192 protein-coding genes, 4 pseudogenes and 5 riboswitches (2 of these 201 running past the window's edge) are annotated in these 230686 nt (G+C 58.0%); of the genes and pseudogenes, 67 read left to right on the top strand and 129 right to left on the bottom strand.

Annotation, left to right across the window (positions count from 1 at the left end):
* The 15 genes and pseudogenes from CIC07_RS03010 to CIC07_RS02940 all read right to left on the bottom strand — a co-directional run.
* Window positions 1-2465: the 5' portion of a helicase C-terminal domain-containing protein gene (locus tag CIC07_RS03010; protein ID WP_076360147.1), read on the bottom strand. 82 nt of this gene lie to the left of the window's left edge; only the first 2465 of its 2547 coding nucleotides appear in the window; its start codon is at window positions 2463-2465; its stop codon lies off the left edge, out of view.
* Window positions 2466-2498: 33 nt separating this feature from the next.
* On the bottom strand, window positions 2499-4475 hold the full coding sequence (locus CIC07_RS03005) for a DUF3732 domain-containing protein (protein WP_076360145.1): 1977 nt from the start codon (window positions 4473-4475) through the stop codon (window positions 2499-2501).
* Window positions 4476-4478: 3 nt separating this feature from the next.
* Complete coding sequence (locus tag CIC07_RS03000; RefSeq protein ID WP_076360143.1) at window positions 4479-4976, bottom strand: three component ABC system middle component; 498 nt, start codon at window positions 4974-4976, stop codon at window positions 4479-4481.
* A complete protein-coding gene (locus CIC07_RS02995; protein WP_076360141.1) occupies window positions 4960-6204 on the bottom strand; it encodes an ABC-three component system protein in 1245 nt (414 codons plus the stop codon). Before CIC07_RS02995 ends, CIC07_RS03000 begins: the two co-directional genes overlap by 17 nt.
* A gap of 331 nt (window positions 6205-6535) precedes the next feature.
* Complete coding sequence (locus tag CIC07_RS02990) at window positions 6536-7957, bottom strand: hypothetical protein (protein ID WP_083688734.1); 1422 nt, start codon at window positions 7955-7957, stop codon at window positions 6536-6538.
* Between the two features lie 261 nt (window positions 7958-8218).
* Entirely contained in the window at window positions 8219-9019 is an 801-nt protein-coding gene (locus CIC07_RS02985; RefSeq protein ID WP_076360137.1) for an arsenite methyltransferase, read from the bottom strand.
* A 381-nt stretch (window positions 9020-9400) separates the two neighbouring features.
* Window positions 9401-9822, bottom strand: a pseudogene (locus tag CIC07_RS02980) (NAD(P)H-dependent oxidoreductase).
* A gap of 54 nt (window positions 9823-9876) precedes the next feature.
* Window positions 9877-10932 (bottom strand): flavin-containing monooxygenase, encoded by a 1056-nt coding sequence (locus tag CIC07_RS02975; protein ID WP_076360135.1) that lies wholly within the window; start codon window positions 10930-10932, stop codon window positions 9877-9879.
* A 50-nt stretch (window positions 10933-10982) separates the two neighbouring features.
* The gene (locus CIC07_RS02970; RefSeq protein ID WP_076360133.1) at window positions 10983-11432 is read right to left on the bottom strand and encodes a MarR family winged helix-turn-helix transcriptional regulator; all 450 of its coding nucleotides are present in this window, start codon (window positions 11430-11432) and stop codon (window positions 10983-10985) included.
* 103 nt (window positions 11433-11535) lie between these two features.
* Entirely contained in the window at window positions 11536-11979 is a 444-nt protein-coding gene (locus CIC07_RS02965; protein WP_076360131.1) for a protein-tyrosine phosphatase family protein, read from the bottom strand.
* Window positions 11980-11981: 2 nt separating this feature from the next.
* Window positions 11982-12452 (bottom strand): ArsI/CadI family heavy metal resistance metalloenzyme, encoded by a 471-nt coding sequence (locus tag CIC07_RS02960; RefSeq protein WP_076360181.1) that lies wholly within the window; start codon window positions 12450-12452, stop codon window positions 11982-11984.
* Between the two features lie 10 nt (window positions 12453-12462).
* Window positions 12463-12888, bottom strand: a complete 426-nt coding sequence (gene arsC, locus CIC07_RS02955) for an arsenate reductase (thioredoxin) (RefSeq protein WP_076360129.1) — start codon at window positions 12886-12888, stop codon at window positions 12463-12465.
* 30 nt (window positions 12889-12918) lie between these two features.
* A complete protein-coding gene (locus tag CIC07_RS02950) occupies window positions 12919-14331 on the bottom strand; it encodes an arsenic transporter (RefSeq protein WP_076360127.1) in 1413 nt (470 codons plus the stop codon).
* A gap of 15 nt (window positions 14332-14346) precedes the next feature.
* Entirely contained in the window at window positions 14347-14670 is a 324-nt protein-coding gene (locus CIC07_RS02945) for an ArsR/SmtB family transcription factor (protein ID WP_076360125.1), read from the bottom strand.
* A gap of 14 nt (window positions 14671-14684) precedes the next feature.
* Complete coding sequence (locus CIC07_RS02940) at window positions 14685-15116, bottom strand: arsenate reductase ArsC (RefSeq protein WP_076360123.1); 432 nt, start codon at window positions 15114-15116, stop codon at window positions 14685-14687.
* A gap of 275 nt (window positions 15117-15391) precedes the next feature.
* Here CIC07_RS02940 and CIC07_RS02935 point away from each other — a divergent pair, with 275 nt between their 5' ends.
* The 3 genes from CIC07_RS02935 to CIC07_RS02925 all read left to right on the top strand — a co-directional run bounded on the left by CIC07_RS02935 (window position 15392) and on the right by CIC07_RS02925 (window position 18429).
* Entirely contained in the window at window positions 15392-15763 is a 372-nt protein-coding gene (locus CIC07_RS02935) for an ArsR/SmtB family transcription factor (protein ID WP_076360179.1), read from the top strand.
* Window positions 15753-17891: a heavy metal translocating P-type ATPase gene (locus CIC07_RS02930; protein ID WP_076360121.1), complete on the top strand. Its 2139-nt coding sequence runs from the start codon at window positions 15753-15755 to the stop codon at window positions 17889-17891. Before CIC07_RS02935 ends, CIC07_RS02930 begins: the two co-directional genes overlap by 11 nt.
* A 64-nt stretch (window positions 17892-17955) precedes the next feature.
* Window positions 17956-18429, top strand: a complete 474-nt coding sequence (locus CIC07_RS02925; RefSeq protein WP_076360119.1) for a putative iron-sulfur cluster-binding metallochaperone — start codon at window positions 17956-17958, stop codon at window positions 18427-18429.
* A gap of 272 nt (window positions 18430-18701) precedes the next feature.
* On the opposite strand, the gene CIC07_RS25300 is transcribed toward CIC07_RS02925, so the two are convergent.
* The 16 genes from CIC07_RS25300 to CIC07_RS02845 form a co-directional block, all read right to left on the bottom strand.
* On the bottom strand, window positions 18702-19202 hold the full coding sequence (locus CIC07_RS25300) for an SHOCT domain-containing protein (RefSeq protein WP_234993119.1): 501 nt from the start codon (window positions 19200-19202) through the stop codon (window positions 18702-18704).
* Window positions 19126-19455: a four-helix bundle copper-binding protein gene (locus tag CIC07_RS02915; RefSeq protein WP_076360115.1), complete on the bottom strand. Its 330-nt coding sequence runs from the start codon at window positions 19453-19455 to the stop codon at window positions 19126-19128. The genes CIC07_RS25300 and CIC07_RS02915 overlap by 77 nt, the downstream gene beginning before the upstream one ends.
* Window positions 19456-19699: 244 nt before the next feature.
* On the bottom strand, window positions 19700-21010 hold the full coding sequence (locus CIC07_RS02910; RefSeq protein WP_121234951.1) for a cell wall-binding repeat-containing protein: 1311 nt from the start codon (window positions 21008-21010) through the stop codon (window positions 19700-19702).
* A 13-nt stretch (window positions 21011-21023) separates the two neighbouring features.
* Window positions 21024-21935 carry a F510_1955 family glycosylhydrolase gene (locus CIC07_RS02905; RefSeq protein ID WP_121234950.1) on the bottom strand — a complete coding sequence of 304 codons (912 nt, stop codon included), beginning with the start codon at window positions 21933-21935 and terminating at the stop codon, window positions 21024-21026.
* 125 nt (window positions 21936-22060) lie between these two features.
* The gene (locus tag CIC07_RS02900) at window positions 22061-23131 is read right to left on the bottom strand and encodes a sensor histidine kinase (protein WP_076360111.1); all 1071 of its coding nucleotides are present in this window, start codon (window positions 23129-23131) and stop codon (window positions 22061-22063) included.
* Window positions 23128-23820, bottom strand: coding sequence for a response regulator transcription factor (locus CIC07_RS02895; RefSeq protein WP_076360109.1), 693 nt, complete (start codon window positions 23818-23820; stop codon window positions 23128-23130). The genes CIC07_RS02900 and CIC07_RS02895 overlap by 4 nt, the downstream gene beginning before the upstream one ends.
* A gap of 119 nt (window positions 23821-23939) precedes the next feature.
* Window positions 23940-24611: a TVP38/TMEM64 family protein gene (locus tag CIC07_RS02890; protein ID WP_076360107.1), complete on the bottom strand. Its 672-nt coding sequence runs from the start codon at window positions 24609-24611 to the stop codon at window positions 23940-23942.
* 40 nt (window positions 24612-24651) lie between these two features.
* On the bottom strand, window positions 24652-25506 hold the full coding sequence (locus tag CIC07_RS02885; protein ID WP_076360105.1) for a class I SAM-dependent methyltransferase: 855 nt from the start codon (window positions 25504-25506) through the stop codon (window positions 24652-24654).
* A gap of 70 nt (window positions 25507-25576) precedes the next feature.
* Entirely contained in the window at window positions 25577-25834 is a 258-nt protein-coding gene (locus CIC07_RS02880) for a glutaredoxin family protein (RefSeq protein ID WP_076360103.1), read from the bottom strand.
* Between the two features lie 14 nt (window positions 25835-25848).
* Window positions 25849-26469 (bottom strand): NAD(P)/FAD-dependent oxidoreductase, encoded by a 621-nt coding sequence (locus CIC07_RS02875; RefSeq protein ID WP_094248324.1) that lies wholly within the window; start codon window positions 26467-26469, stop codon window positions 25849-25851.
* Between the two features lie 24 nt (window positions 26470-26493).
* On the bottom strand, window positions 26494-27411 hold the full coding sequence (locus tag CIC07_RS02870) for a DUF8832 domain-containing protein (RefSeq protein WP_076360099.1): 918 nt from the start codon (window positions 27409-27411) through the stop codon (window positions 26494-26496).
* A gap of 22 nt (window positions 27412-27433) precedes the next feature.
* A complete protein-coding gene (locus CIC07_RS02865) occupies window positions 27434-29887 on the bottom strand; it encodes a heavy metal translocating P-type ATPase (protein WP_076360097.1) in 2454 nt (817 codons plus the stop codon).
* Between the two features lie 32 nt (window positions 29888-29919).
* Window positions 29920-30120 (bottom strand): copper ion binding protein, encoded by a 201-nt coding sequence (locus CIC07_RS02860; protein ID WP_076360095.1) that lies wholly within the window; start codon window positions 30118-30120, stop codon window positions 29920-29922.
* A gap of 13 nt (window positions 30121-30133) precedes the next feature.
* The gene (locus CIC07_RS02855; RefSeq protein WP_076360093.1) at window positions 30134-30442 is read right to left on the bottom strand and encodes a metal-sensing transcriptional repressor; all 309 of its coding nucleotides are present in this window, start codon (window positions 30440-30442) and stop codon (window positions 30134-30136) included.
* Between the two features lie 134 nt (window positions 30443-30576).
* A complete protein-coding gene (locus CIC07_RS02850) occupies window positions 30577-30927 on the bottom strand; it encodes a metal-sensitive transcriptional regulator (protein ID WP_076360091.1) in 351 nt (116 codons plus the stop codon).
* 123 nt (window positions 30928-31050) lie between these two features.
* Window positions 31051-32496 (bottom strand): MFS transporter, encoded by a 1446-nt coding sequence (locus tag CIC07_RS02845; protein WP_076360089.1) that lies wholly within the window; start codon window positions 32494-32496, stop codon window positions 31051-31053.
* 393 nt (window positions 32497-32889) lie between these two features.
* Between CIC07_RS02845 and CIC07_RS02840 the strand changes: the two genes are divergently transcribed.
* Window positions 32890-34575 (top strand): multicopper oxidase family protein, encoded by a 1686-nt coding sequence (locus CIC07_RS02840; RefSeq protein WP_076360085.1) that lies wholly within the window; start codon window positions 32890-32892, stop codon window positions 34573-34575.
* A 16-nt stretch (window positions 34576-34591) separates the two neighbouring features.
* Here the strand turns inward: CIC07_RS02840 and CIC07_RS02835 are convergent, their stop codons facing one another.
* The 5 genes and pseudogenes from CIC07_RS02835 to CIC07_RS02815 all read right to left on the bottom strand — a co-directional run bounded on the left by CIC07_RS02835 (window position 34592) and on the right by CIC07_RS02815 (window position 43375).
* Window positions 34592-35263, bottom strand: coding sequence for a recombinase family protein (locus CIC07_RS02835; RefSeq protein ID WP_076360083.1), 672 nt, complete (start codon window positions 35261-35263; stop codon window positions 34592-34594).
* A 1144-nt stretch (window positions 35264-36407) separates the two neighbouring features.
* Window positions 36408-38396 (bottom strand): NAD-dependent DNA ligase LigA, encoded by a 1989-nt coding sequence (gene ligA, locus CIC07_RS02830; RefSeq protein WP_076360081.1) that lies wholly within the window; start codon window positions 38394-38396, stop codon window positions 36408-36410.
* A gap of 172 nt (window positions 38397-38568) precedes the next feature.
* A pseudogene (locus CIC07_RS02825) lies at window positions 38569-39558 on the bottom strand (NAD-dependent DNA ligase LigA); the annotation flags it as partial.
* 361 nt (window positions 39559-39919) lie between these two features.
* Window positions 39920-42277, bottom strand: coding sequence for a DNA helicase PcrA (pcrA, locus tag CIC07_RS02820; protein ID WP_076360079.1), 2358 nt, complete (start codon window positions 42275-42277; stop codon window positions 39920-39922).
* 393 nt (window positions 42278-42670) lie between these two features.
* Window positions 42671-43375, bottom strand: a complete 705-nt coding sequence (locus CIC07_RS02815) for a geranylgeranylglyceryl/heptaprenylglyceryl phosphate synthase (protein ID WP_076360075.1) — start codon at window positions 43373-43375, stop codon at window positions 42671-42673.
* Between the two features lie 387 nt (window positions 43376-43762).
* Between CIC07_RS02815 and CIC07_RS02810 the strand changes: the two genes are divergently transcribed.
* Window positions 43763-44395: a hypothetical protein gene (locus CIC07_RS02810; protein ID WP_076360073.1), complete on the top strand. Its 633-nt coding sequence runs from the start codon at window positions 43763-43765 to the stop codon at window positions 44393-44395.
* Between the two features lie 82 nt (window positions 44396-44477).
* On the opposite strand, the gene CIC07_RS02805 is transcribed toward CIC07_RS02810, so the two are convergent.
* The 3 genes from CIC07_RS02805 to serS all read right to left on the bottom strand — a co-directional run bounded on the left by CIC07_RS02805 (window position 44478) and on the right by serS (window position 49788).
* Entirely contained in the window at window positions 44478-45452 is a 975-nt protein-coding gene (locus CIC07_RS02805; protein ID WP_076360071.1) for a nucleoside hydrolase, read from the bottom strand.
* A 220-nt stretch (window positions 45453-45672) separates the two neighbouring features.
* Window positions 45673-48207, bottom strand: coding sequence for a U32 family peptidase (locus CIC07_RS02800; RefSeq protein ID WP_076360068.1), 2535 nt, complete (start codon window positions 48205-48207; stop codon window positions 45673-45675).
* 303 nt (window positions 48208-48510) lie between these two features.
* Window positions 48511-49788 (bottom strand): serine--tRNA ligase, encoded by a 1278-nt coding sequence (serS, locus tag CIC07_RS02795; RefSeq protein WP_076360066.1) that lies wholly within the window; start codon window positions 49786-49788, stop codon window positions 48511-48513.
* Window positions 49789-50185: 397 nt separating this feature from the next.
* Between serS and CIC07_RS02790 the strand changes: the two genes are divergently transcribed.
* Both CIC07_RS02790 and CIC07_RS02785 read left to right on the top strand, forming a co-directional pair.
* Window positions 50186-50884, top strand: a complete 699-nt coding sequence (locus CIC07_RS02790; RefSeq protein ID WP_076360064.1) for a hypothetical protein — start codon at window positions 50186-50188, stop codon at window positions 50882-50884.
* Window positions 50885-51067: 183 nt separating this feature from the next.
* Window positions 51068-52036 carry a sugar phosphate isomerase/epimerase family protein gene (locus tag CIC07_RS02785; protein ID WP_076360062.1) on the top strand — a complete coding sequence of 323 codons (969 nt, stop codon included), beginning with the start codon at window positions 51068-51070 and terminating at the stop codon, window positions 52034-52036.
* A 95-nt stretch (window positions 52037-52131) separates the two neighbouring features.
* On the opposite strand, the gene CIC07_RS02780 is transcribed toward CIC07_RS02785, so the two are convergent.
* The gene (locus CIC07_RS02780) at window positions 52132-52347 is read right to left on the bottom strand and encodes a hypothetical protein (protein ID WP_021879740.1); all 216 of its coding nucleotides are present in this window, start codon (window positions 52345-52347) and stop codon (window positions 52132-52134) included.
* Window positions 52348-52721: 374 nt separating this feature from the next.
* Here CIC07_RS02780 and CIC07_RS02775 point away from each other — a divergent pair, with 374 nt between their 5' ends.
* Complete coding sequence (locus CIC07_RS02775) at window positions 52722-54338, top strand: nitrite/sulfite reductase (protein ID WP_076360060.1); 1617 nt, start codon at window positions 52722-52724, stop codon at window positions 54336-54338.
* A 658-nt stretch (window positions 54339-54996) separates the two neighbouring features.
* Here CIC07_RS02775 and uvrA read toward each other — a convergent pair.
* A complete protein-coding gene (gene uvrA, locus CIC07_RS02770) occupies window positions 54997-58014 on the bottom strand; it encodes an excinuclease ABC subunit UvrA (RefSeq protein WP_083688733.1) in 3018 nt (1005 codons plus the stop codon).
* Between the two features lie 354 nt (window positions 58015-58368).
* Window positions 58369-60363 carry an excinuclease ABC subunit UvrB gene (gene uvrB, locus CIC07_RS02765; protein ID WP_076360177.1) on the bottom strand — a complete coding sequence of 665 codons (1995 nt, stop codon included), beginning with the start codon at window positions 60361-60363 and terminating at the stop codon, window positions 58369-58371.
* A 361-nt stretch (window positions 60364-60724) separates the two neighbouring features.
* On the opposite strand from uvrB, the gene CIC07_RS02760 reads away from it, so the two are divergent.
* Both CIC07_RS02760 and CIC07_RS02755 read left to right on the top strand, forming a co-directional pair.
* A complete protein-coding gene (locus tag CIC07_RS02760) occupies window positions 60725-61546 on the top strand; it encodes a flagellar motor protein (protein WP_076360058.1) in 822 nt (273 codons plus the stop codon).
* Entirely contained in the window at window positions 61530-62336 is an 807-nt protein-coding gene (locus CIC07_RS02755) for a flagellar motor protein MotB (RefSeq protein WP_076360056.1), read from the top strand. Before CIC07_RS02760 ends, CIC07_RS02755 begins: the two co-directional genes overlap by 17 nt.
* A gap of 510 nt (window positions 62337-62846) precedes the next feature.
* Here the strand turns inward: CIC07_RS02755 and CIC07_RS02750 are convergent.
* Window positions 62847-63701, bottom strand: a complete 855-nt coding sequence (locus CIC07_RS02750; RefSeq protein WP_240923508.1) for an IS3 family transposase — start codon at window positions 63699-63701, stop codon at window positions 62847-62849.
* 11 nt (window positions 63702-63712) lie between these two features.
* The gene (locus CIC07_RS02745; RefSeq protein WP_076360304.1) at window positions 63713-64009 is read right to left on the bottom strand and encodes a transposase; all 297 of its coding nucleotides are present in this window, start codon (window positions 64007-64009) and stop codon (window positions 63713-63715) included.
* 640 nt (window positions 64010-64649) lie between these two features.
* Between CIC07_RS02745 and CIC07_RS02740 the strand changes: the two genes are divergently transcribed.
* The gene (locus CIC07_RS02740; RefSeq protein WP_076358884.1) at window positions 64650-66140 is read left to right on the top strand and encodes a carboxylesterase/lipase family protein; all 1491 of its coding nucleotides are present in this window, start codon (window positions 64650-64652) and stop codon (window positions 66138-66140) included.
* Between the two features lie 308 nt (window positions 66141-66448).
* Here CIC07_RS02740 and CIC07_RS02735 read toward each other — a convergent pair whose 3' ends face one another.
* On the bottom strand, window positions 66449-67114 hold the full coding sequence (locus CIC07_RS02735) for a Type 1 glutamine amidotransferase-like domain-containing protein (RefSeq protein ID WP_076358885.1): 666 nt from the start codon (window positions 67112-67114) through the stop codon (window positions 66449-66451).
* Between the two features lie 18 nt (window positions 67115-67132).
* On the bottom strand, window positions 67133-68398 hold the full coding sequence (locus tag CIC07_RS02730; RefSeq protein ID WP_076358886.1) for an FAD-binding protein: 1266 nt from the start codon (window positions 68396-68398) through the stop codon (window positions 67133-67135).
* A gap of 778 nt (window positions 68399-69176) precedes the next feature.
* Here CIC07_RS02730 and argS point away from each other — a divergent pair.
* The 5 genes from argS to CIC07_RS02705 all read left to right on the top strand — a co-directional run bounded on the left by argS (window position 69177) and on the right by CIC07_RS02705 (window position 76814).
* Entirely contained in the window at window positions 69177-71018 is a 1842-nt protein-coding gene (gene argS, locus CIC07_RS02725; protein ID WP_076358887.1) for an arginine--tRNA ligase, read from the top strand.
* A gap of 243 nt (window positions 71019-71261) precedes the next feature.
* On the top strand, window positions 71262-71399 hold the full coding sequence (locus CIC07_RS02720; RefSeq protein WP_021881727.1) for a hypothetical protein: 138 nt from the start codon (window positions 71262-71264) through the stop codon (window positions 71397-71399).
* Entirely contained in the window at window positions 71396-71836 is a 441-nt protein-coding gene (locus CIC07_RS02715) for a type II toxin-antitoxin system death-on-curing family toxin (RefSeq protein WP_076358888.1), read from the top strand. The genes CIC07_RS02720 and CIC07_RS02715 overlap by 4 nt, the downstream gene beginning before the upstream one ends.
* Before the next feature lie 24 nt (window positions 71837-71860).
* Window positions 71861-72059, top strand: a riboswitch (cobalamin riboswitch).
* 307 nt (window positions 72060-72366) lie between these two features.
* Window positions 72367-74463 (top strand): S-layer homology domain-containing protein, encoded by a 2097-nt coding sequence (locus tag CIC07_RS02710; protein ID WP_234993065.1) that lies wholly within the window; start codon window positions 72367-72369, stop codon window positions 74461-74463.
* A gap of 212 nt (window positions 74464-74675) precedes the next feature.
* Window positions 74676-76814, top strand: coding sequence for an LTA synthase family protein (locus CIC07_RS02705; RefSeq protein ID WP_240923503.1), 2139 nt, complete (start codon window positions 74676-74678; stop codon window positions 76812-76814).
* A 426-nt stretch (window positions 76815-77240) separates the two neighbouring features.
* Here the strand turns inward: CIC07_RS02705 and CIC07_RS02700 are convergent, their stop codons facing one another.
* The 6 genes from CIC07_RS02700 to CIC07_RS02675 all read right to left on the bottom strand — a co-directional run bounded on the left by CIC07_RS02700 (window position 77241) and on the right by CIC07_RS02675 (window position 82164).
* Window positions 77241-77798 carry a hypothetical protein gene (locus tag CIC07_RS02700; RefSeq protein WP_139334452.1) on the bottom strand — a complete coding sequence of 186 codons (558 nt, stop codon included), beginning with the start codon at window positions 77796-77798 and terminating at the stop codon, window positions 77241-77243.
* Window positions 77799-78184: 386 nt separating this feature from the next.
* A complete protein-coding gene (locus CIC07_RS02695; RefSeq protein ID WP_157742011.1) occupies window positions 78185-78349 on the bottom strand; it encodes a hypothetical protein in 165 nt (54 codons plus the stop codon).
* A gap of 190 nt (window positions 78350-78539) precedes the next feature.
* Window positions 78540-79430 carry an ABC transporter permease subunit gene (locus tag CIC07_RS02690; protein ID WP_076358893.1) on the bottom strand — a complete coding sequence of 297 codons (891 nt, stop codon included), beginning with the start codon at window positions 79428-79430 and terminating at the stop codon, window positions 78540-78542.
* Window positions 79427-80371 (bottom strand): ABC transporter ATP-binding protein, encoded by a 945-nt coding sequence (locus CIC07_RS02685; RefSeq protein ID WP_076358894.1) that lies wholly within the window; start codon window positions 80369-80371, stop codon window positions 79427-79429. The genes CIC07_RS02690 and CIC07_RS02685 overlap by 4 nt, the downstream gene beginning before the upstream one ends.
* Window positions 80368-81513 carry a hypothetical protein gene (locus CIC07_RS02680; protein WP_076358895.1) on the bottom strand — a complete coding sequence of 382 codons (1146 nt, stop codon included), beginning with the start codon at window positions 81511-81513 and terminating at the stop codon, window positions 80368-80370. The genes CIC07_RS02685 and CIC07_RS02680 overlap by 4 nt, the downstream gene beginning before the upstream one ends.
* A gap of 63 nt (window positions 81514-81576) precedes the next feature.
* The gene (locus tag CIC07_RS02675) at window positions 81577-82164 is read right to left on the bottom strand and encodes a sigma-70 family RNA polymerase sigma factor (protein WP_076358896.1); all 588 of its coding nucleotides are present in this window, start codon (window positions 82162-82164) and stop codon (window positions 81577-81579) included.
* A gap of 245 nt (window positions 82165-82409) precedes the next feature.
* On the opposite strand from CIC07_RS02675, the gene CIC07_RS02670 reads away from it, so the two are divergent.
* The 4 genes from CIC07_RS02670 (at window position 82410) to CIC07_RS02655 (ending at window position 88346) form a co-directional block, all read left to right on the top strand.
* Complete coding sequence (locus CIC07_RS02670) at window positions 82410-84275, top strand: LTA synthase family protein (RefSeq protein WP_327205402.1); 1866 nt, start codon at window positions 82410-82412, stop codon at window positions 84273-84275.
* Window positions 84276-84617: 342 nt separating this feature from the next.
* Entirely contained in the window at window positions 84618-85010 is a 393-nt protein-coding gene (locus CIC07_RS02665) for a BlaI/MecI/CopY family transcriptional regulator (RefSeq protein ID WP_076358898.1), read from the top strand.
* A 43-nt stretch (window positions 85011-85053) separates the two neighbouring features.
* A complete protein-coding gene (locus tag CIC07_RS02660; protein WP_076358899.1) occupies window positions 85054-87351 on the top strand; it encodes a M56 family metallopeptidase in 2298 nt (765 codons plus the stop codon).
* Window positions 87352-87470: 119 nt separating this feature from the next.
* Entirely contained in the window at window positions 87471-88346 is an 876-nt protein-coding gene (locus CIC07_RS02655; protein WP_076358900.1) for a hypothetical protein, read from the top strand.
* A 78-nt stretch (window positions 88347-88424) separates the two neighbouring features.
* Here the strand turns inward: CIC07_RS02655 and CIC07_RS02650 are convergent, their stop codons facing one another.
* Window positions 88425-89174 carry a GTP pyrophosphokinase gene (locus CIC07_RS02650; protein ID WP_076358901.1) on the bottom strand — a complete coding sequence of 250 codons (750 nt, stop codon included), beginning with the start codon at window positions 89172-89174 and terminating at the stop codon, window positions 88425-88427.
* Between the two features lie 285 nt (window positions 89175-89459).
* Between CIC07_RS02650 and CIC07_RS02645 the strand changes: the two genes are divergently transcribed.
* From CIC07_RS02645 to CIC07_RS02630, 4 genes are all read left to right on the top strand, one after another.
* Window positions 89460-90308, top strand: a complete 849-nt coding sequence (locus CIC07_RS02645) for a PPK2 family polyphosphate kinase (protein WP_083688587.1) — start codon at window positions 89460-89462, stop codon at window positions 90306-90308.
* 171 nt (window positions 90309-90479) lie between these two features.
* Window positions 90480-91076, top strand: a complete 597-nt coding sequence (locus CIC07_RS02640) for a hypothetical protein (RefSeq protein ID WP_139334453.1) — start codon at window positions 90480-90482, stop codon at window positions 91074-91076.
* A 60-nt stretch (window positions 91077-91136) separates the two neighbouring features.
* Window positions 91137-91292, top strand: a complete 156-nt coding sequence (locus CIC07_RS02635; protein WP_165895290.1) for a DUF6254 family protein — start codon at window positions 91137-91139, stop codon at window positions 91290-91292.
* Window positions 91293-91398: 106 nt separating this feature from the next.
* A complete protein-coding gene (locus tag CIC07_RS02630; protein WP_076358903.1) occupies window positions 91399-91908 on the top strand; it encodes a GNAT family N-acetyltransferase in 510 nt (169 codons plus the stop codon).
* Between the two features lie 138 nt (window positions 91909-92046).
* Here CIC07_RS02630 and CIC07_RS02625 read toward each other — a convergent pair whose 3' ends face one another.
* Window positions 92047-93051, bottom strand: coding sequence for an oxidoreductase (locus tag CIC07_RS02625; protein WP_076359120.1), 1005 nt, complete (start codon window positions 93049-93051; stop codon window positions 92047-92049).
* 128 nt (window positions 93052-93179) lie between these two features.
* Window positions 93180-94745: a histidine kinase N-terminal 7TM domain-containing diguanylate cyclase gene (locus tag CIC07_RS02620; RefSeq protein WP_076358904.1), complete on the bottom strand. Its 1566-nt coding sequence runs from the start codon at window positions 94743-94745 to the stop codon at window positions 93180-93182.
* Between the two features lie 404 nt (window positions 94746-95149).
* Here CIC07_RS02620 and CIC07_RS02615 point away from each other — a divergent pair, with 404 nt between their 5' ends.
* Entirely contained in the window at window positions 95150-99268 is a 4119-nt protein-coding gene (locus tag CIC07_RS02615) for a S8 family serine peptidase (RefSeq protein WP_094248318.1), read from the top strand.
* A gap of 503 nt (window positions 99269-99771) precedes the next feature.
* Here the strand turns inward: CIC07_RS02615 and queF are convergent.
* Window positions 99772-100278, bottom strand: a complete 507-nt coding sequence (gene queF, locus CIC07_RS02610; protein WP_076358906.1) for a preQ(1) synthase — start codon at window positions 100276-100278, stop codon at window positions 99772-99774.
* 181 nt (window positions 100279-100459) lie between these two features.
* On the opposite strand from queF, the gene CIC07_RS02605 reads away from it, so the two are divergent.
* A complete protein-coding gene (locus tag CIC07_RS02605; protein ID WP_076358907.1) occupies window positions 100460-101947 on the top strand; it encodes a hypothetical protein in 1488 nt (495 codons plus the stop codon).
* A gap of 318 nt (window positions 101948-102265) precedes the next feature.
* Here the strand turns inward: CIC07_RS02605 and queE are convergent, their stop codons facing one another.
* The 3 genes and pseudogenes from queE to queC form a co-directional block, all read right to left on the bottom strand.
* Window positions 102266-102937: a 7-carboxy-7-deazaguanine synthase QueE gene (gene queE, locus CIC07_RS02600; protein ID WP_234993066.1), complete on the bottom strand. Its 672-nt coding sequence runs from the start codon at window positions 102935-102937 to the stop codon at window positions 102266-102268.
* Between the two features lie 140 nt (window positions 102938-103077).
* Window positions 103078-103518, bottom strand: coding sequence for a 6-pyruvoyl trahydropterin synthase family protein (locus CIC07_RS02595; protein ID WP_076358908.1), 441 nt, complete (start codon window positions 103516-103518; stop codon window positions 103078-103080).
* 185 nt (window positions 103519-103703) lie between these two features.
* A pseudogene (gene queC / locus CIC07_RS02590) lies at window positions 103704-104369 on the bottom strand (7-cyano-7-deazaguanine synthase QueC); the annotation flags it as partial.
* A gap of 202 nt (window positions 104370-104571) precedes the next feature.
* A riboswitch (PreQ1 riboswitch) is annotated at window positions 104572-104615 on the bottom strand.
* A 227-nt stretch (window positions 104616-104842) separates the two neighbouring features.
* Here queC and CIC07_RS02585 point away from each other — a divergent pair.
* From CIC07_RS02585 to CIC07_RS02570, 4 genes are all read left to right on the top strand, one after another.
* Complete coding sequence (locus tag CIC07_RS02585) at window positions 104843-106666, top strand: sensor histidine kinase (RefSeq protein WP_076358910.1); 1824 nt, start codon at window positions 104843-104845, stop codon at window positions 106664-106666.
* Window positions 106666-108195 carry a response regulator transcription factor gene (locus CIC07_RS02580; RefSeq protein WP_076358911.1) on the top strand — a complete coding sequence of 510 codons (1530 nt, stop codon included), beginning with the start codon at window positions 106666-106668 and terminating at the stop codon, window positions 108193-108195. The genes CIC07_RS02585 and CIC07_RS02580 overlap by 1 nt, the downstream gene beginning before the upstream one ends.
* 124 nt (window positions 108196-108319) lie before the next feature.
* Window positions 108320-109786 carry an ABC transporter substrate-binding protein gene (locus tag CIC07_RS02575; RefSeq protein WP_076358912.1) on the top strand — a complete coding sequence of 489 codons (1467 nt, stop codon included), beginning with the start codon at window positions 108320-108322 and terminating at the stop codon, window positions 109784-109786.
* A gap of 83 nt (window positions 109787-109869) precedes the next feature.
* Complete coding sequence (locus tag CIC07_RS02570; protein ID WP_021880223.1) at window positions 109870-110808, top strand: ABC transporter permease; 939 nt, start codon at window positions 109870-109872, stop codon at window positions 110806-110808.
* 803 nt (window positions 110809-111611) lie between these two features.
* Here CIC07_RS02570 and CIC07_RS02565 read toward each other — a convergent pair.
* Complete coding sequence (locus CIC07_RS02565; RefSeq protein ID WP_206109141.1) at window positions 111612-111851, bottom strand: hypothetical protein; 240 nt, start codon at window positions 111849-111851, stop codon at window positions 111612-111614.
* On the opposite strand from CIC07_RS02565, the gene CIC07_RS02560 reads away from it, so the two are divergent.
* From CIC07_RS02560 to CIC07_RS02550, 3 genes are all read left to right on the top strand, one after another.
* A complete protein-coding gene (locus CIC07_RS02560) occupies window positions 111844-112767 on the top strand; it encodes a carbohydrate ABC transporter permease (RefSeq protein WP_076358914.1) in 924 nt (307 codons plus the stop codon). The two genes, CIC07_RS02565 and CIC07_RS02560, sit on opposite strands and share 8 nt — an antisense overlap.
* Before the next feature lie 76 nt (window positions 112768-112843).
* The gene (locus tag CIC07_RS02555; RefSeq protein WP_094248317.1) at window positions 112844-114169 is read left to right on the top strand and encodes a glycoside hydrolase family 125 protein; all 1326 of its coding nucleotides are present in this window, start codon (window positions 112844-112846) and stop codon (window positions 114167-114169) included.
* A 65-nt stretch (window positions 114170-114234) separates the two neighbouring features.
* Window positions 114235-116988: an alpha-mannosidase gene (locus CIC07_RS02550; RefSeq protein WP_076358916.1), complete on the top strand. Its 2754-nt coding sequence runs from the start codon at window positions 114235-114237 to the stop codon at window positions 116986-116988.
* Between the two features lie 62 nt (window positions 116989-117050).
* Here CIC07_RS02550 and CIC07_RS02545 read toward each other — a convergent pair whose 3' ends face one another.
* The 3 genes from CIC07_RS02545 to CIC07_RS02535 form a co-directional block, all read right to left on the bottom strand.
* Window positions 117051-117362, bottom strand: a complete 312-nt coding sequence (locus CIC07_RS02545; protein WP_076358917.1) for a hypothetical protein — start codon at window positions 117360-117362, stop codon at window positions 117051-117053.
* Between the two features lie 101 nt (window positions 117363-117463).
* The gene (locus CIC07_RS02540) at window positions 117464-118015 is read right to left on the bottom strand and encodes a GNAT family N-acetyltransferase (RefSeq protein ID WP_076358918.1); all 552 of its coding nucleotides are present in this window, start codon (window positions 118013-118015) and stop codon (window positions 117464-117466) included.
* Window positions 118016-118043: 28 nt separating this feature from the next.
* Complete coding sequence (locus tag CIC07_RS02535) at window positions 118044-119318, bottom strand: ArsB/NhaD family transporter (protein WP_076358919.1); 1275 nt, start codon at window positions 119316-119318, stop codon at window positions 118044-118046.
* A gap of 222 nt (window positions 119319-119540) precedes the next feature.
* Here CIC07_RS02535 and CIC07_RS02530 point away from each other — a divergent pair, with 222 nt between their 5' ends.
* Window positions 119541-121085: an alkaline phosphatase family protein gene (locus tag CIC07_RS02530; protein ID WP_076358920.1), complete on the top strand. Its 1545-nt coding sequence runs from the start codon at window positions 119541-119543 to the stop codon at window positions 121083-121085.
* Window positions 121086-121173: 88 nt separating this feature from the next.
* Here CIC07_RS02530 and CIC07_RS02525 read toward each other — a convergent pair whose 3' ends face one another.
* Window positions 121174-122544 carry an MATE family efflux transporter gene (locus CIC07_RS02525; protein ID WP_076358921.1) on the bottom strand — a complete coding sequence of 457 codons (1371 nt, stop codon included), beginning with the start codon at window positions 122542-122544 and terminating at the stop codon, window positions 121174-121176.
* 247 nt (window positions 122545-122791) lie between these two features.
* Here CIC07_RS02525 and CIC07_RS02520 point away from each other — a divergent pair, with 247 nt between their 5' ends.
* On the top strand, window positions 122792-123682 hold the full coding sequence (locus tag CIC07_RS02520; RefSeq protein ID WP_076358922.1) for a helix-turn-helix transcriptional regulator: 891 nt from the start codon (window positions 122792-122794) through the stop codon (window positions 123680-123682).
* A gap of 662 nt (window positions 123683-124344) precedes the next feature.
* Here CIC07_RS02520 and infC read toward each other — a convergent pair.
* From infC to CIC07_RS02490, 6 genes are all read right to left on the bottom strand, one after another.
* A complete protein-coding gene (infC, locus tag CIC07_RS02515) occupies window positions 124345-124866 on the bottom strand; it encodes a translation initiation factor IF-3 (protein ID WP_076358924.1) in 522 nt (173 codons plus the stop codon).
* 485 nt (window positions 124867-125351) lie between these two features.
* Window positions 125352-125891: a GNAT family N-acetyltransferase gene (locus tag CIC07_RS02510; RefSeq protein ID WP_076358926.1), complete on the bottom strand. Its 540-nt coding sequence runs from the start codon at window positions 125889-125891 to the stop codon at window positions 125352-125354.
* 177 nt (window positions 125892-126068) lie between these two features.
* A complete protein-coding gene (locus tag CIC07_RS02505; protein ID WP_076358927.1) occupies window positions 126069-126365 on the bottom strand; it encodes a putative quinol monooxygenase in 297 nt (98 codons plus the stop codon).
* Between the two features lie 229 nt (window positions 126366-126594).
* Window positions 126595-126882 (bottom strand): hypothetical protein, encoded by a 288-nt coding sequence (locus CIC07_RS02500; RefSeq protein WP_094248316.1) that lies wholly within the window; start codon window positions 126880-126882, stop codon window positions 126595-126597.
* Window positions 126883-126992: 110 nt separating this feature from the next.
* Window positions 126993-127631 (bottom strand): nitroreductase family protein, encoded by a 639-nt coding sequence (locus tag CIC07_RS02495; RefSeq protein WP_076358929.1) that lies wholly within the window; start codon window positions 127629-127631, stop codon window positions 126993-126995.
* A gap of 104 nt (window positions 127632-127735) precedes the next feature.
* Entirely contained in the window at window positions 127736-128170 is a 435-nt protein-coding gene (locus CIC07_RS02490; protein ID WP_442953361.1) for a MarR family winged helix-turn-helix transcriptional regulator, read from the bottom strand.
* Between the two features lie 213 nt (window positions 128171-128383).
* Here CIC07_RS02490 and CIC07_RS02485 point away from each other — a divergent pair, with 213 nt between their 5' ends.
* Window positions 128384-130621 (top strand): ATP-dependent helicase, encoded by a 2238-nt coding sequence (locus CIC07_RS02485; protein ID WP_076358930.1) that lies wholly within the window; start codon window positions 128384-128386, stop codon window positions 130619-130621.
* 94 nt (window positions 130622-130715) lie between these two features.
* Here CIC07_RS02485 and CIC07_RS02480 read toward each other — a convergent pair whose 3' ends face one another.
* On the bottom strand, window positions 130716-130868 hold the full coding sequence (locus tag CIC07_RS02480) for a hypothetical protein (RefSeq protein ID WP_165895288.1): 153 nt from the start codon (window positions 130866-130868) through the stop codon (window positions 130716-130718).
* Between the two features lie 230 nt (window positions 130869-131098).
* Between CIC07_RS02480 and CIC07_RS02475 the strand changes: the two genes are divergently transcribed.
* From CIC07_RS02475 to CIC07_RS02465, 3 genes are all read left to right on the top strand, one after another.
* Window positions 131099-131332, top strand: coding sequence for a PspC domain-containing protein (locus tag CIC07_RS02475; protein ID WP_240923502.1), 234 nt, complete (start codon window positions 131099-131101; stop codon window positions 131330-131332).
* Window positions 131333-131397: 65 nt separating this feature from the next.
* Entirely contained in the window at window positions 131398-132099 is a 702-nt protein-coding gene (locus CIC07_RS02470; RefSeq protein WP_076358932.1) for a PspA/IM30 family protein, read from the top strand.
* A gap of 377 nt (window positions 132100-132476) precedes the next feature.
* Window positions 132477-132674 (top strand): hypothetical protein, encoded by a 198-nt coding sequence (locus CIC07_RS02465; protein WP_076358933.1) that lies wholly within the window; start codon window positions 132477-132479, stop codon window positions 132672-132674.
* Between the two features lie 52 nt (window positions 132675-132726).
* Here the strand turns inward: CIC07_RS02465 and CIC07_RS02460 are convergent, their stop codons facing one another.
* The 10 genes from CIC07_RS02460 to CIC07_RS02415 all read right to left on the bottom strand — a co-directional run bounded on the left by CIC07_RS02460 (window position 132727) and on the right by CIC07_RS02415 (window position 145784).
* Window positions 132727-133698, bottom strand: a complete 972-nt coding sequence (locus CIC07_RS02460) for an ABC transporter ATP-binding protein (RefSeq protein WP_076358934.1) — start codon at window positions 133696-133698, stop codon at window positions 132727-132729.
* A 14-nt stretch (window positions 133699-133712) separates the two neighbouring features.
* Window positions 133713-134690: an ABC transporter ATP-binding protein gene (locus CIC07_RS02455; RefSeq protein ID WP_076358935.1), complete on the bottom strand. Its 978-nt coding sequence runs from the start codon at window positions 134688-134690 to the stop codon at window positions 133713-133715.
* Between the two features lie 294 nt (window positions 134691-134984).
* Window positions 134985-135926, bottom strand: a complete 942-nt coding sequence (locus CIC07_RS02450; protein WP_076358936.1) for an ABC transporter permease — start codon at window positions 135924-135926, stop codon at window positions 134985-134987.
* 7 nt (window positions 135927-135933) lie between these two features.
* On the bottom strand, window positions 135934-136857 hold the full coding sequence (locus CIC07_RS02445; protein ID WP_076358937.1) for an ABC transporter permease: 924 nt from the start codon (window positions 136855-136857) through the stop codon (window positions 135934-135936).
* Window positions 136858-136992: 135 nt separating this feature from the next.
* On the bottom strand, window positions 136993-138711 hold the full coding sequence (locus CIC07_RS02440) for a peptide ABC transporter substrate-binding protein (protein ID WP_327205405.1): 1719 nt from the start codon (window positions 138709-138711) through the stop codon (window positions 136993-136995).
* A 602-nt stretch (window positions 138712-139313) separates the two neighbouring features.
* Window positions 139314-140513 (bottom strand): response regulator, encoded by a 1200-nt coding sequence (locus CIC07_RS02435; RefSeq protein WP_076358939.1) that lies wholly within the window; start codon window positions 140511-140513, stop codon window positions 139314-139316.
* A gap of 3 nt (window positions 140514-140516) precedes the next feature.
* The gene (locus tag CIC07_RS02430; RefSeq protein ID WP_327205406.1) at window positions 140517-142337 is read right to left on the bottom strand and encodes a cache domain-containing sensor histidine kinase; all 1821 of its coding nucleotides are present in this window, start codon (window positions 142335-142337) and stop codon (window positions 140517-140519) included.
* 196 nt (window positions 142338-142533) lie between these two features.
* Complete coding sequence (locus tag CIC07_RS02425; RefSeq protein ID WP_021879053.1) at window positions 142534-143361, bottom strand: carbohydrate ABC transporter permease; 828 nt, start codon at window positions 143359-143361, stop codon at window positions 142534-142536.
* A gap of 16 nt (window positions 143362-143377) precedes the next feature.
* Window positions 143378-144271, bottom strand: coding sequence for a carbohydrate ABC transporter permease (locus CIC07_RS02420; RefSeq protein ID WP_076358940.1), 894 nt, complete (start codon window positions 144269-144271; stop codon window positions 143378-143380).
* Between the two features lie 121 nt (window positions 144272-144392).
* Window positions 144393-145784 carry a sugar ABC transporter substrate-binding protein gene (locus tag CIC07_RS02415; protein ID WP_234993050.1) on the bottom strand — a complete coding sequence of 464 codons (1392 nt, stop codon included), beginning with the start codon at window positions 145782-145784 and terminating at the stop codon, window positions 144393-144395.
* 719 nt (window positions 145785-146503) lie between these two features.
* Between CIC07_RS02415 and CIC07_RS02410 the strand changes: the two genes are divergently transcribed.
* The 3 genes from CIC07_RS02410 to CIC07_RS02400 are packed head-to-tail and all read left to right on the top strand — an operon-like array spanning window position 146504 to window position 148265.
* Window positions 146504-146824, top strand: a complete 321-nt coding sequence (locus CIC07_RS02410) for a PadR family transcriptional regulator (RefSeq protein ID WP_076358942.1) — start codon at window positions 146504-146506, stop codon at window positions 146822-146824.
* Entirely contained in the window at window positions 146821-147378 is a 558-nt protein-coding gene (locus tag CIC07_RS02405; RefSeq protein WP_076358943.1) for an HAAS signaling domain-containing protein, read from the top strand. The genes CIC07_RS02410 and CIC07_RS02405 overlap by 4 nt, the downstream gene beginning before the upstream one ends.
* Entirely contained in the window at window positions 147378-148265 is an 888-nt protein-coding gene (locus tag CIC07_RS02400; protein WP_076358944.1) for a DUF4097 family beta strand repeat-containing protein, read from the top strand. The genes CIC07_RS02405 and CIC07_RS02400 overlap by 1 nt, the downstream gene beginning before the upstream one ends.
* Before the next feature lie 134 nt (window positions 148266-148399).
* Here the strand turns inward: CIC07_RS02400 and CIC07_RS25295 are convergent, their stop codons facing one another.
* The 4 genes from CIC07_RS25295 to ku are packed head-to-tail and all read right to left on the bottom strand — an operon-like array spanning window position 148400 to window position 151444.
* Window positions 148400-148630, bottom strand: a complete 231-nt coding sequence (locus CIC07_RS25295; RefSeq protein WP_076358945.1) for a DUF2188 domain-containing protein — start codon at window positions 148628-148630, stop codon at window positions 148400-148402.
* Window positions 148631-148679: 49 nt separating this feature from the next.
* Entirely contained in the window at window positions 148680-149570 is an 891-nt protein-coding gene (gene ligD / locus CIC07_RS02390) for a non-homologous end-joining DNA ligase (protein WP_234993051.1), read from the bottom strand.
* A complete protein-coding gene (locus CIC07_RS02385) occupies window positions 149567-150487 on the bottom strand; it encodes an ATP-dependent DNA ligase (RefSeq protein ID WP_076358947.1) in 921 nt (306 codons plus the stop codon). The genes ligD and CIC07_RS02385 overlap by 4 nt, the downstream gene beginning before the upstream one ends.
* 3 nt (window positions 150488-150490) lie before the next feature.
* Window positions 150491-151444 (bottom strand): non-homologous end joining protein Ku, encoded by a 954-nt coding sequence (gene ku, locus CIC07_RS02380; RefSeq protein WP_076358948.1) that lies wholly within the window; start codon window positions 151442-151444, stop codon window positions 150491-150493.
* Between the two features lie 274 nt (window positions 151445-151718).
* On the opposite strand from ku, the gene CIC07_RS02375 reads away from it, so the two are divergent.
* The 3 genes from CIC07_RS02375 to CIC07_RS25290 all read left to right on the top strand — a co-directional run bounded on the left by CIC07_RS02375 (window position 151719) and on the right by CIC07_RS25290 (window position 154368).
* Complete coding sequence (locus CIC07_RS02375) at window positions 151719-152348, top strand: D-glycero-alpha-D-manno-heptose-1,7-bisphosphate 7-phosphatase (protein ID WP_076358949.1); 630 nt, start codon at window positions 151719-151721, stop codon at window positions 152346-152348.
* Between the two features lie 167 nt (window positions 152349-152515).
* Complete coding sequence (locus tag CIC07_RS02370; protein ID WP_076358950.1) at window positions 152516-153247, top strand: futalosine hydrolase; 732 nt, start codon at window positions 152516-152518, stop codon at window positions 153245-153247.
* Entirely contained in the window at window positions 153244-154368 is a 1125-nt protein-coding gene (locus tag CIC07_RS25290) for a 1,4-dihydroxy-6-naphtoate synthase (RefSeq protein WP_234993052.1), read from the top strand. The genes CIC07_RS02370 and CIC07_RS25290 overlap by 4 nt, the downstream gene beginning before the upstream one ends.
* A 361-nt stretch (window positions 154369-154729) precedes the next feature.
* On the opposite strand, the gene CIC07_RS02355 is transcribed toward CIC07_RS25290, so the two are convergent.
* The 4 genes from CIC07_RS02355 to CIC07_RS02340 form a co-directional block, all read right to left on the bottom strand.
* On the bottom strand, window positions 154730-154888 hold the full coding sequence (locus CIC07_RS02355; protein WP_157742009.1) for a hypothetical protein: 159 nt from the start codon (window positions 154886-154888) through the stop codon (window positions 154730-154732).
* A 442-nt stretch (window positions 154889-155330) separates the two neighbouring features.
* Window positions 155331-156932 carry a M4 family metallopeptidase gene (locus tag CIC07_RS02350; RefSeq protein WP_076358951.1) on the bottom strand — a complete coding sequence of 534 codons (1602 nt, stop codon included), beginning with the start codon at window positions 156930-156932 and terminating at the stop codon, window positions 155331-155333.
* 471 nt (window positions 156933-157403) lie between these two features.
* Window positions 157404-157568, bottom strand: coding sequence for a hypothetical protein (locus CIC07_RS02345; RefSeq protein ID WP_157742007.1), 165 nt, complete (start codon window positions 157566-157568; stop codon window positions 157404-157406).
* Window positions 157569-158156: 588 nt separating this feature from the next.
* The gene (locus CIC07_RS02340; protein ID WP_076358952.1) at window positions 158157-159737 is read right to left on the bottom strand and encodes a hypothetical protein; all 1581 of its coding nucleotides are present in this window, start codon (window positions 159735-159737) and stop codon (window positions 158157-158159) included.
* A gap of 268 nt (window positions 159738-160005) precedes the next feature.
* Here CIC07_RS02340 and CIC07_RS02335 point away from each other — a divergent pair, with 268 nt between their 5' ends.
* The gene (locus tag CIC07_RS02335) at window positions 160006-160218 is read left to right on the top strand and encodes a hypothetical protein (protein ID WP_021882376.1); all 213 of its coding nucleotides are present in this window, start codon (window positions 160006-160008) and stop codon (window positions 160216-160218) included.
* Window positions 160219-160412: 194 nt separating this feature from the next.
* Here the strand turns inward: CIC07_RS02335 and CIC07_RS02330 are convergent, their stop codons facing one another.
* From CIC07_RS02330 to CIC07_RS02295, 8 genes and pseudogenes are all read right to left on the bottom strand, one after another.
* A complete protein-coding gene (locus CIC07_RS02330) occupies window positions 160413-162215 on the bottom strand; it encodes an ABC transporter ATP-binding protein (protein WP_083688595.1) in 1803 nt (600 codons plus the stop codon).
* Between the two features lie 292 nt (window positions 162216-162507).
* Window positions 162508-163335 (bottom strand): carbohydrate ABC transporter permease, encoded by an 828-nt coding sequence (locus CIC07_RS02325; protein ID WP_076358953.1) that lies wholly within the window; start codon window positions 163333-163335, stop codon window positions 162508-162510.
* Window positions 163332-164294, bottom strand: a complete 963-nt coding sequence (locus tag CIC07_RS02320; protein WP_076358954.1) for a carbohydrate ABC transporter permease — start codon at window positions 164292-164294, stop codon at window positions 163332-163334. Before CIC07_RS02320 ends, CIC07_RS02325 begins: the two co-directional genes overlap by 4 nt.
* Before the next feature lie 58 nt (window positions 164295-164352).
* A complete protein-coding gene (locus tag CIC07_RS02315) occupies window positions 164353-165618 on the bottom strand; it encodes an ABC transporter substrate-binding protein (protein WP_076358955.1) in 1266 nt (421 codons plus the stop codon).
* Between the two features lie 195 nt (window positions 165619-165813).
* A pseudogene (locus CIC07_RS02310) lies at window positions 165814-166065 on the bottom strand (DUF3626 domain-containing protein); the annotation flags it as partial.
* A 363-nt stretch (window positions 166066-166428) separates the two neighbouring features.
* Entirely contained in the window at window positions 166429-167352 is a 924-nt protein-coding gene (sdaAA, locus tag CIC07_RS02305) for an L-serine ammonia-lyase, iron-sulfur-dependent, subunit alpha (RefSeq protein ID WP_076358956.1), read from the bottom strand.
* Entirely contained in the window at window positions 167321-168046 is a 726-nt protein-coding gene (gene sdaAB, locus CIC07_RS02300) for an L-serine ammonia-lyase, iron-sulfur-dependent subunit beta (RefSeq protein WP_481855877.1), read from the bottom strand. Before sdaAB ends, sdaAA begins: the two co-directional genes overlap by 32 nt.
* Before the next feature lie 113 nt (window positions 168047-168159).
* Window positions 168160-168273, bottom strand: a riboswitch (glycine riboswitch).
* Window positions 168274-168375, bottom strand: a riboswitch (glycine riboswitch).
* Window positions 168376-169071: 696 nt separating this feature from the next.
* Complete coding sequence (locus CIC07_RS02295; protein ID WP_159442448.1) at window positions 169072-169809, bottom strand: RNA polymerase sigma factor; 738 nt, start codon at window positions 169807-169809, stop codon at window positions 169072-169074.
* Window positions 169810-169990: 181 nt separating this feature from the next.
* On the opposite strand from CIC07_RS02295, the gene clpP reads away from it, so the two are divergent.
* Window positions 169991-170572: an ATP-dependent Clp endopeptidase proteolytic subunit ClpP gene (gene clpP / locus CIC07_RS02290; RefSeq protein WP_076358958.1), complete on the top strand. Its 582-nt coding sequence runs from the start codon at window positions 169991-169993 to the stop codon at window positions 170570-170572.
* Window positions 170573-170709: 137 nt separating this feature from the next.
* Window positions 170710-170952 carry a hypothetical protein gene (locus CIC07_RS02285; protein ID WP_234993053.1) on the top strand — a complete coding sequence of 81 codons (243 nt, stop codon included), beginning with the start codon at window positions 170710-170712 and terminating at the stop codon, window positions 170950-170952.
* Between the two features lie 228 nt (window positions 170953-171180).
* Here CIC07_RS02285 and CIC07_RS02280 read toward each other — a convergent pair whose 3' ends face one another.
* Both CIC07_RS02280 and CIC07_RS02275 read right to left on the bottom strand, forming a co-directional pair.
* Entirely contained in the window at window positions 171181-171654 is a 474-nt protein-coding gene (locus CIC07_RS02280; protein WP_076358960.1) for a hypothetical protein, read from the bottom strand.
* A complete protein-coding gene (locus CIC07_RS02275; RefSeq protein WP_076358961.1) occupies window positions 171651-171899 on the bottom strand; it encodes a hypothetical protein in 249 nt (82 codons plus the stop codon). Before CIC07_RS02275 ends, CIC07_RS02280 begins: the two co-directional genes overlap by 4 nt.
* A 168-nt stretch (window positions 171900-172067) precedes the next feature.
* Window positions 172068-172176, top strand: a riboswitch (guanidine-I (ykkC/yxkD leader).
* A 127-nt stretch (window positions 172177-172303) separates the two neighbouring features.
* On the opposite strand from CIC07_RS02275, the gene CIC07_RS02270 reads away from it, so the two are divergent.
* Window positions 172304-172648 (top strand): DMT family transporter, encoded by a 345-nt coding sequence (locus tag CIC07_RS02270; protein ID WP_076358962.1) that lies wholly within the window; start codon window positions 172304-172306, stop codon window positions 172646-172648.
* 1 nt (window position 172649) lies between these two features.
* Complete coding sequence (locus CIC07_RS02265) at window positions 172650-172964, top strand: DMT family transporter (protein ID WP_076358963.1); 315 nt, start codon at window positions 172650-172652, stop codon at window positions 172962-172964.
* A gap of 159 nt (window positions 172965-173123) precedes the next feature.
* On the opposite strand, the gene CIC07_RS02260 is transcribed toward CIC07_RS02265, so the two are convergent.
* From CIC07_RS02260 to CIC07_RS02250, 3 genes are all read right to left on the bottom strand, one after another.
* A complete protein-coding gene (locus CIC07_RS02260; RefSeq protein ID WP_234993054.1) occupies window positions 173124-173555 on the bottom strand; it encodes a VOC family protein in 432 nt (143 codons plus the stop codon).
* An 83-nt stretch (window positions 173556-173638) separates the two neighbouring features.
* The gene (locus tag CIC07_RS02255; protein ID WP_076358964.1) at window positions 173639-174400 is read right to left on the bottom strand and encodes an RNA polymerase sigma factor; all 762 of its coding nucleotides are present in this window, start codon (window positions 174398-174400) and stop codon (window positions 173639-173641) included.
* 197 nt (window positions 174401-174597) lie between these two features.
* Complete coding sequence (locus CIC07_RS02250) at window positions 174598-175017, bottom strand: hypothetical protein (RefSeq protein ID WP_327205407.1); 420 nt, start codon at window positions 175015-175017, stop codon at window positions 174598-174600.
* Between the two features lie 219 nt (window positions 175018-175236).
* Here CIC07_RS02250 and CIC07_RS02245 point away from each other — a divergent pair, with 219 nt between their 5' ends.
* Window positions 175237-175833 (top strand): TetR/AcrR family transcriptional regulator, encoded by a 597-nt coding sequence (locus tag CIC07_RS02245; protein ID WP_076358966.1) that lies wholly within the window; start codon window positions 175237-175239, stop codon window positions 175831-175833.
* A 48-nt stretch (window positions 175834-175881) separates the two neighbouring features.
* Here CIC07_RS02245 and CIC07_RS02240 read toward each other — a convergent pair whose 3' ends face one another.
* From CIC07_RS02240 to CIC07_RS02210, 7 genes are all read right to left on the bottom strand, one after another.
* Entirely contained in the window at window positions 175882-177027 is a 1146-nt protein-coding gene (locus CIC07_RS02240) for a hypothetical protein (protein ID WP_076358967.1), read from the bottom strand.
* Between the two features lie 275 nt (window positions 177028-177302).
* Window positions 177303-178130 carry a cupin domain-containing protein gene (locus CIC07_RS02235; protein WP_076358968.1) on the bottom strand — a complete coding sequence of 276 codons (828 nt, stop codon included), beginning with the start codon at window positions 178128-178130 and terminating at the stop codon, window positions 177303-177305.
* Between the two features lie 187 nt (window positions 178131-178317).
* Window positions 178318-183690: a hemoblobin-interacting domain-containing protein gene (locus tag CIC07_RS02230; RefSeq protein ID WP_165895286.1), complete on the bottom strand. Its 5373-nt coding sequence runs from the start codon at window positions 183688-183690 to the stop codon at window positions 178318-178320.
* Window positions 183691-183855: 165 nt separating this feature from the next.
* The gene (locus tag CIC07_RS02225; RefSeq protein ID WP_076358970.1) at window positions 183856-184458 is read right to left on the bottom strand and encodes a response regulator transcription factor; all 603 of its coding nucleotides are present in this window, start codon (window positions 184456-184458) and stop codon (window positions 183856-183858) included.
* The gene (locus tag CIC07_RS02220; protein ID WP_076358971.1) at window positions 184455-185588 is read right to left on the bottom strand and encodes a sensor histidine kinase; all 1134 of its coding nucleotides are present in this window, start codon (window positions 185586-185588) and stop codon (window positions 184455-184457) included. The genes CIC07_RS02225 and CIC07_RS02220 overlap by 4 nt, the downstream gene beginning before the upstream one ends.
* 1 nt (window position 185589) lies before the next feature.
* Entirely contained in the window at window positions 185590-186333 is a 744-nt protein-coding gene (locus CIC07_RS02215) for an ABC transporter permease (protein ID WP_076358972.1), read from the bottom strand.
* Between the two features lie 38 nt (window positions 186334-186371).
* Window positions 186372-187268 carry an ABC transporter ATP-binding protein gene (locus tag CIC07_RS02210; protein ID WP_076358973.1) on the bottom strand — a complete coding sequence of 299 codons (897 nt, stop codon included), beginning with the start codon at window positions 187266-187268 and terminating at the stop codon, window positions 186372-186374.
* Window positions 187269-187596: 328 nt separating this feature from the next.
* Between CIC07_RS02210 and CIC07_RS02205 the strand changes: the two genes are divergently transcribed.
* The gene (locus tag CIC07_RS02205; RefSeq protein ID WP_076358974.1) at window positions 187597-188841 is read left to right on the top strand and encodes an MFS transporter; all 1245 of its coding nucleotides are present in this window, start codon (window positions 187597-187599) and stop codon (window positions 188839-188841) included.
* Between the two features lie 168 nt (window positions 188842-189009).
* Here the strand turns inward: CIC07_RS02205 and CIC07_RS02200 are convergent, their stop codons facing one another.
* Window positions 189010-190077 (bottom strand): branched-chain amino acid aminotransferase, encoded by a 1068-nt coding sequence (locus CIC07_RS02200; RefSeq protein WP_076358975.1) that lies wholly within the window; start codon window positions 190075-190077, stop codon window positions 189010-189012.
* Window positions 190078-190274: 197 nt separating this feature from the next.
* On the opposite strand from CIC07_RS02200, the gene CIC07_RS02195 reads away from it, so the two are divergent.
* Complete coding sequence (locus CIC07_RS02195; protein ID WP_076358976.1) at window positions 190275-191189, top strand: LysR family transcriptional regulator; 915 nt, start codon at window positions 190275-190277, stop codon at window positions 191187-191189.
* A 136-nt stretch (window positions 191190-191325) separates the two neighbouring features.
* Here CIC07_RS02195 and CIC07_RS02190 read toward each other — a convergent pair whose 3' ends face one another.
* On the bottom strand, window positions 191326-194397 hold the full coding sequence (locus CIC07_RS02190) for an S-layer homology domain-containing protein (protein WP_076358977.1): 3072 nt from the start codon (window positions 194395-194397) through the stop codon (window positions 191326-191328).
* A gap of 146 nt (window positions 194398-194543) precedes the next feature.
* The gene (locus tag CIC07_RS02185; protein ID WP_083688598.1) at window positions 194544-195473 is read right to left on the bottom strand and encodes an aromatic acid exporter family protein; all 930 of its coding nucleotides are present in this window, start codon (window positions 195471-195473) and stop codon (window positions 194544-194546) included.
* A gap of 212 nt (window positions 195474-195685) precedes the next feature.
* On the opposite strand from CIC07_RS02185, the gene CIC07_RS02180 reads away from it, so the two are divergent.
* A complete protein-coding gene (locus CIC07_RS02180) occupies window positions 195686-197059 on the top strand; it encodes a carbohydrate-binding protein (RefSeq protein WP_076358979.1) in 1374 nt (457 codons plus the stop codon).
* Between the two features lie 189 nt (window positions 197060-197248).
* Here the strand turns inward: CIC07_RS02180 and CIC07_RS02175 are convergent, their stop codons facing one another.
* The 6 genes from CIC07_RS02175 to CIC07_RS25640 all read right to left on the bottom strand — a co-directional run bounded on the left by CIC07_RS02175 (window position 197249) and on the right by CIC07_RS25640 (window position 207424).
* Entirely contained in the window at window positions 197249-197977 is a 729-nt protein-coding gene (locus CIC07_RS02175) for an ABC transporter permease (protein WP_076358980.1), read from the bottom strand.
* Window position 197978: 1 nt separating this feature from the next.
* Complete coding sequence (locus CIC07_RS02170; protein WP_076358981.1) at window positions 197979-198692, bottom strand: ABC transporter permease; 714 nt, start codon at window positions 198690-198692, stop codon at window positions 197979-197981.
* Entirely contained in the window at window positions 198689-199624 is a 936-nt protein-coding gene (locus CIC07_RS02165) for an ABC transporter ATP-binding protein (RefSeq protein ID WP_442953363.1), read from the bottom strand. Before CIC07_RS02165 ends, CIC07_RS02170 begins: the two co-directional genes overlap by 4 nt.
* A 270-nt stretch (window positions 199625-199894) precedes the next feature.
* The gene (locus CIC07_RS02160) at window positions 199895-201280 is read right to left on the bottom strand and encodes a sensor histidine kinase (protein ID WP_083688599.1); all 1386 of its coding nucleotides are present in this window, start codon (window positions 201278-201280) and stop codon (window positions 199895-199897) included.
* Window positions 201277-201957, bottom strand: a complete 681-nt coding sequence (locus CIC07_RS02155; protein ID WP_076358982.1) for a response regulator transcription factor — start codon at window positions 201955-201957, stop codon at window positions 201277-201279. Before CIC07_RS02155 ends, CIC07_RS02160 begins: the two co-directional genes overlap by 4 nt.
* Before the next feature lie 277 nt (window positions 201958-202234).
* Entirely contained in the window at window positions 202235-207424 is a 5190-nt protein-coding gene (locus tag CIC07_RS25640; RefSeq protein WP_076358983.1) for an S-layer homology domain-containing protein, read from the bottom strand.
* Between the two features lie 146 nt (window positions 207425-207570).
* On the opposite strand from CIC07_RS25640, the gene CIC07_RS02145 reads away from it, so the two are divergent.
* The 5 genes from CIC07_RS02145 to CIC07_RS02125 all read left to right on the top strand — a co-directional run bounded on the left by CIC07_RS02145 (window position 207571) and on the right by CIC07_RS02125 (window position 212561).
* Window positions 207571-208695 carry a helix-turn-helix transcriptional regulator gene (locus tag CIC07_RS02145; RefSeq protein ID WP_076358984.1) on the top strand — a complete coding sequence of 375 codons (1125 nt, stop codon included), beginning with the start codon at window positions 207571-207573 and terminating at the stop codon, window positions 208693-208695.
* Between the two features lie 56 nt (window positions 208696-208751).
* Window positions 208752-209708: an RsmD family RNA methyltransferase gene (locus tag CIC07_RS02140; RefSeq protein ID WP_076358985.1), complete on the top strand. Its 957-nt coding sequence runs from the start codon at window positions 208752-208754 to the stop codon at window positions 209706-209708.
* 83 nt (window positions 209709-209791) lie between these two features.
* Complete coding sequence (locus tag CIC07_RS02135; RefSeq protein WP_094248311.1) at window positions 209792-210685, top strand: hypothetical protein; 894 nt, start codon at window positions 209792-209794, stop codon at window positions 210683-210685.
* Between the two features lie 72 nt (window positions 210686-210757).
* Complete coding sequence (locus CIC07_RS02130; RefSeq protein WP_076358987.1) at window positions 210758-211369, top strand: DUF975 family protein; 612 nt, start codon at window positions 210758-210760, stop codon at window positions 211367-211369.
* 316 nt (window positions 211370-211685) lie between these two features.
* Window positions 211686-212561, top strand: a complete 876-nt coding sequence (locus tag CIC07_RS02125) for a hypothetical protein (RefSeq protein ID WP_076358988.1) — start codon at window positions 211686-211688, stop codon at window positions 212559-212561.
* Between the two features lie 101 nt (window positions 212562-212662).
* Here CIC07_RS02125 and CIC07_RS02120 read toward each other — a convergent pair whose 3' ends face one another.
* The 3 genes from CIC07_RS02120 to CIC07_RS02110 all read right to left on the bottom strand — a co-directional run bounded on the left by CIC07_RS02120 (window position 212663) and on the right by CIC07_RS02110 (window position 216286).
* The gene (locus CIC07_RS02120) at window positions 212663-214018 is read right to left on the bottom strand and encodes an MFS transporter (RefSeq protein ID WP_076358989.1); all 1356 of its coding nucleotides are present in this window, start codon (window positions 214016-214018) and stop codon (window positions 212663-212665) included.
* 363 nt (window positions 214019-214381) lie between these two features.
* The gene (locus tag CIC07_RS02115; protein ID WP_076358990.1) at window positions 214382-214882 is read right to left on the bottom strand and encodes a DinB family protein; all 501 of its coding nucleotides are present in this window, start codon (window positions 214880-214882) and stop codon (window positions 214382-214384) included.
* A gap of 318 nt (window positions 214883-215200) precedes the next feature.
* Window positions 215201-216286: a helix-turn-helix transcriptional regulator gene (locus tag CIC07_RS02110; RefSeq protein ID WP_076358991.1), complete on the bottom strand. Its 1086-nt coding sequence runs from the start codon at window positions 216284-216286 to the stop codon at window positions 215201-215203.
* 150 nt (window positions 216287-216436) lie between these two features.
* On the opposite strand from CIC07_RS02110, the gene modA reads away from it, so the two are divergent.
* Window positions 216437-217288 carry a molybdate ABC transporter substrate-binding protein gene (modA, locus tag CIC07_RS02105; protein ID WP_076358992.1) on the top strand — a complete coding sequence of 284 codons (852 nt, stop codon included), beginning with the start codon at window positions 216437-216439 and terminating at the stop codon, window positions 217286-217288.
* A complete protein-coding gene (gene modB, locus CIC07_RS02100; RefSeq protein ID WP_076358993.1) occupies window positions 217288-217965 on the top strand; it encodes a molybdate ABC transporter permease subunit in 678 nt (225 codons plus the stop codon). Before modA ends, modB begins: the two co-directional genes overlap by 1 nt.
* Window positions 217966-218071: 106 nt before the next feature.
* Here the strand turns inward: modB and CIC07_RS02095 are convergent, their stop codons facing one another.
* The 4 genes from CIC07_RS02095 to CIC07_RS02080 all read right to left on the bottom strand — a co-directional run bounded on the left by CIC07_RS02095 (window position 218072) and on the right by CIC07_RS02080 (window position 221299).
* Window positions 218072-219139 carry a tetratricopeptide repeat protein gene (locus CIC07_RS02095; protein WP_094248310.1) on the bottom strand — a complete coding sequence of 356 codons (1068 nt, stop codon included), beginning with the start codon at window positions 219137-219139 and terminating at the stop codon, window positions 218072-218074.
* A gap of 361 nt (window positions 219140-219500) precedes the next feature.
* The gene (locus tag CIC07_RS02090; RefSeq protein WP_076358995.1) at window positions 219501-219776 is read right to left on the bottom strand and encodes a GNAT family N-acetyltransferase; all 276 of its coding nucleotides are present in this window, start codon (window positions 219774-219776) and stop codon (window positions 219501-219503) included.
* A gap of 69 nt (window positions 219777-219845) precedes the next feature.
* A complete protein-coding gene (locus tag CIC07_RS02085; protein WP_159442449.1) occupies window positions 219846-220631 on the bottom strand; it encodes an AraC family transcriptional regulator in 786 nt (261 codons plus the stop codon).
* Window positions 220632-220981: 350 nt separating this feature from the next.
* Window positions 220982-221299 (bottom strand): transcriptional repressor, encoded by a 318-nt coding sequence (locus CIC07_RS02080; protein WP_076358997.1) that lies wholly within the window; start codon window positions 221297-221299, stop codon window positions 220982-220984.
* Between the two features lie 276 nt (window positions 221300-221575).
* Between CIC07_RS02080 and CIC07_RS02075 the strand changes: the two genes are divergently transcribed.
* Both CIC07_RS02075 and CIC07_RS02070 read left to right on the top strand, forming a co-directional pair.
* On the top strand, window positions 221576-223123 hold the full coding sequence (locus CIC07_RS02075; protein WP_083688601.1) for an MDR family MFS transporter: 1548 nt from the start codon (window positions 221576-221578) through the stop codon (window positions 223121-223123).
* A 110-nt stretch (window positions 223124-223233) separates the two neighbouring features.
* On the top strand, window positions 223234-223965 hold the full coding sequence (locus CIC07_RS02070; RefSeq protein WP_076358998.1) for an MBL fold metallo-hydrolase: 732 nt from the start codon (window positions 223234-223236) through the stop codon (window positions 223963-223965).
* A 205-nt stretch (window positions 223966-224170) separates the two neighbouring features.
* On the opposite strand, the gene CIC07_RS02065 is transcribed toward CIC07_RS02070, so the two are convergent.
* Window positions 224171-224578 (bottom strand): phage holin, LLH family, encoded by a 408-nt coding sequence (locus CIC07_RS02065; RefSeq protein WP_157742005.1) that lies wholly within the window; start codon window positions 224576-224578, stop codon window positions 224171-224173.
* A 5-nt stretch (window positions 224579-224583) separates the two neighbouring features.
* The gene (locus tag CIC07_RS02060) at window positions 224584-224880 is read right to left on the bottom strand and encodes a hypothetical protein (RefSeq protein WP_076359001.1); all 297 of its coding nucleotides are present in this window, start codon (window positions 224878-224880) and stop codon (window positions 224584-224586) included.
* Between the two features lie 273 nt (window positions 224881-225153).
* On the opposite strand from CIC07_RS02060, the gene CIC07_RS02055 reads away from it, so the two are divergent.
* Together CIC07_RS02055 and CIC07_RS02050 are read left to right on the top strand one after the other, a co-directional pair.
* Window positions 225154-225576: a helix-turn-helix domain-containing protein gene (locus CIC07_RS02055; protein ID WP_076359002.1), complete on the top strand. Its 423-nt coding sequence runs from the start codon at window positions 225154-225156 to the stop codon at window positions 225574-225576.
* 22 nt (window positions 225577-225598) lie between these two features.
* Window positions 225599-226018, top strand: coding sequence for an ImmA/IrrE family metallo-endopeptidase (locus CIC07_RS02050; protein WP_083688603.1), 420 nt, complete (start codon window positions 225599-225601; stop codon window positions 226016-226018).
* A gap of 246 nt (window positions 226019-226264) precedes the next feature.
* Here CIC07_RS02050 and CIC07_RS02045 read toward each other — a convergent pair whose 3' ends face one another.
* The gene (locus tag CIC07_RS02045) at window positions 226265-226960 is read right to left on the bottom strand and encodes a helix-turn-helix transcriptional regulator (protein ID WP_076359003.1); all 696 of its coding nucleotides are present in this window, start codon (window positions 226958-226960) and stop codon (window positions 226265-226267) included.
* Between the two features lie 137 nt (window positions 226961-227097).
* On the opposite strand from CIC07_RS02045, the gene CIC07_RS02040 reads away from it, so the two are divergent.
* Window positions 227098-228498: an MDR family MFS transporter gene (locus tag CIC07_RS02040; RefSeq protein ID WP_076359004.1), complete on the top strand. Its 1401-nt coding sequence runs from the start codon at window positions 227098-227100 to the stop codon at window positions 228496-228498.
* A gap of 144 nt (window positions 228499-228642) precedes the next feature.
* The gene (locus CIC07_RS02035; protein WP_076359005.1) at window positions 228643-229935 is read left to right on the top strand and encodes an MDR family MFS transporter; all 1293 of its coding nucleotides are present in this window, start codon (window positions 228643-228645) and stop codon (window positions 229933-229935) included.
* 191 nt (window positions 229936-230126) lie between these two features.
* Here the strand turns inward: CIC07_RS02035 and CIC07_RS02030 are convergent, their stop codons facing one another.
* A protein-coding gene (locus CIC07_RS02030) for a S8 family peptidase (protein ID WP_157742003.1) crosses the window boundary here: on the bottom strand, window positions 230127-230686 show its final stretch. 619 nt of this gene lie beyond the right edge of the window; only the last 560 of its 1179 coding nucleotides appear in the window; its start codon lies off the right edge, out of view — the gene reads right to left on this strand; it ends in the stop codon at window positions 230127-230129.

Genomic DNA, 230686 nt, shown 5'->3' with positions numbered 1-230686 from the left:
TTTAATGTAGCAGTGTAGGTAGCACTGTCACTTGCATTATATGCATCAAACAATAAAGAGGATAGTCGATGGGCCAATGCTGAAATTTCTGAAGGTGTCCAAATGTGCATTTGTTCTCCAGGGCTAGCTGTTGGATGAGCAGGTATAATGGGTCCGACAATCATTAACTTATGGTTCCGGCCAGAGTTTGGGAATTCTTCTTTATACCATTCACTGTGATTTAAGGCTTGGCCTACATCTCTTTTCGAGTAAAAAGAAGTATCTTTCTTATCTTCTTTACTCTCAATTAATATGTCAATTTCTGTAGAACTCCAAAATATGTCCGGTCCACGCCCTCCTGTTTCTGAATCAGGTCTGTTTGATGCAAAGCCCAAGTATTTCCCCAACCATGATATAGCTTCTTCATATTGATTAGTCGTATTTTTTTCAGTATAAAGAGGAGAGAGACGATCCTGCATTTCACTAAATGATCCATAATTGAAGTCACCACGCGCACTGAGAACACTTGCGATTCTTTCTCCTTGTGAGTCGCCAAATATTACGGGAGGGGCGTAAGCAGTGACTGAATCAGAATTAATTCTGCCTAAGACTCGATAAGCATTAGAAGCCCTATTAAAGTATCTCTCGGCTGCAGAAGTATTGCCACCTAATAGGTAAGCATAACCTATCCAGTGTGCATGCCAGGCTGCAAGTGCTTTGTCTTGATTAAAGATAGAATCTAAATGTTGTTCTAAGGCTCGTGCAGCTTGTTGATACTCCCGATCCCATAAATGTTCTAAAAATTTCCGTTCAGCAAATGCAACTTGTATACCATGTTCTTCAAAATCACTCGTAGTATCTCCGGAAAGCTTTTCATTAGCAACAGAATGAGGTTGTATCCTTGCTGTGTGCACAGAAGTCCATCCAGGATCACGTGGGACAGCAACTACGGACACTACTAACTTGTGCAAATTTTGAAAGTCAGAGATACTCTTAGTGAGTTGTTCGCCAAGTTCCAATTGAGCACGAGCATATGGGGGAATTACTTGGCGATTGCTTCCTCTTGTGATCCAATCGCCAATGTCATCTCCAAGTAGAAAAACGACACCGTAATCATCATTTCCTCTTGAAATCCTGCCCATTGCTTGAATCAACCTAGAAGCAACTGTTCCTTGCAGAAATTTGTTATCCCCCAGATTGTTCCACAAGAACTTTTCCATATTACCAGTTCCAGATGGGAGGCCATCTATTACGAGAAATCTACATGTGTCTCCAGGGAAATCCATTCCTTCAAATCTAGCAGGGGCGACTAATATACCGTTCTTTGCTTTTTTGAATTCTTCAACTTTTTGTGTAAAATCATCTGATGAAAAAGTCATCTCATGCTCACGCCAACGTTTAGCTCTAGGCTCACTTTTGGGAATAATAAGTATCTTGGAGTATTTCGAAATAGCGATAATATAATTAAACATGCCTTCTTTAAGTTCAGGATTAACATATGGTGTCACAATAAGACGCTCTGATTCTCCTGCGCTTGTTTTAGGCTCGATACATGCATCGGGTAGGAAGCCAAAAGTACGAACAAATTCTGGTTTGTTTTGCATAGTTGCGGATAAGAATACTTTCGTTACTGATGAAGACATAAAAGGTAAAGTATTAACTGGTGGTAGGAATGGCGATATCTCAATTCCATCTGAACTTAGAAATGCTACACATAGATCCAAATTATTTCGTAAGTGTTCCCAAGCGAACATAGAGACCTTTTTAGTAGTAACACCCTCGTTTGTGAGGGACTCAATAACGCGGCTTACGACTTGCCTCCAAACAAAAAGAGGAATAAAAAGAACACTTGGATCATCCTTAAAAGTAACCACCTGATCGAATTCAGGCCCTCTGTGTATAGACTCAAAATACTGTCTGACCTGCCCAACTAACGTTGCATAAGTCGTAGGAAATTCAGATTCAGGAATTTGAAGAGTGAAATTTTCTCTTACGATGTGAGAGGCAACATGGGCATCATCGAAAATTATCCCTTCAATATCTCTTCTAAAACGAGTATTCTTCCCATTGAATAAGGTTTGGTAATTAGTTAAGCATTGAATTTCGCCAGTATTAAATTCAAGCTCATTAACCATATTCCTATTAAAATACGTGGCTACGGAAAGTCCCAGTCTTTCTGCAGCTTGAGCCGTTTGAACAATAAGTTGATTTGAACCGCACAAGTAAAAAACTCTGTCTAAAGAACGATTAGTAATTGATTGCCCCTCTAAGAGCCCAATTACCGTTTTTCCTCCTCCAGTATTAAGAAGTACAACAACATGCTTTTTTCCTTGATCTAATATATGATGTAATTCCTCAAGTGCTAAGTACTGCCCTCGCCAGAGGTCATTAACCTTTCCTTTCGGTAAGTTATCATATATTTTTATTGGATGTTGTTCCCTAGGACCAGTTGTCTTGTTAAAAAATTGGCTAAAGTCAAAAGACAAGTCTCCACCCCGTTCTGTGACAATATTTTGTTATTATTTAATCCATTCTTCAGGAATGAGCTTATTATTGTCGCCGCGCCATTCACAAACTTCGTTGACGTTATGAATGTCGCCCCAAATACTGCTATCAGCATGTTCTAATACGATAACTTGAAATTTTGACTGAGATATCTTTAACGCTTCTGACATTGTTTCAAAGATTTTTTTAACAGCAATTCTATCTTCATCATTTTCAAGCTTAGGATCTAATTCTTGTTCATTTTCTCTGACTGCCATTTTTTTAGGGAAATAAACCTGGCTAGGTTGGTCATAAACAATGAATCCTGGTACTGGTGAATGGCCTTGCTGGTTGAAAAATAAATGAAATGCAAGTGTCACTGAGATGTGATAAGCAAGCCAATTCGAACCACTGCCTATTTCCCAAAGAAAATCGTCACGCCCATCTTGTCCACTGACAACAACAGTTAGGTTCTGATAATCAATTCGAATGGGATCATTTGGGCGTTCTGAATCAAGTAATGGTAAGAGTCTTATTGCATAGGCTCCAATTTTATTAATTGCTGAATTGACCCTTTGAATTACTGCACTTTCATTAACCTGTGCTCTTAAATTTGATAATGTTTCGTTGATGGCTTCTATCTCAAGAATTAATTCACTATCTGTGCCTAATGACTTAAATGTTTCGTTTGCATATTGTACTTGGCCAATAAATCTGGAGATATTCTCAACAGTATATTTTTCATGCGCGGCAGAATTTCTAATTTGGCTTTGTAATTTAATTCTTTTTTGTACTGCCGTAATCTGCTCTGATAATATACTGATTTCCGATTTTACATTATCGAATTCGCGCTCAAATGCTGCTGGGATTTTATTTGTAAATCCCGTTTCATCTTCAAGCTTAATTAAATTGGTGTAGAATTTATCAATTTGTTCCTTTGGATGTTCTTTAGTTTTTCCGAATAATGGACAAGTTTCATTGTCTTCTGTCAGGCTCTTTAACCATTTAGAAATATTTAAGCGTTCAACTTGAATTGTCAAAGATTCACGATACCCGTCCAGACTATTCATCAATTGTCGCATTTCGGTATAACGATTTTTCAAGGATGAGAGCTTTAGAGATAGCTCACTTTCCTCCTTCCTTAAGGCGACAATTTCTTGTGAGGAAGCTTCAATGTTGTTATTAAGAATGCTTGAATCCGATGCTCGTTTCTCTGATACTAATGTAAGGATTTCAATTTGTTCCTCAAACGAAAGGTCTTTTAATCCATTCAATTTAATAAGACCAAACTCTTGTGCTATTGCAAGCCAGCCATTTACTTCGGATTTCCATTTCTCGGATACCTCTTTGAGCTTTACTAGCTCTTTTTCTTTGCGCTTTAGTACTCTAGTAAGATTATTAATTTCTTGTCGCTTCGCAAGAATATCTGGGGTAACTGCACCAAGTATATATGGGAAAATATTTATAAGCTTTGTTCTATGCTCTGTAGTATCCGCTTTATAAAATAATGTGTTTGCATTTGCTACAATATTTTGAGGTTGAAAACAAAATGCCATTAAATCTCTAAAAGATGGTCTACCTAGGTAGTTACTCGAATTCTCAGCATCGATGTCTAAAAAAGTCAAAGATGACAATTCATCTAAAAATTTTTTAACTGAATCTCTATTAGTATTTTTTATAGGGGTATCAGGGACTTCAACTTCAATATCGGATGCGATGTACATATTATCGGTAGACTTCTGGAGCCCAGGCTCTTGTCTAGCTAGAAGCACTTGTTTTTGATTGACTTCAATGACGATACCAAACCAACTACAGGCATTTCTGATTGTATTAACAGGTATATAGCAAGAATCCGAGGCTAAACAATAATCGATTATAGGAATAATTGCAGATTTCCCAGTACGAGATGCACCAGTTATAATATTCACGGAATTAGTTTTAAACTCAATCTCCTTTGGCTTGAATTGAGGTTCTTTTGACCAAAGGATAAGTCTTTTTATTTGGAAATCCATTGTTTAAAACCTCACTTTTAGTATTTGAGATATTTCATGAAGAGTTAGTTGGGAACACCAAAATCCCAATTTTTCTGAAGCTTTTCCGAGTTTAACTATAGATTTGGGTTCTTGTTTTCGTTCAGTTGTTGTAAAAGGAAAAGCCAGCGCTTCCTCATAATCTAAAGCAATGAGGGAAGAGTAGAGAGCTATTTGGATCGACTGAAGTGATAGTTCTTTCATGTTGGATACACTTATATGAATATTTGATACAAGATCATTTTTAAGCACTTTTGTTGAAAGAAATTTGTTAGCAAAGGTTCGGAGGCCTGAAGGCTTATTAGTGGAAAACAACAATTCGGCCATATCTTCACGGCATATTACTGGTAAAACAATAAATAATAGGGGGAATGGGATTAACGTTTTATTATTACTATAGTAACCTCTTACAAAGTTCCATATAATAAATGCACCGAATACAGGGTTCTGAACGTTTTGAATTTCCTTATTTAAGTTGGACACTTAATCCACTCCCTGGCATGAAAATATCTTTATAATTTGGATGCCAGCCAATTTCTACATCATCAGATAAAGCGTGATAACATCCTGCAGTAAAAAAATCTGGCACATAAAGATGATCTATATTAATCGGTTCATTTTTACATTCAAGGTACAATAACTTTCCCAATTCTTCGGGGGAAAGATTTAGATGCTTATATTGAAGTGATAAAATTTTTCGTTGAGTACCCCATTTTTTCACTAGTGTTTCTTGATAGCTTGTCAGATTTCCATCACTGATATCCCCGCGCCTAGCCCAGATTGTTCGGTTAGTAGAGGCTCGGAGATAATCATTTATTGCTTCAATTTTCTCCGTATAATCGCATTCCACAACATCTAATTGTTCGACATATCTTCTTAATGCACTCATCTCATCCTGAACTTCCTGTTCGGTGGGTCTTGGAGCTAATTCTTTTAAGCTCTGCTTTTGGTTATATTCACGTCTGATCGCAATAAGTTCTGTTCTATATTCTTGATACGATAAACACATTGGTTGTTTATTTTCAACTAATTCAGATAACTTCTTATCAACCCATCCCAACATATACGTAAATAAGATATCTCCTAAATCTTCTTCTATCATTGCTTTTTCACAGAACGTTTCGTACAGAAGGGAAGTATGGTTTGTTTTTATGGTTTTCAAACAAAATTTTTGAATGATCTGACTTGCAAGTGATCTATTCTGAGGTTTAAAAAAATTTCTTATATATAATGCATACTCGTCTGAGAGCTCTTTTTCATCCCCTGTATCTTTATAAAACTCTTGTCTTGCAGCTTCCCAAGCTGCTTGTGCTTTCTCTAATGTAGCTGCATCGTTAAAGGAGTCCGCAATTGATCCTTTTCTATCTGCTGTTACAAAAAGGGTGAATTTTGTGTTGTGAACATCAAGTTCTTGATTTGTTACGGATAATAACCAATTATAAAGAGTTTTCCATAAATCCTTCGCGCGATTTGAAATAGGGTTGTTGTTTGAAAGAACACTTTTTAGCTGTATGGCATCTACAGATCCATCTGATTTTACAACAGCCACATCTTCGAGTACCTCTACACTTACTATATCGTTAGACGAACAGCTCTGAAGTTCATATAAAGCGTGTCGTACTTGTAACGAATAGGCGTATACTTTATCGGGAACATGTGTGTTGGCTAATTTAACTTCTTCTTTTAATTTTTCTTTATTTGTTTTGCCCACTGACTTCAACTCCTGGATTGGGGATGAAAAACACGATCAGTAGCAAGGTTAGTAATTATAGTCTAGTCAAATAGTAATGAAGCACCTTGCATTTCCTTATCATTATAATGTTAGCATTATATTCAAGTATCCTCAACCAAATTTCCCCATGAAAGTGACCTTTGGGTGACCTCAGGGTGACCTCAGGGTGACCTCAGGGTGACCTCAGGGTGACCTTTGGGTGACCTTTTGGATTGAACAAAAATAATCGCCTCACACTTCTGAATGAGTACTATTACGTGCAAAAATGATCGGAGTAGGAAAAAATATGTTTTTAAGAGTTCCTGAAAAGCTATTGCCACCACGAATGTTCAGTTTTAAAATCTTTTCCTTTCCCGTGTTCACGCTTCCCAAGAAACTCGTCTTCTCTAGCTATTATCGGATCATACCAATCGGCTTTCCTCTTTGCCCAATCGATCCATTTTAAATCATCCCCTTTGCCGGATGATTCCAAAGCTGCAACAAATGCTCTGATCTTGCACGCCATCTCGTAATCCTGAGCCAAATTTGTTAATGCAACTGTGCGCTCGACCTCAATCATATAACGTTCTCGGCGTTCTTCTCTCAATCTCTCTGCTTCTTCGCGTTTACGACGCTCTTCTTCGCGCGCTTCTCGCTCTTTTCGTATAATTTCGGATGCTTCATACATCTCGATCAGAAGAATTCCTAATTGGTCTTCCACAATGGAAGATTTGGTATCACGAAACCTTTTATTTTGAGTCTGATTTATATTGATGCACAGCTGCCCGTTAAACACATAATCATATTTGCGTAAATTCGGTTTCGAAGCCCAGGAGTACCGTTTTTTGTCCTCCTCATATTTTCGGATCTGATTTTCTTCTGACTTTGTTGTAACATGATCGACTTTGTCCTGCATTTCATATATCTCTAGGGATACCGACTCATTCCGAACAATAAATGTGAGAGAATCCGTCACTGAGCCTCCCAACTGTTCTATAGCATGAATAAGTGCCCCAAGGATTCGATAAACACGCGGAAGCGTCTCTTTCGAAATCACGCCCGCTAAAAATGGAGGACTGGACTTATACGAGCTGTAGTTTTGACGACTTCTTTGAGCCCCAACTTCTTTTTTATCGTTCTTATTCCAGTCACTTACAACGTTCTTATGTGCGGCAACTAAAGGGTGCGTCTTGGCCTTTTCATGCGGAATCTGTACCTGATTCGCTAAATCAAATACCTTGTTCCTTTCATCCTCGTCGAGGAATGCCAACTTAAACAAAAAGTTATTGTGTGCGCCTTCAGAATAAGATCGATTATCGAAATTTTTTTGGTTTTTTCTTGATTTGGATAGTGACAATGCGCCAATATCCAATCTTGCTTCCAAGACATCATCATTCTTAACGTTTTTCGGACCGGCACCAGCATTGTTTACCGCGTTTCCATCCTGCTGCGTGTCCTCAAGTATTGCTTCTGAAATGGTTGCCATACCCTTATCAATATTCTGTACTCTTACCCGCGGCGTTTTCGCATTCGCACGAGGAATAGCAACTTCATTTAAAGTGGAGTTTGGAAGAGGTGGTTTCGATACCGACTTTCCGAAATATAACTTCGTCCAATACCCTGAAGGAGGTACAGGCACATTTGCTTCTTTACAAAGCTTATATAATAGACCGTACGAAGTGCCATACTTCCTAGCAACGCCAGCAAGCGACAGCTCCCACACCTCGTTATAGATCTGCTCGCGAGACAGCATCTGAGATTGTTCCTCGACTATCTTTAAAACCTCCTTAATAATTTCAAATACCTATAGTTTTTGATCAGATTCATTTGCCACAGGAAATGGGTAGTACCAGCGAAGCTGACACCACCCGCAAAGTAGATGTAAATAATTTCAGAACACTACCCAGCCTATATAAACCGCAAGGCGCTGCCAGCTAACCCGGAAGCGCCTTCTTATTTTATGCCGTAACATGTTCGGCTAAATATGAGTTGCAACAGTTCGGCCCTTCATGGCTCAAGGCTTGATAGCACGTATCGCGGCGGACACCAGGTATTGTTCGACATTTGCGCCAGGAATCCAATCCTTGATGAACGTCCGGGATTCGTCTTTTGGCTCGATCTCAATATGGGTAAAACCGCTTTGCGCAAGCATGGCCTTCAGTTCGCCGATGGAGGGAGCTCCTGAAATACACCCTGAATAGATACGGTCGATATCCTGCTTGATTTCATCCGGAAAATCGGCCGTTGCCACGACATCCGATATGGCCAGTCGGCCGCCGTTACGCAGCACACGGAACGCCTCGTCAAAAACCTGCTGCTTCGACGGGGACAGATTAATTACACAGTTCGAAATGATCACGTCTACCGAGTGGTCCTGAACCGGTAGATGCTCGATCTCTCCCAGTCGAAATTCGGTATTGGTAAACCCGCTTTTGTTGGCATTTTCGCGGGCGCGGCTGATCATTTCCGGGGTCATATCCACACCAATGACGCGGCCGGAAGCGCCTACTTGACGGGAGGCAAGAAAGCAATCAAATCCGCCGCCGCTGCCCAGGTCCAACACGACTTCTCCCGGTTGCAAAGCGGCAATCGCTTGCGGATTGCCACAGCCGAGGCCAAGGTTCGCCCCATCCGGAACGGCTGTCAGTTCTTCTGACGAGTAGCCCATTTTAGCGGAAACATCCGCGGCCGAACCACAGCAATCATTGGCTGGCGCTGGCGTACAACAGGACCCCGCCCCTACGTCCTGTAAGGCGATTTCTTTATACCGATTCCGAACGTTTTGACGAATTTGATCATTACTCACTTGATTCATGAAAGATCACTCCTTAGTTTTTTATAAAATCAACAGCAGCTCGTAGTGCAGCAAGCCGTTGGTGTTGCACGAATGATTTGCCGTCTGCTGAAGAATCGGCCCGATTGCTTTTGCATGGCGTCTGACCATTTCCACGCTTCTCTAGCGGATCGTTCGATCTCCATTTGGCGTTGTCTCATGAGCATTTCCGCAGCAAACCAATTAAGGTTCATGTCGGTCCTATCCTCCTATCAAAAAAATATGTTACGTTCACCTTCAAGGAGCCATCCTATAGCGACGAGACTGCGGCGCAGTAATATGCTGCACATAAGCTGAAGCGCTCCGGCTGATCACCTCGTCTTCGGCAGAGACAACGCCATACTGGACAAAATGAGGAAGAAATTACATTCCGGTCAAATTCGCCGTCGCTTGGAGGGGTCTAGTTAGTTCGCTGATCGTGTAGTGGTTGTATCCCCCCACCCGGTACGAATGCTCCGGTCCGCCAATCGATATGGCCAAAATAAGCTCCTTGCCTTGCAGCGCTTTTCCTCCTGGTCCGTATGCCCAGCCATACGTAAACACTTCCTCCATCCATTTTTTCAAAAGAGGCGGCGTGCTGTACCAGTAAAACGGGAACTGAAAGACGATCCTGTCATGGGAATGCAAAAGCGACTGTTCCTTTTGACGTCAATATGCTCATCAGGATATTGCGCGTACAGATCATGGATCGTCACGTCCGGCACGCTTTCCAGCTCCTGCTTCCACCTACGGTTCACACGCGAATGGTTCAACTGAGGGTGAGCAATCAATACAAGTACGTTCATGTCATTCACTTCTTTCATTACGAAAAATCGTATTCTGTAAGGCTACATGAGCATTCAATGTTTAAAATGATGCAAAAGCTTTTTCACAACAAACTGCGCGTCCGGCCCCACCCCCCTTAAGGTCGCAGAAGCAAAGGAACGCTGCCCTTCCAGCCCCACATAATAAAGCCCTGGAACGTCGCTTATGCCTGCTTGATGTAACGGCCTTCCTTCCGCATCCAGCGCGCCAATCGCTTGAAGGTAGGGAAGATGCGGCCGGTAGCCTGTCGCAAAGATCACCGTTTGCACCGGCTCTATTGTCCCGTTCGGCCAAATGACGCCATCCTCATAAAAGGATGTAAACATCGGTTGTTGATCCGGTTTCCCTGCCGCTACTTTCTCTTTGTACCGGCCCGAATCGCTCACCGCACTTGAACTCGGCGCTGTTTTTCCGAATCGCCAAAATGGAAAGGTGTCAAACCCAATCAGCCTCACCCAAAAATGCACATCCTGGCCCCAAACCTTCTGTTTCACGAACTGAACCGGCCGGAGTACCGCTAAAGACGTATGACTTACTTCGGCCAGCTCAACTCCGATCTGTACGGCAGAATTCCCGCGCCCGACCACCACCACGCGTTGATTGATAAATGGCTCCGGATTTCGGTATTCGGAGGAATGAAGGATGTGGCCTTGAAACAACTCCTGCCCCGGCAAAACTGGCGTATAGGGATTGTGAAATGAGCCGGTCGCATTAATAATGGTGCGCGCCCGAAACGTATCCCCTGCCATCGTGCGGACTGTAAACCCTTCTCCATCCCTTTCGACCGATGCTACGCGTTGATTGGTTCGGACCGGCAATTGAAACTTTGCCCGGTAATCCTGTAAATAACGAATAACTTCATCTCGCTTGGGATAACCATTCGGATCGCTGGGGAACTTCATGCCCGGCATCGACGAAAAGCGTGCCGGAGAGAACAGTTTGAGACTATCGTAATAACGCGGCCACGAACCGCCCGCCTCGTCGCTCGCGTCCAAAATCAGAAACCGAAGTCCTTTCTTCTGTAGATGATAGCCGGTAGCAAGACCCGCCTGCCCCCCTCCAATGACAATCGTATCCAATACCTCATTCATACCAACATCCTCCGATTTAATTGCAAATTGCAAGTATTAGAAAAAAGAAATCACCCGATGGGGGTGGAACAGCAAAGGCTGGATTTCGACATCGCTTCATTCAAAAGCTTAATGGAGCGAATGACGGTTTCTTTTTCAAAATCGTTCATGTGAGAGAAAACTTCAGCTAAATAAGCGTTCATTTGCTGGTCAATCGTCGTGGCCACGTATTTCCCTTCTGTCGTGAGCGAAAGCACATACACCCTGCGGTCGTCCGGATCGGGCGTTTTTTTCACCAAATTCATTTTGATTAACGATTGGACTTGTCGGCTAAAGGTCGTAATATCGGTCCCTAACGCCTCGGCTACCTGCTGAATGGACGGTTTATGCTGACGGTCGATTTCGTAAAGAATATGGCTTTGCACTAAGGAAATATCGCAGCCACCGGCTGAACAGCAATGTTTATTGAGAAACCCAAAACGGCGTGTCATGATTTGAAATAGTTCGCGAACATTTTCCACTGTGGTTCACCTCATGACATAGTTATACAATATTTATTTGCAAATTGCAAATGTTTCAATCACAAAAAAGAAAAACCACTCGGCAGAGTGGTCTCCTGGTTGCTTATTTGCCGGGATATAATTTGTGCAACGATTCTCTCTGGGAGGGTTTAATATCAATGATGTTGCGAATGCTCTTCGCCTTGGCCTCGGCTTCGTCAAGCGTATCGCTTAATCCCAAAGCAAGTAAGGTGCCCGCGGCTACCGTACCGGTCCGTCCCTTTCCTCCGCCACAATGAAAAGCAACTTTCTTGTTTTGATAAAAAGCTTCGGTGATGGCCTTGATCGCTTGCTCAAAGGCTTTTTCTTGCGGTCCGGCAGAGTTATCCGCTAACGGAATTTGAATCCATTTCACATTGGCCGCTGGATAGGCGCACTCCTTCGCTTCGCCGCGCAGATCCACGATCACATCGATACCTTCATTTTTCACCATCGATTCCACGTCCGTTGCCGCGCCCATAAAGATTTTATCCCGAATTAAAGCATGGTAGTTTTTTTCAGACGACATAACTATACTCCTTTTTTAAACGATCCAAACTCAATCGGAACCGGGGCCGCTGGCGGCGCGCAGCACAAGGACAAATCCCTGGCTTCTCCGGCTGATTCGAATTCGGAATCTTCTTTGGTATAGAAAATCTCCCAAGCGTTGCCGTCCGGATCATACACCCAAACTTTATCCTGTACCGCATAGCAGCATGTGGTATTCATCTCGTCAATCAGCAGCAGTCCGCTTTGACGAAGCCTCTCCCCCATGGCCAGCACTTCTTCCGTATTATTCACTTGAAATCCCAAGTGATTCAGTACACCCTTTTGTTCAAAGGGACGTACATTGAGCGAAAAATGAAGCGCCGGTTCTTCTAACTCAAATTTGGCGTAATTCTCTTTGATTTTACTTGGCTCTGTCCCGAAAAAAGCGCGATAAAAATCAAGAGCCTTGTTTAAATCGGTACAATTTAAAGCGACATGCATTCGTTTGATCATAGCGGCCACCTCATTTCCCTTCTTTGACGAACTGTTCAATGCGGCTCTTAATCGAATCGCGAACACTGCGGAACTGGTTCATGATTTCGTCTTCCGTTCCGGTTGCTTTTGCCGGATCATCAAAACCCCAATGCCATTTCGTAACGTTCTTGTTGGAGATCACAGGGCAATGCTCGTCGGCATGGCCGCACAGGGTAATGACATAATCGGCGCGATTCAAAATGTCCGGATCGATCACATCGGAGGTGTTTTTGCTAATATCTACGCCAGCTTCTCGCATGACTTGCACCGCACGCGGATTCAGTCCGTGTGCTTCAAGACCTGCGCTTTTGACTTCATATTTGTCGCCGCCTAGCGCGTTTAAAAACCCGTCCGCGATTTGGCTTCTGCAAGAATTTCCGGTGCACAAAAAATAAATGAGCGGTTTTTTCTCCATGGTGAACAATCTCCTTTTGATTTCAATTCGTTAATCGCCTTGATGAACTTTTTTCGCTTGTTTACTTCCCATCAAAGACTTCATGATCATTGCAACCACTACAAGGACGACTACAATCACCGCAATACATAACCATACATTCACCTGAAACGTCTGGAGAAGATAAAGCCATACATAAAGACCGGTGAGCGTAATGAACAACGTGGGAACGGTTAATAGAATGCCGACTTTAAAATAATAGCCCCATCTGATTTTCACGTTTTTTGTGGATAGGACATGCAGCCAAAGCAGCGTGGCCAGGGAGCCGATTGGCGTAATTTTCGGCCCTAAGTCGGAACCGATCACATTCGCATAGATTAGCGCCTCACGAATGAAGCCATCGGTTTGTGTGCCTTGGATGGCCAGCGCATCAATCATGACCGTGGGCATGTTGTTCATAATGGACGACAGGATGGCTGCAATAAAGCCCATACCTACGGTAGCCACAAATAACCCTTTGTCTGCGACCGCTTGAATGACGTTGCCTAGTGCATCCGTAAGTCCGGCATTGCGCAAGCCATAAACGACCACATACATGCCGATAGAGAAGATCACGACAGCCCAGGGAGCGCCTTTTACCAGTTTCCAGGTATGAATCGCAGGGCTTTTTCTCGCCGCGAATAAAAAGGCAATCGCTGCAACCCCGGCAATAATGGATACAGGGATCGAGAAAAATTCGCTAATGAAATAAGCAACAAGCAGCGCGGCTAAAATGACCCAAGATAACTTAAACAGCCGCATATCCTTGATGGCTTCCTTCGGCTTTTTCAGTTGCTTGAGATTGTAGCTGTTCGGGATGCTTTTCCGGAAATACAGATACAGTACAATGAGACTCGCAAGGACGGAAAAGAAATTCGGAACAATCATGCGGCTTGCGTATTCGGCAAAACCGATGTTGAAATAATCCGCAGATACGATGTTCACCAAGTTGCTGACGACAAGCGGCAAGGAAGCCGTATCCGCAATGAACCCACTGGCCATAATAAACGGCAGTATCATCTTTTCATCAAACTTAAGTGCCCGGACCATGGCAAGCACAATCGGTGTAATAATCAAGGCCCCACCATCGTTGGCAAACAGCGCGGCAACCGCCGATCCCAGCAGGATGATAAATACAAACATGAGTAGACCGTTTCCGCGTGCCAGCCGCGCCATATGCAACGCAGCCCACTCAAAAAATCCAATTTCATCCAGCACCAGTGAGATTAAAATAATAGCCACAAACGCCAAAGTGGCATTCCACACGATGCCGGTTACGGTGCCGACGTCCGCGAAGCTGACCACGCCAAATAATAAAGCAAGGATCGCTCCGGCACTTGCCGACCAGCCGATATTTAATCCTTTCGGTTGCCAGATGACGAAAAGCAACGTTACCAAGAAAATGAAAATCGCTACATAAACCATATGCGTCCTCCTGAACTACGTACAGCAATCATTAGTTTCGCAAACGGCAGGCTCAATCAGCGCCGCTTGCGAAGGAACTTCCTTTAGAATATCCAAAATATAAGACTTGTCTTCCAGGCAGAGCGAATAATACACCCATTGCCCCCTGCGCGACTCTTTGACCAAGCCCCCGTCCCGCAGCTTGCGCATATGCTGACTAATATTGGGCTGGCTTGTTTTCAAAATGTCCACAATCTCGCACACGCACAGTTCCTTCACCTGTAGCAAGGCTACGATGGTGAGCCTGTTCCGATCCCCCAATAGCTTCAAGGCATCCGCTACTTCTTCTAGTTTGCTCAACTGCTTCACTCCTTTTAAGCGACGGGAATGTTCATCCCTTTTAGCAACCCGATCACTTTCTCCCGAATCTCGTCACGCGCTCTCTTCACGTCTTCCAGGCTGCCGCCGTCTTCGCCCAGCGGATCAGTGATGTTCCACTCAACGTTCATGATCTTGAACGGCACGATGGGACACCGCTCCACAACTTGTTCGCACAGCTTGACGATAGCATTCGACGATAGAAACATCTTCATATCAATTTTTTTGCAAACATGCTGGGAAAGATCGATGCCTACCTCGCGCATGGCTTCAATGGTGTAAGGATGCAATTCATCGGATGGATTTAATCCGGCGCTCTCCACCACCACATGATCCCCGCCATAAAACTTGGCAAAAGCTTCAGCCATCTGACTTCGGCACCGATTTTGCCCGCAAAGGAAATAAATCCGATTGACATCCCGTTTCATTCTCCCACACTCCCTACCCGCTGTAAATAGCTATATAATTATTTGCTTATTTATATATGATCATATACGCCAATTGTTAACGCAGTATCAACGTTGAAAAAAAAGCCGCTACCGTGAGTGAGCTGCCGATTATTATTTCCGGGCCAAAAAAATTTTCGGTGAATATTTTAGATACGCTTGAGAGATAATCAAATATACATTTGAATAATCGAAAAGTTTGTTGTATGATAACAATCAAATAATCGTTTGATTGTAGGGGTGAGAATATGAACGGTATGAAAGAAAAAGACTCATGTGAAATTTATTGTTATGACGAACCTAAAGTCCGAAAGGTACAACATGCACTTGAAGGACAAAATATTCAAGGCATGATAAAAATGTTTAAGGTTTTAGCTGACGAAACAAGAATGAAAATCGCTTTTGCCCTTTGCGAAGAAGATGAACTATGTGTTTGCGATGTGGCTAACATCATCGGTTCTTCATTGGCAACAGCTTCACATCATCTTCGCAACTTAAAGCAGCTTGGCCTAGCCAAATACCGCAAGGATGGTAAATTAGTTTTTTACTCGCTAGAAGACGACCATGTTCGTCAATTGGTACAGCTAGCTTCTACTCATTCGCGGGAGTTGATCACCAATGGAAAATAAAATTGAAAACACCGAAGATAAAAACGTCTACAGAATTCAAGGCTTTACCTGTACGAATTGCGCAGGCATTTTCGAGAAAAATGTAAAAGGTTTGCCTGGCGTTAAAGATGCACAAGTCAATTTTGGAGCATCCAAGATTACCGTTTATGGAAGTACCACAGTAGAGGATTTAGAAAAGGCTGGAGCTTTTGAAAGCCTGAAAGTTACACCTGAAAAACAACGGACGATTGAAAAGAAAAAGCCATTTTGGCAAGAGCATTGGAACGTATTGGTTTCTGCCGTATTGCTTGCGGCAGGTTATTTTCTAGGTGAGGGAAGTATCTTATCCGCAGTCATTTTTGCAGCTTCTATTCTCATTGGTGGTTACGATCTATTCAAAAAAGGGATTAAGAATCTCTTCCGGCTTCAGCTCGATATGAACACCCTTATGACGGTGGCCATCATCGGTGCCGCGGCGATCGGCAAATGGGGCGAAGGCGCGACGGTTGTTATCCTGTTTGCAATTAGTGAAGTTTTGGAACGTTACTCTATGGAGAAAGCGCGTCAATCCATTCGTTCCCTGATGGATATTGCACCGAAGGAAGCTCTAATTCGACGCGGTTCCGAAGAAATTGCGGTAAGTGTTGAGGATATACAGGTTGGCGACGTCATGATTGTAAAGCCAGGTCAAAAACTTGCAATGGATGGCGTGGTTATTAAAGGGACATCAACCATTAATCAAGCCGCGATAACCGGCGAATCGGTTCCCGTAACGAAAACAATTGATGATGAAGTTTTCGCAGGCACATTAAACGAAGAAGGATTGCTTGAAGTCAAAGTAACGAAGCACGTCGAGGATACAACCATTTCCAAAATTATTAACCTGGTTGAAGAAGCACAAGCCGAACGTGCACCTTCGCAAGCGTTCGTTGACCGATTTGCGAAATACTATACGCCAGCGATTATGATTTTGGCATTAGGTATTGCCGTTGTGCCCCCTCTGTTCGTCGGCGCTGATTGGGGCGATTGGGTATATCGGGGATTAGCGTTACTTGTCGTCGGCTGTCCTTGCGCATTGGTCATTTCGACACCTGTTTCGATTGTTACTGCTATCGGAAACGCGGCGAAAAATGGCGTCCTTATCAAAGGCGGCATTCATCTTGAAGAAGCTGGGCGCCTTGCCGCAATTGCATTCGATAAAACGGGTACGCTGACGAAGGGATTCCCGGAAGTAACAAATGTCGATACTTTCGGAACGAAAGACGAAAAAGAATTGCTTGCTATCGCGGCAGTTATCGAAAAAGGTTCTCAACACCCACTTGCTTCCGCGATTGTTCGTAAAGCAGAATACCTCGGAGCCGACTTATCACTAGCCGTTGAGGATTTCCAATCCATAACCGGGAAAGGCGTTAAAGCAAAGGTAAACGGGGAATTGTATTACGTCGGTAGTCCGAAACTCTTTGCAGAACTTCACTCCGATATGAAAGTTGAAACGAATCAACGTATCGAAGCTCTACAAAAACAAGGGAAAACGGTTATGGTCTTGGGAACGGAACAACAAGTTCTTGCCTTAATAGCCGTAGCCGATGAAGTGCGCGATTCCAGTAAAGACGTTATTAAGCAATTACACGAAATTGGCATCAAGAAAACGATTATGCTTACGGGTGATAATCAAGCAACCGCCGAAGCAATCGGGCGGCGATTAAATGTTACAGACGTTAAAGCCGACCTCATGCCGCAAGATAAATTAGACTACATCAAGCAGCTTCGTAAAGACTATGGCAATGTCGCAATGATTGGCGACGGCGTAAACGACGCGCCCGCGCTTGCAGCTTCAACGGTTGGTATCGCTATGGGCGGGGCTGGTACGGATACTGCCCTCGAAACCGCCGACATTGCGCTGATGGCTGACGATTTAAGCAAACTGCCCTATACCATTCGTTTAAGCCGGAAAACCCTTGCGATAATAAAGCAAAACATCACGTTCTCTCTCGGGATTAAACTTGTCGCCTTGGCTTTAATTGTCCCTGGATGGTTGACGTTATGGTTGGCTATTTTTGCTGACATGGGGGCTACGCTTATTGTTACGTTAAATAGCCTTCGTCTGTTAAAGGTTAAGAGAAATCCGGGTAAAATGACCAAAGCATGAAAGAAGTGAAAAGGATCGTTTTTTTTCGGTCAAGTCAAAAAACCGGCTAAGGAGTGCATTATACATGGATTGTTGCGCATCATCCAACAACAGGGAAACAGCCAAAACCGGCAGATGTCCTTCCTGCGGTGAGAACGGTAAAGGTTTATCTATCATTACACTAAAGTCTTTGCTTATAGCTTCTTCTTTGGAAACCATCGAGCCAGATAACACTTATTTTTTCTGTCCAAACTCTTCATGTAATACCGTTTATTTCAGTGGTACTCATTTGCAAACATTTAAAGAGGACGCCCTGAAAGTACCCGTCTTCCAAAAAAACTCCAGCATGCATGTGCCAGTTTGCTATTGCTTTAATTGGACCAGAGATCGCCTTTTTCAAGCATATAGCGATAATCTGCAGCCTATCGAACATATTAAAGAGCACGTCCAGTCGAATCGCTGTGGCTGCGAAGTAAACAACCCTCAAGGGGCCTGTTGCTTGGGCAACGTTACCGCGTATTTACGAAGTTTGAACGAACGAAAAGTGGAAGAAATATAATTATTCTCATCTATTTTGGGGGTGGTTCAGCTCCGCTGATACTACCCCTACTACTTAAATTTGCTAAATGGAGCAGCCGTTGCTACAAAAGTTACAAAACAACAGCAAAAGCGCCTCTTATCGAGATGCGCTAAAGGGCACCTATTCGCGGCTTTTCTGTTCATTTTGTTTCTCCTCGTTTTGAAATATCTCCATAGCGCAAATGCTCCAGCAAACCCAAACGATAAGGACGATTAGATACAACATTTCATCCACGAAAAGGTAGGTACTCCTTATTTCACGTCATTGTTGACTTTTCTCATTCGTAAATACTCATCATCATTAATTTCGCCTCTGACGTATCGTTCTTTCAGCATCATCAAGGGACGATCTACAACACGGCTCTTCATCATCAGTAATCGAGCAACAACGTAAACGGTTGCTCCAACAATCAGTATAAAAATGATCGCCCCGATGTACATCATAATGCACATCATGACCATCATCGAAGGATCCATCATCATGCCATCCATCATTGTGAACACCTCTCTTTTGTGTACTGTTACAATCGTCCAAATGCATAGAATAGCACCGGGATACAAGTCCCCCCTCTTTGATTCATCAAAAGTAGGCTTCAACTGTCTCCAACAGCCGAAGCCTACCCATCGATAAAAACAGCCCATCTCCCAGAACTCTGGAGATAGGCTGTCATTGCAGCTAGCTCGCCATAGCCCGGCAAGCTTTTGCACAAGAAAAACAGGCGTCGGCACAACGCTGACAGTGCTCTTCTTCATGCTTTTTGCACTCAGTCCCGCATGCTTCGCAAACGTCGGCGCAAATCCGGCAAAGCTCCTTCGCATAGGAAGTGTTATGAGACATCGCTTGCGCAGCAAAAGCACAAAGGTCGGCGCACTCCCGGTCTAGCCGGATACATTCTTTCATCATCGCTAGGTGCTCTTCATTCAAGCAAGCGTCGTAACAGTGATTACATGCAAGCATACACTTTATGCACTCATCAATGCAATGTTGAAATTGCTCGTGTGACATGGGTTTTACCCTCCATTCCAAATGATGTACTTGTTATGTTTTACCCAAACGAGCTGATTTGATACACTACAAACGGGTTTTTCTTAAAGCCAGTCTTACCGCTATATAAACGGCAACACCTATGATGGCGGCCATGAATAACGCACAAAACAGCATCATGACCCATGGCCATCCATAATTGCCCATCATCCCCATCATCGTTGGACACCTGCTTTCGTTTAGGAACTTGCGATCGGCTGCATCATCAATGCTTCATGCCCGGCATATTCGACATATTGCCTCCCTCGGTTGTACCCTCACTTGGTTTAGGCGATGGTTCCGTCTTCGTATTGCCGCCGCCATGGCCGCCGTGACCTTCTCCGGTCTCCGATACGATCTCCAGCATAGAATCGATCTCCCCTTGTGCCGCGGCTGTCAACGAATCCTCACTACCCGTTAACCAAGCATGATTGTATGGCCCTTCCGTTGGTTCCTTTTTATATTTCGGTTGAACCGACATGACATAGGTCATCACCGTATCCGGCAGCTTGTCTTTGTCCGTCCAGAGAAGCGGTGCATGTTTGCCTAAATGCGAGAATGGGGCCGCCGCAAGTGCCAAGGCTGCGGAATCTTTATTGACGAACGAAAAGTTATGTCCCGGTGTTGTGATTCCCCAGCCAAAACCGGTTGCCGAATCTTTATACTTCGCGAAGGCAACGGCATTCGCATATGGATCGTTGCCCGCAATACGAACCACTTTCCCGAACTGACCCAATTGTTCTTGAACTTTGGCCGAAATAATCGATTCTGGCCCGAGCAAATAAATATTGGCTTTTCCGCCCCTTGTCTTCAAAGCATCCACGGTTTCTTGCGGAACCTCATCCTTTTTAACATAAAGCAGCGGCTCCGGCATATGAGCAATCCAATTCACCGCTGGCATCGTATATTCTTCGCTGTCCATAGAACCAATGATGACCGAAGGCGGATTTTCCTTCGCGACAGCGGTATAATAAGCATCTACGGCTTTGGCTACGGCCGCCGGGTTGCCCCCTGCAATCTTGTCCGTCTTGTAGCCAAGCGCTTTTACCTGTTCCTCTACCTTGGGATCAAGATCCCCGACCAATATAACCTGGGTTCCTTTATTCGTTTCCGTCCCTATCGGTTTTAGTCTTTTCAATTCGTTAAGCGTTACATCCGGTACATTATCTTTATTGACAAACAGAACTGGACCATTATTCGGGTGATGAATCAAATCTGCACTAACGAGAGTCGTTTGCCAATCTTTCGGGTTCGCCAGAATTATGCCTCCGGGACGGTTCGCATCACTGGTTGCCATCCACAGCGTTTTCGAAACAAGCACAGCAGCTTCCGCTGGGTCACTTGTGTTGATGCGCGTCGTGTTTTTTGAGGCAATCCACGGCATAGATACCGCACTAGTCGGGCTTTGTTCCGAACCGGTTTGCTGGCCCATGTTGTTCATATCGTGTGGAGTGGAAGAATTGGATTTGTTAAAGCATCCGGTCAGGGCCAATGCTGTAGCCGCCGAAATGATACCAACTTTCAAGCCTTTTTTCATGCTTAAAAACCTCCTATTTTCGGTTGATAGTTTTGCCTTTCTCTGCAATTTGTATCCATGTAGCGCCGCGATCGGTAGAAAGATAGACATCTTTTGGTTCCGTTGCGATGGCCAGCTCTTTCGGGTTCGCCGGATTCTGGACAACATAGGTGATCGTATCCTTGCTTGGCGTCTGAATCGCCAGCGATTGTTTGCTCTCTATATTGATTTCAAGCAGTGAAGCATTAGGGCCGGAGGTAGCTGCAAGTACACCGGAATCCGTGAAAGTCAGGGCCGAAACCGGTTGTTCCGGAACCAATGGGGTAAACCTTTGACCGTAATCCCTCGTTAGATAGGCGCCTGTTGTCGTGCCGACAGCAGCGATCGATGCATCAGAAGAGTGAGCTGCGATTGCTGTCATCTGCCCTTGGAGGCCGGTTGCAGGATTGTTTGTCCAGGTTTTCCCTTCATCCTTGCTATAAAACAGCCCTGCCTGTTTCATTTTGGAGTTAGGTTCCGGGTTCGCCACGTATAGCGTATGCGAACGATATCCGGCTGTCATACCGTGTAGATCGACCTCTCCCTCAAGAGCAAGAACCGAGATGGTCTTTCCGTCATTCGAGCTTTTCACAAGGCCTAATGGATTTTTATACTTCGAGCCCGGTGCTGGATGGCCGCTGCTGTAAAATCCGTCATCGACCGTGGTGAACCCCATATAATCGTGCTTCTCCCCCGGACCTTCACTCCATGAACCGTCTGCATATACCTGTAGTCCGTTGTGAACGGGAATGAAAAGCCGTTTTCCGTCTGCGGAGTAACCAAGGCCATGTAGGTGCATAAAAGTGGTATTCGCAATGGAATTCGGCCCTTGCTCTGCCTTTGTCGAGCATGCCGTGGTCCCAATCAAGAGTACTGCAGCTAGTGCAAGCATCGTTATCTTTTTCAAAAAAATTACCTCCATGTCTAAAAAGAGACCTGAATCCAGTGTCCCCATGTATGTCCAAACCATTCATTAAAATGCAAGTCATATACAGTGTAATCGATACTTTTGAAGATTCGATGTAGAGCGCTCTACTGTCTTTTGGGAAGCCGGATTGTAAAGGCGGCACCTTCCCGGTTCTCGGCCGAAATTTCTCCGCCGAGGGCTGCAACCAACTCCTTGACGATGGTTAACCCCAGGCCGCTGCCCCCGGTCTTCCGATTGCGGGACTTATCCGCCCGGTAAAATCGCTCGAACACATAGGGCAAGTCCTCCTGTGGGATTCCCGTTCCCGTGTCTTGAACTCGGATCCAAACATGTCCGCTGTCTTCACTCCCCTCAATTCGCACTTCTCCGTATTCAGGAGTAAATTTCAGCGCGTTGCTAAGCAGATTCACAAGCACCTGAATCATGCGATCATGATCGACAAAAACATGAATATGAGGACTTACGGAACACCGTAGATGAACGTTTTTTTCACGATAGGCAGCAGCAACCAGTTCTTCGCCTCTCTCGATGATGGCCGCCAATGATTCTTCTTTTCGTTTCAATTGAAAACCGGGCGACTCCACATGCGTCAGGTCTTCCAACTCAGCCACTAGCTGCGTCAATCGTTCGATTTCTTCGTAGCAGGAATGGATACGCTCCGGCGTAGGCTCCCAAATCCCGTCTTCCAGAGCGCGCATATGGCTTTTGAGCGTAGCCAAAGGGGTTCTTAGCTCATGCGCGATGTCTTCGGTCATCGTGACGCGCAGTTGCTCATGCTGCTGCAGCTGCTTCGCCAGTGTATTTAGCGATGCGCCCAAGTCTGCAAGCTCATCTTTCCCTTGAATGTCCACTCTCGTACTCCATTCCCCGTCCGTCATGCGTTCCGCGACTCGCGTCATATGCACGAGAGGAGCCGAAATTCGTTTGGCCACATAAAAACCGAGAAATACGGCAAGTACAATCGCAACTAAACACGTCCAGATAATCGTTTGCATCAACGCTTGTTCCAAATGATAATTCAGTTCGGGTAATTCGTGCGTCATACCGGCTTGAGCTTGATACAAGGAGAAATGATAGTGTGTCGTCAAAATGACGCTAATGGTTGAAATCAGGACAATGCCAGCAGCAATCCCGATAATAATCAGAGCCAAACGGGTATGCAGACGCTTATTCATGTTGTTCCTCCTGCAAACCGATAGCCGGTTCCATACACCGTCACAATATATTTGGGGGACTTGGGGTCGCCCTCTATTTTTTGCCGGATATTTTTTACATGCTGATCGATCGTTCGGCTATCACCGTCAAAATCATAGCCAAGCACACGTTCCACAAGCTCGTCTCGTGAAAAGTGACGCTGCGGATGCTTGGCCAGGACAAGCAGCAGCTTATATTCATTCGGGGTCAGGCTCACCGGTTGGCCGTCACGGAATACTTGCTGCTTTAACGAATCAATGATAAGTTCCCCTTGATTAAAGGCCAGGCGATCCGCAAGCAAATGATACTCGTCCGTACGCCGAAGGATCGCCCGAACCCGCGCCACTACTTCGCGTGGGTCAAAGGGCTTGATCAAGTAATCATCGGCCCCCATGGATAACCCCTTAATCCGATTGTTCTCGGAAATCTTGGCGGTAAGCATCAAAATCGGAACAGAATGGATTTGACGAATCGCTTGGCAAACTTGCTCGCCCTCCATATCCGGAAGCATAAGGTCCAGGATGACGAAATCAATCGATTCGTTTTGCACGCGCCGAATGGCCTCGCTGCCCGTTTCGGCTTCAACGGTCTGAAAACCGTCTTTTTTCAAGTAGGATATAACCACATCCCGAATTTTCGATTCATCATCGACAACCAATATCGTTTTCATGACCATCCTCCGCGAATAACGCCTCTATGTATCACTTTACCCATGACTTATGTAGAACTGATGTAGATGCAAAGACGCCATGCAGAAACAACAAAAGGGCGACCCGAATCAGCCCCGAATCAGTCCCCTTTTCCTCTATAGTATTCATCAGCGGGCTCTTTTTTATAAAGGGGTTCCATCCAGCGAAGCCATCCTCGATAGCCTGCGTATACAACCACCAGAAAGAACATGTAAATGAACAGCGTCCGTAGCATAACGGGCCAGTTTGAATCCAACTGACTCCCCATGACGGCAAATACAATCATAACCGGTACTTTCCCGACCGCAGTGGCCATAATAAAACTTCCAAAGGACATTCGGAAGAGAGACGCACCGATATTGACGATTACCGCGGGGACAAATGGTAGCAGGCGAGCCAATATGACCGCAAAGAACGCATTACGCTCCAGTAGGAAGATAAACCGTTCTGTTCCTTTCACCAAAGACATGAGCTGACGGCCTCGTTCCTGAAAAATCAACCGAACCGCCCAAAAGGTCAAGGCTGCCGCAGCGGTTGAACTGGCCACATTGATCAAACTGCCCCAGACCGGCCCATACGCGGCCCCGATGATTCCGGCTACAATCCCAAAAGGAACGACCGGAATCATCGCAAGAAGGATGGCAGCCCCGATCATCCAAGGAAGACGCTCCACGCCTCCAAGAGAGAGCCATGAAAGCAGAGATTCCTTGAAGATCATGACGGCGGCAATCACGGCCCCATAAAGAAGAATAACCAATCCTTTTTTAATCATTATCCATTCCGTTCTCCAAAGGAAAGCTGCGCAAGCCCATTTATTTGATCCCCACAACTAGGAGCGATTCCGAAGGCCCTTCAAATCCTGCCGGCCCTTCGAATGTCTGCAGCGTACGAATTATTTCCATATGCATCTGCTTGCGTTCTTCCTCACTGAGCCGTTTAATGATCTCACCCAGCGGACCGGCGGATACGTCTTCTCGCCCACGACGGCTAAACTCCACAGCCGAAGCATAGCGGTGAATATGCGTGACAGCCTGTACCGTTACATCCCGGAAGCCCACTCTCTGAAAGGCTTCTGCCAGTAAGTCGGGGTTACCAAGTGAGAACACGCCTGGTTTTTTGCCGCCTTCCATAATGGGGATGCCTGCATATCGTGAAATGATAGTCATCGGCAGGGACAAGGTCGGGTTCTTATCCGGACTCGACCATACGAGTGCCGCGAATTTACCGCCCGTCTTCAACACCTCTCGGATACCCGTTAAGGCTTGCTCCAGCTGCGGAACAAACATCAAACCGTGACGGGATATAGCCGCATCAAAGATGTCTGTCGGCAAATCTACATGTTGGGCATCCATGACATGCGTTTGAATATTAGTGAGCGACTCTTGTTTCGCGATCTCGGCAAGGACCTGGAGCATGGTTGCCGAGATATCGGTAGCCACAACATTTCCCGCCGGACCGATCATCCGGGCGGCCTTGAACGTCTGGTCCCCCGTCCCCGCCGCTATGTCCAGAAGCTGCGTTCCTTCCCTAACGCCAGCTTCCCGCAGCATAAGCTCTGTTGCTTCCCCAAGAAGCCTTTCTCGATCAGCTCTGCTTCGATTCCAAGCCGCTACTTGCTCTGCGGTTTCCCATGATTTTGATGTTTCTTCATTTTGATCGGACGCCATGATAGCCCCTCCCCTTATGAATGCTCCGAACGTTCGGTTGAAGGCAATTGCGCGAGACTTCTATCAGTTCTTAGCCTACAAGGAGTTTGCTTATTTCATTCAAGTTCTCTGCAAAACCGACAAACACCTTATCCCGGATGACGATGGTCGGTACGACCTGCTTTCCTGTCAGCTCCAGAACTTCTTTCGCATATTCGATATTTTCTTCGCAATTGTAGTCAACATAGGGAACTTGATGCTCATTGAAATAACGCTTGGCAAAGTGGCAGTCGCTGCAGGTCGGGATCGAGTAAATTTTGATTGGTTCTTTCGGATCGATTTTCGGCATGGCAGTTCGCTCCTTTACGCGACGATTTGTTTCAATTGCTCCATCGTGATCCGATCCACGAATTTGCTAAACTTCTCTTTTCCTTTTGCTTGTTGCTTGTAGAAATCAATAAGCGTAGATACAACAGGAACAAGTCGTTCCTCGGTTATGCCGGAGACAAGCAGCCGTCCCGTCGCAGCTTTGATGCCTTTAGGTTCTCCTCCAACGTAAATATCGAACGTATCCCTCATTTTGACGACAGCGATATCTTTCAGCAGCGGCTCACTTGTGCCCAGCGCACAGCCTGCGTAGCCAATCTTCAGCGGCGTGGGCGTCGCGATGCCAGCGATCGCCCGATTCAAGATGCGAGCCGTCTCCAGACCGGCTTCTTCCGCGCCTTTGCAGAAGTTGCAGGCGATCAGGCTCTTGGTCGCAAACCCGGCTGGATACACTTCCAAGCCCGCACGCTCCAGTTCTTCCTGGATGGCTTCTCGCTTATCAAGAGGCACTTCCACGTAAAGCTGCTTGAAGGAGGTCATTTCAATTTTGGCGTCCGAACCGGCAACCGTACCGATCTTGGCAAGTTGATCCGGCGTAAATAGGCTTCCCCCGACTTGAATCGCAGGCGATACCGCCAGTTTCGTCTTTTCTCCCATGGTCATTCTCCCTTTGATCTTCCGTTATTTCACATTGACGACGAACGGTACGGTGAACACCTCGCCATTGTGCTGAAATTGTCCCCAAATTTTGAACGTGCCGCTTTGCGGAAAAGAAGTCGCGAATTTCGCATCCGGCCCGGTTGCTTTCTCATCGATCGGATGAACATGAAGATACTGATTCGCGTCTTCCGAAAGAATCACGACATGGCCGACCGCGCCCAAATAAGGCTGCAGATTATTGATCCCCTTCTTCGTCTTCGCGTCGCGAATGTTGAAGGTCAACGTCACGTCTTCTTTCGGTTTGGCGGCGCTCATAGAGAGCTCAATTTCCTTGCCATCGACTTCTTTCACAAGATTTGCGTCAGCTGCAATCGCGGCATGCTTGCCTTCTTTGCCTTCCACCTTTACCCACTCGCTGAGCGTTGTATTGGCCCCGTCAGTCGGAATAAAATCCGCAAACACCTTGTACTCGCCGCCCGCCGGGAACGACGTATTCACCGTAAAAGTGCCGCCTCCCTTAAACTCCGGGTGAATGTGGTTAAAGAACGACAAATCGTGATTGACGATAATGAGATGAAGCAGCTTCTCGTGATTGACATCATATTTATTGACTGGTTTCCCGCCCTTATCCTTCACTTGAATGGTCAATTCCGTTTCTTCATTTGCTTTTGCGACGCCTGCGGGGAAGGCAAATGATGCTTGAAGATTCTCCGCCATAGGATTCGCATTTGCACCATGGCCGCCGTGGCCGCCTCCGTGATCCATCTCTTCCGCCTCCTTCTCGCCTGCGGGCTTTTCGGCGTTCTCTTGCCCACTGCTTTCCCCATGACCGGCATGGTTATTTCCGCCTGCGGGTTTCTTGTCCCCTGCATTGCCGCATGCGGCCAATACGCTTAACGCAAGCACCGTCGCAGCGACAAGGATGATTTTCTTCTTCATGCTTTATATCAACTCCACTTCATTACAAGTTCGATGCAGAGCGCACTTTTACACGCTGTAGCCGCAAAGCGTTAAGGACGACGGACACCGAACTGAGCGCCATCGCCGCGCCCGCAACCCAAGGGGCCAGCAGTCCAATCGCGGCAATCGGAATGCCGAGGGTGTTGTAGCCGAGCGCCCAGAAGAGGTTTTGGCGGATGTTACTCATCGTCTTCCGGCTCATGTAGATCGCATCCGGAATGCTCGTCAGATCGCCGCGCATCAGGGTGACGTCGGCGGCCTCCATGGCCACGTCCGTACCGGTACCGATCGCCATGCCGATATCTGCCATCGCCAGCGCGGGGGCGTCATTGATACCGTCGCCGACCATCGCCACTTTCTTGCCCTGCGCTTGCAGCTTCTTCACTTCTTCCGCTTTGCCTTCCGGAAGCACTTCGGCGCGAACATGATCGATGCCGACTTGCCCCGCAATCGCCCGTGCGGTACGTTCGTTGTCACCGGTGATCATGATCACCTCTATGCCCATTTCTTTCAGCCGCGTTACAGCCTCTTTCGACGTTTCTTTAATCGTATCGGCCACCGCGACGAGACCCGCATACGCTCCGTCAACCGCGATCAGCATCGCCGTTTTCCCATCTTCTTCAAGCTGCGTCATCCGATCAAGCGCCTGTTCCACCGAAACGTCATATTTCGCCATCAGCTTGCGCGTACCGGCCAGAACCTCCTTGCCTTCGACGACAGCACGGATACCAAACCCTGGTATCGCCTCGAACTGTTCCGTTGTCGGCAGCTCAATGCCTTTAGCCCGGATTCCGGCAACGATCGCTTCCGCAAGCGGATGCTCGGAATCCTTCTCGGCAGCGCCAACCAAGCGAAGAAAAGCATGTTCATCCATATGAGCGGCGGCAACATCCGTAAGTTCCGGTTTCCCCTTCGTTACAGTGCCGGTTTTGTCGAGAATGATCGCATTGATTTTGTGCGTGGATTCCAGATGCTCGCCGCCTTTGAACAGCACGCCAAGCTCCGCGGCGCGGCCGGAGCCCGCCATAATCGATGTCGGTGTAGCGAGCCCCAGCGCGCAAGGGCAGGCGATGACCAGGATCGCAATCCCTTTCTCCAGCGCATTTGCGAAATCGCCGGGTGTCACCCAAAAGTACCAAACCAGAAATGCGGCAACCGCAATCCCTACGACGATCGGCACGAAGATTCCGGAAATGACATCCGCTACCCGTTGAATCGGCGCTTTCGAGCCTTGCGCTTCTTCCACGACCTTAATGATTTGGGCAAGCGCGGTTTCCTTGCCGACTTTGGTCGCTTTCAATCTCAATCTGCCGTTTTTGTTGACGGTAGCACCGATCACGCTGTCTCCGGCTTTTTTCTCGACCGGGATGCTTTCGCCGGTTAGCATCGATTCATCGACCGACGAACTTCCTTCCAGCACTTCCCCATCCACCGGAATCTTCTCCCCCGGTTTTACCACTACGATATCGCCGACAAGTACGTCTTCGACCGGAATCGTCATTTCCTGCCCGTCCCGAACAACGAGAGCCGTTTTCGCCTGAAGGCCCATCAGCGTCTTGATCGCTTCGGATGTACGGCCTTTAGCCAGCGATTCGAACAGCTTCCCGAGAATAACGAGAGTGATCAGGACCGCGCTCGTTTCGTAGTACATCGATGGACCGTGATGCGCCATGCTGCCCATTGAGGCCCATTCAATGGTTAAGTATAAGCTGTAGAAATACGCAGCCGACGTTCCGAGCGAGACGAGTACGTCCATATTGGCACTCTTATTCCGCAACGCTTTGAACGCGCCCACATAGAACTGTTTGCCAATGTAAAATTGAACTGGTGTAGCGAGCGCCAATTGAAACCACGGATTCATGAAGAGTTCCGGCATCCAGATCCAGGATAAGAACGAAAAGTGGCTGACCATGGACCAGAGCAACGGCAACGAAAGAACGGCGGAGATCAGCAGTTTGCGCTTTTGCTCTGAAATGGCTTTCTCGCGATGCTCCGAAGGATTGGCTTCGTCTTGCTTCGGTATTGCTTTATAGCCTAGCTTTTCTACGCGTTGCTGCATATCGGCGATAGATACATCGGCCGCGTTGTATTCGACCCGTGCGGTTTCCATCGCGAAGTTAACGGAAGCGTTCGTGACGCCGGGCAATTTGCCAAGGCCTTTCTCGATCTTATTCGCGCAAGCCGCGCAGGTCATGCCTTCCAGTTTGAAATCGACGACTTCTTTTACCGTGCCGTAGCCGAGTTTTTTGATGGTTTCTTCCAACCGCTGGACATCCACCTTCGCCGGGTCATACGTTACGCTCGCCTTTTCCAAAGCGAAGTTTACGTTCGCGCTTGCCACGCCTTCGAGTTTGCCAAGACCCTTCTCGATCTTATTCGCACAGGCGGCACACGTCATGCCTGTGAGCTGCAAGGTCGTTTGACTATTTTGATTGGTTGCGATTGCTGTTGCCATTGGTGTTCGCTCCTTATCTCGTCTAAGGTTGATTAAACGACGTCGTATCCTTGCTCCTCAATCGTTTCTTTAATGGCCTCGATGGAAACCCGGTTCTCCTCGTATGAGACATCCACCGTACCACTTGCCAGGTTCACTTTACCGGCTGCTCCGATTTCTTTTAGCGCGCCTTCAATGGAGATTACGCAATGCTGGCAGCTCATACCTTCGACTTGCAACGTTTGATTTGTCATGTTCATTCTCTCCTTATCGGATTAATTTGTTCATGCTCTCTAGCATTCCGTCTACGATCGCTTCTTCATTCAGCTGGGTCTTGCTCTTCATGTACGATTTCAATCGATGAAGCAAAACCAGCTTCCCTACCCCATGAAGGGCATTGTGAACGGCTGCTATTTGATGAAGCACTTGATCGCAATTGTCGTTTCGTTCCACTTGCCGCTGTACGCCCCGAACCTGACCTTCAATTCGATTCAGTCGGAGTGCAATAGCCAATTTCTCTTTCGCGTTTAAGTAGCTCTCTGTTTGAGGCGATGCCTTGGATTCCTTCGTGGTCATTTCCAACGATCTCCTTATTTGTAGTATACCCCTCTACCGTATATTAAGTCAACGACTTTTTACAATACCCCTGTACCCTATGTTGAGGGGGATATAAAAAGCAGCATCGCTGCTGCTTTGAAGCGGTCTGACTTTTATTTCATTAGTTTATTGATGGTCGTCATCAGCTCCGTTAATACCTCCGTATCCCCTTCTTGAATCCGTTCGATGACACAACTTTTCATATGATATTCAAGCAGCAGCTTCCCGACACCGTTCAAAGAAGCTTGCACCGAAGCGATCTGATTCAACACATCGTCACAATAAATATCTTTCTCAATCATTCCTTTAATGCCGCGAACCTGTCCCTCGATTCGATTCAATCGGTTGAGCAGACCACTCTTGGCTTTATCGGAATGATGGCTCTTGCGCTCACCTTCTCCATGAGAGCAGCAGTCCGGATCTTGCTCGATCGGTTGTTCCACGAATATCGTTTCTTCGCTCATCGGAATCCCTCCTTTCTTCTCATTATAGCATACCCCTCACCCCTATACAAAGAAAATTCATCGTGTTAAATCAATGGGCTCCAGTCAAATACGATGATTTGGCTTTGGAGCCCGATTCATCGATTACATGGCTGCCGTGTTGCTTGCTTCACCCTGCTTAGGCGAACGGATAAACAGAAACGCTAGAACTGCACCTGCAAAAGCAACGATACCGGACCACAAAAACGCTTGTTGAAAGCCTTCGTTTAGCGCGGCGACCGGGTCAACACCGGTTTGGGAAGCAGTTGTTGAGCCCGCAATCGCAACCATGATGGCCAGACTGATAGCTGATCCAATCTGGTAGCTCGTATTGGCGAGACCCGATGCAAGCCCTGCTTCTTCGGGTTTCGCCCCCGACATGGCGGACATCGTAGCCGGAATATAGGCAAGCGACATACCAAGCGCACCGAGCAAGGATGCCGGAAGCACGTTGGCGATGAAGTTCCCATCAACCCGCGTATTGCCAGCGAACAGAAGCATCGAACCTCCGAGTGCAATCAATCCAATGACCAGGTTTGCTTTTATCCCGAATTTTCCGATTAATTTACCGGTAATCAAAATCATGAAGACAGCAATTAGGATCGTCATCGGCAGCAAGCCGACTCCGCCAGCGAAAGCAGAAAACTTTAGCACCTGCTGCATATAGAGATTGAGGAAATACCACAGCGGAATCCAACCACCGGCCAGCATAATGAGCGCGATATTGCCTGCAGCCAGATTGGGCGCTTTAAAAATCTTCAGTGGAACAAGCGGCTCTTTTTTAGTTGCCTGAACGATCAGGAACAGGATAAACAATACGACTCCTGAAATAAGCGTCCACAACGTGGACGGCGCTCCCCATCCATTGTGTTCTGCGGTAACAATGCCATACACCACCAACACCAAGGCCGCTGTGACGAAGATGGAGCCAATGACGTCAATACTGCCTTTTCTACGCATTCCCTTGGCCAAAAGTCCAGGGGATAGAAGCAACGCTATAATACCAACGGGTACGTTGATGAGAAAGGTCCATTGCCAGCTGAGCCACTCGGTAATGACCCCACCGAGAAATACGCCAGCCGACCCGCCGGCAGCGGCCGATGCGCCCCAGAAGCCTATTGCTTTCCCTAGCTCTTTGGGGTTGCCGCCGAAGAGCATCATGACAATCGTTAACGCGGATGGGGCAATTAATGCGGAACCGAATCCTTGCAGGGCGCGGCCAACATTAAGCGCTTCCTCGTTCCAAGCCAATCCTGCCAACAAGGAAGCTAACGTGAGAATAGAGAACCCCCACATGAATATGCGACGCTGACCAAAAAGATCGGACAATCGACCACCGAGCAACAATAACCCGCCAAAGAAAATGACATACGCGTTGAAAACCCACTGCAAACTTGCCTGCGTATAGCCAAGCGCTTCTTTGATGGCGGGCAGTGCAACGCCGATAATGGATGTGTCCATAATCACCATAAAATTGGCAAGGCATAGTAAGGCTAGCGCCATCCAGCGCTTGGGATCTGCTTGCGGTAAAGCCTGAGCTTGATTTTTCATAATTTTCTTCCTCCTCCTTATTCGACCGATCATTCAAAATTTTCATGTTGATGTGATAATAGTATAGCCCCCTACCCTATTTGTCAAGAAAGATTTGTCATATTCTCCTCTGTTGCTGAAGAATTGAAAACTGAACCGGAAAATGCTCGTTACAACGCTGTTTATTGGCAGCCAGTCGTTTTATGGATTTACCTTCAACCGTACGGAAATTGAAAAAACTTTCCATATCCACGTCATAATGCGAAAAGGCAGCCCCACTGTTGAAGTGGAGCGGGCGACTTGGTCCTTCTCCTGCTTTTCCATGAACTCCTTCTCGTTCTTCAAAAGTTCTACATATGCTTCAACTATGATTGACTTATGGGAAGTTCAGTTACAGAAAGGAATGAATAAGCAATGAAGCTAGGTTGGAGGCTCAAAAGTATAATAGCAATCGGAGCTTTATCTGTTATATTGGCCGGTTGTTCAGGTTCGATCGGTGGAATGAGTGGAATGGATCATTCGAAAATGAACATGGAGGGAACCAAGGAAACTTCGGAAACGCCAAATACTCAAACGGAAAAGTCCGTTGTGTTAACGGGAAAAGAATTTAATTTGACTGCCGCCCCGAGCAATCAGGAAATAGCCTCTGGAAAAACGTTGCCGGTTTGGACGTTCAACAATTCCGTTCCTGGACCGCAAATTCGGGTTAAACAAGGAGATACGATAAAGGTCAATCTTAAAAATCAGTTGCCCGAGCCAGTCACAATTCACTGGCACGGCGTTCCTGTACCGAACGCCATGGATGGCATTCCAGGCGTAACGCAAAACGCCGTTCAACCAGGTCAGTCGTTTACGTACGAGTTTAAAGCAGATGTCCCTGGCACCTACTGGTACCACTCGCATCAGGATAGTGTAAATCAGTTGGATCGCGGATTGTATGGGGCATTCATCGTTGAACCGAAAGAAGGTACCGACGTTAACCGTGATTATACACTTGTCCTCGATGAATGGATGAGCTCCGGGGAAATGTCCGGCATGAATATGTCCGGAGGCAACATGTCGGAAATGGACCATAGCAAAATGAATATGGGTAGTTCGGATGGAAAAGACAATAAATCCAGCATGAACATGTCTGGCAATATGTCCGGCATGGATCACAGTACGATGAATATGGGGAACGAAAACAAAGCGTCGACCAAGACCGATAATAGTTCCATGAATATGGGACACGATATGAGCATGTACGATCTGTATACCATAAATGGAAAATCCGGTTCGCTGGTAGATCAGCTCCCTGTTAAGGAAGGAGATAAAGTTCGAATCCGTTTGATCAATGCGGGCTATCTGTCTCATCAAATTCATTTGCACGGACATGAATTCAAAGTTATTGCTACCGACGGACAACCTATAAACAATCCAGGTATCCTGAAAGATAATGTCGTAAGTATTGCTCCAGGAGAGCGCTACGATATTGAATTTGTCGCAAGTAATCCGGGCCAATGGTTGATCGAGGACCACGGCGACAAAGCTGCTGTTAAAGGGATGAAAGCCACGATTGCTTATGAAGGAGCTCCCGCCGGTTCCGACAAAGCGAATGAAGCAGAGAAGCTGACGGCTGTCGACATGAGCCGTTACGGCCAAGCAGGCAAAGCCAACTTTACGTTAGATCAGAAGTATACGTTGGAATACTCGATGAATTTAAATACCGAAATGAAAAACGGCGAAATGGTCTACACCATAAACGGAAAAACGTTTCCGGAAACCGAACCGATAAACGTCAAAAAAGGAGATACCGTCAAGGTTCGCCTTGTCAATAACTCGAAAACTGACGACCATCCGATGCACCTGCACGGTCACTTCTTTCAAGTGCTAAGCAAGAACGGGAACCCGCTTGAAGGATCTCCAATCATAAAGGATACGTTGAATTTGAAGCCGGGCGAAGAATACGTTGTCGCATTCGAAGCAGATAATGAAGGCAACTGGATGTTCCACTGTCATGATCTGCATCATGCTTCTGCCGGCATGGTAACGGAGCTGAAATATACAGACTATAAGACAAATTTTGTTGCAGACCCGAATGCAGGGAATAAACCGGAATAATGACCAGGGGATGGCTTCAAGCCATCCCCTGATTCCCATTCTCTGCATCGTCTTTTGAAGCAACGGGCGATTGCTTGTTCCGTTCATTTGCTCCCTCATACTCCCTGACTCGCCGGTAAAACGTCGGTTTTTTCATACCAATTCTTCGCATTGCCTCGGTTGCCGTGATTTGCCCTGCTTTCCATTCCCGGTATGTCCGGATAAACTTATCGTCAATTTCCTGCCTTGGCCTCCCGAACGTTACGCCATCCGCTCGGGCAACTTCGATCCCTTCCGCCTGCCGCTGCCGGTTCTTTTTCCGTTCCTGCTCGGCCACATATGCCAGCAGGCTTAAAAACTGGTCCTCCATGACTTTGCCGAAATCACCCATTTGTTTGAACTTTCGGGAATCGAACAACGTTTCGTTATCCAGACATACGATGTCTGCGCCGATCTCCCGCGTAATGGCTTTCCATTCGGCAATTATGCCGTCGTAATCTCGGCCCAGCCGATCCAGCGCATCCAGGTAAACCAGGTCGCCCTCTCTAATCATCAGACGCATTGCCTGATAGCGCGGCCGCTCAAAATCCTTGCCGCTCTGCTTGTCAACAAATATGTATCTTTCATCAACGCCCAGCTCCCGGAACTTGACGAGCTGCCGTTCCGGATTTTGGTCTTTTGCCGATACCCGTCCATAAGCCAGCTTCAAGTACCCCACTCTCCCCTTATTGCGTCTCAAAATGTAGTTGTTTGAAACGAAACGGTTTCTAAAGTGATTTTAATACATTTTGATACGTATAAACAGAGCAAAAAAATATGTATCAAAAAGCATACTATTCGAGACATAATAAAACGACTCCCAGCAGGAGTCGGCTATCATCTAAATTTCTGAAAACACCTAATGACCGCTAAGGACTTGAAAAAAGGGAATCAATGACTTTGGTCTCCTATGTTCCCTGGACGAAGCAGTTTTGCGTGATACTAGCAAGCTTTCGGCTTATACTTCGGGTGACACACGTTCCAGTACGAGCTAAGAGTAAGAAAATATGCTAAGGCGGTCTAATCCGAAGGCTTAGCGTATATTTTCGTTAAAATGTTGGCGGGACCCCACAAAGCAAAAGCTTACGACATACCAACCATGCTTTTTGCATCCAGATAGGTGCAATCACCCTGCTTACTACACCAGCTTACGTAATATCCAACGTCACTTTCGTCCTTTATCCCCTATCATCTTCAGCCTAAATCCCCGATTAACAAAGCAATGTAAGCTGTTTATCATAGTGCTTGGGATCTGGAATATCAAAGGTCCATGCTCGAATTTCGATTCAATGTCGTACATTCCTAAAACAGCCGTAATTAATTCAGGATCTCCTTCATCAAAACCATCCTTTAGGACGTACAATCTATATTGAAAGCCATTTTATTCTCATTCAAGCATTCAAGGTCTGTCAAACCATCAAGTCCGCCCTTGAGGTTATCCTCAATAAATCGGTGTAGTTTTAACCAGTTTATTTTCATAGACACACAACCTATATTCAATTAGGATCGTTATTATCGTCCAAATGTTTTTCAAACTTTGAGCCAAACCGATATATTCCATAAATCAAGATTCCTATCAATCCGCTTTCCAGCGCCTGAACATATTCACTAACGAGAAATAGACCGGTCCCAAACCCTAAGAATATAACGCTAAATATTTTGAGCAATGCTCCTTCATTTTGGTTTAACCATCTTATCATGCCTGGCACCTCACTTACGTTTGGTCTACCCTCAGTTATAACAAGCATAAAATAAATATAAGAGGTGTGCCACTTATTAAGTAAACACACCTTCATGACCGATCTGAGTTGTCTTTATTTTAACAAATTGTTGAATTCTTCTTCATCAATTATTTTAACGCCTAATTCCTCTGCCTTTGTTAACTTACTTCCTGCTTCTTCTCCCGCAAGGACAAATGACGTTTTCTTGGAAACACTACCCGATACTTTGCCACCATGCATTTGTATTAATCGGGTAGCCTCGTCTCTCTTTAGATTCGGAAGCGTTCCGGTAATAACAAATGTTTTCCCCGTAAATCTGTCGTCTTTGCTTATTTCTGATACTTTTGATTGGGTATTCACACCTGCATTTTTCAGTTTTTCAATTAATTCATGCGTACTGTTAAGACTAAAGAAACTCAAAACGCTAGTTGCAACTGTATCACCAAAATCCGGTAACATAATTAATTGATCGTAGGTAGCGTTACTAATTTCGTCTATGTCTGCAAAACTAGAAGTCAACGCTCTTGCCGTTTGCTTTCCTACATTCTTTATTCCAAACCCTGTAATTAGCTGGACCAAATCATTTTCTTTTGATTTATCAATCGCATTCAGCAGGTTATCAACCGACTTCTCCCGTCCAACTATTCCTTTCTTAATTAGCTCATCACGATATTCTTTAAGGTGATAAATATCTGCTATATTTTTGATATATCCTTCAGTCATAAGAGACTCGACTGAGCTTGGCCCAAACCCTTCTATATCCATCGCATCTTTAGAAGCAAAATAGGTAATTCCCCTGATCCATTGGGCTAGACATTCGTTTCCACCACAACGAATATCCGCTCCGTTTTCATCTCTAACAGTCGGAGAATTACAGATAGGGCACATTTGAGGTATTGTGTACTTAACGGCATTGCTCGGTCTTTTCTCAGGAATGCTTCTAACAACTTCAGGAATTATGTCACCTGCCTTTTGTATCACAACAGTATCACCTATTTGTATATCCTTAGAATCAATAAAATCTTGATTGTGTAAAGTCGCTTTAGAAACTTCAGTGCCTGCTAATATAACTGGCTCTAAAAGAGCTAAGGGCGTTAATCTACCCGTACGACCTACTTGTACTTTAATGTCTTTAATGACCGTTTCCTTTTGCTCTGGTGGATATTTAAAGGCAACAGCCCACCTCGGAACTTTACTTGTCGTTCCTAATACTCTTCTGTCGCTCAGATCATCAACTTTTATAACAGCTCCATCGATACCAAAGGATAAACTTGATCTTTTCTCCCCTATATCCGAAACATACTTCCAAATTTCTTCTGCTGTTGTACAAACTTTATAATCAGGGATTGTTTTAAATCCTTGATCTTCTAACCACTTCAACGTTTCACTATGGGAAGTGAAGTCTTTACCTTCTGATATTTCAAGGTTAAACACGAATATATCCAGGTTACGATCTCTAACCACTCTTGAATCTAACTGCCTTAAAGTACCTGCTGCTAAGTTCCTTGGTGTTTTATATTTTTTTCCGTTTGCATCTTTTTGTTTCTGTATTACTTTTTCAAAGGTTTCATTGGACATATAAACTTCCCCACGAACCTCCAAATAAGGTAATTCAGTTAGAATCTCTTTAGGAATTGACTTTATCTCTAAAAGATTTTCGTAAACTGATTCTCCGACCTCACCATCCCCCCTCGTAATTCCTTCCGTTAATTTACCATTGTGATACCTTAACATAACGGTCAAACCATCAATTTTCAGCTCAACTACAAATTTAGGGTTTGAAACTTGTGAGCTTACTTTATTTACAAAATTGTATATTTCTTCTTTTGTAAATACATCTTGTAGACTTATTACTGGTACATCGTGTCTTACTTTCCTCAGCTCACGTTTAACTGTCCCCCCTACTTTTTGAGTAGGGGAATCCACACTCATAAATTCCGGATGTTGTTCTTCAAGAGTTATTAACTCCTTATAAAGCTGGTCATATTCGTAATCAGTTATTTCTGGTTGATTATCATCATATTTTTTATCGTGGTATCTTACCTGTATTCTTAAATTCTCAATCTGTTCTCTCACATTCATAACAATCACACCCCCACTTTCTTAAACAAAAGTCATCGTAGAAAAGGTATTTATTTCGTTTATTTCGTTTAAACCCACTTTGTATTAAACAAAAGTCTCAACCACCATTGTTAACTACATTATCTAAACAATAACTCGGTTCAAAACTTTTGTTTATTAAAATATACTTATTGCCCGTACGGCCGACATTCCAGGACACCGACTCCAGCACCGTCGTACTCTCTTCCGCCTCGAACTTGAACGCCACCGACCAGCGCGGGAATTTGTCCGTGTAGCCGAGAGCCGCCCGGGTGCGCATATCCGTCACTTTGACGACCGCTCCGTCAATGAGGAAATCGAGATCCGGACGCATGACGGAAATCCGGTGCAGCTCCGCGATGACCTCCTCGATGTCGTCGAAGTAAGTGATATACGGGTTGACCTTGAAGCGGTTGTCCCTCAGGAACTGAATCAGCTCGGCATGGTCGCGGAACTCGAGCTCGTCGGAATAACCGATATTATAGAAGAAAGCGCTCAGCCGGCGTTCGGCCGTTACCTTCGGATTGAGGTTGCGCAAAGCGCCTGCGGCGCCGTTGCGCGCGTTCTTGAGCGGTTCGGCTGCGGTCTTGTTGTAATTCTCCAACACGGAAAGGAACATCAGCCCTTCGCCCTGGACTTCGATGAGCCCGTCCTTGTACGGAATCGTCAGAGGGACCGACCGGATCGTCTTCACCTGGGCCATGATGCTCTCGCCGACCGTGCCGTTGCCCCGCGTCGCCGCCTGGACGAGCTCTCCGCCGTCATAGGTCAGGTTGAGAGTCAGTCCGTCGAACTTGAGCTCGACGACATAAGAAGGATCCGGCAACGGCTCCTCGTCGGGGTTTTTGGCATTGTAATCGGCGATGCCGCGGGCGAGGCGCTGCTGCCAGGCGCGCACGGCATCCTCGTCCTTGGCCTTGTCCAAGCTCCATAGCCGGGCACGATGCCGATGGGGCTCGAACCCCTTGAGCGTCTCCCCGCCGACGCGGAGGGAGGGAGACTCCGGCAGCACGACGCCGCTCTCGCTCTCCAGACGGACCAGCTCATCATATAAGAGGTCGTATTCCTTGTCGCTGATCGTCGGGTTGTCGAGCGTGTAATAGTTGTAATTATGCACGGCGAGCTCTCCGGCGAGCTCCCGCATCCGCTCCACGGCTTGCGGATCTGCTCCAGCCGCAAGCTCCTGCTGCTGCTCCATGCGGTTATCCAAGCGGAATCCCCGTCCTTTTCGTCCGAATAATGGCTTTCGTTTCTATTGTACGCGTTTCGTTATGTATGCAACCCTGCCCGGAGGCCGGCGAGCCGGCTTCCGGGCAGGAAGGAATGCCTTGAATAGGCAGGAGACAGGGAAATCATAAACGTCGATTCGCATGAAAGCAAAAATGTTCATAGGAGCGTGGCTCTAATGGGCGGACGCAATAATGGACCCTGCCACTTGCCGTTGGGAAGGACATCTCGTCGGCAAGCACGAGAAGAAGCTTCCGCTTTTCCTTCCTAACGGTTGGTCAGCCCGACACCTTCTCGATCGGGGCGAAGCTGGCGAGCAGCTTCTTGAGCCCGACCGGAGCCGGGAACGCGATCTGGATCTCCGTGTCGTTGCCGGTGCCCTTCACCGACACGATCACACCGGTGCCCCATTTCTTGTGGGCCACCTTGTCTCCGGCGGCGAAGCTGCGCGCCGCATCGCCCGCGGCCGCGGGAGCGCCCGGCGTGCTGACGCGCACGCCGCTGCCGCCCGCGGCGGCCGCTCCGGCCCCGGCATAGCCGGCCGGACGGCCATAGCGCGAAGCGCCGGGGGCGGAGCCCGGCGCCGGAGCGCCTGCGGCGCCGCCAGCGCCGCGGTAGCCGAAGCCTCCGGCGCCGGAGGCGGCGGAGCCGCCGTACCGGCCGCCGCCGATCGTGCGGCCGCCCGGCGAAGCCAGCTCCTTCACGCCGTCCGGGATTTCCTTGAGGAAGCGTGAAGGAGGATTGCTGCTCGTGCGCCCGAACAGGGTGCGCATCCGGGCACAGGTCATGTACAGCTGCTGCTCGGCGCGTGTGATGCCGACATAGGCGAGGCGCCGCTCCTCCTCGAGCTCCTCGTTGTCGGTGAAGGCCCGGCTGTGCGGGAAGACGCCTTCCTCGCAGCCGATGATGAATACGACCGGGAACTCAAGGCCTTTGGCGCTGTGCATCGTCATCAGGATGACCGCATCGTCCGGGGTCTCGTCCTTGTCCATGGAGTCGATGTCGGCGATGAGCGCGAGATCGGTCAGGAACGAGACGAGCGATTTGTCGTCGTTGCGCTTCTCGAATTCCATCGTCACGGACAGGAACTCCTCGATGTTCTCGACGCGGGCTTTGGACTCCAGCGTGTTCTCGCGATGCAGCTCCAGCCGGTATTCCGACAGCTCCAGCACCTTCTCGGTCAGCTCGGTCACGGACAGATAGTCGCGCATGCCGGTGAGATTGTCGATCATCGTGCGGAAGTCCTGCAGCAGCGTGCGCGTGCGCCCGTTGACCTCGACGCCGGACAAGTCGCCGAGCACCTGGAAGATCGAGGAGCCGCGGCGCGCCGCCTCCTCGGCCAGCTTGGCGATCGTCGTGTCGCCGATGCCCCGCTTGGGAACGTTGATGATGCGGGTCAGGCTGATGTCGTCGTCCGGATTGGACACAAGGCGCAAATACCCGAGCACGTCCTTGATCTCCTTGCGGTCGTAGAACTTGATTCCCCCGACGATCTGGTACGGGATATCCGACTTGATCAGAATTTCCTCGATGACCCGGGACTGGGCGTTCGTCCGGTACAGGATGGCGTGGTCCGCATAATTGCGGCCGCCATTGCGCCCCGTGCGGATCTCGCCTGTAATATAGTAGCCTTCGTCATGCTCCGAGTCGGCCTGGTACATCGTGATGGCTTCGCCGGCGCCGCGCTCGGTCCACAAGCGCTTGTCCTTGCGGCCGGTGTTCTGGCCGATGACCGCATTGGCCGCGTTCAGGATATTGGAGCTCGAACGGTAGTTCTGCTCCAGCAGGATCGTCCTAGCCTCCGGATAGTCTTCCTCGAAGTTCAGGATGTTCGTGATGTCCGCTCCCCGCCACCGGTAGATCGACTGGTCGCTGTCGCCGACGACGCAGATGTTGTGGTGCTTGTCAGCCAGCATGCGGCAGAGCATGTACTGGGCGCGGTTCGTATCCTGATACTCGTCCACATGGATGTAGCGGAACTTGTTCTGGTAGAAATCCAGCACCTCCGGCACATCCGTGAACAGCTTGATCGTCGACATGATGAGATCGTCGAAGTCGAGCGAGTTGTTGCTGCGCAGCCGCTTCTGGTACATCTTGTACACATCCGAAGCGACCTTCTGGAAATAGTCGCTGCCCGCCTTCGTCTCGAAGCGGACCGGATCGATCAGCTCGTTCTTCGCGCTGCTGATGACGGCCTGCACCGCCTTCGGCTCGAACTTCTTGGTGTCGATGTTGAGATCCTTCATGCAGCCGCGGATGACCGACAGCTGGTCGCCGGAGTCCAGGATCGAGAAGTTCGACGTGAAGCCGATCCGATCGATGTCCTTGCGCAGGATCCGCACGCACATGGAGTGGAAGGTCGATACCCATATATCGCTGCCGCCGGCTCCGACGAGCTTGGACACGCGGTCCCTCATCTCGCGGGCAGCCTTGTTCGTAAAGGTGATGGCCAGAATGCTCCAGGGAGCCACGCGCCGCTTCTCGATCAGCCAAGCGATCCGGTGCGTCAGCACCCTCGTCTTGCCCGAGCCCGCGCCGGCCATGATCAGCAGCGGCCCGTCGGTCGCCTGAACGGCCTCGCGCTGGGGAGGATTCAGCTTCCCGACCGCGGCTTCGATTCCGATGTCGTTCATCATATATGCATTCGTTCTCCTTTGCTCGGCGCCAGCCTCGGAACGAATACCGCGCCTTCGCGGATCCGCCTGCTGTTCGCCTTTGTTCGCCTGTATCCAGTCTAGGGCAACCGGGCCGGAAGTGTCAATGAAGGAACCGGTCCGTACAGGAGGTAATTTTCCTCATCTCCGCCGCTTGCCCGCGCATGCTGGAATCGGCGCCAGGCTGCGACTCGCCGTCTCCGCGCGAGTCGCAGCCGCATACGTCCTCCGCTTCAGGCGCAAGGCCGAGCTGCTGCAGGCATAAGGCGGAGAAGCTGCATCTGTGGCTGCAGGCGGATTGCGGAGAAGCTGCATGTGCTGCAGCGGGATGGGAGCATTCCGCCGCATCCGCCCTCCTGTCATGCACCATTGCATCTATGGCTCAAGGCGAGTTTCCTTGACCGCCCGCACCGTAGCGAGCCCGTCCTCGAAACGATCGTACAGAACATTGCCGACTACGACAGTGGGAGCCGTCCGCGCCGCAAGAGCCGCCCGCTCCGGACCGTCGATGCCCCCGCCGTAGAACAGCCTGGCCTGCCGCAGCGACCGCTTCACCCTGCGCACCAGATCCATGTCACCGAATCGGCCGCTGTATTCCAAATAGACGATCGGCAGCCGCATCAGCCGGTCGGCGAGCTGGGCGTAGGCGACGGCTCCGTCCTCGTCCAGATCCGTCCTTGCCCCCGTCACGCGGGCCGCCTCGGCAGCCTCGTTCAGAATGATATACCCTTCGCCAAGCGTCCTCTCCCAAGGAATGAGCGGCCCCCACTCCTCCAAAGCCCTGGCCTGGCGTCCGGTAATCCAATCCCCGTCAGGCGTATTCAGCGCGATCGGAATCAAGTAGAAGTCGAAGCCGGGCACCGCGAGCTCGAGGCTCGACACTTCAAGAACAGCTGGAATTCCCGAGCCCTCCAAGGCGTGCAGGAGAGACTCCGTGTTCTCGTAGGTGAGGCCGCTGGAGCCGCCGACCAGTATCGCATCCGTACCGGAGGACAGGACCAGATCCATTTCCTTGTGGCCCAGCTTCTTGTCGGGATCCAGCTTGAATGCGTGCCTCCAATGGTCAAATGCTTGCGCCATGATTTCCGTCTCCCATTCGTCTTGTCGCTTCCAAGCCTGCCGTTCTAGTCTAGTGAAGGGCCGGCTTCGTTGTCAATTCGGGCGGATGCCGGCGCAGCGCGGCCTCCCGGCTCCTATGATTCCGCTCCTCCGCAGTTCTCCCTCTCCGTTCTCTTTTGCTTTCCGCCCTTGCATTTCGCCTTTGGAAATCCGCCTTGCACTCCGCCTTTTGCATTCCGCCCTTGCACTCCGCATCCACCCTGTTCCTTGCACCGAACTAAAGAGCTTCCTCCCGGGCCGCTGCGCTGCGACAGGGAAAGGCCTCCTTTGTTTCAAGGCGGGAAGCATGTTGGTAATGAAGCGTACCAAGAGGACGAGGCAATTCCACTTCCGAAGGAGGAAACGATCATGAGCAAGGCAGACGTCAATCATATGGAAACGGAAACCGGTGCGATCAAGGAGGAGCAGCGCGCGAGACAGGAGCTGGAGCGGACGGAGACGCATCCGTCCGGCGGGCATCGCGACGGCCACGAGCCGCAGGGCATCGTGGAAGCCGACGGCACGATCCACCCTTCTGCGGTGAAGGGAACGGACGGGCCGGTCCAGCAGGATGAGCCGCCGGATGATGAGGAAGGCGACAGACGACGCTTGCCGAGCGACTTGGACCGCTCGTCCGCCAACGAGCCTCGCATGCCTTATTTCATATCGATAACCTCGAAGACGATCGAGCATGAGCGCTCCGGCACCGACCAGCTCGAGATCAACGCGACGCAGGAGGAGCTGGAGAAGCTCAAGATCCTGCTGGACGAAATGGAGACGACCGACGACGTCAGCTCCCTCGTGGCGGCCATTCCGTACAAGTCCAACGACCGGAGCCCGACCCAGAAGCGCTTTCAAAGCCATGTGAACGACTTGTATATGACGATCCACGAGCTTGGCACGGCTGAGACGCGGGCATTCATTGAAGACACGAACCTGTTCCGCGAGCTGAACAACACGGACTTCGATCTGCCCGGCTATGATAAGGAACCGAAAATCTGAACTAGGACCGGAATCAAAAAAAGGCTGCATGCCGTCCCTCCAGGACGAGCATGCAGCCTTCGCTCTTTTTCATTGGGAGCGATTATTTGAACACCGAGTAAAGCTCTTCAAGCGCCGCGTCCGCATCCACTTCGAGAGCGAACGATACCGGGCGCCCCACGCTCGGGAAGACGCGGCGGTCGGTGACGACCATGCCGTCGGTCAGCCGGTCGCCGCAGGCGATGGACGCATGGAGCGTCGAGCAGGTGACCATTTCGGGGAATACGGCCGCGATGACGGCCAGCGGATCATGAAGCGGGCAAGCGTTGTCCAGCTTGTTCACCTGCTGGTAGAAGTCGAAGTAGATCGCGAACGAATCCTTCAGGAAATCGACCAGCGGCGCGTTTTCAGGAAGGCAGGTTTTGCCCAGTTCGTCCAAGGCATCGCGGGTAAGGAGCGTCTGCAGCGTCACATCGAGCCCGATGACCGTCAGCGGCAGCCCGGCTTCCATGAGCACCGCCGCCGATTCCGGGTCTCCCCAGAAATTGGCCTCGGCTACCGGCGTCACGTTGCCCGGCACGAGCACGTTGCCGCCCATGACGACGACGCTGCGGAACTTGGAGGCGATCGACGGATCGCGGCGCAGCGCAAGCGCCAGGTTCGTCATCCGTCCCATCAGCACGAGTGTCACCTCTCCCGGACGCTCGTTCGCGATGCGGACGAGATAATCCGCAGCGGCTTCGCCGAGCGGCAGCTGGTCCGAAGGAGGCAGCACCGCGCCGCCGATTCCGTTCTCTCCGTGCACATGGGAGGTCGAGCCCTGGAACTCGCGCTCCAGCGGCTTCGAGGCGCCCTTGACGACATGCACGCGGTCGCGCGCGCCGGCGAGCTGGATCAGGCGCAGCGTATTGTCCGTCGCCTGCTCGACGTCGATATTGCCGAACACCGTGCATACAGCCTCCAGCCGGATGGCCGGCGATTTCACGGCGTACAGGATCGCCAACGCATCGTCGATCCCCGTATCGGCGTCAATAATCATGGAAACAGGCTCGCGCCCTTCAAACTTGCTGACATTCATCCTTCATAACCCTCTCTGTATGCAAAATGAATCCCCAACGCCTCTCGGGAACCCGGTGGCGTTGGGGCGAAAAGCCTGGATATTTCGTGGGAGAAGGCCGCCCCCTGAGGGACGGCTGCCCCTGTCAGACCGGACTTTAAGGACGGTTGCCCCTGAAGCCTTTAGTCCTGGCGGCTGTTGTCTCTGTGCCGGAACGCTGCCGCCCCGGGCTGTCGAGGCTTTACTTCACCAGCTGGCCGCGAGTGACGCCGAGCTGGTTGGTCGCCTTCAGGCTGCGCCATACCTGGGTGCCGCTGATGCGGCCGTTGATGGCGTCGCGGTACAGGGCGAGAACCTCGGCGACCTTCTCGGCCGGCTCCTCGAGGAATTCGACCCGGTAAGCGCGTACGCCGAGCTCCAGGAAGTTGCGCAGGTATTCCGCACCCGACTGCTCGATCGCATTGTACACCGTGTTGCGGCAGCCCTCGTCGACGCGGACGGGGTGGGACATGCCGATGCGGTCCTGCAGGGAAATATTGTGCTCCTCGCAAGGACGGCCGCAGTTCGTGAAGTCGGTGCCTTCGCTGAGGAACGTGCAGTAGACGCAGTGCTCGGTATGGAACATCGGCAGATGCTGGTGGATGACCACCTCAAGCGCCGAAGTATCGCGGGTGTTGCCGAGCAGGTCGACCATCTGCTGGATATTGAGGTCGTAGGATGGCGTCAGCATGTCGCAGCCCGCTTCGCGGAACAGCTCCACCGCCTTATGGTTGGCGATGTTGAGCGAGAAGTCCCCGATCAGCTTGGGGAAGGGCTCGCCCGGCCGCTCCATGCGTGCCCGCAAGTAATAATACAGCGCGCCGGTATTGCGGACAAGAACCGCATCCGGCTTCAGGCGCAGAATATTGGCGTGATAGCCGTTCTCGTTCGGCATATGGATGCGCGGCGTCGCCAGCGCGATCGGCTTGCCTGCCGCGCGAGCGGCTTCGATGGCGGCCGGGAACTGCTTGATGAACTCGAAGTCGGCATAGATCATCTCCACGTCCGTGGCGCAGGCAGCCTTCACCTGATCCAGCGTGCGGCATAGAGCAGTCAGGCGCGCGGCGCCGGGGCCTGCCGCGACGGCGGCGTCCTTGGCGCGCTGCTCCTCGGTGCGGGCGTCCGCGAAGATATCCGCCTCGCGCTTGACGTAGACGGGCGGCTTCGGCCGCTCGCCCGCGAGCTGCTCCACCGCTTCGCGCCGCATCCGGTTCAGCTCGCGCACGGGAATGATCAGCTCGCCTTCCAGCTTCGCTTCCAGCTCCTCGAGCTGATACAGCGTGCCGCCGAGCCGGCCGAACTGGTCTTCAAGCAGCGCCTGGTCCATCGGCCGCTTGAGCGCCTTCTCCAGCGGCATTTCGCTGACCGCCTCGACTGTCGTTCCTTTCTGCACATCGGTCCACCAGGTGCGCAGCGGCTGGCCTTCCGTTCCCTCGACCCGAAGCGCCAGCGGGAATACCCGGTACGGCTTCTCCGTTTCATATGTCGCGCGCAGACGGCGGTCCAGAGCCGGATCGTTCGTTTTCCAGACGCGGTCTCCGACCTTCACGCGCTGCAGATTGACGTCGTTGCGGCCCGGCACGATATCGAGCACGGTGCCTTCCATCGCCTCTCCCTCGATCTTCACGCCTTGGCGGCGGATGTCATAGACGCGTCCGCCCTCTTCCTTCTGCGTCGGATCTCCGGCGTCGAACACGATGCCGTCGCCCCGCTTGAGCGGCGCTTCCAGCCGGCAGACGACGCCGTCGCGCAGGATGCGCTCGACGCGGCCGAGATAGACGCCCCGGCTTTTCGGGAACGTGCCCTCGACCAGCTGCTTGTTGTTCGTCCCCTTGAGGAAGCCGTGCGTGAAGCCGCGCGAGAAGCTCTGCTGCAGCTCGCGTACTTCTTCCTTGGACGGGCCGGAACGGTCGCCGTCGAAGTAAGCGTCGATGGCGCTGCGGTATTTGGACACGACGTTGGCCACGTACTCGGGGCTTTTCAGGCGCCCTTCGATTTTAAAGGAAGTGACGCCCGCTTCGATCAGCTCCGGCACGATGTCGATCGCGGCCAGATCCTTGGGGGACAGCAGATAGGCGATATCGCCCATCGGCTTCTGCTCGCCGTCCACCATCAGATCGTAGGGAAGGCGGCATGCTTGCGCGCATTCGCCGCGGTTGGCGGAGCGGCCTCCCCACATTTCCGAGGTGAGGCATTGTCCGGAATAGCTGACGCACAGCGCGCCATGGACGAATACCTCCATCGGCAGCTTGGCCTTCTCGCCGATCGTCTTGATCTGCTTGAGGTTGTTCTCCCGTCCGAGCACGACGCGCTCGATGTCGAACGGCTTGGTGAATTCCACCGCCTCCGGGGAGGTGATGGTCATCTGGGTGGAGCCGTGGATCGGGAAGTCCGGCGAGATTTCGCGGATCATTTTCACAAGCCCCAAATCCTGCACGATGACCGCGTCCACGCCTGCGTCCACGCAGGCTTCGATCAGCGCTTTCGCGTCGCGCAGCTCATCCTCGAATACGAGAATGTTGAACGTCAGAAATCCCTTTACCCCGTAGCTGTGCAGAAATGCCATGATCTCCGCCAGCTCGTCCATCCGGAAGTTGTTGGCGCGTGCCCGCGCGTTGAACTTCTCGACGCCGAAGAAAACGGCGTCCGCACCGTTCGCGACCGCCGCCCTCATGCACTCCCAATCGCCGGCCGGGGCCAGCAGCTCGATGTCTTGCCTTTGTATGGTTAAGGTCATTGCCTCGATATGCCTCCGTATCTATCTTCTCAACTAAAGTGTGGCCCTATGACACGGCCTCCATACTGCTAGTGTAGCAGAGTAAGGCCGGTTGCACCAAGCATTCCGGGGAAAAAGCGCGCTGGCAACTTCAGCCGCAGCCCCAGCGGCGGCGGAATTCCTCCAACGTCCGGGCAGAGCCCGGCGGATAAAAAGAAGAAGGCGGACCGCCTCCCGTGCGGGGAGCGGTCCGCCTTGACGGACGGCGTTTTCCTGCCTGGCCGCGGAGCCTGACCTGGCCTCTCGGAGGAAGCCCGCTGCTTCTCAGGTCCGGATTTCGCTCAGGCCGTTCATATATGGTCTCAAGGCATCCGGAATCCGTATGCTGCCATCTTCCCTCTGATGGATTTCCAGCAGCGGAATCAGGATGCGCGGCGAAGCTGCCGCCGTATTGTTGAGCGTGAAGCAATGCCTCAGCATGCCCTCGTCGTCCCGGTAGCGGATGCCGGCGCGGCGAGCTTGAAAATCAAGCAGGCTCGACGACGAATGCGTCTCCCCGTATGCGTCCCGGCTCGGCATCCAGGCTTCCAGGTCGAACTGCTTATGCGTCTTCTGCGACATATCGCCGGCGCATACCGCCATGACCCGGTAAGGCAGCTCCAGCAGCTCCAGCACCTTGCGCGCGTGGCCCGTGATTTCCCGGTGGAGCCGCTCCGCCTCCTCCCGGTCGGCCCGGCAGATGACGACCTGCTCGACCTTGGCGAACTGATGCACGCGGTAGAGGCCATGCGTGTCGCGGCCGGCCGAACCCGCCTCGCTGCGGAAGCAGGCCGACACCGCCGCCAGCCTCAGCGGCTCCGAGACGTCGATGATCTCGCCGCTGTAGTAGTTCACGAGAGGCACCTCCGCCGTGCCGGCCAGCCGCTCATCCCGCCCTTCCAAGCGATAGGCCTGATCCTCGCCCGACGGGAAAAAGCCCGTGCTCGTGAAAGCTTCCGTACGCACCATAACAGGGACCTCGAGCAGCGTGAAGCCTTCCCGCAGCAGGACGTCCAGCGCAAGCTGCTGGACCGCACGATGCAGCAGCGCGCCGGCTCCCTTCAAATAATAGCTGCGCGAGCCGCCCGTCTTGACGCCTCTGCCGAAGTCGACAAGCCCGTGAAGCTCCCCGAGCTCGACATGGCTCAGCGGCATGAAGCCGAATTGGGGCGGCTGCCCCCATGCCTCCACCTGCACGTTGTCGAGATCCGACTGTCCCGCAGGCGTGTCCTCCGATACGGGATTCGGCGCCTCCAGCATCAGCCTGCGATACTCGCTCTCGGCATCGGCGAGGGCCGGCTCGACTTCAAGCAGCCTTTCATTCGCCTCGCGCGCCTGCCGCTTCGACTTCTCGGCTTCCGCGGGCAGCTTCGCCCGCATGTGGGCGGCGACCTGCGCCGATGCCAGGTTCCGCGCCTGCCGCAGCTCGTCGGCCTGCCCCTGCAGCTTCCGCCGCAGCGCATCCGCAGCGAGCAGCTCCTCCACGTTGAACGCCAAGCCTTTGGCCGCCGCCGCTTTCCTCACTTCCTCCGGATTTTCCCGGATCCATCCCATCTCCAACATGCCGCACCGCTCCTTCATTTGTCGTAAAAACACAAAAAGCGCCCTGTCCTGTTGGGACGAGGAGCGCTTGACTCGCGGTGCCACCCAATTTGGCCGGCGAAAAAAACCGACCCTCTTCGGTTCCGCGATAACGGGCGGTCCGGCAAACTTAGGGGAATGGGATTCCCTTGGCGAAAACGCCTCCGAGTTGGATTCTCATCAACGGCATGGTGACGGTATGCATTTGAATCAGTATAGCGGAAACGCCGCCCTTCCACAACTGGGGTTCATCCCCCCTTAACCGCATGGAAGGAACAGGCTGACGTCGTTGCCGTATGTAATTAAACCCTTAAAGTTGCTATACTGATTCTGTTTCACCCCTTGCAATTCAATACGATAAAGAATCGGAGCCGACTCGATGACGGAACATTTCATCTACATCCTGTTGGGCGTGTTCGATGCCCTCGCCATCTGGGCTTGCGCGCTCGCCCCTTTCAAGCTTCCCATTTACGCCTATAGATGGCCGCTTCTCGGCAGCAGCGTCTTCCTCGCCCTGCTCTCTTATGTCAACCGCATGGTCTTGCCGTTGTCCGTGCTGGACACGCCTATCCAATTCGTAATTCTCCTGCTTCTATGCCGCTATATGCTGAAAATCCGATTCTTCTGGTCGACGCTCGCGCTCGTGACGGGATACATGCTGTATATGCCGATCCAATTCGGCCTCTACTTCCTGCTGACCGCTTCGGGACTCGTGCCTGAAGAAGTGATGGCCCAGAACACCGGCTACGTCTTCCTGCTGCAGATCGCATCCATCCTGACGGCCTATCTGATCGCCCTCATCCTGAAAGCAACGGGGAAAGGCTTCTCCTTCATCCAGCAGCCTCCCCATGATTTCTCCGTGAAGGAGAACTACTTCACCTCCGCGAACGAGAAGCTGCTGATCGGCATTGCCGTCGGCCTGGTCTGCATCTCCTTTTCCGTGATGCTGATCCATCATTCCTACCAGCTTGTCATTTTCCCGGGGGTGCTTATCGCTTCTTTTACCGTCTATTCCGTCGCCTGGAGGCGGAACCGCTTGATTCCGGCTGCGCATACGAGCAAGGGGAGCATAGACTGACGGCGTCATGCTCCTCCGCTTGCCGCTGTTCCCGTCATGGAGCACAAGCGGAAGCGCTTCAACGGATTGTCCAGTTATTATGCGTTTTTGTCATCATCTCGCTTAACAGGCTGTATGCGGGTTGGGGGCATGCTATAATGAGAGCGTTTATGGATCACTCTAATCCACGGGAGGTTATTCACCATGAAGCTTGGTGTATTCTCTGTTCTGTTTGCCCAAAAATCGTTCGAGGAATCGCTTGACTACATCGCGTCCAAAGGCCTCGACGCTCTTGAAATCGGGACCGGCAACTATCCGGGCAGCCCGCATCTCGACCTGGACGAGCTGCTCGCCGACGACGGCAAGCGCCGCGCCTTCAAGCAGGCGGTCGAATCCCGCGGCCTCATCATCAGCGCCCTGAGCTGCCACGGCAATCCGCTCCACCCGCAGAAAGCGATCTCCACCGAGCATGACGGAATCATCCGCAAGACGATCGAGCTCGCCAACCGTCTGGAGGTTCCGGTCGTCAACACGTTCTCCGGCCTGCCTGGAGACCATGAGGACGCCAAGTATCCGAACTGGCCGGTAGCGCCATGGCCGAACGACTTCCAGGAAGTGCTGAAGTGGCAGTGGGAACAGAAAGTCATTCCTTACTGGACCGACATCAACAACATCTCCGAAGCGGCGGGCGTCAAGATCGGCCTCGAGCTTCACGGCGGCTTCTCCGTCCATACGCCGGCCACGATGCTCCGCCTGCGCGAAGCGACGGGCAAAGCGATCGGCGCCAACCTCGATCCGAGCCATATGTGGTGGCAGGGCATCGATCCGGTCCAGGCGATCCATATCCTCGGCCGCGAAGGCGCGATCCATCACTTCCACGCCAAGGATACGACGATCGATCCGATCAACGTCAACAAGCACGGCGTAACGGACATGCAGTCCTACACGCTCATGCTCGACCGCGCTTGGCAGTTCCGTTCCGTCGGCTTCGGCCACGACCTCAAGGTATGGGCCGACATCATCAGCGCCCTGCGCCTTGTCGGCTACGATTATGTCGTCAGCATCGAGCATGAGGACGGCCTCATGAGCGTCGAGGAAGGCTTCAGCAAAGCGGTCGCCAACCTGCAGCAGGTGCTCATCCGCGAGCCGCTCGGCGAGATGTGGTGGGTGTGACCAGCGCGCAAGCGCAGTAGATAAAAAGGCTTCCCGGCAGCAGACGCTGCACGGGAAGCCTTTTTTGGTTGTGAAGCGCGGTATGTAGGGCAGCTTTACGCCAGCCATACTTTGAAGATCATGATATAGTCGATGACGAGGAACACGAGCAGGCATGCGGCGCCCCAGCCGATGGCGAAGATGTTCTTCTTGCGCTGGCCGACAAGGCGTACAAGCCCGATAGCGATGACGATCGTGAACAAAAGCATGAAGATGTCGAACGTATTGAAGTTGCTCGTCGCGGCCTTGGCCGCTTCTGCTGCAAGATACATGGGGTGCTACCTCCCGGGTTAGATTGCTGTGAGACCGCTTCCGACGGCATCGATGCCTAAATGCCTGGACCGGATTCGGGCGGCTTATGGACGTATATAAGCTATGGTATCTTTTAGGCGTCCCGGATGCAAGATGTTTTCGCTCCGTAACACGTTTGCCACAAATTTGTCACCTTCTAATTTGCCGCGCCTCCGGTTCGGTTATTCTTTCCCATTATAAAAATTCCGGATAGCCTGCATCAACATTCCTTATAGGCCGCGGCTTCCCGGTTATTGCCCCTGCGATCCCGCTATGGTACGATCGGATTAGCGTAATCATACCTTTTTTATCGGATTTCAAAATACCCGGAACCAACTATAGGAGGTTCATTTCCATGGCTTACGAAATGCCCTGGACGGCCGACACGTCCAAGCTGAATAAAATGGAACTTTGGAAAATCGAGAAGGACGGACTGGATGTCATCCGCACGATTATCGAGAAGTATGCCCTGGAAGGTTATGACTCTATTCCCGAGGACGACATGAACCGCTTCAAATGGGCCGGCGTCTACGAGCAGAAGCCGCGGGACGGCTACTTCATGATGCGGATCCGCATCAACTCCGGCGTCTTGACGACTGCCCAAGCAAGGGCCCTCGCCTCGATCGGCCGCGACTACGGCCGGGACCTGATCGACGTCACGACCCGCCAGGCGATCCAGTACCACTGGCTCCGCATCGAGAACATGCCGGACATCTTCAAGCGGCTCGAGGAAGTCGGCCTGTACAGCTACGAATCCTGCGGCGATTGCCCGCGCACGATCGTCGGCAACCCCCTTCAGGGCATCGACAAGGATGAGCTGATGGACACGACGGCTCTTGTCGAGGAAGTCAACGACTTCTTCCTTCTGAACCGCGATTTCTCCAACCTGCCGCGCAAATACAAAATGTCGATCTCCGCGAACATCTACAACAACGCGCACGCGGAGATCAACGATCTGGCCTTCACTCCGGCGGTCAAAGTCATCGACGGCGAGGAAGTCGTCGGCTTCCACGCCTGGGTCGGCGGCGGCCTCTCGGCCAAGCCTTATCTGGCCAAGGAGCTCGACATGTTTGTCCGTCCGGAGGAAGCCCTCAAGGTTGCGGTCGGCGTCACCACGCTGTTCCGGGACCACGGCTACCGCGAGAAGCGCCATCATGCCCGCCTGAAGTTCCTCGTCGCCGATTGGGGACCGGAGAAATTCCTGGAGGAGCTGCTCAAGCTGATCGGCGACATGCCTTCGCGCGGCGAGAGCAAGACAGCCGGCTGGCAGGCGGCTTACTTCGACGGCGTGCACAAGCAGAAGGACGGCCGCAACTACATCGGCCTCAACGTGCCGGTAGGACGCACCAATTCTGATGAGCTCGAGCAGCTGTGCGACATCGCCGACAAGTACGGCGAAGGCAAGCTCCGCACGACGATGTCCCAGAACATCATCATCACGGGCGTTGCCGACGAGAACGTGGAAGCGGCCTTGTCGGCGCCCGTGCTGGAGCGGCTCACGCCGAATCCGAAGCCGTTCATGAGCCGCACCGTCAGCTGCACGGGCAACGAGTTCTGCAATCTCGCCATCGTCGAGACCAAGGAATTCGCCCGCGTCGTCGCCGAATACCTCGATGAGAACGTCGAGCTGGACGAGAAGATCCGCATCCACTTCATCGGCTGCCCGAACGGCTGCGGCCAGAAGCATATTGCGGACATCGGCCTCCAGGGCTCCCTCGTGAAAACTCCGGACGGCATGGTCGACGCCTTCGACATCGCCGTCGGCGGCATCCTCGGCCCCGGCGCGACCTTCAACAAGCCGCTCAAGGGCCGCGTGAAGGCGGACAACGTTCCGTCGGTCCTGGCTCAGCTTATCGGCTTCTACAAGGAAGACCGCCAAGCCGGCGAGTCCTTCCACCAGTTCGTCAACCGTGTCGGCGTTCCTGCCTTCCAGGAGAAGCTGACCGGCATTCTGACCGCCTCGGCGAGCTAGGCATGGAATTCCCAACCGCCCCTTTTAGGGGCGGTTTTTTGCGTGATTTATTGCGTATGACCGGGTGGGCAGGGCCACTGGCAGGGTGAATTCGCGGTATGGGTGGTAAGGTTTCGCAATTCAAATCGGACATACGATCCGTTATGTATAGAAATTCAAGTCATTTTCAGATTTATCGGACATACGTTCCGTTATTTCCGGATTCGTACCCTTATATCAATACGTTTTAAAGAAATAACGGATCCTATGTCCGATACGGCGAAAAAAACGCTGATTTACGCCTAATAACGGATCCTATGTCCGATACGACATACAAAACACTGATTCACGCCTCACGAATCCTATGCCCGATACTGATTCACTCGTCACTACGGATCCTACGCCCGATACGACGAACAATTCGCTGACTCACGGATCCAATGTCCGATCCCATTCTGGCTTCCCTTGCAAGGCGCGCAGGTTGATGGCCGCAAATCGACAGCTCTCCCCTAGGGCGGGTTTTCTTTGTCTTTGATCCCATAGAGCAAAAAAACAGCCCTCAAACGGATGAACCGTACGAAGGCTGTTGCCTGCCAGACTGCTGGACGAATTCAATGGACACAACGAAACGATAACGTTTGCCGAAAAGTCCAGCTCATGCTCAGTTCCCTCGGGCTCCCTACTTCGAGCCCGTTTCCTTCGGCTTGCGGCCCCTCTTTTTCGGCGCCTCTTCCGTGCCGCGCTTCTTCGGAGCCGGGGCCGTCACGTATTCGCCGCGGCTCTCTGCGGCAAGCATCTGCTCGCCGGCCGCTCCCACCTCGGCAGCCGCTCCGGAAGCCTCGGCCCGGGCGATCGCTTCCTCGGTCCGCTTGCGATCGCGCTCCAGCACCGGGCCGAGATACTTGCCCGTGTAAGAGCCCTCCACCTTGACGACCTGCTCCGGCGTGCCGGTCGCGACGATCATGCCGCCGCCGCTGCCGCCCTCCGGTCCGAGATCGATGAGGTAGTCGGCGGTCTTGATGACGTCGAGGCTATGCTCGATGACGAGCACAGACTCGCCGGAATCGACGAGACGATGCAGCACCTGCAGCAGACGGTCGACGTCGTCCATATGGAGGCCCGTCGTCGGCTCGTCCAGAATATAGAACGTGCGTCCCGTACTCCGCCGGTACAGCTCGGAGGCGAGCTTGACGCGCTGCGCTTCGCCGCCGGACAGCGTCGTCGCCGGCTGGCCCATGTTCATGTAGCCCAGGCCGACATCCATCAGCGTCTGCAGCTTGCGGTGGATTTTCGGAATGTTGCGGAAGAACTCCGTCGCATCCTCGATGGTCATATCCAGCACGTCGGCGATGCTGTGTCCCTTGTACTTGACCTCCAAAGTCTCGCGGTTGTACCGCTTGCCCTTGCAGATCTCGCATGGCACGTACACGTCCGGCAGGAAGTGCATCTCGATCTTGATGATGCCGTCGCCGCGGCAGGCTTCGCAGCGGCCTCCCTTGATGTTGAAGCTGAAGCGGCCTTTCTTGTAGCCGCGCACCTTGGCCTCGTTGGTGGAGGAGTAGACATCGCGGATATCGTCGAAGACGCCGGTGTAGGTCGCCGGATTGGAGCGCGGCGTGCGGCCGATCGGCGACTGGTCGATGTCGATGACCTTGTCGATCTGCTCCAAGCCCCGGATTTCCTTGTACTCGCCGGGACGGACCTTCGCGCGGTTGAGATCCCTGGCCAGCGTCTTGTAGAGGATCTCATTGACAAGCGTCGACTTGCCGGAGCCGGATACGCCGGTGACGGCCGTGAATACGCCGATCGGAACCTTGACGTTGACGCCCCGCAGGTTGTTCTCCTTGGCCCCGCGGATTTCCAGCCAGCGGTCGTCGGTCTTGCGGCGCTTCTGCGGCACGGCGATGAACTTGCGCCCGCTGAGGTATTGGCCGGTCAAGGAATTCTCGTCCTTCATGACCTCCTGCGGCGTGCCCTGGGCGATGATATGGCCGCCGTGGATGCCGGCTCCCGGTCCGATGTCGATGATGTAATCGGCGGCAAGCATCGTGTCCTCGTCATGCTCGACGACGATGAGCGTATTGCCGAGGTTGCGCATATGCTCCAGCGTGCCGATCAGCCGGTCGTTGTCCCGCTGATGCAGCCCGATGCTGGGCTCGTCCAAAATGTAGAGAACGCCCATGAGGCTGGAGCCGATCTGCGTAGCCAGCCGGATCCGCTGCGCCTCGCCGCCCGACAGCGTGCCCGCCGCGCGCGACATCGACAGGTAGTTCAGGCCGACGTTGACGAGAAATCCGAGACGGCTGTTGATTTCCTTGAGGATGAGATTCGCGATCGTCCGGTCCTTCGGGTTCAAGTCGAGGGATTCGAAGAAACCTTGAGCGTCCCCGATGGACAGGGATGTCGTATAGGCGATGTTCTGCCCACCGACCGTAACCGCGAGACTCTCCTTCTTGAGACGCTGGCCCTTGCAGCTGCCGCAAGGCTTGGCGCTCATGTATTCCTCGATATACTCGCGCATGGAGTCGGAGGCCGTGTCGCGGTAGCGGCGAGCCAGGTTGTTCACGACGCCCTCGAACGGCACATACGCCTCCTTGCGGAAGCCGAAGTCGTTCTCGTACTGGAACTTGACCCGTTCGCCGCCGGTGCCGTACATCAGCTTCTTCATCTGCTCGGCGGTCAGCTCGCTGACCGGCACATCCATCGGAATATGGTAATGCTTGCAGACGGCGGCCATGAATTGCGGGTAGTAGTTCGACGTGCTGCCCGCCCACGCCTCGAATGCGCCTTGCGATATCGTCTTGCCCGGATCATGGATGAGCAGATCCGGATCGACGATCATCTTGGCGCCCAGGCCGTCGCATTCCGGACAAGCTCCGAATGGACTGTTGAAGGAGAACATGCGCGGGGAAAGCTCGTCGATGCTGAAGCCGCAGATCGGACAAGCCAGGTTGGAGCTGAACAGCAGTTCCTCCTGATCGATGATGTCGACGATCACCTGTCCCTCGGACAGCTTGAGCGCCGTCTCCAGCGAGTCGGCGAGACGCGTCCGGATATCCTCCTTGACGACAATCCGGTCGACGACGACCTCGATGCTGTGCTTTTTGTTCTTTTCCAGCTCGATGCTCTCGCTGAGGTCGCGCAGCTCTCCATCCACGCGGACGCGGACGAAGCCCTGCTTCTGGATGTCCTGCAGCAGCTTGGTGTGCTCTCCCTTGCGGCCGGAGATGATCGGGGCCAGAATCTGCAGCCGGGTGCGCTCCGGATACTCCAGGATGCGGTCGACCATCTGCTCCACGGTCTGCGAAGTAATCTCGATGCCGTGCTCCGGGCAATGGGGCTTGCCGATCCGGGCGAACAGAAGACGAAGATAATCGTAGATTTCCGTGACGGTTCCGACCGTGGAGCGCGGGTTGCGGCTCGTCGTCTTCTGGTCGATGGAGATGGCCGGGGACAGCCCCTCGATGGAATCGACGTCGGGCTTCTCCATCTGGCCGAGGAACTGGCGCGCGTAAGCGGACAGCGACTCCACGTACCGGCGCTGCCCTTCGGCGTAAATCGTGTCGAACGCGAGCGAGGACTTGCCCGAGCCGCTGAGGCCCGTCAGCACGACGAACTTGTCGCGCGGAATCGTCACGTCGATGTTTTTCAGGTTATGGGCTCTGGCGCCCTTGATCTCGATACGGTCGCTTGCCACAGGTTGGTACCTCCTATATCCGATAGGGCGGCAAAAGCCGCTCCTTTACCTACTTCTCTATATCCGTGCGGCCGAGACCGCTCATGGCTGCTTGCTTAGTACGGAACGTATAGGCCGTTTCTTGACTTTTTGCCTATCGCAGGACGTCCAGACGTTTCTTGACTTTCGCCAATTGCAGACGTCCAGACCGCTTCTCGACTTCTTGCCACACAGACGTCCAGACCGCTTCACTGCTATTGCCTATCAAAAGAGACGGCCTGGAACGCTTGACTTCTTCTCCATCATGACGGAATCCATCGCCCTTAGCCCAGCCGGAGAAATCCGGCTTGCCGGGCAGGAATCGCGCCGCTCCGCTCAGCTGTCTTCGGCCCGCAGCTCGAGAAGCGCGTCGCGCAGCTCCGCCGCCTTTTCGAAGTTGAGGTTCTTGGCGGCGTTCTTCATCTCCGCCTCCAGGCGGTTGATCACCTGCTGGCGCTCCTTCTTGGTGAGCTTGCCGGAGACGCCGGACAGATAGTCGGCCTTCTGCTCGGCCGCCTTCGTCGCCTCGATGACGTCGTGGATCCGCTTGCGGATCGTCGTCGGCGTCACGCCGTGCTTCTCGTTGTACGCTTCCTGGATGGAGCGCCGGCGCTGAGTCTCCGAGATCGCGAGCTTCATGGAATCGGTGATCTTGTCGCCGTACATGATGACCCGGCCCTCGGAGTTGCGCGCCGCCCGTCCGATCGTCTGGATGAGCGACCGCTCGGAGCGGAGGAAGCCTTCCTTGTCCGCATCGAGAATCGTCACCAGCGACACTTCCGGTAGGTCGAGGCCTTCCCGCAGCAGGTTGATGCCGACGAGCACGTGGAAGGTGCCGACGCGCAGATCGCGCAGGATCGCCATCCGCTCCAGCGTCTTGATGTCGGAGTGCAGGTAGCGGACCTTGATGCCGACCTCCTTGAGGTAGTCGGTGAGGTCCTCCGACATCTTCTTGGTCAGCGTCGTGACGAGCACGCGCTCGTCCTTGGCGATGCGGTCGCGGATCTCGCCGAGCAGATCGTCGATCTGCCCCTTCGTCGGACGGACCTCGATGATGGGATCCAGCAGGCCCGTCGGGCGGATGATCTGCTGGATGGGCTCACCCGGAGCGGTCTCCAGCTCGTAAGGGCCCGGCGTCGCGGACACATAGATCGTCTGCTTGTCCTTGGCCTCGAACTCCTCGAAGCGCAGCGGCCGGTTGTCCATGGCGGACGGCAGCCGGAAGCCGTGTTCCACGAGCACTTCCTTCCGCGCGCGGTCTCCGTTGTACATGGCGCGGATCTGCGGCAGCGTCACATGGGACTCGTCGATGACGATCAGCATGTCGTCCGGGAAATAGTCCATCAGCGTATACGGAGTCGCCCCCCGCTCGCGGAAGGTCAGCGGTCCGGAGTAGTTCTCGATGCCGGAGCAGAAGCCCATTTCCTGCATCATCTCGATGTCGTAGCGGGTCCGCTGCTCCAGCCGCTGCGCCTCCAGCAGCTTGCCCCGCTCGCGCAGATCGGCCAGACGCTCCTCCAGCTCGCGCTCGATGTTGACAAGCGCGATCTTCATCTTGTCCTCGTGGGTGACAAAGTGGGAGGCCGGGAAGATCGCCACATGCTCGCGCTCTCCGATGATCTCGCCCGTCAGGACGTCGATCTCGGTGATGCGCTCGATCTCGTCTCCGAACAGCTCGACGCGGATGGCCCGCTCGTTGTTCGCGACCGGGAAGATCTCGACGATGTCTCCCCGCACCCGGAACGTGCCGCGCACGAAGTTGATGTCGTTGCGCTGGTATTGGATGTCGACGAGCTTGTGCAGGATCTGGTCGCGTCCCTTCTCCATACCCTTGCGCAAAGAAAGCACGAGGCTTCCGTACTCCGAAGGCGAGCCGAGGCCGTAGATGCACGACACGCTGGCGACGATGATGACGTCGCGGCGCTCGAACAGCGAGCTGGTCGCGGAGTGGCGCAGCTTGTCGATCTCGTCGTTGATGCTGGAATCCTTCTCGATGTAGGTGTCGGTCGACGGGAGGTAGGCTTCAGGCTGGTAATAGTCATAGTAGCTGACGAAGTAGGAGACGGCGTTGTCGGGGAAGAACTCCTGGAACTCGCTGCACAGCTGGGCGGCGAGCGTCTTGTTGTGGGCGATCACGAGCGTCGGGCGGTTGAGCCTGGCAATGGTGTTGGCGATCGTGTAGGTCTTGCCCGTGCCGGTGGCGCCGAGCAGGATCTGGTGCTTCTGTCCCTCCCGCACCCCTTCGACGAGCTTCTGGATCGCGCCGGGCTGGTCGCCCTGAGGCGTATAGTCCGACTTCAGGTTGAAAAGTTTCTGTACGGTATCGGCCATTTGGCTCTGAAACACCTCGATTCCTCTATATATGAAGCTAAAGTCCCGGTCCCAAAGACCCGGTATAGCAAGTGAAATCTACTATTATATGAATAATTCCCTATTTAACTGTATACCCCGGAGAGCCGATAAAGTAGACGTCCCGGAATTTCATAAGAATATTTGTTCCCATTCATTATACCGAGTCGTTTCTTGGCTTGCAATGAGAACACTTTGGCAATCCAGCCTGTTTCCGGACACCCTCTCCATCTTCGGCATGGGATTTATATCTATACCCGCAATCATTTCGATACGAACGCTTCTTGCCGCCGGCAAGACGTTCTGCCTGATAGGGACCTACTCAAGGAGCGTGAACGGCCTCATGGACTTAACGACACTAATCGGAATCGCGGCAGGAATCGCCGCCCTGGTCGGCGGTTTTCTCTGGGAAGGCGGCGAGATGCACGGCCTGGTGGAAAAGACGGCCATCCTGATCGTCTTCGGCGGCACCTTCGCCGCCGTCGCCGTCAGCTTCCCCGCCTCCCGCCTGCGCGGCATTCCATCCGCCCTTCGCCTCGCCTTCAGCAAGGACGAGGATTCGCAGCAGCAGATCATCGAACGCATGACCGAGATGGCGACGATCGCCCGCCGCGGCGGCGTGCTGGCGCTGGAGACGCATGCCGGCAAGATCGACAACCGCTTCCTGCGCGAAGGCATCCTCATGGTCGTGGACGGAACGGACCCGGACCTGACCAAGGAAATTCTCGAGCTCGAGATCGAGGCGCTGGAGCGCAGCCATGAGCAGCAGGCCAAAATTTTTGAAAGCGCGGGTGGCTTCGCTCCGACGATGGGCATCATCGGCACCGTCATGGGCTTGATCAAGGTGCTCGGAGACCTGCATGATCCCGGCTCGCTCGGTTCCTCGATCGCCGTGGCGTTCACCGCCACTCTGTACGGCGTCGCCTCGGCCAATGTCGTCTATCTGCCGCTCGCTTCCAAAATCCGCTCCCGCAGCCAGGAGCAGGTGCAGCGCATGGAGATGATGCTCGAAGGCATCATGGGCCTCCAGGCCGGAGAGAACCCGCAGCTGATCCGCAAGAAGCTGCAGTCCTTCGTCGTCCAGGACGAGCCGATGCGCAGAAAGCCGAAGGCGGCGCGGGAGGGCGCGGAAGGAAAGGCGGACGAGAATGCGGCGCAGGTCTAGGCGGCGCGGCGCGGCAGCGGCGGCTCCGGAAAACCATGAGCGCTGGCTCATTACCTATTCCGATCTCATCACGCTGCTGCTGATCTTCTTTGTCGTGCTCTATGCCATGAGCCAGCTGGATGTCAAAAAGTACGAGGTGCTGGCGCAGTCGCTCCAATTCCAGTTCAACAAATCGGATGCGGTGCTGGACGGCGGCCGCGGCGTCACCGGCCAAGCGATCGGGGACGGCTCCCCGCTTCAAAGCCCGGTTCCCGCCAAGCCTGCCGTCTCCAGCAAGGAAACGGGCAAGGAGCAGCTCAAGCGGCTGCAGGAGGAAGAGCTGCAAAATCTGCTGAAGATCATTCAAACCTACATCAAGGACCACAAGCTCCAGGAGCGTGTCTACGTCGCCGACACGCCCAAGGGCATCGCCATCCGGCTCAACGACCTGTTCCTGTTCGACCTCGGACGGGCGCAGCTCAAGAAGGAGGCGACGCCGGTGCTGGACAAGCTGTCGAGCTTGTTCAAGTCGCTGGACAATACCGTAAGCATCGAAGGCCACACCGACAACCTGCCCATCAATCCGGGCGGGCAATATGCCGACAACTGGGAGCTCTCGGCGGCCAGGTCGCTGTCCGTGCTCCACTACTTCATCGGCAGCAGCAAGCTGGCGCCGACGAAGTTCGAGATCGCCGGATACGCCGATACGCGCCCAGTCACCTCCAACAGCACCGAGAGCGGCCGCTCCAAAAACCGCCGCGTGGAAATCACCGTCCTGCGCGCGAGCACCGATGCGGCGGCGGCTAAATAGACATCAAAGGCGCATGGGCAGGGTTTGCGTCGCGAGAGCTGGACTTTTCAACCGGACGAATCGCCTCTGCAGTCTGCAATCTGCAATCAGGTATACGATCCTCGGCAGCAATGGCAATCCTTGAACCCCAGACGAATTGTATCTGGCTTCATTAAACCTTCGGCATTCCTGAATGCCTCACCCTAGGGCTCCTGCTCTAAGGCCGGATTTGGAACTTACTAGCACTCCGTGACCGCTCTTGCATTACTCTAAGGCCGGATTTGGGTTTTATTTGCACTCCATGACCACTCTTGCATTGCCTAAGGCCCGATTTGAATCTTAATTGCACTTCGTGACCATTCTTGCACTGCTCTAAGGCCCGATTTGGGCCTTATTTGCACTCCACGACTATTCTTGCATCCCTATAAGGCCCGATTCGAGTCTTATTGGCACTCCATGACCGCTCTTGCATCCCTATAAGGCCCGATTTGGACCTACGTCAAGAAAGTAGATAGTCGATAACGGACACCTTTAGGAAATCTGCTTAAACGTAGCTGCAAAACGAGCAGGTGAAAGATACCCAAGCGAACCGTGGATTCGCTTCCGGTTATTGAAAAACTCAATGTAGTGGTAGAGATCATGGTAAGCCTGCTCCTGAGTCTTAAAACGGGTACAGTAAATGAATTCTTTCTTCAGAATACTGTGAAAAGACTCCATGCTGGCGTTGTCATAACAGTTGCCTCTACGGCTCATACTCGCCTTCATGTTGTACTGAGTTAGTTGGCTACGGTATTCGTGGGAAGCGTACTGGCTTCCTCGATCCGAGTGGTGCAAGAGTCCCTGCAAAGGTCGTTTGGCGTCGTGAGCCATCTTCAGCGCGTCGAGCACAAGATCCGTTTTCATATGGGGAGCCAGCTTCCAGCCTACAATTTCACGCGTACAGAGATCCATGACGCTAGCCAGAAACAGTCGTCCCTCCCGACAGGGAATATAGGTAATGTCAGCGACCCAAACCTGGTTCGGTTTCTCAACCGTAAATTGCTGGTTGAGAGTGTTGGGGGCAATGGCAAGGTCATGACTGGAGTCGGTTGTTGTGACTTTAAACGTGCGGGAGACACAAGAGCGGAGACCAAGTTCGGCCATATATAGGCCTACGGTTCGTTCGGTGATGCGGTGCCCTTCCTGGTGAAGCATGTGCGTAATCTTCGGTGCACCGTAGCGCTGTTGGGCATCGTGAAAGAAGAACCGAATTCGCTCCTGCAGCTGGGCTTTGCGGAGCGTTTGAGCACTAGGCTTTGTACAGCGCCACTTGTAATACCCGCTCCGGGACACCTCAAGAACACTGCACATSTTCTCCAGACGGAACTCGGAGCGATGGTCTTCAATGAACTGAAAATTCAGTTCCGTGGTTTGCTGAAGATGTGCACGGCTTTTTTTACAATGGCCAGTTCCTCTTCCACATCGGCGATCCGGCGTTCTTTTTCTTTCAGCTGCTGTTCAAGCTGGCGTATGCGTTCCGCGCTGTTAACCGGCTCCGTTTCGAATTGTCGATACTGAGAAAGCCATTGATTCAACGTGCTCTTGGGGATGTCGAGCTCCTCTGCGATCTCTCGGACTGACTTGGTCTGTTCTTGTATGAACTTCACGGTTTGTTTCTTGAATTCTTCATTGTACCGCTGCCGTTGCTCACTCATGTGAACACCTCCATTTACGGTTATTATTGGCTGTCCGTTATTTGGTGTCCACTTTTTATTCTAGCTGCATTTTGAGTCTTATTGGCACTCCATGACCGCTCTTGCATCACTCTAAGGCCCAATTTGAATCTTAATTGCACTTCGGAACCGCTCTTGCATCCCTATAAGGCCCGATTTGAGTCTTATTGGCACTCCATGACCGCTCTTGCATCCAAATAAGGCCCGATACGAATCTTAATTGCACTCCGTAACCACTCTCGCATCCCTATAAGGCCCGATTCGAGTCTTATTGGCACTCCATGACCGCTCTTGCATCCAAATAAGGCCCGATTCGAGCCTTATTGGCACTCCACGACCACTCTTGCATCCAAATAAGGTTCGATTCGAATCTTAAATGCACTCCATGACCACTCCCGTATCGCTCTAAGGCCCAATTTGAATCTTAATTGCACTTCGTAACCGCCGCTCTCGCATCCCTCTAAGGCCCGATTGGGCCTTATTTGCCATAAACATGCGCTGTGGAGGGTGCACTTGGCCCAACTTCAGCTCCCCCGCGGGGTTCGCGTCATTGCGGTTGGGGTAAGGATTGATTTAGTGGTAAAATGAAAGCATCATGCTTCGCAGAGAGAGGATGTTACGCTTGGACGATCTCATTATCCGCACGAACAGCGGCCTGGTTCAAGGAGCCCGCGATAAAGGAGTCCGATTCTGGAAGGGCATCCCGTTCGCGGAGCCGCCCGTCGGAGCCAGACGATTCCGCAAGCCGCTGCCCGCCCAGCCTTGGGAAGGAACTCGTTCGGCTGTCGATCCCGGCCCGCTGGCGCCGCAGCCGGTCGATCCGTCCGGCGGAAGCTTCCGGCTCGTGCGGACGGCCATTCCGCAAGCCGAGGATTGCCTGAACGTCAACGTGTGGGCGCCGCAGGAACCTTCGTCCAAGCCGCTGCCGGTCATGGTCTGGATCCACGGCGGTTCGTTCGTCACGGGAGGAGGCGGACTGCCGATCTACGACGGTGCCGAGCTGGCCCGCAGAGGCGGCCTTGTCGTCGTTACGATCAGCTATCGTCTCGGCGCTCTCGGCTTCCTGCATCTGTCTCCTTACGCCGACGGTTCGGATGGGGATGACGGCTACGTATCCAACGCCGGCCTGCTCGACCAGATCGCCGCGCTGGAGTGGGTGCGGAGCAACATCGCCGCTTTCGGCGGAGATCCGGCTCAGGTGACCGTGTTCGGCGAATCCGCAGGCGGCATGAGCATCGCCGCCCTGCTGGCCATGCCCGCTGCGAAAGGACTGTTCCGGAGAGCCATCCTGCAGAGCGGCGCCTCCCAAGCGCTTCCGGAGCAGCAAGGCTCGGTGCTCGCCGGAGCTTACCTGCAGCTGCTGGGCATCGAGCCTGGGGAGCTGGACCGGCTGGCGGATATTCCGACAGCCGAGCTGACGCGGGCGGCGGACAAGCTGAAGCGGGCTGCCGGTGAATCCGCCGTCATGCTGTTTCAGCCGGTCGTTGACGGCAAGAGTTTGCCTGAGTTCCCTCAGAGCTTGATCGAGGCAGGCTCCGCCGAGGGCGTCGATATTCTCATCGGCGTCAACCGCGATGAAGGCGCCTTGTTCATTCCCCCCGGCATGCCGCTCCTCTCCGACGAGAAGAATGCGCAAGCCTATGTCGCCGTGACGGGCGCGCCGGAGGCGGCGGAGTGGACGCGCGGTTATCCGAGGACGACCGAAGGCCAGCAGCAGCTCATGACGGATCTGTTCTTCTGGCGCTCCTCCCTATTGCTGGCGGACGCGCAGCTGCCGTATGCTCCCGTTTGGATGTATCGGTACGATTTCACCGTAGAAGGACATGATGTGTTTGCAAAAGCCTTTCACGCGGCCGAGATTCCGTTCGTGTTCAACCATCTGGACCTGCTTAAGAACGCCGGCCTTGAAGTGAGCGGGAGCATGCGCGCCATGGCGGAGCGGGTTCAGGACGCCTGGATCGCATTCGCCTGTACCGGCAATCCGTCGACCGCCGAGCTGGAATGGCCTGCTTACGAAGCCTCCCGGCGCGCGACGATGATCTTCGACACGGACAGCCGGGTGGAGCTCGATCCGGACGCGGAGAAGCGGCGGCTGCTGACGGGCGGGAACTAGCACGACTAGCGCGACAAGGAAATCATCCCGGTTCTGGCCGGAATGCTCAGTAGGGAATTGCGTCCTTGACCGGGAGCGGGTTAGCCGCTCAAGGCGCTGGCGGTTGTCATGGTCGATTCAGCGAGCCGTAGGCTCCAGCATGAAATAAGAAAGCACCCTGGCAAGAGAAGCCTCGCGGCATGCCTCCTGGTCCATGGTGCTTTTTTTCATCTGCCTTACAGCCGCGAAAGAAATCGCAGCATTGGAGAAACCTTGAAGCTCCTCGAAGCTTGGGCTGGGTAACATTGCTCCGTTCCGATTCCAATACCTTAGAGAACGACCTTCCCGATCACGCCGTCCTCGAGGACAAACACCCCTTCACCCTCCGTCCTTTCCAGCCCGCCGTTGCGGAAGTACAGGCCGCAGTCCTCGTCCAAGCCGTAATGGGCGCGATAATCGGGATATCGGTCCGCAGAGGCCAGAAGCTGCTTCTCCTCCTGCCATTGGGAAAAATGAACGGCAATAGAGATTCCATGAACCAGACCTAGTCCCCTCCGATCCTGATAGGCAGAATCCTCGTTATCCTTCGGCGAGATCAGGCACCGGTCCGGACTGAGCAGCGCGCCCGCCGAAAATCCCGCCACCGGAATTCCGGCCTCAAACCTGGCGGCGACCACCGACCCGATTTCCGTCTCGACGATATAATCGGCATATCGGTTCGTGTCCCCGCCCCCGATGATGATGCCGCTGCTGGCGCGGAGAGCTTCCATGGCTTCGGACTCCGGCGTCGTCGGAAGCGGCAGGCAGCGGAACCGCGCCACACCCCGCTCTTCCAAAGCCTTCGTATAATGAGGCATGTACTCTTCCCATCCCGGCCGATCCACGCATAGGATGCTTACAAGTCCGTCAGCTCCGCCGGCCAGCTCGGCGAACCGCGCGGCCAGCTCCGGCGGGAACGGCGGTCCTCCCCCGAACAAAAACAAATGCCTTTCCATCACTGTCCTCACATCCCGTCAGTAAATATAGCGGTTCAAAAACTCGTTGCGGAACTTGCCCGTGGGGTCGTACCGCAGCAGCAGCCGGCGGAAATCAGGGAGCTTCTCGTATAGGGGCTGAACCTCGCCGGGCGGCAGCGCGAACAGCTTGGCCCAGTGCGGACGCGCCCCGAACGGGCGAAGCGCTTCTTCAATGACGGGCAGCACGCGGCCGACCGCCTCCATGTCTTGCTTCCAAGTGAAATGGATGCCGACGGAATCCTGGCCGAAGCAAGGACTCATCCAGAGCCGATCCGCGGCAATCGTGCGAACCTCGGAAATGTACAGCAGCGGCGCAATCAGCTCCCGGATACCGTCGATCGCGCGCAAAGCCTCGATGGCCTTGTCCCGCGGCACGAAATACTCGCTTTGCAGCTCTTCGCCGGCGCTTGGGGTGAAGTCCATGCGGAAATGAGGCAGCCGCTCATGCCAAGGACCCGCAACGCCCATCTGCTCGCTGCAGACGGCGCCGGAATGTCCCGGCACCGGATGGCGGTTGCCGGATGCCGCAGCCGCTCCATGAAAGAAGCCTTCCGGCTGGTCCGAGGACGCCGGATCCCCGACGCGGCGCTTCAGCCACACCTGATTGAACGAGGATGCCTTCCAGTCCGTGAACAGGCTGACGCTGTAGCATTCGGACAAGATCGCTTCGACATTAAGCTCCAGCTGTTCCAGCGGCAGCTGCTCGTACACATGCTGGGTCATCTCGAAGGCTGGAACGATATCCAGCGCGACCTTCGTGACGACGCCCAAGCCGCCAAGACCGACGACCGCGCCGCGAAACTCCTCGGCATTCGGCATGTCGCGGGAGAGCGTCGCAATCTCTCCGTCGGCAGAGACGATCTCCAGCGCCTGGACGGCGGCAGCCAGATTGCCATGAAGGACACCCGAGCCGTGCGTCGCCGTAGCGATCGCGCCCGCAACCGTGATATGAGGCAGCGACGCCAGATTATGCAGTGCAAAGCCTCTCTCATGGAGATAACGGGCCAAATCCCCGTACCGGATGCCGCCTTCGACGGTGACCTTCCGGTTCGCGGAGTCGAGCTCGACGACCCGGTCCAGCTTTTGCAGCGAAATCAGGCTCCCGGCCGTATCCGCGATGCCGTTGAACGAATGCCGCGAGCCCAGCACCTTGATCCGGGAGCTTCGAGCCACCCATTCCTGCACATCCGACACGCTTTCAGGGACCAGAAGCTCCGTTGCTCCGTACTTGTAATTGCCTGCCCAGTTGCGCTCGTTGACCATCCTCTCGCTCACCCTTCCTCCTATAACCGATGCCTATGTCTTGTACTTCTGGTTCCATGCCGCGAATCCCTACTTGCAATCGGCACGAATCACGGCATGTGGCTCTCGGATGCGGCATAATACGCCAAGAGGAGCATCAGCAGCAGGAATCCCGGAATGAGAATGAGCAGAGCAAGAATGAGTTTGTTTTTCATTTCGCGCTCCTTTCGGCCCCGGCGTCTGACAAAAGAGGGGCTCATCGGCAAATGCACCCATGCATACTCTAAACGCCTTCAACGGCAAATCGGTTTTTGACGCGCGATTCTTTTGGCGGCCTTTTAAGGAGCATCAATTTCAGGCGCTATCGGATGACGAGTGAAAGAAGATGGAGGCCTACCCCGACCGACAACCTGATTTTTGTTGGGTCTTGCGCATCCCCCAACCATCCGCTATACTGGGAAAAATTTAATTGCGACAAGCGATGAACGGGGAAGTACCCGGCCGCGCCTGCATGCAGAGAGCCGGGAGGGTGGGAACCGGCTGCGGCAGGCCGGGGAAACGGTCCCGCGAGCTGGCGCCCGAACTCCGCCTTGCGGCGGATGCGTAGGCGCGCCCGGACTGGCCGATACCCTGCCGAGTTGCTTCCTGCCTGCAGGCCCATGCTCTCCGACCGGGAGCGTGTCCTGCCCGCAGGAGGCCGACAAGAGTGGCACCGCGGACCCGACAAGGCCTCCGTCTCTTTTGAGACGGGGGCTTTTTGCCGTTCTCGTCGCGTAAACCAATAAGGAGGACATAGACGATGACATGGTTGAAAAGATCCGCAGCAGCGCTGCTTGCCCCGCTGACGGGACTGAATCAGGAGGAAATCGCATCACGGCTGGAATACCCGCCCGATGAAGGAATGGGCGATCTGTCGCTGCCCTGCTTCACGCTGGCCAAGGAGCTGCGCCGCTCCCCGGCGGCGATCGCGGAGGAGCTCGCCAGCCGGCTGAACGGCCGGACCGATGAGCCCGCGCCGGCGGTTATGCCGGATGATGCGGGATGGAAATCTGATGGTGGCCCCCAGGCGGCCGAATCCGGCGATGAGCCCGTCATTCATTGGCATGCCGATGCCGCCGGCGGCTACTTGAACCTGCGCGCCGAAGGCACCGGCTGGATGGAAGCCCTGCTCCGGGAAGCGGAGTCGCCCGGGCTCGGGCAGCTCTCCGACGGAGCAGGCAAGAAGGTCGTGATCGATTATTCCGCTCCCAATATCGCCAAGCCGTTCAGCATCGGGCATCTGCGCTCGACGGTAATCGGACGCGCCTTGGCGAACCTGCACCGCGCGGCGGGATGGCGGGTCGAGACCGTCAACCATCTCGGTGACTGGGGCACGCAGTTCGGCAAGCTGATCGCGGCCTACAAGCATTGGGGCAGCCGCGAAGCGCTGGAAGCCGACCCCATCGGCGAAAGCCTGCAGCTCTACGTCCGCTTCCACGAGGAGGCGGATAGCCGTCCCGAGCTTCTCGACGAGGGCCGGAATTGGTTCCGCCGCCTGGAGCAGGGAGACGCGGAGGCGCGCGAGCTGTGGTCCTTCTTTATCCGCGAAAGCTTGAAGGAATTCAACCGCCTGTACGTCCGTTTGGGAATCGAGTTCGACCATATTCTCGGGGAAAGCTTCTACAACGACAAGCTGCAGGCGGCCGTCGCCCGGCTCGAGGAGGCCGGACTGCTGGAGGAGAGCGACGGGGCTTCCGTCGTCCGCCTGGACGAGGAGAGCCTGCCCCCCTGCCTCATTCTGAAGTCCGACGGCTCCTCGATCTACGGCACGCGCGATCTGGCCACCGCTCTGTACCGCCGGGAAGCCATGCAGGGCGACAAGCTGCTTTATGTGGTCGGTGCGGAGCAGATCCTTCACTTCACTCAGGTGTTCCGGGTGCTCGACAAGCTCGATTGCTCCTGGAAAGACGTGCAGCGCGTGCATGCGCCGTTCGGCCTGATGAAGATGGACGGCAAGAAAATGTCGACCCGCCGCGGCAAAGTCGTCTTCCTGCAGGATGTGCTCGACGAGGCTGCGCAGCGCGCCCTGGCGGTCATCGACAGCAAGACGCCGGATCTGCCGGACAAGGAGGCCGTCGCGGAGGCGATCGGCATCGGCGCCGTCGTCTTCGGAGACCTGCGCAGCCGCCGCATGCTCGAGGTCGATTTCAATATGGATGAAATGGTCAGCATGGAAGGAGAGACCGGACCTTATCTCCAGTATACGTACGCCCGCGCCGCCAGCCTGCTGCGCAAGGCGGCAAGCCAAGAGCCTGCTCCCGCCGGGCCGTCCGGCTCCGCGCTCGCCAACGGGCCGGCTTTGACGGCCGGCCGCTCCGACAGGCTGGAAGCTTTGTCCGCGCCTGCCGCCAGAGCCTGCCTGATGGCTGTCGGCGCCTATGCGGAAGCCATTCGCGGCGCGCTGCGCGAACACGAGCCGTCGGTCCTGGCCCGGTACCTGCTCGATCTGGCGAAGAGCTTCAACCGGTTCTACAACAGCGAACGCATTCTGGGGAGCGACGAAGGCGCCAGCCTTGCCCGCATCCGTCTCACGGGAGCCGCCGCATCCGTGCTTAAGCACGGCCTCCGTCTGCTGGGCATTCCGACCCCGGAGAGGATCTGACAGCAGGGCGGAGAACGAAGGTCGGTGAGGAAAGAAGGCCCGGCGGGGAAAATGGCCGGGTGGAGCAGGAAAGCTTCTGCGGCATTTGAAGGGAGAATCGCTCCTGCCGACCCTGCAGGCAAGGACATCGGGAGCCGAATTTAACTGCAAAGTTCAATTTAACTATTGATTGATATGGACTGAAATGGTAAAATTTGTTTACGAACACATGTCCCCCTCACTTGAAAGGAGCTGGATTCCACCATGCCGGAACGAAAAAACATCTCTCCAGACAAAAAAAGGCCTTCCGAGGCGGAACAGGACGAGCGCGTCCTTCTGCTCGCCAAGCAGCTCCTGCTGAAGCACCGCATCGCTTTCCGCAAGCTGGCGCATCGCTCATGACGACGAAGCTGACGATTCCCCAGCTGATCGAGATCCACATGCTTCATCAGGATACGTTCGGCGTCTTGCCGGGATTCCGCAATCCCGGCTTCCTGCTTCAGATCGTGGATCGTCCCTTTCACGAGAGCTTCGGATCCTCGGATGCCGACGGCCTGATCAGACAGGCTGCGCTTTACTGGCATGGACTGGCCCGTTCCTTCGCTTTTCGGGAGGGCAATGCCGCCACGGCGATGCACGCGATGCTCACCTTCCTGCTCGTGAACGGCTGCGAGCTGGAGATCGATGAAGACGATCTCGTCGACGCGGCCATCCAGGCCGCCACCTGGAAGATGGAGCTGGATGAATGCGAAGCTTGGATCCGCGCGCGCTGCCCGGCCGAGCATGCGCTGAAGGCCCCGTCGCCGTCGCTGTCCCCTATGGACAAACCTCTGGCCTGAACCTTATGATAGATGGGATTGTTCCATATTCAGAATCGTTCGGGTGCTTGCGCGGATATGTCCGATTCCGCCAGGCTTAATAGGGAAGTCCGGTTGAAGCCGGCGCGGTCCCGCCACTGTGAATGCCGAGCCTCTGCGCATGCAGCCACTGCCTTACGGCGGGAAGGCGCGCACGAGACGATGAAGCTGTAGCCAGGAGACCTGCCCGAATGTCTGCGCATCGATGCTCTTCGGGGGGTGAGAGCGGATGCGGCTGAGCTGCGCCCGACCGATACGGTCTATTTCCGCAGCCCATCTATGGTTACTTTTTCGCCGCCCTAGAGGCGGCTTTTTTCTTTTTGATCCAAGGCAAGGCATCTTTGGAGCTGATTCCGTCAAGCCTTGCATCTTTTTTCGTTTCCGTGTCCGCCTCCTCTTCCATTGAAGCGGACAAGATTCGCCTGTTCCGGCACATGGGAAGCCGCGATGTGCCGGAACCCCCCGAAGCGGCTACTATTATATCCGAAGGAAGGTCGATCCGTTTGAAACGCATGCTTACCCGAGCCTCGCTGACCTGGATGCTCCTGCTCGCCCTTATCGTCTCCCTTCTGCCCGCAGGCGCCGCGCCTGCATCCGCAGCCCCCGACACCGCAAGCGCCCTGCGCCAAGCCGGCCAGACGCTGCTCAAGAGCGGAATCACGTCGGATTGGGATGCCATCGCCGCCTCTCAAGCCGGCCTTGAGCTCCCGGCTTCCTATGCGGCCGGACTCGCCAAGACGGTGCGCACGGACGCGGCCGGCTTCACCAAGGTCACGGACCTGGAGCGTACGGCGCTCGCGGTGACCGCGATCGGCGAGGACGCCTCTTCGTTCCAGGGCGTCAATCTGATCGAGCGGATCGCCACCAGCAGCCGCATGACGAACCAGGGCGTCAACGGTCCGATCTATGCTCTGCTTGCGCTGGATTACGGCGCTTATGAAGTGCCCGCCGCCGCGAAGTGGACGCGCGAAGCCCTTGTGGCCGAAGTGCTGAAGCATCAGGCGCAGGACGGAAGCTTCGCTTTCGACGGCGAAAAATCCGGCAACCCCGATCTGACGGGCGCCGCCCTTACCGCGCTTGCTCCTTACCTGGACAAGCCGGAAGCGAAGCAGGCCGGCGATCGCGTCGTCTCCTGGCTGGCCAAACAGCAGGATAAGGACGGAGGCTTCACAAGCTACGGCGAATCCAGCAGCGAGAGCATCGCCCAGATCGTCATCGGCCTCGCCTCCGCGGGCGTCGATCCTGCGGACAGCCGTTTCGTCCAAAACGGCAAAGGGCTGCTGGACAAGCTGTTCACGTTCCGCAATGCGGACGGCAGCTTCTCCCACTCCCTGCCGCTGGCCGCCAATGCTTATGGCGCCTATCAGTCCGTCCAGGCATTGACCGCCTACGAGAAATTCAAGAACGGCGCCGGAAGGCTGTACGCCAAGCCCGCTCCAAGCGTGACCGTGAGCGTGGAAGGCCCGCACGCCACGCTGCTGGCAAGCGGCGTTACCCGCGCCGTATATGCGCTGGATGCGCTGACGCAAGCGGCATCGGACGCCAAGCTGGCCGTAGAAGTGAAATCGATGCAGTTCGGCAAATACGTCGCTTCCATCGGCGGCATCGAAGGCGGCAAGTTCGGCGGCTACGACGGCTGGCTGTTCGCCGTCCAGCGCAGCGGAGCCTGGATTACGCCTTCCGTCGGCATGGGCGACTTCGCTCTGCAGACGGGCGACCGTCTGGCCGTCTTTTATGGAGACAACACGCAGCTGATCAGCTCCGTAGCGGTCAGCCCGCGCCAGCCGCGCGACAACGAAGCCTTCACCGTCCAGGTGAGCCGGCAGACCTGGGATTACACCGCCAACGCCTATACCGTCACCCCCGCTGCCGGTGTGAGCGTGAAAGCCGGCTCCGTGACGGCGACTGCCGATGCATACGGCACGGCCCGCTTCCAGGCGATGCCAGCCGGCAGCTACGACCTGACGGTGACGGGCTACAGCGACGCCAAGGCCCCTTCCGTGCTGAAGCATGTCCAGAAGCTGACCGTCGGCTCGACCTCCGCCCTCTTCTCCGACGAGAAGGAGATCGCGGCATGGGCCCGCGACTCCGTCCATGACGGCTATGCTTCCGGTCTGATCAGCGGCATCGCGGGCAACGGCGCGGCTCCAGCGTTCGCGCCGAAGCAGAAGCTGACGCGCGCAGAGTTCGCTTCGCTGATCGTGCGCCTGCTCGGCCTGGAGCCGGCTTCGTCGCCGGGCGCAGCCTTCGCCGATGTGAAGGCCGGCAGCTGGTACGAGCAGGCTGTGCGCACGGCTTCCGCCAACGGCATCCTGACCGGCACGGGCGGCGGCAAGTTCCAGCCGGACGCGCCGATCAGCCGCCAGGATATGGCCGTCATTTTCGCCCGCGCCTTGAAGCTTGACCTGTCCGCAGCCCCTTCGGGAGACATCAAGGACATCAAGTCCGTCTCCGCTTACGCGGCCGCATCCGTGAACGCCGTTCACGGCAGCGAGCTGATGGTCGGCGACAAGGACGGCAACTTCAATCCCAAAGCGACCGTAACCCGCGAGATGGCGGCGGTAGCGATCCTGAACGTGTACGAAGGCCTGGCGAAAGCCGCCAACTGACGCTGCTTCAACGAACGACTCCAAGGGCCTTCCATTCGGAAGGCCCTTTTCGGCATGATTCAAACTCGATCCCGCTGATTTCAGCCCTGCCGCGGCGAAATCGTCCGGTTTGTAATCGCCATGCCGGGGAATTACAATGGAGAAAGCTTATTTTTCATTACGGACGCGGCTGCCTTCTCATCCATTCCCGGCGGCGCGCAAAGGAGATTCCCGTGGCTAACTACCGTTGGAGCCGGAAGGCGTTCTGGCTCAGTCCTTTCGTCATCTTTACGCTCTCTCTTGTGTTCAAAATTTATTTGGCCGCCTTCGTCATCTACGGCGGCGAGCATGTATGGCTCCCTCTGCTGACGAGCCTGCCGTCGGTGTGGGCCGCTTATTTCCTGATCGAGCTGCTCGCCAAGAAGCGCAAGCTGATGACGTATCTCATCGTCAACCTGCTGCTGACGACCGTCTATTTCGCCGTCATCATGTATTACAAATATTTCGGCATCATCGTCACCTATCACGCGCTCATGCAGATCGGGCAGGTCACAGAGGTGAAAGGCAGCGTCTTCCAGCTGCTCCATCCCTACTTCCTGCTCATCTATGTCGATATCGTCGCCGCCTGGCTGCTGCTAGGCTTCAGTGGCAAGTTTCGCCGCGCCTGGCGCGGCTTGGCCAACCGCAGGCTGATGCCGCCCTGGATTCCGGCTGCGGGATTCGTCCTGATGCTGGCGGTATGCACCGCCATCGTCTGGCCGAACCGCGGCATCTCCAACGAGCTGGTGCAGAACGAGCGCATGGGCATCCTCAACTACGAGGTGTTCCTGATGGCGACGGCGGGCAACGAGAAGCTCGTTCCCGCCTCGGCCGTCACGCAGGAGGCCGTGAACAAGCTCAAGGGCGTGGCTGCCCCGCAGCAGCCGCTTTACGCGGGCGCCGCCAAAGGCCGCAACGTCATCGTCATTCAGCTCGAAGCGTTCCAGAACTTCTTGCTCAATAAAACCGTGGAAGGCAAGGAGATTACGCCGAACCTCAACAAGCTTGTTCAAGAGAGCGCGTATTTCCCCCGCTTCTATCAGCAGGCCGGTTCGGGGAACACCTCCGATGCGGAATTCCTGACCAACACCTCCTTCTATGTGCCGCTGCGCGTGCCGGCGACGCAAGCCTATGCGGGCAAATCCCTCCCCTCGATGCCGAAGGCATTCCGGGAGCAAGGGTATGAAGCGCTGACGTTCCATACGAACGATGTCGCGTTCTGGAACCGCAAGGAACTGTACAAGGCGCTCGGCTTCAGCCGCTATTACGACACGGAGTTTTTCGGCGGCGAGGACAAGGTCGCGTTCGGCGCTTCGGATGAAGTGCTGTATGCCAAGACGGTGCAGGAACTGGCCAAGCAGCGCGACGAGGGCAAGAAATTCTATGCGATGCTCATCTCCATGTCCTCGCATCATCCGTACAACATTCCGGAACGCAAAGTGAAGCTGAAGCTGTCCGACACGTACAAGGACTCCTTTGTCGGGGATTACATCCGCGCCCAGAACTATACGGACTATGCCCTCGGAGAGCTGTTCCAGGAGCTGAAGGATGCCGGCTTGTGGGACAACAGCGTCATAGCCATCTATGGCGACCATATGGGATTGCCGATCTACTCCCTGTCCGACGGCGACCTCGATCTGCTGGAGAAGCTCGACGGACGCAAGTACGATTCTTCCCAAATGATGAATATTCCGCTCATCGTAACGGCTCCGGGCCTGCTCCAGGCCTCCGTCCAGACTCAGGTAGGCGGCCAAAGCGACATCTTCCCGACCATCGCGAATCTCGTCGGCCTGCCGATGGAGAACCATCTCCACTTCGGGCAGGACCTGTTCAACCAGACGAGCAATCTGCTGCCGGAAAGGTACTACCTCCCGTCGGGCTCCTTCATCGACGACAGCGAAATTTTCGTGCCCGGCACCGGCTTCGGCGACGGCAGCCGCATCATGCTGCCGACCGCGGCGGAAGCTTCCGCCAATGCGGCATGGCAGAACGGCGGCGGCTCGAGCTCGAGCCGCCGCCTCCGCGGGCAGCGCAGGCGGCGGCTCGAGCTCTGCAGGCGCCTCGGCTGGCAGCGCAGGCGGCTCGAGCTCTGCAGGCGCCTCGGCTGGGAACGCCGGCGGCGAGCAAGGCGCAGCGAGCCCCGAGCCGGGCAAGCCGGGCGAGCCTTCCGGCACCGGCGGCACAGCCGGCCTCGGCAACGCCGCCGGGACAGGCGCCAAGCCAGGCAGCGACGGCGCTACACGCGACGAATTCGACCGCGCGCTGCAGCTGCTGCGCATGTCGGACAGCTACGTACGCTCGCTGCCCTCCAACGACAAGGATCCCGAGCCTGAAGATGCGGGCGCGGAATCCCGAAAGTCCAAATAAAAGGCGAATGCCCGGCGGATACGGTTCCGCCGGGCATTTTTGCATGCAACGATAGGCAAAGCTGGGCAATGGCGAGAACGCCTCCAATCGCCGCTTGCTATCGGACAGAAGTTCTTCGTTATTTAACGCAAAACACTCCATACCGCTCCGCTATCGGACATACGATCCGTTAATTAACGCAAAATACCCCATATCGCCCTGCTGTCGGACATACGATCCGTTATTGCTGTCAATTTCATCGTCATGCCGATAGCAGCGCTCAAATAGCGGAACCAATGTCCGATCATTTCCCAAATGGCATGATTTCGGCGAAATAGCGGATCGTATGTCCGCAAACATCAAAAAGCGGCCTCATGCCATGCCGCTTGTCTCCAACAACCCAAGCCTCATTCTCAATAACTGAACGACAGCAAAGTGACTCCCGTCATCGCGTCCACGACAACATTCGTTTCCTGGCTGCCGGCATCTGGATGCTGGCTTCCGGAAGCTGCCGGTTCGCTGCCGCCGCCGCTGCCGTCGTGCGGCGCGCTGCTTTCAAAGCTCACCACATAAACGGGAGTGCGCATGAGCTTGCGCGTTTCGCGAAGGACAGGATTGGCCGCCAAGGCCTCTGGAGAGAAGGAGCTGAAGTCCGGCTTGCTGATCAGACGATAGGCGCAGGAGATGGAGGATGCCGTCTTGGCCAGGTTCGGGTAGGCCCATTTGGCATTCTGCACGGCGCGGCCTTGGGAGACGAGATTCAGAGGCGCCTTGTTCTCGATGCCGGGGTTCTCGAGCTTGATGCCCAGCTTCTGCAAAAGCGAGTCATCCTGGGTAGCGGAGACAGGGATGGCGGAGCCCGCTGCCGCATCCGCGCGGCTGCCTTCGTGGTTGAAGTGCCAGCAGCCCAAAGCGACCAGCAGGCCGACCACGATCAGCCCGACTCCCATCCATCTCGATTGATCTCTCACGGCGCTTCCTCCCTTGCCCAGAATGGTTTCCGGCTTGTCGGCGGCTCTGGCCCGGACACCCGCTCGTCCACCAGCCTATACAGTATTAACGCATTTGCATGGGGCAGGGTTGCTTCGGGTCGGCAAATGGATTCTTCCATTTAAATCCAATTCAGTCATCCATCTCAATCCAATTCAGTCATCCATTTCAATCCAATTCAGTCATCCATCTCAGTCCAATTCAGTCTTCCATTTCAATCCAATTCAGTCATCCATCTCAGTCCAATTCAGTCATCCATTTCAGTCCAATTCAGTCCAATTCAGTCCATTTCCGTCGAGTTCGATCCCGATCCAGAATCGCTCTCTTAAACGATCCTGCGCACACTCATGGAGTTGTTGGATAGGGTTCAACGCTTTTCGACAGGTTTTTTCCTATTACCCCAGCCGAGAAACCATTGAAACGGAATTGCGCCTTTTTGTGGCAAAGATGGAAGCGGAGGTCCATAAGCGACTGAAGCCGGCTGGAGCGAAATAGGAAAGAAGCCAAGTATCCCTGCGCTTGGCTTGTCCATTCCTTTCCTCCGCTCGTCTTGCCATTCCTTGCGATGATTCGCCTAATGTCCAATTCTTGCGATGACTCGCTCGTCTTGTCCATTCCTTCCATGCCTTGCTTATCTTCCCCATTTCTTCCGATCGCGTGGCTCGTCCATTCCAGTCGGATTACAATTCTAAATCCTAATTAACCGGTCCTCCGCAGCGCAACTACAGATCCTTGCGCTGGAAGCGCCACATGCCAAGCCCAAAAGCAACAATCGTATAGGCCAGGGCGTACCAGATAAATGCCGGGGAAGGGGCCGAGCCGACGCCGAACAGCATCATGATGCTGTCGACCTGCAGACCTGTAAACTGAGCCAGCGAATCCACGTTGAACAGCCGGTCCATCATTGTCCGCTGCAGGCCGTCGGCCGGCATCGCGAGCGACAGCAGCCCTGAAATCGTGCTCAGCGAGCCGCCTACGGTCTCCTGAAGCGAGGCGAACTGGGCGGCCATCTTGTCGATCATGCCGCCCAGCCAGCCGCCGCCGTACAGCATCGTCATGAACACGCCATTGCCGATTGCGGACAGATAGCCGGAGCCCAGCATCGACACCGACACCAGCAGCGGGACGACGGAGGCGAACAGCAGATAAGCCGTAATGAGCGTGCCCATGTCCCTCGGAACGCCCGCATGCATCCCGGCAACGACCAATATAGCCGCATACAGCACAAGAGCATAGCTCATACCAAAGCTGACGTATCCGAGCCAGCGTCCGACATACCATTTCCAGCGGGGCATCGGACGCGGCATCAGCGCCTGCATGACGCCCAGCTCCGCTTCGCCCGATATGACGGAGGAGGAGCTGAAGATGGAGAGGAACGCCACGACGAACGCTCCGAAGAAAAAGCCCAGGCTGATGATGAACATGCCGCGGCTGTACCTTTCGACCAGAAGCTGCGGATCGTCGGGAGACAGTCCATAACGGCGCACTTCTCCGCCGATGGCCGAGGCGATGAACCAGAAGGCGATCAGGAACAGCACCGTCATGAGCAGCGTGAGCAGCAGGACGCGCTTGCGCAGCAGCTCTTTCCAAGTCATGCGAAGAATGATGCTCATGCCTTCTCCCCCCTGTGGCTCTTGCCGGAGAGTTCGGTGACGAACCATTCCTCAAGCCTTGTTCTGGCGCGAGCCGACTCATACAGCGTCATGCCTTGATCCATGATCGTCGCATGCAGCCAGCCGGCCTGCTCGTCGTTCTCCAGCTCGACCTCCAGCACGGCGGAGCCGTCCGGCTCGGAGTCCGCCAGGCGGACCGCCAGCCCCGTCTCGCCGGTCAGCCAATCCAGCAGCGAAGGGATGAAGCCTCCGACGCGAAGCCTCCAGACCGGCCGCTGCTGAAGAACTTCCTCGACGGTTCCTTGCTGGAGGATGCGGCCGTTGTTGAGCAGCGCGACGCGGTCGCAGAGCGACTCCACATCCTCCATGAGATGGGAGTTGAGGAAGATCGTCTTGCCCTGGGCTTTCAGTTCATGGAGCAGCTCCCTCACCTCGCTCCGCCCGATGGGATCCATCGCCGAGGAAGGCTCGTCCAGGAACAGAATGCGGGGATCGCCGACCAGCGCGCAGGCAAGGCCCAGCCTCTGCTGCATGCCTTTGGAGTAATTCTTCACCCGGTCCCGCGAGCGCAGGCCGATGCCGACCCGCTCCAGCAGCTGCGGCACCCTCCGGTCCGCCTCGGCCCGGGGGAGGCGGCACAGCCGCGCGTGCAGGCGCACGACTTCCTCGCCGGTCAGCCACTCCTGGTACCGGTACAGCTCCGGCAAATAACCGATCAGACGGCGGGCGGCAAGGCTCCCGATCGGCTCGCCAAACAGGGAAGCCCGACCTTCCGTAGGGAAGATCAGGCCGACCAGCATTTTGACGCAGGTGCTTTTTCCCGCGCCGTTGGGACCGAGGAAGCCGAAGGCTTCCCCTTCCCTGACATTGATTGATACATCGCTGCAGCCGCGGCCGTTGTCGAACCGCTTCGTCAGCCCTTCGGTCTGGATGGCGGTCACGCGCTTATCAGCTCCTGCAGCTTGGCCTTGAACGCGTCCAGCTTGCCGGCGAACAGGCTGCCTCCGTCCATCGTGAACAGCTGGCCGTCCTTGACCCATGTCGCCGAATAACGGTCCTGGCCTTTTTCATTGTAATTGTACTTGCTCAGGATGACGGAGATGCCCTGAACCGTGATGTTCTCCGATTTCCCGTCCGTGATGACCGGCATGACGAGATTTCCCGTGGAGAGGAACTCGCTCTGCTGAAGCCCGGCCCGCAGCGATTGCGGCAGCAGCGGGAACTGCAGCACCGCATCCCTTGCATCCTCCAGGCCTACGCCGGGCTCCACCTCGACGGTCGGCACGAGCTGCTGCGAGATCGAAGCGTATTGTCCGTTCTCTCCGTTTGCCAGATCGTAGGAAATGGTCTTGCTCGTCTCGAGCTTCACTTCCTTGCCGTCTACGGATGCCGGCATCAGCTTGGACGCGCCCATCTGCCTCATCACTTTGTTGATTTCGTCCACGTTCATCTTGAGCGTCACCGTCTGTCCTCCGGATATGAAGAACGCCTCCTGCTTGCCCGTCAAGCTCTCGGGCAGCATCGCGAAGTTCAGCTCGGCCGATGCCTGCTCGCGGCTCAGATTGTCCTTGTAGCGTTCCGACTCCGACGTAAACGTCCCGAACCGGTTGATGGCCTCGCGGACTTGGCCGTCCGAGAAGGATTGAAACATCCGCTGCAGCTCGTTCTCGTCCACGCTGACGACCTGCTCCATTCGGAACTGGCCGAGAATGGACGCCAGCGCCTTGTTGCCGGCCGGCGTCGCCGCCGCCGTCACCACGATCAGCGCCGCTGCCGCGACAGTCGTCCAGCGGCGGGCACGGCTGCCCATCCGGCGGCGGGGCTTGGCGTTCGCCGATGCAGCCGTCTTGATGCGGTCGTCAGCGCCGACATCAGCTGCCGCGGCGATTCCGAGCCCGCCGCCGCCCGCAGCAGGGGCGTCCTGAACCGTACCGGCAACCCCCGCTGCCGCCATTCCGCCCTCGCGATCCCATTTGTCCCATGCGGCATGGGGCTGCACTCCCGCCATTGCGGCCTGCATCCGCAGCCAAGCCTCGTCCGTCTTTTTCTGCTCTGTTTCTGTATCTTTCTGTTGTTCCGTCATATCGGACCCATCCTCCTTCAATCAGGCTCATCCTGATTCGTCGGTCATTTTTTCACAACGCCTTCAGCGCAGCTCCGCCTTCGGTTGAACCGAGCCGAGCCCCGCCGGGCCTGTCAGGGCCATGCCCTCATCTCCCTGCCGCTGCTCGGCGGCCGCCGCGCATTTGCGCAGCCTCTCCGTCGCCCTCGCCAGCAGGGTGCCTACGATCGGCTGCCGCACCGACAGCTCCTCCGCTATCTCCGCGTAGCTGTACCCGGAGTACCGGAGCAGTAGCGCCCGGCGGTCCCGCTCGGGCAGCTCCTCCAGCCAGTCGCGCACCTCTTCCTGATCGAGCCTGCGCATCAGCTCGTCCTCGCCGGACGGGCTTGAAAGCCCATCTACCGCCATTTGCTGCTCCTGCCGCTCAGCCAGCCTGCGCTGCCTAGCGGCGCTTCCCATATAGTCGTAAGCGAGCCTCGTCGCAACCCGGTGCAGCCATGCTCCGGCCGCCTCCAGACTGTCCGGCGGCTGCCGGTACATCTTCAGAAACGTTTCCTGGGCCAGATCCTCCGCCACCGCCTCGTCGCGCAGAAGCGCGGTCAGCTTGCGAAGAACGGCCGGATGATGCTCATAGAACAACTGCTTGAACGTTGCCGATTCCGGAATCGTCAAAGGTCCCATCCTCCTTTCTTGCTGCCAGCTGTATAAAAGACGGATGCCGTGCAGCAAATGTATCAGCCCCGGGGGAATCAAATTATCCGGCTTCCTCCGCCGCTTCCCTCCCCTTTCCTTCCTCTGGGTGCCTTTCCTGAATTTTGACAAGGCCTTGCGTATTCCCCATAATGTAAACTGGATCTTAAAGCTGACATCGAACGTAATTTTTTACCCCTAAAATGTTAAGAAGGGAAGGTTTGACCTTGCAGCGAAATCGGTTAACCCGGATGTTTTCCAGCCGGCCGTTTCTGTTCTTTTCCATCCTTATTCTGCTCAAATGCATGCTGACCTGGTTCGTCGTCTTCGACGGCGGCCCTTCGTGGGCGATTCTCGTAACGGAGCTCCCGTTCGCATGGCTGATCTTCGGCCTGCTGGAGATGTTCGCAGGCAAGCGCAAGCTGGTCTATTACGTCATCGCGGACGCCGCCTTGACCGGAATCCTCTTCTCCGTCTTCATGTATCATAAATATTACGGGGTGATCGCCACCTGGCACGCGCTCCAGCAGGTCAACCAGGTGACGGCGGTCAGCAACAGCGTCTTCTCGCTGATGGATCCCTACTATACGCTGATCTTCCTCGATATTGTCGTCCTGACCGTCATTCTGATCCGCAAGCGCCGCGAGCTGCTGAAGAAGCCCGCCGCACGCCTCAATCGGCGCAAAGCCGTCTTCGCCGGCGTCGCCACGCTGTCCTTTGCCCTGTGCCTGTTCAATATCGTGCCGAACCGCGCCAGCATGAACGAGCATACCAAGGCCGAGGAGATGGGCATCCTGAGCTACGAGGCGTTCGCGCTCGTAGACCGGGGACAGACGGAGCTGGAAGATCCGGCGAAGGTGACGCAAGCCCGCATCGACGAGCTCAAGGGCATCGTTCCGAACCAGGCTTCCGCATTCCGAGATGCTGCGCAGGGCAAGAACATCATCGTCCTGCAGCTGGAATCGTTCCAGAATTTCCTGATCGGCCTTGAGCTGGACGGGCGCGAGGTGACTCCGAACCTCAACAGGCTGGCGAAGGAAAGCCTGTACTTCAACAACTTCCATCAAATGGTCGGCCAGGGCAATACATCCGACGCGGAGTTCGTCGTCAATACGAGCTTCTATATCCCGCGCAGCGGAGCGGCGACGATGTCCTACGCCTACAAGGAAGTTCCGAGCCTGCCCAAGCTGCTGAAAAAGCAGGGCTATCAATCCGCGACCTTCCATACGAACGTCGTCGACTTCTGGAACCGCCGCGAGCTGTACAAGGCGGTCGGCTTCGACCGGTTCTACGACCAGGAGTTCTTCGGCAAGGAAAACCAGGTGTTCTTCGGGGCCGACGACGAGACGCTGTACACCAAGTCGGTCGGCGAGCTCAAGGAGATGAGCGGCGGGGGCAAGCCGTTTTATGCCCAGATCATTTCGATGACGGCGCATCATCCGTTCACGCTTCCGCAAGGGCTGAGCCGCTTCGATCTTCCGGATCGGTACGAGAACACGTTTGTCGGCGATTATATCGCCTCCCAGAGCTATGCCGACGACGCCTTCGGCCAGCTGGTGGAGGAGCTCAAGGCCGCGGGACTGTGGGAGAACTCCCTGCTCGTCGTCTACGGCGACCACCAGGGGCTTCCGCTCTATTCCCTCGACCGCAAGGACAAGGAGCTCATGCGCGAAATTCTGGGCCATGACTACGGCTACCCGGACATGATCAACGTCCCGCTCCTTCTCTCGCTTCCCGGCTCCCTGCCAGGGACCGAGCTGGATACGCTCGGCGGCCAGGTCGACCTGCTTCCGACCATCGCGGCCCTTGCGGGAGCTTCGCTGGACGGACAGCTTCATTTCGGCCAGGATCTGCTCAGCCAAACGCAAAACATCCTGCCGCAGCGTTATTATCTGCCTTCCGGCACGCTCCTCAGCGGCAGCTCGCTGTACATTCCCGGCATCGGGTACGACGACGGCAGCCGTTATCCGCTGAAGCCTGGCGTCCCTGCCGCAGGCTCCGGAGAGGACGCCTACAATCGGGCGCTGGAGCTGCTCCGCCTCTCGGACAGCTATATGGAAGCCTTGCCCGAGCATGGAGGCGCCCAGCGCTGAATTCCGCACTCCTCACCTAAAATCATCCCCTAAGTCCGCTGAATCATCACCGGCTGGACATGCAGCCGATAAATCCCGACGGGACGAAGCCGAGCCTCCTCCGCTTCGTCCCGTCTTTCTTTTTTGTTCCGCAAGGAATTTCAGCAGCATGGCATTGGAAGCCAGCCATGCCGGGCCTGCTTGCACGAAAAACTCCAAGCTTTGACACCGCTATGCTCGGGCTGATCGGCCTCAATCAGAGGTCGGCTTCAACCTGGGTTGACAGTTTCCGTTTACAAGTGTAATCTTTATTTGTCGTTTACATACGTAAACATATTCAGTCCAAGGAGAAGATGGATTGCAATGAGCGCATTCCCCCATATCACCGAGGCCGAGAGCGAGATCATGAAGCTTCTCTGGCAAAAAGAGCCCTTGTCTGCCCAGGAGATCATTGCCGAGCTGTCCCGGCAGATGAAATGGTCGGATCAGACGGTCAAAACCTTCATCAACCGCCTGCATAAGAAAAACGCGATCCGGTTCGAGAAAGCCGGAAGGAATTATTTGTATTATCCGCTCGTATCCCATGCCGAGTACTTGAAGGCGGAGAACAAGTCTTTTCTGGACCGCGTTTACAACGGGGCCGTAGGCATGCTGTTCGCCCGATTCATTCAGGAAGAGAAGCTGTCCGACCAAGATATCGAAGAGCTGCAGAAACTGCTCGAGAAGCAAAAAAAAGCGGAACGCCCCGACGCCTAGCCCGATTCGCGTCCCGACGCGATAAAGAAGGAGTATTCCAGCCATGCAACGGATTCAAACGATTTTCCACCTCTTCTTGAGCGCCTCGCTGACGTCGACCGTTCTCATCCTGGCGCTGCTCGCCTTCCGGAAGCTGTTCAAGAAGAAGCCGAGCCCCAAGCTGGCCTATGCCCTCTGGACGCTCGTGCTGATCAAGCTGCTCGTTCCGCTGGCGCCGCAAAGCCCGATCAGCTTGTTCAGCCTGATGCCGCAGGCGACACAGGCGGCGACGCAGGTCGATTCCACGCTGCGGCAGTCCGCGGCTCCAAAGCCTTCCGCCGAGAGCGGCACGAGAGCCGCGGCGCAGCCGAACTCTGTGTCCGGAGCGGAGGACCCGCCTCATCCGAGCGGACTAGCGGCGCCGCCACCATCCGCTTCCGCACCGCCCGCCTCTTCGCCCGAAGGAAATGCGGACGGACATGTCCGCTGGCCAGCGGCATCCATCCTTGCTCTGGCGTGGCTCGGAGGTTTTGCGGCTCTAAGCGTCTGCTTCCTGATCGGGGCGCTCCGATTCCATTCCAGATCCCGCTTGTTCCGCCTGAGCGACGACCCCGAGATCCTGTCCGCGCTCGAGACAAGCCGGCGGAAGCTTGGCATCGGACGGCCGATACCGATCCATGAAACCTTCGGCCTTCAAAGTCCTTACCTCTACGGGCTGATGCGGCCAAGAATCTATCTGCCGGCGGATATCGCCGTCATCGCCGATTCCCGGCAGCTGGAGCATATCCTGCTGCATGAGCTGACCCATTTCAAGCGCAAGGATCTATGGATCAACCTCCTATGGATGCTGGCCGCCGCGATGCATTGGTACAACCCCTTCGTATGGCTGGCCATCCGGAAAATGAAAACGGACCGCGAGGTGGCCTGCGACGCCGGAGTGCTGGAGGTGCTCGGCGAGCGCGAGTCCGCCGCATATGGCAGGACGCTGCTGCTGCTGTCGAAAGTCTTGGCCCGCAGCTCCAGGACAGCGGCCAATTTCTCGCCTTTCCTGGAACACGAACACGAAATGAAACGGAGGATCACGATGATCGCCAAATTCCGCAAAGGCTCCTATCGCCTGTCCGCCGCCGCCATTCTGGCTCTCCTCGCCATCGGAGCCGCCGTACTCGCCCAAGCTCCGAACACCAAGACCGGCTCCGCTCCCGAATCCGATTCCCGGCAAGCTCAGGCGCATACGGCCTCTTTCAATCTAGTGCGGATAAACGACTGGTCCAAATGGTTCTCCGGCCTGGAGAGGGCGAATGATTTTGCCGGGTTCAAGTACAAGGTGCCCGACTATCTGCCGGAAGGCTACCGGCTGGAGACGATCAATCTCGCCAAATATATGGACATGAAAGACAACGTCGTCTCCATGACCGTCAAAACCGGATATGAAGTATTTCCGCATGAGAAAGCCTTCGAGCTGCTGGCTTCCAAGGATAATTTGCTGGAAACCATTTATAGCCAGAAGCAAAACGCAACGGTTCGGACAAACGCGCCAGCGACTTGGGGACCAGCCGATCCCCAGTTCTACAAGTACGAGGACATCGCCTACGCCGGGATCGAGGGCACCTTGGTCTCCACCATCCAAACCTATGCCTGGCATCTGCCGGAAACAGCCAAAAGCTTCGTATGGCAGGATGCGGGAATCTGGTATGCCGTCGATTACTTCAGCGAGAACCATACCCGAGAAGGAACGCTCACTCATCGAAGCAATGTGACGATGGCGGATCTGGAAAAAATGCTGCGCTCCTATGTATTCCCCGAGCAGATCAGGCAGGCCGACTACTCGGGAGAAGGGCTCTCCTTCCCGCTCTATGACGGCAAGGACCTGCAGAAGGCCGCGGAGACGCTGGGCTTTGAAATCAATATCCGTCCGACCTTGGCGGAGGGCCGGCTGAAGCTCATGGACGCCCGCTTGAACAAGGCAGGCGACCGGAACCGGTATTCCAAATTCAGGCCTGCCGTGGATATGCTTGAAACGAGCTATCAGCCGGACCCCGATTTGAAACCGACCCTGTACGCCATGAACGATACGCTCAACCTGTATCAGAGCAAGGCTCCGATCGTCGATGCCGCCAAGATGACCGTCCTGCGGACGCTCGATCTGGACGGCGTCCGTGTCACCGTTGCCGAGGACGGCAACAAGCTCTTCGATGTCTTTGAAGTCGATCCGAAGAAGGATGCCCGGCGCCAGCTCTTTTACCTGTGGGAAAAGGACGGCATTCATTCCACCGCCGCCTTCCTCGGCCTTGAACCAGACCAGGAAGAGAACGTCAAGTCGCTGATCCACGCTGCGGCTTTGGCTGAACAAACAGCATGAACGCAGGAAGGCCGCTCCTCCGGGGGGCGGCCTTCCTGCGTTTTTTTCAGCCGCTGCGGTTGCCCGCGCCTCCGGCAGGGTTAATCGTAGGTAGGAATCCATGGAAGGGATGATGGCGGATGCTTGGCAAACTGATGAATCTGCTGGGAGAGCCGGCGAAGATCGGCGACGGGGAGAAGAAATGCGAAGGGGAGCCGGTCTACAGGGAGCTTGCATCTGCCGAGGCCGGGCTGCTTCCGGGAATGCCGGCAGAGCTCGCCGAGGAGGAGCGCAGGCTCGAGGAAGCCTTGCCTGAGGAATGGCTGCTGCAGGTTCGCGAAACGGTGCTTCGCGGCAACCCCGAGCTGACGGAGGAGAAATACAGCTGGATGGAACGGGAGCTCAAACGTCATTTTTTGCTCATCGGCCTGCTCCGCCGCGTCTCCTTGTACAGCGCTGAAGCAGGCCTGATCTGGCGGGAGCTGGCCTTGTTCGAGCAAGAGTACCAGCAATTCTGCGAGCGTTACGCCGGTTATTACATGCAAGTTCAGGCTGCCGTTCCCGCCCCCTCCCCGTCCCCCTCGGCCGACAGCGCGGAGAGAGCCTGCTTCGAGCTTCTGTACATGCTTCTGTTCCCTGTCGAGGCTGAGAACGAGCTGCTGCTCGGCCCCTTCAACCTCCACACGCTGAGCCCGCAGCTTCTCGAGGAGCTGCATGACCGGGGGCAGCCGCTGTGCGGCGAACTCGGATTTGCCGAAACTTCGCACGAAAGCCGTGCCGCCGTTGCGGAGAGTCTCACCTCCTCGCTTCGCGACCGGCTCGAGGCCGCCCGGGAATGCAGCGCCGCTCGCAGGCTTCCCGAGCCTCACGCCTCAGATCCCGCGACGGTGCTGCTGACGAGAAGCCTTGCCGGAGAGGGATTCCCGTTCGATGCCGACGAGCAGTTGGACGCACCGAAGGCGGAGCATGGACGGCTGGGCGCTGCCCGGGCAAGCCAAAAAGGCCCTCGGCCATGACGGACATGGCCGGGACCTTGATGGAACCTTGCTAGGACCTTGCCGGCAGCTTCCCCCGGCAACAGGAAAGCTGCGGATTCACTTGGAGTCGGAGCCGCCGAGCAGTCCGAGCAGCTGCGGCGGAATCTGGATGCCGCGGCGCTCTCCCTCGCCGAACAGCGCCGGCAGGAAGTCGCCTTCCTCCTCTTCCTCCTCCTGCAGGGACTGGACCTCCCGATGCAGCCGCTCCATCTTGAGGTCCAGCGCAGCGGCCGAATCCGCCGCTTCCTTGAGCTCGCGAAGCAGATGCTCGGGAACGGCCTTGTTGTATTTGTAATACAGCTTGTGCTCGAGGCTTGCCCAGAAATCCATCGCAATCGTGCGGATCTGCACCTCGACGAGCACCTTCTCCTGCCGATCCGACATGTAGACCGGCACCTCGATCAGAAGGTGGAAGCTCTGATAGCCGTTCGGCTTGGGATGAGCGATATAATCCTTGACCTGCACGATGGCGAGATCCTTCTGCACCTTGAGCATGTCATGGATCAGGTAAATATCGGATACGAACGAGCAGGTGATCCGAAGGCCGGCGATATCCTGGATCTTCTCTTTGATCGCTGGGAGCGAGAACTCGCAGTTTTTGCGGTAGATCTTGTTCATGATGCTTTCAGGCGATTTCACGCGCGACTTCGTATGCTCGATCGGATTGTAGTCGTGGAGAAGCTGGAATTCCTCCTTGAGGATTTCGATCTTCGTCTCCATCTCGTCCAGGGCGAACTTGTACATCATCATGAAACGGGTAATGTCGTTCTTCAGCTTCTTGAAAGGCTGCAGCTGCGAAGAGTTCATGGATGGCTCCTTGCCCGGCCGCTTGGGCCGCTTTGATCCCCCTTATCATCTCACAATACGCCCCCTGATTTCAAAAAAGCGGCCCGAGCCCGGCGGAAGCCGCCGCATCCTGATATGGTGGCCCCGCAGGGCATGCCGAATCTCCCTTGGACTCCTCCCGAATATCTTCCTGAAATCGATCTAATTTCCGTCCATCCGGATTTCCGGCAGGAGTTTCCGCTTTTTGGGGTAATCTACTTGATAGACCTATTTCCATTCTGAATCATCCCAGGAGGAGACTGCCGAATGAACATGGACCGTTATCGGGTCGGAAGCGACAGCAAGCTCAGGCTGAAAAACTACGATGCCGAAGATACCGCCGGATTCGAGGACAAGGATGAAGTCGAGGAGAAGTTCGCGCATCTGCTGGAGAGGCTCGCCGAACAGCAGGACCGCCTCTTCGCTTCCCGCAGCGACGGCGTTCTCGTCGTTCTCCAGGGCATGGACTGCAGCGGCAAGGACGGCGTCATCAAGAAGGTGTTCGGAGGCATCAATCCCGGCGGCTTTCGCGCCTACAGCTTCAAGAAGCCGACCGAGGAGGAGAGCGCCCACGATTTTCTCTGGCGCACCCACAAGGATGTCCCGGCCAAAGGCTACATGGCCGCCTTCAACCGTTCCTACTATGAGGAAGTGCTCATCACGCGGGTGCACGGCCACGTGAGCGACAAGGAAGCGCGCCGCCGCCTGAAGCAGATCCGGCATTTCGAGGAGATGCTGACGACGCAGAACGTGCTCGTCGTGAAGATCTTCCTGCATATCTCGCCCGAATTCCAGCTGGAGAAGATCCGGGACCGGATGGAAAATCCGGAGAAGCTGTGGAAGTTCGATCCGACCGACCTCCAGGAGCGGCAATACTGGAAGGAATACATCTCCGCCTACGAGGATGCGATCTCCCGGACGGCGACCGACGGCTGCCCCTGGCATATCGTTCCGTCCAACAACCGCTGGTTCCGGAATTATCTTGTGCTCCGCATTCTTGTGGAGGAGATGGAGAAGCTCGGTCTCGAATACCCGAAGCCGGAGCTGGATTTATCCGCTTTTCCGATCGAGGAGTCCAGCCTGGAAAAAATGAATGCGGACACGGAAAACAAGTGATCGGCCCGCCTCTTCGGCGCAGCCATTCCCGATCGACGGAAGGAAAACGCCGGCCTGCCGGCGAATTCGGTAACGCTGGCTGCCGGCGAGTATGACATCATTTGGCCCGCGTGGAAGAAAGCCGCCGCGCCGCCGGACGGGCATAGCCTGATTTGAACGAGGAGGAATTCAATGACAAATGGGATGGAATCGACGATGGCGGCCAAGCCGAACATCGAGCGGGAACGATGGCAGGAGATGGACGATGAACAGCTGGTGACGGCTTGCATCGGGCCCTTGCTCGCACGGCTCCGCGGAGCTTCTGGGAAGGATAAGGCAGCCGCCTATCGCGGCCTTTCCCCGGAAAGGCAGGATATTTTCATGCTGCGGGTGCTGGACGGCCATGCCCGCGGCTCGGCCTGGGAGTATTATGCCTGGACAGGGCTGCTGCTTCAATCGCCGGATCAGTGGGCTGCCATTCTGGCGGCGCTGAGGCGGATCGGATCGCTCGAGCTGCTGGAGGCGCTCGCGGATACGGCAGCTGTGCACCGCAAGCGGATCGGCCCGAATGCACCGGGGGCTGACGCATCCGAGCTCCGTGAAGCCGACGGGCCGGCTCAGCCTCTCTCCGAAGCCAAAGCATCGGATCTCGACAACGATCCCGGGCTGGCTGCGGAAATCGCCGGTCTGTATGAGCTGTACCGCTCCCTTGTTCCCGAAGCCTACAAGCTGGCTGCGGAATCGATCCGCCGCGAGCCGCAGGCCTATCTGTCCCATGAGCTCAGCTGAAGCGCCTTGAATAGATCATCGCTCCTTCGCCCATTCTACCGAGTGGAAGGAGGGGGCCATATGAGCACAGCTAAAAGCCGCCGTGAAAGCAATTGGAAGCAGCGCAAGCAAAACCAGCAGCCGCACGGCAAAATCAAGTCGCTCGAGGAATATGCCGACGAGCTCGGCGTTTCCCCGGCTGAAGGCGTGTCTTCGTCGCAGCCGCCTACCCCGTAAGGTCCCCTTGTCCAGCCCGCGCCGCCCTCTATGGCAGCGCGGGTTTTTCGTGCTAAAATAGGTCTCAAAGCTGCCGGAGCGCCGGAACCCGAAAGGAAGACGACCCATGAACGACACGCTGCTGTCCTATACGCTCACCGATGCTTCGCTGGACGATCTCCCCGCCATCGTCGCCATCTACAACACGACCATACCCGGAAGGATGGTGACGGCGGATCTGGAACCGATCTCGACCGACGCCCGCATCCAGTGGTTTCACGAGCACTCGGCGGAACGCCGCCCGCTCTGGGTGCTGAAGAACGGCGAGCATATCGTCGCCTGGCTGAGCTTCCAGTCCTTCCATCCGCGCGCAGCCTATGACGGCACCGCCGAAATCAGCATCTACCTGTCCGAGGCGCTGCGCGGCCAAGGAATCGGAGGGGCGCTCCTGCGCAAGGCCATGGAAGCGTGCCCGGCGATCGGCGTCCATACGCTGGTCGGCCTTGTGTTTGGACATAACGAGCCGAGCCTTCGCCTGTTCGAGAAGCATGGCTTCGGGCAGTGGGGGCGCCTCCCGGATGTCGCCATCCTGGACGGAATCAGCCGCGACCTCGTGTACGTGGGCCGCAAGGTTTAACGAGCGGAAACTCGGCAAGCATCAGGCTTGCCCGGCCTCTCGCGGCCTTCTCGTCATCGGCAATCATTATCCCAACCAAAAAGCCGCCTGGAACGGAGCGACCTTTAAAGGTCCCTTCATTTCCAGGTGGCTTTTAGTTCAATGACTGCCCGCTGCTGCGATCCGGACCACCTTGCGCCCTTCGGCGCGCCCCGCAATCAGAGCCCGAGCCGCTTCGGCAACATCGTTCAGCTCCACTTCGCGGATGAGCCGCTCCAGGCCGCGGGGCTTCAGATCTCCCGCCATCCGCTTCCATAGCCTGGTCCGCAGCTCCTGCGGCGCCCACACCGAATCGATGCCGCAGAGCTGCACTCCCCGCAGGATGAACGGGAAGACGCTTCCGGTCAGCTCCGAGCCTCCCGTCAAGCCGCAGCAGGCGGCTGTTCCGCCGTATTGGATCCGGCTCAGCACATTCGTCAGCATCGCCCCGCCTACGCAGTCGACCGCTCCCGCCCACCGCTGCTTGTCCAGCGGCCGCTGCTCTGCCGGCAGCAGCTCCTCGCGGGCGAGTATCCGGGCTGCTCCGAGCTCACTCAGCAGGCCGGCGGCTTCCGGCTTGCCGGATACGGCCTCGACTTCATAGCCGAGCCCTGCCAGCATCGAGACGGCGAGCGTGCCGACGCCGCCGCTGGCTCCGGTCACGACGATCGGGCCGCTGCCCGGCTTCACGCCTCCGTCCTCCAGCTTCTGGATGGACATCGCGGCGGTCAATCCCGCTGTCCCGAGAGCCATCGCTTCGCGCGGGGTCAGCCCTTTCGGGAGCGGCACCGCCCACTCCGCCGGTACGCGGGCGTATTCGGAATACCCGCCATGCTGGCTCACGCCGAAGCCATGGCCGGTGACAATCACCTTCGTTCCCGGCGGCAGCCTGCGTTCCGAGCTTTTCTCCACGACGCCTGCCGCATCGATTCCGGGGATCAGGGGATAACGGCTGACGATCCGCCCGTCCGGCTCAAGGGCCAGCGCGTCCTTATAGTTGATGCTGGAGTAAGCTACCCGGACCAGCAAGTCCCCTTCCGGCAGCTTCGCCTCCTCCATCGTCTGCACGGCCGCCTCCACGTCTTCATCCTGCTTGTCCACGATCAGCGCTCTGAATTGAAGCATGACGTCCCCTCCCTGGAATATGATGCTCACTTGTACCCTTATTTTCCTCCCGCAGCCGCATCGGGTCAAGACCAGCCTCTTGATGTGGAGGACAGCCCGAAAAAGCCCGGGTTGCCCCGGGCTTCCATTCAATCGTTTTGGCGGAAAACAACCCGATTGCGGCCGTCCTTCTTCGCTTGATACAGGCATCGGTCGGCTTCGCCGTACAAAAGCTGGAAAAGCTTGTCCCCATCCAACGGCTTCGAGTCCGTCGAGGCGCCGCCGATGCTGACCGTCAGTCGGATTTCCCTGCCGTCATCGGCATGCACCTCGGCCGCCATGACAGCCGCTCGGATGCGCTCGGCAATCTTCTCCGCTTCCTTGGCCCCGGCGCCAGGCAACGCGACCGCGAACTCCTCGCCGCCGATTCTCCCGAACATCGCGCTGCCGTCCACGGCGCTCTGAGCCGCTTCCGCGAATGTCTGCAGCGCCAGATCTCCGTTCTGATGGCCGTAGCGGTCGTTGATTTCTTTGAACAGATCCAGATCCATGATGAGCAGGCTGTACGGCCTCTCGTTCTCGGCGCAGAGCGTCAGATGGCGCTGCGCCCGTTCGATGAAGCCGGTGCGGTTGTACAATCCCGTAAGACCGTCTATCGCGGCTCTCCGGCGCAGATCCTTCTCGACCTTCTTGGATTCCGATATATCGCTGATGACGCTCAGCGTTCCATAGAAGTCTCCCCGCCCCGATACGAGCGGAGTGACATTCACCTCCAGCCAGATATCCTCGGATCCCGCCCGCCTGAAGCGAAGCCTAACCTCGGATTCGATCCGGCGCTCATGAGCTTCCGACCATGCATCGGCATCCGGGATCAGCTGGCCGAGCAGCAGTCCGCGCCAGTCGCCTCCTGGCGTTCCGCCCGCTTTGGCAATGAGCCGCGAGGCGGAAGCGTTATGATCCATCACCCTCTGACGGGTATCGAGCACCACGATGCCGTCCTTCATGATCTCGAACAGCTTGTTCCGGGCGATGGGAACGACATGAAGAACCTGGTAGCGATAGAAGCTCCAGAAGATCAGCAGACAGGCCGGAAACGTGGAGAAAACCAGCGCGCCGAGAATGCCTTGGGCCAAGGTCGGATTAGCCAGCCTCACATTAATGGATACAAGAGGAATGAGCACCGCTCCGATCAAGCCCAGAAGCCGGCGCCTGTCTGTGCCTGCAGCCGTCAGCCAGGTGCGGAAGAGCACGGCGATGCCGAGAACTTGGCTGGCCGAGCTGTAGGAGATGAACATGGAGCTGAGAGCCGTCCGCTCGATATCCAGCATGCCGTTGGCGCCGATCCTCACGGCTGTGCGCATGAGATGGTGATAGTCATTGGTGAAAATGAGCAAAATCGCCGCGATTGGAACCAGGGATGCATAGATGATGGGACGGATTCGAGCCAACCGCTCATACCCCGAATGGGCCAAAGCCAGGAACAAGCTGAGCACGGGATAAATGAACACTGAAATTTGCGAGATATTGCGCCATATAACTTTGGTCTGCAGCTCCGGCATGACGTATTGCATCAGCGAGGCGAAGCTGAGCACCGCAGAAAGCGCCAGCATGGCGATATATATGGAAGTGCCGGGTACCCGTCTGTACGGCATAACCAGCAGGATAAGCGCGATTGGAACGCACGCGGCGACCAGGTATGTCCAGGTCATAAGCATAGATGTACTAACCCCCTGGTCGAATTATAGCAGATACTGGAGGAAATAGAAGTTCGAGATGGGATCTCAGACCTATGTATATATGGAGCGAGGCCTATTTTATTATCCACTGTTATTATGAGATAACTTTAAGAAAGAAGTAGAGAGCGCATACAGAAGTGTCTGCATCAATTAAATGCTTTAACGCATTAATCCAATAACTAATCGCCGATTTATTCGGGCAACGTTAAAATAAACTTAAATTCTTGTTAATTATTACTAGACAAAGAAGATTAGGAGAAGTATTCTTTTATCACACGCGAGAGATGAGAGGTTACTTGTCGAATTATGTCACGTTATCTTTCATTTTTCGTAAACGCCTTCCAGAGGGAAGGTCACCACACTTATAGAAAGAAGGTACCTGCTTGCAGAAGTCTCGCCGCAAAGTCATTCTGACCGCTTTGTCCACCACGCTGTCTGCCGCGCTGCTGCTTCAGCCGCTCGTGGCCCAAGCCGCTGCATCGCCTGTATCCTCTGGTATTCTGGCCAAGAGCCTGACCAAAGGAATCGACGCCATGATCTCTTCCCGCCTGGATACCACGTCCAGCAAGCCTGTCAAAGTGATTGTCCAGCTGGATGGAGCGACGATCGCCGAGGGCAAATACGCCGCAAAAATGGGCGTCAAATCCCTCAGCACCGAAGCGACCGAGAGCGCGATCAGCCGCCAGCAATCCGGTGTCATCGCCTCTGCCAAAAAAAGCGGGATCGATCTTAAGGTCACCTACCAGTTCGATACGGTGCTGAACGGGATGGAGGTCGAGCTTCCGGCCAACCAAATTCCTGCTCTTGCCCAGATTGCAGGCGTCAAGTCGATCTATGAGAACCGTACTTATTATTCCATTCCGACGACAAGCTTCCCTACAGCAACCGAAACGACATACAAGTATGACATCAATCCGCTCAAGCAGATCGGCGTTCCCGAGGCATGGGATGCCGGACTGACGGGCAAAGGCATCAAAGTCGGCGTCATCGACACCGGCGTGGACTACCTTCATCCGGACCTGAAAAACGCCTACAAAGGCGGCCATGATTCCTACTTCAACACGGATGATCCTTATGAGGAGTCCCCGGATGAAAAAACCGGCAATAAAGGCACCTCCCACGGAACGCATGTGTCCGGCACGATTGCTGCCCGCGCAGAGAACAACTCCGATGTCAACCATAAAGGCGTGGCCTATGAGTCGGATCTGTATGTCTACAAGGTACTCGGCTTCAACAAAGAAACCGGCCGCTCTTCCGGCTCCTCGGCGCAGGTCATCGACGGAATCGAGCATGCCGTGCAGGACGGAATGGATGTCATCAACCTGTCTCTAGGTTCCGATGATGCCAAGGACGCATTCACTCCCGACTCCATCGCAATCAACAACGCGGTCCTGGCCGGCGTCGTAGCTGTCGTGGCTAACGGCAACAATGCTGTGGAATCGGAGCAATACTACTATTCCATGGGCTCCCCGGCTTCCAGCCAGCTTGCGATCTCCGTAGGAGCGGCCACCAGCCCAAGCAACCATTACGGAGCATCGGTCAGCGCTTCGGTCTACAACTCCGCCGGCACGGTTGCGGGCAGCGTGTATACCAACAACGCCCTGAACGTCATGGGCTGGTATACCGGCAAAGAAGACTTCGCATCCTTGATCGGAAGCGAGGAGCAAGCCGCCGTTTACGCCAATCTCGGAGCCGAGGCGGATTACAAAGGCCTCGACGTAAAAGATAAAATCGTCTTCGTTTCCCGCGGCACGCTGGCGTTTGTCGACAAAATCGCCATCGCCAAGGAGCATCATGCCAAGGCAATCGTCATCTTCAACGGCAATGCGCTGACAACCGATGCGAATACGGCCAATCTGAGCGAAAGCATCGCGGGACGCGATTCCTGGATCGGCCCGACGGCCTATCTGGGCGACAGCCTGCAGTTCATTCCTGCCTTTGATCTCGAAGGATCCAAAGGACGCGCGCTGGCTCGCTTCCTGAAAGCCAACCAAGGCTCCAGCCTCAAGCTCGCTTTTGATTCCATCTATCCAAAAACGGTGGATCAGGGCGACCACATGGCCGACTTCAGCTCGCGCGGCCCGAATTCGGACGGCATTCTCGGCATCAAGCCGGACTTCTCCGCCCCGGGCGTGAACATCCTGTCCACTTGGCCGGCATACGGCAAGACGAATCCTGACGCCAGCTATGCGGAAGCCTACAACCGCATCAGCGGCACGAGCATGGCGACGCCGCATGTTGCCGGGCTCGCCGCCCTGCTCCAGCAGGAGCATCCGGATTGGACTCCTTTCGAAATCCGTGCGGCACTCGCTAATACGGCAGATCCGATCTCCGATGCGGAAGGTACGTTGTACGACGTGTATTCCCAAGGAGCAGGCCGTGTCAACATCGCGGAAGCGATCAAGACTCCTGCCGTTCTGCAAACCGTCGAACAGCTTGTTCTCTATGACAAAGAGATGAACCCCATTCCGACGACGAACTATGGCGACAACGCCAGCTTCGGCGTCATGAAAGCCGGCAGCAAAGGAAACATCAAGCTGCAGCTGAACAACACGTCGGACGCAGCCGTTTCCTACAAAGCTTCCTACCAGCTGAATGACGAGGTTACGGGAGATCCGTACTCCGACAGCCCGGTCACCACTCCGGACAACAGCAAAATCTCGATTTCCTTGGACGGGCTGGCCGACGGCTTCGCTAAGGCAGGCGCGAACAGCAAGAAGGAGTTTGACCTGGCCATCTCTATCGCTACAGACGCTCCTGTCGGTGTATACGAAGGAAACGTCATTCTGACAGCCGAGGGCAAGCCGACTCTGCACATTCCGTTCGTCGTCCATGTCGGCGATCAGAAGCCGGATACCGGCTACGGCATCCAGGATCTGACGCTTTCGACTCGCCAGCTGTCCCCTGACGGAGACGGCATCAACGACTTCATGGACATCTCGTTCCGCCTTGCAGCGGAAGGCATGAACTACTACGAAATCCTCATCAACGACATCAACGACGATACAGTCGGCTATATTACGTACAACGACGCTTATTCATCCGGTTCCGTTCTCGATTCCAAGGTCTATACGAGCCGCTTCGACGGCACCTACAAGATCGATGACGAGAAAGGGAACACAACGACCGCACAGTTGAAGGATGGCCAGTACGGCATCAACGTTGCCGCGTATAAAATCGTCAAAGGCAAAATCGCAGCCCAAACGATCGGCTACCTTCCGTTCTCTGTAGCCCGCACGTCGACCGGCCCGATCTTCTTCCCGGGAACAGGAGCTGCTCCAACTCCGTCGCCAGCCCCTGCTCCATCGGATGCAGCGGCTTCCCTGAAGGCTGTCGTCGGTCAAGGCCAACAGCAGGTCGCCGTTAAATCCGCGACCGCGTCCGAAGCATCCGCAACGGTTACTACGATTACCTATGCGGATCTGCAAGCCGCGATCGGTACCGGAACGACCAAGCTGGCTCTTGTCGTCAACGCGGCTGCCGAAGCCGGCAAAGCTTCCAAGCTGAGCCTGCCTGCCGATCAAGTTCAGCTCCTGTCGACTGCACCTGCAGGAAGTTCGCTCTACCTGACGACCGGTACGGAAACGCTTGAGCTTCCGCTCTCGCTTCTGAAATCCGTGCCTGCAGGAAGCGGTTTGGAGCTCGTCATCCAAAAGGCTGCCGGTTCCAAATTCGCATCGGCAACAGTCGTCGGCACTCCGGTAACGTTCCAAGTGAACGTCGTGACCGGATCCAGCTCCAAGGAAATCGCTGTGCCTGCATCGACCTTCATCAAACGCTCGTTCACGCTGGACAAAGGCGTATCGGCTGAAAAAGCCGGCGTCCTGTTCCTCGAGAACGGCAAGGAAGCACCCGCTCCAGCCGTATTCACTGCCAATGAAGACGGAACGACGACCGTGGTCGTGAACCGCCCTGGCTTCTCCACCTATGCTGTGGCCAAGAAAGCCGTCGCGTTCAACGACATCTCCTCTTCGTGGGCTCAGAGCCGCATCCAGGCTCTGGCTGAGAAGCTGCTGATCAACGGCACGTCCGCTACGAAGTTCTCGCCGAAGACTTCCGTCACCCGCGCCGAATTCGCCGCGATGCTGACGCGCGGCCTCGGCCTCAGCACGACGACCGCCGCTCCATTCACCGACCTCAAAGCCGGCGCATGGTATACGGATGCAGTAAATGCCGTTTATGCAGCCGGTCTCATCAACGGCTACAATGACAGCACGTTCCGTCCAGACGGCATCATCAGCCGCCAGGAGCTGTCCGTCATGCTGGCCAAAGCCTCCGCACTGCTTGATATCAAAGCAACGGGCGGCAAAATCAGCACATACGGCGACGCTGCAAGCTTCGGCGCCTTCGCGAAGGACAGCATTGCCTTTGTAACGGCGGCAGGCCTGATGGAAGGCTCCTCGGCGAACGGTTCCACCGTGTTCCAGCCGGCAGCTCCTACGACCCGCGAAGCGGCCGCAACCGTCCTCTACAAGCTGCTTCAAGGCGGCAAGCTGATCTAAGCTCGCTCGTCCCGACACCTGATCCCCATGGGGATCAGGTGTTTTTTCATGGCAGGAAAAGCATCCGCTGTACTTCGGCTTGCCGCTTTTTACAGCTATCTGGCTCGGCCATAAATGGAAGCATAAAACCAAGTTCCTCAAGCGGGAGGAATGCGATCTGACAGCGACGCAGGAATAAACGAAGAGAGCGCCCCATCAAGGAGCGCTCTCTTGCTTTTTTGTCCGAAAATAAGAAATCAGATGGTACGTCAGCCCAAATCCAGAGCAGGATATATAGATGATGCTGTTGACGGCAAGAGGATGAAAATCAGGATTCCGCATGAAGAGAATCGCCTGAGATAGAACCCATGGAGCAAAAGAGGTGTCACCCCCAAGCTGACCGAAGTCAGGTGGAAAATCGGTTCTTTTTCATTGCATGCCTCCTGGTGGACTCCGATCGAATTCCATCCCAATCCCACCACTTCATCCTGCACCAGCAAATCCTGCCCGCGCCCGTCTATCTCCTACCGGTTGTCCACCTTCTCCGGATACAGATCCAGGTTCATCATCCGGTATTCCGCCATCTGCTCGTACTTCGTGCCCGGCCTGCCCCAGTTGCAGTAAGGATCGATGGAAATGCCGCCGCGCGGAGTGAACTTGCCCCACACTTCGATGTAGCGGGGCTCCATCAGCTTGATGAGGTCGTTCATGATGATGTTCATGCAATCCTCGTGGAAGTCGCCGTGGTTGCGGAAGCTGAACAGGTACAGCTTGAGCGACTTGCTCTCCACCATCAGCTTGTCGGGAATGTAGGCGATATAGATCGCAGCAAAGTCCGGCTGGCCCGTCATCGGACATAGGCTCGTGAACTCAGGGCAGTTGAATTTGACGCGGTAATCCCGGTCCGGATGCTTGTTGACGAAGCTCTCCAGCACCTCCGGGGCATACGTGGAAGGGTACTTCGTGCCTTGATTGCCTAACAGCGTGACACCGTCCAATTCGGCTTGCGAGCGTCCTTGTTGTTCGTTCATGGAGTTTCGTCCTTTCTGGATTTCAATTGGTCTACTATGGTTAGGAGCACCTGCAACCTGTCTCTCTGGATCTGCGTTGAAAGGAGTATCCGGAGAGCTCCATTGCCGGAGCATTCCTGCGCCCCTATAATGAAGGGAAATGATTGTCCATTCCAAGACCATACCGGCAAGGAGCATCCCCATGAAAATCCGTTTCGCCGCCGCGGCGGTCATCGCCGCGCTCGTTCTATCGGTCATCGTGTTTCTGATGCCGCCGTCCGAATCGTACAACGACCCGGATACGTTCTGGCATATCGAGGTCGGCAAGTCCATGCTGGAGGCCGGCAAGGTTCCGCATACCGCCATCCATACCTTTTACGGCGACGACAAGCTCCCTTATGTTCCGCATGAGGTCGGGTTCCAGGCCGTCATCGCGCTGCTGTACGACGCCTTCGGCTGGGCCGGCACCTACCTGCTTACCGCTGCCTGCATGATTCTGCTCGTGCTCGGCCTCTACCGCATGATGCTCGTCTCGCGCAAGGAGCTCGGCCTGCCGTCCCGGGGCCGCGAGCCGATCCTGATGCTGCTCCTGTTGCCTGTCATGTGGGGCATCTACGACATTTACTTCACGACCCGGCCGCAAATGATCTCCGCATTTCTCATCGTCTGGTTCTTCGTTTTCCTGCGCGAATTCCAGATCAAGCCGGCAGCCCGCTACATGGTTCTGCTCCCGCTCATTTCGCTGCTGATCGCCAACTTCCACTCCGGGGTCTGGCCGGTCATCATCGTGTTCATGGGCATGGCGCTGCTGGAGAGCCTCGTCACCCGCAAGCTGCTGAACCGGCGCATCGGCTGGCGGTGGCTGGTCGTTGCGGTCACGGTCATCGGAGCCGGCTTCCTGAATGCGGCAGGACCGAAAAGCATCTTCTTCATCCTCACCGTGACGCACGGCAACTTCAACCTGCTCATCAACGAATGGAAGGCCATCCAGTTCAACAGCATGGGCAATCTGGCCGCGACCTCCATGCTGCTGGCATTCGTCGCGCTGCTGCCGTTCTCGATTCACAAGCGGTTTTTCCGCTTCATCTTCATGATGGGCATCTTCTTCCTCGGCGTGTCCAACTACAAGTATCATTTCTTCATGTGGCTGTTCGTCCTGTACTTTGCGGCGGCCGTCATCGAGTCGGTTCCCGGCCTGCGCCGATTCCGTCTCAGCCTCAGCGTGAAGCCGCTGATCATCGGCCTCGTACTGGGGCTCGGCGTGAACGTCATCTACAACTTCCAGCATACGCCTCAGCCGAACTCCTACAAGTACCCGGTGAAGGAAATGGACTACATCCTGGAGCATTTCCAAGGCCCTTCGAGACCGAAGGTCATGACGCTGTACGGCTCCTCCGGTTATGTCATGTTCCGCGGCGGCGACGTGCTGGCGGACGGACGGCAGGACCCGTTCATTACGGACGCGACCAAAACGGTCTTCGGCTGGACCGCCTTCGAGCAGTCCATGTACGGCTTCCCGGTGTACGTCACCGACCTCGTGGATGCCAACCATCCCGACTTCGTCATCGTCACCCGCAAAAACGCCTCCAGCCGCTTCTATACGACCTGGCTGAGCAAGTACGGATCGCCGATCTATTCCGGCGACTACGGCTCCGTCTTCCAGGTGAACGGGCAAAAGAAGCTGTCCTGATGGCGGCAGGGCCAGGTGCAGCTGATTCCAGAACCTGAATCTTCCGGGGCTCTTCCTCCGGAATTCACAGCGAGGTCCGTTGGGTCTCACACCCGACATGCCGGGATTCTCGGCCTGGCATGCCGGAAAACGCAGTCGGGCCTGTCTGGATTGTCGGCCTGGATTGTCGGCCCGGCTTGCCGGATGAATTGAGTTGCCTTCGATACCCTCGCCCAAGCCCGCGTACCATCCACTCGTCGGGCGGAAGGACTCAAGCCCTCCCTATCCTTGGGGAGGGCTTTTTTGAGTTGCCCAAAAATAGATCTGCCGGCCTGACCGCTACACGCCCCGCTTGTTGCCCCAAAGCCACGCATGCAGCTGAGGCAGCACGCGTACCCGGCTCCACTCCGGATCCTCCATGACCCTATCCACCAGCCGCTCGTATCGATCAGCCAAATAATTGCGGAGCGCAGCCGCATCCGGCTCTTCGAGCCGATCGTTGCCGGCTTGCAGGAACATCGGAAGCCCCGGCAAGCGCCGATGGACCTCCTTGGCGTAAGCGAGATCCGCCGCATCCATGATGACCACCTTCAGCGACGGAAGCCGGCCGGCCGCAGCCAATCCCGCCGCGATATCCTCCAGCACGTTCCAATCCGTCTCCATCCCGGAGCTAGGCGGCTTCGGCGACAAGGTGAGCTCGTCAATATCCGCGAACCAGTCCTGCCAGCGGCTTCCTTGCGTCTCGAGAGCGACGAGCGCTCCGCGCGCATGCAAAAGGTCGATCAACCCGCCGAGAGGACGCAGCAGAGCCGGATTGCCGCCCGAGAGCGTGACATGGCCGGGCGTTCTGCCGCCTGCCAGCCGTTCGAGCTCCCCGGCGATTTCCGCCGGCTCCATCCAGGAGATCTCGTCCTTCGCGGATCCGTCCCACGTAAAGGCGGAATCGCACCAGGAGCAGCTGTAGTCGCAGCCCGCCGTCCGGACGAACATCGTCTTGACGCCGATGACCATGCCCTCGCCCTGAACGGTAGGGCCGAAAATCTCCAGCACCGGGATTTTTCCGCGAACGGAGGGCTTCGCCGCAGCGCTTGGTTCTGCCGAGACGGGCACCTGCGCCGCCTCATCTCGGCCGGCTCCGATCCGAGCCGCGCTCATCGGGCGGCCTCCGGACGGTAGATGACGTAGCTGGACGGCGTTTCCCGCAGGAACACCTGCAGGCATCGGGCGCCGTTGCCGCGCCGGTCCAGCTCTTCCTGCACCAGCTGCCACACCGTGCGCGCCACGACTTCGGTCGTCGGGAACGTCTCCGGGTCGTCGGAGGGTTCGGAGCCGAAGACTTCGTCGTCATTGAGCAGGCGGTGGTCGAACCGGTCTCTCACAAGCCGTTTGATCTCGGAGAAATTGACAAGGAACCCGCAGCTGTCCAGCATGTCGCCGGCGACCGTCACGTCGGCAAAATAGGTATGGCCGTGCACGCGGCTGCAGCTGCCCGCTTCCTCGGCAGGGATGTAATGGGCTGCCGCAAAATGAAATTCCTTGTGCAGCTCGTAACGGAACGCATGCGGCGGAGATGGATAGATGGCTTGCATCATTCGGACTCGCCGTCCTTCGCATGGCGAGCGGTTGCTTCAGCCGTAGGCGCTGCCTGCAACGTATCTGCGGCTAGGACTGCATGCCCTGCTTGGACTGGGCCGCATCCGGCCGCAGACCCCGATCCCGCTTCGAATGCGCGCCCTGCGGCTCCGGCTTGCGCGCCAACGCCTGCTGCCCCCGCTCCGCGCCGAGCCAGGTAACGCTCCAGCCCGTTGCGGCGCAGCTTGCACGCCGGGCATTCCCCGCAGCCGTCGGAAGGGATGCCATTGTAGCAGGTCAGCGTTTTTTCCCTGACGTAATCGAAAGCTCCCAGCCGGTCCGACAGCTCCCACACCTGTTCCTTGTCCAGCCACATGAGCGGCGTCTCGATGACGAAATTCTCCTCCATCGCCAGGTTGAGCGTCACGTTCAGCGACTGGATGAAAATGTTCCGGCAATCCGGATAACCGCTGAAGTCCGTCTCGCACACTCCGGTGACAAGCGTGCCCGCTCCGACTCCTTTGGCCAGCACGGCGGCGAACGACAGGAACATCAGGTTGCGTCCCGGCACGAACGTATTCGGGAGTCCTCCTGTCGCGGGAGCGTCCGCTACCGCGAGGTCCTCCCTTGTCAGCGAGCTCGGAGCGAGCTGTCCGAGCAGGCTCATGTCCAGCATATGATGGCGGATGCCGAGTTCCGCCGCTATGGATGCGGCGCATTGGAGCTCCAACGCATGGCGCTGTCCGTACCTGAAGGTGATGGCCTCCACTTCCTCGTAACGCTCCAGCGCCCAGAACAGGCAGGTCGTGCTGTCCTGGCCTCCGCTGAACACGACGACCGCTTTGCCTTTTCTTTTTTCCAAACCGTTCATTTGCTTCAACTTCCCCTCTCCATGATGGCCGAAGAGAGAGCAGCGATCAACTCCATATCTCTGGATCCCGACCTGTACGGCTCTGCCATTCGAACAACCGCCGGCGGCGTCGCACCAAAGAAAACGGCGGAAAGCATGCCCCTGATGACAGAGGCTGCTTTCCGCCGAACGCAAAACACACGGATCCCCCGCGGGAATCGTGCGCCTTGTAGTTTTTTATAGAGGGAGTTCGCGAACCTCTCCCGGGCGTGGCCGGCCTGCGCCGCCTTCCCGGACTTCGTCTTCGGTTGTGTTTCTTGCCCAGCTAGCATACCACAGAGTATTCCGGGACGCTACGGCATGCAGCAGAGAAGGCTTCCTCCATGGAGGGCGGGCATCGCGGGGGCTGGGAAACGGGCGGACTTATGCTATAATTAGCCCCATTCAAACCATGCCGCCCGTACAGGGCCGGAGAAAGGAGAGGGCCATCCGCCATGAAGGCCGGCAGCTTCTACCGCACCTATATCCGCAACAACCTGTTCACCAAGCTGCTCGCCACCTTCTCGGCCATTGCGGTGCTGGCGATCGTGACCCTCTCCTATCTGCTCTATGCGGTGATGGCGGGCTCCATCGAGCGCGACATTGTCGGCAACCAGCGGCGCGCCATGGAGAGCGTCAGCGGTTATCTGACCGCCAAAAACGACTCGGTCCAACGCATGGTCTCCGACATTTACCAGGACACGGCCCTCTCGCAAAACGTGTCGTATCTGCTGGAGCATCCGTTCGCGGATTACTTCCGCTTCCGCATCGACCGTTATGCGGACGAGCCGCGCGCCGGCTTCGGCAATGCGCTGACTTACTTCCAGCGCAAAGCGGAAGGCGACGCCGACATCCGGGACCTGCTGCTGTACAGCTCCGGCGTCCAGTATCTATACGCCTACCGGAGGGAGGGCAATCCCCAGCTGCTGCAGCTGAACTCGGCGCTGTCCTACATTCCCGACGCGATGGCGCTGGAGACGCCGCCGGTAAGCCTTCCAAGCCCCTGGGTCCGTTCCGGCCTCGCGCTGGAGGACAAGCGGCTGTACGCGGTCCGATCCGCGATCAACGATTCCTCCACGCTGCAGAACATCGGACAGCTGCTCGTCTATTACAGCTCCGACGGCATCCAGCGGGCGCTGGCATCGTACGCGGACGTCCTCAAGGGCTACCTTCTCGTGCTGACGCCGCAGGGACAGGTCGTGTTCGACTCCTCGGGCGCCTACTACGGCAAGGTCTATCCGTACGCTTCCCGCATCAGCGCCCTATCCCCCTCTGCGGAGCTGGAAGAAACGTCGCTCGTATCGGTGCTTCCCGAAAGCGCGGCAGGCTTCAACGTCGTCAGCGTCGTTCCCAAGTCTGAAATAAGCGAAGCGACGGAAAGCATGCGGCGGACCGTGCTCGGCGTAAGCGCGGTGTGCATCCTGTTCGCGGTCGCCCTTCCCTCGATCGCGGTATTCAGCGTCGCACGGCGGACGGGAAGCCTGGTCCGACTCATGAGACGGGTCGAGACCGGCGACATGGCCGGCCGCATCCACGATCCCCGCGGAGACGAGCTCGGCCAGATCGCCAGCGGCTTCAACCGGATGCTCGACCAGCTGGACCGCCATATCGAACAGGAATACAAAGCGGAAATCAGGCAGCGGAATACAGAGCTGTCCGCCCTGCAGGCGCGCATCAATCCTCATTTCCTCTCCAATACGCTGGAGGTCATCCGGATGAGGGCCGTCTCGCAAGGCGCGGACGACGCCGGGGAAATGATCTACAGCCTGTCCGTGCTGTTCCGCAGCATGGTCAGCAGCCAGAGCATCGTGCCGCTGCGGGAGGAGCTGGAGCTCGGGAGGCAGTACCTGGAGCTGTTCCGGATCCGCTACAAGGACCGGTTCTCCTATGGAATCGAGATGTCGGGCCATATCGGGGGCCGCGGAGTCATCAAGCTGTCGCTGCAGCCGATCATCGAAAATTACATTGTGCACGGGCTCGATCCGGAGCGCGGCGACAACCGGTTTTCCATCAAGGCCGAAGCTGTCCGCGGAATGATCGTCATTACGCTCGTCGACAACGGCAGGGGCATGGAGCCGCAGCGGCTGGAAGAGGTGCAGCGGAGCCTGCGGATTCCGCTTCCGGACGAGGCCGAAGGCTCGTTCGGCCTGCACAGCGTGTCGGAGAGGCTGAGGCTTGTCTATGGGCCCGAAGCCGGCCTGTCCATCGCCGGCGAGCCTGGCCAAGGAACGACGGTCATCATCCGGTTCCCGGACGAACTCGAGGAGGAGAGAAGCTGATGTATCGGGTCATGCTCGTCGATGACGAGCCTTTTATTGTGGAAGGCCTGCAGGATGCGATCGACTGGTCGGCCTTCGATCTGGAGATCGCCGCGGTCGCGGGCAGCGGCAAGGCGGCGCTGGAGCTGCTGAAGAAGCAGCCCGTCGATCTGCTCGTCACGGATATCACGATGCCCGGCATGTCCGGGCTCGAGCTGATTCGGGAAGCGCGGGCGATTGTGCCCGGAATGAAAGCCGTCATCCTGAGCGGCTACAACGAGTTCGACTATCTCAAGGAAGGCATGACGCTCGGCATCGAGAACTACCTGCTGAAGCCCGTCAACTTCAAGGAGCTGCGGGCGACGCTGGCTGCGACGGCAGCCAAGCTGGACGCGGAGGAGGAGCCTTCCGAGCTTTCACTGTCCGAGGAAGAGATCGGCATTCTCAAGGACCGCATCCTCTACCGCTGGATGCGCGGCGAGATCGATCCCGCCGAGCTCGCCCAGCGGGCGGAGCTGCTCGGCCTGCGGCTGGACAGGCCGTGGCTGACGTCGGCCGTCGTCCGCGGAACCGGCGAGAGCGTCTCCGCGTTGAGGAAGCGGGTCCGCACCCTGCTGCCGGCCGATTCCCGCTCGCTCAGCTTCGCCGACCTCGACGGCGACCTCGTCCTGCTGTTTCCGTCGGATACGGCGGATGCGGGAAGAGCAGCCGCCCGGAGCGCGCTGGAATTGTTGTCCGCAGCCGGAGGACTGCGCCTCTCGCTCGGGACGGCGGAGCGGATCGGCGCGCTGGAGCAGCGCAGCTACGCGCTCGCGAAGAAAGCCCAGGATTATCATCTGCTGCATGAAGGCAGTCCGATTCTGGACGCCGCCGACCTGCGCGAGCAGCCGGGAAGCGGCGAAGCGCTGGAGATCGGCAATGGCGACTACTCCCGCATGCTGCTCGCCCGCGATACGGACGCGCTCTATGGCCGCGTCGACGAGGATTTCCGCCGTTTCCAGCGGCTTGAAGGCGCGACGCCGGAGCTGCTCCAGAGCGCGGCGATCGAGCTGGTCGTCGCGTTCCGCCTGGAGCTGCGGGATATGCGCGGCGGCGAGCAGGCGCAGGAGGTGCTGTTCCGGTTCAAGAAAACGCTGGACCGGATCGGCAAAGCCTCCTCCCTGGAGGAGCTGACGGATGCAGTCAAGGCTTACGCGCATTTCACGATGGAGCAGCTGCAGCGCAGCGACCGCGTGCCGGTCGTGAACCAGGTCATCCAGTACATTGCCGGGCATTACCGCGAGGCGCTGTCGCTGAAAACTCTCGGAGCCGCGCACCGCATCCATCCGGCTTATCTGGGGCAGCTGTTCAGCAAAGAAACCGGCTCCGGCTTCTCCGAGTATTTGAACAAGTACCGGATCGAGAAGGCGAAGGAGCTGCTGAAGGATACCGACGACAAGGTGGCGGATATTTCCCGCGAGGTCGGTTACGTGGAAACGGGATATTTTTACAAGCAATTCAAAAAATATGTGGGCATCTCGCCCAACGAATATCGGGAGCTGCGGCATTAGCAGCTCTCTTTCTTTAGTTTCGACACCGGATTCATAATTTGTCGCCTATTTGTAACGGCTTTCATCCGGTAAGGTGAGGATAAGCAGTTCAACACAGACAGAAGCAAAGGGAGGATTCACCGGCATGAAAAAGAGATCCCCGAAAGCCATGGGCGCGATCGCCCTCATCCTTACCGCAGCCTTGACCGTAACGGCCTGCGGCAAAAGCGGCGGCGCCGCGGAAGGAACCGCAGAAAAACCGGTCAACCTGATCTGGTACACGATCGGCGTTCCGCAGAAGGATACCGACAAGGTCATGGCTGAAGTCAACAAATACACGGCCGAGAAAATCGGCGCGACCGTTACCCTGAAGCAGATCGACTTCGGCGACTACAGCCAGAAGATGGGCGTCATGACCGCTTCCGGCGAGCCGATGGACATTCTGTTCACCTCTTCCTGGGCTTTCGACTACGTGCAGAATGCCCGCAAAGGCGCCTTCTACAAAATCGACGACCTGCTGAAATCGGATGGAAAAGGCATCGTGGACACGCTGGACCCGGCCTTCCTCGAAGGCTCCAAGGTCGACGGCCACAACTACGGCATTCCGGCCAACAAAGAGCTGCCGGCCCAGACGGTCTACCGCTTCAACAAGCAGAACCTGGACAAGCTCGGCCTGGACTTCAAGAACGTGAAAACGCTCGAGGACCTCGAGCCGATCCTGAAGGCGAACAAGGAAAAAAATCAAGGCGTGCTCGGGCTGAAGATGGACAACAACTTCACTCCGTTCGTTCCTTACGACTACATCATCCAAGGCCTGCCGATGGCTGTCGCGCTCGACGGCGACAACAGCAAGATCGTCAACGTGCTCGACACGCCGGAGATGAAGCAGGCTCTGACGACGATGCACAGCTACTACAAAGCAGGCTACATCTCGCCTGAAGCGGCCACGACCACCTCGACCAACGATGTCGAGAAAACCGGCAAATGGCTGATCGACCTCGCGACGACCCAGCCGCTCGCCGACAACACCTGGAGCGCCAGCCTCGGCTACCCGATCGAATCGACGCCGGCCGGCCCGTCCATCATCTACAACTGGTCCGTCATGGGGTCCATGCAGGCGATCTCGGCCAACTCCGAATATCCGGAGAAAGCGATGCAGTTCCTGAACCTGCTCAACACCGACGCCAAGCTGCGCAACATGGTCGACTCCGGCATCGAGGGCACGCACTACAAGATGACCGGCGACAACCGGATGGAGAACCTTCCTGAAGCCAAAAACTACGACATGCCGACCTTCTCGCTCGGCAACGTCATGCTCACGTACCTAAACCCGGGCGACCCGGACAACAAGTGGGACGAGTTCAAGAAATTCAACGACGAAGGCAAAAACGCTCCTACGCTCGGCTTCAACTTCGACACCTCCAAGGTCGCGAACGAAATCGCCGCTCTGCAGAACGTCAAAGCCGAGGTATGGGCTCCGCTCATGACCGGCACCGTCGACCCTGCCGGCTACCTGCCGCGCGCCAACGAAAAGCTGAAAGCGGCCGGCCTCGACAAGATCATCGCCGAAGCCCAAGCCCAGCTGGACGCCTGGAAAGCTTCGAACAAGTAAGAACGCAACCACTCCGGGCGAAGGCAGTTTCTTCGCCCGTTTTCTTTTGCCTGAAAACGCACGCATGAAAAGGAGGCAACCCCATGAAAGGATTGGCCGGCTTCTTCCGCGACCTGGGCCGCAACAAAGCGATTCTGCTGATGGTGCTGCCGGGAGCGCTATGGTTCCTCATCTTCTCCTACATTCCGATGGCCGGAACCATCCTGGCCTTCAAGGAGTACCGGATCAGCCGCCACGGCTTCCTCCGGAGCGTCCTCGACAGCGACTGGGTCGGACTGTCGAACTTCAAGTTCCTGTTCAGCACCAGCGACGCCTGGGTCATCACCCGCAACACGCTGCTCTACAACATCGTCTTCATCGTCCTCGGCCTCATCGCCTCGGTCGCCATGGCGATCGTACTCTCCGAGATCGTCAACAAACGCCTGTCCAAGCTGTACCAGACCGGCATGTTCCTGCCCTACTTCCTCTCCTGGGTCATCGTCGGCTACTTCGCCTTCAGCTTCCTCAGCCTGGACAAAGGCCTGCTCAACCAGATCCTTTCCTCCATCGGAATCGACCCGGTCAACTGGTACAACAACCCGGCCTATTGGCCGTTCATTCTTGTCTTCATCAGCCTGTGGAAGGGAATCGGCTACAACAGCGTCGTGTATCTGGCGTCCATCATGGGCATCGACCGCTCCCTCTACGAGGCTGCGATGATCGACGGCGCGAACAAGTGGCAGCAGATCCGCAACGTCACGATTCCGATGCTGAAGCCGCTCATGACGATTCTGACTCTGCTGGCCATCGGCAAGATCTTTTACGCCGACTTCGGCCTGTTCTACCAGGTGCCTCGCGATTCCGGCACGCTGTACTCCGTCACCAACGTCATCGACACCTATGTCTACCGCGGCCTGAAAACGACCGGCGAGTTCGGCATGGTCACGGCTGCCGGCCTCTACCAGAGCTTTGTCGGCTTCACTCTCGTGCTGCTGTCCAATTGGGTCGTCCGCCGCTTCGACAAGGACAACTCTCTGTTCTAAAATGCGGCTTCACCGGTTGCCGCGCATGAGGATGACTGCTGGAATGCGGCTTCGCCGGTTGCTGCATGAAGGATGACTTCGAAGGCTGCGGGTTCTTCCGATCGCTCTTGCCCCCAGGTTAGTTGATCGAGGAGTTGGCGGTGCTAACCCGGGGGCAAATGCGAACGCTCCGCTTCTCCAGAATCCCGCCGCCTTCTCCGTCCTCATGCGGACTTGAGGCCAGGCCTGCCTTTGCAACGGAGCGCCGCAGACGGCTCTCCAGCTTACGAATTGCGGCTTTCGCCGGCTTTGGCCTCTCCGTCCCAGCTTTGCCGGCATTGCCTCTCCATCCCAGCTTCGCCGGCATTGCGACTCCGCCCCTCAGACAGCCGCTTTGCACCACAGGCTTGACTGTCTGAAGCAGCCTGTTCGGGCTTAAGCCGCAGGTTGTGCAGGCTTCGCCTGTCTGCCCTTCGGATTCACCCGCTTCGCTGTGCGGGCATTGCATTCCAGTTCCGACTCACCAGGTTGCGGCGTCGAGCTTGGCTGTCCAGTCTTCGTCGACTAGGCTACGGCCCTTTCTACCCTGCCAGCCCCCGCCTTCCATGAACTCGGAAGGCGGCCACCCTATTAATAAGGGGGAGGGCGGCGGTTGGGGTTTTCAAACCGGGGAGCGGAGCGGGCAGAATCGTTCTGCAGAAGCTTTGCCGGCGACCTTGGCGCCCATCGGAGATGGGGTGCGGGTGGGAGATGGCGAAGCGTTCCCCTTTGAAGACCGGATGCTGACCCTGACAAGGGGTAGGGAGATGAAGAGCATCCGGGGTTCAACAGGGATCGGAGGAATGATCTGCCGGCGGAGCGGATGGGGTTTGAAGGTGTTTTGCCTTTGCCTTTGCCTTTGCCTTTGCCTTTGCCTTTGCCTTTGCCTTTGCCTTTGCCTTTGCCTTTGCCTTTGCCTTTGCCTTTGCCTTTGCCTTTGCCTTTGCCCGATCTACCCGCACCACCAAGCAACCAACAAGCCGCCCTCCAAGCGGCACGAAAGGAGTTTCCCCCATCATGGCCAAAGCAATGCCCGTCCGGAAACCCCGGGACTTCCAGAAGCTGTCGGCCGGCTGGAATGTCGTCTTCAACATCATTGCCGCCGTTTTCGCCCTGGCCTGCGTGTTCCCGTTCGTCTTCATCGTCATCATCTCGTTCACCAAGGAATCCAGCCTCGCTGAGAACGGCTACCAGATCATTCCCGAGCATTGGAGCCTGGAAGCTTACCGCTATGTCTTCCAGAACGGCGACGCGCTGCTCCGCTCCTATGGCGTCACCATTCTCGTGACGGTCGTCGGCACCGTGCTCGCGCTGCTCGTCGTCACGCTGTACGCATACGGCATTTCGCGCAAGACGTTCAAATACCGGAATTTCTTCGGCTTCTTCGCTTTCTTCACGATGCTGTTCAACGGCGGCCTCGTTCCGACCTACATCGTCGTGACGCAGATGCTCGGCCTCAAGGACTCCGTCTGGGCGATGATTCTGCCTCTGATGGTCAACGCCTTCTACATCCTGATCATGAGGACGTTCTTCAGCACGATGGTTCCCGACGCCATCATCGAATCCGGCAAGATCGACGGCGCCGGCGAATTCCAGATCTTCTGGAAGCTCGTCCTGCCGCTGGCTCTGCCCGGACTTGCCACGATCGCCTTGTTCAGCACGCTCGGCTACTGGAACGACTGGTTCAACGCCCTGCTGTACATCGAGAATCCCAACCTCGTGCCGCTGCAGTCGATGCTCATGCGGATCGAGACCAACATGCAGTTCCTGTTGACGCAGGCGTCGAGCAATTCCTCCCTGGCGTCCAATCTCCAGAACATGCCGCAGGATACTTCCCGCATGGCGATGGTCGTGCTCGCCACCGGCCCGATCATCCTCGCCTACCCGTTCTTCCAGCGTTATTTCGTGCAAGGATTGACGATCGGAGCGGTCAAAGAGTAAGCTCGCTGCGAAGAAGCCGAACAACCTGCACGATCGCCATTACCGATTCCACCCCGACAAGGAGCCTGATCATTCCATGGAACAATTCCGCCTTCCCAAAATCCCGATGCCGAAGCTGGAGACGCCTGCCGCCGTGCAGGCTGTCCTGGAGGAAGCCGGCCAGCGCCTCGCGCATCGGCCGAAGCTGCTCGAGCTTTTCCGCAACTGCTTCCCTAACACGCTGGATACGACGACCAAGCTGATGGCTGACAGCACCACCTTCGTCATCACCGGAGACATCCCGGCCATGTGGCTGCGCGACTCCGTCGAACAGGTCATCCAGTACGTTCCTCTGGCCAAGGAGGATCCCGACCTTCAACGGATCATTGAGGGCCTGATCAAGCGCCACATGAACATGATCCGGATCGACCCTTACGCCAACGCCTTCAACGAAACCAGCAACGACTGGCATTGGAACACGATCGACGTGACCGACATGGGACCTTGGGTATGGGAGCGCAAGTTCGAGCTCGATTCCATCTGCTTCTCGTTCCGCCTCGCCTACGCCTACTGGAACGAGACGAAGCATACCGCCATCTTCGATACGGACTTCAAGCTTGCAATGAGGACGGCGATCGATCTGTGGAAAACGGAGCAGCGGCATTTCGAGCAGTCTCCATACCGCTTCACCCGGAACAACGGCATTCCCACCGATTCGCTGCGCAACAGCGGCCTCGGCATGCCGGTCAACTATACGGGCATGATCTGGTCGGGCTTCCGCCCGAGCGACGATGCCTGCGACTTCCATTACAACATCCCGGCCAACATGTTCGCCGTCGTCACGCTGAGGCAGATGCGTGAGATCGCGGAATGGGTATTCCGCGACATGGCGATGGTGCAGGAGCTGGCAGACCTCGAAGCGGACGTGAACCACGGCATCCAGCTGTACGGAGTCTACCGCCATCCCGAATTCGGTCCTATCTATGCGTATGAGACCGACGGCTTCGGCAACTACTGCCTGATGGACGATGCCGGCACGCCGGGCCTGATGTCGATTCCTTACGTCGGCTATACGTCCGAGGACGATCCGATCTATCTCAACACGCGCCGCTTCGCGCTGAGCAAGGAAAATCCGTTTTATTACGAAGGCGCCAAGGCCAAAGGCATCGGCAGCCCCCATACGCCTTCGGGCTACATCTGGCATATGGCTCTTTCCATGCAAGGCATTACAGCTGTATCGGCCGAGGAAAAGCTCGCCATGATCGACATGCTGGAGTCCACCGACGCGGACACCGGGTTCATGCATGAAGGCTTCCACTCCGACGATCCTGCTGTATACACACGCAGCTGGTTCGCCTGGTCCAACAGCCTTTTCTCTCAGCTCGTATACCGGGCGATGAAGGACGGCTTGCTGGACGCCTGAACCGATTGCCGCTATTCCGGCCCTCGTGCCGTCACTCCACTTCGCAACGAAAGGACGTGCTCCCCATGAGCAAGCGCACCGCGCATCTGATCTCGCATACGCACTGGGACCGGGAATGGTACCTCCCCTACGAGAAGCATCATGTCCGTCTCGTCCAGCTCGTCGACACCCTGCTGGACACGCTGGAGAACGATCCCGGCTACCGCAGCTTCTTCCTCGACGGCCAGACGATCATCCTGGAGGACTATCTCCAGGTCCGGCCGGAGAACCGCGAACGCCTCCAAGCGTTGATTACCGCCGGCCGCATCGGGATCGGTCCCTGGTACATTCTGCAGGATGCCTTCCTCACGAGCGGCGAAGCCAATATCCGCAACCTGCAGATCGGCCATGAGGATGCCGCCCGCTGGGGTCCGGTATCCAAGATCGGCTACTTCCCCGACACCTTCGGCCTCGTCGGCCAGACGCCGCAGCTGATGGCGCAGGCCGGCATCGACAACGCGCTCTTCGGACGCGGCGTCAAGCCGACCGGCTTCAACAACGAGGTCGGAGAGTCGACCGCCTTTGAAAGCTCCTTCTCCGAGCTCATCTGGGAAGGGCCGGACGGCTCCCGCGTGCTCGGCATCCTGTTCGCCAACTGGTATTCCAACGGCAACGAGGTTCCGGTGCAAGCCGAAGAAGCCCGCGCCTACTGGCAGCGCAAGCTCGCCGACGCCGGCAAATACGCTTCGACGCCGCATCTGCTCTTCATGAACGGCTGCGACCACCAGCCGATCCAGACCGACCTGGCCGAGGCGATCCGCATGGCAGGCGCGGTAGAGCCCGATGTGACCTTCATCCACTCCAACTTCCCGGACTATCTGCAAGCCGTCCGCGAGTCGGCGGGCGAGCGGCCTCTGTCGGTCGTGCAGGGCGAGCTGCGGAGCCAGCGCACGGACGGCTGGGGGACGCTCGTCAACACCGCCTCCTCCCGCGTCTACCTCAAGCAGATGAACGCCCGCGGCCAAGCTCTGCTGGAGCGCGCTGCCGAGCCGCTCGCGGCCTACGGACATCTGCACGGCAAGGATTACCCGCATCATCTGTTCACGTACGGCTGGAAGCAGCTCATGCAGAACCATCCGCATGACAGCATTTGCGGCTGCAGCGTGGACGAGGTCCATCGGGAGATGGTCTCCCGCTTCGACAAGAGCCGCCATGTGGCGGAAACCATTCTCGACGAGACGGCTCGATTCCTGGCCGACGCGGTGGATACCCGGGTTTTCGGCACCTATGGCTCCGATGCCCTGCCGTTCGTCGTGAACAATACGACGGGATGGAGGCGCGGCGGCACCGTATCCGTAGAGCTCGACGCGGCACGGATTTACTTCCGGGACGGCATTCCGATTCCGGAGATGAACGCCTGCATCCGCGAGCTCGGACTGGAAGGCCGGATACTCGTAGACGATCAGGGGAATCCTGTTCCGTGCACGATGGAGGATCTTGGCCTGCAATTCGGCTATGACCTGCCGGACGATGCATTCCGCCAGCCTTACCAGGCCCGCCGGGTGCGCCTGACCTTCCGCGCTGACGCCGTTCCGGCGCTCGGCCACCGTGCCTACGCCTGGGTAAAAAGCGAGCAGGCTCCCGAGCGGCAGCCTTCCCTTCTTCAAGGAAGCGCCGTGCTGGACAACGGCCTTCTTCGCGCCGAAGTCGCCGAGGACGGCAGCTTCGCCTTGACGGATCTCGGCACCGGTCGGGTATATGCCGATCTCGGGGTATATGAGGACAGCGGCGACATTGGCAACGAGTACATGTTCATGGCGCCGAAGGGCGTTGAGCCGCTGACCACGAAGGGCCTGCAGGCTTCCGTCCGCATCGTCGAGGACGCTCCTTACCGGGCCGCATTGGAAATCGTCCACGAATGGGATGTGCCCTCATCGGCAGACGAGCTTCTGGAGCGCGAGCAGCGGGAAATCGTCTATTATCCGGAACGCCAGGCAGGCCGCTCCGAGCATACGGTCAAGCTCCGCCTGACGACGACCTTGTCGCTGGAGCAGGGAAGCAGACGGCTGGACATCGTCTCCTCCTTCGACAATCAAGCCAAGGACCACCGGGTACGCATGCTGTTCCCGACGGATCTCGAGACGTCCGTGCACACGGCCGACTCCATCTTCGAAGCCGCCTTGCGGGACAACGAGCCTTCCGCCGAATGGACCAACCCGAGCAACACGCAGCATCAGATGGCCTTCGCCGATGTCAGCGGCCTGGCCGCGGACGGCGCGCGCGCCGGACTTGCGGTGGCCAACAGCGGGCTGAACGAGTATGAGGTGCTCCGCGACGGCCGCAATACGATTGCGGTCACGCTGCTCCGCTCGACCGGAGAGCTCGGCGATTGGGGATGGTTCCCTACTCCCGAAGCCCAGTGCATCGGTCCGCATGAAGCGCGCTTGGCGCTGATTCCGCATGGCGGCGATGGAGCCGCCGAGGGTGCGTATGCCGAGGCCTACCAGTTCGAGACCCCTTGGACGACGGCTCAGACCGGCATCCATCCGGGCACGCTTCGGCCTGTCGATGCCGCCCTGGCATGGGACGGCGAAGCTCTGGCTTTCTCCGCCTTCAAAATCAACGCCGTCGGCGACGTCATGGCCCGCTGGTACAATTTGAAGCGCGAGCCCGCGAAGCTTGCCGTCCAGGCTCCGGCCGGATCTACCGGCTGGTACAAGAGCGGCGTGCTCGAGCAGGCCGCAGCCGCGTCCGAATTGGACGCCGGACGCCGCGCCGAGCTTCCGGCCGGTCCTGCGGAGATCATAACGCTTGGTTTTTCGCATCGAACTCATTCCTGATCCTCGAACAACGCCAAAAAAGACCCGGGAGCTTGTCCCGGGTCTTTTTGGCCTGCTTGTCCTTATCCTATGCGCGGAACCGCTCTGAACACGTTGATCGTGGAGCCCTGGGCTTGTACGACCGCAAGCCCGAGTATGGTCGTGATGAGATCGGCAAGGTCGATGTCGCCCGCATCCGCGATGAAGGCTACCGTGCCGCCGCCTGCGGGGAAGCCGTTGCAGCCGACGATATAGAGCTGGCCTGGAGCGACGTTGAAGATTTTCGTGCCGATGCTGCCGTCGCCGGGGAACGCGCAGCCTCCTTTGGCGGTGTCGCCCACCTCCGTAAGAACAATGACATTGCCTAGCGTTGGAACCGGAACCGTAATCGCCATTTGGACTACCCTCTTTCTTTTGAAGTTAAGAACAGGGTATGTCCCTCTGGCAATCTATGAACCGGACTTCTGCGGAAATCGATCGATCCATAGACTGTCCTCTAGCTGTTCGACTCCGCTTCCCATTCCCGGCTTAGAATGCCCATGCTGATCCGGTCATAGAGGCGTCCGTCCCGCCAGACGGCCTCTCGGGCTCTGCCTTCGTGGCGGAAGCCCGCCTTTTCGTAGGCTCGGATGCCGCCTGCGTTGTATTCGATCACATCCAGGCCGACACGGTGCAGGTTGAGCTCGTGGAAGGCATAGCGCAAAATGACCCGCAGCGCGTCCGAGCCGTATCCGCGGTTACGGTTCATGGCCTCCCCGATGCCGATCGCCAGCATCCCGGCGCGGTTGTTCCATTCGATGCTGTGGATGGCCGCGAACCCGATCAGCTCGTCGCCTTCAAGCTCCCGCAGTCGGAAATAGACTTCCTTGGAGCCGGGCTCCGACTCCGATTCCATCTGCTTTTCCGTAGCCGGCACCGCGTGCTCCGTATCGACATTTCTCAAATAATCGGAGTCCTCCATCCACAGCGCCATCGTCGCGACATCCTCCGGCCTTGGAGCGGCTAGCCGGATAAGCTCTCCTTCAAACAAATTCGGCCTCAGCCCCATATCCATTCCTCCTGTTGGTCTGTTTCTCTTAGAGCAGATACCTCAAGTATACGTAGATGCTCGACAGCGCGACCGAGAGCAGCATGAGCGGGAAGCCGTATTTCAAAAACGTCAGGAACCGGATCGGATATCCCTCCCGGGCCGAGATTCCCGCCGCCACGAGATTGGCGCTCGCCCCGATCAAGGTGCCGTTGCCGCCCAGGCAAGCCCCGAGCGCCAGGCTCCACCAGAGCGGCTCCAGGTTGTCGATTCCCATGCTCCCCATGTCCTGGATAAGCGGAATCATCGTGGCGACGAACGGGATATTGTCCAGAAAGGCAGAGGCGATCGCACTGAGCCATAAAATCAGCATGGACGCGGATTTCATGTCGCCGCCGGTCAGATCCACGGCGTTTTCCGCCAAACGGCCGATGACGCCCGTGTCGACCAGCCCGCCCACAAGGACGAACAAGCCGATGAAGAAGAACAGCGTCGGCCATTCCACCGCGGCGAGGGATGCCTCCAGCATGCGCTCTCCGGTGAGCAGCAGCAGGATGAACGCTCCTGTCAGCGCCACGGTCGCGGATTCCAGATGCAGAGCTTGATGCAGGAAAAAGCCCGCGATCGTAAGTCCAAGCACCGACAGCGACTTGATGAGCAGCTTCCGGTCATGCAGCAGGCCTTCCTCCTCCATCTCCATCAGTCTCGCCTTCAGCTCCGGCGTCGTGCGCAGCTGCTTGCGGAAGATGAGCATGAAGATCGGCACATAGACCGCCATGATGATGACGATGATCGGCGCCAGATTTTCGATGAAGGCAAGAAAGGTCAGCTCCTTGACTGCGCTTCCGATCATGATGTTCGGAGGATCGCCGATCAGCGTCGCGGTTCCGCCTACGTTGGAGGCGATCACCTGAGTGATCAGGAATGGAATCGGGCTGACCTTGAGCCGGCGCGTAATGCTGAACGTGACCGGGACGATGAGCAGGATCGTCGTCACGTTGTCGAGGAAGGCGGAACCCAGAGCCGTGACGAGCGCCAGCGCGACGAGAATGCGTATCGGCTCTCCCTTGGCCAGCTTGGCGGCCTTTATCGCCGCGTAGGCGAATATGCCGGTCTCGGCGGTGACATGCACGATGATCATCATGCCGATCAGCAGGCCGAGGGTATTGAAGTCGATATGCTCGACCGCCTTATGCTGCTCGACGAGGCCTGCGGCCACGACGATGAGAGCGCCCAGCATGGCGGCGATGGTACGGTGGATTTTTTCGGAAACGATGAACGCGTAGGTAAGCAGAAAAATAGCGACAGCCCATGCAGCCTGCAAAAAAAAGACCTCCTGATGATGACGAGAAATGGACAATCATTAAGCTTTCATGATTTTACCATAAAAAAGCGGATCTCTTTAAGCCATCTTCAGCTTCCGATTACTTCCAGCGAACAATCCAACCTCAAACTGGACTTGCAGGACAATCCGCAGCATGACGCGGCAAATCCCCGCTCCGACTGCGCGGTTGCCCGCCAATCGATTCCAAAGGAGAGAAATCATGTGAACAAAAGGTTGAAGCAAGCCGGAGCCGCGGCGCTGATAGCAAGCGCTCTGCTGCCCTCCGTTCCGGCAGAGGCCGCCGGAGCTCCGCCGGATGCGGTGCTGCAGCTGAAATTTGACGGCAGCGCTGCGGATTCCTCCGGAAACAACGTTTCCGTCGCTGTGGCCGGCAGCCCGTCGTACACAGCCGGCCGGATCGGCCAGGCGCTGGAATTCAGCTCCGCGGGCCAATATGTCGATCTTGGCCGGAGCGCCTCCACGACCTTCGGCAGCGCGACCGATTACAGCGTCTCGTTCTGGCTGCAGGCGAGCGGATCCGTAACCGGCGATCCGGTCATCATCGGCAACAAGAACTGGTCGACCGGAGCCAATGCCGGGTGGGTCATCGCCCTTCAGGCGAACGGCTCCATCAAATGGAATTACACACCGGCAGGCCAGAGCCGCTCCGACGCCTATATTCCCGGCGCCGCGGACGGCCAGTGGCATCTTGTCACCGTCACGCATGACCGCGACGGAAGCGCCAGGCTCTATAAGGACGGCACCATCGCCGCAAGCGCGGACATCGCCTCCAAGACGGGCAGCATCGACACGGCCTACAGCACACGGATCGCTCAGGATGCCACGGGCAGCTACGGCTCCGTGCTCAGGGCCAAGCTGGACGAGCTGCAGCTGTTCAAGCGTTCTCTAAGCGCGGAGGAAGTGCTCGCCCTGTACAACGCGGCTCCCCCTGTCCAAGGCGGATCGTCCCGCAAAGTGCTTGTGATCGGCATCGATGGAGCCCGTCCGGATGCCGTCCAGGCGGCAGATGCCCCCAATCTCCATTCCCTGGCGGCTGCGGGAGCTTACTCCTGGAACGCCCAGGCGAACGGCAGCAACACCTGGAGCGCCACCGGCTGGTCGACGATGCATACCGGCGTCTGGTACGGCAAGCACGGCGTCAAGGACAACTCGTGGACGGGCAGCCAGTTCGGCGCGTACCCGTCTCTCATGAAGAGAGCCGAGCAAGCCAAGCCTGCGCTGAACACCTCTTCGATCGTTCACTGGTCGCCGATCAACACGAATCTGGTCGACGGCATCGATCAGGAGATCAGCGTCTCCACGGATGCCGAAGTAGCCGCCGCGGCCATCGGCCAGATCAAGAACGGCAGTCCCGACCTCATGTTCCTTCAATTCGACGATGTCGACCATGCCGGCCATACGTACGGGTTCAGCCCGTCCGTTCCGCAGTATGGAGATGCCATCCATGCCGTAGACGGACAAATCGGCTCTATCCTCGATGCGGTCAAGAACCGCAGCACTTATTCCGGCGAGCAGTGGCTCATCCTCGTCTCCACCGATCACGGCGGCAAAGGCACGAGCCATGGAGGCAGCAGCGCCGAAGAGCGCACGATCTTCTACTTGGCCAGCGGCCCCGGCACGACAAAAGGGCCGATCGCCGGCACGGTCAACCAGACCGACGTCATGGCCACGGCGCTTTCCTACCTCGGCATTCCGCTCCAGTCCGCCTGGAACCTCGACGGCAAGCCGGCCGGCCTCGCAGGCTGACGGGATCTCTGTCCGGAAAGAAAAAAGGATGTCCTTGAGGCTCGCGCCTTTTCGGACATCCTTTTTGACGCTGTATATTGCGGCGGGCTCACATCTCCGCAGCGGTGCCGCTCGCGACAGCCGGAGCTTCCTGGACCGCGCCGCGCGTGGCCCACTTGCGGCTGCGCCACCGCAGCCAGCAGACGAAGCCGCGCAAGTATTCGTCCGCGATCATGCAGGCGTAGATCGCGACCAGCCCCCAGCCGAGATGGATGCTGAAGTAATAGGCGACGGCTACCGATACGCCCCACATGCTGACCGTGGAGATGACCATCGTGAAGCGGGTATCGCCGACCGCATTGAGGGAGTCGGCTATCGTCATGTTGAGCATCTTGCCCGGCTGCAGCAGCAGATTGAGACCGAGCAGGGAAGCGCAGATGGCCAGTATTTCGCTGTCCGAGGTGAACAGCCCCAGCATCTGCTTGCCGAACAGGAACACGAGCAGCGCGTTGCCGATGACGACCAGCTGGCCGATCCAGAGACCGGTATAGGCGCCCTTGTAGGCCTCCCGCATACGTCCGCCTCCGAACAAATGGGCGACCCGGATCTGAGTGGCAAGAGCGATCGAGAAGCCGATCAGGAAGCAGAACGACTCCAGCGTGTTCATGTATGTGCGCGCCGACAGCTCCTTGGCTCCGAGCGATCCGATGAACGTGAAGATGACGAGCTGGGAGAACACCCAGTTGGCCGAGTATACGCCGAGCGGCCAGCCGATCTTCATGACCTCGGAGAACAAGCCGCGGCTCCAGACCTTGATGTCGCCCCACCAGATGCGGCGCTCGAAGGCGAACAGGAACATGTAGAAGAGCAGCGCCGAAGCGAGCAGGCGGCTGACCAGCGTGCTGACGGCGACTCCCGTCAGTCCCCACTGCGGCAGGCCGAAAGCGCCGAAGATGAAGCCATAGTTCAAGATGATGTGGATGACGTTCATGCCTACGGCCGTATACATCGGTCCCCGCGTGTTGCCGGTGTTGCGGATCGCCGTGCTCAGCGTGCTCATGACGGCGATCAGGATCATGCCGCCGCCGACGATGGAGATGTAGCGGACCGCCATCGGAACCAGTTCTTCCGGCATCTGCAGCACCCGTGCGATCGGCGCCGGGAACAGGATCAGCACCGCGCTCAGCGCCGCGCCGATCAGAACCGTCGCCTTGAGCGCGATGATGGAGATCGTCCGGGCCTCCTCCTCTTTCCTTGCGCCCAGCTTCTGCGCGATCAGGATGCCGGCGCCGCTGGCGATGACCGTGAACAGGACCGTCATGGCATTGAACAGCTGATTGGAGAAGCCGACGACCGCTACGGCGTCATCGGACACTTTGCTGACCATCAGCGTATCGGCGGCCCCCAGAAGAAACTGCAGGAACAGCTCGATGAAGATCGGCCACGAGAGCGCCCACAGGGAATAATTACGGTTTTTCATTTATGCAACCTCCACCCCATATAACCCTGGCACGGATGCCCCGCACCGGGCTGATGAAAGCCCTTACTTCGCCCAAGCCGCCTAACAACCTAACTTATTAAGGATGATGCGGATTACAAGTGAGTATGGAGCTCATTAGTCAAACCAAATTATAAGTGCTATACTCGCTCTGAGGTATCAAGGATGCAACCTTAACTTTCAAAATTCCAACTTCATTTTCATTCCAAGTCAAAGGACAGAAAAGCCCATGAACCTGCTTCAGTTCGCTCTTCCGCCGCTCCCCTTCTATATCAGCAGCGGCCATGAAACCCATGGGCCGGGGCTGGTCCATGTCGATCGCCGCAATATCGGCGTGTTCGATCTGCTCGCCGTCAGGCAAGGGACGCTGCACATCGCGGAAGAGGACCGCCGTTATGCCCTCGGCGCAGGAGAGGCGCTCATCCTCCGTCCCGACGCCCATCACTTCGGCACCTCCCCTTGCACGGAGACGACCGAGTATTACTGGATGCACTTCGGCCATCAGGGCCATTGGACGGCGACCGACGAGCGGCTACCGCTCTACCAGAGCCAGCGGGATACGGCCGATTCCTCCGCCAGCGCGGCCTGGAAGATGACCGCCCCGCCCTTCTCCGTCCAAGTTCCGCAGCATTCGGTGCTGCTCCAGCCGGAGCAGGCCTTCGAGCTGCTGGAGCAGCTGACCGCCATCACGCAGAGCGGCCATATGGGCGGCGCTCTCTGGCGCCAGCAGATCCTGTTCCAGGAGCTGCTGCAGCAGCTGTCGGCAGCCATCGACGCCCGCTCCACCTCGCCTTCGGCCGCTTGCGCCACACAGGCGGCCGCCTATCTGCGCCAGCATTACGCCGAGGAGATCAGCGCCCGCGAGATGGCCGACAGCCTCAATTTCCACTCCGTCTATATCGCCCGCTGCATGCAAAAAGAGTTCGGCTGCTCGCCGAAGGAATATCTGCTCCGCTACCGGATCGGACAAGCCAAGCTGCTGCTTCTGCGCACCGACTATCCTGTCGCACGCGTCGCGGAGGAGGTCGGCTTCAACCAGGCGGCCTACTTCGCCTCCTGCTTCGCCAAGTACGAGGGCATCTCTCCGCGCAGCTACCGGCTGCGGTTCTCGCATGCGTGAAACTCGGCCCTCCATTTCGCACGACTTTTTTGCTCGACATTCGGGGATGGTTGTAGAAACATTCGGGGACTTCGACGGACATGGGGACTTCGACGGACATGGGGACTTCGACGGACATGGGGACATCGACGGACATGGGGACATCGACGGACATGGGGACTTCGAGGGACATGGGGAACATCGACGTAAATCGAGGGACTTCGAGGGACATGGGGAACATCGACGTAAATCGAGGGACTTCGAGGACATTCGAACCTATGGACGCACCGACACGCACCTTTACCAGATGCCGGAGCTCTGCAGTCCCCCTCACCGGGCGGGTCCCCCCGTGCTTGTTTGGATGGTCCGGCCCCTCGCATCGGACATACGTTCCGTTATTTAGGCGTATTCTTCATTTTTGCGCAATTATCGGACATACGTTCCGTTATTCCACCAAACAGAATCAGTATCCCAATAAGAATGAAGAAATAGCGGATCGTATGTCCGATCCGCTTCCATAATGGCTTCATTCCGCAAAATAGCGGATCGTATGTCCGATCCGGCTTCTTGCCGCAAGTCGAATCCGCCGCCCCTCTCATGAGGTGCCATGCATGCAAGCCGCCGCACTCCCACATTCAGCCATGCAACTGCCGCAGAACGCACAGCTGCACAGCTTCTTACATCTAGAGCGGGTTCACCTTCGCCTGGGAGCCTTTGCCGCTCGTCTGGATGCCGCTTTCCTTGCGGCCGGCTTCCTTCAGATCAGCCAGCAGCCGCTCCAGCACGGCCTTGGCGGCGGCGCCTTCCTTGGCTCCGGTAGCCTTGACGACAAGCTGCACGGCGCTGCCGCTCCGCAACAGCTTGTCCGCCTGCCGCAGCTTCGTGTCGTAGTCATGCTCCTCGATGTGCGCGGTAAAGCGAAGCTCTTTGACCTTGTCCCCGCTTTTGCCGCTCTTGCCGCCGGGGCTAGCCGCACCCTTCCCTGCCGCCTTGGAGTCCTGGCGAGTCTTGTCCTTGCCTTTCCCCTTCGGTGTCAGGCTGCATGGGGGCGGACTGCTCATGAGCGAGGTGCAGACGAGATCCGCACCTGCTGCCTTCGCCATCGAGAGCGCTTCCTCCCGGCTGACGATGCCGAACTTCTCCCCGTTCAGTCCCGTCAGCATCACCTCGAATGCTTTGATTTGCTCATTGATCAATACCGCCATGTCTGCTTCTTCACAACCTCTCTCCACTCCTATTCTGTTAGCATACCCGGCTGGCGCTCCGCATTCAATCCCGTTTGCGCTTCATGCGATTCTAGCCGCTCCTTTCCTTCATCCCTAATCCATCGCCCCTTCGTCCATTTGCCCCCTTATTCCCCATTCAAAAATGGTCCTTCTGTCCGTCCGTCCTTCTGTCCTTCTGCCCTTCTGGTCCTTCTGGTCCTTCTGGTCCTTCTGGTCCTTCTGTCCTTCTGTCCTTCTGTCCTTCTGCCCTTCTGTCCTTCTGCCCTTCTGTCCTTCTGTCCTTCTGTCCTTCTGCCCTTCTGCCCTTCTGGTCCTTCTGTCCTTCTGTCCTTCTGCCCTTCTGTCCTTCTGGTCCTTCTGCCCTTCTGTCCTTCTGTCCTGACGTTCTTCATCCCCCCCTTCTGCCATCATTCCTCTGCCCCACCGTCCCTCCTTCTGCTTGCCGTCCTTCGGCTCTTCAGTCCTCAGCCCTTCCCTGCGTCGCCCTCCATCTTTCCTTTGGCCTTCGTCAAATAGAGCACCAGATCGTCATCCACACGCACTTGACCGCCAGGCTCGACGGGACGGTTGCCGTACATGACGCCTTTTCCGTCGGGGACATAACCCCGTTTGACGTATAGCCTCTGGGCGCTGCCATAATCCGCATACAATCCGAATCCGATGCCGACCGTGCCGGACCCTTCATAAGCCTGCGCTTCCAGCGCTTCGATCAGCCGGCCCCCGATTCCCCGCCTCCTGAACGGCGGGATGACGTCGAAATTCTGAATTTCAGGAATCTCGTTCTCCGCAAAGTAAGGATAGTGGGATATGTACACCACATGCCCCCAGCCTGCGAAATCATGTTCATGAAGAGCCAGCAAAGTGAATCTTTCTCCCTTTTGGTTTTCTTCCCAGCAGCGTTCGATGTAGTCTTGAGGCTTGCCGACGTCGTGGCCGGACAGCCCTTCATATATGAGTCCGATGTCGCCCCGTGTCATGGGACGGATTACGATAGATGCTTCCATGGTCTCCTGCTCCTCCCGCGTTTATGTTATAGGTGCAATGGTATCACACGGGCGGCGCTCCGAATGGGAAAGAACGACTATGGTCAAATCCACCTGCCAGCTCCTCCGGTTAAACAACAAAAAAGAACCAGCCGAATGGCTGGTCCTGCATAACGGGAGCGCCCTCCCCTGGCATCCTTATTTCTGAACAGCTTCTCCCGCAAAAGCGCGCACGTCCAGCGGGGCCGCCATATAGGCCTGTGCAGCCTTCACGAACGACTGAAAATGCCCGCTGGCATTATGGGCGGCGACAGCCTCCGCATCTTGCCACAGCTCGACCATCGTGTACGAATGCTCCTGGTCCGTGTCCTTGAGCAAGCTGTACGAGACGTTGCCGGCTTCAGCTCGGGAAGCTTCCACCAGCGCCTTGGCGGCGCTTAGGAATTCGCTCTCCGCATCGCTTTTCACCTTGATGCCTGCATGGATGATAATCATGTTGTTTCCTCGCTTTCGTAGCCTGGCCGCGCTGTCGATGCCGACAGCCACAGCTTATGCTCTATGCTTGCCTGCCGCTTCAATCTGCGCCTCGCTCCAGCCCTCATGGCGACTTCAACTAAGCTGCCTGCGATAGCCGTCTCCCTATGCGCTCTTCTGTTCCATCATGCTTTCCCAGTGGTACAGCTCCGTCATGCTGGGGCTTCACTGAGCCTGCACCCTCGTCTTTCTACTCATGCTTCCACTCCGCCGCTGCTTCGTCCGCTACGCATGCTTCCACTCCGCTGCAGCTTCGTCCGCTACGCATGCTTCCGCTCCGCCGCTGCTTCGTCCGCTGCGCATGCTTCCACTCCGCCGCAGCTTCGTCCGCTACGCATGCTTCCACTCCGCTGCAGCTTCGTCCTTTACACATGCTTCCACTCCGCCGCTGCTTCGTCCGCTGCGCATGCTTCCACTCCGCCGCTGCTTCGTCCGCTGCGCATGCTTCCACTCCGCCGCAGCTTCGTCCGCTACGCATGCTTCCACTCCGCCGCAGCTTCGTCCGCAACGCATGCTTCCGCTTCGTCCTTTACGCATGCTTCCGCTCCGCTGCGCCTTCGCTCAGCCCGCATCCTCGTCCTGCTGCGCTTACTTCCACTCCGCTACGCGGTCCACAGCCAAGCGGGTCGTCAGGCGCGCTTCCTTGGCGGCGACGCCGACCGAGATGAGCATGACCGGAACGTAGCGGTCATGCTCCATGCCGAATACGTCGGCGATGCGGCTCTTGTCGTAGCCGCCGATCGGGTTCGTGTCGTAGCCGCGAGCGCGGGCCGCCAGCATGAGCTGCATCGACACGAGGCCGCTGTCCACCAAAATCATCTCGCGGAAAGCCTGGGCCGGAATCGAAGCGAACAGGCGAGTGTAGTTGGCCATCATCTGGTCCTTCACTTCCTGCGGCATGAAGCCTCGCTCAACTGACCCGGCCATGATTTCATCCGCGTAGTCGAAAGCTTTCATATCGCCGAAGACGGCAATGACAGCAGACGAGGTGTTGACCTGGGTAGCATTGTTCGGCGCGATTTCGGCCAGAGCCGCCTTCGCCTCCTCGCTTTCAACGACGAGGAATCTCCACGGCTGCAGGTTGACGGAAGACGGAGCGAGGGTCGCTTCCGCCAGAATCTCGGTCATTTCCTCGCGGCTAATTTTGACGGCCGGGTCGTATATCCGCACAGAGCGGCGTTCGGAAATGATTTTTTTGTAGTCGTTCGATTTTGTAGATACAGTCATGGTTTATCTCTCCCTCGTTTTATCTTCTGTATTTTTGTCTCTATCCATCCGTCTTCTTCCCGGAAGCCCGGGTCTCTCTCCAAGCCTTGCGTCATTCAAAAAACTCAGGATGCGCCGGCATCTCCGGAACGGCTCAGCGCCTTCTCCACCAGCTGCACCTTGTCGCCGAGCTGCTGCAGCATCCGGACGAGCTCCAGCCGCTCCTCCTCGCGGAGGCCGGACTGCAGCTCTCCCATGAAGCGGTCCTTCTCTTCCTTATGGGAGCGAAGGCGGATCCGTCCCTCATCGGTCAGCCGTACCAACGTCAGGCGATTGTCGCTCTCGCAACGGCTGCGGGTAAGCAAGCCCTCCGCCTCCAGCTGCTGGACATGCCTGGTGACGGCAGCCGGATCGATGGAGACCTTCTTCTGCAGCTCCGCTTGACTGATTTCGCCGCCTGACAGCTGGCAGAGCAGCTCAAGCCGGTTCGGGCTGATTCCGGCGCAGCGCTCGAACCGGGTGGCAATATGCTTGTTCAGATGGAGGAGCAGATACAGCAAGTCTTCGGTTCGGCAGTTCGGAATGGCAAGAACCCCCTTCCATTCGTTTGATGGATCAATGGTTGATGGATCAATGATACAACGGCCGGAGGCGGATTGCAACCATTCCGCATATTCCCGTTTGTTCCGGCTCCGAAAATCCGTTATCCTGATAGGACGACGAACAAGCATTCTCCCCCTGAGGGAAGGTATACATTGGAGACGACAACATCTATGAACGCGAATCTACCCATTCCCTACAAAAAGCCGCTCGGGGCAACCGGACGCTCGCTTCCCTACGCTGTCCTCGCCTCCGCGGGAGGAAGCTCCCGGCTCGTGCCGGACAGCGACGCCGACAGCGGCTTCTTCCGTGCGCTCGAGAGCCGCGGCCTGAGCCTGAACGGCCCGCAGATCGAGGCCGTCCGCCACGGCGACGGCCCGCTGCTGACGCTGGCGGGCGCCGGCTCCGGCAAGACGAGCGTGCTCGCCGGCAGAACCGGCTATCTGGTCTGCGTGCGCGGCGCCGACCCGCGCTCGATCCTGCTCGTCACCTTCTCGGTCAAGGCCGCTGCCGAGATGAAGGAGCGCATCGCCGCTCTGCCCGGCATGCCGCCCGGCGCGGCCGCCCAAGTGACGGCGCGCACGTTCCATTCCTTCTTCCTGCAGCTCCTCCGCAGCCGCGGCTACCGCCAGGAGATACTCGGCAGCGGACCCTATCCGATGATCGTGCTCAAGGGCATGATCCGCGAGCTCGGCCTCGGCGACCGGATCGAGCCGGAGACTGCGCTCGCAGCCCTGTCCGAGGCCAAGCTGAGCCTCGTTCCGCTGGAGGAGCTGCCGGACAAGACGCAGGCCGACCGGGAGCTCAAGCGGCTGCTGCTTCGCTTCGAGGAATGGAAGGAACGCGAGCAGCGGATGGATTTCGACGACATTCTGCTCTGGTCCCATCGCCTTTTGCAGGAGCAGCCCGGACTGCTCGCGACGCTTCAGCGGCGTTTCCGCTACATTATGATCGACGAGTTCCAGGATACGAGCCTGCTGCAGTACGAGCTCATCCGCCTGCTGGCCGGCGGCCACGGCAACCTGATGGCGGTCGGCGACGACGACCAGACGATCTACGGTTTCAACGGAGCCCGAAGCGAATATATCCTTGGCTTCAAGGATGCATTTCCCCGAGCGAGGATGATTACGCTGGATACGAATTACCGCTCAACGGCCAGCATCGTCGGTCTCGGCAATGAAGTGATCAAGCACAACAAGGCCCGCTTTCCGAAGACGCTGAAGGCGGTGGCCACAAGCCGGGACGTGCCGCTGTACATCCGCCCCTTCACGACCGACCAGGAGGCGCTTGCCGTCACCTCCCATATCCGGGAGCGTGTTGAGGAAGGCGCGAGGGCTTACGGCGACTTCGCCATCCTATACCGTACCGCGAGCAACAGCCGCGCCATGTTCGAGCAGCTCGTCCTCTCGGAGATTCCGTTCCAGATCCAGGATACCGGCGACCTGTTCTACGACCAATCCGCCGTCAAGCCGCTCGTGGATTATATGAGGCTGTCGGTCAAGCGGCGCGATTTCACCGCGATGGAAGGCGTCCTGCCCTCCATGTATGTCAACCGGCATAAGGGCATGGCCCACATCCGGGCCAAGGACGATCCCCGTCCGAAGAAAGGCCCGCTGATCCATCTGCTCACGATGGAGGGGCTGAAGGACTTCCAGAAGGAACAGATCCAATCCCGCATTGCGTTCGTCAAAGGGCTCAAGGCGCTCAAGCCGGCCGATGCCGTGCGGCGCATGCGCAAGGAGTTCTACGACGCCTACCTCGATGCGGAGCAGGCAGGAGCCGCTACCGGAGGCCATATCGCAGCGGGGGCGACGGCCCACAAGGAGACGCTGCGGGAATCTCTGGACGAGCTGGAGTCCTCCGCTGCGCGTTTCAGCGACGTCCCGGCCTTCCTCACCTTTGTATCGAAAATGGCGGAGCGCCATGCGCAGATGAAGTCCTTGCCGCCGGATGCGGCCAAGGACGCCGTCAAGCTCATGACGATCCACAAGTCCAAGGGCCTTGAATTCCCCGCCGTCGCCATCATCGGGGCTTCGGAGGGCATCCTGCCCCACAGCCTTGCGCTGGAGGCGGACAAGCTGGTCGGCGGCGCCGACTCCGATCCGGCAGCCCGCAAGGAAGCCGCGCTGGAGGAAGAGCGCCGGCTTGCTTACGTGGCGATCACGCGGGCCAAGGAAGAGCTGCTCGTCAGCTCTCCCGCCACTTACCGCGGCCGCAAAATCGATGTATCCCGGTTTTTGCTGGCGGCCTTCCAGGCTCCTCCGGTTTCCCCCGGCCAGCCTACCGGCGCTGCGGAGAAGCAAGCCCCTGCAGCCGCTTCCAAGCCTCCTGTGCGGGCTGCGGGGAAACCCGCCGCAGCGGGAGTGCAGGCTTCCAGGGCAGCCGCTGCCAAAGCGTTTAAAAGCAAGTAGGCTTCACAGGCTGTTGCAGGAGCAAATCCGCCTCTTCGCCGTACCGGCGCATCGTTCTATGTAAAGTCCCCCGCATCCAGCGGGGGACTTTTGCTTAGCTTTTTTTGCGGTTTGCTTTGGTCGCCTTGCCGCTGAATGCCGCTTTGGCGTCCGAAGTCAGCTCATTGGAAAATTCGGTGTCATTTTCAGAAAATGTATTCAGCTTCGTGGATTGGACCTCTGCTTTGGATGCTTTGTTCTTGCCCATGAGCGGACCTCCCGGATATCGAAATGTGAAGCGATGTTATCTTGTGAAGCCGCCGGCCATTTCATTCATCGCATGTCCCCTCGGCGGCGCTCACATGCCGGGGGCGGAGGCAAGCCCGGTCTCGGGTCCAGGTGCAATTACATTCGGGAGTCCGTGTCGCCGTTCCCGGCAAGGAGGTACAATAAGGACATCAAGCAGCGCCGCAGGGCGCCGCATCAAGAGGAGAATGCATGAGTATGAGAACCTTGTATCGTTCGCGCACAGATCGCAAGCTTGCGGGGGTATGCGGAGGAATCGGCCGCACATACGGCATTGATCCCGGATTGCTCCGGATCGGCTTCATCGCCGCAGCCGTATTCAGCTGCGGTACGGCCCTCCTGATCTATGCCGCCGCCGCCGTTGTCCTTCCCAAGGAGTCCGGCTTCGCGGCACCGCCTCCGCCTGATTCCTACACCTATCGTTAAGACGGGACCGTCATCCATTCCGCACCGATAAAGCCTGCCATACCCACTATAAAGGAGTGCATCCCATGAGCGTATTCGACCGGATCATGAACCTGACCAAAGCTACCGCCAACGAAGTCATCAGCAAGCTTGAAAATCCCGTATTGATGATGAATCAGTACATCCGCAACATGGAAGAGGAAATCGACGGCATGAAAAGCGAGCTGAGCCGCCAGCAGTCCGCTTCCCGCGCCTACAAGCAGCGCCTCGATGAATGTCAGCAGCTGTCGCAGCACAACCAGCTCAAAGCCGAGGAGGCTTTGGCCGAAGGGCGCGAGTCGGAAGCCCGCCTTGCCCTTGAGACCAAGCTCCGTTATTCGGAGCAGGCTGCTGAATACGGCCGCCTGTACGATCAAGCGAAGCATGCTTCTGCCGAGCTGGATATCCGCCTCGAAGGCGCCCAGGAAGAGCTGGCCCGCCTTGTCCAGAAGCGCTCCGATCTGAGCGAGCGCCTGCAAAAAGCAGAGGCTGCCGCAGAGCGCAAGGCGCCTAGCTTCTCCCATGGCTTCGAGCCGGGAATCGCTTCACGCGGCTTCGACCGCATCGAAGAGAAGATTCTTCAGTGGGAAGCTCAGCTCGGGCTCTCCAGAGACTACAAGCCCGGCTCCGGCACAGCAGCTTCAGCAGCTCCTTCCTATGAGCCGTCGGCGCCGGCCCCGGATTCCGGCCGCGCCTCCGTCATCGACGAGCAGCTCGCCGAACTCCGCCGCAAGATGAAAAGCGAATAACGGCTACTAAACTGAAGCCCTTCGAGCGGTTGTCTGCCGAAGGGCTTTTTTTTCATGCCTATGGAATCTTTTCATGCCTATGAAATCAAGCTTATGGGCTCTTCGCTCTTGCCTATGGACTCTTTGCTATGCGCTTTATTGCATGCCCATGGTCTCTTTTGCATGGCCAGACTCCTTTTCAAGCGCAGCGTTTCACGCACCGGCCATATCCCCGCTTGATCTCACAAGCCCTTATGGATTAAAGCCTATCCTCATCGGAACATTTGTTCCGGTTGTTTTCCATTGCTGACAGACTGTTGTCACTGCAGGCTCCTAAGATAAGGAAGTACAGAACGGAAGAACGACCGCCTTTTATTCCGATTAAGGAGAGTGCATTCATGACCTACGAACAAATCCACCTGTTTGAAATGGAGATCAAGGAATTCCATCAACGCTCAAGCCGGGGCTTGCTCCCGTTGATGACGCGTGGCAGAGCCGAGTTCAACCATTCCGAATATATGGCAGCCCCCTTCCGCAAGCCATGGAGTCCATGGAGTCCCCTTCATTCCCTACTCGCTTTTCGAATCAAGACATAAAAAAACCTCCGGCATCCGCAAAGGACACCAGAGGCTCTCGATCTGAAAAGCGTTAAGCATAATGGCAAGCAGCCAGATGGCCAGGGCTCGAACCGACTTGGCGCAGCTCCGGAACTTCGGCCGCGCAGCGCTCCGTAGCTGCCGGGCAGCGTGTACGGAACGGGCAGCCGCTCGGAGGGCTGATCGGGCTTGGCAGATCGCCGCGAAGCACGATGCGTTCCTTGGTCGCCTCGAAGTCTGGATCCGGTACCGGAATGGACGACAGCAGCGCTTGGGTATACGGATGGCGCGGGTCTGCGTACAGATCGTCGCTTTCCGCGATCTCCACCAGCTTGCCGAGATACATGACTGCGATCCGGTCGCTGATATGCTTGACCATCGCCAGGTCATGCGCGATGAACAGGTAGGTCAGGCCTTCCGTCTTCTGCAGGTTCTGCAGAAGGTTGACGACCTGAGCCTGGATGGACACATCGAGCGCCGAGATCGGCTCGTCCGCCACGATGAACTTCGGATCGACCGCGAGCGAGCGGGCGATGCCGATCCGCTGGCGTTGGCCGCCGGAGAATTCATGCGGGTAACGTGTCAGATGGGACGGGTTCAGGCCGACCTTGTCGAGAAGCCTCTCGACGGCCAGCTTGCGCTCCTTCTTGCTCGGCGTCAGGCCGTGCACATCCAGCGGCTCGGCGATGATGTTCTCGACCGTCCAGCGTGGATTGAGGGAGGCGTAAGGATCCTGGAACACCATCTGCATCTCGCGGCGCAGAGCCTTGAGCTTGGCGCCCTTCATCGAGTAGATGTTCTCGCCGTTGAAGTTGACCGATCCGGAGGTCGGCTCGTACAGACGCATGATCGTGCGTCCGGCCGTCGACTTGCCGCAGCCGGATTCGCCGACCATGCCGAGCGTTTCGCCCTTGCGGATGGACAAATTCAGTCCGTTCACGGCCTTCAGCGTCTTGTTCTTGCCGACATCGAAGAACTTGCTGAGGTCGTTTACATCCAGCATCGCATGATTGCTGTTGCTCATACTGTTCGTCCTCCTTACTCCGGCTTGGCGTGAAGCCAGCACTTGGATTCATGGGTCGGGCTGTGCGTGAACATATACGGATCGACTTCGACGCATACTTCCATCGCGTGCGGGCAGCGGGCCGCGAACGGGCAGCCGTGAGGCGGGTTGGCCATATCCGGAGGCGTGCCTTCGATTGGAATCAGCGGCTCGTCTTTTCTCTGATCCATGCGCGGCAAGGATTTCAGAAGTCCTTGGGTGTACGGATGCTGAGGGTTTCTAAAGATCTCGAACTTGTCGCCTCGCTCCACGACCTGTCCGGCATACATGACAATAACTTTATCACACATATCGGCCACGATGCCAAGATCATGAGTGATAAGGATGATCGATGTGCCGAGCTTCTCCTGCATGTCCTTCATGACCTGAAGGATCTGAGCCTGAATCGTGACGTCAAGAGCTGTCGTCGGCTCATCGGCGATGAGCAGCGTAGGATCGCAGCTCAGCGCGATGGCGATCATCGCGCGCTGGCGCATGCCGCCGGAGAATTCATGCGGATACTGCTTGACGCGGGCTTCCGGATTCGGAATGCCGACGATCCGCAGCATTTCGACGGCGCGCTTCTCGGCGTCGCCGCGAGACATATTCTGATGGCGGACCAGCACTTCAATAATCTGTCCGCCGATGGTCATCGTCGGATTGAGCGATGTCATGGGATCCTGGAATATCATGCCGATATCGCGGCCGCGTACGGATTCCATTTGCTTCTCGGTCTTCTTCAGCAGGTCGCTGCCTTCGAAAACGATCGAGCCGTCCTTGAATACGCCCGGAGGCGTAGGAATCAGACGCATAATGGATTGGGCCGTGACGCTCTTGCCGGATCCGGACTCGCCGACGATTGCCAGCGCCTCTCCTTTTTCCATGGAGAAGGAGACGCCGCGTACGGCCTGCACTTCGCCGCCGCGGACCCGGAAAGAGACGCGCAGGTCGTCGACTGTAAGAATCGGTTCCATAAGAGTTTCACCTTCCTCATGTCGGTGGTAGCTAGTAAGTCGAATGTCGCTATCGATGCGCTTCGCAGACCGGATGTCCCTTTCAATCGCTGTTGAATGCCGGATTCCTTCATTGTCCAACCCCGTTCAGGGTTGGAATCCGATCTTCAAAGGCGAGCGCTGTCGCTTTTCCAGGGACATTCCGTCTGCTGCGCCGAACAGCAAGCCTTTCAACTTCATCTTGTTGGGTATAGAAGTCATCCGGCTGCCCGTCTCAGCAGCAGCGGAGACAGAGCTTTCGAGAGTCGGGTCTTTCTATTCCACCTTGGTTTTCGGATCGAATGCATCGCGCAGGCCATCGCCGAAAATGTTGAAAGCCAGCATGGCGATACAGAGAAGTCCGGCCGGGAACAGAAGCGTCCAAGGATACAGCTGATAACTTACGATCGAATCGTTGATCATCGTTCCCCATGAAGCTGCCGGGGATTGAACGCCTAGACCGAGGAAGCTCAGGAAGGCTTCGGCGAAAATCGCGCTCGGAACGGTAAGCGTCATCGTGACGATGATAGGGCCCATCGTATTCGGAATCAGATGTTTGAAAAGGATGCGGAATCCGCCGGAACCGACAGCTTGAGCGGCCAGGACGTATTCCTGATTTTTGAGCTGCTTGATCTGGCCCCGCACGATCCAGGCCATGTTGATCCATCCCGTCGCGCTAAGGGCGATGATGATGGTGAGCATGCCTTGTCCGAGCACGACGCCGAGCAGGATAACGACGAGCAGGTAAGGAATCGAATAGAGGATTTCCGTGATCTTGTTGAGCACTTCATCGACTTTGCCGCCGAAGAAGCCCATGATGCCGCCGATGATGATGCCGAGTATGACGTCGGCAAGCGCGGCGATGATGCCCACGGTCAGAGAGATTTGCGCGCCCTTCCAGCTGCGTGCGAATATATCGCGTCCGAGGTCGTCGGTGCCGAAGTAATGGTCGCCTCCGGGAGGCAGGAAGGAATTGAGCAGGCTGGTCGTGCGGAAGTCGTATTTGGTCATCATCGGGCCGAAGATGGCCATCAGAATGAGCAGAATCAGAACGACGCCGCCAGCCATGGCGAACTTGTTGGAAGTCAGCTTCATCATCGCGAGCTTCCAGGTCGTATAACTTGGCGCCATTTGCTGCTGGATGTTCTCCCGCTTCTTCAGCGGAATGAACTTTTTCGGATCCGGCAAAGGCCGGCGTTGGTCAGTTGTGTTGTCCATGTTGGAATCAGCCTCCTTTGCTCTTCTTCATGCGCGGATCCACCAGCGCGTAGCCGATATCGGCCAGGAACCTTGCCACCATGAGAATGATCGCGTAAAACAGCGTGATGCCCATAATCAGCGGGTAATCGCGGTTCGCGATGCTGTCCGTGAAGAATTTGCCCAAGCCTGCGATGGAATAGATTTTTTCGACGACGACGGAGCCGGTGATGACGTTGGCGCTCATCGGGCCGAGATAGGTGACGACCGGCAGGATCGCATTGCGCAAGCCGTGGCGCAGGACGATTCGAACAGGGGACAGTCCCTTTGCCTTGGCTGTGCGGATGTAGTCCGCGGTCAGCACTTCGAGCATGGAGGAGCGTGTCAAACGGGTGATGAAGGCGATCGGCAGCGCAGAGAGCGCGATCGTAGGCAGGACGTAATCCATCGGTCCGGCTAGGCCGGCGACGTTGAACCAGGTTACCTTGACGCCGAGCAGATACTGCATGACGGAACCGACGACAAAGTTCGGAATGGAAATGCCCAGAATGGCGATGAAAACGGCCAGCTTGTCGATGAGCTTGCGGTTGTACATCGCGGCAATCATGCCGAGCGCCACGCCGACGATGACGGATACGACAACGGCCACGAGGCCGAGCTTGAGGGAATTGCCGAAGGATTGGGAGATGATGTCAGTGACCATCCGGCCCGGAGTTTTGAGCGATTCGCCCAATTCACCCTGGAACAGATTTTTCATATAGGTCAGGTATTGCTGCCACAAAGGCTTGTCCAGACCATAATATTTCATCATCGCATCAATGGTGGCCTGCGAGTTTTTTTCGTTAAGGAAAGGGTTGCCCGGAACGGCTTTCATCAGGAAAAACGTCGCTGACGCAAGCACGACGAGCGAGATGACGATATTGATGAGCCTCCGAACGATGAATCGAAACATTCCAGCACCTCTTTTCGTTACCCAGCCCAACCGCAAAGAAAGAAGGGACGGCCGGAGACGGTCCGGTGTCCAGCACCGGACGGCGGCTCCAGCCGCGATCCCTTCTTCTCTCTGTCAGCTGTTCAGCGGTATGGCTTATTTCTCAAAGTAACCGTTGTTGTAGTTGATGTTGCCTGCGTAGTTCACGGTAACGCCTTTGAGTTTAGGATTTACCAGCTCGGAGCTCGTGTAGTAGTAGATCGGCAGTACAGCCATTTCATCCTCAATGAGGATTTTTTCGGCTTGCGCCATCAGCTTCACGCGCTCAGCTTGGTTCGGGGAGGCGTAAGCGTCTTTGATGAGCTTGTCGTACTCTGGGTTTTTGTGGCCGATGTCGTTGTTGCCGCCGCCCGTTACGTACAGGTCGAGGAACGTCATGGCATCGTTGTAGTCGGCGCCCCAGCCTGCGCGGGCGATGTCGTAGTTCAGAGCGGTACGGTTTTTCAGGAAGACTTTCCACTCTTGGACTTCCGGCTTCACTTCGATGCCGAGGTTCGTTTTCCACATGTCGACTACAGCTTCAGCGATTTGCTTATGCGCATCGGAGGTGTTGAAGAGCAGCGTCGTCGCAGGGAAGGAAGCCATGCCTTCTTCTTTCAGGCCTTCGGCAAGCAGCGTTTTCGCTTGAGCGACGTCTTCCTTGAAGTAAGCGTCCTGCGTTTCCTCGCGGAAGCTCTTCGCTTCGCCGGTGATGCTCGGCGGTACGAAGCCGAAGGCCGGTTTTTGGCCGCCGGATACGACGCGGTCGATCAGCAGCTGGCGGTCGATCGCCATCGAGAGGGCTTTGCGGACCTTGGCGTTGTTGAACGGCTTCTTCGACTGGTTGAAGATGTAGAAGTACGTGTTCGCCGTATCTTTGATTTGAAGGCTTGGGTCATTGTCTTTGCGGAGCTTGGCCAGCTGCGGCAGCGGAATCGTGCCGGTCGGTGCTCCAGCCCAGTCCAGCTTGCCCGTTTTGAAGCTGTTGAACTCGGTGTTGGAGTCAGCGATCATGGAGAACTGGACTTTTTGCAGCTTCACGTCGGCTTTGCCGTAGTAGCCGTCGTTCGGAACGAGCTCAACGGAGTCGTTGTGCTTCCATGCGGACAGCTTGAACGGTCCGTTGCTGGAGAACGTCGCCGCTTCGTTGGCCCAGTTCGCATCCTTTTCGACAGCGACTTTGTCTACAGGGAAGTACGTGTAGAACGTCTGCAGGCTGAGGAAGTAGGTCGTCGGGTTGACCAGCTTGACTTCGAGAGTGTTGTCGTCGACTGCCTTGACGCCGACAGCATCTACGCTGCCTTTGCCCGTGTTGTACTCTTCAGCGCCGGCCAGGTAGTAGAGCTGGTAAGCGTAAGGAGCCGGAGTAGCGGCCTTCGGATCCAGAGTGCGCTTCCAGGAGAATTCAAAGTCATGGGCCGTGACCGGGTTGCCGGTGGACCATTTGGTGCCTTGGCGAATGTGGAACGTATACGTCTTGCCGTCATCGGATACGTCTACTTTCTCAGCCATGCCCTCTACGACTTCGCCATCTTTGTTGGTCGTCATCAGACCTTCGAACAGGCCGTCTGCAACCGTGCCGGACACGTTGTCCTGCATCAGAGCCGGGTCCAAAGTAGGAGGCTCGGAAGTGAGGTTCATGCGGAAGACTTGATCTGCGGCCAGGTTGCCGGCTGCTTCTCCGCCGGTGTTTTCGGCGCTGTTCGTTGCCGTGTTGCCGGCCGCTTCTCCGCCGGTGTTGCCGGAGTTGCTGTTATTGTTGCCGTCGCCGCATGCTGCAAGCACGCTGCCTGCGATCATCAGTGCTGCCAGTGTCAATCCTGTCTTTTTGTACACTAACCTTACACGCCCCTCACATTAATGGTTGAATAGCATAAATGAATTATACTATTACATAGTAAGAATAACAACTTGCATTATTTTCTTTCGGCCGATAAATTTATTCGCGCCTCAAACAGAATTCTCAATTTTTTACACTTATAATTATTCAATGTTAATTTCATCACACTGACGCTTCATTCAATTAACGCAATTATTTGATAAAGTATTATTCATAGGAGCCACAAAGGATTAAATGATTTATCGGAAAACTTGCCCTATTCTTTACAATCTCTAAGCAAATCAATTTGCATGTTTATTTATCATTTCTCATCTTTATTTAAAACTTCCCCTCTTTTTCTCAGGCATGCACAGCAGGCAAACGACCTCATCCCAACCAGCCGGCAGCAGTCCCGATAGAGCCCCTCGGCCGTTTCCAATCCCGCCACCGTCCTATTCTCACCTGTCTTCCCTTCTATATACATGGTTCCCCGGAAGGATTGCCGTTTCCAACACTTCCTTCCAGATCCCGATTCGCCTTTGACATAAATAGGCACCCCGAACCTCTTGAAGAGGCGGGAAGCCTAATTAGGTGCCACGTCCATGTCAGCTATGAACAGTCAACGCTGTTCCAGCTTCTTGCGGGTCCGGTATTCCGTCGGCGTCTGCATGAATCTCTTGCGGAACACCTGCGTGAAATGCCTCATGTCCTGATACCCGATCCGCTCCGCGATATCCGCGAGCTTCAGATCCGACTCCCGCAGCAGCAGCTTGGCTTCCTCCAGCCTCAGTCCGATGATGTAATCCTTGAAGCCCTGCCCGGTCTTCTGCTTGAACAACTGGCTGAAGTAGACCGGATTGAGATACACGACGGAAGCGATCCGCTCGAGCGAAAGAGTTTCTTCCTTATAATGCGCCTCAATATACTGGAGCGCGACTTCAATCGCCTTGTTGTCGCTGCCTCCCTTGATCCGGACCGCCTCCTCCTGTCCGGCCGCGGCATGCGATGCCTGGCGGGCAAGCTTCATGATCGTGTCCGGGACGGAGCGGATCTCCTTCATGAGGCCGCTGCTTGCTATGCGGAAAGGAAGCTTCAGATAATGGCCCAAATATCCCCGCAGCGAAGCGATCAGCTGGGCGAACGCGTCCTCGGTCTCTACGGAAGCGAGACCGATCAGCGTCAGCCGGTCGTAGCTGACGACGAAGCCTTCGCCGTACCGGCCGATCAGCTCGGAGAACACATTGTCCACGATGAAATGCTCCAGCCCCGCATCGCGGCTGCCCGCCTCCAAGCGGACGACGACGAGATGGAATTCCGGATACCGGTCCATGAGCGGCCCGATGTCCAGGTTTCCGATATCATGGCCGGCAGCCAGCCGTTGGAACATCCCTTCACGCAAGTATTTCAGATTCGTCCGCAGCAGCTCGTTTTGCTTGACCTCCGATTGCTCCCGGCCCAGCTCCGCCTCCAGCTCTTCCAGAAGCTCGACGAGCCGCTTTTTCCCGATCGGCTTCAACAGATAGTCCTTCGCCCCCAGCTGCACCGCTTTCTGGGCATAGGAGAATTCCGAATGAGCCGAGATGACGACCCATTTGATTCCGGGATGCTTCGCTCTCGACAGCTGCATGAACTCCAGACCGTTCATGCCGGGCATGAGGATGTCCGTCAGCACGATATCGATGGGATGCTCCGTAAGCAGCTTCGCCGCTTGATCGGCGGAATCGGCCAAGTGGATCGTATATCCAGGGCGGGCCTGCTCCAGCGTCCTTCTCACCCCTGTCCGGATGATGCTTTCATCGTCGGCGACCAGAATATGCATGAATCACTCCTCCTTCTTCGGCAGCGGAATAACCGGCGTCTGGCGCGGCGGAAGCGGGAGCGTGATGGACGCCGTCGTTCCCCCGTCTCTCTCGCTGCTCAGGCGCAGTCCATATTCCGGTCCGAATGTGTGGATCAGGCGGCGGTGCACGTTCGGCAGGCCTATGCCGCCCTTGCGCTTGATTCCCGGCTCCAGGACGCCTCCCGGCGCGTTGATCTCGCTGTCGAGAGAGGCTCTGAGCATGGCCAGCGCGGCCGCATCCATCCCGACTCCGTTATCCTTCACCGTAATCGTCAGTCGCGCCCCCTGGCTGCCGGCGGTGATGACGAGGCATCCTTCGCCGCCAAGCGGCTCAAGCCCGTGCTTGACGGCATTCTCGATGATCGGCTGCAGCGTCATTTTCGGCAGCGGAACCGAAAGATATTCGGGCGGAACCTCCATGTTCACCGAGACTCTCCCCTCGAGCCGGATCGTAATGATGGTCAGATAATCGCGGATCTGCTCCAGCTCCTCGCCCAGCGTCACCAGCGCGCCCTGCTCCCAATGGCTGCTGTAGCGGAACATGCGGGAGAGGGACAGCACGACCTCGCCGAGATGATCCTCTTCCTTCTCGTCGAGCATCCAATAGATCATGTCCAGCGTATTGTACAGGAAATGGGGATTGACCTGGGACTGGAGCGCCAGCAGCTCCGCGTTCTTCTCGCTCATCGAGCTGATCTTCACCCGCTCGACGAGCTGATCGATCTGCCGCACCATTTCATTGAAGGAGCCGGCCAGCGAATTGATTTCCCGGTAGCTCCGGACTTGGACCTGTCCTTGGAAGTTGCCCAGCTCGACCTTTTTCATCTCGCGGATGACCCGCTTGAGCGGCGAGGAGATCGTGTTGGACAGAATGGTCGCCACGATGATGGATACCAGAATGAGGATCAGCCCGACGATAAACAAATACCGTCGCATCTCAACCAGCTCGACGTTCAGATCCTTCTCCGGCGTTACCGTGACGGCCGTCCAGTCGGCGAACGGAAGGCTCGACGTGACGACGAGCCGGCCGTCCCGGCTGTATACCTGGGTCTCTCCGACGGATTCCGGCCGGCGGACATCGGCGAATGCCGGCAGATCCTCCGAGCCGTCCGTAGCGCTGACGAGACTGCCCCGCTCGTCGAGCAGATAGACTTTGCTGTTGGAGCTGAGCTTGAGATTCTCAAGCGCCTTCAGAATCGGCGCCGGGCTTGTCTCGTAGAGTACGACTCCGATCGGCTTGTGCACGTCGAGATCATACAGCTGCCGTCCGAAGGCCAGAACGGGACGGGTTTCGTTCTCATCGATGACGGACGTTGGAAACAGGCCCAGCCAGACGATTTTCCCGCCTTCGTCGACGATGCTTTTGTACCAGCCGGTCTTGTCGTAACCCGGCTTGACCTCGTTGATATAGTTCCCATAGTTGTAGATGCGCTTTTGATTCGTCATGACATGGATGCCGATCAGGTCGTCGCGGGAAAAAAAGTTCGTTCCGATGATGTTCGTGATCGCCCTCTCATTCGCGAACTGCTCTTGAGGCTCGGTCGGATGGCTGGTCAGCAGGCGGACGAGGTCAAAGTTGTTGCTGATCGACTTGGACAGGCTGTCGAAGCCTTTGTCGACGAGATCGAACAGGCCGATCGTCTGGGCTACGTTTTTGCTGGAGAGATCGTGGATCTTCGCCCTCAGCTGTTCTGTCGTCCGGTTGTAGAACAGCAGGCTGACGATGATCACCATGCCTGTCATGCAGCTGAGCAGCACGATGAACAGCCAGGTTTGAAATGAATTGCTTCCTCGCCGCTTCAAGCTGCATGACCCCTTCCTGTTTTTAATGACAAATCCCCGTCCGTGAGCGGTTTCACGGACGGGGTTGTCGCGCCGCTTTCTAGGCGGCTTTTATCTATTTCGTCCAGCTGTGCTCTGCCGGGCTTCCCCGTTGATGCGCAGATGCTCTTGCTGTCGATGCGCAGCGGCATTTCGGCCGAAGCCGAGCAGCATGCCCTTACCCTTTGACCGCGCCTGCCACCATGCCCTTCGTGATTCTCTCGGAGAGGATGAAGTAGATCAGGATGACCGGAATCGCGCCCATGACGAGGAACGCTCCGATATTGCCGTAGTTGACGGCATATTGGCTGACGAAGCTGTTGACGCCGAAAGGAAGCGTCTTGAGGCTTTCCTTGGAGATGAATGTCGCCGCCAGGATGTATTCGTTCCAGATATTGATGAAGGTAAGGATACACACCGTCATGATCGGAGGAACGGAGATCGGCAGGATGATGCTGCGGAAGATCCGGTAGACGCTCGCTCCGTCCATGAATGCCGATTCCTCGATCTCATGCGGAATGCCTTTCATGAAGCCGCTCAGGATGAATACCGCGACCGGCGTCTGGAAGGCGATATAAGGCAGAATAAGCATGCCGAGCGTGTTTTTCAAGAACGGAATGCCCTTGAAGATCGTCATCAGCGGCAGCAGGGTCGCCTGCATCGGAATCATCAGGCCCAGCATGAAGATGATGAGCGCGACAGGCGCCAGCTTCCAGCGGAACCGGGAAATGGCGTAAGCGACCATGCTGGCCAGCACGATGACGCATACCATCGTGACGACCGTGACGATGACGCTGTTCGCGAGATAGCGAAGATAATTGCCTGCCTCGAACGCTTCCGTATAGTTCGCGAAGCGGGGATTCTGAGGAAGGGCGAAAAAGCTCCCGCCCAGAATCTCTTCATTGGTCTTGAACGAGTACAGGACGAGCCAGAGCAGCGGGTACAGCTGGGTTACGACAAGGATCGCCAGGAGAAGATAGACGATCCATTTCTTGATTGCGGACATGGATGTTTTTCCTCCCTTAGCTTACCTTATTCTCTACGCGTTTGAAAATCGTGTTGATGAACACCGTGAACACCAGGCAGATGATGACCAGAACGATGGCCAGCGCGCTGCCGTAGCCGTATTTGTTGGACATGAACGTGTTGTTGTACATGAGCGTCGAGATGACGTCCGTCGCATGGGCCGGACCTCCGCCCGTCATGACCATGATGAGATCGAAGGCCTGAAGCGATCCGATGAAGGCCAGCACGATGGAAATCTTGAACACCGGCACGATCAGCGGAAGCGTGATGTAGCGGTCGGCCTTGAAGCCTTCGGCGCCGTCGATCCGGGCAGCCTCGTAAATATCGGCCGGAATATTCTGCACCCCGGTGAACTGGATGAGCAGATGGTAGCCGAAGTATTGCCAGAGCGAAACGATATAAAGGCAGTACATCGCGAACTTGGGCGAGCTCAGCCATGCCTTCATGGACGAGTCCATGCCGAGGAAATGCAGCACGCCGTTGATCATGCCGCCCATGTCGAGCGGATTGTAGATCGTCTTCCACAGCTGGCCGATGATGACGACCGAGAGGATGACCGGCATGAAGTAGATGGATACGAGCGTATTGCCCTTGCGGACGTAGCGGTTGATCAGAATTGCGAAGAGCAGGCAGACCGGAATCTCCACCATGGAGAAGACGGCGTACATGAGCGTGCGCCGGACGGCAGGCCAGAAGTAAGGATCGTTAAGCAGGATGTTTCGGTAGTTTTCCAGTCCGACGAATTCCTTCACCGAGGAAAGGCCGTCCCACTGGAACGTGCTGTTGTAGACGGAAAACAGGATCGGCACGAACACCATGCTGACATACAGCAGCAAGCAAGGCAGAACGAACACGGCAATCGTAAGCTTGGGGACCTTGAGCACATTCATGGTTCTTCAACTCCTCCGTTCTCTATCGCATGGAGCGGGGCAAGGGCGGCTCCATGCCGGAGTCCGCCCTTGCCGCCAATCTCAATCCGGCTTCTGGCGCCGGCATGCGCCTTGCTATCGCTTACTTGTTGGCAACGAATGCGTCCTGGTGTTCTTTCGCCACTTGCTTGGAATCAACCTTCTGCACGAACAGGTTCTGGATACTGCTCAGATGCGCTTGCGCGACCGCTGGGTTCATCGTGTTGTCGAAGGCGAGGTCTCCGCCGCTGACGTTCTTGAACAGATCCAGGATGTTGATGGCCAGATCCGAGTAGCCTGCCGCCTTGAAGTCGCCTTCGACCACTTGGCCTACGCCGACAGCGTCTTTAAGCTCGAATTTCTTTTTCGGGAACTCCGTCATGAAGAAGTTCAGGAAATCCTTCGTTTCTTGCAGATGCTTGCTGTTCGCCGAGATCGCGAAGCCGGATCCAGGAGCCAGCATGAACTGGTTCAGGTCGCCTTTGCCTTTTACGGTCGGGAACGTGAAGGCTCCGACTTTACCTGCTACCGAGGAAGCGTCGATGTTGCCCGTTTCCCACGAGCCGATGATGAACATGGCCGCTTTGCCGGTTTTGAAGATGTTGCCGCCCGCATTGGCGTCGATGGACGTCGCGCCTTCAGGGAACGCGCCGGCTTGAACCAGCTCCTGGAAGGCGTCGACCGCTTCCGTGAACGCCGGATCGTTGAAGTCCTTCTTGCCGTCCATGACGTCCTGCAGGAAGCCAGGACCGCCGTTCGTGCGGAGCAGGATGTTCATGAACAGGAACGAGCCGGTCCAGGTGTCCTTCTCGCCGATGGCGATCGGCGTGATGCCTTTGGCCTTGAGCGCCTTCACGTCGGCGATCAGCTCGTCGAACGTTTTCGGAACGTCGCTGATGCCGGCTTGAGTGAACAGGTCTTTGTTGTAGTAGACGACTTCGATGTTGTTGCCGTCAGGAAGCGCGTACGTGTTGCCGTCGAAGCTGTAGTAATCGAGCAGGCCTTTTTGGAAGGTGTCCTTCAGGCCGTTCTGATCCAGCATGTCGTTGAGCGGAGCGAGGAGCTTGGCGTCCACGTAGGGCTTCATCTGAGCGGCCGGGTTCACGATCGTGATGTCCGGAATCTCTTTGTTGCCGGCCTGCGTTTTCAGCTTCAGCTTCTGCTGGTCGGTATTGAGCGAATCCAGCTCGATCTTGATGTTCGGATGCTCGGATTCGTATTGGGCGACGAGCTCCTTCAGCAGCTTGTTGGCCGGGGAAGTCGCGTCCGGATAAATGTTCTGGAATGTGATCGTGACTTTCTTGCCGGAATCCGTCGATGCGCCTCCGGTATTCGTGCTCGACCCCGTGTTGGCCGCCGTATTCGCGCCTCCGGAATTGCCCCCGTTATTGTCGTTGCTGCTGCCGCAGGCTGCGAGGCCGACTGCAAGCGCGCCGATGGTCAGGACGCTGACCGTTTTTTTGATTGCGTGGTTTTTCTTTACTTGGTTTTCCACCTGTTGTGTCCCCCTTGCAAAGTTTATAGTCGAATTATCCGCTAAGAAATCGTTTTCAACAATGAGGCATCCTCAAGGTGTGAGGTTTGCTTTTTCAAGGTTTTGAATATAAAGAAATCCATTTTTAGGATGGAGCCATCTTCTCCAACGATCATTTTCTCCTCCCCATCACCCTGACATAAGGCTGTCAGGGCGATGGGGTTGGGATGGATTCAGCAGCCGAACCAACCTATCGGGAGGCCATGTCCATGAATCCAGCATCCGCTTCGCAAGCTGGCAAAGCCATTGCTCCGTTCTAGCTTCATATTCCTCAGAAAGCGCAGGAAGCCCGGTTGAACCGCCTCTCCCCATTCACGGCCGGGATCGACGGCACTCCGATCCGCTTCATCCACGTCCGCAGCGAAGACGGGGCCGAGCTTTTCGATCTGCCAAAGGAAGTGCCCTTCGGCCGGCCCGCCTTGTCTGAACCGGCTGCCGCGAGTCGTCGAGACAGCTTCCGATGTGCAAAGGCATCTATCCTAAAGGCATCCAAGAGCAGCGGCAGCCTCGCAATTTGCGTTCACGAGCTCGCCCCCCTCCCTCTAGGCATTTGCCAATATTTCCAAAGCTATATTGCAAAGCAGAATAGTGAGTGGTATAGTATAGCCAACGGGACGGTATTCTTCACAGCCAACTATTCTACATTAACGAATACCTTATTATAGTTAGGAGCAGCGCATATGAATGTACAGTTCAAGAAAGGCGTGCTGGATCTATGCGTGCTTGCGCTTACGGCATGGGAGGACCGCTACGGCTACGAGCTCGCCGTCGCGATGTCCGCGAAGTTCGAGGTCGCGGTCGGAAGCGTCTATCCGCTGCTCAACCGCCTGACGCAGGAAGGCTACTTCACGACCTATCTCCAGGAGTCGACGGAGGGCCCTCCCCGCAAGTACTACAAGCTGACCCCGCAGGGACATTCCCATCTCATGTCTCTCATCAGCGAATGGCGGTCATTCTCGATCGCGGTGGATGAATTGATCAAGGAAGGTGTCGAGCGATGAACAGAGAGCAATATCTTCAGCAATTGTGGAATCTGCTGTCTCCGGTTCCGGAGCGCACCCGCAAGGAGTGGATGTACGACTACGAGGAGCATTTCCGGATGGCGGCCGAGCACGGACGCCTCGAGGAGGAAGCCGCCTCCGAGCTCGGAGATCCGAGGCTGGTCGCCAAGGAGCTGCTGCTCGGATACCGGGTAGCCGAAGCGGAAAGCAAGGGCGGCAGCCTGCCCTCCGTTTCCAGAGCCGTATTTGCCGCCGTCGGCATCGGCTTCTTCAATCTGGTCTTCGTCCTCGGCCCCTATTTCGGCCTGCTTGGAGTTCTGTTCGCGTTCTGGGCGGTATCGGCCTCTCTCGTGGTCTCCGTCGTCCCCGTCCTCTATGAAGGCTGGTTCGGCGACGCGCTGACCGGGCCGCAAGCGATCTCCGCCGCCATGGTCCTGCTCTCGCTCGGACTGCTCTCCGGCGCCGGCACCTACAAGCTGACCCGCAGCTTCATGAGCCTGACGCTGAAGTATCTTCAATTGAATACCCGAATCATGAAAGGGAGGAAATCCTGATGCGCAAGCTCGTCGTGTTCGCGCTCATCCTGCTTCTGGCCGGCTTGGTCGGAGGGGGCTTCACCTTTGCCGGCTCCGACCTCAGCTTCGGCTTGAAGGAGGTCGATATCCGCAAGGAAATCCCCGCTGCCGGCATTGCCCGCCTCAAGGTGGAATCCGGCAGCATGGACATCACCCTGGTCAAAGGAAAGGCGGATGTCATCGAAGCGGCCGCCACCGGCAAGGCGAACGGAAAAGCTCTGAAAAAAATCCGTGTCGAACTTCTCAAGGAAGGCGATACGGCCATCCTGAAGAGCGATGCCAGCACCGGCTTCACGATGGGCCTCAACATCGTCAACGTGAATCTGGAGATATCGTTGCCGGAGCGTCAATACGACTCCATCATCGTGGATTCCGGAAGCGGCGACATCAGCCTTGAAGGGCTGAAGGCCACCGTTCTGGAGCTTGACAACGGCTCCGGCAACGTGGAAGTAAGCGAGGCCGAAGCGGTCGAGGCCAAGATTAGAACAAGCTCCGGCAACCTGTCGATCGAACAAAGCCGTATGAATGAGCTTGAGACGACCGTCGGCAGCGGCAATATCGGCCTGACGGACGTAGAAGGGGCGATCAAGGCGAAGACCAGCAGCGGCAACATCCGCGTCCAGCTCGACGCTCTCATGCATCCGCTCGAGGCCCGCTCCGGCAGCGGCAACGTCACGATCCAGACGAAAAAAGCACCGGATTCCGCCGCCGTCAGCTATTCCACGGGTTCCGGCAGCTTCCGCATCGACTGGGGCGGCGGAGAGAGAAAAGGAGATGCCGACATCGATACGATCGTGTTCGGGAACGGCGAAATCCCGGTCCATCTATCGGCCGGGTCAGGGAACATATCCTTCAAGCAGCGTTGACCGCAACCGCAAAAAACCGGCTCCGGCTGGCCATCAGGCCCGCGGACCGGTTTTTGCGTTAACCATTTCATGTTCAAGGAAATTAAAACCTGCCTCAAATCTATCGATAAACGCTCGGCAAGCCCCGCTGCCCGTCAGCCTCTCGGCGGGAAGGGGTCGTTGCCGTAGCTGTGGGATTCGCTGATCCGGCCATTTTTGGTATGGATTTTCAGCTCCGTCTTCGCTTGGCGCGCCTCTTCCCGGCCGCGCTCCTCGGCTTCCGCCTTCGTATCGTGACGGCTGAGCACGCGTCCTTCGCGCTGGGTTACCCATCCCCCGTCTCCGTCCGGCGTAATATGCACATTCCCTTTGCGTTGGTCTTCCACTGCAAATCCCTCCCTGGATTGAAATTCTTGAACCTGCGTACAAATACATTCAAGCTTCGGCCCGCTTGGCCGTGAACTCCAGCACCGCGTCGAGATTCTGAGGCTCCGCCGCGGCGAGCAGATCGCCCATCCGCTGTAGGCGTTCCCCGATTGCATGCAGGGTGAACGCTTGCGGATCGGCTTCGCCGCGCACCTCGTCCCAAGTAAGCGGCGTGCTCACGGTCGCTTCCGCCCGTCCTCTCGGCGTGTAGGGAGCCGAGAGGCTCTTGCCCGCCGCATGCTGGACGTAGTCGATGTAGATCCTTCCTCTGCGCGCCCGGATCGACCGCTCCACCGTGAACAGCCGCGGATATTTGTCTGATAAATAATGCCCCAGAAAAGCTCCCAGGCTCCGAAGCTGCCCGAACGTATACGGCTTGGCCAGCGGGGTGACGATCTGGATGCCCGTCGCCCCCGACGTTTTGGGCACGGCGGCGATGCCCATGCCGTCCAGCGCCTCGCCGATCAGACTCCCCGCCTCCATCAGGCGGGGACGGGTTTCCTCCGACGGATCGATGTCGAGCACCCACTCGCCCGGCATGCCGTCCTCGATCTTGTCGAAGGAGGGATGGAACTCCAGCACTCCAAGATTGCCGAGCCAGAGAAGCGTCGAGACAGAGTTCAGATCGATGTAGCGGACTCCGCCGGCTTCGGCGATGTCCACGAATTCTGGCGTCGGCTCAGGCGCGTTCTTCTGGTAGAAGGACTTGCCGCCCACGCCATTCGGAAATCGTATGGCCGTCAGCCGGCGTCCGCTGCAGTAGCGGATAAGATACGGAGCAAGCTCGACGAGCTTTTGCAAATAATCGGCTTTGCGGATGCCGGGCGCCGGCCACAGCATTTTATCCGGATGGGTGATCTCGATGCGGTTGCCCTCGACCTCCAGCATGCTTCGGCTCATAACACGATCCCCTCCAGCCATTCCAGCTTGGGATGCCGCAGCAGGCCCGACTGCGTCAGCTCCCTGCCGCTCACGCCGGCCGCGATCGGGCTGGCCAGCCAGCGGATATCGGTCCCCCTCAATCCTTCCGGCAGGCTGCCGCCAAATTCTCCCTGGCCCCCCAACGTCGTCTTCTGCAAGGAAAGCTGCCGCTTGGCCCTTGCGTTCAAGCCCGAAGAGATGCGCCCCATATACCGCCCTTGCCGGCTCATGACCAGGCTCGACAGCTTCCCTTCCTTATAAAGCACAGCCACGATATCCACTTCGCGGTGAAAAAACGTCTTCCGCTTGTACCAGTCGCCGTGTTCCTTGCCCTCCGAATACCGGCTGCCGCGCCGCTTGGCGACAACGCCCTCCCAGCCGTTCTCCTCCGCCCACCGCCAGAGCGGCTCGCCGTCCTCATACGTATCCGCAAGGAAAAAGGGAGGCTTCCAGCCGGAGCACAGCTTTCTCAGCCGGGCGCTGCGCTCCTCGAACGGCAAGCTCCGGAGATCCTCGCTCCCCTCCTGCAGCAGATCGAAAATCATATAGCCGACCGGCTGGCGACGCGAGGCAAGCTCGATCCGTTCCCGACCGCGCAGCTTGTCCCGGCCCTGCATCATCTGAAAGCTGGGCTTGGCGGTATCGGGATCGAGGAGGAATGCCTCGCCGTCCAGCATGAGATCCGGAAAGCCTTCGGCGGCGCAGTCTTCGAGCGCATGGGCCAGCTCCGGATAGGATTCGGTCTTCGGCAGCATCCGCTTCGACCATAGGCTCGCTTCCCCGCCGCGAAGGACGGAGATGATGCGGAACCCGTCCCACTTCAGCTGATAGGCCCAATCGCCGCCCGCAGGCAGACAATCCGTCAAAACCGGCGACATCGGAACGAAAGGCTTCATCCCTTATGATCCCGTTTCTTTCGACCGGGTTCCCGAACGGCGCTTCGGCTTGGCGGCAGCCGGCTTCGCCTTGGATTCCGACGGCTTTGGTTTGGAAGCGGAGGACCCGGCCTTGGATGATTTCGGCTTGGCTTTGGAGGCTGCCCCCCTGCGCGGCTTGTCCGCATTTCCGGAATCCGTGCCGCCTGCAGGCTTCAGCTGCTTGAGACTCTTCTGCAGCGCGTCCATCAAGTCCAGCACGTTCGGCTCCGCCTCCTCTTCGGCGACCTTGACCTCCTTGCCTTCCACCTTGCCCTCGATCGCCTCCAGCAGCCTTTCCCGGTACTCGTCCTTGTATTTCTCCGGCTCGAAGCTTCCCGTCAGCTGCTCGATCAGCGACTTCGCCATGTCCAGCTCCCGCCGGTCGACCTTCTCTTCCTCGGGCAGGCCCGGAATATGGTTTTTCTCGCGGATCTCATCCTCATAAAACATCGTGACGAGGGAAAGCACTCCGTCCACGACGCGGATAGCCGCAAGGCTGCTCTTCTGCCGTATCGTCACATTGGCGACGCCGATTTTCCGGGTGCTTTTCAGCGCCTCGACGAGCAGCCGATAGGCGTGCTTGCCGGTTTCCTCCGGAGAGAGATAGTAGGTCTTTTGAAAATAGATGGGATCTATTTCCTCCAAATCCACAAAATCGAGGATACGGATCTCGCGCGAGGTTTTCGAAGCCAGCTGCTCCAGCTCGTCCTTCTCGAAGGTGACGAAGCGGCCATCCTCATACTCGTAGCCTTTGACGATGTCGCTCCAGGAAACGTCCTCCTCGCATTTGGGACAGGTACGGTGGTACTTGATCGGCTGGTTGTATTTCTTGTGGAGCATCCGCATCGGGATGTCGTTGTCCTCGGTAGCCGCATATAGCCGCACCGGAACGTTGACGAGGCCGAAGCCGACCGCTCCCTTCCAGATCGTCTGCATGGATGGTATGCCTCCTTGCCGGATAGTCTGGTGTCTATTACCCTCTGTCCGGGAACAGCCAATCAAGATGGGAAGCCGAGGAGCGGGGTAAGATAAGGAAATAGGCAGCGGGATGGCAGCAGACCGGCTGGGAGCAGGCAGCGGGATGGCAGCGAGGCGGAACAGGCAAAGGGGCGGAAAGCCACTCGGAAGGAACGGCCCCGTTGCGCTCACGCTCCGCTCCGGGCCTAGCTTAATACCCCGTGGCAAAAAATTTGGAAAAGGAGGATGGGGAATGAAATCAGCGAAAGCGGTCTTTCTGGACCGGGACGGCGTCGTCAACGAGATGAATACCGCGCGTGTACGCCAAGTGAACGGTCCGGACGATGTCCATCTATTGCCCGGAACCGCCGAAGCGATCCGTGGGCTGGCGGAAGCGGGCTACCGGGTATACGTGGTGACGAATCAAGGCGGCGTCGGCCTCGGCTACATGTCCTTGGCGGACCTGAAGGCGGTGCATGAACGGCTGGAGGAGCTGCTGGCGGGAAAAGGGGCAAGGCTGGACGGCATCGCCTTCTGCCCGCATAAACCCGATTCCGGATGCGCCTGCCGCAAGCCGCGGCCCGGCATGCTGCTGGAGCTGGCGAAGCGGCATCGCCTCTCGCTTGGCGAGAGCTACATGATCGGAGACCGCGAGAGCGATATCGCAGCCGGCCGCGCAGCCGGCACGCGGACGATTCGAGTGGGCGGCGCTGCGGGCAGGAGGAAAGGGAAGGACGGCGGCAGCCGGGAGGGGGCCGGCTCTGCGCGAAGGATTCAAAAACATGGAACCAAGCCATCTCCGGCGGATTGGAACGTCTCCTCCCTGCTTGAGGCTGCGGTCCTTATCGTACAGAGACTGGCGGAGGAGAGGAGGCTTCCTTGAACGGACGCCCGCATAGGAGTATGGTTAGAGATGAACCGTCCATCACGGACCCGGACGAGCTCCTGCCCATGCGCATTCGAGTTCTCGCCCTTCACCTGCGGGCTGCATGCCCTTGACCATTAACGGGCTTTTTCTAGGAGAAGAAGCCCCCGGGAGAGATACTATTCATGATTAAAAAGCTGGATCCAACGCCGCATTACGTCCTGGTCGTCACCGCCGTGGAAGCCGAGCGGGACGCCGTCGTCCGCGGCCTGCTCAAAGCCTGTCCCTCGGAAGTATGCGGCGAGGTCGAAGGTCCGCTGCGGCGGGTCGGCCGCTATATCGTGCTCGCTGGCGGCGTAGGCCCGGCCGCCGCAGCCGCCAGCGCCGCCCTCGCCATCGCGGGCTGCCCTTCCTTCCGCTATGTCATCAGCGCCGGCATCGGCGGAGGCTTCTCCCCGATCGCACCCGTCGGCTCCGTCGTCATCGCGACGGATATCATCGCGGCGGATTTGGGCGCCGAGACGGCGGACGGCTTCGCAAGCGTGGATCAGCTCGGCTTCGGCTCCTGGCGCGTAGCGGCCGACCGAGAGCTGGCCGAACGCATCGCCGAAGCCCTGCGCATGGCGGATGAGCCTGTCGCAGCCGCAGCCGGCCCGGTGCTGACGCTGTCCACCGTCACGGGATCGGCCGAGTCGGCAGCCGAGCTCCAGGCAAGGGTGCCGGGAGCCGCAGCCGAAGCGATGGAAGGCTACGGCGTCGCCATAGCCGCCGCCATGCAAGGCATCGAGGCGCTGGAAATCCGGGCGATCTCCAATGCGGTCGGTCCGCGCGACCGGGAAGCCTGGCGCATCGGCGACGCGCTCAAGGCGCTTGAAAAGACGGGATTTTTACTGCCGGAGGTGCTTGGAATCCAATGAAAATCGCTTATTCTCCTTGTCCCAACGATACCTTTGTCTTTCACGCTTGGGCGCACGGCCTCATCGAAGGCGCGCCTGAGCTGGAAGTGACTTACGCCGATATCGACATTACCAATGGCTGGGCAGACGACCGCATCGGGCCCGAGGTCATGAAAATTTCCTATGCCGCCCTGCCTTGGGTGCTGGAAGACTACGCTCTCATCCCATGCGGCGGCGCTCTGGGTCGCGGCTGCGGTCCACTCGTGCTGACCGCCGGCGGCGGAACCTCGCGCCGCTCTGCCGACGCCATGCCGGGAGCATCAGCCGCCGCTGGCGGCGGGGATGCTGCAGACGGCGCCGCTGGCACCACTGCTGACGGCGCTGCTGGCGCTACGGGTGCTGCTGGCGCTACGGTTGCTGCTGGCGCTACGGGTGCTGCTGAAGGCCAGGATACTGCGGCAAAGCCGGATGTCTCGGCAGGCCTAACAATCCCTGATGAGCAGCAAACCTCCTATCAGGAGGCCGTTCCTGCTGCAGGCTCGGCCCATGCCCACATGGGAGCTGCCGCTCCCGGCGCGGATCCATCCTGGCTGAGCGGCAAGCGGGTCGCTGTGCCGAGCGAACGGTCGACCGCCTACCTGCTGTTCCGGCTCTGGGCGGCGCAGAATGTTCCCGGAGGCGTCGGCGAAATTATCGTCATGCCTTTCCACGAAATCATGCCCGCCGTCCGCGACGGCCGTATCGATGCCGGGCTCGTCATTCACGAAGCGCGCTTCACTTATCCCGAATACGGCCTGTCGCTGATGGCCGATATGGGCGCATGGTGGGAAGCCGATACGGGCCTCCCGATTCCGCTCGGCGCCATCATTGCCAAGCGCTCCCTCGACCGCAGCTCCATCGAGGCATGGGCTCGCGCTTCCGTCGAATACGCCTGGGAGCATCCCGCGCGATCTGCCGATTATGTCCGATCCCATGCCCAGGAAATGTCGCCCGAGGTCACCAGCGCCCACATCGCCCTCTACGTGAACGAGTTCACCCGCGAGCTTGGCGAGGACGGCTACAACGCCGTCGAGTCCTTGCTCGGACGAGCGGCGAGGGAAGGCCTCGTTCCGGAGTTCGATTTGGCTTTGCTGCGAAAATAATGTCCGGCGCAAGCTCTCGAAGCCTCGGCCGGCCGCATCGGAATGGACTCAGGCCAGCCGATTTTTCCGGCTGGCCCAATTCAGGTCAGACCGCCTCGTTGTCGGACATACGTTCCGCTCGCGGTCGGACATACGTTCCGTTATTTCACGTAATTTGAGCTGTTCCGCTTGCGGTCGGACATACGTTCCGTTATTTCACGAAACTCGAGCTGTTTCGCTCGCTATCGGACATACGTTCCGTTATTTCACGAAACTCGAGCTGTTCCGCTCGCTATCGGACATACGTTCCGTTATTTCACGAAACTCGAGCTGTTTCGCTCGCTATCGGACATACGTTCCGTTATTTCTCATCGACTCACTACTATTCCGATAATTGTTCACAAATAACGGATCTGATGTCCGAAAAACGTTTGAATAGGACATTTTGATCGAAATAACGGATCTGATGTCCGATAATGCGGACAACCCGCCATTTTGCAGGATCAGCAGCCACCCGGTATTCTTCCAATGCCCATTCCATGATGTCCCCTCCCTGCTAGTTCAACTGCCTGTTCGTGTCCACTCCTCCTCCCCCTTAATGCCGCTCTTTTCCAACTTCCGTCGTTCATTCGTACCGCTCCGCTCGTCTCCCCAATTCCATTGTCGATCGAAGCCGCCTCCATCTCTCCACTTCATTCGACTAACCGGATTCTTCCCGTATACCTGCATAGAAAGACGGAGTAGAAAGGGTGAAACAGGAAAACCAAGAATGCGCCTAAGAAAGAGAGTATATATGGCTTTCCCCGGCCAACAATGCTCGTCCCTGCCCACATAAAAAGAGCAGCCGGCAACCCGGCTGCTCCGTTCTTTTCCAGACCTACCTTCTGCTTAAAGACCACCTTCTGCTTACGGACCTACCTTCTGCTCACAGGCCTGTCTTCCGCTTACAGACCTATCTTCTGCTTACGGACGCATCCTCCGCCTTACAGGCCTACGGCTCTGAATGCATTGGTCACCGAGGTGACATAAGAGGAGCTCGTTCCGTACAGGTCTTTGGCTGCCTGGATCGAGGCGTTCTTCGCCGCGGCGAAGTTGGAAGTGGAAGTAAGGTAATAGGCCACCGTGTTGTAGAAAATGTTCACGGCCGCGTCGCGGCCGATGCCCGTGACGGCAACGCCGTTCTGGGTGCCGCCTTGGGCGAGCAGGTAGAACGCTTTGTTCGTGATGCCGCTGTTCGTATGAACGCCGCCGTTGTCGGAAGATCCTGTGTAGCGGTTGGCATAGTTGTCCGGCTGGCCGTACAGCGTCGGGTTGGACATGGATCGGAGAGCGTCTCCGGAGATGCCAGGCGTATAGACATCGTCGCCGATAAGCCAGTTTTTCGCTTGGATGGAGTTGCCGAGGACGTCGGCATAGGACTCGTTCAGCGCGCCGGATTCATTGAGGTACTGGAGGTTGGATGTGTATTCGATGACTCCATGGGACAGCTCATGGCCGACCACGTCGAGATCGCCGGACAGCGGAATGAACGTCGAGCCGTCTCCGTCGCCGAATACGATCTGGGTGCCGTTCCAGAAGGCGTTGTTATACTTGCTGCTGTAGTGGACCGTGGAACGAATCAGCAGGCCGTTGCCGTCGAGGCTGTTGCGTCCGAACTTCGTTTTGTAGAAATCATATACTTTGCCTGCATAAGCATGGGCATCGACAGCGGCTCCATCCGACCATACGTTGTCGGCGTCCGTCAGCAGCGTGCCCGGAATCGAAGTCCGATTGCTGGCCGTGTAGGTATAGATGCCATTGCCGCGAGTGGTGTCTTTCAGCTGGTACGTGCTGCCGGAAAGGGTCGTCTGGAACGTCTTGCTGTCGCCGAGCACACCCGTGCCGGAACCGGTGGCCGTCTCGATCAGATCGTATTGCTGCACGATATGGCCGTCGGCCGCATCGATGAGGTAGCGGGTGCGCAGCGGCTGCGGCTCAAGCACATTCACTTCCGTCTGGTAGACGAGACGCGACCCGTTGCCTTCCGGATAGACGTACAGCTGAGCCGACGGAGCCTTCTCCTGCGCTCCCAGCTCGCCGATGCGGGAGCTTGCTTCCTTCGCCGCGATAGCCAGGGCATCGGATGCGCTGACGGCCGGCACGCTGGATTTTGCCGTGATCTGATTCTGAGCAGGCAGAACGGCTCCTACGAACGACGTAACCTGGCCGGCCTTGTCGATGTGAATGGTTTGGTCGCCGCCATATACCGGGATGCCATTCACATATTGCTGCAGACGGAAATGCTCGACGCCCGAAGTCGGATCGACTTCCTTCTTCTGGATCAGGAACGATGTTTTCACATCCGCTGCGGATACGCCCAGCTTTGCCTGCTGGCCTTCAAGGAAAGCCCAGATCTTATCCTCGGAAGAGCCCGGCACAATCTTGGCATCCTTGGCAGCGTCGATGAATTGAGTCACAAGCTGGTTGTTCACGACGCTGACGCCGGGAGTTCCGGCCGCTCCGAGGCTTGGAGATTCAGCTGCGACAGCGGAAGCGGAAGAAAGCAGCAATACGGTGCCAAGCAAAGTAGGAATCATTTTTTTCATTACACAAATTCACTCCAGTCATAAAATTTTTTTTCAAAACCTAAAGCAATATCAGAAAATAAATGTTGCATATCGCCTCCGTTCTATGTATGAATATTCACAACCGCCTTTTAACGAAAAAAAATAGATTAGCGGTGGTGGCAATGAATGTACCACACCGTAATCTATTCGGTAAATATGGTAAAATAAGCAAAAGAAGAAATGATTCTTTAGTATGAAAAGAAATCGATTCTTCGCGGCAATCCAAGCATAAGGTCCCAATTCAATCCTGAGAAACTGGTTCCCCAGATCCGATTATGAAAAACAATTCGGATTCATTTAATCGGGAATGAGGCCTTAAGCTCCTTGTTGCCTGCCGTTGGTCTCATCCTTTCCCTCGTCCAAAAGGAAACCATCCAGAAACCTGCGAGTCCAGGCTTCGCTTCATCTTGCTGCTGCCCGAACGAAATGAATGCCGCTGTTCCAGTCCCTTCAGCCAGTCCCTTCAGGATTCCTAAGATAAAAAGCAAACCCACAAGGATGGCGATACCGATTTCCGATGCGGGAAAACCAGCTACTGGCGCTCTTCCTTCCCGGCGCTCCGTTCATTCGCAACGGCGTATTTCCATCCTCTTCATGCTCATGATCCTTGCTCATGTCTATTCCTCCCTCATCAAATCTTGCATAAGTTTCTTTTCATTCACAAATGTTCAAGATTTTAAGAGGGTGATCCCAATTCGATTTTATGCATAATTTGAATCTTTAAAATTTTTATTAAACGCCATTTAAAAGCTTTTAGATCTATATTTATTGTCTTAAATAAACTTTTTAAACGGCAAATAGACTCGCCTAATCGCGAATCCCACTTCGTGCGTTGCTATCGCTTACCATGATGCCTCTTGGCGCAGAAGCCTGCTCGGATCCTTTATCCTGCTCCTGCTCCTGCTCGTGCTCCTGCTCCTATCTCAATCCCTACCTCCATCTTTATCCGGTCCAACTTCTCACACTTACTCCTACTCCTTACTCCTGCTTCCACTCCTACTTCTTACTCCTACTTCTTCTTACTCCTTCTTCTTACTCCTTCTTCTTACTCCTTCTTCTTACTCCTACTTCTTACTCCTTCTGCTTACTCCTGCTTCCACTCCTACTTCTTACTCCTACTCCTGTTCCACTTCCTAGCGCCTAAATGTTCCGTTCTCTATTGCGGCCTCAATTCCAATCGCTGTCCCATCTCGGCCCCGCCCCCTACCGACTCCCCGAACTCCCGGGCGCCACACCCTTCCCGAGCCCGGGAACAGCGGCTTGTCGAATGACCGTGTCGACTTCTCCTTGCGCGCCCATGGACAAGCTGCCGAGCTCCCCGATCAGCCATGCATGGCCAAAGGAGGCCAAGGAATCCTTCCCCTCTGTCAGCCGCGATCTCACATAGGCCAGGACCGCCTCCGGCATAGCTTCCTTCTCCGTCCATAGGAGAGGAGCGGACATATTCCCTCGGGACATCAGCGCCGCGACAGGAGCCAGCGACGGCGACTCCGAGCTCACGAGCGATACGCTTCGAGATATGCCTCCGGCGCCGCTCCCTCCTGTGCCTGTCCCGGCAATTTCCTCATAACGGGCCATAGCGACCGATTGGGCAAAATGATCCTCGCCTGAAATACGGGTGACTTGGCCGTATTCGGCCAAGTCTTCGGCTACTTCGGGCGGCACGATGGACTCTGGCGCGATCAGGTGGATGCGCGCTTTGCCGCCGCGCAGCTCCAGAGCCTGCGCCGTCTCCAGCGGAATGCCGGCGCGGCCGACGAGCAGCAGCGGTTCAGCGCTGCTAGCGATCCGGCTCACGGCGGGCGCCGTGTACAGCCGGGCTTCCTCGTCCGCAGATCCGACGAGGACATCAGCCGGATATTCGCCTGATTGCGCGGCTTCATAGGCGTCCACAGCGCGGGCCAGGTCTGCGGCTCCGCGGGCCGCGATCCGTTCGACGCGCAGGCCGAGCTTCTCCGCCTGCCGCTGAACCTGCGGTCCCAGCGCCCCGACCAGAATGGCCTGCACGCCCCCATTTTCAGGCATCCCTATCGGCCGCAGACGCTTCAGCTCCCGCAGTGTCGCCTCCGGAATGCCGTCTGCATCCGCGTACAGCAGCGGACCGTCCGCGGCATCGTCGATCAAGCCCGCTCCCAGCACGGCCGCGATCCAGTCCCCTTGAGGCACGAGCACAACCCCGCCTGGACGTGCCTCGTCTTCCGTCGAGGGCCAGGCCATCCGCGACGCCAGAACGGCTGCCTCATACGGATCGGCCGCATTGATTCGCGTCGTATGGGCCGTAGCGATCCATGGAGCCGCTTGCATCGCCGCTTCGGACGAACGGACGGCCAGCGCCTCGGGAGCGCTGTCCCGGAATGCGTCGGCTTCGCCTGGAGCCGCAAAAGGCGAAGGGACTGAAGCAGGGTCCGCGGGAAGCTTCCCGGATGCTTCGCTCCCTGGAGACCCGGATGCCGAATCGACTGCCGTTCCGCCCTCAGGATTGCGATCCCCGCCTGCATCGCTTCTCTCATCAGCCTGCGGCAGCGTCTCCGGCGCCAGCATCGGAATGTGTGCCTGCCCCCTTCCGCCCGTCACATCCGTCATCACCGTCCGGGTCGGCTGCTGCAGAGCGGAATGGGAGAAGCAGCCCTCCAGCATCGCTGCGGACAGAAGCATAAGCCCGAACAAAGCAGCCGGGCGGACATGCACGCAGCGGACTCTGATTCGAAGTCTGCCGGGATCGATCCCACCCTTCCTTGCCCGTTTGCTGCCCTGAATCCCATCCGCGCTCCGATCCTTATCCATTGTCCTCAGTCCTCCTTCCGCCGATCCATCTCCGTATCATCGTTTCCTCCGCCGCTCATCCCCAAACCTCGCCGACTGTCCATCCCCCACTTCCTGCTCGCCTCCTTGCCTTGGATCCCTTATCAGGAGGATGCTTCGCTGATCTAGCGGAGCCCAGACCCGCCTCTCGGCGATAGCCATCCTCCAGACAGGGCCCCGGCGCTGAGCGCTTGTGCTATAATGGCTTTCAATGACTGTCCACGACCTTATGACAAAGGAGCTTCCCGCCATGGCCCACATACGCCCGCTGCATACCGATGCCGACTTCCAGGAAGCGCTCGACAAGAGCATTCGGGTGCGCGTCTTCCGCGACGACCAGATGATCGAATCCGGAAGCTGCATCGTCCGCTTCGACGAGCGTACGGTCGTCATCCAATCCGGCGTCGCCGACCTTGCCTACCACTCCCGCAGCGGCTGCGAGTTTTTCGAGCTGCGCAAGTAACCCGCTTCGCCGTCCTTGACAGCGAGCGGACATCTCTTCGTCAAAGCAGACAGGGAAGGATTCACCCCCCCTCCTGTCTGTCTGACGCTTGCAAGAGTTAACCCAGGTTTAAACCATGCAAAAACGAAACAAAAAAAGAGGATCCCCCCGACGGGAATCCTCTTTTTTGCTGTTATCTCAGTAAGGCTGCAGAGCTACATCTGCAGCTGTTTCAAATGATAGAATTCGCCCTTGAGGGCGATCAGCTCGTCGAACGTGCCCGTCTCGACGATTCTTCCGCGCTTCATGACTACGATGCGGTCCGCATGGCGGATCGTAGACAGCCGGTGCGCGACGATGAATGTCGTGCGCCCCTTGATGAGCTGCTGCATCGCCTGCTGCACATGAAATTCCGAGGCGTTGTCGAGCGCCGACGTCGCCTCGTCGAGGACGATGACCTGCGGATCCCGTACGAGCGCGCGGGCGATCGCGATGCGCTGGCGCTGGCCGCCGGAGAGCTTGCCTCCATGCTCGCCGACCATCGTGTCGACGCCGTGCGGCAGCCTGCCCACCATTTCCGACAGATGGGCCAGCTCCACGACCTCCATCAGCCTCTCGTCCGTGATGCCCTTCAGGCCGTAGGTGATGTTGTCCCGGATCGAGCCGGAGAAGAGGATGTTCGTCTGCGGAACCACGGCCAGATGGCGGCGGTATTCCGACAGATCCAGCTCGGACAGCGGAATCCCGTCTACGCTCACCTGTCCCGAGCTGGGCTCGAGGAAGCCGATAACGAGATTGAGGATCGTCGACTTTCCTGCCCCCGATTCTCCGACAAAAGCGACGCATTCGCCGGCCTTCACCTCCAGCGACAGCTCCTCCAGCACATGCTGCTCGCTGTCCTTGAACTTCAGCTGGACGCCCGAGAAGCGGTAATCACCGGCCACCTTGGCCAGCTTGAGCTTTCCGGCGTTGTTCTCGATATCCGGCGATTTCAGAATCTCCGTAATGGAAGAAATAGACTCGAAGCCCTTGGCAATCATCGGATACACGTTCATGAGAGCCGTGATGGAGCCGAGAATCATGCCGAAATACCCCTGGTACATGACGATGCTGCCGACCGGAATCTTGTTGGTGTAAGCGAGATAGGCGGTGAACAGCAGGCATACGACCTGCACGATCTGGAACGTGACCCAGTTGGAGGCGCCGAAGTAGGCTTCGACGAGATCCATCCGGTAGCCCTTGCCCTGCAGCCGCTTCAGCGTCGTGTCGATGCGGTCGATCTCGACCTGCTCCAGGCCATGCGCCTTGGTGACCGGAATCATCTCCACCATCTCCGACACATGGGAGCTCATCGTCTCGATTTCCTTGCGGAACTCGCTGTTGCTCTGCTTGATCCGCCTGCGGAACAGCCTCATCACCGCGATCGCGGAAGGAACGGTGACGAGAAAGAACAGCGAGACGAGCCAGTTGGTGTACAGCGTGAGGCCGAACGCGATGATGACGTTCAGGATCGCCGGGAACAGCGCCAGCATCAGCTGCTTGGACATGCCCTCCACCGCCTCGACGTCGCGCAGCACCTTGGACTGGAGCCGGCCAGCCTGCAGCTCGCGGTGGGAATTGATCGAGAGCTGCTGCAGCTTGCGCACCATCGCTCCGCGCAATCCCGCCTCGACGGTGCGGATGGCGCGGCTGAGGAAGCTCACGTAGGCGGCATGGGTCGGGATATTCTGAAGCACGACGACCAGCAGCACCGCGAAGTTGAGCCAGAGTTCCCGCATGGAATGCTGGGAGGGCTGGGCGACGATGTTGATGACATTGGCGGTGACGATCGGCAGCAGATAGACCGGCAGGCTTTTGATCACCATGAACATCAGCGAGATGCCGAGGTTCATGAAGTTGCCTTTATACAGCGACAGGAGGTATTGGAAGGAAGTTCGGTTTCCCTCCTGCACCGCTTGTTGGAACGTTCGTTCGAATGAATTCCCGGGCAGTTCGGCTTGCGCGGCTCGGTTGAACATGATGGACCACCCTCGTTAAGTTGTTAGGCTAACAAATTGAACCTATGCATCAGGTCAGGGGAACTATAAGAGATGACCTTGCCCGGTGTCAATGCCCATTGAAGGGAAAAGGAGGGGAACGCTTGGCAGGCGCTGCTCCCGCACCGGCAGAGGGCGGCCGGAGGACTTGCAGCCGCGACTCCCGGCAGCCGCGTGTTCTGCCGAGCAGCAGCAAAAAAAGAGCCCTCCATCGGCCGATGAGGCCTTGGACGGCTCGCTCCTTTGAAGTCCGGAATCTTTCCCCGCTCCCGCTTCAGCTCTTGATCGCGCCCGCTGCGATATCCGAGATGAACTGCTTGCTGATGAACAGGAACAGGATGATGAGAGGAATGACGGCAAGCAATGTTCCGGCGATGACCATCGAATAATCCGTCACGTAAATTCCGTTCAGCGACGCCAGCGCCACCTGCAGCGTATATTTGCGCTCGTCGGTCAGGATGATCAGCGGCCATAGGTAATCGTTCCACGCTCCGATGAAGGTGAAGGCGCCGAGGAAGGAAAGCGCAGGCCGCAATATCGGCAGGGCGACGTTCCAATAGAGGCGCAGGAAGCCGCAGCCGTCGATGCGGCCGGCGTCCAGCAGCTCGGACGGCACCGATTCCTGGGCGTACTGACGGATCCAGAAGATCCCGAACGCATTGGCCATTCCCGGGATGATCAGCGCCTTGAACGTGCCGACCCACCCGAATTTGGCCATGATGACGAAGGAAGGCACGAGCGACAGCTGGGACGGCGCCATCATGGTCGCCAGCAGCAGGACGAACAGCAGCTTTTTGCCGGGGAAATCGAACTTGGCGAACGTGAAGCCCGCCAGCGAATCGAAGAACAGCACCAGCAGGGTGCATGCGGAGGCGACGAACAGCGTATTCCAGAACGCTCCGAAGAAATCGACATTGTCGAACACCCGCCCGATATTGTCGAGCAGCCGGGTGCCGAACCACAGCTTCGGCGGGAAGCTGTAAATGTCCGATGTCGTGCGCGTCGCCATGACGAGCAGCCAGTAGAACGGGAAGATCGATATCAGCAGCCCGATGGCGAGGCCGATATGGAGCAGAATCGATTTGGTTCTCATCGCCATCATTTCACCTCCTGCCCGCGGGTTTGCCCGCCTTGGACGAACAGCCAATTCACGATCGAGAAGAGCGCGATCAGCACGAACATGCCCCAGCCGACAGCCGCGCCGTAGCCGAAGTAGTTATGGATGAACGCTTCGCGGTATAGATACAGCACGATCGTGAGGCCGCCGCCGCTGACCCCTCCGTCATTGCCCGCGAGCACCTGCGGCTCGGTGAAGATCTGCATGCCTCCGATGGTCGAGGTGATCAGCGTGAAGAGGATGATCGGCCTCAGGTTCGGAATCGTGATCCGGAAAAAGGATTGGATCGTCGAGGCCCCGTCGATTTTGGCGGCTTCATAGAGAACGCTCGGGATGCTTTGCAAGCCCGCCAGATAGATGATCGCGTTGTAGCCCGCCCAGCGCCAGATAACCATGACGGACACCGCGAGCTGGATGCCCCAGGTTTTGTTCAGCCACTCGATCGAATTCAGGCCCAGCAAGTTCAGCACATAGTTGAGCAGCCCGTAATTGTTGGAAAAGATCGTGCCGAACACGATCGCCACCGCCACTAGCGAGGTGACGTTCGGCAGGAAATAGCCGATCCGATAGAAGGTCCGGAACCGGACGAACGAGGAATTGAGCAGGAACGCGACGGCCAGCGCGATGAACAGCATCGGAATCGTCGAGTAGATCCAGATGAGGAGCGTGTTGCCGACCGCCCTCCAGAATTCGGGATCCGTCAGCATGAAGCGGTAATTGTTCACGCCGTTGTAGCTCATCCTTCCGATTCCATCCCACTTCTGGAAGGACAGGTACATGGAGAATGCGATCGGGAACAAGCCGAAAATGGCGAACAAGATGTAAAAAGGCGATATGGCCAGGTATTCCTTCCGATGTCTCCAAAGTCTCGAAGCCAAGCTGCCTTTGATGCGCGGGGGTACGGGAGCGCGGGCAGGCTCCGCGTTCAGCATGGGATTGCCCATTGGGGTGACCTCCTGTCAGCCATTGATCTTAGGAATGCACAGCGGCATCGGCTCCGCGTCAGCGCAGCAGCTCTTTTTTGATCCGGCTTATCGCGTCTTTCCAGGCTTTGTCGGGGTTTTTGCCCTGCAGGGCGACGGAGGTCAGCTCGCGGCCGACGATTCCGTTCACATTCGAATACTTGCCTCCGAAGTAGGCCGGCTTCACGTTCCGTGCGGATTCCGAGAAGATCTCGCCGGTCGCCTGATTGCCGAAGAACGGCTCCTTCTCCTTCATGATGGGATCGTCCAGCGCTTTGGCGGCGGAAGGGAACAGATTGAGATTTTTATAGGACTGGATCTGATTGTCGGGATTTTGAAGATAGCGGATGACTTCGAAGGCCTCTTGCGGGTAGTTGCTCGTCTTCATGATGGCGAGGAAGGAGCCGCCGTTGTTGCCGTCTCCGCCCGGAGCCCGGGCGACTCTCCACTTGCCGCTCGTATCCGGCGCGGCCTCCTCCAGAACCTCCTTCATCCAGACGGCCCCGACGAAGGACGCGATGCTGCTGTTGTTCATGGCCGCGCTCCATTCGCTCGTGAAGGCGTTTGCATTGCCGGCCAGCTTCAATTGGGCGGCCTTGACGGCCAGGCTCCAGGCGTTCTTCATCGAGGAGCCGGTCGTGTCTCCGATGAATTCGTCCTCCTTGGAGAAATAGATGCGGTCGGATTGGGCATTGACCTGGGTGTAGACGTTGTTCACGTTGTCGAGCATCTTGACCTTGCCGGCAAAATGATCCTGAAGCTTCTTGCCTGCGTCGAGATAGCTCTCCCACGTTCCGAGCTGCTTGTGCACGTCCTCCGGATCCGACGGGAGGCCCGCTTCCTGGAACAGATCGGCCCGATAGAAGAGAGCGGTCGGCCCCGTATCGATCGGCAGGGCGATCATCGTCCCTTCCGGCGTGACGCCGAAATTCCATTTCCAGTCGAGGAAATCCGGCTCGATCTCCTTGGCTCCGAGGTCGTACAGATCGTAGAAGCGGTCGGAGCTGACGAACAGCTCGGACACCCAGTCGTTGAAAGCGACGATATCAGGTCCTGCGGAGCCGGCGGCGAGCGTCGTTTTCAGCTTGGACTTGAAGTCGCCTCCGATTTTCTGCGCGTTGATGCGGATGCCCGGGAACTTCTGCTCGACGGACTTGATGAGCCCGTCGTCGAGGCTTCGGTTCCAATACCAGAGTGTAAGCGTTTTCGTTTTCTCGGTTGGAGAAGTGCTGCCGCAGCCTGCGGCGATCATGGCAAGAATCAGCATGCATAAGCCGACCATTCTGGTTTTGACCACTTCCGCCATTCCTCCTGACATGTTGACTGCCTCGGCGCGCCGGCGGCCGCAGCCGCCCCGCGTCCCATCCGCCTAACCGTACTATTTTATTCCGATCTCCGCAGAACTTGCACACTAAACGGATTTACTTCCTATACCCATCTCCATACGTTTTGAAACCGTCATCGGCGGAAATCGGCTCTTCTGTATTTCATTGCTGTCGGCTCACTCCGCTGTGCGTCGCGGATGCCCGTACTGCACGAGCACATGCCTTAGCTGCTTCAGCTCCTGCAGAACAGCCGAGCAGCCGCCCCTATCGCTCCATGCCGCCGGATTCCGCTTCAAATCCATGGCCGCACAGCCGATCCGGAAGGCATCGACCTCCCCGTTGCGAGCGATTCTCCGGGCAAGGGAAGGCATCGAAGGTCCTCTAAAATCGGCCGGAACCTCATCCGCCTTCAGGAAAAAGCCCATATGCCGGATAACGCCGAATCAGCGGCATATGAGCGGCTATGAGCGACATATGGGCAGCATATGAGAGGCATTCGAGAGGCATTCGAGAGGCATTCGAGAGGCATTCGAGAGACATTCGAGAGGTATTTGAGAAGGCATTTGAGAGGCATTCGAGAGGCATTCGAGAGGCATTTGAGAGGCATTTGAGAGGCATTTGAGAGGCATTCGAGAGGCATTCGAGAGACATTCGAGAGGCATTTGAGCAGCATTCGAGAGGCATTTGAGCAGCATATCGGCACGTCATGATGCTCAGCCTGACGGCGGTTCCAGCCTCGATTCAGCGCGCAAAAAAAGCCTCCGCGAGGAGGCTTTGAATTCGGATTTCGGTCAAGCTTCCGTATTGCCGTCCTGATCCTCCGCCTTGCGCAGAGGGCGGCCTTTCTTGCGCAGCTCGCTCATGAGCTTCTTGCCGGTAGGCGTCTGCGCCAGCCCGCCGCCCGCAGTCTCGCGGTGCTTCTCCGGCATCGCAGCGCCGACCTCCAGCATCACCTGCACGACCTCGTCGGAAGGAATGACGCTCCGCACGCCGGCAAGCGCCATATCGGCAGCCGCAAGCGCCGTAACGGCGCCGAAGCCGTTGCGCACGATGCACGGAATCTCCACCAGCCCGCCGACCGGATCGCAGATCAGGCCCAGCGAGTTCTTCAGCGCGAGCCCGACCGCGTGTACAGCCTGGCCCGGCGTGCCGCCGCGCAGCTCCGCAAGCGCTCCGGCCGCCATGCCGATCGCGGAGCCGACCTCCGCCTGGCAGCCGCCCTCGGCGCCGGATACGAACGAATTGTTCGCGATGACATAACCGATTGCGCCGGCCGCGAACAGGCCGTAGGTCATCTCGTCATCGCTCCAACCGAAGCGCTCCTGCGTGCTGACGAAGACGCCGGGGATAATGCCGCAGGAGCCTGCTGTCGGCGTCGCCACGATGCGGCCCATGGAAGCATTCACCTCCGACACGGCCAGCGCATACGCCATGGCGCGCCCTGCATCGCCGCCGAGGCTCGGCTCCCCGGCCGCGTTGTAAGCCGCGACCCGCTGGGCATCGAGCCCGGTCAGGCCGCTGCGGGAAGTTGTGTCGCGCGTCAGGCCGTTATGGACGGCTTCCTTCATGATGCCGTAATAGTCCTTCATCGCCGCGAATTCCACCCCGGGCTCGCGGCCCGATTCGCGCGACTGCTGCTCCAGCATGAGACGGCCGATGCTCAGGCCGCTTTCGCCGCAGCGCTCACTCAGTTCCTTCAGCGTCCGGAAGTTCATCGTCGTTCCCCCTGTCATCGTTCAAATCCATATAATCCGTCTGAAGCACATGCGGCATTCGGCCGATCCGCTCCATCAGTCCCGCCTTCACCGGAGCGTCCAGCTCCACCACGGCCAGCGCCTCGCCCTGGCGCTCCATGCGGCTGAGCGACAGCCCGCCGATATTGAGCCCTTCCTCCTGCAGCGCCGCCGAGAGAGACGCGATGACGCCCGGCTGGTCCCGGTGCCGGATGAGCAGCGTCGGGTACGAGCAGCTGAATTTCACCGCGAAGCCGTTCACCTCCACGACCTCCACATTGCCTCCGCCGATCGAAGTGCCGAGCAGAGACAGCCTGCGGCCTCCGTCCGCAGCGGTCAGATCGAGCCGGACCGTGTTGGGATGGGGGAACAGCCCTTTCCCCTCCTGGAACACCAGGTCCATTCCCGCTTCCTCGGCCAGCTCGACCGAATCGGGCAGGCGCGGGTCATCCGTATGGAAGCCCATGAGTCCGCCTGTGACGGCTGTATCCGTGCCATGTCCTTGATAGGTGGCCGCGAAGGAGCCGTAAAAGGAGATTTTCGCTTCCTGCGGCATCTCGCCCAGCAGCCTGCGCCCCGCAAGCCCGATTCGCGCCGCTCCCGCCGTATGGGAGCTGGAAGGTCCGACCATGGCCGGACCGATAATGGAAAACACGTCTTTGAACCGCACAGCCATTCTCCTTCGTCTTGAGTTGTTGTAGAGGCCGAAAATGAGTTGTTGCAAGAGCCGAAAAAAGGGACAGAGCAGAAGAATGCGCCGAAAGAAGGGCGTGCCGCCCGTTCCCGCGATTCTTCCGCTCTGTCCTTTGTACCTGAGAGTTGCCTCGCTTCCCGCTCCGCGAGTTTCCCCTTGGGTGATTCCATGCGCGCCTGTGCGCGGGCTTGGAATTCTCTCCAGAGATGCGTCCGGCAAAGGTCCTTTTGCCTGAGAGATTCACCCTGTCCCCAGGGCTTACTCCTTCGGCGCCGCCCCGTGTTACAGGTAGTCTCTCCCGCTGCCTTCATCCGCTCTATTCAATTAAGGATTTCGTCAAGATTGCAAACGTTATCTACACCCATTATATGCAGGAGCGCGGCCATCTTCAACCCGCAGTCCGCGGGCAGGTCGGCCGGCCGCAGCAATTACGCGAAAAGGCGGTCATGTCGCTGCACGCGGCGGGATAGAAGTGTGCGACTTACGAGGCCGGATCTGCGGGCAGGCTGTGTGTTCTTGCCGATTGGGGCCGGGGCTGGGACAGATTGGCGGGGGTCGCGGCAGATTGGGCGGGGCTTGCTGCTTGGCGGGGTGCGCGGCAGATTGACCGGGGCTTGCACCAAGGTGCCGGTGTGTTCCGACTATCGTTAAAACCACAACTTCTCTCGTATCGGACATACGATCCGCTATTTCAACCAAAATCACCGTTCAAAAAAATTTAACGGACATAGGATCCCTTATTTCGGAGAAAACAACTCAAAACGGGCTGTTTTACCCCAAATAGCGGAACCTATGTCCGATAATTCGACGAAATCGAAAAAAATCCCTAACTAACGGATCGTATGTCCGATACACCGTCTGAAGAACACCCGAATTCTCCTCCTGGCAACGGTCTGCCGCACAAAAGTTCCTTCCAAAAGTTCCTGCACCATACTTCCGACAAACCAGCCGACTATGTCTCAACTATGGCTCATAGCCGGTTGAATCGGCAATTGATCAAAATCGAATCAGCCCGCCATGCCGTACGACGTCCAGCCGCCGGCGGAGGCGTAGAAGCCGCTTCCGCCAAGCATCGCCTGCGGTCCCCGATGCGCTGCGGCGGAATGGGCGCTGGCGCCGATGATGCCGACCGCCACGGCCGGCTCCAGCACATCCTGCTCGGCGAGCGCTGCGATGGCGGCCGCATCGTCCGTCCGCACCGCAGCGGCCAGGCCGCGCAGCCGCGCCATGAGCGCTTCGTCGGCCGGCTCCCGCAGGCCGCCTGCTTGCAGATCGCGCCTGACGCCGTCAAGCGCGCGCCGGGCCCGGTGGAAGGCGGCTTTCACCGCGCCTTCCGTCGTCAGAAGCAGCTCCGCCGTCTCGCGGATCGAACGGTTCATGACCTCGCGCAGCAGCCATACCGACAGCTGCAGAGGAGACAAGCGGAGCTCCAGCGGGCGCAGCAGCTCCTCCAGCTCCCAGCTAGCCGCAGGCTGGACGGCCTCCGCCTCCTGCAGCTCGGGCAGCGTTCGGCGATGGAGAGCTTCCCTGCGCAAGTGGTCCGTCCACAGGTTCCGGGCGATGCGCAGAAGCAGCGCCTGACGGTTGGCATGCTCCCGCCAGATCGGGGCGGCCAGCGCCCTGCACCAGGCCGACTGCTCCAGATCCTCCGCTTCCCAGGCGCTGCGGGTCAGCGCCAGGCAATATCTTCTCAGCGCCGCGCGCTCCTCCTCCAGCTCCAGCTCCAGCTCCGTCTCCGTCTCCATCGGCGGCATCCCCTTTCGATACGCATAGATATTCTGACCGGTAAACGAATGATCCTGCCAAAAGGATACGGAAGGCCGGGGAATTTCTTTTCCGCGTTCCAGCCGTATCCTTTCCCTCCCCGCATCCGTTTACCAGTGGCAAAACCATTCCGACCCATCCAGCGAAGGAGGATGACGACCTGTGACCCATATCCCTTATGTCGTGGAGCAGACCAACAAGGGGGAACGCTCCTATGATATTTATTCCCGGCTGCTGAAAGACCGCATCGTTTTCGTCGGCACGGCGATCGAGGACAATATGGCCAACGCGATCATCGCGCAGCTGCTGTTCCTGGCCGCCGATGACCCCGACAAGGACATTCATATGTACATCAACAGCCCGGGCGGCTCCACGAGCGCCGGCCTCGCCATCTACGACACGATGCAGTTCGTGAAACCGGATGTCCGGACGCTCTGCACCGGCACGGCCTTTTCCATGGCGGCCTGGCTCCTGCTCGCGGGAACGAAGGGCAAGCGGGGAGCGCTGCCGAACAGCGAGGTCATGCTCCATCAGCCTTCAGGAGGAGCGCAGGGCCAGGCCAGCGATATCGCCATTTCCGCCACGCGCATCCTTAAGCTGAGAGACAAGATGAACCGGATTGCGGCGGAGCGCACCGGCCAGCCTCTGGAGCGCATCGAGCGGGATACGGACCGCGACACGTTCCTTTCCGCCGAAGAGGCCCAGGAATATGGAATCGTGGACCATATCATTACGAGCATGTAGCTTTTACGAGCATGCAGCTTTTACGAGCATGCAGCTTTTACGAGCATGCAGCTTTTACGAGCATGCAGCCTTGAGAACAGGAGAGCGTCCGGCTCGGCTATCCATCCTTTGCCAAGCCGGCATCCGGTAGGTGTACAATGGAATGGAATCCAATTTTAACCGCAGAGGTGATGGCTATGCTGGAGCAGTTGAAAGGCAAGCAGGTGCTGATTCATTTTCTCGACGGAACCCATATCGGGGAAGGCACTCTGGAAGAAGTGGACGACAAGTTTGTGAAATACAAGACGGAATATCAGGAACTGTTTATCCCCGTCTCCTCGATTCGAACCGTTTCGGTCAACCTCAAGGAACGCCAGAAGCCGAAGGTCGGGTTTGCATGACCTGACTTGACTTGACTTGACCTGCGCCCCGTGCTCATTCATTGGATGGGCAGCGGGGCTTTTTGGGCTGCGGATGACCGCTTCCCACCGGATAGCGACGGCGCTTGGGCTTGCGGTTGACCGGCTTCCACCGGGATAGCGACTGGCGTTTTGCGCTCACAATTGCCGGCAGCCCGATGAATTAGCAGCGGCGCTTATGCTTGCCCTAGACCGGGCCGGCCAACGGATTCAAGCGGGTCCCTGACGATCGAGAGGCGGATGGATCGCCGAATTCCCGGCCCGATCCGCCAGCCTGCCGAGACCGATATTGGCCGCCGTATACAGCAGGCCCGCGGCCGCGAAGATCCATACCGAGCTCCAAGGAGTAAGCCCGTACCCTTCGATGAAATAATCCCCGTAGCTGTTGTAGTGATACAGGCCGGCCCACAAGGCCAATCCCGTGAACAGAACCGCTTGCAGCGCAGGATGCCGCAGCCAGCGGTTGGCCAGCAGCGTCAGCGGAAGCGCCAGGACCGGGTAGAGAGCTGTCGTCAGGATGAACATCATTGCGATGTAGATGCCGCCTATATTCATCATTCCGTAATACTCGGTCGTCGCGATCTTATACCCTTCAATCCGCTCCACGCCAAGCAATGCCCCCAGAAACAAGGCGACAAAGATGCCATATAGCAAAAGATAGCGCACAAGCGTGGCTCCTTTCATTCTCTATCCCCCCTCCCGAATATTGACCCGGCCAGCCACAGGATTCCGATTCCCGCCGAGCTGCCGCCGAAAAACAATGTGCCCAGCGACCCAAATATGGACAGGCTCGCCGCCTCATCCATTTCTCCGGGAGCCTGATGGACAACCCCGTATCTCCACATGCCCGCACAGAGCAACAGAGCACCGATAGACAATAGGAGGAAAATGGCCTGAACCCTATGGATTCGTTTGGCGATGTCGGTCATTCGCTTCTCTCCCCAGCCAGCTTGTATCCTTGCGGCCCTTGACGTTCTTTCTATCCCGGACCGTACCATCCAACCGTAAGACGTCTCCTTCTTCAAAAAAGTTCCAGCCGAAAAGGCGCTTGCCTCCCCAACCGCTTGTTGATATAATGGCCTGAATTCCATAGCGCAGTTCAGGTTGCCTAGGGTTCCGCGGCTGAAGTCCAGCCGGTCTGGTCCGAGAGGGAACGATGCGGAGCACGGATCCGCATTTACACGGAGGGATAAAAGCCCGGGAGATAAGCCGCTTTCCAAGCGGTTTGTCTTCCGGGCTTTATTTGATGCTCAGCCTTGTTTTTGGGGCATACTGGAATACAGCTTCCTAACCTTCCCGGCAACAAGTCCTGCAGCTCGAAAGGGGTATCATCATGAATGCGAACTGGCTTAAAATCATCGGCGCCTCCTTCTTCGAGGTCGGCTGGGTCATCGGGCTCAAGCATGCCGACACGGCCTGGGAATGGATCGCGACCGCCGTCTGCATCCTCGTGAGTTTTTATGCGCTTATCAGCGCGAGCCGCACGCTCCCGGTCGGCACCGTATACGCCGTCTTTGTCGGCCTCGGCACAGCCGGAACCGTGCTCGCGGACATGATTTTGTTCGGCGAGCCCGTCAAGGCGCTCAAGCTGATCCTGATCGGCGTGCTGCTCGTCGGCGTCATCGGGCTGAAGCTCGTCAGCCACGACAAGGAACCGGCAACCGGGGAGGTGCATTGAGATGGCATGGGCATATCTGATCGGAGCCGGGCTGTGCGAAATCTTCGGCGTCGCCATGATGAACCGGCTGACCCGCCGCCGCGACTTCGTCTCCCTGCTGCTGCTCGCCGCCGGCTTCGCTCTGAGCTTCTCGCTGCTGTCCCTCGCCATGCGCACGATTCCGATGGGGACCGCCTATGCGATCTGGACCGGCATCGGCGCATCCGGCGGAGCTCTTGTAGGCATGCTGTTCTACGGCGAGTCGAAAAACCCGCTGCGCATCCTGTTCATCGTGCTCGTGCTCGGAGCGGCTGTCGGGCTGAAGGCGGCGGGTTAGGCAGCGCAAGCTAAAGCAAGTGCCTTGAAGCCGCGGCTGGCGAGCCGCCGAGACGGCAGATCTTGAAGCAAGCAAAGAGGAGGCTCCGATGGAGAGCCTCCTCTTCGGCATTCAGGCCTCGGTCAGGACGGCCTCCGATGAATGCGGCATGAACTTCGGCTAAGCCTTTGCCGCTTCTCCTTCAGCATCGGCAGGAGCCTCGCCGCCTTCCTTCGGCCAGCCCCCCCATAGATTGGACACATGGCCGTCGGGGTCGCGGAGGATGAAGCTGTAGCCTCCGCCCTGCTTGTACGACATCTCTCCCACCTCCAGGCCGCGCTCGCGCAGCTTGGAATGGATCTGATGAATATCGTCGACCTGGAGGGAGATGATCGGCTGCACGACGCCGTGCATGTTCTCGAACTCCAGCTTGGGCACGTTCGGACTGCTGACGAGGCCGAGGCCGATCCCGCCTACGTTCAGCCAGGCTTCGGTATCGCCCGGCGTGAACGGGAAGGTGAACGGAATGTCCAGAACGTTATGATACCAATGAATCGACGCTTCCAGATTGCTGACAGGCAGCTGGATGACGGCATAGTTTTTGACGGCCATGTTCAAATCCACTCCTTGGATCTTATGGGATAGTTGAGCTCTCATCTTCTATAACGGAAGCCTCCTGCGAAAATACACAGGTTTCAATCCAAATCCTGAACCAATTGAATGAGATGCCCGCTGGGATCCCGGAACGCGAAGGAAACCCGCCGGCCTCCGGCTTCGACCTTGTCCACCTGGACGCCATGCGAGGATATGGACATATAGGCGCTGCATATGCCTTCGGCATCCCCTCGTCGAAAAGCGTCCAGGAACCGCTCGAAAATGCGCGGCGGCAAAGGCTCCACGGATTTCTGGCGCCTGATCCGCCCGACCCTCTCCTGCCCTGGCGGCTGCTCCCGCCCTGCCTGCCCCTCCCGGGCAAGCGACTGCAGCCTCTGCCGCGCCCGCCTATGCCCTTCCCGGACAGCCCCCGGCGTCAGGCGGAGCAGGCGGGAAGTCTCGTCCGCCGTGAAGCGGAAGACGTCCATGAGCAGAATCATCGCCATCTGCCTCGGATTCAGGCTGCCGGAGAGCTGCTCCAGCAGCATGCGGATGCGCAGCGCCTCGTCGGGCCCTTCCGCTGCGCACGGAGCATGGAGCTCCTCCTCGTATTCGACGCCGGCTTGGTCCCCGCGGCTTCTCCTGCTGCGGCAGATGTCGATCCAGGCATTCGCCGCCATCCGATTCACATAAGCCTGGGTGAGGCTCCGCTCCGGCTCCCGCAGCTGCAGCCGGTGCAGCTTGGCCAGCACCTCCTGCTCCAGATCCTGGGCATCCCACCCCGCTCCCGCCAGCCTCAGGCAGCGACGCCGCAGACCGGGGATGAACGCCTCCATACCCGTCCGGACTCCAGTCTCCTCCATGATCCTTGCTCCTCCCCAGACATATGGATAAATAAGGAATATGGAATCCATTATAGCCCGTCCGCGCGCCGCTGGGAATGACGATCCGCTCGGAGGGCAACAATCATCACCGCTCATGGAGCCCTTCTCCCATTCGTCTGCGCCTCTCGCGTGCCTTCTCCAATTGAAAAAAGGCCCCCGATGGGGCCTCTGCCGCCTCAGGAAGCCTTGGTCTGCGCCTTCGGCTTGCGCGGCCAAAGGGTATAGCTGAAGCTGACGGCGAAATCGATCGCCAGCACGAGGCTCCACATCCGGAGCACCCCGATCAGGGCATCGGTCTGCGCGGAGCTTCCGGCAAGAGCCGTCATGCCGAGCAGAATCCCGCCCCCAATTCCATAAGCGAGAAGATGGCGGAGCCATCCCTTGCGCTGCCGAGCGGCGTGCGCGCCGCCATGCCGGGGCGGCTTGACGGGAGCCGGCCCCCCTGAGAAGCGGTGATGAAACTGAGCGTCGGCCCAAGCGATCATGGAATGTCCGAAGGCGATGGACACGCCGATATAGATGGCCGCGATGCCATGGGCGGCCGTCGCGGCTGCTCCCGAGCGGATGTCCCACAGCGCCGCCGCCAGCAGCAGCACGTCGATCAGAGGCGTTGCGATCAGCAGCGCAGAGCCGAGCTTTTTCAGCCTCAGCAGGTAGCGGCAGGCCAGACCGGCGACAACGAATACCCAAAAGCCGATTTCGCAGGCGATGATGAAAGCGACCAGAAGAACACCCCTTTTTAATACAATTGTATTAATTCACAACAGCATAATAGCACAGTTGTATTACAAAAAACAACCATGCTAAAATGAGGTATGCCAAAACAAGTCGACCATTCCGAACGGCGCCGAACAATTGCCGAGGCTTGCTGGGCCGTTATCCGCGAGAGCGGCATCGAGAACGCTTCGGTGCGCAAGGTCGCGGATGCCGCCGGCCTGTCGCTCGGCTCCCTGCGCCATTACTTCACTACCCAGGCGGAACTCATCGCCTTCTCCATGCGCCTCGTCTCCGAGCGGGTCACAGCGCGGATGGCCTCCCTTCCGCTCAGCGGGGATACCCGGTCCGATATTCTTCTTATCGCTTCCCAGCTGCTTCCTCTGGACGAGGAGCGCCGCATCGAAGGGGAGGTCTGGCTCGCCCTGTCCGCCAAGGCTCTGGCCGATCCGGAACTGCTCGCCCTCTTCAGGGAAGTCCACGGGGAGCTTCTGCATGCCTTTCGCAAGCTGACCGCCTGCTGGCTAGGGGAGAACCCGGCTGCCGGACTCACTCCGGAAGCCGAACGGGAAGCCAGGCGCTTTCATGCGCTGGTGGACGGACTTGCCGTACACTCCCTGCTGAACCCCGGCAGCTCCGAGCCTGCCTTGCTGCTGGAGCTTGTCGGCCTGCATTTGGACCGGCTGCGGTCATCGTGACCGCGGAAGGGATGCGCGGCTCATGCGGACATGGCGGCCGCCCCCTCATCAAGCCGCATCCTCCTTCCTCCTGCGCCTTCTTATCCGTCTTCCTGCCGCGATCGCGGCGGCAAGCTGGAACGCCGCATTCGCCCCGTACACAAACGGGAGCAGAATGATCTGGAACGGATACCCGCCCATATCGGCGATCGATCCGATGACGAGAGCGGTCCAAAAGGCGGCTCCGAGCCAGGCGATCCACAGCCGCCGCAGCCTGCCGGCCAGCATGGCGGTCAGGACGCCCCCGACGCCCGCAATCAGGAGAACGAGCAGGTTGTATTCCGGCTGCCGGTTAAGCGGAAGCAGCAGCCGATGCCCGGAAGCATGCGAGAACACCCACTCCTCCTCCGGAAGCCCGCTTAGCAAGGCCCGGTACAAGCCAGGGCCTTCTTTGTTCATGGGGATATTGGAGCTGAGCCGCGAGCTGCGGTCCGCAAGCCGGACCTCCAGCTCGACCTTCGGCCTGCCGGCCCAGTAGGAGGCCGGAGACAAGAAATACAGATGGGACCCGACCCGGTTGACGACAGCCGACTCCTCCCAGCCTCCCGGGTCCCGGTAGGAAAGGAGGACCCGCTTCGTCTCGCCGGCCCGGAATTCCAGCGGAAAGCGGCTTCCGCCGACCCCGTGATTGCTGGAGCGGGTAGCAAGAGGCTTGCCGGAGAACGGCTCCATGATCGCCGGCCTGACCGTCGGCCGACCGATCAAGCCTTTGAGCGAATCTGCCGACGCCGGCGTGACAGGGACTTGAGCTCCCCCGTTCTCCGCCACTCGCAGCCCTTCCATCCCATCCCCGTCGGGGTACAGGAACAGCACCTCGACCCGCTGCGGCTCCTTGCCGCCGTTATGCAGCTCGTAATCGACCGTCACCTCCGGAAATGGACCGCTGGGAACCGAAACTTCCTTCGGAATGAAGTAGGAAACCTTTTCCCGGATAAGAAGTATGCTCTCCGAATGCTCCAGACGCATCGGTCCGAAGCCTTCCGCCGGCTCGTAGACCGGCCCGCCGTTGGCGAGCGCCGCCCCGCAAGGACTGGACATGACGGCCAGCAAAGCAAGCACCGGCAGGATGGCCAGCCGGAGAAGGCTCCGGCAAGCGTTGCCGTTCCCACCTCCTTTTTCCTTTCCTCCTCCTATGCCTGTTCCTTTCCAGCTCAAGAGACCGCCCCCTCCCTGATATTTACTAGTCTATCAGATCGGCTTGGACCGGTCTTCGCCAAAAAAACCCCCGAGCCGCAGGGCTCAGGGAGCAAGAGAGGTTCTGCCGACGGGCAGTTGCCGGAGATGCCGGGCATGCAGAGGAATTGAGCCGGTTGCGGCCGATAAGCGCTTCAGGACTGCCGGCAGCCTCAAGGGACAGGCGCTGAGGGCTGCCTATTCCGCAAGAAATCCAGGCGCTTCAGGGCTGCCTATTCCGCAAAGAATCGCGCGCTTCAGGGCTGCCGGTACCCGTAAGGAGCGTAGGGATGCGCCGGATACGGCTGGCCGGGAGGCTGTTGCGCCTGCGGATAGCCGCCCCCCTGATAAGGGCCGGCATGGTAAGGCGAAGCCGGGTACGGCGCATAAGGGAACGGCGGCGTCCGATAAACGTACGGCTGCTGCTGGGCATACGCAGCGGCCTGCGCCTGATAAGGCTCCGATATCGGCGGCGAGCCGTAGCCTTGATAAGGGCTCGGCTCAGGCTCATCCGCATACGGCGCCTCGAAATCGCCGTCGGCGCGGGTTTTGCCGCAGCTGTCGAGCGGTCCGATGCCGACCGTTTTCGCAATCGGCGCCACGGCTTCCTTCCACTTGGCTTCGTCGAGGCAATACGTATCGGCCATAACTTTCGGCGGAGTCAGCCGCAAAATGTCCGAGCCCAAAATGACCTCCGGCATCGGAGCGTCGAAAATCGCCACGACATGCGTATTGTCCTCGGTCGCCTGCTCGTAGTGCCACCACCCCTGAGGCACGTTGGCCACCTGGCCGGGCGTGATCGGAATGTTGTACAGCTTGTTCGTGAACGGATTGATGAACGAGACGGTGATCTTGCCGGAGACGCAGTATACCAGCTCGGTCGCGTTCTGATGATAGTGCGGCTCGACATAATGGCCCTTGCTCATGAAAATATCGAGGATCGAGGCGTTGCCGAGCGTATTCAGCTGCTTGTAGCCGAGAATGTTGATGTAGTTTTTGCTGTTGGTGAAAAACGCGTTGCTTTTATTCACGTCGAAGAAAAACTGCAGATCGGGCGAAGTGTAGTCCATATAGGAAATGGCCATGCGCATCTTCCCTTCTGTCCGGATGTCTGAAAGCTGTGATAGTAGAACATATGGACGCCGCCTTTCCAACATGACTAAAACCTATAGCGGAGCAGGCGGCGCGCCCGCTGGAAACGCACGGGGACAGGCAAGGAAAAAAGACCGGCGCATGCACGGAATTCCGCGCTGCGCCGGCCTTTCCTTTTCCCTAGGAAGCCGGATTGCCGAACACTTCGAGCTCCCATAGCGAGTAGCCGTACTGCGTTCCCCGAAGCAGGCCGAGCACCCGGATATGACGGGCCTGGACGCCGCTCAAAGCGATCCTCTCGATCCCGCCGCCTCCCGCCGGCTGCACGTAAGCGTCACTCCAGTCTCCGTCGCCGGGCGATTCGGCGGAGGAGATTTGGAGCTTGTAGCTTTTCGCGAAGGCTCCTTCCCAGTGCAGGACAGCCTCGTCCAGCCGGTACAAGCCGCCGAGGTCGACGGCGATCCACTGGGGATCCGCGGATTCGGTTTCCCAGCGGGTGCCGGAATCCCCGTCCACGGCGTTGGCCGCGGCCTGCTTGGCGGTGGATGCCGATGCCGTCTTGCCTGCGGCAACATTCGGAGCCGAAGAAGCGGCCTGGATGACAATGGCCGCCGGAGCATGCCCCGCCGCTTCGACCGTCAGCCGGTACGAGCCGGCTTGCGGAAAGAGCGAAGCCGCCAGCGTCAGCTTGCCCGGCTCCAGCGTCCAGGCGTCCGCCGGTACGGGAGCGCCGTTCAGCACGAGGGCGGATACCGCCTGCCTCCAAGCCGCATCATCCGCGAAAGCGAGCGTCACGGCTTGGCCGGCCTGGCTGCTTCCCTGGACCGCAAGCGCCGGAGCGTCGCCGATCTCCCGCACCGCGATATCGTCCAGCCATACCGTGTGGCGGCTGGCCGGAGTCGCGGCGTCGCCGTCGATTACATTGCCCAGCAGGAATTTCAGCGGCGTGGCGATATCCGCCCCGGGCTTGACCACCGTCCGGTAGACGGTCTTGTCGTCGCCGGAGATCCGGAATACGGACGGCGTCAACGTTTTGCCCGGATCCCATTCCACCGCGATCGGCCGGTCCGCATCGGACCAGGCGCGGAAGGTCAGCTCGTAGCTCCGGCCGGCCTTAAGCTGCAGGTTTTCCTGAAGGAGCTGGGCCGACCAGCTGACGGGCACCTTCCACTCGGGATGAATCCCGCCGTTGTTGAGGATGACGGCTTGGGCCGTGCCCTGCTGGATCGAGAACTCGGAATCGCCCCCGTCTCCCTTCCAGTAAATCCAGCCCGCATCCTGCGCGCTGAACGACCCGTTGGCCAGCAGATTGCCGTCCGCTTCCTTGACCGGCTGCTGCACGGCCGCATCTCCATAACCGTCCGCCTTGACCGTCACGGCAGCCGTCCCGCCTTCCGTCACCGCTCCGGGCAGCAGCCTCAGCACGCCCGGCAGCAGCTCGTACAGGCTTGCGTCCAGCAAGCGTCCGTTCACGGCAACTCCCGCAGCCGCCGCACGCCAAGCCGCATCATCGGCGAAGGTCAGCTCCAGCATAGTTCCTGCCGTATTGCCGGTCTGGTCGGCGATGAGCAGCGGCGGCCGCTTGACAGGAGCATTCGCGACTTCCAGCACGACATTGTCGATCCATACCTGATGGGAGCCCGCCGGCGTTCCCGGCAGCTTGCCGAGCTGGAATTTCAGCGCCAGGCTTTCCTTCTCCGGCATCTTCACGTCATAGCTGAAATGCTGCCATTCCGTCGAAAGAGCCAGCGTGCCGGAATCGAAACGCCGCGTATAGGCTCCGTTCTCCAGCGTCGCCAGCATGCCGCGCGCTTCGCTTGCGCGGGCATCGAATTCGAGGCGGTAGGTCAGACCTTTGGCGAAGCTCATGCCCCCCTGGTTGAGCATGACGCTCCAGGCTTCCGAGCCGGCATTCGCAATATCGATCTTCGCCGCTCCGCCATCCATAGCGAAGGAAGCCTGCGCTCCTTGCTGGAACGGCTCCCAGCCATCTAAGCCGGCGTCAAAGCCTCCGTTCTTCAGCGGGAACAGATCCACTCCGCTGTAATCGACGTTGCGGTTGGAGGTGCGCACCAGACGCACCGAATCCAGCAGGATGTCGCCCTCCCCGGCTTCCGCCAGAAAGCGGAGCTTGCCGTGCGCATCCGTAACTCCTGCAGGCATCGTGAAGGAAAGCTTGTAATCATCCATTCCGATCCCGAGCTCGAATGCATGCGAGCCGAAGACGGCGGAGCCGTCGCCGCTGCCTATCGATGCGGTCACGGAGCGTCCCGCGGCAGAAGCGCGGGCGCGGAAGGTCAGCTCGTAATCGTCGCTCTGCAGCAGGTTGAGGCCGCTCTGCTCCAGCGAAATCGGCGTCCCTTCGGATCCATGCATTCTCGCCTCGCGAGCTGCCGCGTCAACCGAGACGGAGCCGGCAGGAGCGGCCGTCCAATAGCCGAGCCGGTCCATCGTGCCGAGATCGAAGCCTCCGTTGTAGACGTGGTTGCCGTCCGCCAGAGGTTCCTTGGCGGCGGAAGGATCGGCGACGCTGTCGATCTCCTCCAGCTTGACGCCTCCGATCCATACCGCGTTCGCGTTCAAGCCCGCATTGAACTCCAGCCTGGCGGCAGGATCCGTATCGCCGTTCATAAGGAAGCGGTACTCGAAATGCTGCAGGCCCGTTCCGAGAGCGGGCGAGAACTGGTCCGTATAGACGGCCCATCCGTTGTCCTCGTCTCCGCCCATCTTCACGGCGATCGTCCGGTCCGCCGCCGCCTTGGCGTCGAAGCTGAGCTTGTAGGCGTGGCCCTTGACCAAGGTCGCGTACTGGATCAGCTGCAGGGCGTAGTTTTGCACGCCTCCGGAGGAGATGGCGATTTTCGCCATTTTCCTGCCGTCCACCGTATCGATCGAAGCGCTGCCCGCTCCGCCGTAATCCGGCGTATGCAGGAAGTTCCAGTACAGAGGATCGAGCGCCGTCCCCGAGGCCGCGATGTCCTTGAGGCCATGCTCGTACGTCTCGTCGTAGATCCAGCTGCCGTCCACCGGGAGCTTGGCGTCCGCCGGCACCGGCTCGCGCTCGGCCACCGGCTCCTGCGGCGTGCGGTAAGGCCGGCCTTCCATCTCGTAAGCGCGGACATAGTCGACTTCCATGCGGGCCGGAAGCGCCGAGTCGTCCGGCAGGCGGTTGCCGTCGTAGTTGCCGCCGACCGCCATGTTCAGGATGATATAGAACGGCTGGTCGAACGGCGCCGGGAATGCGTATTTGTCCGGCTGTCCCGCTCCTTGGCTGTCCCAGCGGCTCTGGGTCTGGTAGACCTTGCCGTCCACGTACCAGCGGATTTCGCCGGGCTCCCACTCCACGCCGTACGTGTGGAAGCCGGTGATGTCCTCCCCTTCCGGGAAGGTGTACGTCTTGCCGGTGTATCGATTGTTAGGCGAAGGCTTCCCGTAATGCAGCGTCCCTCCGACCTCGTCCAGCAGGCGGCCGCGCGCCTCCATGATGTCGATCTCTCCCGAGGCGGCCCAAGTGCCGTATACGCTGTCCTTCGGCATGAGCCAGAAGGCGGGCCACAGCCCTTGGCCGGCCGGCAGCTTCATGCGGGCCTCGAACTTGCCGTAGGCCTGGCTGAAGGTCGGCGACGTCCAGAGACGGCCCGAAGTATACGGCTTTCCGTTCACGCTTTCCTTGCGCGCTTCGATGACGAGGCTGCCGTTCTCCACCTTCAAGTTCTCCTTGCGGTAAAACTGCTGCTCGTTGTTCCCCCAGTCGGAAACGCCGTAATCCGAGCCGTTGCCAAGCTGGTATCCCCACTTGGACAGGTCGACTCCGTTCGTGTCCGGCTGCGCGGCGTTTCCATTGAATTCGTCCGACCAGCTCAGCATCCACTCCCCGACCTGCTGCCGGACCTGCACATTCCTGTAACCCTTCGCTTCCACGTTCACGGTGTATATGCCCTTGCCCGGGAACGCTCCTGCGCTGATTTCCAGCAAGCCTGGCGAATCCGCCTTATAGCTTCCTGCATTCAGGTAGAATCCGTTCACGCTCACGGCCGTAATGGCGGCTCTCCACAGGCTGTCCTCCTCAAAAGAGATTGCCATGGCTCGGCCGGCCGTGTTGTCGTCGCCGTCGGGCTGCAGCACGGGCGGAGCCTTGAGCTCCGTTCCCGGCGTCGGCGTTGCGCTCGGCGTCGGCGTTGCGCTCGGCGTCGGCGTTGCGCTCGGCGTCGGCGTCGCGCTCGGCGTCGGCGTTGCGCTCGGCGTCGGCGTTGCGCTCGGCGTCGGCGTTGCGCTCGGCGTCGGCGTTGCGCTCGGCGTCGGCGTTGCGCTCGGCGTCGGCGTTGCGCTCGGCGTCGGCGTTGGCGTTGCGCTCGGCGCCGGCGTCGCGGTCGGCGCCGGCGTGCCCGCCCACGGCGCCGGCGACGCGCTTGGCGACGCTGTCGCGCCCGTGCCGCCGGGAGCGCCGACGACGCCCGCTTCCACGCCGACCGGCCGGCCCTGCTGCAACGCGCTGCCGTTCAGGACGGCGCCTCCCGCCTTGGCCGTCAGGCGTCCGATCGAGCCTTGCACGTCCAGCGACGTGCTGCCGGCATGCTCGCCGAGCTCGACCTCGTCCGCTGTGGAGCCGCTGCCGATCTCGACTGCCGCCGGGCTGTCGACCGACAGCCTGCCGGTCCGGCTGCCGTCCTCAAGCACGACGCGCACCGGCGAGCCCGCCTTGTCGATCACGACAGAGCCGGCGCTCGAATGCTTGAAATGAATGCTGTTGACGCCCCCGCCCTGAACGAGGACCCGTCCTTCCACCGTGACTCCCTCCAGAGTGACATCGCCCTCGCCGACGCCGGGAGCGATGTAGAGGTCGCCCTTGATGCGCGAGTTCTCAAGGACCGTATTTCCGGCCCGGATCAGCATATTGCCCGCCGAGCCGTTCGATTGCCTGCCGTCCTTCAGCACCATCGCAGGAGCCAGCCGGTCCAGCAGCGTGACGGCCTCGGAGCGAGTGATCGGCCGCTGCGGCTTCAGGCTGCCGTCATCGTATCCCTTCAAATACCCTCCGGCAAGCAGCGCCTCGAGGGCTGGCTTGGCATAGGCCGCAGCGCCGGCTCCGTCCGAGAAGCCGTTCAGGCCGCTGCCTGTTCCGAGCGGCAGCCTGAACAGCTTGGCCGCCATGGCCGCGGCCTCCTGGCGCGTCACCGCGGCCGATGGACGGAAGCTTCCGTCCGGGAAGCCCTGTGCGACGCCTGCTTTCCCGATTGCCCGCACAGCCTGCGAGTACCAGGAGGCTGCCGCCACATCGCTGTACGGCTTGTCCGGCTCCGAGCCGTCATCGGCCAGACCGAACAGCCTTGCCATCAGCTGGGCAAGCTCCGCGCGCGTAACCGCCGCATCCGGCTTGAACGCTCCGCCCGGATAACCGCTGGCCAGACCGAGCGCCGCCCATCTTTCCATGACCGGGCTGCTGCAACCTGCTTGTGTTTCCTTGGCGGCCGGAGCCGCTCCGTAGACCGGAACGGCTCCGCCGGCGATCAGCAGCGCACCGAGCAGCGCCGCAACGGGTTTTGCTTTTCCCAATGATTTCCCCTCCTGATTGGTACCGCTTTCATAACGGAATCCTCCTAATAATAGCGAATGAGAAGGATGGATAATATCCCCATAATTTCGGATGGGGTTACTGAAATTCGGTTAACCCTCTATCCCCGAGACCATTCGGACACATTCGGACGCAAAAAAGAACGGCTAGTCCAGCCAGCCGTTCTTTTCCGCGATCGCGCAGGCGTCGATCCGGTTCCGGGCGTCCAGCTTCTGGATCGCCTCCGACAAGTAATTGCGCACTGTGCCCGCCGACAGGAACAGCCTCCCGGCGATGTCCCCGGCCGACAGCCCTTCTCCGGCGAGCTTCAGGATTTCCCGTTCCCGCTCGTTCAGCGGATTTTCCGCCTCCCAGAACGAGAGCGCGAGCTCCGGGCTCACCGCGCGGCCTCCGGCATGGACGGTGCGCAGCGCCGCCGCCAGCTCGCTGACGGGCGAATCCTTCAGCAGGAAGCCGCGAGCGCCGGCCTTCATGGCCCGCTGGAAGTACCCCGACCGCGAGAACGTCGTGAGGATGACGACCTTGCAGGGATGCCTGCTCTCCTTCAGCTTCTCCGCCACATCCAGTCCCGTCAGGAGCGGCATCTCGATGTCCAGCACGCACAGATCCGGATTGACGGACTGGATCAGCTCCCATGCCAGCAAGCCGTCCGCCGCCTGCCCCGCCACTTCGATATCGTCTTCCATGCCGAGCAGAGCCGCCATCGCGCCTCTCAGCATGCCCTGATCCTCCGCCAGCACAACCTTCATCTCTTCACGGCTCCTTTCGATACGAGCGGCACCGCCAGCACCAGCTCCGTCCCTTTGCCCGGAACGGAGCTTACCGCCAGGCTGCCCTCGATCAGCTTCAGCCTTTCCTTCATGCTCCCCAGCCCGCTGCCCGTGCCGGGTCCGTCCGCCGGGCATTCCGCCATGCCTCTGCCATTGTCCCGGATGGACAGCTCCATCCGGTCCGGAACGGCCGACCAGCGCACCTCAAGCCGAGAAGCCTTGCTATGCTTGACCGCGTTCGTGACCGCCTCCCGCAGGCACATGCCGAGAATATTGTCCGCAAGCGCAGGCACGGTCCCCTCGGGCGGCATGCTCCCTGTGTTCAGCGCGATGCCCGCAGCCTCCAGAATCTGCCGCGCATGGAGCAGCTCATCCCGGAGCGTCGCGCCGTTCATCCCCGACACCAGCTCTCGCACCTGCTTCAAGGCCGCCCGCGAGGCGGCTTGAATATCGCGGGCTTCCTGCTCGGCGCGCGTCGGATCTCCCCGCACGAGCCGCTCGGCCAGCTCGCCCTTCAGCGTAATGAGGGACAGGGTATGGCCCAGCGTATCGTGCAGGTCTCTCGAGATGCGCTGCCTCTCTTCGTTTTTGGACAAGCGGGCGATCTCCTCCTCGGCCAGGGTCAATCGTTCCCGCAGCTCGCGCGATCTCATCCCTATCCGGATGCCGAGCGGCATGACGAGCATGATGATCAGCGCAGGAACGAGCTGCAGCAGGTCTCCGCCTTGGATATCGTCTCTCTGCAGCCATACCGTGACAGCGAACAGGAGCGCCATGCCGGACAAGCCGGCCGCCGCCTGCCGCCCCGACCTCAGAAAGCCGATGATCGGGGACGGGAAAAACGCCATGTACAAAAAGTTGACGCTGAACCTCGCGCTGAAATAAGCGATGATCGCCTGCTGCAGCAAAATGCCCGCGAGACGATGCTTCGGCTTGAGGAAGCTGTAGACATACACGGCGCTGAACGCGCCGAGCAGCCCGAACGAAGCCGCCCGTTCCCCGGCCGGCAGCTGCAGGATGCTGGCGACCGGGAAGGTCAGGTAGACGAGCCAGACGAGGGGGAAATAAATAGGCGGACCCGAGCGGGGCCGCCTGCCTTTTTTGGCCATCCTACACCGCTTCCTGTTTTTTCATGATATAAGCGGATACTACCATAAACAAAATCATATAAACAGCCAGCACCCCGATCCCGCTCCAATCGACCGGCTGCCCGCCGATGAGCGCCCACGGCCCTTGGCCCATCCGGTACGTCGGCGTGAACTTGGCGATCGTCTGCATGAACTGCGGCATCGTGGCGGTCGGCATCCATAAGCCTCCGACGATCGAGAGGGACATATAGAGAATCGTCGCCAGCACCTGCACGACGTCGCTGTTCCTCATCGTGCCGAGCAGCATGCCGAGCGCCATGAAGGCGAACCCGCCTATCCAGATCCATAGGCCCGCCTCGATCCAGACGGATGCCGGCAGATCGATCGACTTGCTCAAGCCGCCCGTCAGGAACAGGACGAGAATGAGCCCGATATTGATGACGCCTTGAGCGGCTGCCTTGGATAGGACGTAGGCGCCGGAAGGCAGCGGAGTCATGCGGAGCAGCCGGATCCAGCCCTGGGCGCGTTCCTTGGACACCCGCTGGGAGAAGGTGACCAGACTCGCCCCGACTACGCCGTAGGAGGTCATCGACATCAGGTAATACGCCGCCCAGTTGTGGATTCCGCCCCCGTCCATCGTGCCGGTGAAGATGAAGAAGAAAGCCGCCGGCATCAAAATCGAGAAAAAGACGAAGCGGCGGTTGCGGATCGTGCGGAGCATTTCGGCGCGGCACTGCGCCCATGTCGCTCTATAGGTTGGGTTCATCGGGAATCTCTCCTTGGTATTGAGGTTTCGCAGCCGTGTCACTGGGCTTTCTTCAGCAGGTTCTGGAAAGCCTCGTCGAGGCCTCCGCTCTGGATTTCGATATCCCGCATCGGCAGCTTCCTCTCCAGCAGGACGCCGATCAGCCGGTCCGTGTCGGCGCTGTACAGCTTCACCCGGCTGCCCTTCCAGTCGATATCCGCGATGCCGGGAACGGCGAGCAGCATGTCTCGCGTCAGCGTCTCTCCGGCCGTGAACGAAATGCAGCGGCCCGTCGCGGAGGCTTTGATGCTGCTCGGCGTGCCGTCGGCGATCAGCCTGCCCTGGCTGATGACCGCCACCCGATCGGCGATCTGATCCGCCTCCTCCAGGTAATGGGTCGTCATCAGGATGGTCTTGCCCCTGCCCGCCATCGCCCGGACGGTATCCCAGAACAGAGCGCGCGCCGTGACGTCCATGCCGACCGTCGGCTCGTCGAGGAACAGCACCTCGGGGTCTCCCGCCGCAGCCAGCGCGAAGCCCAGCCTCCGCTGCTGCCCTCCCGACAGCGCTGTCGCCAGCTTGCCCCGCTCCGCGCCGAGGCCGGCGATCGCCAGCAGCCGCTCCAGCGGGAGCGGCTGGCTGTAGTAGCTGCGGAACAGGTCGATCGTCTCTCCGACCTTGAGGTAATCGATGACGCTCGTGTCCTGCAGCATCGCTCCGATCCGGCTTCGCACCGCCCGCTCGCGGGGATCTCCGCCGAGCAGCTTCACCGTGCCGCTCGTCGGCTTCATCAAGCCGAGAATCATCGAGACCGTTGTCGTCTTGCCGGCTCCGTTCGGTCCGAGCAGCGCCGTCACGCTTCCTTTCCCGATCTTCAGGCTGAGGCGGTCGACGGCTTTTTTATCCTTGAATTGCTTCGTCACGTTATCGATCTGGATGGCAGGCTCATGGTCCATTTCGTTTCCACTCCCGTTCGGCCTCGTTCGGCCGTGCTCGACTTCCTGCTTTCAGCTTAAGGGAAGCGGGAACGGACTTGAATTCAAACGTATCATCTGTTTCGCATGACAGTTGTCATGCGCCAGGCAAGGGGCATCCATTCGCGAGGCCGGCCTCGCGGGGCCATGCCGGCACGCCTCCTTGCTTCCGTCCGTTCATTTTCCGGAAAATTCAATTAAAAGAAAACTTGACCTGAATTAGAAGCCGAATACACATACAATGGATGCGGAGGTCCTTCAAGCCTGCCCTGGCCTCGAATTTTCTTCATCCCAAAAGGTGGTTGATACCATGAGCATTCCATCCGCGGCGGAGTCTCCTCCGAGCCTTTTCCGCAACCGTTTCCTGCAGACGATCCTGCTCTCGAGCATGCTTCTGCAGATCGGAATCTGGGTGCGGAACTTCGCGATCCTCCTCTATGTCGCCGAGAAAACGAACAACGATCCGTACGCCATATCGCTTATCAGCGTAGCCGAATTCGCCCCCATATTCGTCTTCTCGTTCATCGGCGGAACGTTCGCCGACCGCTGGTTGCCCAAACGGACCATGGTCTGGTGCGACCTGCTGTCCGCCGTATCCGTGTTCGTCGTCCTGCTGGCCATCCATTTCGGCTCTTGGGAGGCGGTATACCTCGTCGCCTTCATCTCCGCCATTCTGTCGCAGTTCTCCCAGCCGTCCGGCATGAGGCTGTTCAAGCAGCATGTTCCGGAGACGCAGATGCAGCAGGGCATGGCTCTGTTCCAATCTCTGCAGGCGACGTTCATGGTGCTCGGCCCCATGCTCGGCACGTTCGTCTACAGCCGCTTCGGCCTGGAGACGTCGGTCGCCGTCATGGGCATCGCCTTCCTGCTCTCCGCGCTCGTCCTCGTCCGGCTGCCCAAGGATATCCCGCAGCCGCGTGCGGCTGCGGCGAAGGGGCAGTTCTTCCGGGAGCTGGCGGAAGGGTTCCGGTACGTCTGGCAGAGCCAGGTGCTCCGCATGCTGGGCCTGGCTTTCATCCTGGCCGGACTCGCAGTCGGCATCGCCCAGGCGCTCAACCTGTTCATCGTGACGGAGCGGCTCGGCCGGGACAAGGAATTCCTCCAATACCTCCTCATGGTGAGCGGCGTTGCCATGCTGATCGGAGGCGGAATCGTGGCGACGTTCGCCAAGCGCGTCTCTCCCCAGCTGCTGCTGGCGACCGGCATGCTCGTCGGAGCCGTATGCACGGTCATCGTCGGCTTCTCGACGAGCGTGACGCTCACCCTCGTCACCCAGTTCGTCAACGGACTCGTGTTCCCGTGCATCCACATCGGCATCAGCACGATGATCCTGAAATGGTCGCATCCGTCGATCGTGGGCCGGGTGAACGGCGTGCTGAATCCGATGTTCATCGGCATGATGGTCATTTCCATGTCCGTCGCCGGGGTGCTCAAGAGCGCATTCCCGCTCGTAGCCATCTATAGCGGATCCGGGCTGCTGTTCCTGCTCGGAGCGATGGTCATGATGCCGATTCTGAATCATCGAGCTCCCGAACAGGCGCAGGCCGCCTCCTAGAGGTTCGAGGATTGCCGAAAAGCCGCCCCCAAGGGGACGGCTTTTTTTCGCGACTTCTCCACTATTCCATCGGCGCAACGAAAAAGCCCCCGGACGCCTCTTCGCCTGAAGAGTGTCCAAGGGGCTTCCCTGTGTCTCCGATAACGAGACCTCGTTGTCCGTTCTCTTTTACAGCTCCATCGTCCAGCCGAACGGATCTTCCTTCTCGCCGCGCTGCAGTCCGGTGACCTCGTCGTACAGACGCTGGGACAGTTCGCCCGTCTTGCCGCCGTTGACCGGCATCGCCTCGCCCTGCCAGTACAGCTCGCCGATCGGCGAGATGACGGCCGCGGTGCCCGTGCCGAACGCTTCCTTCAGCGTGCCGTCATGGTAGGCGTCCGCGACTTCCTGCATGGAGAGCTGGCGCTCCTCCACGTCGCAGCCCCAGTGCTTCAGCATCGTAATGACGGAGTCGCGCGTGATGCCGTGCAGGATGCTGCCGTTCAGCGCCGGCGTCACGACCTTGTCGCCGATGACGAAGAACACGTTCATGCTGCCGACTTCCTCGATGTATTTGCGGTGCACGCCGTCGAGCCAGAGCACCTGCGAGTAGCCCTTGGCCGTCGCTTCCTCCTGCGCCTGCAGGCCGGCCGCGTAGTTGCCCGCCGTCTTGGCTTCGCCGACGCCGCCAGGCACCGCGCGGACGTAGCTGGATTCCACGTAGATGGAGACGGGATTCACACCCTCTGCGTAGTAAGCGCCGACCGGAGAGAGGATGATCATGAACTTGTACTGATGGGAAGGAGCGACGCCCAGCGTCGGCTGCGTCGCGATGACGAACGGACGCACGTACAGGGAGGTCCCTTCCTCGGAGGGCACCCAGTCGCGCTCGGCCTGGATCAGCTGGCGCAGCGCCTCCAGCACGAGCTCCTCGTCGAGCTGCGGAATGCTGAGGCGGGCGTTGGACAGGTTCATCCGCTTGATGTTGCTGCGGGGACGGAACAGCAGGACGCGGCCGTCAGCGGTCAGGTACGCCTTGAGCCCTTCGAAGATCGTCTGGCCGTAGTGGAACACCTTGGCCGCCGGATCCAGCGAGATCGGCTGGTACGGAACGATGCGGCCGTCATGCCAGCCCTGCCCTTTGTCATAGTCCAGAATAAACATATGGTCCGTGAAGCGGGTGCCGAACACCGAGCCCTGAAGCGATTCCTTCGTTCTCGGGGAAGCCGTGCGCTCATGCTTGAAATCGTATGCCATTACTCTTAACTTCCTCTCTCCGGGAGTCTGCCCGCCGGGGGCGTCCCGTTCATTCTTCTACTAGTCATCCTACCACTTGATCCCCTATAGTTAAAGGATCGGTTTCATTCAGCTTCCCATACCTTCCAGGTATGGATGCCGCTGAGCGCCCGCTCGCGGCCTTTCTTCCATTGTTCCCCAAATAGGAGGATTTCGATATGGATATGCGCCAGCTGAATTATTTCGCGACGATCGCCCGGGAAGGCCAGATTACGCGGGCCGCCCGCGCGCTGCATATGGAGCAGCCGCCGCTCAGCCGCCAGCTCAGGCAGATGGAGGAGGAGCTCGGCGTCAGGCTGTTCGACCGCACCGGCCGCAGCCTGAGGCTCACCGCCGCCGGCAAGCTGCTGCTCGAAAGGGCGGAGCGGCTCATGCGGGAATTCTCCGATGCGCTCCAGCAGGTGCGCGGGCAAGGGGAAGGCATCCGCGGCGTGCTGTCCGTCGGAGCCGTCGTATCCTGCATCTCCCTGCTGCCGGAGCCGATCCGGCAGTTCCATGCCCGCTATCCCGAGGTGACGTTCAAGGTTCATGAAGGCGACCACTTCTCGCTCGGACAGGAGCTCGACGCGGGAGAGATCGAGCTGATCGTCACCCGGCTGCCGTTCGAGTTCGACGCCGAGCCGGCCGCTTATCAGACCGCCTATCTGCCATCCGATCCGTTCGCCGCCATTTTGCCGTCCGGCTGGCCGCTCGCCCGTCCCGGCCCCATTACGCTCGCGGAGCTCGCCGAGCATCCCTTTCTCACCTTGAAGACCGAGCGGACGACCGCCATGCACGAGAAGCTGCTGCAGGAATTCCGCCGCGCAGGCTGCGAGCCGCATATCCTGTGCGAATGCTCCAGCGTCGCCGTCATTCTGGCCCTTGTCTCGGAAGGCATCGGAGCGACCGTCCTGCCGCGCTCCGTGCTGTCCTCGTTCCAGATGTCCGGCATCGAGCTGCGCGAGCTCGACGGCGAGAGCTTCCACTCCGAGGTCGGCATCGTCTGGCGGCGGGACCGCTACCTGTCCAAGAGCTCCGAGCGTTTCATCGAGACGCTGCTGAACGGAACGCAGGACGCGGCGGACAGCGGCTGACGCCTCCCTCTCTCTACCCTGCCATGCTCACCCCTCTCATCGATAGAAAAAAAACGCAAGCGCGGGATCAGCAGCTGATCGCCTCGCTTGCGTTTTTTCATTTATACTGCTGCCCGGAGGCAGAGCTCCTGCTTGCTCACGCCGCCTGCTGGTCAGCCAGCTTCACCAGCAGCGCCGCGGCTTGGGCGCGCGACACCGGCTCCGCCGGAGCGAACCGGCTGCCGCCTACGCCGCCCATCAGTCCGGCTTGCTGCAGAGCAGCGACCGAAGGGCGGGCCCAGACCGGAATGCCGGCCAGATCTTGATAGCTCGGCTTGTCGCCGGCGACCGTCTTGAGGCCGGCCGCCTTGGCTGCGATGACGGCAAGCTCCGCGCGGCTGATGTGACGATCCGGACGGAAGCTGCCGTCCTCGTAACCGCCGATCCAGCCGGAGGCTGCGGCTCCGGCGACAGCGCCGCGCGCCCAGACCGGGATGCTCGCCGCATCCTTGAAGGAGGACTGGCTGCCGGATTCCGGCTGCTTCATCGCCCGCGAGAGCAGCACGGCAAGCTCCGCGCGGCTGACCGAGCGGTCGGGACGGAAGCTGCCGTCCTCATAACCTTGAGCGATGCCGAGCTCCATCGCCCGGGCGATGCTGGCATAGGCCCAGTGGGCCGCCGGAACGTCCTTCGCCGGTGCAGGAGCCGGCATCATGCTCGGCGCCGGGGTCGGCGTCGGGCTTGCGGTCGGCGCTGCGCTTGGCGTCGGCGTCGGGCTTGCGCTCGGACTTGCGCTCGGCGACGGACTTGCGCTCGGGGTCCAGACCGGACCCGTGGTCGGCGTCGGCGTCGGGCTCGGCGACGGGCTTGCGCTCGGCGACGGGCTTGCGCTCGGCGACGGGCTTGCGCTCGGCGTCGGGCTTGCGCTTGGGCTCGCCGACGGGCTTGGGCTCGGCGTCGGGCTTTCGCTCGGCGACGGGCTTGCGCTCGGCTGAACGGCTACATTCGGCTTCACCGTAACCGCAGCCGAGTTGCCGCGACCGCCGGTCGTACGAATCGCCAGCTCATATTCGCCTTTTGGATCCGCATTTTCCAGTACATAGACATAACTCGACTTGCCGGATTCATGGCTCACCGTTGCGTTCCAGTTCGCGCCAAGCGCGTCCTTCTGCTCATAGATCCGGTAAGCTGCGGGAGCCGCGCCGGCCGGAGCCGTCCATTCCAGCTGCAGCTTGCCGTCGGCATTGACGGACCACTCCGCATGCTGCACCGGAGCGGGAGCGGCGTCCGTGCGCTTGATTCCATAGGCATCGTACGCATCCGTGCCGCCTGCCTCCGTCGTCGTGTATGCCTGGAAGCTGATTTCATCGTCCGTCACCTTCACGCCGGTGAACATTTCCTTGCCAGGCTGGTCATATTTTGCGGCATAAGGGAACGTCGTTCCCGTTTTCACGTTGTAGCGCTTGTCGCCTGCCGCGTTCGTGATGAGGTAGAGCGTGCCCTTCGGATCGACGACCTGGCCGCCCGCATCCGGCACGATGTCGGTCTGAGGCACGTTGTTCAGCATTTGATAGCTGCGCGCATACGTATGGTCATGGCCGCCGAGCACGAGATCGACGCCCATCTCGTCGAACGCCTTCGTCAGATCCTGGCGGAAGCTCAGGACATCGGAGTCGCTGGAGTGGTTGGCCACCGAATACATCGATTTGTGGAGCAGGACGATCTTCCATTTCTTGTCCGTGCGGGCCGCTTCGCTCTTCAGCCATTGCACCTGATTGCGGTAGATCTGCTTCTGCTCCTCGGTGCTGCTGACGAGCGAATATTCCGTATTGACAACCATGAAGTGTGCCGGGCCGTAGTCGAAGGCATACACGGAGCCGTCCGGCTTGGCGCCCGTCTGCGACACGTTCGGAAGATTGAAATGCTGCGCGTAGTCATTGTAGTTCTTGGATTCATGGTTGCCGACGAGCGGCACCAGCGGCCGGCTCATCAGCAGCTCCTTGGGCTTGTTGAAGAACCAGCTCCACTGCTCCTCGAGATCCCCGTTGTCGACCAGATCGCCCGTATTGGCGATGAAGGCCGATTGCGGGAAGCGCGCGATTCCTTCCTGAAGCGTATGCGCCCAGGTGGCGAAGTCCGCCTCCGTCGTTCCCTGCGAATCCGTCGTGTAGAGGAATGTGAAGCCTTCCGGCTGCGCCGCTTCCGTACGGAAGGAGCCTGCCGGGCTCCAATGGCCGTCCTCGCCGTCGCCGACGCGATAGACATAGTCCGTGCCCGGCTTCAGGCCGGCGGCCTTCGCCTTATGGCTGATGTACGCCGTCTTTTTGGCAGCGGTCTTGTCCGCCTTGGTCTGGAACGTCTCGATCCGCTCCGAAGTCCCCTCGAACGTCGCCGCCTTGTCCGCCGGGAACTCCGCTGCTGAGCCAACGGCGGCCTTCTCCGCGACCTGCAGCTTCGTGCCGGCGTAGTTCTCATACGTGTACCAGGCTACGCCCAGCTCTGTGCGCGGATCGCCGTTGAACGTCAGCGCGACCGACTGGGGCAGCGGCGACTTGGACGGCTCGACCGGCGGCTGCGCCGGCGTCTTGTACGCCGTCAGCTCCATGTCGAAGTACAGGTCCGAGCTGCTCTTGCTCTGCTGATGCACCTCGACGGCGATCTGATTCGCGCCTTCCTTGACGACGCCCGCAAGCTTGTCCGTCAGATCGACGTCATAGAAGAACAGCGGTGCCGCCTTGCCCTCCACCGACAGCGTCGTGTAGCTGATCGGCCCCTCCGGCATATTGTAGCGGGCGATTTCCTCACCGTTGACATAGAGCACCATGCCGTCGTCGACGCCGAAGCTGCCGACGAACCGCTTGTAGTCCGCCGCTCCGCTGACTTGAATCGTTTTGCGGAAATAGGTCGTCAAGTATTTGTTGCTGCTGTTGCCGCCGTATCCGATCGTCGTCGCGATGCCGCCGAACTTCGACGTTGCCGTCTCGGCGCGCACGGGATACCCGAGCGGCGCGGCGCCGCTGGTCCAGGCCGTATCGTCGTACACGTTCCTCCAGACGCTTCCTTGATCGGAAGGAGTCTCCAGATACTTCCAGGCACTGTTTCCTTCCACGAGCTTGACCGGCGTTTCCTCGACCGCCGCCTGCGCTTCCCGGGCGGCCGGCAGCGCGATGCCTGCCGCCAGCGCGGCGGACAGCATGAAGCCGACGCCTTTCCGTAACCATGGTTTCATTTCCCACACCTGCCTAATCGATATAAGTGCACTTTGGCAAGCGTATCGGCCGATGTTCATGGGAATGTCAGGAATTCATGTTCCTTTTGTAAAGCCAGGAAATCAGGCTCTTGCGGAAAGAAAGAAAACGGCCCATCCGAGCCGGCTTACGCCAGCGTCAGAATGAACCGTTCCAGCTCGTTCGCAAGGCCGTACAGGCTGGCCCGGGTCTCGAACTCCTCGCGCGTCTCGGGCAGCGGCAGCTCCTTGTGATAGTCGCGGATGGCGCGCAGCTTGGCATGATAATCCCGGCCGCCCGGAATGGTATTCCAGTTGTCGGCCAGATCCAGCAGGAAGCCGCCGATGCGCCGTCCCTGCTCCAGCCGTCCGTCGACCTGCGAGCAGAGCGGAATGAGCATCTTCAGGATCTCCACCTGCCTGCGGCGCGTTTCGTAATAGGCGTAGAACAAGCTGCGGCGCCCGCTGAAGTCGTTTTCGGTCGCCTGGATCCCGAGGCTCCGCGCCTCGTCCAGCAGCTTGTCCAGCTCCAGAACCTCGCGCCCGTCCCAAAGAGTGCTCCCTTCCTTCAGATACAGCGCCAGCTCGCGCAATATATTTTCCATTCGCTGCTCGATTCCGTTCTTCAGCTCCCGCACCTTGCGGTCGATTCCCGGCATGTAGAGATTGACGATCAGCGCCAGCCCCAGCCCGATCAGGATGAGAAGGAGCTCGTTGCCGATGAATTTCAGCGTCACGCCCTCATGGATGTACACATGCATCATGATGACGGAGCTGCTCGCGATGCCTCCCTGAATGCCCAGCTTCACGCAGAGGGGAATCAGGATCAGGTAGATCGGGACGAACAGAAGCGCGTAATAGCCGGCCCATTCGAAGAACGCTGCCGATATGGCGATGGAAATCAAACAGGCGAACAGCCGGTCCAATATGGCCGACAGGCTCTGCCTGCGGGTCTTTTGAATGCAGAGCAGGGTCAGAATGCCCGCCGATGCGAAGTTGAGCAGTCCGAGCTGCTGCGCGATGAGGACGGACAGGCTGACTCCGACCGCGGTTTTCCAGGTACGAAATCCGATTCGCATGATGAGGCTCCTTGTCAGATAAAGAAATCGTCTTCAACGATACGATAAGCTATTATACCATCCCCCCTCGCGCCTTTTCGAATCGGAAAATCCCCGACAAAGGAAAATATGCCCTGCCCCCTATGAAATTTATCCCTTATCCGCCCGGACCTTTCGTGGTCCAATAGAGAGGCGGACTCCACGAAGGAGCCGCCGCGAAAGGGGATGCACTTATGAAAAGCAAAGGCTTGGCCATGACGCTCGTCCTTCTGCTGCTCGTCTCGCTGCTGCCGGCCACCGTATTCGGCGCCGCGGCCTGGACACCCGGAACCGCCTACAAGACGGGAGACGTCGTCACGTACAGCGGCAAGGATTACAAATGCCTGCAATCCCATACCGCCCTCACGGGCTGGGAGCCGCCGAACGTGCCGGCGCTGTGGACGCCGACCGGCGGCACGACGCCGACTCCGACGCCTAGCGCCACGCCGGCTCCGACCGTCACGCCGACTCCGACTCCAAAACCGACCGTAACCCCGGCCCCTACGGCAACGCCGAAACCGACGGCCACTCCGACCGCGACTCCGATTCCTACCGCGACCCCGACTCCGACGCCGAAGCCGACCGCGACTCCGTCCACCGGCAAAGTGGTCGTCGGCTACTGGCACAACTTCGACAACGGCTCGGGCGTCATCCCGCTGCGCAACGTCTCGAGCAACTTCAACGTCATCAACGTCAGCTTCGCCGAGACGCTCAGCGACCACGCGACGCTCACGTTCACGCCGTTCCAGACGACGCCGGCGCAGTTCAAGGCCGATGTCGCCTACCTGCAAAGCCAAGGCAAGCGCGTCCACATCTCCATCGGCGGCGCCAACGCCACGGTGGATCTGGAAACCGCGGCGAACAAGGCCAGCTTCGTCAGCTCTCTCAAATCCATCATCGACACCTACGGCTTCGACGGCATCGACATCGACCTGGAAGGCGCCTCCCTCTCCCTGAACGGCGGCGATTCCGACTTCAAAAATCCGACGACGCCCAAAATCGTCAATCTGATCGCGGCCATCAAGGAAATCATGGCCGCGTACGGCTCCGGCTTCGATCTGACGATGGCTCCCGAAACGGCTTACGTCCAAGGCGGCCAGATCGCCTACGGCGGACCTTGGGGGGCTTACCTGCCCGTCATCTACGCCGTCCGCGACCAGCTCGACTACATCCATGTCCAGCATTACAACAGCGGCTCCATGCAAGCGCTCGACGGCAAGTCCTATTCCCAGGGCACGGCCGACTTCCAGGTCGCCATGGCCGAGGTGCTGCTGAAAGGCTTCGCGGTCGCCGGCAACGCCGCCAACATGTTCCCCGCCCTGCGCGCGGATCAAGTCGCCATCGGATTGCCGTCCTCGCCAGCCGCTGCGGGCGGCGGCTACACCGCTCCGGCCGACATCGTGAAGGCGCTGAACTACATCACCAAAGGCCAGTCGTTCGGCGGCGGCTACACGCTCCAGGCTCCGGCCGGCTACGCGGGCTTCCGCGGCGTCATGACGTGGTCGATCAACTGGGACGCGACGACCGGCTACGCCTGGTCCAATGCGATGAAGGGCTACTTCGGCTGAATGCCGGGATGCAAGCCTGCTTCCGCTGAATGCGGATTAAAAGCAAAAGCGGCTCCAAAGCGCCATGCAGGCGCTCGGGAGCCGCTTTTTTTTTGCATCTGGAAATCCGGGCTCCGGCTACTCCGTCCACCGCTTCCAAGCTAGGGACCTATCGCGCCGCCCTTCGCCCCGGATGCCCGTCCGCCTCCATCAGACCGCTCTCCGGACGAAGTACAGCAAGCCGGAGCAGAGGAAGACGAGGAAGCTGCCCCCGATGACGGCGAGCAAGGTCTCGAGAGAAACGTTGAACGCGCCAAAGCCGTACGCATCCTGCGGCACCATCGCCAGCAGCGGCTGCACCCACGGGTACCAGGGGGCGAAGTCCCTCGAGTTGGCGACGAGCATGTTGGGGAGCGTGAAGATGACGTTGACCGCGAGCGGCGCCGCGAAGCTCTGGAAAGCAGTGGACGCGAGCAGCTGGAGCGCGGCCAGAGGCAGGCAGGCGAGCCAGCCTCCGAAAGCCGACATGCCGACCATGCCCCAAGGAACGGGAGCATCCAGCCCTCGCAGCAGCCCAGCCGAGACGATGGCGGCGAACAGCAGCAGCTGCAGAATGGCGACCAGCGACATGATTGCCGCGAGCTTCGCTCCGTAGACAGCCGCAGGTCGGACGGGAAGGGCGAGCAGCTGCTTCCAGCCGCCGGAAGCGTGCTCAAAGCGGCAGAGCAGAGCCGCGAAAATGCCGACCAGCAGCGGGAGAAAGAAATAGCCGTGCACCGTCGCGCCGACTGCGAGCACCTCCCTCCAGGCCGCAGCGCCCTCGGAGCCGAGACCGGATCTCCAGCCTGCTGCGAACGCCAGCAGCGGGCTGGCCGGCAGCAGCAGCCAGATGATGGAGCGTCTCAGCTTGATCCATTCCGATGCCAACAATCTCGCCATGTCAGCTCACGTCCTTCCGGGCAAAATGGGCGTAGCCGATCAGCAGCACGAGCACGCCGAGGGCGAGACCCGAGCCTGCGGCCTGCAGGGCGTCGGCGGAGCGTACGGCCCGGTCCGGCCAGCTCCAGGGCATCCACTGGGGCATCAGCACGCTGAACATGGAGAACACCATGCCGAGCGTGCCGACGGTAAGAGGCAGCGCCTGATTCGCCATGACGATCGACAGCCAGCTCTGCAGGGCGATGAAGGGGAGAGCGGCCAAATAGGGCAGGTAGGACTGGCTGACGATGTCTGCCCATGGAACCTGCGGCTCGAAGCCGAGCAGCAGGCCCATTCCGAGAGTCAGCAGCAGGAGCAGCGTGCAGGAGGCCAGCAGCAGCAGGAGCGACAGCAGCACTTTGCCCGCGAACACCTGCAGCCGGGTGACCGGCAGCGCGAGCAGCTGCTTCCAGGCGCCGGCCTGATGCTCAATGCCCGCCGACATGGAGGCGACCAGCGCCAGGCCGATGAACAGCGCCGGCAGCATCAAGGAGCCTGCCTGGAGCAGCAGCCCGCCCCAAGGATCATCGGCATGCAGCTTCATCAGGTAGTCGTAGCGCAAGCCGTAGTTGACGGCCTGCAGGCCGATGACGCCGATGGGGCCGAGCGCGGCGAGCAGCCAGAGCAGCTTGCGGCGGATCTTGAGCAGCTCCACCGAGAGCATGCGGCCGATCACAGGCTGCCTCCCGTCCCGGTCATTTCCAGGAAGACGCTCTCGAGGGACGACCGCTCTTCTTCCACCCGGTACACGGAGTGGCCGCGCCGGACCAGCTCCGCCACGATGTAGGCCACCGTCCGGTCCGCCGCGCCGCCCACCGTCAGCCTGCTCTGGTCGCGCTCGGCTTCGAAGCCGAGCTCCAGCAGCCGCTGCCACGCGGCTTCCGGCTCGCTGACGGCAAACCGGATTCTGCCTGCCGTCCTGGCCTTGAGGCTGGCGATGCTGTCCTGATAGATCAGGCTGCCGCTGCTGATGATGCCCACCTTCGTCGCCATCAGCTCGACCTCCGACAGCAGATGGCTGGAGAGCAGGATCGTCACCCCCCGCTGGCCGGGGAGGCTTTTGATCAGCTCCCGCATTTCCTGGATGCCCGCCGGATCGAGGCCGTTGGTCGGCTCGTCGAGAATGAGCAGCCTCGGGTTGCCGAGCAGCGCGGCCGCGATGCCGAGCCGCTGCTTCATGCCGAGCGAGTAGCCTTTGACGGCGCGCCGGGCATCCTTCTCCAGCCGCACGATCGACAGCGCCTCGGCGATTCTTTCCTTGGGCACGTCGAGCAGCCGGCGGATGACCTCCAGATTTTCCGTGCCGGTCAGATGGCCGTAATACGACGGGTATTCCACCAGCGAGCCGACATGCCGGAGAATGTCCATCCGGTTTGCCGCCAAGCTCTTCCCGAATACCGTCACGCCGCCTCTCGTCGGCTTGGCAAGGCCGAGCAGCATGCGGATCGTCGTCGTCTTGCCGGCTCCGTTCGGACCGAGGAAGCCGTAGATGTCTCCTTCCCCGATCCGCAGGTCCACGTCGCGGACCACCGCTTTGCCGCCGAGCTTCTTGGTCAAGCCTTTCGTTTCCAGCAGCCAGGAGCCGCTTGCTTGCCTCATCATCTTCATCTCGAATCACCTCTGCCTCCATCGTAACGGGCGGAGGTTAAAATCCGGGGCGGGACAAGGTTAAAAAGCGATTAAAACGAGGGCAGCCTTCCTGAAGGCGATCGCACGATCTACAAGGCGGCTCTGAACACATCCATGGACAAGCTGTCCGGTCCGATCGGATTGTACTTGGACGGCGACACCCTGGAGATTGTCGGGCAGGATATCCGTAAGCAGACAAATAGAGCCGGGAGCGCAGACCCCGGCTCTTCATTTTTTTCTCCGGAACGTTCATCCATCCATTTGTTCCGGCTTGACCGCAACCGCCGTTCCTCCTTCGCCGGAGCTCACTTCCTTGCGAAGACCCATCTCCTTCAGCATCAGCTGCACGATGGACAGGCCGAGCCCGCTTCCCTTGTTCGGCGAGTCGCCGCCAAGCCCCGGACCTTTATCCTCGATGATGAGTCCGCCTCCCTCGTCCTCGACGATGCGGACAGCCGTCCAGCCTCCTGAAGCAGCGTGCCGGAGGGCGTTCTGCAGCAGATTGTCCAGCACCCGCTCCAGCCAGTGAGGATCGGTATGCCAATAGACGGGAGCATCCGGAAGGTCCGGCTCCAATTCCATGCCGGCCTGCTCGAAGGCGGGATACCAGGCGGCCAGCTGCGTTCTCGCCAGCCGCACGATATCCGTCTTCTCCGGCCGGTAGGCGTATTTGCCCGCGGACAGCAGGCTGTAGGAGAACAGATTCTCGATCAGCTGCGACAGGTAATCCAGCTTGACGCCGATCAGCTTCACCGACTTGCGTCCCTGGCCGCTCAGCGGCTCCCGCTCCAGAGAGTACGCATGGCTGCGCACGACAGTAAGCGGGGTCCTCAGATCATGCGACAGCCGCGCGACAAGCTCGCGCCGCAGCGACTCCTCCTCGGCCTCGCGGCGGCGCCCGGCCTCGAGCTCCCGGACCATGCCGTTGAAGCTTTCCTCCAGGCGGCCGACCTCGTCCGCTCCCGACACCTCCACAGGGAGCGGCAGCCCGCTGCCCGACGGCTGCTCCATCGCCGCCTGCAGCCTCACCAGCCGCTTGCGGATGCGGTTGAAGAACAAGAAGCTGACCGTGAGGAACAGTCCCAGCAGGACAATGGCGCCGGCCGTGTATGCGGTTCCTCCGAGCATTCCCAGCCGCTGTCCGTTAGGCAGCGTAAGATATCGCGGCACCTGCATGGCCATGAAGCCCTGCTCGCCATCCTTGCCGATGAACGCCACGACCGAATACTTCGTTCCGTTGACCGCTTCCTTCATGAAATCCACCGTGTACACGGATGACCATATCTGGGGCAGGTCCTCGTCGAAGGGCAGGCTTGCCCGCAGCCGGCTTGCGCTGTCAACCCAGAAGACGCTGGACCGGGGATAGCGGCTGCGCCACGACTCCAGGCTGCGGACGATCGTCTCCGGATCGGCATGCCGGAGCAAGGCCGCCTCCCGATGCCACTCTTCGATCAGCCTGCTCGTGTCCGCATACGGGTTGTCCCTCTCCTTGGGGGAGACAAGCCCGGAGATGACGACCGAACCCGTTCCTGCCATGAGCAGGGCGGCAGGCAGCACGACAAGGGCCGACACGATGATCAGGAGATAACGGGCCAGCAGGGACGGCCGGCGCGCGGCCCCGAACAGCCTTTTCACGGCTTGACCCGGTATCCGATGCCCCGGACCGTCTCCACGATCACCGGCTGGGCCGGATCCAGCTCGATTCTCTCCCGCAGGTACCGGATATGCACCATAACGGTTTTGTCCCCCTCCATATACGGCTCTCCCCAGACCGCTTCGTAGATCTGCTCCTTGGTCAGGATGCGCCCGGCGTGACGAAGCAGGTACAGCAAAATCTGCAGCTGCTTGGGCGTGAGAGCGATCTCGGCTCCGCTGCGGGAATCCGTCACCGTCAGCTCCCGGGGGCGCACCTCCAGATGGCCGACGAGGACCGCCTCTTCTCCGCCTTGCCCCGATCGGCGCAGCAGCACCTCCAGCCTGGCGGCCAGCTCGTCGGGATGGAACGGCTTGGTCACGTAATCGTCCGCGAAGCCGAGGCCGTGCAGCTTGTCCTCGACCGCCGTGCGGGCGGACAGCATCAGGATCGGCAGCTCGGGACGCCGCTTCTTGAGCCTTCTGCCGACGGAGAAGCCGTCGAGGCCCGGCAGCATGACGTCCAGAACGGCTACGTCGGCCGCTCCGGCATGCTCCTCCGCCTTCTCGCCCGACTGCAGCCACGTCACCTCGTAGCCTCTGCGGGCAAGATCGTCCGCGAGCCAGGCGCCGATCTCGGCGTCGTCTTCGATGTAGAGAATCCTTGCGCGTGCCGCCATCGGGCGCACCTCCCGTCCGTCCTCCGTATGTTCCCATCCCGTTCCAAGTCCATTCCTTCATGATAGAACGGCCCTTGCCGCATGGAAAGTTAAAAATCGTTTAAAGCCGTCCCGAACAGGTCTTTTTTCCCCTCCGCCATTCGGCTTGCATGATCTATTTGAGCTTTCCATGGAAAAAAAGCCGGCTTCGTCGCAACGAAGCCGGCTTGCGCCTGTACCTATGAAGCAGACCTATCGCCTTGTCTTTCTACTTTATCTATCGTCTGCCGTCAGCGGATCAGAGCCTGCCGCTGTCCAGCATATTCAAGATCAGCGTCACCGCCTGAGCGCGGGTTACATTCTGTCCCGGCGCGAAGAGATTGCCTTCCACCCCTTGGATCAGGCCTGCCTGCTGCAGCGCAGCTGCGGAACCGGCCGCCCAAGACGGCAGCTTGGCCGCGTCGGCGAAGATGGGCTTGCCCGCGCCCTTGAGTCCCATCGCCCTGGCCGCGATGACGGCCATCTCGGCACGGCTTACCGTACGTCCAGGCCCGAAGGTGCCGTCCTCATAGCCGTTCAGCCAGCCGGCTTCTACGGCCGCGGCGATGTAGCCGCCCGCCCACGACGGGATCGCCTTCTGATCCTTGAAGCCCGGACCGTTCGCTGCATCCTGCAAGCCGAGAGCCCGGCCGAGCATGACCGCGAATTCGGCGCGCGATACTCCCGCCGAAGGCTTGAAGCTGCCGTCTGCGTAGCCGCTCGCGATGCCGAGGGCTGCCGCCCGGGAAATGGCCGAGGCTGCCCAATGCGTTGACGGCACATCCTTGAATTCCATTCCCGGCTTCGGAGTCGGCGTCGCGCCAGGCGTTGCCGACGGAGTCGGCGAAGCCGAAGGGGAACCCGATGGCGCCGGTGTCGGCGTCGGTGTCGGCCAAGCCGTCACCGGAGGCGTCGGCGTCGCTGCAGGAGGCTGCGACGGCTCTGGCGTTGCCGCCGGAGGCTCCGAAGGCTCCGTCACCGGAGGCTCTGAAGGCTTCGGCGTCGGCGTAACCGCGTCTCCTGCCGCGCGGAAGCTCCAAATGTCCGAGCGGGCGTATCCGCCGTATTCATCGCCTGCCGCCGCGTACCATTGATACTTGCGGCCGGCCTCGAGTCCGTTCCAGGCCGCCGAAGCTTCGGCTCCGCTCGCTGCCTGCGCCTCGCCGATCCGATCCGACGTGTAGACCTTCACGGACATGGAATCGGTGGCGACCCTTTTCACGACGGGGGTCAGATTCACATCCAGATCGAGCTCATCCTTGCCCGGATATTCCGACGGATCGTAGTAGTTGTAATCGTCCAGATAAGGAGAGTAAGTCTTGATGTGCACCTGGTTGCTCTGCAGATCGAACTGCATCAGGCGGATATAGCCGAGGCCGCCTTTCTCCGCTCCCTGATAATCGGCGAGCATCTGGTACACCTTGCGGTCAGGCTTGCCGTCCCCGTCGTCGTCGATCTCGTCCACCAACGTCTCGGCGTCGTGATAGTGGCCGGAGAGCACCGCGAACACGTTCTTGTTGGTTTTCACGACATGCTCATAGATGTCGTCGGCGATCGGAGCCCGGTTGCCGGAGACGAGCAGGTATTCATGGAACGCCAGAATGGCCTTGCGCTCCGGATATTGCTGCAGCACGCTGTCGATCCAGGCGATATCCTCCTCGCCGATGCCCCAGCCCATGTAGACGATGATGAAATCATTGCCTTCGGCGGAGACGAGATCGTAGTGGCCCCGGTTGTTCTTGTACGAGCCCCCGTAATACGGACGGTCCTTGAAGCGGTCCTCCCCGTAATACTTCCAGTAGCTGCTGTAGTCGTTGTTCTGATGGCCGACGTCGTGGTTGCCCGCCAGCACGCCGTAAGGCATTCCGCCGTCGTCCAGCGTTTCCATCGCCTTCTGCGCGTTCGTCCATTGCTCTTCCCTATCGGCCTTGTCGACGATATCGCCGGTATGGATGACGTACTTGATGTTCATGGCATCCTTGTTGTCCATGATCCACTTCGTGTTGCCCTCGTAGATTTCGGGCCAGCTCTCGGAGTAGTACTGCGTGTCCGACATCCAGACGAAGGAGAAGTCGTACGGATCCTGCCTCGCGGGCAGCTCGTCCTGGACAAGGACGTTCAGCATGCCGCCCTCAGCGTAGTCTCCCGCCGGGACGGAAGCCTGCAGGGAGAAGTCCTCCCCGCCGGCGATGGCCTGGTCGAGACGCTTCCAGGCGTTGCCGGAAGGACTCCAGGCGTACAACGACACCTTGCGGCCGGGCAGCGAGCCGCCCTTCCACTGCAGGACGACCTCGTCCTGAGCCTTGACGGCGGCGTCCAGCTTCACCTCGAAGCGGTGATAAGGAAACTGCTGCGTCGAGTCATTGGTCAGCTTGTCCCCTTCGCCGCCGGCGATCGCGGCGTATTCCTCTTTGGTCAGCTCCCTTTCGCCGTCCGGCTTCAGGACGAGCGGCGGCTCGGTGTCGGCCGCGCCGGAGAACGCCCGGAACGAAGACGTCTCGGAAGCGCCGTACGCGAAGCCCTTGTAGAAGCCTACGGTCAGCTTGTCGCCCTCGGGATCAGACACGCGCACCTTCAGCCCTGCGGAAGCTCCTTCCACGACGGAGCCGTCCAGCGGAGCCAGCAGCTCCGGCAGGAGCGGGTTTTCGGCCGGCACCGAGAATGCGACCCGCCGCTCGGACTTGTTGCCGACGTTGTCCTCGGCGCGGATCAGCAGCGTATGGCTGCCTGCCTGCAGCTTGGCGGAGGACGTCTCGTACGGAACGGCGATCGCCTTGCCGTCCAGCAGCGCTTCGACCGAGCCTGCCCGTATGCCGGAGCCGGCGTCGGTGACGGCCGCATCCAGCTTGAACGCCCCTCTGTACACTTGGCCTTCCTGGACGGAAGGAACGATGCTTGGAGCGGCATTGTCGACCATCACGTCAGCCGCCGCCTGCCCCGAGGCTCCCTTGACCGCCACGACATGCTTGCCGTCCTTCAGCAGCGCCGTATCCCAAGGCAGCGTCTTGGAGCGAAGCTGCTCCTGCTGCAGGGCGAACTTGAATTCCAGCCCGACATGCTTGCCGGCGGAATCGCCCATGAGGATTTCCTTGCTCCGGTCGGCATAGGCCGGATCGTACAGCTCCGTCCCGTCGGCCAGAATCAGGCGGACGTTGCGGATCTGGAAGTCGTCCTTGTTCTCTTCCGGACGATCGTCGAACGGACCCGACTTGGAGCCGGAACGGATCCAGATGCCGTTCGCGCCCGCCTTCAGCCTGGAGCTGTCGATCGGATAAACGAGCGTTTTCCAGGACGGGATCGGATCCATGAACGTATAGAGGATCTCATCGCCGATCGTAACCGCGTTTTTGAAATAATAGTCCACCGCGGTCGCTTCAAAGGCGAAATACGCATCCTGCTCAAGCGCGGCATAGGTTCCTTGGGTCACCGTCTGCCCGTCGACGGACAGCTGCAGCTGCTCGGGGGCGTCGGTCTCCGACGTTCCCTTGAGCGTATGCACGCCCTTCACGAACTGGCCGTCCTTGACGTTCAGCCGCAGCGCGGCCTGCTCCGCTCCGCCGGTGACGGGAACCCGCACCGCCGGCAGCGACGCCATATTCTGGCCGTCGGATACTTCGGCCGAGTATTCCAGGTATTTCTTGCCGATCAGCTCGGCGGAGGAAATCAGATGATGATACAGGGTATCGTTGTAATCCTGCGTCAAATACACGGTCGTCGGCGTCTGCTGGCGGTCCGTCCGGAAGGAGAGGCGAACCGACTTGACGCGCTTGTTGTCCGTGACCTCCAGCTTGATGTCCAGATCGCGGGCCTGATCCGCCTCGGCGGCGCCCGTCAGATCGAGGACGGCCGGCGGCTCGGCGTCGGCGGCGACATGGACGGGCACGGACGGAACCTGCCAGTCCTTGACCCTTCCCGGCGTCGCGGCTTCGAGTCCCGGCCAGCCTTTGCGCATGACCGTGCCTCCGTCGCCGGGATATTGATAGAGGATGCCTTTGTTGACGGCCACGTCCTCCTTCACATAGTAGGCGGCCGATATATCCTCATGCGTGTTCGTGCCCACGACAAGACCTCTGAGGCCTCCGTTGGCCATGCCGGAATTTTCCATGCGGAACAGATTGACGCCCTCGACGAGGGAGCTTCCGTAATTGGCATTGAAGTCCGCCGCCGTCAGGGCGGCGTTCGGGCCGTTGATCACCCAGAGGACGATCGTGCCGCGGGCCGGGATCACGATGTTTTCCGGCTTGGAAGGCCAGGTCAGGTCGGCCGAAGGGCCTTTGTCCGTATAACGGTAATACAGCTTGTAGTCGTCGAAGCTCAGCGGCTGGTCCGTATTGTTGTAGATCTCCACGAACTCGTAGCCGTCGCTGCTTCCGACGTTGGTGCTATCCGGCACGACCTCGGTGACGAGCAGCTCGGGCAGCTTCTGCGGGTCAGGCTTGAGCTCGTTCACCGGCACAGTGTATGTATCCGATCGGACGGCCCCCGCAACGCCTTCCGCCTGGATGAAGTAGACGAGGCCGCTTTCCTTCAGAGCATCCTTCGGAATGGTTCCCGACAGCGAGGCTCCTCCTGCTTCCGCCGTCAGCGGAACCATGGCGTAGACCTGGTCGGTGGCCGTCCGGTAATAGACGCTTCCCGCTGCGGTCGGCATCGCCGTCCCTTCGGCGCTTTCCACCGCGGCCGTCAGCTTGAGATCGGCCCCGCCGTCCGCTGCAGCGGGCGCCTGATGCCGGATGACCGGCTTGTCCGGCTGAACCGGTTCTTCCGGCGGCTGGCCTGGCGGAGACAGCTGCTCCGGCTTCACCGACCCCGGCGTCGGCGGGCTCTTCAGCTCCAGCTTGATTTCCTCCGGCTTGTAGTCGGCCTGGTATTGGACGCCCAGCCCTGCCGCGACATCGGTTACCAGGTAGGCCGCCCAGGCGGTGTCGGCGCCGTCCGCCTTCAAGACGACGGCCCGCTGGCCGCCGTTCGCGAAGCCGGTGAAGCCTCCCACTTCGACAACCTGGCTGCTGCTGAGCGAGGTTTTGAAATGTCCGTTGAAGTCCGCCAGCGTCTTGCCGCTGCTGTTGTACCAGAACACTTTCGTTTCATGGGGGAGGAGAGCCGTCCCCGCAGGCATGGTGAATTTGACGTCGGCTTTGCCGCTGGAGTCGGTGTAGCGGTAATAGACCGAATCGGTTACCATTTGGGGAAGATCGGTCGTATTGTGCAGCTCAAAAAACTCGTAGTCGTCGGTGCCGATATTATCCGGAACGATTTCCGTCACGATGACGGGAGGAACTCCCGGAACACCGGCAGCCTGCGCGACGGAAGCCGCCGGAGGAAGCAGGATGCCCGCCGACAGGCTGACCGCCAGCGCGGCCGCTCCCGCCCTCTTTCCATTTCGACGGAGTACCCGTCTGAGCCATCTGCCGATGTCTCCGCTCTTGCCTGTTCCAGCTGCTGTCAACGCCTTCACTCCATTCCCCGGCGGCCGATGGCCGCAGGCTTCAATAATAGTGGCACTCTCAAAAACCATCATGGAACTAGGGTATCGAAGATTTGTAAATCAGGCGTCAACCTGATGTATAGAAACGGTAAAGGAGCTGGTCGACCATGAACCGAAATGACCGTCTGATCGCCCTGCTGATCGCGCTGCAGCGCAATTCCTATACGGCCGCGCAGCTCGCGGAACGGTTCGAGGTGTCGGAGCGGACGATACTGAGAGACATGCAGTCGCTGTCTGAAATGGGCGTCCCCCTCTATTCCGCCACCGGCCCCGGCGGCGGCTTCCGCCTGATGGACGGCTACCGGCTGCCGCCGCTCCAGCTCGACGCGCAGGAGGCGCTGACGGCTCTGTTCGCGCTGCATGCCGTTACCCGCTTCGGCGATAGCCCGTTCAACCGGGAGCGCTGGACGGTGCTGGACAAGATCCGGGCTCTGCTGCCGGAGGAGACGCTGAGGCAGGTGGAGCCGATTCTCGGCAAAATGCATCTGGAGGTGCCCCGCCGCAGCGTCCGCTCCCCTATGCTCCCGCTTCTGCTGGAGCTGCTCGCCGAGTCGCGGACGCTGCGGACGCTGTACCGCTCCCAGACGAGCCGGCGCTGGCTGGAGCTGCAGCCTGTTCGGGTTTATGCGGCGCATGGGTTCTGGTACTGCGAGGCGTTCTCGCCTCTGCATGGCGAAGTCCGGACGTTCCGGGTCGACCGGATGGAAGAGCTGCAGCCGCTGGAGGAAGGCAGTGAAGCCGGCAGCTTGGGAGAGCCGGATTGCCGGGAAGCTTCTCGCGGCGCGGAGGCCTCAGCCGGGGCCGGAGGCGGGGCCGGAGGCGCGACGGCATCTGTCGTCGGCAGGGCGATCCGCGGCGGCCAGGCAGGCGACGACGCCTCCAGCAGCGGCGCTCCCGCCGGGAACAGCGCAGGCTCCCGCTCCTCCATGCCGGCTGCCGCATGCCCTGCCGGCAGCGCCGTTCCCGTCGCGGTCCGCCTCACATACCGGGGCTCCCTGCTGGCCGAGCAGGACGAGCATATCGGCGAGCTCGTGGAGCAGGCAGGCGATGAGGAGTGGGAGCTCCGCTTCGACTGCCCGGCCGGCGAATGGACATGGGCGGTCCGCTTTTTCTACGGAATGGGACTGGATGCGGAGGTGCTGTCGCCTCCCGAGCTGAGGGCGGCTGTCGCCTCTATGGCGGCCTCCGTGCTGGAGAGGTACAATGAAGATTCCGATCGCGGATGCTCCTGATGAACGGGAGAATCCGCCTTCCATACGCCTGACGACGAAAAGGAACCCGAACCTGCATGCCTGTTAGCAACGAGACCCATCGTTATCTCTATACTTATGCCTGCCACGAATCCGAGGCGGAGCTCTGTTCCCTGGAGCTCCGCTGTCTCTTCCCCGGACTGACTCTGCCGTCCGATGCGGATGCCTTCATCCATAGCCGCCGGCTCGATCCGAGCCGCAGCCCCTTCCTGAAGCAGCGCCTCGCGGTCGAGATCGACGCCGCTTCCCCGGAGGAGCTGCTGGAGCGGGCGGGCGTCCTGTCCGCCGGCGAGCGCACCTTCCGCGTGCGCTACGCCAAGACGGGAGCCCCGGGCCAGCCCGACAATGAAGGCCGCCTTGCTCTGGAGAGGCAGCTCGGGATGGCCATCCATGGCGAGCCCGACCTGCGCCGGCCGGATACCGTGTTCGGGGCCGCGCTGCTGGACGGCCGCTGGCTGTGCGGCGAGATGGCTTCCGCCGAGCCGGTCTGGCTGCGGCAGAATGCCAAGCCGCGGCAATATTCCACGGCGCTGCCCGCCCGGGCGGCGCGGGCTGCCGTCAACATCGCGGTGCCGGAAGTTTCCGGCGCGCGCGCGCTCGATCCCTGCTGCGGCATCGGCACGGTGCTGCTGGAAGCCCTCTCGATGGACATCGACATCCGGGGCGCTGACCTCAATCCGCTCGCAGCGGTCGGGGCACGCGAGAATCTGCGGCATTTCGGCTATCCCGAAGAGCTGGTGCGGATCGCGGACATGCGCGGGCTGGAAGGGCGTTACGACGCCGCCCTGCTCGACATGCCCTATAATCTCTGCTCCGTGTCGCCGCCGGAGGAGCAGCTCGAGATGCTTGCCTCCCTGCGCCGGCTGGCGGGACGGGCCGTCATCCTGACGACCGAGCCGATCGAGCCGCTCATCCGGGAAGCCGGCTTCTGCATCCGCGAGACCTGCCGCCTGACCAAGGGCAGCTTCGTGCGTTTCCTGCATCTTTGCGATTGAAGCCGAGAAATTCATGACATCCATGCTGTCAGGATGAAGGCGGTATACTGGGACCGAACTCAATTTGCGAGGAGGATTCCTATATGCCGTCTCATTTTGCATCGCTGGATAAAGCCCGTTCCTTTCTGCTCCTGAACGCCCGTCTTATCGACCGCCTCCGCTTCCGCTTCCACTGGGAGGAAGGCTCCGCCGAAGCCGTCCTGCAGGCGCTGAAAGCCTACCAGAACCCGGATGGAGGCTTCGGCCATGCGCTTGAGCCTGACATTCGCTGCCCGCATAGCCAGCCCGTGCCGCTGGAGGTTGCCTTGGATGTGATCGCCGAGACCGGTCTGAGGGACAAGCAGCTGGAGGAGGGCATGGTCCAATGGCTGAAGGCCTCTTCTCTGCCCCAGGGAGGCTGGCCGATCATTCGCGGGGACGCGGCCGGCTGGCCGCTCTCCCCGTGGTGGGAAGGGCTGGACGCCTCCGCTCCCTCCATCAACCCGACCGGCACGCTGCTCGGGCTTCTCTACCGGAGCGGCTGGACAGAGCTTGCCGGACAAGACTGGTTCCAGGCAGCCGAACGGTCGGCGTGGAGAATGCTGGAGAGGGATCCGGACCGGGAGCCGCAAGGCTACCACGAAGCCGTCCACTGGATCGCCTTCCTGAATGCGGCTCCCGACCGGGAACGCGCCGAGCCGCTGCTGCGCCGGCTGGATGCCTGGCTGCAGAAGCCGGGCGTCATCGGCTTGGACTTCCATGCCGAAGGCTACGTCCACAAAGTGCTGGACTGGGCGCCGGAGCCGAACGCTTATGCGAGGAGATTCATCGGGGATGTTGCCGTGGAGGAGCATCTGGATGCGATGGAAAGAGAGCAGGAGGAGGACGGCGGCTGGCCGATGTCCTTCCCTGCCTTGAGTCCGGCGGCGGAGATGGAGTGGCGGGGCGTCGTCACGCTGCAGCGCCTGCTTACGCTTCGAGCCTACGGAAGGCTGTGAGATTGCCTTCTAAGCTCAGGCGGCGTTGAATAAGCTGGGGAAGACATTCACCTTACACGAAGGGGGAATTCCATGTCTTCCTACATTGGGCCGTCTCGGGCGGAGATTCGCGCGGAGGCCCGTTCCGCCTTGTCCGGCAGCTGGGGCCGGGCGATCGCGGTCAGCGCCATTCCGGTGCTGGTCAGCTTCATCCTGCAGGAATTCGGCAGGTTCGGAGGGCTTCTCGAGCTGCTTGTCGCCGGTCCGCTCGCTCTCGGCTCGGCCCTCTTTTACCTGGCGCTCGCGCGCAGGCGGGAAATCGCCGTGGGAATGATCTTTGACGGCTTTCGCTACTACGGCAAAGTGCTCGGGCTCTATCTGCTGATGGCGTTGCTTGTGTTTCTGTGGACGCTGCTGCTGGTCATACCCGGTATTATCGCGGCATACCGCTACTCCCAGGCCTATTATATTCTAGCCGACAATCCGGAGACGGGAGTGCTCGAGGCGCTGGACCGGAGCAAGCAGCTGATGGTCGGCCATAAATGGCGTCTTTTCGTGCTCCAGCTCAGCTTCCTCGGCTGGGCCGTCCTGGCCGTGATTCCGTTCGGGCTCGGCCTGCTGTGGCTGATGCCTTACGTCTCGGCGTCAGCCGCGGTATTTTACCGGCATCTGATCGAGGAGCCTCTTGAACCGGGCGCTTTTTGATCTGTCCTTGCCCTCGTCGTCCTGATCCGGCCATCCCGTTTTGAGGTCTGAACAGGCGTGAACTGGACCGTGAACGACAAGGAAATCCTGACGAGACATGTTCCATCCGACAGCAGAAAAGTTGAAGAAGCATCTGCACAATTTCTTGAAATTTATCTTGACATTTCCGTTTGCCAGCCTTAAATTTAGAACATACGATCGTACGACATGTGTAGGAACATGCGGAAGCACCGCAGCCTGCGGCTCTCCTGGAGAGCTGCTTGCTGCGGTGCTTTTTCGCGTTCTATGCTTCGTGCGGAATTAGGAGGAGATTGGAATGCCATCGTCCATTTTTTCGTCTTTATGCGCTTCGGGCTGGCGGCGCGCAGCCTCGGCCGCTGCCGCCTTCGCTGTTGCGCTCATGCTGCTTGCAGCCCCGTCCCCGGCCGCTGCCACTTCTCTCGCGGTGAGTCCCGCAGCCAAGAGCGCCTTCGAGCGGACGGCCGCCGCCGCAGCAGCTCCTGCGGCAGCCAGATTGAACGCCCATTACGGCGCTTACGTCTCGATCACCGCCCAGTTGGAGGAACGAACCCTGCGTGCAGCCGAGCTCCATCTACGCAACAGCCGGGACGCTGCCGCCATCCGGAAGTCGATTCCTTCGCTCGACACCGATCGCGTCGCCAAGCAAGAGGCCGCCGTGAAGAAGGCGAGATCCGCTTACGAGCCTTTGTACGCGGCTTATACGGCCATGAACCATCAAGCAAGCGCAGCCTCCAAATACGGCAGCAAGGAATTGGCCAAGCTGGTCCGCATGCAGGCAGATACGATGAAGGCCGCCGTTCAGCTGGCCAGGCAGCAGATCCGGATCCAGGAGGATCTGCTGAAAGCCGTCCGCGCAGAGCGCACACGCAAGATGAACGCCGCACGCAAAGCATTGGGAGGGATGGACGAGTTCTCTCTCGCTATCCGGTCCCGCCAGTCCGCTGCCAAAGTCCCCGAATCATCCGCAGCGGCCGCCCTCAAGGATTTCGGGGCCGCCGCACGCAAGAGCGACGCCGCGGTCGTGGAGAAATCGCTGGAGATGATGAACGGTTACGCCAAGCAGCTGCTCGCCCACAAGCAGGCCGTCGTCGATCTGGAGCTTCGAAGCGCATCCGTCGCCGCCGACGTGAAGAAACAGCTTGCTGCCCAAGGCATCCAGGTTTTGGCCTGATAGCCGAAGGCTCAGGAATCCGTGTTCCTGCCCTTATCAAGATCAGCGCATGCCCGGTCATCGAGCAGGAACAATCTCGGTGCATTTCGGGCCTCAAGGCTTTACAGTTCGCTGTCTCTTCCTATGTTTGTCTGCGTGGCAGCCTCGTCCCGAACAGCAGCCTGCCCTTGGAGCCTGCTCCGGTTGAGTCCGGCCAGGCAGGCCGTCAGCAGATAGAAGGCTCCCGTCATGGCATAGACGGCCGCGATGCCCCATCGGTCCGCCATCCAGGACAGAAGCACGACCGACAGGCCGAACAGGGAGTACACCAGCGTATTTTCGGCGCTCATCACTTTGGGGAGCTGTTCCGGAGGGCAAGCGCTCTGGAAGACGGTTCTGCGCGTCACCTCGCGGAGCTGCTGAGGCGGCCCCATGAGGATGACCAGCAGCAGCGCGACCCATGGCGATTCCGTTGCGGCATAAGCCAGCGTCATCAGGCCCATCAGACCCGCTCCGGCCATGATGGACAGAGCCGGCCTTCGCATCAGGCGTCTGGTGAAGGCGACGACGAGCAGTCCCCCGATGATGCAGCCGGCAAAATACCCCCCGTTGATGATTCCGTACCATTCGGTCCCCCTGCCCAGCTGCTCTGTCGCATAGACGAGCATGAGCGCGCCGATCCAGGCCGCCCCGACCGTGCCTTCGATGGTATCCATCACAATGAGCAGCCGCAGGGTCTTGTTGCGCCAGATGTTTTGCCAGCCTTCCTTGACCGACGCCCAGGCGCCGATCTTTTGGCCGCCGCTCCGGACTCCGCTGTCGCCAAGCTCCGGCAGGCCGGCAGCCGCCTCCAAGTCGGATACGCCTGCCGGGTCCGGTTCCTTCTGGCCAAGCGAAGAAGTTGAAGGAACCGACGATTCCTTGAGCTGCAAGGTCAGCACAAGCGCCCCGGCATACATGGCAAGGGTCAGGCCCATGACGGTGCCGCCTCCCAGCCAGGTGACAAGCATCCCGCCCCCAGCCCATCCAAGCATCATGACGGTCTGGTCGGTCGTGGACATCAGCCCGTTGGCTTTCATAAGCTCGTCTTTGCCTGCATACAGGGGAACGAGCGAATTGCGGACCGGCGTCGTAATGCCATCCGTGAACGACAGCAAGGCAATGAGGATCAGCGCAGTCGGTATTCCGCTGACACTCATATTCGCCGCCGCCAGAGCCAGTACGGCGAACAAGGCGACCTGAATCAGCTGGGACAGCTTGATCAGCGACGTAAGCCGGAACCGGTCCATGATCAGCGGCGCCATGATCCCGCAAGCCAGCTGGCCTGCAACCCGGCACAACGGCACGAAGGCGGAGAACAGCGCCGATCCGGTCAGCTTGTAGACCATCGTGACGACCGACAGCAGATACAGCGCATCAGCAAGATTGGAGAGGCTTTGTCCGGCCCACAGCAGCCGGAATAGTTTGGGATGGGTCATCTTGCTGCCTCTCTTTCGTTGACGGAGGATGATCGAATAGTCAATCCTCTACTTTTGAAATAAATACCTTTATAAAGTCATCATAGCTGTACCCTTCATATAATGTCAACGATTTCCGGCGAGAGCTTCTGCGTCCATGTTTTCAATAGGGATATACCGCCGTCGATCATAGTCCGTTTGGGGATAAAAGCACAGCAACCTGGCGCAGTCCATACACTAAAAACGGCAGCCCGGGATGGCGCTCCCCGACTGCCGCTTTGCAAATGCCCCACGATCTGTAGATTTGCTTTATCCGTTTCTTTCTGTTCCGTTTCTTTCTGCTCCGTTTTCTTCCTGCTCCGTTTCTTTCTGCTTATGCTCGGCCTACACCCCAAGCCTTTGTTCCAGCTCCCTCTGCTGGGCCCGATGATGACGGAAGTGCATGCCGGACAGGTCGAACCACTCCCGGGCGTTCAGCCAGCCGAATCCGCCATGTCTGACTTTGCTGTCCGGATCGATCCCCTCCAGCTTCCTCTCCCATTGCTGCATCAGTTCCAGAACATGCTCCAGCCTGCGCGCCAGCTCTTCCCTGCCGTCCGAACGGCAAGGCGTGTTGGCCGGTCCGTCAGGCAGCTTGATTTTCACCGCCGGGAAGCCCCCGAGCGCAAACAGCCGCTCGCCTGCCTCCGTCTTCACTGCCTTGTCCTTCTCGCCTCCGGCAGCGCATTTCTCCACCTGATCCATATAATCAAGGGCCGCAGCGATCATATGATCGTACATCTGGCCGAGAGACCAGACCTCTGCCGAGGATTTGAAGCGCAGCTGCTCCGCCGTGTATTTGTCCAAATCTTGGATGTAAGACTTGATCAGATCCGAATAAGTCATGGACTTATCGCGCTCCCTTCAAGAGCCTCTTTTTCTGAAGCTTTCCTTACCTTCCTTGAGCTTTCAAGGAATTTTCCTGAAGCTTCTTTAGCTTCTAAATCATTCCTGAAGATTCTTGAGCTTTCCCGAGGCTTTCCCGAGGCTTTCCCGAGGCTTTCCCGAGGCTTCTTCTGACAAAGGCTCTTCCCGCATGGAAGCCCGCATCTCTGCCGCTTTTCACCGATGTGCCGATGGCGGCGTCGCGACCGCCAAGGCGGCCGGACCGGGCTTTCCGGACCGGGCTTTCCGGACCGGGCTTTCCGGACCGGGCTTTCCGGTTCAGGAATCCAGCCGCACCTTGCCCGTCTCGGAGCTGTCGCAGCCCGTAATGGCGCCCAGTTCCCTTCGGAACGCTTCCGATTGAAGAATATCCATCAGCTTGCCGATCCATGGAGCGTTCTCCGGCTTTTTGACCACAACCAGATCGTAGCGCTCGCGGATCAGCGGGATGAATTCCACGTTCCCGACCATCGAAGCCGCCTTCTCCATCCCGACTCCCGCGTCCGCATCGCCGGATGCCACCTTGGCCGCCACTCCGAGATGGCTGTTCTGGACTCTTCCATCCTGCTCGAGGGTATGCGGAGGAATACCGAGCAGGCGCAGCTGCTCATCGACGAGCACCCGGGCTCCCGAACCGCGCTCCCGGCTGACGAAACGGATTCCCGGCCTGGCCAGGTCGGCCCATCCGGACATGCCCAGCGGATTGCCCGGCTGTACATACAAGCCCGCGCGGCGAACGAGCAGGTTCACCACCAGCAGCGGGAAGCCGGCAAGAATGCGGGTGATATACGGGAGATTGTACTCTCCCGTATCCCCATCCCATAGATGCGTGCTCACGATATCCGCTTCTCCCTTGTACATTTGGATCAGGCTGTCCAGGCTGCCGGCATGGGAGCGCAGAGGCCTGGTTCCGTTCGCCTTCTCCATGAAGGAAGTCAGCAGATCGAGACTGATGTCCTGTCCGGTGATGACGAGCTGATGCCGCGGAGCAACCGCATGAGAGACTCTGCCCGCTTGCATAGAGGAAGAGCCTTCGCCGGAGCGGACATCTCCGCCGGGAATCCCCCCGCTCCCGTCCTCCGGCTCGTGCCGGCGAACACCCGAAGCCCCGCTCGCCGCATCCCCGCCAGGACCTTCCTTCGCTCCTGCGAAGCTGCTTCCCGCGACATCCTTGAGGCCCAAGACGGCGGTCTGGTTTTTGGACTTCGCCTTATAAGCCTCCAGATCGGTAGCGTCCACGCGCATCTGCTTCCCTACCCGGTAAGCGGGAAGCCGGCCTTTCTTGACAAGGTCGTAGACGGTCAGCTTCGAGATCCGAAGCAGCTGGGCCACTTCCTCGACCGTATAGGATGGTTCCTGATTCATGGTTTGATCTCCTCTTTTGTCCCGCTATCGCTCTATGCCGTTTATTATAGCGGATGATGCCGGTTTAGGGATTTACAGCTTCGCTGCATCTATATATAATCATCCTAATTATAACTAGATCATATAAAACCATACTTGGAGTGAGAGAAAATGCTGAAATCAATACGAATGAAAGCTTTCCTGTTCCTTCTAGCCGGTCTCATGCTGCTTGCTGCCGCCGCTTGCGGCAGCAAGCAAGCCAATACGCAGCCGGACGGCAGCGGCGGCACCTCCGCAGCCGCCTCTCCGCCAGCCTCCTCCGCCCCGCCCGCCGAGCTGACGGTGTCCGCGGCGGCCAGCCTGACCGGAGCATTGGACGAGATCAAGGCCGCTTTTGAAGCCGCCAATCCAAGCATTTCCCTTCATTTCAACTTCGGCGCTTCCGGCACCCTGCAAAAACAGATCGAACAGGGAGCTCCCGCTGACCTGTTCCTCTCCGCTTCGTCCAAAAACATGAAGGCGCTCGTGGATCAAAATCTCGTCGCCGCAGAGGATTCCCGCGATCTTCTCGGCAATTCGCTTGTCGTCATCGTGCCAAAAGGGGCCGACCCAAGCATCTCTTCCCTTGACGCTCTCGCCGGACAGGCTTTCAGCAAGATCGCCATCGGCATTCCGGAGAGCGTCCCGGCCGGACAATACGCCCAGGAAGCGCTGGCCAAGGCCGGCCGGTGGGACGCCTTGAAGGACAAGCTCGTTCAGGCCAAGGATGTGAAAGCCGTCCTGCAGGCGGTGGAAACCGGCAACGCGGATGCAGGCTTTGTCTACCGGACCGATGCGCAGGCTTCCGCCAAAGCAGCCGTCGCCTACGAAGTGGATCCGGCGTCCTATCCGTCCATCCGTTATCCCGCCGCCATCGTCAAAGCGACGAAGCATCGGTCCGAGGCTGAGCGGTTCTATGCGTATCTTCAATCCGAAGATGCTATGGCCGTGTTCAAGAGCTTCGGCTTCACGGATCCGAAATAATGCCGGCGCCGATAGACTGGCAGCAGTTTTGGCCGCCGGTCATCCTCTCTCTGAAAGTAGCTCTGCTGGCGAGCGTTGTCGCCCTCGCAGCCGGCACGGCGGCCGCACGGCTCATGAGCAGATCCAGGTTCAGGGGGAAGCTGCTGCTTGAAACCGCGTTCCTGCTCCCCCTCGTGCTTCCCCCGACGGTCGTGGGCTTCGTGCTTCTCGTGGCGCTCGGCCGCCGCAGCTTCCTTGGCAAGACGATCGAAGCCATATTCTCCGCTCCGCTCGTCTTTACGCCATGGGCCGCGGTCGTCGCGGCCGTCGTGGTCTCCTTCCCGCTGGTCTATCAGACGATGAAGACCGGCTTCGCCGGCATCGAGCCGGAGCTGGAGCAGGCTGCCCGGTCCGCCGGAGCAAGCGAGGGGCAGGTGCTTCGCCACGTCGCCCTCCCGCTGGCTGCCCGCTCCCTGCTCAGCGCTCTCCTGCTCGGATTCGCGCGCAGCCTCGGCGAGTTCGGCGCCACGCTCATGATCGCAGGCAACATTCCCGGCATTACGCAGACCGTGCCGACGGCCATCTACGTGGCTGTCGACGCCGGCCGCACCGCGATGGCATGGGCATGGACCGCCGCCATCATCCTGATCTCCTTCCTCCTGCTGCTCTTCACCGGCACCAAGCCGGCGAAACGCTAGGAACATCAAAAGGCCGGACAACGTCATGTCAATGACGTTGCCCGGCCTTTTTCAACGGCTTCGACGCCGTTCATTGCCGCTGATCACGATCAGGCTATTATTGCTGTTATTTGCCGGCCGGCTGACCCAGCTCGGCTTGCTTTTGCTTGTATACTTCCTGCCATTCTTCCTGGTAGCGGCGGTAGAAGGCCGGATAGCGGAAGCGGAGCTGCAGGATGCCGTGCATCAGCTTCTCGGGCTCGGCATCGATGCGAGAAAGCACTTCCTCCGGAAGGCTCGCGCGAAGGCTGACGGCCGCCTCCTCGTTGAACTCGGCGTAATACCACTCCATGTTGCGGATGGCGATGCCCGGATGAATGCCGGCATCCTTGCGCATTTTTTCCAGCTCTTTGCTGAGTCCATGCATCTCCTGCATCTGCTTGCGCAGCTCGCGGACCTCTTCGTTATGGCTGTCCATGCCGTATGCCAGCTCGGCGTAGATTTCCGCTTCGCGGAAGCGTCCCGCCTGCATGTAGGCCTGGCATTCCAAGAGAAGCACGACGCGGGCGCGGAGCTGCTCGTTCTCGTCGGTGAGCGACTTCAGATAACGGCGGACGCGGAGCTGGATCTTGGCCCACACATCCCACTTCTTGAGGTCGATGACACGATTGACGGCCGATACGACCAGCGGAAGATGGACAACCGATTCCCGGCCTTCTTCCGGCAGTGCCTGCTCGATGATGCTCCACGATTCTTCCTGGCGTCCCAATCTCACGTAGACGGCCGAGAGAAGCGGAACGAAGTCGGCCTCGCGTCCCGGAAGCTTGGCAATCAGAGCTTCCAGCTTCTCGGCAGCGCGGCCGTCATGGCCGAGCGCGCTCAGCTGGCTCGCCACCATGCCCTGGAAGTCGCCTGCCTGCTCCGGATTCGCAGCCATCTGAAGCAGCACTTCCTCCTGCTCCTTGGCGCGGTCCCACTGCTGCTGGGCGATAATCGTGTATACAAGGGCTCCCTGCAAAGGAGCCATCTCCGGTTTGCGTTCCTTCATGGAGGACAGGAACCCTTCCGCCGCCGCATGCTCGCCGGCTTCCAGCGCCTGCCGCGCTTCGCCAAGCATGCCGAGCAGCGCTTCCGCCTCTTCTCCCGGAAGGCCGTTCTCTACTTCACGATCCAGTTCGCCGGAAATTGCCGCCAACAGATTGGCGATTCCTGGCTCTAATGTCCCTGCTTGTGTTTGCGGGGAAGTTTGATTTTCCATGTAAAGGTTCCTTCCTCTCTGCTTCCCGTAAGCAGCCTCGCTGAACGGGGTAAGGGGCTGCCCCATAGGGATAAGGGCAGATTCCCTAGTATTATACCATAGCCGGACCGAGATGCGGATACTGGTAGAATCAACTAGGACTCTCCTATTTGACGCCCTTTGCATGCAATTGGTTGCACGGCAAGCGCAGCCAGCCTCTGCCGGAAGGCAGAGGCTGGCTGCGGACGAAGATAGCTCATCCTATCCTGCAAGACGCGCACGCCCAGAGAACACATCCATCGCCGGGAGCCCCCGGCTCTCAGGCGCGGACGTCGGCGTAATCCTTGCGGCGCTTGAACTGCGCAGCGGCATAGGAGCATGCGGGCTCGATCTTGACGCCGGCTTTCCTGGCGTCGTCGACGACAGCCTGGAGGAGAGTTCCAGCCAGCTGCTGCCCGCGGAATTCCGGGTCCACGAATGTATGGTCGACGATCCATATTCCGTCTGACGGAATATACGTAATTTCTCCTGCGGTCACGCCTTCACGGCGAATGACATAGCCGTTGCCTTCCTTGACCGGCCGATCCTGCGGCATGGGCGCCGCCCCTTTCCCGGGTAACCGTAGAATGCCTTGCCCGTTCATTTTTACCCGGAATCGGCCGGATTAAGCATCCGCGCGGTAATTCGCCGGTCCCGGCCTGCGGAACTTCTCCTTGATCGTGCTGCGCGGCATGACCGGGGCAGCCTGCTTTCCGGGATTTTTCAGCGCCTTGATGTAATCGCTGATGCTGACGCCGTAGTTTTCCTTGAACAAACGCATCAGATGCCGCGGGCTTATTCTCGACATTTCGGCGAGCTTTTTCACGGTCAGCTCCTGCTCATAATGCTGCTCGATATAGGTGCGGACGACTTCCAGCGCCGCATCCAGCTCTTGGTCCGTTCCCGACTGGGCTTCCTTGAACAGGCGATGCAGCAGATCGACGAACACCGATTGTCCGCGGAATCTCTCCAGCATGTCCAGACTGCCCCAGCAGGCGCAGATGGACTTGCACAGGGAGGTGAGCGCCACGGCAGGATAGGCCGCTACTTCCTCTACCCGGGGAAAGGGATCCTGCACGGACTCCGTTGCTCCCCTGTCCGCCGCGGAATCCTTCATCACCGTGAACCGGAAGATGAACATCTCCATCCGGTGCGCCGAATCCGCCGTTGCCCGGAGCGGCTCGCCCGGGAAGCTGATGTACACCGATCCCGCGCGCAGCGGAAGGCTGCGCTCCCCCGCTACAAGCCTGCCGGCTCCCGCCGTCAGGGCGATCAGCCGGAAGTCTCCCTCCCACTCCGGCTTCAGCCTGCCGTTATCCACTTCAATGCCGCATGGAGCGGCATCCCGCAGCTTGAACCACAAATCATCCAGTGTATGAGGCACCGGCGCATCCAGTCTATGTCTCTCCACTCCGCTCATGAGCCTCCACCGTCCTTTCCTGCCATTCCGTAGTCGCCGGACAGCCCGGCGCTCATCTCCGCCGGACGCCGGCCCGGGAAGACGATGCCGATTGTTCCTTCATCATAATTGATAATGATTCTCAATGTCAATTAGAGAAAAACCCCGGCACGGGAGCTTTTCCAGCGTCTTCCTGCATGAGGAATACGCCTTGTTTTCCTTTACGAGCCGTGGCCGGGGAAAGATTGCAGTTTGCGAAAAGCTTCACGCAGCTGTCACAGTTGGGAGCGCTTCACGCACGGTCGCCCTCCTTATTCTTCTTAAGCAGGAAGCCGTTTCCTCCGGCTCAGGCTCCCGGGCGGTTATACCGCCGGAGTCCGGACGGCTTCGTAGCGGCGGGCGCTGTAGCGGGCGTCGAGCTCGCGCACGAGACCGAGCCGCTTGAAGACGCGCAGATAACTGTAGACCATCGTCGCTCCAAGCATGCGGTGGCTGCCCGACAGAATATCCACGAGCTGCTCCACCGAGACACTGGCATCCGAGCTGTATATGCATTGCAAGAGATCGTACCTGGCGGCCGTCAGTGCGATTCCCTTCCTCTCCAGCAGACGCAGCGCTTCTTGAAATCCGGGCGGCATGACGGCTGGATTTTCAAGCACAGAGACAGGCAGACGTTTCATCCTCAGGTCAACTCCTTAAATATAATAAATACTAATTTATAATCATTATAATATAAATGAGAACGATTTTCAAGCAACTGTCGAATCGAAACGGCCGTTCAAACCATTCTTATATGCTTTCAGCAATCCCCGGATCCGCAAGGTCCATAAAGAGACCCGAAGCCGTTCCGCATGGACGCCCCCGAGAAATTCGCCTGCTTTTCCCGCCGTTCACATTCAGTCCATATTCCTTCGGTAAAGTAGCCTCATTCCAATATTGAAGCGAGGTTGATTCCTATGTCCCTGCAGCCATCCGCGGCTTCCGCCGCCCGTCCCGCTGCCGGAGCGGCGACAAGCAGCCGCATCGTGCTCGCGGGAATACTGATCGGGCTGATCTTCTCCGAGCTCGACGAAACGATTGTCACGACCGCCATGCCTACCATCATCCGGGACCTGCACGGCATGTCCCTGTACGGCTGGGTCGCCGGCATCTATGCGCTCGCGCTGACCGCATTCATGCCGATCCTCGGCAAGATGGCCGATCTGTTCGGCCGCAAGAAGATTTATCTCGCCTGCATGGCTCTGTTCATCATCGGCTCCATCGTCAGCGGAGCATCCGGCTCCATGCTCATGCTGCTGGTCGGCAGGGGCATCCAGGGCATCGGCGCCGGGGGCCTCATGCCGATCGCCATGCTGATCATGACGGATATGTATCCCGTGGAGAAGCGGGCCAAATTGATGGCCCTCGTCGGGCCGATCATGTTCATCCCGCAGCTGGCGGGTCCGCTGCTCGGAGGCGTCATTGTGGATGCCATCAGCTGGCATTGGGTATTCTTTATCAATATACCGGTCGGCGTCGTAGCCGCGATTCTAATCGGCAAAGGACTGCGGGAATCCCGGGGCGAAGGCAAGCCGTCCATCGACTGGGCGGGAGCAGCGCTTATCCTGGGCGCCATCGTCTCGCTCCTGCTGACACCCGAGCTCGTCAACATGGGCTCTTATACATGGCATTCGCCGCTTATCGTCGGCCTGCTTGCCGCAGGCGCCGTGCTGCTCGCCGCTTTTGTCCGGGTGGAATCGCGCGCCAAGGAGCCGGTCATTCCGCTGCATCTGTTCCGCAACCGCACGATCGTCGCGCTCGGGGTTTTGATTTTCCTGACGATGCTCGGCATTCAAGGCTCGCTGGCTTCCTTTCCGTTCTATGCCCAGCATGTCATCGGCTTGTCGCCTACCGTCTCCGGCTATATGACGCTCCCTGTCATGGCCGGCGGAATCGGAACCAGCATCGCCGTCGGCTGGGTCATCACCAAGCTCCCCTACAAGGATCTGATCGTAGCGTCGCTGGCGCTGCCGATCGCGGCGTTCGCGATGCTCTCGACGATCCACGCGGGCACCTCCATCGTCTTTATTCTGGCCGCATTCCTGCTGCTGGGCGCCGGCTTCGGCGTGCTGTTCGGCTCCGACAACCTGATCGTTCAGGAATCCGTCGACAAACGGGACGGAGGCAGCGCCATCGCGACGGTGCAGCTGTTCCAGTCGTTCGGCGTGACAATCGGCTTCAGCCTCTTCGGCAGCCTGCTTTCCGGAAAGATCGGATCGGGCATCGCAGGCATCGCGGACCGGCTGCCGGCAGGCACCGAAACCGCCGTCGCATCGGGCGCCATGCCTGACAGCCTGTCCCAGACTCTCGTCGATGCCATCCAGTCCGTTTACGCGAACGCCTTCTCCTTCATCTTCACGCTGGCCGGCATCATCGCCGTCGCCGCCTTCGCCGCGAGCTGGCTGCTGAAGCGGGAGACGCTGACCTCCACTCCAGAGCCGTCCGGCGAGGAGCAGGCCGCTTGATTTCGAGGTGCTCCTGACGCTACACTAGCTGTTGCAGCGAAATAGTTTAGTTCTAAACGATAGCAGGGAAACCGATCCGAAGGATCGCATCCCGCGAGAGGAGAGTAGAAATGAAACTGACCGACCGCATCTCGGCGCTGGTCATCCCCATGCGGGAAGGCCAGCCCGAGAGCGCCATCCACCCCGTTCTGCTCCAGGACGAGGACGGCGCCACGCTGATCGATACCGGCATGATCGGGCAATATGAGCTGCTGGTCCGGGCCGTCGAAGCCGAAGGGCTGCGCATATCCGACGTCAAGCGGGTCATCGTGACCCATCAGGACATCGACCATATCGGCTCGCTGCATGATCTTCAGACCTGCACACCGCACATGGAAGTATACGCGCATGCCGACGAACGCCCTTATATCGAGGGCGAGCTGCCGCTCATCAAGCTCAACCGCGAACGCATGTCCAAAGCGATGCCGCCGGAGCAGCTCGAGGCGCTGCTCGCGAACCCTCCTCGCGGCCATGTCAACCGGCTCGTCGTCGACGGCGAGAAGCTCCCTCTGCAGGGAGGGATTCGGATCATCCACACGCCGGGGCATACGCCGGGACATATTTCCCTCTTCGTGGAAAAGGAGGGGCTGCTCATCGCCGCCGACGCCCTGCGAGTCGCGAACGGGGAGCTGGTCGGACCGAGCGAGCCCGTCACCCCGGATATGCCCGAGGCGCTCCGTTCCTTGCTCAAGCTTGCGGAGCTGCCCGTCCAGCGCGTCCTTTGTTATCACGGCGGCTTGTATGAAAAAGAAGGAATTCCCGCAAGAATCGCAGAGATAGCAGCGGAAGGGCTGCGCGACTGAAGGCAAGAAAAGGGGTGGCTGCAGCGCTTCATGCGCTGCGGCCGCCCCTTTTGCTCCTGCGGATTCTGTTTCCTCCGGTTTTGTTTCTTTCCGGTTCAGCTTCCTCCGGTTCTTCTTCAGGCATGCATCTGCCGAATTTCTTCCGGCTTGTTTCTTTCATCATGCTGCCGTTGCAAAACAGCTCCAGCCTAGCAGCCGCTTCCTATTACTGGCTGTAGCTTTCACCCTTGGGCTTGGCTATCGCTCCCGGAGCCGGCAGTCCCGACCACGGCTTAACCATGGCGTTGTAATCCATGACCGCCTTCTCAATAGCGGCGCGGATCGTATCCGCCGAAGCCGTTATGCCCGTTCCGGCGCATTGTTCCTGGGCGTAGCCGATCGCAAGCGACAGCTTGCGCGGACCGTTGCCGTCCGCAAACGCCGCTTCAGCCAGAGCCGCCGCCTCGGATGCGATGCGATGCAGCGTTTCCCGCTGGTGATCGTTGCGTCTGGCGGTCAAGTATCGGAGCGCCCTGACGCTGAGGATGGGAATCAGCGCAGCCGCCGTCAGCGACAGCAAGACGGCTGCCAGATCGGCCATGAAGCCGGCCCAGTGCTGCCATGCATCTGACAATTTCATCATCGTTCTCCTTTGCTGATGGAAGATTCCAGGACGCCATCCGTCCTTTCGTTGCCGCCTTGCGCAAGCAAGGGCCTCATCATCCCCTCCCTTTCCTTGTCCATTATCGCCTGGAGCCTGTCCCGCTCCTCCTCGGCACGGTCCAGCCTCTCCCTCGGCACAAGAGCTCCCGTTACGATAAGCTTCACCAAATGGAATACCGCCCCAAGCAGCAACAGCAGCAAAACGGCTGAAAGGCCGTATTTATCCGCGACTCGGGCCGTCTGCTCCAACAACTCCAGCTGTCCCGTTTCCATGTGAGTCCGCCTCCCTCAAAAGGCTGGATGGAATTCTGTACTAACTACTCTCCCTCCTCCCATTTCCCTTCTTTCTCTCCGAATGTCAGGCGGCATCTCCTCCTTTCCCGATAAAGATAAGCTGTTTAGATAATTAAATTATCCATTTCGGCAAGGACAGCCCGCTTTCCTTTTTTATGTCGGCTTTACAAGAACGTGTGTTCGTGTTTTAAATATAGACAGCCATTCGCATTGCCGTCAACATTTGGAAGTTCAGAAAGGAGGCTCCCTCCGATGTCGTTCGCAAGGAATCTGCTCCGGCTGCGCGAGGAGAGGGGATGGACCCAATATGAGCTCGCCGACCGCCTCGGCATCAAGCGGGCCCGGTACAACGCCTGGGAGAACGGGCTCGCGAAGCCCAGACTGGACATGCTGATCAAGCTGGCCGGCTTTTTCGAGGTCACTCCCGACTTCCTGCTGGAGCAGGCTGCCCCGGCTCCGATTCCTTCCTGGGCGACGGCGAGAGACCGCCGCGACATCAAGAAATTCATCCAGATGCCCGAGGTCCTCTATTTTGACGGCCATGAATTCTCGGCAGAGGACCGGCAGAAGATGCTGGAGCTCATGGAATCGATCGCCTGGGAGGCCAAGCGGCTGAACAAGGAGGCGCGGAGAAAAGCCGGCTCAGGGGGCGCCGGACCGGGCGCTCCAGACTAAGCTCGAGAAAGGGGCCGCGCGCATGATGAACATCAGACAGCGGACGCGCAGCCTGTTCCGCACCTACGGCGTGACCTGCCCTTTCCGGCTGTCCGAAGAAATGGGGATTTCCGTTCTGCGGCATCCGCTCCCTTCCGGAATGAAAGGCTTTTGCCAGCATGCGTTCCGACGCCGGTTCATCGTGCTGTCCGATCGTCTGGAGGAAGCTGAGGCCGCATTCGTCTGCGCCCATGAACTCGGCCATATGCTCCTCCACAAGGGCTTCAGCCATTCCTTCATCACGCTCCGCACCCGCTTCGTCCTCTCCCGATACGAACGCGAAGCCAATGAATTCGCCGTCAAGCTTCTGACCTGCGGGGAACGTCCGGAGGAGGGAGAGCAGCTTGATTCGTTTTTGCGCCGCTGCGGCATCCCCCCCGGCATGGACAAGCATTTCTGGTAGCGGGGAACTTGAACGGCAAGGAGGGCCACCGAGCAGCACGGCGGACTGAGCAGGGCTGTGCCTGCTTGCTGTCGTGTTCTCTTGCTTTCTTGCTTTCTTGCTTTCTTGCTGTCTTGCTCCCGTTCAAGCAGCGCCGCAGAGGGTCAGTACGCAAACAAAAAAACGCCCCTCGCCGCAAAGGCCCGTCCCTCAAGGAGGCCCTTCACGCCCGCAAGAGGCGTTTCGTGGTTTTCGATCCGTTCATTGTCAACGAGCGGCTGCTCCGCCCGCTCTTCCCGTGTCCGCAATCCGGTAGACGCATCGGCGCCCTCCGGAGAGCATATGCTCCGTGCGCTCGACCTCGACGCCCTCGCCGAGCACGCTGCCGATCATGCCCGTCTCGTACCGGCACAGGCTGGCGCAGGCCGCGGCGGCGTCGCAGATGGGACAGTGCTTCTCCGTGAACAGATACGTTCCGTCCGCCTGCCGTTCGTATTCCGCCATATAACCCTCGGCCGTGCGCGCTTCGGACAGCCGCCGCAGCTTGTCTTCGAGCGCCGGCTCCGTTCCGTCCTCTCCGGGAGGCAAGGAATAGAAGGCGATCTGCTTGCCGTTGCGGACGGAGAGCAGCTTCTCCAGCCCTTCCTCGCCGAAAGTCTCGCGGACGGAATCCATAAGCCCGATGGTCAGCTCGGCGTAGCCGGCAGGGAAGAGCCGGTTGGCCTCCGCCGTCAGGCTCCACAGCTTGGCGGGGCGACCCATCGCGCGGGGCTCCTCCTCGAAGGTGATCAAGGCCTCGTTCTGCAATCCGTACAGATGCTGGCGCACGGCCATGCCGGAGACGCCGAGCATGCCTGCCAGCGTGCCGGCGTCCAGAGGCCCGTGCTGCTTGAGCAGGTTGACGATCGTTCTGCGGGTGCGGGTGGCGCTCGCGCCTTCCTGCTTGTTGTCGGACGGTGACATCTGCTTCTCCCCCTTATGCCGGTCTTCTTGCCGTGCGTCCAGCGTAGTACTTATATAGTAAAGAAATACATTGACAAAGTCAAAGAAAAGCCGTTACGATGCTCCATAGCTGACATCTTACGTAAGGAGGGATACCTGTGTCCCCCGTCAAAACGAATCGGAAAATCGTGACGGCCGGCTTGCTGCTCGGCCTGTTCATCGGGGCGCTCGACGCCACCGTCGTCAGCACCGCGACCAAGAGCATCTCGGCCGACCTTCAAGGCCTGTCGCTGCTGAGCTGGATCTTCTCGATCTACACGCTCACCACATGCGTCTCCACGCCGATCTTCGGCAAGCTCGCCGACCTATTCGGCCGCAGGAGCATCTTCGCCATCGGGCTGCTGCTCTTCGTGCTCGGCTCTGTCCTATGCGGAGCGGCCGGCAGCATGGAGCAGCTCATCGCGTTCCGCGCCATCCAGGGGATCGGAGCAGGCGCCCTCTCTCCCGTCGCCTTCACGATCGCCGGAGATCTGTATCCCGGCGAGGAACGAGGCAAGATCCAGGGCGTTTTCGCCTCCGTGTGGTCGGTAGCCGCTCTTCTGGGGCCTCTTGTAGGCGGCTATTTCGTGGACCAGATCAGCTGGCGCTGGATCTTCTTCATTAATGTCCCGATCGGCATCATCTCGTTCGCGCTCGTATTCGGCTTCCTCAAGGAGACGGTAAGCCGCAGCGGCAAAAAGATCGATTATGCCGGCGCCGCCGCCTTCACCGTCAGCATCTCGGCGCTGCTCTTCGCCCTCCTGACGGGCGGCGAGACTTACGCGTGGGACTCCCCGCTCATTCTGGGCATGTTCGCTGCCGCGGCCGTCTTCCTGATCGTCTTCATCCAGGTAGAGAAAAGAGCCGCCGAGCCGATGCTTCCGCTGGCGCTGCTGGCCGACCGCAAACGCTCCGTGCCTTACACCATGGGCTTCTTCATGTTCAGCGTATCGTCCGGGCTGACGATCTACGCGCCGCTCTGGATTCAGATGCTGCTCGGCAAGTCCGCCACCTTCTCCGGCCTGGCGCTCATGCCGATGTCGATCGCCTGGCCGCTCGCCTCCAATCTGTCGGGCCGCTATCTGCATCGTCTCGGCCCCCGTCCGTTCATCACGGGAGGCGTCATCCTGATCGCCGCCGGATCGCTGCTGCTGCTTGCCCTGCAGCCGTCATCGCCGCTCGCCTATCTCATCTTCATCCTATGCGTCATGGGCTTCGGCATGGGCTGCGTGAACACCCCGATTCTGGTCACCGTCCAGAACTCGGTCGGCTGGGAATCGAGAGGTGTCGCCACCTCGACCAATGCGCTCATGAACGCGCTCGGCCAGACGATCAGCGTCGCGATCTTCGGCCTCGTATTCAACCGCTTCTACCGGGAGGGCGGCACCGCGCTCCAGCTGGAGAACGGCCTGCACATGATCTTCATCTTGCTGCTCGGCTTCGCCGCCGTCAACCTGCTCATGCTGTTCCTGCTTCCTTACGGGCGCAGGACAGATCCGCGGATCGCTGCGGAAGGCTGACCATCCGCACCGGGCAGCAGGACGGCATTTGCGTCCGACCTGCCCTAGAACCATGTCCTAGCGAAGCTTCCTGCTAATCTGCGCATGGCGTCCGCCGCCCGATGACGGGAGCTCCGCCATGCCTGTCTTGAAGGGAGGCCGATCATGAAACTTCGCGACTGGGATTCCAACCTCAAACTGCGGCTCGGGGGAGAGTTCGTCCTGAACATCGTTTTCTGGACGTTCTTCCCGTTCCTCTCCATCGTATTCGCCCGCGCCTTCGGCAAAGGCACGGCAGGCCTGCTGATGGTGCTGTCGCAGTCTCTCGCCGTCGTAGCCAACCTGCTCGGAGGCTACTTCACCGACCGCTACGGCCGCAAGCGGATGATGGTCTTCGCCGCTTCCGGCCAGGCGGTCGGCTACGGCATTTTCGCAGCCGCTTCCTCTTCCTGGCTGCCGGTTCCGGCGCTGGCGTTCGCCGGCTTCACGATTGCCAGCGTGGCCACTTCGTTCTACTATCCGGCCAGCCAGGCGATGGTGGCGGACGTCGTGGCCGAGAAGCACCGCTCGGAAGTATTCGCCGTCTTCTATACGTTCGTCAACATCGCCGTCGTCATCGGACCGCTGCTCGGCTCCGTGCTGTACGTCGGCCATCCCGCCGCCATGCCGGCAGCCGCAAGCGCCGTCTGCGTCACGATGGCTGTCCTCCTGTCGGCCAGGCTGCGCGAGACGAATCCGGCCCAGGCACCCGAGAAAGGGACTCCTGCCTCTTCCTGGAAAGAAGCGATGCGGGCGCAGCTGCGCAATTACCGCATCATCGGCTCCGACCGGGTGTTCCTGCTGTTCATCGCAGCCGGAATCCTGCTGTCGCAGACCTTCATGCAGCTTGACCTGCTGCTTCCGGTCTATCTGGAAGAGACCGTCCATTCCGCAAGCGTATGGAGCAGCTGGGATCTCAAGCTGACCGGCGAGCGGCTGTTCGGCCTGCTCGTATCGGAGAACGGGCTTCTCGTCGCCCTCTTCACCGTCGCCATCGCGCGCTGGTCCTCGCTGCTGAAGGATCGCTGGATCTTCATCGGCGGCGCCCTCTGCTACGCCGCCTCCATGGCGCTGTTCAGCCAGGCGGGCGGCGTCTGGAGCCTCGCCGGCGTCATGATCATCTTCACGCTGGCCGAGCTCATGTGCGCAGGGCCGCAGCAGATGTTCGTGACGAGGCTCGCGCCGGAGAGGATGAGAGGCCAGTATTTCGCCGCCTCCAGCCTCCGATTTACGATCGGGCGCACGCTGGCTCCGCTGTCCATTCCTCTCTGCGGCTTGATCGGCTTCGAGTGGACGTTCGCGCTGCTGGCGCTGCTGGCCGTCGCGGCGGCCGTCCTGTACAAGATCATGTTCGACTGGCATGACGGCGCCGCTCCATCCCCGGACTTGCATGCCAGCGGCAAAACAATCGTCCCTTAGGTACATGTCCGCCGGCAGCAAGCTTCGGACGAACGAGCCGGCGGGGCGCCTTGAAGGCGACGAAGGCAACCCCAAAAAACGGCCCCCATTATAAATGGCGGCCGTTTTTCGGGGTGTCTCACGGATGGGCAAGCCTCCTGAAGCAGTCAATGGCGGGCAAATAATCAGCTCCAGATGATGATCCGGATGGTTTATTCCTCCGATGACGCCCGATCTGCATTCACCCTCCCATGCGCCCAGTACACGCCCGTTCCCACTACAGGATCGGCTGAAGCCAGCAGGCGCTTCCGGATCGCCGAGGCGTCGAGTCCTTGTCCAGCCAGCAGAGCGGCGACGCCCGACACATGCGGAGCGGCCATGGACGTTCCGCTCAGATACGTATAACGTCCGTACATATAAGTCGACACGATCTTTTCTCCCGGAGCGGCCACATCCACCCAGGTGCCGTAGTTGGAAAAAGCCGAATGGACGTCCTCCGCGCCTACGGATCCGACGGATATGACTTCGTCGTAGGCGGCCGGATAAAGCTTGTCCGGGCTGCCGTCATTGCCTGCCGCCGCCACGATGACCGCGCCCTTGGATGCCGCATAGCGGATCGCATCGCGCAGAACCGCCGAGCGGCCCGCTCCGCCGAGGCTGAGATTGATGACCTTCGCCCCTTGATCGGCCGCATAACGGATTCCGGCAGCGATCGTCGCGATCGCCCCCGATCCATTGCGGTCCAGAACGCGCACCGGCAGCACGGCGGCGT

Origin of the sequence: Paenibacillus sp. RUD330 (assembly GCF_002243345.2) — a bacterium.
In the GTDB taxonomy this organism is placed as follows: domain Bacteria; phylum Bacillota; class Bacilli; order Paenibacillales; family Paenibacillaceae; genus Paenibacillus_O.
The sequence above is the reverse complement of the archived record's forward strand: the minus strand, read 5'-3'. Positions and strand labels throughout refer to the sequence as shown.

What these genes read in the sequence shown, in the direction of transcription:
- CIC07_RS03005 (WP_076360145.1), bottom strand. Translation starts at nt 4,475, where the DNA reads ATGGATTTCCAAATAAAAAGACTTATCCTTTGGTCAAAAGAACCTCAA.
- CIC07_RS02990 (WP_083688734.1), bottom strand. Translation starts at nt 7,957, where the DNA reads ATGCTGTCTCGCGAGCAGATCTATAACGAGGTGTGGGAGCTGTCGCTT.
- CIC07_RS02985 (WP_076360137.1), bottom strand. Translation starts at nt 9,019, where the DNA reads ATGAATCAAGTGAGTAATGATCAAATTCGTCAAAACGTTCGGAATCGG.
- CIC07_RS02975 (WP_076360135.1), bottom strand. Translation starts at nt 10,932, where the DNA reads ATGAATGAGGTATTGGATACGATTGTCATTGGAGGGGGGCAGGCGGGT.
- CIC07_RS02965 (WP_076360131.1), bottom strand. Translation starts at nt 11,979, where the DNA reads ATGTCGTCTGAAAAAAACTACCATGCTTTAATTCGGGATAAAATCTTT.
- CIC07_RS02960 (WP_076360181.1), bottom strand. Translation starts at nt 12,452, where the DNA reads ATGATCAAACGAATGCATGTCGCTTTAAATTGTACCGATTTAAACAAG.
- arsC (WP_076360129.1), bottom strand. Translation starts at nt 12,888, where the DNA reads ATGGAGAAAAAACCGCTCATTTATTTTTTGTGCACCGGAAATTCTTGC.
- CIC07_RS02950 (WP_076360127.1), bottom strand. Translation starts at nt 14,331, where the DNA reads ATGGTTTATGTAGCGATTTTCATTTTCTTGGTAACGTTGCTTTTCGTC.
- CIC07_RS02940 (WP_076360123.1), bottom strand. Translation starts at nt 15,116, where the DNA reads ATGAAACGGGATGTCAATCGGATTTATTTCCTTTGCGGGCAAAATCGG.
- CIC07_RS02935 (WP_076360179.1), top strand. Translation starts at nt 15,392, where the DNA reads ATGAAAGAAAAAGACTCATGTGAAATTTATTGTTATGACGAACCTAAA.
- CIC07_RS02930 (WP_076360121.1), top strand. Translation starts at nt 15,753, where the DNA reads ATGGAAAATAAAATTGAAAACACCGAAGATAAAAACGTCTACAGAATT.
- CIC07_RS02925 (WP_076360119.1), top strand. Translation starts at nt 17,956, where the DNA reads ATGGATTGTTGCGCATCATCCAACAACAGGGAAACAGCCAAAACCGGC.
- CIC07_RS25300 (WP_234993119.1), bottom strand. Translation starts at nt 19,202, where the DNA reads ATGAAGAAGAGCACTGTCAGCGTTGTGCCGACGCCTGTTTTTCTTGTG.
- CIC07_RS02915 (WP_076360115.1), bottom strand. Translation starts at nt 19,455, where the DNA reads ATGTCACACGAGCAATTTCAACATTGCATTGATGAGTGCATAAAGTGT.
- CIC07_RS02910 (WP_121234951.1), bottom strand. Translation starts at nt 21,010, where the DNA reads ATGAAAAAAGGCTTGAAAGTTGGTATCATTTCGGCGGCTACAGCATTG.
- CIC07_RS02900 (WP_076360111.1), bottom strand. Translation starts at nt 23,131, where the DNA reads ATGAATAAGCGTCTGCATACCCGTTTGGCTCTGATTATTATCGGGATT.
- CIC07_RS02895 (WP_076360109.1), bottom strand. Translation starts at nt 23,820, where the DNA reads ATGAAAACGATATTGGTTGTCGATGATGAATCGAAAATTCGGGATGTG.
- CIC07_RS02890 (WP_076360107.1), bottom strand. Translation starts at nt 24,611, where the DNA reads ATGATTAAAAAAGGATTGGTTATTCTTCTTTATGGGGCCGTGATTGCC.
- CIC07_RS02885 (WP_076360105.1), bottom strand. Translation starts at nt 25,506, where the DNA reads ATGGCGTCCGATCAAAATGAAGAAACATCAAAATCATGGGAAACCGCA.
- CIC07_RS02880 (WP_076360103.1), bottom strand. Translation starts at nt 25,834, where the DNA reads ATGCCGAAAATCGATCCGAAAGAACCAATCAAAATTTACTCGATCCCG.
- CIC07_RS02875 (WP_094248324.1), bottom strand. Translation starts at nt 26,469, where the DNA reads ATGGGAGAAAAGACGAAACTGGCGGTATCGCCTGCGATTCAAGTCGGG.
- CIC07_RS02870 (WP_076360099.1), bottom strand. Translation starts at nt 27,411, where the DNA reads ATGAAGAAGAAAATCATCCTTGTCGCTGCGACGGTGCTTGCGTTAAGC.
- CIC07_RS02865 (WP_076360097.1), bottom strand. Translation starts at nt 29,887, where the DNA reads ATGGCAACAGCAATCGCAACCAATCAAAATAGTCAAACGACCTTGCAG.
- CIC07_RS02860 (WP_076360095.1), bottom strand. Translation starts at nt 30,120, where the DNA reads ATGACAAATCAAACGTTGCAAGTCGAAGGTATGAGCTGCCAGCATTGC.
- CIC07_RS02855 (WP_076360093.1), bottom strand. Translation starts at nt 30,442, where the DNA reads ATGACCACGAAGGAATCCAAGGCATCGCCTCAAACAGAGAGCTACTTA.
- CIC07_RS02850 (WP_076360091.1), bottom strand. Translation starts at nt 30,927, where the DNA reads ATGAGCGAAGAAACGATATTCGTGGAACAACCGATCGAGCAAGATCCG.
- CIC07_RS02845 (WP_076360089.1), bottom strand. Translation starts at nt 32,496, where the DNA reads ATGAAAAATCAAGCTCAGGCTTTACCGCAAGCAGATCCCAAGCGCTGG.
- CIC07_RS02840 (WP_076360085.1), top strand. Translation starts at nt 32,890, where the DNA reads ATGAAGCTAGGTTGGAGGCTCAAAAGTATAATAGCAATCGGAGCTTTA.
- ligA (WP_076360081.1), bottom strand. Translation starts at nt 38,396, where the DNA reads ATGAATGTGAGAGAACAGATTGAGAATTTAAGAATACAGGTAAGATAC.
- pcrA (WP_076360079.1), bottom strand. Translation starts at nt 42,277, where the DNA reads ATGATGAACGACATCGGAATCGAAGCCGCGGTCGGGAAGCTGAATCCT.
- CIC07_RS02815 (WP_076360075.1), bottom strand. Translation starts at nt 43,375, where the DNA reads ATGGCGCAAGCATTTGACCATTGGAGGCACGCATTCAAGCTGGATCCC.
- CIC07_RS02810 (WP_076360073.1), top strand. Translation starts at nt 43,763, where the DNA reads ATGAGCAAGGCAGACGTCAATCATATGGAAACGGAAACCGGTGCGATC.
- CIC07_RS02805 (WP_076360071.1), bottom strand. Translation starts at nt 45,452, where the DNA reads ATGAATGTCAGCAAGTTTGAAGGGCGCGAGCCTGTTTCCATGATTATT.
- CIC07_RS02800 (WP_076360068.1), bottom strand. Translation starts at nt 48,207, where the DNA reads ATGACCTTAACCATACAAAGGCAAGACATCGAGCTGCTGGCCCCGGCC.
- serS (WP_076360066.1), bottom strand. Translation starts at nt 49,788, where the DNA reads ATGTTGGAGATGGGATGGATCCGGGAAAATCCGGAGGAAGTGAGGAAA.
- CIC07_RS02790 (WP_076360064.1), top strand. Translation starts at nt 50,186, where the DNA reads ATGACGGAACATTTCATCTACATCCTGTTGGGCGTGTTCGATGCCCTC.
- CIC07_RS02785 (WP_076360062.1), top strand. Translation starts at nt 51,068, where the DNA reads ATGAAGCTTGGTGTATTCTCTGTTCTGTTTGCCCAAAAATCGTTCGAG.
- CIC07_RS02780 (WP_021879740.1), bottom strand. Translation starts at nt 52,347, where the DNA reads ATGTATCTTGCAGCAGAAGCGGCCAAGGCCGCGACGAGCAACTTCAAT.
- CIC07_RS02775 (WP_076360060.1), top strand. Translation starts at nt 52,722, where the DNA reads ATGGCTTACGAAATGCCCTGGACGGCCGACACGTCCAAGCTGAATAAA.
- uvrB (WP_076360177.1), bottom strand. Translation starts at nt 60,363, where the DNA reads ATGGCCGATACCGTACAGAAACTTTTCAACCTGAAGTCGGACTATACG.
- CIC07_RS02760 (WP_076360058.1), top strand. Translation starts at nt 60,725, where the DNA reads ATGGACTTAACGACACTAATCGGAATCGCGGCAGGAATCGCCGCCCTG.
- CIC07_RS02755 (WP_076360056.1), top strand. Translation starts at nt 61,530, where the DNA reads ATGCGGCGCAGGTCTAGGCGGCGCGGCGCGGCAGCGGCGGCTCCGGAA.
- CIC07_RS02745 (WP_076360304.1), bottom strand. Translation starts at nt 64,009, where the DNA reads ATGAGTGAGCAACGGCAGCGGTACAATGAAGAATTCAAGAAACAAACC.
- CIC07_RS02735 (WP_076358885.1), bottom strand. Translation starts at nt 67,114, where the DNA reads ATGGAAAGGCATTTGTTTTTGTTCGGGGGAGGACCGCCGTTCCCGCCG.
- CIC07_RS02730 (WP_076358886.1), bottom strand. Translation starts at nt 68,398, where the DNA reads ATGGTCAACGAGCGCAACTGGGCAGGCAATTACAAGTACGGAGCAACG.
- argS (WP_076358887.1), top strand. Translation starts at nt 69,177, where the DNA reads ATGACATGGTTGAAAAGATCCGCAGCAGCGCTGCTTGCCCCGCTGACG.
- CIC07_RS02720 (WP_021881727.1), top strand. Translation starts at nt 71,262, where the DNA reads ATGCCGGAACGAAAAAACATCTCTCCAGACAAAAAAAGGCCTTCCGAG.
- CIC07_RS02715 (WP_076358888.1), top strand. Translation starts at nt 71,396, where the DNA reads ATGACGACGAAGCTGACGATTCCCCAGCTGATCGAGATCCACATGCTT.
- CIC07_RS02710 (WP_234993065.1), top strand. Translation starts at nt 72,367, where the DNA reads ATGCTTACCCGAGCCTCGCTGACCTGGATGCTCCTGCTCGCCCTTATC.
- CIC07_RS02695 (WP_157742011.1), bottom strand. Translation starts at nt 78,349, where the DNA reads ATGGACAAGCCAAGCGCAGGGATACTTGGCTTCTTTCCTATTTCGCTC.
- CIC07_RS02690 (WP_076358893.1), bottom strand. Translation starts at nt 79,430, where the DNA reads ATGAGCATCATTCTTCGCATGACTTGGAAAGAGCTGCTGCGCAAGCGC.
- CIC07_RS02680 (WP_076358895.1), bottom strand. Translation starts at nt 81,513, where the DNA reads ATGACGGAACAACAGAAAGATACAGAAACAGAGCAGAAAAAGACGGAC.
- CIC07_RS02665 (WP_076358898.1), top strand. Translation starts at nt 84,618, where the DNA reads ATGAGCGCATTCCCCCATATCACCGAGGCCGAGAGCGAGATCATGAAG.
- CIC07_RS02660 (WP_076358899.1), top strand. Translation starts at nt 85,054, where the DNA reads ATGCAACGGATTCAAACGATTTTCCACCTCTTCTTGAGCGCCTCGCTG.
- CIC07_RS02655 (WP_076358900.1), top strand. Translation starts at nt 87,471, where the DNA reads ATGCTTGGCAAACTGATGAATCTGCTGGGAGAGCCGGCGAAGATCGGC.
- CIC07_RS02650 (WP_076358901.1), bottom strand. Translation starts at nt 89,174, where the DNA reads ATGAACTCTTCGCAGCTGCAGCCTTTCAAGAAGCTGAAGAACGACATT.
- CIC07_RS02645 (WP_083688587.1), top strand. Translation starts at nt 89,460, where the DNA reads ATGAACATGGACCGTTATCGGGTCGGAAGCGACAGCAAGCTCAGGCTG.
- CIC07_RS02640 (WP_139334453.1), top strand. Translation starts at nt 90,480, where the DNA reads ATGACAAATGGGATGGAATCGACGATGGCGGCCAAGCCGAACATCGAG.
- CIC07_RS02635 (WP_165895290.1), top strand. Translation starts at nt 91,137, where the DNA reads ATGAGCACAGCTAAAAGCCGCCGTGAAAGCAATTGGAAGCAGCGCAAG.
- CIC07_RS02630 (WP_076358903.1), top strand. Translation starts at nt 91,399, where the DNA reads ATGAACGACACGCTGCTGTCCTATACGCTCACCGATGCTTCGCTGGAC.
- CIC07_RS02625 (WP_076359120.1), bottom strand. Translation starts at nt 93,051, where the DNA reads ATGCTTCAATTCAGAGCGCTGATCGTGGACAAGCAGGATGAAGACGTG.
- CIC07_RS02620 (WP_076358904.1), bottom strand. Translation starts at nt 94,745, where the DNA reads ATGCTTATGACCTGGACATACCTGGTCGCCGCGTGCGTTCCAATCGCG.
- queF (WP_076358906.1), bottom strand. Translation starts at nt 100,278, where the DNA reads ATGAACGAACAACAAGGACGCTCGCAAGCCGAATTGGACGGTGTCACG.
- CIC07_RS02605 (WP_076358907.1), top strand. Translation starts at nt 100,460, where the DNA reads ATGAAAATCCGTTTCGCCGCCGCGGCGGTCATCGCCGCGCTCGTTCTA.
- queE (WP_234993066.1), bottom strand. Translation starts at nt 102,937, where the DNA reads ATGGTCATCGGCGTCAAGACGATGTTCGTCCGGACGGCGGGCTGCGAC.
- CIC07_RS02595 (WP_076358908.1), bottom strand. Translation starts at nt 103,518, where the DNA reads ATGATGCAAGCCATCTATCCATCTCCGCCGCATGCGTTCCGTTACGAG.
- CIC07_RS02585 (WP_076358910.1), top strand. Translation starts at nt 104,843, where the DNA reads ATGAAGGCCGGCAGCTTCTACCGCACCTATATCCGCAACAACCTGTTC.
- CIC07_RS02580 (WP_076358911.1), top strand. Translation starts at nt 106,666, where the DNA reads ATGTATCGGGTCATGCTCGTCGATGACGAGCCTTTTATTGTGGAAGGC.
- CIC07_RS02575 (WP_076358912.1), top strand. Translation starts at nt 108,320, where the DNA reads ATGAAAAAGAGATCCCCGAAAGCCATGGGCGCGATCGCCCTCATCCTT.
- CIC07_RS02570 (WP_021880223.1), top strand. Translation starts at nt 109,870, where the DNA reads ATGAAAGGATTGGCCGGCTTCTTCCGCGACCTGGGCCGCAACAAAGCG.
- CIC07_RS02560 (WP_076358914.1), top strand. Translation starts at nt 111,844, where the DNA reads ATGGCCAAAGCAATGCCCGTCCGGAAACCCCGGGACTTCCAGAAGCTG.
- CIC07_RS02555 (WP_094248317.1), top strand. Translation starts at nt 112,844, where the DNA reads ATGGAACAATTCCGCCTTCCCAAAATCCCGATGCCGAAGCTGGAGACG.
- CIC07_RS02550 (WP_076358916.1), top strand. Translation starts at nt 114,235, where the DNA reads ATGAGCAAGCGCACCGCGCATCTGATCTCGCATACGCACTGGGACCGG.
- CIC07_RS02545 (WP_076358917.1), bottom strand. Translation starts at nt 117,362, where the DNA reads ATGGCGATTACGGTTCCGGTTCCAACGCTAGGCAATGTCATTGTTCTT.
- CIC07_RS02540 (WP_076358918.1), bottom strand. Translation starts at nt 118,015, where the DNA reads ATGGGGCTGAGGCCGAATTTGTTTGAAGGAGAGCTTATCCGGCTAGCC.
- CIC07_RS02525 (WP_076358921.1), bottom strand. Translation starts at nt 122,544, where the DNA reads ATGAAAAACCGTAATTATTCCCTGTGGGCGCTCTCGTGGCCGATCTTC.
- CIC07_RS02520 (WP_076358922.1), top strand. Translation starts at nt 122,792, where the DNA reads ATGAACCTGCTTCAGTTCGCTCTTCCGCCGCTCCCCTTCTATATCAGC.
- infC (WP_076358924.1), bottom strand. Translation starts at nt 124,866, where the DNA reads ATGGCGGTATTGATCAATGAGCAAATCAAAGCATTCGAGGTGATGCTG.
- CIC07_RS02510 (WP_076358926.1), bottom strand. Translation starts at nt 125,891, where the DNA reads ATGGAAGCATCTATCGTAATCCGTCCCATGACACGGGGCGACATCGGA.
- CIC07_RS02505 (WP_076358927.1), bottom strand. Translation starts at nt 126,365, where the DNA reads ATGATTATCATCCATGCAGGCATCAAGGTGAAAAGCGATGCGGAGAGC.
- CIC07_RS02500 (WP_094248316.1), bottom strand. Translation starts at nt 126,882, where the DNA reads ATGCGTAGCGGACGAAGCTGCGGCGGAGTGGAAGCATGCGCAGCGGAC.
- CIC07_RS02495 (WP_076358929.1), bottom strand. Translation starts at nt 127,631, where the DNA reads ATGACTGTATCTACAAAATCGAACGACTACAAAAAAATCATTTCCGAA.
- CIC07_RS02485 (WP_076358930.1), top strand. Translation starts at nt 128,384, where the DNA reads ATGAACGCGAATCTACCCATTCCCTACAAAAAGCCGCTCGGGGCAACC.
- CIC07_RS02480 (WP_165895288.1), bottom strand. Translation starts at nt 130,868, where the DNA reads ATGGGCAAGAACAAAGCATCCAAAGCAGAGGTCCAATCCACGAAGCTG.
- CIC07_RS02475 (WP_240923502.1), top strand. Translation starts at nt 131,099, where the DNA reads ATGAGTATGAGAACCTTGTATCGTTCGCGCACAGATCGCAAGCTTGCG.
- CIC07_RS02470 (WP_076358932.1), top strand. Translation starts at nt 131,398, where the DNA reads ATGAGCGTATTCGACCGGATCATGAACCTGACCAAAGCTACCGCCAAC.
- CIC07_RS02465 (WP_076358933.1), top strand. Translation starts at nt 132,477, where the DNA reads ATGACCTACGAACAAATCCACCTGTTTGAAATGGAGATCAAGGAATTC.
- CIC07_RS02460 (WP_076358934.1), bottom strand. Translation starts at nt 133,698, where the DNA reads ATGAGCAACAGCAATCATGCGATGCTGGATGTAAACGACCTCAGCAAG.
- CIC07_RS02455 (WP_076358935.1), bottom strand. Translation starts at nt 134,690, where the DNA reads ATGGAACCGATTCTTACAGTCGACGACCTGCGCGTCTCTTTCCGGGTC.
- CIC07_RS02450 (WP_076358936.1), bottom strand. Translation starts at nt 135,926, where the DNA reads ATGGACAACACAACTGACCAACGCCGGCCTTTGCCGGATCCGAAAAAG.
- CIC07_RS02445 (WP_076358937.1), bottom strand. Translation starts at nt 136,857, where the DNA reads ATGTTTCGATTCATCGTTCGGAGGCTCATCAATATCGTCATCTCGCTC.
- CIC07_RS02435 (WP_076358939.1), bottom strand. Translation starts at nt 140,513, where the DNA reads ATGCATATTCTGGTCGCCGACGATGAAAGCATCATCCGGACAGGGGTG.
- CIC07_RS02425 (WP_021879053.1), bottom strand. Translation starts at nt 143,361, where the DNA reads ATGTCCGCAATCAAGAAATGGATCGTCTATCTTCTCCTGGCGATCCTT.
- CIC07_RS02420 (WP_076358940.1), bottom strand. Translation starts at nt 144,271, where the DNA reads ATGAATGTGCTCAAGGTCCCCAAGCTTACGATTGCCGTGTTCGTTCTG.
- CIC07_RS02410 (WP_076358942.1), top strand. Translation starts at nt 146,504, where the DNA reads ATGAATGTACAGTTCAAGAAAGGCGTGCTGGATCTATGCGTGCTTGCG.
- CIC07_RS02405 (WP_076358943.1), top strand. Translation starts at nt 146,821, where the DNA reads ATGAACAGAGAGCAATATCTTCAGCAATTGTGGAATCTGCTGTCTCCG.
- CIC07_RS02400 (WP_076358944.1), top strand. Translation starts at nt 147,378, where the DNA reads ATGCGCAAGCTCGTCGTGTTCGCGCTCATCCTGCTTCTGGCCGGCTTG.
- ligD (WP_234993051.1), bottom strand. Translation starts at nt 149,570, where the DNA reads ATGAGCCGAAGCATGCTGGAGGTCGAGGGCAACCGCATCGAGATCACC.
- CIC07_RS02385 (WP_076358947.1), bottom strand. Translation starts at nt 150,487, where the DNA reads ATGAAGCCTTTCGTTCCGATGTCGCCGGTTTTGACGGATTGTCTGCCT.
- ku (WP_076358948.1), bottom strand. Translation starts at nt 151,444, where the DNA reads ATGCAGACGATCTGGAAGGGAGCGGTCGGCTTCGGCCTCGTCAACGTT.
- CIC07_RS02375 (WP_076358949.1), top strand. Translation starts at nt 151,719, where the DNA reads ATGAAATCAGCGAAAGCGGTCTTTCTGGACCGGGACGGCGTCGTCAAC.
- CIC07_RS02370 (WP_076358950.1), top strand. Translation starts at nt 152,516, where the DNA reads ATGATTAAAAAGCTGGATCCAACGCCGCATTACGTCCTGGTCGTCACC.
- CIC07_RS25290 (WP_234993052.1), top strand. Translation starts at nt 153,244, where the DNA reads ATGAAAATCGCTTATTCTCCTTGTCCCAACGATACCTTTGTCTTTCAC.
- CIC07_RS02355 (WP_157742009.1), bottom strand. Translation starts at nt 154,888, where the DNA reads ATGGAATGGGCATTGGAAGAATACCGGGTGGCTGCTGATCCTGCAAAA.
- CIC07_RS02350 (WP_076358951.1), bottom strand. Translation starts at nt 156,932, where the DNA reads ATGAAAAAAATGATTCCTACTTTGCTTGGCACCGTATTGCTGCTTTCT.
- CIC07_RS02345 (WP_157742007.1), bottom strand. Translation starts at nt 157,568, where the DNA reads ATGAGCAAGGATCATGAGCATGAAGAGGATGGAAATACGCCGTTGCGA.
- CIC07_RS02340 (WP_076358952.1), bottom strand. Translation starts at nt 159,737, where the DNA reads ATGGATAAGGATCGGAGCGCGGATGGGATTCAGGGCAGCAAACGGGCA.
- CIC07_RS02335 (WP_021882376.1), top strand. Translation starts at nt 160,006, where the DNA reads ATGGCCCACATACGCCCGCTGCATACCGATGCCGACTTCCAGGAAGCG.
- CIC07_RS02330 (WP_083688595.1), bottom strand. Translation starts at nt 162,215, where the DNA reads ATGTTCAACCGAGCCGCGCAAGCCGAACTGCCCGGGAATTCATTCGAA.
- CIC07_RS02325 (WP_076358953.1), bottom strand. Translation starts at nt 163,335, where the DNA reads ATGATGGCGATGAGAACCAAATCGATTCTGCTCCATATCGGCCTCGCC.
- CIC07_RS02320 (WP_076358954.1), bottom strand. Translation starts at nt 164,294, where the DNA reads ATGGGCAATCCCATGCTGAACGCGGAGCCTGCCCGCGCTCCCGTACCC.
- CIC07_RS02315 (WP_076358955.1), bottom strand. Translation starts at nt 165,618, where the DNA reads ATGGCGGAAGTGGTCAAAACCAGAATGGTCGGCTTATGCATGCTGATT.
- sdaAA (WP_076358956.1), bottom strand. Translation starts at nt 167,352, where the DNA reads ATGAACTTCCGGACGCTGAAGGAACTGAGTGAGCGCTGCGGCGAAAGC.
- sdaAB (WP_481855877.1), bottom strand. Translation starts at nt 168,046, where the DNA reads ATGGCTGTGCGGTTCAAAGACGTGTTTTCCATTATCGGTCCGGCCATG.
- CIC07_RS02295 (WP_159442448.1), bottom strand. Translation starts at nt 169,809, where the DNA reads ATGGAGACGGAGACGGAGCTGGAGCTGGAGCTGGAGGAGGAGCGCGCG.
- CIC07_RS02285 (WP_234993053.1), top strand. Translation starts at nt 170,710, where the DNA reads ATGGAATGGAATCCAATTTTAACCGCAGAGGTGATGGCTATGCTGGAG.
- CIC07_RS02280 (WP_076358960.1), bottom strand. Translation starts at nt 171,654, where the DNA reads ATGAAAGGAGCCACGCTTGTGCGCTATCTTTTGCTATATGGCATCTTT.
- CIC07_RS02275 (WP_076358961.1), bottom strand. Translation starts at nt 171,899, where the DNA reads ATGACCGACATCGCCAAACGAATCCATAGGGTTCAGGCCATTTTCCTC.
- CIC07_RS02270 (WP_076358962.1), top strand. Translation starts at nt 172,304, where the DNA reads ATGAATGCGAACTGGCTTAAAATCATCGGCGCCTCCTTCTTCGAGGTC.
- CIC07_RS02265 (WP_076358963.1), top strand. Translation starts at nt 172,650, where the DNA reads ATGGCATGGGCATATCTGATCGGAGCCGGGCTGTGCGAAATCTTCGGC.
- CIC07_RS02260 (WP_234993054.1), bottom strand. Translation starts at nt 173,555, where the DNA reads ATGGCCGTCAAAAACTATGCCGTCATCCAGCTGCCTGTCAGCAATCTG.
- CIC07_RS02255 (WP_076358964.1), bottom strand. Translation starts at nt 174,400, where the DNA reads ATGGAGGAGACTGGAGTCCGGACGGGTATGGAGGCGTTCATCCCCGGT.
- CIC07_RS02245 (WP_076358966.1), top strand. Translation starts at nt 175,237, where the DNA reads ATGCCAAAACAAGTCGACCATTCCGAACGGCGCCGAACAATTGCCGAG.
- CIC07_RS02235 (WP_076358968.1), bottom strand. Translation starts at nt 178,130, where the DNA reads ATGGCCATTTCCTATATGGACTACACTTCGCCCGATCTGCAGTTTTTC.
- CIC07_RS02225 (WP_076358970.1), bottom strand. Translation starts at nt 184,458, where the DNA reads ATGAAGGTTGTGCTGGCGGAGGATCAGGGCATGCTGAGAGGCGCGATG.
- CIC07_RS02220 (WP_076358971.1), bottom strand. Translation starts at nt 185,588, where the DNA reads ATGGCCAAAAAAGGCAGGCGGCCCCGCTCGGGTCCGCCTATTTATTTC.
- CIC07_RS02215 (WP_076358972.1), bottom strand. Translation starts at nt 186,333, where the DNA reads ATGAACCCAACCTATAGAGCGACATGGGCGCAGTGCCGCGCCGAAATG.
- CIC07_RS02210 (WP_076358973.1), bottom strand. Translation starts at nt 187,268, where the DNA reads ATGGACCATGAGCCTGCCATCCAGATCGATAACGTGACGAAGCAATTC.
- CIC07_RS02205 (WP_076358974.1), top strand. Translation starts at nt 187,597, where the DNA reads ATGAGCATTCCATCCGCGGCGGAGTCTCCTCCGAGCCTTTTCCGCAAC.
- CIC07_RS02200 (WP_076358975.1), bottom strand. Translation starts at nt 190,077, where the DNA reads ATGGCATACGATTTCAAGCATGAGCGCACGGCTTCCCCGAGAACGAAG.
- CIC07_RS02195 (WP_076358976.1), top strand. Translation starts at nt 190,275, where the DNA reads ATGGATATGCGCCAGCTGAATTATTTCGCGACGATCGCCCGGGAAGGC.
- CIC07_RS02190 (WP_076358977.1), bottom strand. Translation starts at nt 194,397, where the DNA reads ATGAAACCATGGTTACGGAAAGGCGTCGGCTTCATGCTGTCCGCCGCG.
- CIC07_RS02185 (WP_083688598.1), bottom strand. Translation starts at nt 195,473, where the DNA reads ATGCGAATCGGATTTCGTACCTGGAAAACCGCGGTCGGAGTCAGCCTG.
- CIC07_RS02180 (WP_076358979.1), top strand. Translation starts at nt 195,686, where the DNA reads ATGAAAAGCAAAGGCTTGGCCATGACGCTCGTCCTTCTGCTGCTCGTC.
- CIC07_RS02175 (WP_076358980.1), bottom strand. Translation starts at nt 197,977, where the DNA reads ATGGCGAGATTGTTGGCATCGGAATGGATCAAGCTGAGACGCTCCATC.
- CIC07_RS02165 (WP_442953363.1), bottom strand. Translation starts at nt 199,624, where the DNA reads ATGAAGATGATGAGGCAAGCAAGCGGCTCCTGGCTGCTGGAAACGAAA.
- CIC07_RS02155 (WP_076358982.1), bottom strand. Translation starts at nt 201,957, where the DNA reads ATGGCGGCACGCGCAAGGATTCTCTACATCGAAGACGACGCCGAGATC.
- CIC07_RS02145 (WP_076358984.1), top strand. Translation starts at nt 207,571, where the DNA reads ATGAACCGAAATGACCGTCTGATCGCCCTGCTGATCGCGCTGCAGCGC.
- CIC07_RS02140 (WP_076358985.1), top strand. Translation starts at nt 208,752, where the DNA reads ATGCCTGTTAGCAACGAGACCCATCGTTATCTCTATACTTATGCCTGC.
- CIC07_RS02135 (WP_094248311.1), top strand. Translation starts at nt 209,792, where the DNA reads ATGCCGTCTCATTTTGCATCGCTGGATAAAGCCCGTTCCTTTCTGCTC.
- CIC07_RS02130 (WP_076358987.1), top strand. Translation starts at nt 210,758, where the DNA reads ATGTCTTCCTACATTGGGCCGTCTCGGGCGGAGATTCGCGCGGAGGCC.
- CIC07_RS02125 (WP_076358988.1), top strand. Translation starts at nt 211,686, where the DNA reads ATGCCATCGTCCATTTTTTCGTCTTTATGCGCTTCGGGCTGGCGGCGC.
- CIC07_RS02120 (WP_076358989.1), bottom strand. Translation starts at nt 214,018, where the DNA reads ATGACCCATCCCAAACTATTCCGGCTGCTGTGGGCCGGACAAAGCCTC.
- CIC07_RS02115 (WP_076358990.1), bottom strand. Translation starts at nt 214,882, where the DNA reads ATGACTTATTCGGATCTGATCAAGTCTTACATCCAAGATTTGGACAAA.
- CIC07_RS02110 (WP_076358991.1), bottom strand. Translation starts at nt 216,286, where the DNA reads ATGAATCAGGAACCATCCTATACGGTCGAGGAAGTGGCCCAGCTGCTT.
- modA (WP_076358992.1), top strand. Translation starts at nt 216,437, where the DNA reads ATGCTGAAATCAATACGAATGAAAGCTTTCCTGTTCCTTCTAGCCGGT.
- modB (WP_076358993.1), top strand. Translation starts at nt 217,288, where the DNA reads ATGCCGGCGCCGATAGACTGGCAGCAGTTTTGGCCGCCGGTCATCCTC.
- CIC07_RS02090 (WP_076358995.1), bottom strand. Translation starts at nt 219,776, where the DNA reads ATGCCGCAGGATCGGCCGGTCAAGGAAGGCAACGGCTATGTCATTCGC.
- CIC07_RS02080 (WP_076358997.1), bottom strand. Translation starts at nt 221,299, where the DNA reads ATGAAACGTCTGCCTGTCTCTGTGCTTGAAAATCCAGCCGTCATGCCG.
- CIC07_RS02075 (WP_083688601.1), top strand. Translation starts at nt 221,576, where the DNA reads ATGTCCCTGCAGCCATCCGCGGCTTCCGCCGCCCGTCCCGCTGCCGGA.
- CIC07_RS02070 (WP_076358998.1), top strand. Translation starts at nt 223,234, where the DNA reads ATGAAACTGACCGACCGCATCTCGGCGCTGGTCATCCCCATGCGGGAA.
- CIC07_RS02060 (WP_076359001.1), bottom strand. Translation starts at nt 224,880, where the DNA reads ATGGAAACGGGACAGCTGGAGTTGTTGGAGCAGACGGCCCGAGTCGCG.
- CIC07_RS02055 (WP_076359002.1), top strand. Translation starts at nt 225,154, where the DNA reads ATGTCGTTCGCAAGGAATCTGCTCCGGCTGCGCGAGGAGAGGGGATGG.
- CIC07_RS02050 (WP_083688603.1), top strand. Translation starts at nt 225,599, where the DNA reads ATGATGAACATCAGACAGCGGACGCGCAGCCTGTTCCGCACCTACGGC.
- CIC07_RS02045 (WP_076359003.1), bottom strand. Translation starts at nt 226,960, where the DNA reads ATGTCACCGTCCGACAACAAGCAGGAAGGCGCGAGCGCCACCCGCACC.
- CIC07_RS02035 (WP_076359005.1), top strand. Translation starts at nt 228,643, where the DNA reads ATGAAACTTCGCGACTGGGATTCCAACCTCAAACTGCGGCTCGGGGGA.